This window comes from Methylomonas stagni (assembly GCF_050154735.1).
GTDB classification, from domain to species: Bacteria; Pseudomonadota; Gammaproteobacteria; order Methylococcales; family Methylomonadaceae; genus Methylomonas; species Methylomonas koyamae_A.
Genome location: NZ_CP189557.1, coordinates 2,180,341 through 2,404,648, shown reverse-complemented (window position 1 = coordinate 2,404,648; position 224,308 = coordinate 2,180,341). Strand labels below are relative to the sequence as shown.

At 57.2% G+C, this 224,308-nt stretch carries 232 protein-coding genes, 1 tRNA gene and 6 pseudogenes (1 of these 239 cut by a window edge); 144 read left to right on the top strand and 95 right to left on the bottom strand.

Annotated features, from left to right (window positions below):
• Positions 1 to 243 precede the first annotated feature (243 nt).
• On the bottom strand, positions 244 to 2,145 hold the full coding sequence (locus tag ACP4CD_RS11220) for a hypothetical protein (RefSeq protein ID WP_426994599.1): 1,902 nt from the start codon (positions 2,143 to 2,145) through the stop codon (positions 244 to 246).
• A 238-nt stretch (positions 2,146 to 2,383) separates the two neighbouring features.
• On the opposite strand from ACP4CD_RS11220, the gene ACP4CD_RS11215 reads away from it, so the two are divergent.
• Positions 2,384 to 4,378: an alpha/beta hydrolase family protein gene (locus tag ACP4CD_RS11215; RefSeq protein WP_168032176.1), complete on the top strand. Its 1,995-nt coding sequence runs from the start codon at positions 2,384 to 2,386 to the stop codon at positions 4,376 to 4,378.
• 12 nt (positions 4,379 to 4,390) lie between these two features.
• On the opposite strand, the gene ACP4CD_RS11210 is transcribed toward ACP4CD_RS11215, so the two are convergent.
• The 4 genes from ACP4CD_RS11210 to ACP4CD_RS11195 all read right to left on the bottom strand — a co-directional run bounded on the left by ACP4CD_RS11210 (position 4,391) and on the right by ACP4CD_RS11195 (position 6,902).
• Positions 4,391 to 5,119 (bottom strand): TIGR00266 family protein, encoded by a 729-nt coding sequence (locus ACP4CD_RS11210; RefSeq protein WP_071157243.1) that lies wholly within the window; start codon positions 5,117 to 5,119, stop codon positions 4,391 to 4,393.
• Between the two features lie 69 nt (positions 5,120 to 5,188).
• The gene (gene dapE / locus ACP4CD_RS11205) at positions 5,189 to 6,316 is read right to left on the bottom strand and encodes a succinyl-diaminopimelate desuccinylase (RefSeq protein WP_426994598.1); all 1,128 of its coding nucleotides are present in this window, start codon (positions 6,314 to 6,316) and stop codon (positions 5,189 to 5,191) included.
• Positions 6,313 to 6,654, bottom strand: coding sequence for an ArsC family reductase (locus ACP4CD_RS11200; RefSeq protein ID WP_168032180.1), 342 nt, complete (start codon positions 6,652 to 6,654; stop codon positions 6,313 to 6,315). Before ACP4CD_RS11200 ends, dapE begins: the two co-directional genes overlap by 4 nt.
• 5 nt (positions 6,655 to 6,659) lie before the next feature.
• Positions 6,660 to 6,902 carry a hypothetical protein gene (locus ACP4CD_RS11195; protein WP_064031000.1) on the bottom strand — a complete coding sequence of 81 codons (243 nt, stop codon included), beginning with the start codon at positions 6,900 to 6,902 and terminating at the stop codon, positions 6,660 to 6,662.
• A 241-nt stretch (positions 6,903 to 7,143) separates the two neighbouring features.
• Between ACP4CD_RS11195 and ACP4CD_RS11190 the strand changes: the two genes are divergently transcribed.
• The 3 genes and pseudogenes from ACP4CD_RS11190 to ACP4CD_RS11180 all read left to right on the top strand — a co-directional run bounded on the left by ACP4CD_RS11190 (position 7,144) and on the right by ACP4CD_RS11180 (position 12,445).
• Complete coding sequence (locus tag ACP4CD_RS11190) at positions 7,144 to 9,378, top strand: putative bifunctional diguanylate cyclase/phosphodiesterase (RefSeq protein ID WP_426994597.1); 2,235 nt, start codon at positions 7,144 to 7,146, stop codon at positions 9,376 to 9,378.
• Positions 9,379 to 10,078: 700 nt separating this feature from the next.
• The gene (locus ACP4CD_RS11185) at positions 10,079 to 10,795 is read left to right on the top strand and encodes a hypothetical protein (protein WP_426994596.1); all 717 of its coding nucleotides are present in this window, start codon (positions 10,079 to 10,081) and stop codon (positions 10,793 to 10,795) included.
• A 295-nt stretch (positions 10,796 to 11,090) separates the two neighbouring features.
• A pseudogene (locus tag ACP4CD_RS11180) lies at positions 11,091 to 12,445 on the top strand (IS1182 family transposase).
• Positions 12,446 to 12,750: 305 nt separating this feature from the next.
• On the opposite strand, the gene ACP4CD_RS11175 reads toward ACP4CD_RS11180, so the two are convergent.
• The 9 genes from ACP4CD_RS11175 to ACP4CD_RS11135 all read right to left on the bottom strand — a co-directional run bounded on the left by ACP4CD_RS11175 (position 12,751) and on the right by ACP4CD_RS11135 (position 22,588).
• Positions 12,751 to 13,725: a hypothetical protein gene (locus ACP4CD_RS11175; protein ID WP_426994595.1), complete on the bottom strand. Its 975-nt coding sequence runs from the start codon at positions 13,723 to 13,725 to the stop codon at positions 12,751 to 12,753.
• Between the two features lie 168 nt (positions 13,726 to 13,893).
• The gene (dapD, locus tag ACP4CD_RS11170; protein WP_426994594.1) at positions 13,894 to 14,712 is read right to left on the bottom strand and encodes a 2,3,4,5-tetrahydropyridine-2,6-dicarboxylate N-succinyltransferase; all 819 of its coding nucleotides are present in this window, start codon (positions 14,710 to 14,712) and stop codon (positions 13,894 to 13,896) included.
• Between the two features lie 97 nt (positions 14,713 to 14,809).
• Complete coding sequence (gene dapC / locus ACP4CD_RS11165; protein ID WP_426994593.1) at positions 14,810 to 16,012, bottom strand: succinyldiaminopimelate transaminase; 1,203 nt, start codon at positions 16,010 to 16,012, stop codon at positions 14,810 to 14,812.
• On the bottom strand, positions 16,012 to 16,794 hold the full coding sequence (locus ACP4CD_RS11160) for a M48 family metallopeptidase (protein WP_168032192.1): 783 nt from the start codon (positions 16,792 to 16,794) through the stop codon (positions 16,012 to 16,014). Before ACP4CD_RS11160 ends, dapC begins: the two co-directional genes overlap by 1 nt.
• 84 nt (positions 16,795 to 16,878) lie before the next feature.
• Positions 16,879 to 18,837 carry a sensor domain-containing diguanylate cyclase gene (locus tag ACP4CD_RS11155; RefSeq protein ID WP_426994592.1) on the bottom strand — a complete coding sequence of 653 codons (1,959 nt, stop codon included), beginning with the start codon at positions 18,835 to 18,837 and terminating at the stop codon, positions 16,879 to 16,881.
• 93 nt (positions 18,838 to 18,930) lie between these two features.
• Positions 18,931 to 19,422, bottom strand: a complete 492-nt coding sequence (locus ACP4CD_RS11150; RefSeq protein ID WP_426994591.1) for a CinA family protein — start codon at positions 19,420 to 19,422, stop codon at positions 18,931 to 18,933.
• A gap of 44 nt (positions 19,423 to 19,466) precedes the next feature.
• Positions 19,467 to 20,045, bottom strand: coding sequence for a DUF502 domain-containing protein (locus ACP4CD_RS11145; protein ID WP_064030992.1), 579 nt, complete (start codon positions 20,043 to 20,045; stop codon positions 19,467 to 19,469).
• 88 nt (positions 20,046 to 20,133) lie between these two features.
• Positions 20,134 to 21,207: a cytochrome d ubiquinol oxidase subunit II gene (gene cydB, locus ACP4CD_RS11140; protein ID WP_426994590.1), complete on the bottom strand. Its 1,074-nt coding sequence runs from the start codon at positions 21,205 to 21,207 to the stop codon at positions 20,134 to 20,136.
• Positions 21,197 to 22,588 (bottom strand): cytochrome ubiquinol oxidase subunit I, encoded by a 1,392-nt coding sequence (locus ACP4CD_RS11135; RefSeq protein WP_426994589.1) that lies wholly within the window; start codon positions 22,586 to 22,588, stop codon positions 21,197 to 21,199. The genes cydB and ACP4CD_RS11135 overlap by 11 nt, the downstream gene beginning before the upstream one ends.
• On the opposite strand from ACP4CD_RS11135, the gene ACP4CD_RS11130 reads away from it, so the two are divergent.
• The gene (locus ACP4CD_RS11130; protein ID WP_426994588.1) at positions 22,515 to 24,902 is read left to right on the top strand and encodes a sensor domain-containing diguanylate cyclase; all 2,388 of its coding nucleotides are present in this window, start codon (positions 22,515 to 22,517) and stop codon (positions 24,900 to 24,902) included. The genes ACP4CD_RS11135 and ACP4CD_RS11130 overlap by 74 nt on opposite strands.
• Here the strand turns inward: ACP4CD_RS11130 and phoR are convergent.
• The 4 genes from phoR to clpB form a co-directional block, all read right to left on the bottom strand.
• Positions 24,899 to 26,173: a phosphate regulon sensor histidine kinase PhoR gene (phoR, locus tag ACP4CD_RS11125; protein ID WP_064030988.1), complete on the bottom strand. Its 1,275-nt coding sequence runs from the start codon at positions 26,171 to 26,173 to the stop codon at positions 24,899 to 24,901. The two genes, ACP4CD_RS11130 and phoR, sit on opposite strands and share 4 nt — an antisense overlap.
• Positions 26,174 to 26,179: 6 nt before the next feature.
• Entirely contained in the window at positions 26,180 to 26,872 is a 693-nt protein-coding gene (gene phoB / locus ACP4CD_RS11120; protein ID WP_064030987.1) for a phosphate regulon transcriptional regulator PhoB, read from the bottom strand.
• Between the two features lie 136 nt (positions 26,873 to 27,008).
• A complete protein-coding gene (locus ACP4CD_RS11115; RefSeq protein ID WP_426994587.1) occupies positions 27,009 to 28,061 on the bottom strand; it encodes a glyceraldehyde 3-phosphate dehydrogenase NAD-binding domain-containing protein in 1,053 nt (350 codons plus the stop codon).
• A 229-nt stretch (positions 28,062 to 28,290) separates the two neighbouring features.
• Positions 28,291 to 30,864 (bottom strand): ATP-dependent chaperone ClpB, encoded by a 2,574-nt coding sequence (gene clpB, locus ACP4CD_RS11110; RefSeq protein ID WP_281022551.1) that lies wholly within the window; start codon positions 30,862 to 30,864, stop codon positions 28,291 to 28,293.
• A 252-nt stretch (positions 30,865 to 31,116) separates the two neighbouring features.
• Here clpB and ACP4CD_RS11105 point away from each other — a divergent pair, with 252 nt between their 5' ends.
• The 3 genes from ACP4CD_RS11105 (at position 31,117) to ACP4CD_RS11095 (ending at position 32,736) form a co-directional block, all read left to right on the top strand.
• Complete coding sequence (locus ACP4CD_RS11105) at positions 31,117 to 31,320, top strand: cold-shock protein (protein WP_064030983.1); 204 nt, start codon at positions 31,117 to 31,119, stop codon at positions 31,318 to 31,320.
• A gap of 131 nt (positions 31,321 to 31,451) precedes the next feature.
• Positions 31,452 to 32,378 carry a hypothetical protein gene (locus ACP4CD_RS11100; protein ID WP_064030982.1) on the top strand — a complete coding sequence of 309 codons (927 nt, stop codon included), beginning with the start codon at positions 31,452 to 31,454 and terminating at the stop codon, positions 32,376 to 32,378.
• A gap of 103 nt (positions 32,379 to 32,481) precedes the next feature.
• The gene (locus ACP4CD_RS11095) at positions 32,482 to 32,736 is read left to right on the top strand and encodes a hypothetical protein (RefSeq protein ID WP_071157281.1); all 255 of its coding nucleotides are present in this window, start codon (positions 32,482 to 32,484) and stop codon (positions 32,734 to 32,736) included.
• Here ACP4CD_RS11095 and ACP4CD_RS11090 read toward each other — a convergent pair.
• The 11 genes from ACP4CD_RS11090 to ACP4CD_RS11040 form a co-directional block, all read right to left on the bottom strand.
• A complete protein-coding gene (locus tag ACP4CD_RS11090) occupies positions 32,733 to 33,584 on the bottom strand; it encodes a radical SAM protein (RefSeq protein ID WP_426994586.1) in 852 nt (283 codons plus the stop codon). The genes ACP4CD_RS11095 and ACP4CD_RS11090 overlap by 4 nt on opposite strands.
• 40 nt (positions 33,585 to 33,624) lie before the next feature.
• Positions 33,625 to 34,443 (bottom strand): formylmethanofuran dehydrogenase subunit C, encoded by an 819-nt coding sequence (locus tag ACP4CD_RS11085; protein WP_426994585.1) that lies wholly within the window; start codon positions 34,441 to 34,443, stop codon positions 33,625 to 33,627.
• Positions 34,440 to 35,336, bottom strand: a complete 897-nt coding sequence (gene fhcD / locus ACP4CD_RS11080) for a formylmethanofuran--tetrahydromethanopterin N-formyltransferase (RefSeq protein ID WP_426994584.1) — start codon at positions 35,334 to 35,336, stop codon at positions 34,440 to 34,442. The genes ACP4CD_RS11085 and fhcD overlap by 4 nt, the downstream gene beginning before the upstream one ends.
• Complete coding sequence (locus tag ACP4CD_RS11075; protein ID WP_426994583.1) at positions 35,333 to 36,997, bottom strand: formylmethanofuran dehydrogenase subunit A; 1,665 nt, start codon at positions 36,995 to 36,997, stop codon at positions 35,333 to 35,335. The genes fhcD and ACP4CD_RS11075 overlap by 4 nt, the downstream gene beginning before the upstream one ends.
• 9 nt (positions 36,998 to 37,006) lie before the next feature.
• Positions 37,007 to 38,266, bottom strand: coding sequence for a formylmethanofuran dehydrogenase subunit B (locus ACP4CD_RS11070; protein WP_426994582.1), 1,260 nt, complete (start codon positions 38,264 to 38,266; stop codon positions 37,007 to 37,009).
• Between the two features lie 10 nt (positions 38,267 to 38,276).
• On the bottom strand, positions 38,277 to 38,654 hold the full coding sequence (locus ACP4CD_RS11065; protein ID WP_281022557.1) for a 4a-hydroxytetrahydrobiopterin dehydratase: 378 nt from the start codon (positions 38,652 to 38,654) through the stop codon (positions 38,277 to 38,279).
• 142 nt (positions 38,655 to 38,796) lie between these two features.
• The gene (locus tag ACP4CD_RS11060; RefSeq protein ID WP_064024737.1) at positions 38,797 to 39,180 is read right to left on the bottom strand and encodes a ClpXP protease specificity-enhancing factor; all 384 of its coding nucleotides are present in this window, start codon (positions 39,178 to 39,180) and stop codon (positions 38,797 to 38,799) included.
• Complete coding sequence (locus ACP4CD_RS11055) at positions 39,177 to 39,785, bottom strand: glutathione S-transferase N-terminal domain-containing protein (RefSeq protein ID WP_197471694.1); 609 nt, start codon at positions 39,783 to 39,785, stop codon at positions 39,177 to 39,179. Before ACP4CD_RS11055 ends, ACP4CD_RS11060 begins: the two co-directional genes overlap by 4 nt.
• 170 nt (positions 39,786 to 39,955) lie before the next feature.
• Positions 39,956 to 40,597: a DUF47 domain-containing protein gene (locus ACP4CD_RS11050; RefSeq protein WP_064024739.1), complete on the bottom strand. Its 642-nt coding sequence runs from the start codon at positions 40,595 to 40,597 to the stop codon at positions 39,956 to 39,958.
• Between the two features lie 13 nt (positions 40,598 to 40,610).
• Entirely contained in the window at positions 40,611 to 41,609 is a 999-nt protein-coding gene (locus tag ACP4CD_RS11045; protein WP_426994581.1) for an inorganic phosphate transporter, read from the bottom strand.
• A gap of 39 nt (positions 41,610 to 41,648) precedes the next feature.
• Positions 41,649 to 42,041: a glycine zipper family protein gene (locus ACP4CD_RS11040; RefSeq protein ID WP_064024741.1), complete on the bottom strand. Its 393-nt coding sequence runs from the start codon at positions 42,039 to 42,041 to the stop codon at positions 41,649 to 41,651.
• A gap of 155 nt (positions 42,042 to 42,196) precedes the next feature.
• On the opposite strand from ACP4CD_RS11040, the gene rpmH reads away from it, so the two are divergent.
• The 24 genes and pseudogenes from rpmH to ACP4CD_RS10920 all read left to right on the top strand — a co-directional run bounded on the left by rpmH (position 42,197) and on the right by ACP4CD_RS10920 (position 64,498).
• Positions 42,197 to 42,331 carry a 50S ribosomal protein L34 gene (gene rpmH / locus ACP4CD_RS11035; protein WP_064024743.1) on the top strand — a complete coding sequence of 45 codons (135 nt, stop codon included), beginning with the start codon at positions 42,197 to 42,199 and terminating at the stop codon, positions 42,329 to 42,331.
• Positions 42,332 to 42,698 (top strand): annotated as a pseudogene (gene rnpA / locus ACP4CD_RS11030) (ribonuclease P protein component).
• On the top strand, positions 42,680 to 42,901 hold the full coding sequence (gene yidD / locus ACP4CD_RS11025; protein ID WP_082885318.1) for a membrane protein insertion efficiency factor YidD: 222 nt from the start codon (positions 42,680 to 42,682) through the stop codon (positions 42,899 to 42,901). Before rnpA ends, yidD begins: the two are co-directional and overlap by 19 nt.
• Positions 42,902 to 42,906: 5 nt before the next feature.
• Entirely contained in the window at positions 42,907 to 44,610 is a 1,704-nt protein-coding gene (gene yidC / locus ACP4CD_RS11020) for a membrane protein insertase YidC (RefSeq protein ID WP_426994580.1), read from the top strand.
• Between the two features lie 5 nt (positions 44,611 to 44,615).
• A complete protein-coding gene (mnmE, locus tag ACP4CD_RS11015) occupies positions 44,616 to 45,956 on the top strand; it encodes a tRNA uridine-5-carboxymethylaminomethyl(34) synthesis GTPase MnmE (RefSeq protein ID WP_426994670.1) in 1,341 nt (446 codons plus the stop codon).
• Positions 45,957 to 46,075: 119 nt separating this feature from the next.
• Positions 46,076 to 47,818: a type I restriction-modification system subunit M gene (locus tag ACP4CD_RS11010; RefSeq protein WP_426994579.1), complete on the top strand. Its 1,743-nt coding sequence runs from the start codon at positions 46,076 to 46,078 to the stop codon at positions 47,816 to 47,818.
• Between the two features lie 135 nt (positions 47,819 to 47,953).
• Complete coding sequence (locus tag ACP4CD_RS11005) at positions 47,954 to 48,241, top strand: DUF1778 domain-containing protein (RefSeq protein ID WP_064024751.1); 288 nt, start codon at positions 47,954 to 47,956, stop codon at positions 48,239 to 48,241.
• Entirely contained in the window at positions 48,241 to 48,777 is a 537-nt protein-coding gene (locus ACP4CD_RS11000) for a GNAT family N-acetyltransferase (protein ID WP_426994578.1), read from the top strand. Before ACP4CD_RS11005 ends, ACP4CD_RS11000 begins: the two co-directional genes overlap by 1 nt.
• Complete coding sequence (locus ACP4CD_RS10995; protein ID WP_426994577.1) at positions 48,774 to 50,117, top strand: restriction endonuclease subunit S; 1,344 nt, start codon at positions 48,774 to 48,776, stop codon at positions 50,115 to 50,117. Before ACP4CD_RS11000 ends, ACP4CD_RS10995 begins: the two co-directional genes overlap by 4 nt.
• Complete coding sequence (locus ACP4CD_RS10990) at positions 50,114 to 50,734, top strand: hypothetical protein (RefSeq protein WP_426994576.1); 621 nt, start codon at positions 50,114 to 50,116, stop codon at positions 50,732 to 50,734. Before ACP4CD_RS10995 ends, ACP4CD_RS10990 begins: the two co-directional genes overlap by 4 nt.
• Before the next feature lie 348 nt (positions 50,735 to 51,082).
• Positions 51,083 to 51,352, top strand: coding sequence for a DUF4160 domain-containing protein (locus ACP4CD_RS10985; protein ID WP_426994575.1), 270 nt, complete (start codon positions 51,083 to 51,085; stop codon positions 51,350 to 51,352).
• Between the two features lie 10 nt (positions 51,353 to 51,362).
• Entirely contained in the window at positions 51,363 to 51,650 is a 288-nt protein-coding gene (locus ACP4CD_RS10980; protein ID WP_426994574.1) for a DUF2442 domain-containing protein, read from the top strand.
• Positions 51,647 to 51,871: a hypothetical protein gene (locus tag ACP4CD_RS10975; RefSeq protein WP_426994573.1), complete on the top strand. Its 225-nt coding sequence runs from the start codon at positions 51,647 to 51,649 to the stop codon at positions 51,869 to 51,871. The genes ACP4CD_RS10980 and ACP4CD_RS10975 overlap by 4 nt, the downstream gene beginning before the upstream one ends.
• A gap of 229 nt (positions 51,872 to 52,100) precedes the next feature.
• Positions 52,101 to 52,337 (top strand): AbrB/MazE/SpoVT family DNA-binding domain-containing protein, encoded by a 237-nt coding sequence (locus ACP4CD_RS10970; RefSeq protein ID WP_281022563.1) that lies wholly within the window; start codon positions 52,101 to 52,103, stop codon positions 52,335 to 52,337.
• On the top strand, positions 52,325 to 52,870 hold the full coding sequence (locus ACP4CD_RS10965; protein WP_426994572.1) for a type II toxin-antitoxin system PemK/MazF family toxin: 546 nt from the start codon (positions 52,325 to 52,327) through the stop codon (positions 52,868 to 52,870). The genes ACP4CD_RS10970 and ACP4CD_RS10965 overlap by 13 nt, the downstream gene beginning before the upstream one ends.
• A 48-nt stretch (positions 52,871 to 52,918) precedes the next feature.
• Positions 52,919 to 53,182: a type II toxin-antitoxin system Phd/YefM family antitoxin gene (locus ACP4CD_RS10960; RefSeq protein ID WP_426994571.1), complete on the top strand. Its 264-nt coding sequence runs from the start codon at positions 52,919 to 52,921 to the stop codon at positions 53,180 to 53,182.
• Entirely contained in the window at positions 53,170 to 53,442 is a 273-nt protein-coding gene (locus ACP4CD_RS10955) for a type II toxin-antitoxin system YafQ family toxin (RefSeq protein WP_426994570.1), read from the top strand. The genes ACP4CD_RS10960 and ACP4CD_RS10955 overlap by 13 nt, the downstream gene beginning before the upstream one ends.
• Positions 53,443 to 53,460: 18 nt before the next feature.
• Positions 53,461 to 56,724: a type I restriction endonuclease subunit R gene (locus ACP4CD_RS10950; RefSeq protein ID WP_426994569.1), complete on the top strand. Its 3,264-nt coding sequence runs from the start codon at positions 53,461 to 53,463 to the stop codon at positions 56,722 to 56,724.
• Between the two features lie 775 nt (positions 56,725 to 57,499).
• The gene (locus ACP4CD_RS10945) at positions 57,500 to 57,772 is read left to right on the top strand and encodes a hypothetical protein (protein WP_071157449.1); all 273 of its coding nucleotides are present in this window, start codon (positions 57,500 to 57,502) and stop codon (positions 57,770 to 57,772) included.
• Between the two features lie 177 nt (positions 57,773 to 57,949).
• Positions 57,950 to 59,320 carry an ATP-binding protein gene (locus ACP4CD_RS10940; RefSeq protein ID WP_064027755.1) on the top strand — a complete coding sequence of 457 codons (1,371 nt, stop codon included), beginning with the start codon at positions 57,950 to 57,952 and terminating at the stop codon, positions 59,318 to 59,320.
• Positions 59,301 to 59,849: a response regulator transcription factor gene (locus tag ACP4CD_RS10935; RefSeq protein WP_064027753.1), complete on the top strand. Its 549-nt coding sequence runs from the start codon at positions 59,301 to 59,303 to the stop codon at positions 59,847 to 59,849. Before ACP4CD_RS10940 ends, ACP4CD_RS10935 begins: the two co-directional genes overlap by 20 nt.
• Before the next feature lie 390 nt (positions 59,850 to 60,239).
• Positions 60,240 to 61,364: a fatty acid desaturase family protein gene (locus ACP4CD_RS10930; protein ID WP_426994568.1), complete on the top strand. Its 1,125-nt coding sequence runs from the start codon at positions 60,240 to 60,242 to the stop codon at positions 61,362 to 61,364.
• A 336-nt stretch (positions 61,365 to 61,700) separates the two neighbouring features.
• The gene (locus ACP4CD_RS10925; protein WP_426994567.1) at positions 61,701 to 62,756 is read left to right on the top strand and encodes a hypothetical protein; all 1,056 of its coding nucleotides are present in this window, start codon (positions 61,701 to 61,703) and stop codon (positions 62,754 to 62,756) included.
• A 965-nt stretch (positions 62,757 to 63,721) separates the two neighbouring features.
• Entirely contained in the window at positions 63,722 to 64,498 is a 777-nt protein-coding gene (locus tag ACP4CD_RS10920) for a class I SAM-dependent methyltransferase (RefSeq protein ID WP_426994566.1), read from the top strand.
• A 200-nt stretch (positions 64,499 to 64,698) separates the two neighbouring features.
• Here the strand turns inward: ACP4CD_RS10920 and ACP4CD_RS10915 are convergent, their stop codons facing one another.
• The 10 genes and pseudogenes from ACP4CD_RS10915 to ACP4CD_RS10870 all read right to left on the bottom strand — a co-directional run bounded on the left by ACP4CD_RS10915 (position 64,699) and on the right by ACP4CD_RS10870 (position 80,263).
• Positions 64,699 to 65,499 carry a hypothetical protein gene (locus tag ACP4CD_RS10915; RefSeq protein ID WP_426994565.1) on the bottom strand — a complete coding sequence of 267 codons (801 nt, stop codon included), beginning with the start codon at positions 65,497 to 65,499 and terminating at the stop codon, positions 64,699 to 64,701.
• A gap of 11 nt (positions 65,500 to 65,510) precedes the next feature.
• Positions 65,511 to 65,939 (bottom strand): phytoene desaturase family protein, encoded by a 429-nt coding sequence (locus tag ACP4CD_RS10910; protein ID WP_426994564.1) that lies wholly within the window; start codon positions 65,937 to 65,939, stop codon positions 65,511 to 65,513.
• Positions 65,840 to 67,008, bottom strand: a pseudogene (locus ACP4CD_RS10905) (phytoene desaturase family protein). Before ACP4CD_RS10905 ends, ACP4CD_RS10910 begins: the two are co-directional and overlap by 100 nt.
• Before the next feature lie 2 nt (positions 67,009 to 67,010).
• Positions 67,011 to 68,612 (bottom strand): aldehyde dehydrogenase family protein, encoded by a 1,602-nt coding sequence (locus tag ACP4CD_RS10900; protein WP_426994563.1) that lies wholly within the window; start codon positions 68,610 to 68,612, stop codon positions 67,011 to 67,013.
• Between the two features lie 98 nt (positions 68,613 to 68,710).
• A complete protein-coding gene (locus tag ACP4CD_RS10895; RefSeq protein WP_426994562.1) occupies positions 68,711 to 70,231 on the bottom strand; it encodes a phytoene desaturase family protein in 1,521 nt (506 codons plus the stop codon).
• Between the two features lie 121 nt (positions 70,232 to 70,352).
• On the bottom strand, positions 70,353 to 74,612 hold the full coding sequence (locus tag ACP4CD_RS10890) for a PAS domain S-box protein (RefSeq protein WP_426994561.1): 4,260 nt from the start codon (positions 74,610 to 74,612) through the stop codon (positions 70,353 to 70,355).
• Positions 74,612 to 76,606, bottom strand: coding sequence for a PAS domain-containing protein (locus ACP4CD_RS10885; RefSeq protein WP_426994560.1), 1,995 nt, complete (start codon positions 76,604 to 76,606; stop codon positions 74,612 to 74,614). The genes ACP4CD_RS10890 and ACP4CD_RS10885 overlap by 1 nt, the downstream gene beginning before the upstream one ends.
• Positions 76,603 to 77,493 carry a transporter substrate-binding domain-containing protein gene (locus tag ACP4CD_RS10880; RefSeq protein WP_426994559.1) on the bottom strand — a complete coding sequence of 297 codons (891 nt, stop codon included), beginning with the start codon at positions 77,491 to 77,493 and terminating at the stop codon, positions 76,603 to 76,605. The genes ACP4CD_RS10885 and ACP4CD_RS10880 overlap by 4 nt, the downstream gene beginning before the upstream one ends.
• Positions 77,494 to 77,547: 54 nt before the next feature.
• Entirely contained in the window at positions 77,548 to 78,639 is a 1,092-nt protein-coding gene (locus ACP4CD_RS10875; RefSeq protein WP_064027733.1) for a response regulator, read from the bottom strand.
• Positions 78,640 to 78,847: 208 nt separating this feature from the next.
• On the bottom strand, positions 78,848 to 80,263 hold the full coding sequence (locus tag ACP4CD_RS10870; RefSeq protein ID WP_426994558.1) for a PLP-dependent aminotransferase family protein: 1,416 nt from the start codon (positions 80,261 to 80,263) through the stop codon (positions 78,848 to 78,850).
• 198 nt (positions 80,264 to 80,461) lie between these two features.
• Here ACP4CD_RS10870 and ACP4CD_RS10865 point away from each other — a divergent pair, with 198 nt between their 5' ends.
• The 6 genes from ACP4CD_RS10865 to ACP4CD_RS10840 all read left to right on the top strand — a co-directional run bounded on the left by ACP4CD_RS10865 (position 80,462) and on the right by ACP4CD_RS10840 (position 86,431).
• Positions 80,462 to 81,391 carry a DMT family transporter gene (locus ACP4CD_RS10865; RefSeq protein WP_313728711.1) on the top strand — a complete coding sequence of 310 codons (930 nt, stop codon included), beginning with the start codon at positions 80,462 to 80,464 and terminating at the stop codon, positions 81,389 to 81,391.
• Positions 81,388 to 81,927 carry a peroxiredoxin gene (locus ACP4CD_RS10860; RefSeq protein ID WP_313728710.1) on the top strand — a complete coding sequence of 180 codons (540 nt, stop codon included), beginning with the start codon at positions 81,388 to 81,390 and terminating at the stop codon, positions 81,925 to 81,927. Before ACP4CD_RS10865 ends, ACP4CD_RS10860 begins: the two co-directional genes overlap by 4 nt.
• Positions 81,928 to 82,031: 104 nt before the next feature.
• On the top strand, positions 82,032 to 82,754 hold the full coding sequence (locus ACP4CD_RS10855; protein WP_064027761.1) for a response regulator transcription factor: 723 nt from the start codon (positions 82,032 to 82,034) through the stop codon (positions 82,752 to 82,754).
• Positions 82,751 to 84,508, top strand: a complete 1,758-nt coding sequence (locus tag ACP4CD_RS10850) for an ATP-binding protein (protein WP_426994557.1) — start codon at positions 82,751 to 82,753, stop codon at positions 84,506 to 84,508. The genes ACP4CD_RS10855 and ACP4CD_RS10850 overlap by 4 nt, the downstream gene beginning before the upstream one ends.
• 7 nt (positions 84,509 to 84,515) lie before the next feature.
• Positions 84,516 to 85,814: a hypothetical protein gene (locus ACP4CD_RS10845; RefSeq protein WP_426994556.1), complete on the top strand. Its 1,299-nt coding sequence runs from the start codon at positions 84,516 to 84,518 to the stop codon at positions 85,812 to 85,814.
• Entirely contained in the window at positions 85,784 to 86,431 is a 648-nt protein-coding gene (locus ACP4CD_RS10840; RefSeq protein ID WP_426994555.1) for a methylamine utilization protein, read from the top strand. Before ACP4CD_RS10845 ends, ACP4CD_RS10840 begins: the two co-directional genes overlap by 31 nt.
• Before the next feature lie 213 nt (positions 86,432 to 86,644).
• Here the strand turns inward: ACP4CD_RS10840 and ACP4CD_RS10835 are convergent, their stop codons facing one another.
• The 4 genes from ACP4CD_RS10835 to ACP4CD_RS10820 form a co-directional block, all read right to left on the bottom strand.
• The gene (locus ACP4CD_RS10835) at positions 86,645 to 87,472 is read right to left on the bottom strand and encodes a spondin domain-containing protein (protein ID WP_281022582.1); all 828 of its coding nucleotides are present in this window, start codon (positions 87,470 to 87,472) and stop codon (positions 86,645 to 86,647) included.
• A 264-nt stretch (positions 87,473 to 87,736) separates the two neighbouring features.
• Entirely contained in the window at positions 87,737 to 89,569 is a 1,833-nt protein-coding gene (locus tag ACP4CD_RS10830) for a hypothetical protein (RefSeq protein ID WP_426994554.1), read from the bottom strand.
• 375 nt (positions 89,570 to 89,944) lie between these two features.
• Positions 89,945 to 91,111: a Fic family protein gene (locus ACP4CD_RS10825; RefSeq protein ID WP_426994553.1), complete on the bottom strand. Its 1,167-nt coding sequence runs from the start codon at positions 91,109 to 91,111 to the stop codon at positions 89,945 to 89,947.
• 225 nt (positions 91,112 to 91,336) lie between these two features.
• Positions 91,337 to 92,236, bottom strand: a complete 900-nt coding sequence (locus tag ACP4CD_RS10820) for a LysR family transcriptional regulator (RefSeq protein WP_426994552.1) — start codon at positions 92,234 to 92,236, stop codon at positions 91,337 to 91,339.
• A gap of 195 nt (positions 92,237 to 92,431) precedes the next feature.
• On the opposite strand from ACP4CD_RS10820, the gene ACP4CD_RS10815 reads away from it, so the two are divergent.
• The 22 genes from ACP4CD_RS10815 to ACP4CD_RS10710 all read left to right on the top strand — a co-directional run bounded on the left by ACP4CD_RS10815 (position 92,432) and on the right by ACP4CD_RS10710 (position 118,510).
• A complete protein-coding gene (locus ACP4CD_RS10815) occupies positions 92,432 to 93,049 on the top strand; it encodes a glutathione S-transferase family protein (RefSeq protein ID WP_426994551.1) in 618 nt (205 codons plus the stop codon).
• 669 nt (positions 93,050 to 93,718) lie between these two features.
• Positions 93,719 to 94,339: a pyridoxamine 5'-phosphate oxidase family protein gene (locus ACP4CD_RS10810; protein ID WP_426994550.1), complete on the top strand. Its 621-nt coding sequence runs from the start codon at positions 93,719 to 93,721 to the stop codon at positions 94,337 to 94,339.
• A 78-nt stretch (positions 94,340 to 94,417) separates the two neighbouring features.
• The gene (locus ACP4CD_RS10805; protein ID WP_426994549.1) at positions 94,418 to 96,007 is read left to right on the top strand and encodes a tetratricopeptide repeat protein; all 1,590 of its coding nucleotides are present in this window, start codon (positions 94,418 to 94,420) and stop codon (positions 96,005 to 96,007) included.
• Positions 96,008 to 96,131: 124 nt separating this feature from the next.
• Positions 96,132 to 96,521, top strand: a complete 390-nt coding sequence (locus tag ACP4CD_RS10800; protein WP_313728698.1) for a hypothetical protein — start codon at positions 96,132 to 96,134, stop codon at positions 96,519 to 96,521.
• 365 nt (positions 96,522 to 96,886) lie between these two features.
• Complete coding sequence (locus ACP4CD_RS10795; RefSeq protein ID WP_426994548.1) at positions 96,887 to 97,888, top strand: VPLPA-CTERM sorting domain-containing protein; 1,002 nt, start codon at positions 96,887 to 96,889, stop codon at positions 97,886 to 97,888.
• A gap of 103 nt (positions 97,889 to 97,991) precedes the next feature.
• Entirely contained in the window at positions 97,992 to 100,250 is a 2,259-nt protein-coding gene (locus ACP4CD_RS10790) for a cytochrome c peroxidase (protein ID WP_426994547.1), read from the top strand.
• 44 nt (positions 100,251 to 100,294) lie between these two features.
• Complete coding sequence (locus ACP4CD_RS10785; RefSeq protein WP_426994546.1) at positions 100,295 to 101,065, top strand: hypothetical protein; 771 nt, start codon at positions 100,295 to 100,297, stop codon at positions 101,063 to 101,065.
• A gap of 403 nt (positions 101,066 to 101,468) precedes the next feature.
• Positions 101,469 to 102,263 (top strand): hypothetical protein, encoded by a 795-nt coding sequence (locus ACP4CD_RS10780; RefSeq protein WP_426994545.1) that lies wholly within the window; start codon positions 101,469 to 101,471, stop codon positions 102,261 to 102,263.
• A gap of 396 nt (positions 102,264 to 102,659) precedes the next feature.
• Positions 102,660 to 103,547, top strand: a complete 888-nt coding sequence (locus ACP4CD_RS10775; RefSeq protein WP_426994544.1) for a DNRLRE domain-containing protein — start codon at positions 102,660 to 102,662, stop codon at positions 103,545 to 103,547.
• On the top strand, positions 103,544 to 104,461 hold the full coding sequence (locus tag ACP4CD_RS10770) for a DNRLRE domain-containing protein (protein WP_426994543.1): 918 nt from the start codon (positions 103,544 to 103,546) through the stop codon (positions 104,459 to 104,461). Before ACP4CD_RS10775 ends, ACP4CD_RS10770 begins: the two co-directional genes overlap by 4 nt.
• Positions 104,458 to 105,357, top strand: a complete 900-nt coding sequence (locus ACP4CD_RS10765) for a VPLPA-CTERM sorting domain-containing protein (RefSeq protein WP_064026671.1) — start codon at positions 104,458 to 104,460, stop codon at positions 105,355 to 105,357. Before ACP4CD_RS10770 ends, ACP4CD_RS10765 begins: the two co-directional genes overlap by 4 nt.
• Positions 105,358 to 105,580: 223 nt before the next feature.
• Positions 105,581 to 107,860 carry a cytochrome c peroxidase gene (locus ACP4CD_RS10760; RefSeq protein ID WP_426994542.1) on the top strand — a complete coding sequence of 760 codons (2,280 nt, stop codon included), beginning with the start codon at positions 105,581 to 105,583 and terminating at the stop codon, positions 107,858 to 107,860.
• A gap of 44 nt (positions 107,861 to 107,904) precedes the next feature.
• The gene (locus ACP4CD_RS10755) at positions 107,905 to 108,666 is read left to right on the top strand and encodes a hypothetical protein (RefSeq protein ID WP_426994541.1); all 762 of its coding nucleotides are present in this window, start codon (positions 107,905 to 107,907) and stop codon (positions 108,664 to 108,666) included.
• Between the two features lie 66 nt (positions 108,667 to 108,732).
• On the top strand, positions 108,733 to 109,326 hold the full coding sequence (locus ACP4CD_RS10750) for a PEP-CTERM sorting domain-containing protein (protein WP_064025857.1): 594 nt from the start codon (positions 108,733 to 108,735) through the stop codon (positions 109,324 to 109,326).
• Positions 109,327 to 109,519: 193 nt separating this feature from the next.
• A complete protein-coding gene (locus tag ACP4CD_RS10745) occupies positions 109,520 to 110,410 on the top strand; it encodes a hypothetical protein (protein ID WP_426994540.1) in 891 nt (296 codons plus the stop codon).
• 202 nt (positions 110,411 to 110,612) lie between these two features.
• Positions 110,613 to 112,466 (top strand): methyltransferase, encoded by a 1,854-nt coding sequence (locus tag ACP4CD_RS10740; protein ID WP_426994539.1) that lies wholly within the window; start codon positions 110,613 to 110,615, stop codon positions 112,464 to 112,466.
• 493 nt (positions 112,467 to 112,959) lie between these two features.
• Complete coding sequence (locus tag ACP4CD_RS10735) at positions 112,960 to 114,012, top strand: hypothetical protein (protein WP_064025866.1); 1,053 nt, start codon at positions 112,960 to 112,962, stop codon at positions 114,010 to 114,012.
• On the top strand, positions 114,009 to 114,911 hold the full coding sequence (locus tag ACP4CD_RS10730) for a hypothetical protein (RefSeq protein ID WP_426994538.1): 903 nt from the start codon (positions 114,009 to 114,011) through the stop codon (positions 114,909 to 114,911). The genes ACP4CD_RS10735 and ACP4CD_RS10730 overlap by 4 nt, the downstream gene beginning before the upstream one ends.
• A 12-nt stretch (positions 114,912 to 114,923) precedes the next feature.
• Entirely contained in the window at positions 114,924 to 117,185 is a 2,262-nt protein-coding gene (locus ACP4CD_RS10725) for a cytochrome c peroxidase (protein WP_426994537.1), read from the top strand.
• A 151-nt stretch (positions 117,186 to 117,336) separates the two neighbouring features.
• Positions 117,337 to 117,744 (top strand): group III truncated hemoglobin, encoded by a 408-nt coding sequence (locus tag ACP4CD_RS10720; protein WP_064025871.1) that lies wholly within the window; start codon positions 117,337 to 117,339, stop codon positions 117,742 to 117,744.
• Positions 117,745 to 117,778: 34 nt separating this feature from the next.
• Positions 117,779 to 118,222 carry a YkgJ family cysteine cluster protein gene (locus ACP4CD_RS10715; RefSeq protein ID WP_426994536.1) on the top strand — a complete coding sequence of 148 codons (444 nt, stop codon included), beginning with the start codon at positions 117,779 to 117,781 and terminating at the stop codon, positions 118,220 to 118,222.
• Positions 118,223 to 118,294: 72 nt separating this feature from the next.
• Positions 118,295 to 118,510 carry a hypothetical protein gene (locus ACP4CD_RS10710; protein ID WP_426994535.1) on the top strand — a complete coding sequence of 72 codons (216 nt, stop codon included), beginning with the start codon at positions 118,295 to 118,297 and terminating at the stop codon, positions 118,508 to 118,510.
• Between the two features lie 193 nt (positions 118,511 to 118,703).
• Here the strand turns inward: ACP4CD_RS10710 and ACP4CD_RS10705 are convergent, their stop codons facing one another.
• From ACP4CD_RS10705 to fdhF, 3 genes are all read right to left on the bottom strand, one after another.
• On the bottom strand, positions 118,704 to 119,663 hold the full coding sequence (locus tag ACP4CD_RS10705) for an LLM class flavin-dependent oxidoreductase (RefSeq protein WP_426994534.1): 960 nt from the start codon (positions 119,661 to 119,663) through the stop codon (positions 118,704 to 118,706).
• Positions 119,664 to 119,673: 10 nt separating this feature from the next.
• Positions 119,674 to 120,297: a hypothetical protein gene (locus ACP4CD_RS10700; RefSeq protein WP_426994533.1), complete on the bottom strand. Its 624-nt coding sequence runs from the start codon at positions 120,295 to 120,297 to the stop codon at positions 119,674 to 119,676.
• 66 nt (positions 120,298 to 120,363) lie between these two features.
• The gene (gene fdhF, locus ACP4CD_RS10695) at positions 120,364 to 123,231 is read right to left on the bottom strand and encodes a formate dehydrogenase subunit alpha (protein ID WP_426994532.1); all 2,868 of its coding nucleotides are present in this window, start codon (positions 123,229 to 123,231) and stop codon (positions 120,364 to 120,366) included.
• A gap of 539 nt (positions 123,232 to 123,770) precedes the next feature.
• Here fdhF and ACP4CD_RS10690 point away from each other — a divergent pair.
• Both ACP4CD_RS10690 and ACP4CD_RS10685 read left to right on the top strand, forming a co-directional pair.
• Positions 123,771 to 124,034, top strand: a complete 264-nt coding sequence (locus tag ACP4CD_RS10690; protein WP_064026665.1) for a formate dehydrogenase subunit delta — start codon at positions 123,771 to 123,773, stop codon at positions 124,032 to 124,034.
• A 325-nt stretch (positions 124,035 to 124,359) separates the two neighbouring features.
• Positions 124,360 to 125,205 carry an acid phosphatase gene (locus ACP4CD_RS10685; RefSeq protein WP_071158547.1) on the top strand — a complete coding sequence of 282 codons (846 nt, stop codon included), beginning with the start codon at positions 124,360 to 124,362 and terminating at the stop codon, positions 125,203 to 125,205.
• Between the two features lie 42 nt (positions 125,206 to 125,247).
• On the opposite strand, the gene ACP4CD_RS10680 is transcribed toward ACP4CD_RS10685, so the two are convergent.
• Positions 125,248 to 126,648: a cytochrome P450 gene (locus tag ACP4CD_RS10680; protein ID WP_426994531.1), complete on the bottom strand. Its 1,401-nt coding sequence runs from the start codon at positions 126,646 to 126,648 to the stop codon at positions 125,248 to 125,250.
• Positions 126,649 to 126,940: 292 nt separating this feature from the next.
• On the opposite strand from ACP4CD_RS10680, the gene ACP4CD_RS10675 reads away from it, so the two are divergent.
• A complete protein-coding gene (locus tag ACP4CD_RS10675; protein ID WP_064026659.1) occupies positions 126,941 to 127,348 on the top strand; it encodes a DUF2750 domain-containing protein in 408 nt (135 codons plus the stop codon).
• An 82-nt stretch (positions 127,349 to 127,430) separates the two neighbouring features.
• Here ACP4CD_RS10675 and ACP4CD_RS10670 read toward each other — a convergent pair whose 3' ends face one another.
• Both ACP4CD_RS10670 and ACP4CD_RS10665 read right to left on the bottom strand, forming a co-directional pair.
• Positions 127,431 to 128,291: a carbon-nitrogen hydrolase family protein gene (locus tag ACP4CD_RS10670; protein WP_426994530.1), complete on the bottom strand. Its 861-nt coding sequence runs from the start codon at positions 128,289 to 128,291 to the stop codon at positions 127,431 to 127,433.
• Positions 128,284 to 128,886 carry a GNAT family N-acetyltransferase gene (locus tag ACP4CD_RS10665; RefSeq protein WP_426994529.1) on the bottom strand — a complete coding sequence of 201 codons (603 nt, stop codon included), beginning with the start codon at positions 128,884 to 128,886 and terminating at the stop codon, positions 128,284 to 128,286. The genes ACP4CD_RS10670 and ACP4CD_RS10665 overlap by 8 nt, the downstream gene beginning before the upstream one ends.
• 297 nt (positions 128,887 to 129,183) lie before the next feature.
• Here ACP4CD_RS10665 and ACP4CD_RS10660 point away from each other — a divergent pair, with 297 nt between their 5' ends.
• Complete coding sequence (locus ACP4CD_RS10660) at positions 129,184 to 129,426, top strand: hypothetical protein (protein ID WP_426994528.1); 243 nt, start codon at positions 129,184 to 129,186, stop codon at positions 129,424 to 129,426.
• Positions 129,427 to 129,938: 512 nt separating this feature from the next.
• On the opposite strand, the gene ACP4CD_RS10655 is transcribed toward ACP4CD_RS10660, so the two are convergent.
• Positions 129,939 to 130,373, bottom strand: coding sequence for a putative toxin-antitoxin system toxin component, PIN family (locus ACP4CD_RS10655; protein WP_071158557.1), 435 nt, complete (start codon positions 130,371 to 130,373; stop codon positions 129,939 to 129,941).
• Positions 130,370 to 130,618, bottom strand: coding sequence for an AbrB/MazE/SpoVT family DNA-binding domain-containing protein (locus tag ACP4CD_RS10650; protein ID WP_064027234.1), 249 nt, complete (start codon positions 130,616 to 130,618; stop codon positions 130,370 to 130,372). The genes ACP4CD_RS10655 and ACP4CD_RS10650 overlap by 4 nt, the downstream gene beginning before the upstream one ends.
• 1,552 nt (positions 130,619 to 132,170) lie before the next feature.
• Between ACP4CD_RS10650 and ACP4CD_RS10645 the strand changes: the two genes are divergently transcribed.
• The 5 genes and pseudogenes from ACP4CD_RS10645 to ACP4CD_RS10625 all read left to right on the top strand — a co-directional run bounded on the left by ACP4CD_RS10645 (position 132,171) and on the right by ACP4CD_RS10625 (position 135,986).
• Entirely contained in the window at positions 132,171 to 133,391 is a 1,221-nt protein-coding gene (locus tag ACP4CD_RS10645) for a TIR domain-containing protein (protein ID WP_426994527.1), read from the top strand.
• 104 nt (positions 133,392 to 133,495) lie between these two features.
• Positions 133,496 to 134,419, top strand: a pseudogene (locus ACP4CD_RS10640) (hypothetical protein).
• Positions 134,420 to 134,545: 126 nt separating this feature from the next.
• Entirely contained in the window at positions 134,546 to 135,112 is a 567-nt protein-coding gene (locus tag ACP4CD_RS10635; protein ID WP_426994526.1) for a hypothetical protein, read from the top strand.
• 114 nt (positions 135,113 to 135,226) lie between these two features.
• Positions 135,227 to 135,490: a hypothetical protein gene (locus tag ACP4CD_RS10630; protein WP_426994525.1), complete on the top strand. Its 264-nt coding sequence runs from the start codon at positions 135,227 to 135,229 to the stop codon at positions 135,488 to 135,490.
• A gap of 91 nt (positions 135,491 to 135,581) precedes the next feature.
• A complete protein-coding gene (locus tag ACP4CD_RS10625; protein ID WP_426994524.1) occupies positions 135,582 to 135,986 on the top strand; it encodes a hypothetical protein in 405 nt (134 codons plus the stop codon).
• Between the two features lie 322 nt (positions 135,987 to 136,308).
• Here the strand turns inward: ACP4CD_RS10625 and ACP4CD_RS10620 are convergent, their stop codons facing one another.
• From ACP4CD_RS10620 to ACP4CD_RS10605, 4 genes are all read right to left on the bottom strand, one after another.
• On the bottom strand, positions 136,309 to 136,920 hold the full coding sequence (locus ACP4CD_RS10620) for an REP-associated tyrosine transposase (protein WP_426994523.1): 612 nt from the start codon (positions 136,918 to 136,920) through the stop codon (positions 136,309 to 136,311).
• A 502-nt stretch (positions 136,921 to 137,422) separates the two neighbouring features.
• Positions 137,423 to 137,698, bottom strand: coding sequence for an RnfH family protein (locus tag ACP4CD_RS10615; RefSeq protein WP_426994522.1), 276 nt, complete (start codon positions 137,696 to 137,698; stop codon positions 137,423 to 137,425).
• Positions 137,691 to 138,125, bottom strand: a complete 435-nt coding sequence (locus tag ACP4CD_RS10610; RefSeq protein ID WP_082885402.1) for a type II toxin-antitoxin system RatA family toxin — start codon at positions 138,123 to 138,125, stop codon at positions 137,691 to 137,693. The genes ACP4CD_RS10615 and ACP4CD_RS10610 overlap by 8 nt, the downstream gene beginning before the upstream one ends.
• Positions 138,125 to 139,483, bottom strand: a complete 1,359-nt coding sequence (locus tag ACP4CD_RS10605) for a sodium-dependent transporter (protein ID WP_426994521.1) — start codon at positions 139,481 to 139,483, stop codon at positions 138,125 to 138,127. The genes ACP4CD_RS10610 and ACP4CD_RS10605 overlap by 1 nt, the downstream gene beginning before the upstream one ends.
• Positions 139,484 to 139,566: 83 nt before the next feature.
• On the opposite strand from ACP4CD_RS10605, the gene smpB reads away from it, so the two are divergent.
• The 14 genes from smpB to ACP4CD_RS10535 all read left to right on the top strand — a co-directional run bounded on the left by smpB (position 139,567) and on the right by ACP4CD_RS10535 (position 152,186).
• Positions 139,567 to 140,061 carry an SsrA-binding protein SmpB gene (smpB, locus tag ACP4CD_RS10600; RefSeq protein ID WP_426994669.1) on the top strand — a complete coding sequence of 165 codons (495 nt, stop codon included), beginning with the start codon at positions 139,567 to 139,569 and terminating at the stop codon, positions 140,059 to 140,061.
• 3 nt (positions 140,062 to 140,064) lie between these two features.
• A complete protein-coding gene (locus ACP4CD_RS10595) occupies positions 140,065 to 140,640 on the top strand; it encodes an isochorismatase family protein (RefSeq protein WP_426994520.1) in 576 nt (191 codons plus the stop codon).
• Positions 140,641 to 140,675: 35 nt separating this feature from the next.
• Complete coding sequence (locus ACP4CD_RS10590) at positions 140,676 to 141,698, top strand: FAD:protein FMN transferase (RefSeq protein ID WP_426994519.1); 1,023 nt, start codon at positions 140,676 to 140,678, stop codon at positions 141,696 to 141,698.
• A gap of 54 nt (positions 141,699 to 141,752) precedes the next feature.
• Positions 141,753 to 142,439 carry a DUF2231 domain-containing protein gene (locus ACP4CD_RS10585; RefSeq protein WP_426994518.1) on the top strand — a complete coding sequence of 229 codons (687 nt, stop codon included), beginning with the start codon at positions 141,753 to 141,755 and terminating at the stop codon, positions 142,437 to 142,439.
• A gap of 120 nt (positions 142,440 to 142,559) precedes the next feature.
• Entirely contained in the window at positions 142,560 to 143,189 is a 630-nt protein-coding gene (locus tag ACP4CD_RS10580) for a phosphoribosylanthranilate isomerase (RefSeq protein ID WP_426994517.1), read from the top strand.
• A complete protein-coding gene (gene trpB, locus ACP4CD_RS10575) occupies positions 143,186 to 144,388 on the top strand; it encodes a tryptophan synthase subunit beta (RefSeq protein WP_071155012.1) in 1,203 nt (400 codons plus the stop codon). Before ACP4CD_RS10580 ends, trpB begins: the two co-directional genes overlap by 4 nt.
• Positions 144,385 to 145,188 carry a tryptophan synthase subunit alpha gene (gene trpA, locus ACP4CD_RS10570; RefSeq protein ID WP_064026270.1) on the top strand — a complete coding sequence of 268 codons (804 nt, stop codon included), beginning with the start codon at positions 144,385 to 144,387 and terminating at the stop codon, positions 145,186 to 145,188. Before trpB ends, trpA begins: the two co-directional genes overlap by 4 nt.
• A 26-nt stretch (positions 145,189 to 145,214) precedes the next feature.
• Entirely contained in the window at positions 145,215 to 146,138 is a 924-nt protein-coding gene (gene accD / locus ACP4CD_RS10565) for an acetyl-CoA carboxylase, carboxyltransferase subunit beta (RefSeq protein ID WP_426994516.1), read from the top strand.
• Between the two features lie 11 nt (positions 146,139 to 146,149).
• A complete protein-coding gene (gene folC / locus ACP4CD_RS10560; RefSeq protein WP_426994515.1) occupies positions 146,150 to 147,532 on the top strand; it encodes a bifunctional tetrahydrofolate synthase/dihydrofolate synthase in 1,383 nt (460 codons plus the stop codon).
• Positions 147,477 to 148,268, top strand: a complete 792-nt coding sequence (locus tag ACP4CD_RS10555; RefSeq protein WP_426994514.1) for an SPOR domain-containing protein — start codon at positions 147,477 to 147,479, stop codon at positions 148,266 to 148,268. Before folC ends, ACP4CD_RS10555 begins: the two co-directional genes overlap by 56 nt.
• 22 nt (positions 148,269 to 148,290) lie before the next feature.
• Positions 148,291 to 148,809 (top strand): CvpA family protein, encoded by a 519-nt coding sequence (locus ACP4CD_RS10550; protein WP_175463627.1) that lies wholly within the window; start codon positions 148,291 to 148,293, stop codon positions 148,807 to 148,809.
• Positions 148,810 to 148,821: 12 nt separating this feature from the next.
• Positions 148,822 to 150,330 carry an amidophosphoribosyltransferase gene (gene purF / locus ACP4CD_RS10545; RefSeq protein ID WP_071155016.1) on the top strand — a complete coding sequence of 503 codons (1,509 nt, stop codon included), beginning with the start codon at positions 148,822 to 148,824 and terminating at the stop codon, positions 150,328 to 150,330.
• Positions 150,330 to 151,562: an O-succinylhomoserine sulfhydrylase gene (locus ACP4CD_RS10540; protein ID WP_426994513.1), complete on the top strand. Its 1,233-nt coding sequence runs from the start codon at positions 150,330 to 150,332 to the stop codon at positions 151,560 to 151,562. Before purF ends, ACP4CD_RS10540 begins: the two co-directional genes overlap by 1 nt.
• A 48-nt stretch (positions 151,563 to 151,610) precedes the next feature.
• A complete protein-coding gene (locus tag ACP4CD_RS10535) occupies positions 151,611 to 152,186 on the top strand; it encodes a PilZ domain-containing protein (RefSeq protein WP_426994512.1) in 576 nt (191 codons plus the stop codon).
• A 9-nt stretch (positions 152,187 to 152,195) separates the two neighbouring features.
• Here ACP4CD_RS10535 and grxC read toward each other — a convergent pair whose 3' ends face one another.
• Both grxC and ACP4CD_RS10525 read right to left on the bottom strand, forming a co-directional pair.
• Positions 152,196 to 152,450, bottom strand: a complete 255-nt coding sequence (grxC, locus tag ACP4CD_RS10530) for a glutaredoxin 3 (RefSeq protein ID WP_064029016.1) — start codon at positions 152,448 to 152,450, stop codon at positions 152,196 to 152,198.
• A 34-nt stretch (positions 152,451 to 152,484) separates the two neighbouring features.
• Positions 152,485 to 153,135, bottom strand: coding sequence for a class II aldolase/adducin family protein (locus ACP4CD_RS10525; RefSeq protein ID WP_064029018.1), 651 nt, complete (start codon positions 153,133 to 153,135; stop codon positions 152,485 to 152,487).
• On the opposite strand from ACP4CD_RS10525, the pseudogene ACP4CD_RS10520 reads away from it, so the two are divergent.
• From ACP4CD_RS10520 to ACP4CD_RS10460, 13 genes and pseudogenes are all read left to right on the top strand, one after another.
• Positions 153,028 to 153,966: pseudogene (locus tag ACP4CD_RS10520) on the top strand (hypothetical protein); the annotation flags it as partial. The gene ACP4CD_RS10525 and the pseudogene ACP4CD_RS10520 sit on opposite strands and share 108 nt — an antisense overlap.
• Before the next feature lie 758 nt (positions 153,967 to 154,724).
• Positions 154,725 to 156,554 (top strand): mechanosensitive ion channel domain-containing protein, encoded by a 1,830-nt coding sequence (locus ACP4CD_RS10515; RefSeq protein WP_426994511.1) that lies wholly within the window; start codon positions 154,725 to 154,727, stop codon positions 156,552 to 156,554.
• Positions 156,555 to 156,623: 69 nt separating this feature from the next.
• Positions 156,624 to 157,085: a transcriptional regulator NrdR gene (gene nrdR / locus ACP4CD_RS10510; protein ID WP_064028947.1), complete on the top strand. Its 462-nt coding sequence runs from the start codon at positions 156,624 to 156,626 to the stop codon at positions 157,083 to 157,085.
• Entirely contained in the window at positions 157,072 to 158,163 is a 1,092-nt protein-coding gene (ribD, locus tag ACP4CD_RS10505) for a bifunctional diaminohydroxyphosphoribosylaminopyrimidine deaminase/5-amino-6-(5-phosphoribosylamino)uracil reductase RibD (RefSeq protein WP_426994510.1), read from the top strand. Before nrdR ends, ribD begins: the two co-directional genes overlap by 14 nt.
• A 34-nt stretch (positions 158,164 to 158,197) precedes the next feature.
• Positions 158,198 to 158,854: a riboflavin synthase gene (locus tag ACP4CD_RS10500; protein ID WP_426994509.1), complete on the top strand. Its 657-nt coding sequence runs from the start codon at positions 158,198 to 158,200 to the stop codon at positions 158,852 to 158,854.
• Entirely contained in the window at positions 158,851 to 159,957 is a 1,107-nt protein-coding gene (ribBA, locus tag ACP4CD_RS10495; RefSeq protein WP_064028953.1) for a bifunctional 3,4-dihydroxy-2-butanone-4-phosphate synthase/GTP cyclohydrolase II, read from the top strand. The genes ACP4CD_RS10500 and ribBA overlap by 4 nt, the downstream gene beginning before the upstream one ends.
• A gap of 124 nt (positions 159,958 to 160,081) precedes the next feature.
• The gene (gene ribH / locus ACP4CD_RS10490) at positions 160,082 to 160,555 is read left to right on the top strand and encodes a 6,7-dimethyl-8-ribityllumazine synthase (protein WP_064028955.1); all 474 of its coding nucleotides are present in this window, start codon (positions 160,082 to 160,084) and stop codon (positions 160,553 to 160,555) included.
• On the top strand, positions 160,555 to 161,004 hold the full coding sequence (nusB, locus tag ACP4CD_RS10485) for a transcription antitermination factor NusB (RefSeq protein ID WP_426994508.1): 450 nt from the start codon (positions 160,555 to 160,557) through the stop codon (positions 161,002 to 161,004). The genes ribH and nusB overlap by 1 nt, the downstream gene beginning before the upstream one ends.
• Before the next feature lie 33 nt (positions 161,005 to 161,037).
• Positions 161,038 to 161,706 (top strand): thiamine-phosphate kinase, encoded by a 669-nt coding sequence (gene thiL / locus ACP4CD_RS10480; protein ID WP_426994507.1) that lies wholly within the window; start codon positions 161,038 to 161,040, stop codon positions 161,704 to 161,706.
• Positions 161,703 to 161,978: a hypothetical protein gene (locus ACP4CD_RS10475; protein ID WP_426994506.1), complete on the top strand. Its 276-nt coding sequence runs from the start codon at positions 161,703 to 161,705 to the stop codon at positions 161,976 to 161,978. Before thiL ends, ACP4CD_RS10475 begins: the two co-directional genes overlap by 4 nt.
• Complete coding sequence (locus ACP4CD_RS10470; protein ID WP_426994505.1) at positions 161,962 to 162,477, top strand: phosphatidylglycerophosphatase A family protein; 516 nt, start codon at positions 161,962 to 161,964, stop codon at positions 162,475 to 162,477. Before ACP4CD_RS10475 ends, ACP4CD_RS10470 begins: the two co-directional genes overlap by 17 nt.
• 104 nt (positions 162,478 to 162,581) lie before the next feature.
• Complete coding sequence (locus tag ACP4CD_RS10465; protein ID WP_064028963.1) at positions 162,582 to 163,382, top strand: GlcG/HbpS family heme-binding protein; 801 nt, start codon at positions 162,582 to 162,584, stop codon at positions 163,380 to 163,382.
• A 180-nt stretch (positions 163,383 to 163,562) separates the two neighbouring features.
• Positions 163,563 to 164,069, top strand: a complete 507-nt coding sequence (locus ACP4CD_RS10460; RefSeq protein ID WP_426994504.1) for a HEAT repeat domain-containing protein — start codon at positions 163,563 to 163,565, stop codon at positions 164,067 to 164,069.
• Between the two features lie 223 nt (positions 164,070 to 164,292).
• Here ACP4CD_RS10460 and ACP4CD_RS10455 read toward each other — a convergent pair whose 3' ends face one another.
• The 5 genes and pseudogenes from ACP4CD_RS10455 to ACP4CD_RS10435 form a co-directional block, all read right to left on the bottom strand.
• Complete coding sequence (locus ACP4CD_RS10455; RefSeq protein ID WP_426994503.1) at positions 164,293 to 164,628, bottom strand: glycine zipper 2TM domain-containing protein; 336 nt, start codon at positions 164,626 to 164,628, stop codon at positions 164,293 to 164,295.
• 174 nt (positions 164,629 to 164,802) lie between these two features.
• On the bottom strand, positions 164,803 to 164,964 hold the full coding sequence (locus ACP4CD_RS10450; RefSeq protein WP_157197878.1) for a hypothetical protein: 162 nt from the start codon (positions 164,962 to 164,964) through the stop codon (positions 164,803 to 164,805).
• A 243-nt stretch (positions 164,965 to 165,207) separates the two neighbouring features.
• Positions 165,208 to 165,786 (bottom strand): ANTAR domain-containing response regulator, encoded by a 579-nt coding sequence (locus tag ACP4CD_RS10445; protein WP_064028969.1) that lies wholly within the window; start codon positions 165,784 to 165,786, stop codon positions 165,208 to 165,210.
• 100 nt (positions 165,787 to 165,886) lie between these two features.
• Positions 165,887 to 166,273, bottom strand: a pseudogene (locus tag ACP4CD_RS10440) (MFS transporter); the annotation flags it as partial.
• 2 nt (positions 166,274 to 166,275) lie between these two features.
• Positions 166,276 to 167,265 carry an MFS transporter gene (locus ACP4CD_RS10435; protein ID WP_426994502.1) on the bottom strand — a complete coding sequence of 330 codons (990 nt, stop codon included), beginning with the start codon at positions 167,263 to 167,265 and terminating at the stop codon, positions 166,276 to 166,278.
• Positions 167,266 to 167,755: 490 nt separating this feature from the next.
• On the opposite strand from ACP4CD_RS10435, the gene nirB reads away from it, so the two are divergent.
• Positions 167,756 to 170,296: a nitrite reductase large subunit NirB gene (gene nirB / locus ACP4CD_RS10430; RefSeq protein WP_426994501.1), complete on the top strand. Its 2,541-nt coding sequence runs from the start codon at positions 167,756 to 167,758 to the stop codon at positions 170,294 to 170,296.
• A complete protein-coding gene (gene nirD / locus ACP4CD_RS10425; protein WP_064028975.1) occupies positions 170,296 to 170,631 on the top strand; it encodes a nitrite reductase small subunit NirD in 336 nt (111 codons plus the stop codon). The genes nirB and nirD overlap by 1 nt, the downstream gene beginning before the upstream one ends.
• Before the next feature lie 28 nt (positions 170,632 to 170,659).
• On the opposite strand, the gene ACP4CD_RS10420 is transcribed toward nirD, so the two are convergent.
• The 5 genes from ACP4CD_RS10420 to ACP4CD_RS10400 form a co-directional block, all read right to left on the bottom strand.
• Positions 170,660 to 172,387 carry a DEAD/DEAH box helicase gene (locus ACP4CD_RS10420; protein WP_426994500.1) on the bottom strand — a complete coding sequence of 576 codons (1,728 nt, stop codon included), beginning with the start codon at positions 172,385 to 172,387 and terminating at the stop codon, positions 170,660 to 170,662.
• 119 nt (positions 172,388 to 172,506) lie between these two features.
• Positions 172,507 to 173,481 carry a COX15/CtaA family protein gene (locus tag ACP4CD_RS10415; protein ID WP_426994499.1) on the bottom strand — a complete coding sequence of 325 codons (975 nt, stop codon included), beginning with the start codon at positions 173,479 to 173,481 and terminating at the stop codon, positions 172,507 to 172,509.
• Complete coding sequence (locus tag ACP4CD_RS10410) at positions 173,478 to 174,329, bottom strand: HDOD domain-containing protein (RefSeq protein WP_426994498.1); 852 nt, start codon at positions 174,327 to 174,329, stop codon at positions 173,478 to 173,480. The genes ACP4CD_RS10415 and ACP4CD_RS10410 overlap by 4 nt, the downstream gene beginning before the upstream one ends.
• A gap of 11 nt (positions 174,330 to 174,340) precedes the next feature.
• A complete protein-coding gene (locus tag ACP4CD_RS10405) occupies positions 174,341 to 175,012 on the bottom strand; it encodes a YgfZ/GcvT domain-containing protein (RefSeq protein ID WP_426994497.1) in 672 nt (223 codons plus the stop codon).
• Complete coding sequence (locus tag ACP4CD_RS10400) at positions 175,012 to 175,269, bottom strand: hypothetical protein (RefSeq protein WP_426994496.1); 258 nt, start codon at positions 175,267 to 175,269, stop codon at positions 175,012 to 175,014. Before ACP4CD_RS10400 ends, ACP4CD_RS10405 begins: the two co-directional genes overlap by 1 nt.
• A gap of 62 nt (positions 175,270 to 175,331) precedes the next feature.
• Between ACP4CD_RS10400 and ACP4CD_RS10395 the strand changes: the two genes are divergently transcribed.
• Genes ACP4CD_RS10395 through ACP4CD_RS10385 form a run of 3 tightly spaced genes read left to right on the top strand, consistent with a single transcriptional unit; the run spans position 175,332 to position 177,834 of the window.
• Positions 175,332 to 175,769 carry a protein YgfX gene (locus tag ACP4CD_RS10395; protein ID WP_064028986.1) on the top strand — a complete coding sequence of 146 codons (438 nt, stop codon included), beginning with the start codon at positions 175,332 to 175,334 and terminating at the stop codon, positions 175,767 to 175,769.
• 8 nt (positions 175,770 to 175,777) lie between these two features.
• On the top strand, positions 175,778 to 176,632 hold the full coding sequence (locus ACP4CD_RS10390; protein WP_426994668.1) for an HDOD domain-containing protein: 855 nt from the start codon (positions 175,778 to 175,780) through the stop codon (positions 176,630 to 176,632).
• On the top strand, positions 176,632 to 177,834 hold the full coding sequence (locus ACP4CD_RS10385; RefSeq protein ID WP_426994495.1) for a diguanylate cyclase: 1,203 nt from the start codon (positions 176,632 to 176,634) through the stop codon (positions 177,832 to 177,834). Before ACP4CD_RS10390 ends, ACP4CD_RS10385 begins: the two co-directional genes overlap by 1 nt.
• A 60-nt stretch (positions 177,835 to 177,894) precedes the next feature.
• Here ACP4CD_RS10385 and ACP4CD_RS10380 read toward each other — a convergent pair whose 3' ends face one another.
• Positions 177,895 to 178,620, bottom strand: coding sequence for a hypothetical protein (locus ACP4CD_RS10380; RefSeq protein WP_231883666.1), 726 nt, complete (start codon positions 178,618 to 178,620; stop codon positions 177,895 to 177,897).
• Between the two features lie 286 nt (positions 178,621 to 178,906).
• Here ACP4CD_RS10380 and ACP4CD_RS10375 point away from each other — a divergent pair, with 286 nt between their 5' ends.
• The 3 genes from ACP4CD_RS10375 (at position 178,907) to ACP4CD_RS10365 (ending at position 180,931) form a co-directional block, all read left to right on the top strand.
• Positions 178,907 to 179,518, top strand: coding sequence for a tetratricopeptide repeat protein (locus ACP4CD_RS10375; RefSeq protein WP_426994494.1), 612 nt, complete (start codon positions 178,907 to 178,909; stop codon positions 179,516 to 179,518).
• A 194-nt stretch (positions 179,519 to 179,712) separates the two neighbouring features.
• Entirely contained in the window at positions 179,713 to 180,804 is a 1,092-nt protein-coding gene (ychF, locus tag ACP4CD_RS10370) for a redox-regulated ATPase YchF (RefSeq protein WP_426994493.1), read from the top strand.
• A gap of 50 nt (positions 180,805 to 180,854) precedes the next feature.
• Positions 180,855 to 180,931: transfer RNA gene (locus tag ACP4CD_RS10365), tRNA-Met, on the top strand.
• 14 nt (positions 180,932 to 180,945) lie between these two features.
• Here ACP4CD_RS10365 and ACP4CD_RS10360 read toward each other — a convergent pair.
• The 9 genes from ACP4CD_RS10360 to ACP4CD_RS10320 all read right to left on the bottom strand — a co-directional run bounded on the left by ACP4CD_RS10360 (position 180,946) and on the right by ACP4CD_RS10320 (position 184,908).
• Complete coding sequence (locus ACP4CD_RS10360; protein WP_426994492.1) at positions 180,946 to 181,779, bottom strand: tyrosine-type recombinase/integrase; 834 nt, start codon at positions 181,777 to 181,779, stop codon at positions 180,946 to 180,948.
• A gap of 1 nt (position 181,780) precedes the next feature.
• Positions 181,781 to 182,182 carry a helix-turn-helix domain-containing protein gene (locus ACP4CD_RS10355; RefSeq protein WP_426994491.1) on the bottom strand — a complete coding sequence of 134 codons (402 nt, stop codon included), beginning with the start codon at positions 182,180 to 182,182 and terminating at the stop codon, positions 181,781 to 181,783.
• Positions 182,179 to 182,610 carry a hypothetical protein gene (locus ACP4CD_RS10350; protein WP_426994490.1) on the bottom strand — a complete coding sequence of 144 codons (432 nt, stop codon included), beginning with the start codon at positions 182,608 to 182,610 and terminating at the stop codon, positions 182,179 to 182,181. The genes ACP4CD_RS10355 and ACP4CD_RS10350 overlap by 4 nt, the downstream gene beginning before the upstream one ends.
• A complete protein-coding gene (locus ACP4CD_RS10345) occupies positions 182,610 to 182,801 on the bottom strand; it encodes a hypothetical protein (RefSeq protein WP_426994489.1) in 192 nt (63 codons plus the stop codon). The genes ACP4CD_RS10350 and ACP4CD_RS10345 overlap by 1 nt, the downstream gene beginning before the upstream one ends.
• Positions 182,798 to 183,082 carry a hypothetical protein gene (locus ACP4CD_RS10340; RefSeq protein WP_426994488.1) on the bottom strand — a complete coding sequence of 95 codons (285 nt, stop codon included), beginning with the start codon at positions 183,080 to 183,082 and terminating at the stop codon, positions 182,798 to 182,800. The genes ACP4CD_RS10345 and ACP4CD_RS10340 overlap by 4 nt, the downstream gene beginning before the upstream one ends.
• A gap of 161 nt (positions 183,083 to 183,243) precedes the next feature.
• Entirely contained in the window at positions 183,244 to 183,789 is a 546-nt protein-coding gene (locus ACP4CD_RS10335) for a glycoside hydrolase family 108 protein (RefSeq protein ID WP_426994487.1), read from the bottom strand.
• The gene (locus ACP4CD_RS10330) at positions 183,789 to 184,370 is read right to left on the bottom strand and encodes a hypothetical protein (protein WP_426994486.1); all 582 of its coding nucleotides are present in this window, start codon (positions 184,368 to 184,370) and stop codon (positions 183,789 to 183,791) included. The genes ACP4CD_RS10335 and ACP4CD_RS10330 overlap by 1 nt, the downstream gene beginning before the upstream one ends.
• A 53-nt stretch (positions 184,371 to 184,423) precedes the next feature.
• Positions 184,424 to 184,690: a hypothetical protein gene (locus ACP4CD_RS10325; protein ID WP_426994485.1), complete on the bottom strand. Its 267-nt coding sequence runs from the start codon at positions 184,688 to 184,690 to the stop codon at positions 184,424 to 184,426.
• A complete protein-coding gene (locus ACP4CD_RS10320) occupies positions 184,687 to 184,908 on the bottom strand; it encodes a hypothetical protein (protein WP_426994484.1) in 222 nt (73 codons plus the stop codon). The genes ACP4CD_RS10325 and ACP4CD_RS10320 overlap by 4 nt, the downstream gene beginning before the upstream one ends.
• Positions 184,909 to 185,221: 313 nt before the next feature.
• On the opposite strand from ACP4CD_RS10320, the gene ACP4CD_RS10315 reads away from it, so the two are divergent.
• Both ACP4CD_RS10315 and ACP4CD_RS10310 read left to right on the top strand, forming a co-directional pair.
• Entirely contained in the window at positions 185,222 to 185,512 is a 291-nt protein-coding gene (locus ACP4CD_RS10315; protein ID WP_426994483.1) for a hypothetical protein, read from the top strand.
• 321 nt (positions 185,513 to 185,833) lie between these two features.
• Positions 185,834 to 186,364, top strand: coding sequence for a hypothetical protein (locus ACP4CD_RS10310; protein WP_426994482.1), 531 nt, complete (start codon positions 185,834 to 185,836; stop codon positions 186,362 to 186,364).
• 4 nt (positions 186,365 to 186,368) lie between these two features.
• Here the strand turns inward: ACP4CD_RS10310 and ACP4CD_RS10305 are convergent, their stop codons facing one another.
• Both ACP4CD_RS10305 and ACP4CD_RS10300 read right to left on the bottom strand, forming a co-directional pair.
• Positions 186,369 to 186,734, bottom strand: a complete 366-nt coding sequence (locus tag ACP4CD_RS10305; protein ID WP_426994481.1) for a hypothetical protein — start codon at positions 186,732 to 186,734, stop codon at positions 186,369 to 186,371.
• The gene (locus ACP4CD_RS10300; RefSeq protein ID WP_426994480.1) at positions 186,735 to 187,106 is read right to left on the bottom strand and encodes a helix-turn-helix domain-containing protein; all 372 of its coding nucleotides are present in this window, start codon (positions 187,104 to 187,106) and stop codon (positions 186,735 to 186,737) included.
• A gap of 73 nt (positions 187,107 to 187,179) precedes the next feature.
• Between ACP4CD_RS10300 and ACP4CD_RS10295 the strand changes: the two genes are divergently transcribed.
• On the top strand, positions 187,180 to 187,389 hold the full coding sequence (locus ACP4CD_RS10295; RefSeq protein ID WP_426994479.1) for a hypothetical protein: 210 nt from the start codon (positions 187,180 to 187,182) through the stop codon (positions 187,387 to 187,389).
• 111 nt (positions 187,390 to 187,500) lie between these two features.
• On the top strand, positions 187,501 to 187,866 hold the full coding sequence (locus tag ACP4CD_RS10290; RefSeq protein ID WP_426994478.1) for a hypothetical protein: 366 nt from the start codon (positions 187,501 to 187,503) through the stop codon (positions 187,864 to 187,866).
• Here ACP4CD_RS10290 and ACP4CD_RS10285 read toward each other — a convergent pair.
• Positions 187,848 to 188,039, bottom strand: a complete 192-nt coding sequence (locus tag ACP4CD_RS10285; protein ID WP_426994477.1) for a hypothetical protein — start codon at positions 188,037 to 188,039, stop codon at positions 187,848 to 187,850. The genes ACP4CD_RS10290 and ACP4CD_RS10285 overlap by 19 nt on opposite strands.
• Positions 188,040 to 188,076: 37 nt before the next feature.
• On the bottom strand, positions 188,077 to 188,424 hold the full coding sequence (locus tag ACP4CD_RS10280) for a hypothetical protein (protein ID WP_426994476.1): 348 nt from the start codon (positions 188,422 to 188,424) through the stop codon (positions 188,077 to 188,079).
• Positions 188,425 to 188,567: 143 nt separating this feature from the next.
• On the opposite strand from ACP4CD_RS10280, the gene ACP4CD_RS10275 reads away from it, so the two are divergent.
• From ACP4CD_RS10275 to ACP4CD_RS10125, 31 genes are all read left to right on the top strand, one after another.
• Positions 188,568 to 188,807: a hypothetical protein gene (locus tag ACP4CD_RS10275; protein WP_426994475.1), complete on the top strand. Its 240-nt coding sequence runs from the start codon at positions 188,568 to 188,570 to the stop codon at positions 188,805 to 188,807.
• Positions 188,804 to 189,163, top strand: a complete 360-nt coding sequence (locus tag ACP4CD_RS10270) for a response regulator transcription factor (protein ID WP_426994474.1) — start codon at positions 188,804 to 188,806, stop codon at positions 189,161 to 189,163. The genes ACP4CD_RS10275 and ACP4CD_RS10270 overlap by 4 nt, the downstream gene beginning before the upstream one ends.
• Positions 189,163 to 189,369 (top strand): hypothetical protein, encoded by a 207-nt coding sequence (locus tag ACP4CD_RS10265; RefSeq protein ID WP_426994473.1) that lies wholly within the window; start codon positions 189,163 to 189,165, stop codon positions 189,367 to 189,369. Before ACP4CD_RS10270 ends, ACP4CD_RS10265 begins: the two co-directional genes overlap by 1 nt.
• Positions 189,366 to 189,629: a hypothetical protein gene (locus tag ACP4CD_RS10260; protein ID WP_426994472.1), complete on the top strand. Its 264-nt coding sequence runs from the start codon at positions 189,366 to 189,368 to the stop codon at positions 189,627 to 189,629. The genes ACP4CD_RS10265 and ACP4CD_RS10260 overlap by 4 nt, the downstream gene beginning before the upstream one ends.
• A complete protein-coding gene (locus ACP4CD_RS10255; protein ID WP_426994471.1) occupies positions 189,629 to 189,940 on the top strand; it encodes a helix-turn-helix domain-containing protein in 312 nt (103 codons plus the stop codon). Before ACP4CD_RS10260 ends, ACP4CD_RS10255 begins: the two co-directional genes overlap by 1 nt.
• A gap of 182 nt (positions 189,941 to 190,122) precedes the next feature.
• Positions 190,123 to 190,431 (top strand): hypothetical protein, encoded by a 309-nt coding sequence (locus ACP4CD_RS10250; protein ID WP_426994470.1) that lies wholly within the window; start codon positions 190,123 to 190,125, stop codon positions 190,429 to 190,431.
• On the top strand, positions 190,373 to 191,095 hold the full coding sequence (locus ACP4CD_RS10245; protein WP_426994469.1) for an ATP-binding protein: 723 nt from the start codon (positions 190,373 to 190,375) through the stop codon (positions 191,093 to 191,095). Before ACP4CD_RS10250 ends, ACP4CD_RS10245 begins: the two co-directional genes overlap by 59 nt.
• Before the next feature lie 13 nt (positions 191,096 to 191,108).
• Positions 191,109 to 191,381 (top strand): hypothetical protein, encoded by a 273-nt coding sequence (locus tag ACP4CD_RS10240; RefSeq protein ID WP_426994468.1) that lies wholly within the window; start codon positions 191,109 to 191,111, stop codon positions 191,379 to 191,381.
• Positions 191,365 to 191,709 (top strand): hypothetical protein, encoded by a 345-nt coding sequence (locus ACP4CD_RS10235; RefSeq protein WP_426994467.1) that lies wholly within the window; start codon positions 191,365 to 191,367, stop codon positions 191,707 to 191,709. Before ACP4CD_RS10240 ends, ACP4CD_RS10235 begins: the two co-directional genes overlap by 17 nt.
• A 138-nt stretch (positions 191,710 to 191,847) precedes the next feature.
• Entirely contained in the window at positions 191,848 to 192,432 is a 585-nt protein-coding gene (locus ACP4CD_RS10230) for a hypothetical protein (protein ID WP_426994466.1), read from the top strand.
• Between the two features lie 131 nt (positions 192,433 to 192,563).
• Positions 192,564 to 192,776: a hypothetical protein gene (locus tag ACP4CD_RS10225; RefSeq protein ID WP_426994465.1), complete on the top strand. Its 213-nt coding sequence runs from the start codon at positions 192,564 to 192,566 to the stop codon at positions 192,774 to 192,776.
• Positions 192,776 to 193,153 (top strand): HNH endonuclease, encoded by a 378-nt coding sequence (locus tag ACP4CD_RS10220; RefSeq protein ID WP_426994464.1) that lies wholly within the window; start codon positions 192,776 to 192,778, stop codon positions 193,151 to 193,153. Before ACP4CD_RS10225 ends, ACP4CD_RS10220 begins: the two co-directional genes overlap by 1 nt.
• A 98-nt stretch (positions 193,154 to 193,251) precedes the next feature.
• Positions 193,252 to 193,749 (top strand): P27 family phage terminase small subunit, encoded by a 498-nt coding sequence (locus ACP4CD_RS10215; RefSeq protein WP_426994463.1) that lies wholly within the window; start codon positions 193,252 to 193,254, stop codon positions 193,747 to 193,749.
• 34 nt (positions 193,750 to 193,783) lie between these two features.
• Positions 193,784 to 195,427, top strand: coding sequence for a terminase large subunit (locus ACP4CD_RS10210; protein ID WP_426994462.1), 1,644 nt, complete (start codon positions 193,784 to 193,786; stop codon positions 195,425 to 195,427).
• A 67-nt stretch (positions 195,428 to 195,494) separates the two neighbouring features.
• The gene (locus tag ACP4CD_RS10205) at positions 195,495 to 196,787 is read left to right on the top strand and encodes a phage portal protein (protein WP_426994461.1); all 1,293 of its coding nucleotides are present in this window, start codon (positions 195,495 to 195,497) and stop codon (positions 196,785 to 196,787) included.
• Positions 196,753 to 197,589, top strand: a complete 837-nt coding sequence (locus ACP4CD_RS10200; RefSeq protein WP_426994460.1) for a head maturation protease, ClpP-related — start codon at positions 196,753 to 196,755, stop codon at positions 197,587 to 197,589. The genes ACP4CD_RS10205 and ACP4CD_RS10200 overlap by 35 nt, the downstream gene beginning before the upstream one ends.
• Before the next feature lie 88 nt (positions 197,590 to 197,677).
• A complete protein-coding gene (locus tag ACP4CD_RS10195; RefSeq protein ID WP_426994459.1) occupies positions 197,678 to 199,090 on the top strand; it encodes a phage major capsid protein in 1,413 nt (470 codons plus the stop codon).
• A 48-nt stretch (positions 199,091 to 199,138) separates the two neighbouring features.
• On the top strand, positions 199,139 to 199,354 hold the full coding sequence (locus ACP4CD_RS10190; RefSeq protein ID WP_426994458.1) for a hypothetical protein: 216 nt from the start codon (positions 199,139 to 199,141) through the stop codon (positions 199,352 to 199,354).
• A gap of 9 nt (positions 199,355 to 199,363) precedes the next feature.
• Positions 199,364 to 200,953 (top strand): SGNH/GDSL hydrolase family protein, encoded by a 1,590-nt coding sequence (locus tag ACP4CD_RS10185; protein WP_426994457.1) that lies wholly within the window; start codon positions 199,364 to 199,366, stop codon positions 200,951 to 200,953.
• A gap of 5 nt (positions 200,954 to 200,958) precedes the next feature.
• A complete protein-coding gene (locus tag ACP4CD_RS10180; RefSeq protein ID WP_426994456.1) occupies positions 200,959 to 201,588 on the top strand; it encodes a head-tail connector protein in 630 nt (209 codons plus the stop codon).
• On the top strand, positions 201,581 to 202,021 hold the full coding sequence (locus tag ACP4CD_RS10175; protein ID WP_426994455.1) for a hypothetical protein: 441 nt from the start codon (positions 201,581 to 201,583) through the stop codon (positions 202,019 to 202,021). The genes ACP4CD_RS10180 and ACP4CD_RS10175 overlap by 8 nt, the downstream gene beginning before the upstream one ends.
• A gap of 492 nt (positions 202,022 to 202,513) precedes the next feature.
• A complete protein-coding gene (locus ACP4CD_RS10170) occupies positions 202,514 to 203,155 on the top strand; it encodes a phage tail tube protein (RefSeq protein ID WP_426994454.1) in 642 nt (213 codons plus the stop codon).
• Positions 203,156 to 203,158: 3 nt separating this feature from the next.
• Positions 203,159 to 203,800, top strand: coding sequence for a hypothetical protein (locus tag ACP4CD_RS10165; protein ID WP_426994453.1), 642 nt, complete (start codon positions 203,159 to 203,161; stop codon positions 203,798 to 203,800).
• Positions 203,801 to 203,825: 25 nt separating this feature from the next.
• The gene (locus ACP4CD_RS10160; RefSeq protein WP_426994452.1) at positions 203,826 to 204,098 is read left to right on the top strand and encodes a hypothetical protein; all 273 of its coding nucleotides are present in this window, start codon (positions 203,826 to 203,828) and stop codon (positions 204,096 to 204,098) included.
• Positions 204,098 to 204,370, top strand: a complete 273-nt coding sequence (locus ACP4CD_RS10155) for a hypothetical protein (RefSeq protein ID WP_426994451.1) — start codon at positions 204,098 to 204,100, stop codon at positions 204,368 to 204,370. Before ACP4CD_RS10160 ends, ACP4CD_RS10155 begins: the two co-directional genes overlap by 1 nt.
• Position 204,371: 1 nt before the next feature.
• Positions 204,372 to 204,617 (top strand): hypothetical protein, encoded by a 246-nt coding sequence (locus ACP4CD_RS10150; protein WP_426994450.1) that lies wholly within the window; start codon positions 204,372 to 204,374, stop codon positions 204,615 to 204,617.
• Entirely contained in the window at positions 204,610 to 205,197 is a 588-nt protein-coding gene (locus ACP4CD_RS10145) for an HK97-gp10 family putative phage morphogenesis protein (protein WP_426994449.1), read from the top strand. The genes ACP4CD_RS10150 and ACP4CD_RS10145 overlap by 8 nt, the downstream gene beginning before the upstream one ends.
• A gap of 1 nt (position 205,198) precedes the next feature.
• Entirely contained in the window at positions 205,199 to 207,316 is a 2,118-nt protein-coding gene (locus ACP4CD_RS10140; protein WP_426994448.1) for a hypothetical protein, read from the top strand.
• Between the two features lie 2 nt (positions 207,317 to 207,318).
• Positions 207,319 to 207,666 carry a phage tail protein gene (locus ACP4CD_RS10135; protein WP_426994447.1) on the top strand — a complete coding sequence of 116 codons (348 nt, stop codon included), beginning with the start codon at positions 207,319 to 207,321 and terminating at the stop codon, positions 207,664 to 207,666.
• A complete protein-coding gene (locus ACP4CD_RS10130; protein ID WP_426994446.1) occupies positions 207,663 to 208,349 on the top strand; it encodes a phage minor tail protein L in 687 nt (228 codons plus the stop codon). The genes ACP4CD_RS10135 and ACP4CD_RS10130 overlap by 4 nt, the downstream gene beginning before the upstream one ends.
• 151 nt (positions 208,350 to 208,500) lie before the next feature.
• Positions 208,501 to 209,259 carry a C40 family peptidase gene (locus ACP4CD_RS10125; protein WP_426994445.1) on the top strand — a complete coding sequence of 253 codons (759 nt, stop codon included), beginning with the start codon at positions 208,501 to 208,503 and terminating at the stop codon, positions 209,257 to 209,259.
• A gap of 229 nt (positions 209,260 to 209,488) precedes the next feature.
• On the opposite strand, the gene ACP4CD_RS10120 is transcribed toward ACP4CD_RS10125, so the two are convergent.
• Complete coding sequence (locus tag ACP4CD_RS10120; RefSeq protein ID WP_426994444.1) at positions 209,489 to 209,716, bottom strand: hypothetical protein; 228 nt, start codon at positions 209,714 to 209,716, stop codon at positions 209,489 to 209,491.
• A 114-nt stretch (positions 209,717 to 209,830) separates the two neighbouring features.
• On the opposite strand from ACP4CD_RS10120, the gene ACP4CD_RS10115 reads away from it, so the two are divergent.
• The 5 genes from ACP4CD_RS10115 to ACP4CD_RS10095 are packed head-to-tail and all read left to right on the top strand — an operon-like array spanning position 209,831 to position 216,069.
• On the top strand, positions 209,831 to 210,406 hold the full coding sequence (locus tag ACP4CD_RS10115; RefSeq protein ID WP_426994443.1) for a hypothetical protein: 576 nt from the start codon (positions 209,831 to 209,833) through the stop codon (positions 210,404 to 210,406).
• Complete coding sequence (locus ACP4CD_RS10110) at positions 210,403 to 214,941, top strand: host specificity protein J (protein ID WP_426994442.1); 4,539 nt, start codon at positions 210,403 to 210,405, stop codon at positions 214,939 to 214,941. The genes ACP4CD_RS10115 and ACP4CD_RS10110 overlap by 4 nt, the downstream gene beginning before the upstream one ends.
• Positions 214,938 to 215,351 (top strand): hypothetical protein, encoded by a 414-nt coding sequence (locus ACP4CD_RS10105; RefSeq protein WP_426994441.1) that lies wholly within the window; start codon positions 214,938 to 214,940, stop codon positions 215,349 to 215,351. The genes ACP4CD_RS10110 and ACP4CD_RS10105 overlap by 4 nt, the downstream gene beginning before the upstream one ends.
• Complete coding sequence (locus ACP4CD_RS10100; RefSeq protein WP_426994440.1) at positions 215,351 to 215,752, top strand: hypothetical protein; 402 nt, start codon at positions 215,351 to 215,353, stop codon at positions 215,750 to 215,752. The genes ACP4CD_RS10105 and ACP4CD_RS10100 overlap by 1 nt, the downstream gene beginning before the upstream one ends.
• A complete protein-coding gene (locus ACP4CD_RS10095; protein ID WP_426994439.1) occupies positions 215,749 to 216,069 on the top strand; it encodes a hypothetical protein in 321 nt (106 codons plus the stop codon). The genes ACP4CD_RS10100 and ACP4CD_RS10095 overlap by 4 nt, the downstream gene beginning before the upstream one ends.
• Before the next feature lie 59 nt (positions 216,070 to 216,128).
• Here the strand turns inward: ACP4CD_RS10095 and ACP4CD_RS10090 are convergent, their stop codons facing one another.
• The 13 genes from ACP4CD_RS10090 to ACP4CD_RS10030 form a co-directional block, all read right to left on the bottom strand.
• Complete coding sequence (locus ACP4CD_RS10090) at positions 216,129 to 216,818, bottom strand: hypothetical protein (protein ID WP_426994438.1); 690 nt, start codon at positions 216,816 to 216,818, stop codon at positions 216,129 to 216,131.
• An 85-nt stretch (positions 216,819 to 216,903) separates the two neighbouring features.
• The gene (locus ACP4CD_RS10085; protein ID WP_426994437.1) at positions 216,904 to 217,077 is read right to left on the bottom strand and encodes a hypothetical protein; all 174 of its coding nucleotides are present in this window, start codon (positions 217,075 to 217,077) and stop codon (positions 216,904 to 216,906) included.
• Positions 217,078 to 217,103: 26 nt separating this feature from the next.
• Entirely contained in the window at positions 217,104 to 217,346 is a 243-nt protein-coding gene (locus tag ACP4CD_RS10080) for a hypothetical protein (RefSeq protein WP_426994436.1), read from the bottom strand.
• A 72-nt stretch (positions 217,347 to 217,418) separates the two neighbouring features.
• Positions 217,419 to 217,586, bottom strand: a complete 168-nt coding sequence (locus ACP4CD_RS10075) for a hypothetical protein (protein WP_426994435.1) — start codon at positions 217,584 to 217,586, stop codon at positions 217,419 to 217,421.
• Positions 217,587 to 217,873: 287 nt separating this feature from the next.
• On the bottom strand, positions 217,874 to 218,107 hold the full coding sequence (locus tag ACP4CD_RS10070) for a hypothetical protein (RefSeq protein WP_426994434.1): 234 nt from the start codon (positions 218,105 to 218,107) through the stop codon (positions 217,874 to 217,876).
• Positions 218,108 to 218,211: 104 nt separating this feature from the next.
• Complete coding sequence (locus ACP4CD_RS10065; RefSeq protein WP_426994433.1) at positions 218,212 to 218,463, bottom strand: hypothetical protein; 252 nt, start codon at positions 218,461 to 218,463, stop codon at positions 218,212 to 218,214.
• A 429-nt stretch (positions 218,464 to 218,892) separates the two neighbouring features.
• The gene (locus ACP4CD_RS10060; RefSeq protein WP_426994432.1) at positions 218,893 to 219,204 is read right to left on the bottom strand and encodes a hypothetical protein; all 312 of its coding nucleotides are present in this window, start codon (positions 219,202 to 219,204) and stop codon (positions 218,893 to 218,895) included.
• A gap of 959 nt (positions 219,205 to 220,163) precedes the next feature.
• Positions 220,164 to 220,589, bottom strand: coding sequence for a hypothetical protein (locus tag ACP4CD_RS10055; RefSeq protein WP_426994431.1), 426 nt, complete (start codon positions 220,587 to 220,589; stop codon positions 220,164 to 220,166).
• Between the two features lie 170 nt (positions 220,590 to 220,759).
• Positions 220,760 to 221,224, bottom strand: a complete 465-nt coding sequence (locus tag ACP4CD_RS10050; protein ID WP_426994430.1) for a hypothetical protein — start codon at positions 221,222 to 221,224, stop codon at positions 220,760 to 220,762.
• A 26-nt stretch (positions 221,225 to 221,250) separates the two neighbouring features.
• Positions 221,251 to 221,394: a hypothetical protein gene (locus ACP4CD_RS10045; protein ID WP_426992749.1), complete on the bottom strand. Its 144-nt coding sequence runs from the start codon at positions 221,392 to 221,394 to the stop codon at positions 221,251 to 221,253.
• A gap of 29 nt (positions 221,395 to 221,423) precedes the next feature.
• Positions 221,424 to 222,089 carry a hypothetical protein gene (locus ACP4CD_RS10040; protein ID WP_426994429.1) on the bottom strand — a complete coding sequence of 222 codons (666 nt, stop codon included), beginning with the start codon at positions 222,087 to 222,089 and terminating at the stop codon, positions 221,424 to 221,426.
• Positions 222,090 to 222,211: 122 nt separating this feature from the next.
• The gene (locus ACP4CD_RS10035) at positions 222,212 to 222,451 is read right to left on the bottom strand and encodes a hypothetical protein (RefSeq protein ID WP_426994428.1); all 240 of its coding nucleotides are present in this window, start codon (positions 222,449 to 222,451) and stop codon (positions 222,212 to 222,214) included.
• Positions 222,436 to 224,308 carry the 3' portion of a cytochrome-c peroxidase gene (locus ACP4CD_RS10030; protein WP_426994427.1) on the bottom strand. It continues 359 nt past the right edge of the window, so only the last 1,873 of its 2,232 coding nucleotides appear in the window; its start codon lies beyond the right edge, outside the window — the gene reads right to left on this strand; it ends in the stop codon at positions 222,436 to 222,438. Before ACP4CD_RS10030 ends, ACP4CD_RS10035 begins: the two co-directional genes overlap by 16 nt.

Below are 224,308 nucleotides of genomic sequence, written 5' to 3'. Positions count from 1 at the left end.
TCTGGACAAAGCGGTTTTAGTTCACTAGAATGCGCCAACCTTGACTTAGGTCAAAACGAGCCAAAAGCTCGGCGTCTTTTGAGGGGGAGAACGCAACCGTGTAAACGGTACAATAATAATAAGAGCGCAAGCAATTAACCTATCGGCATTGGCGGTAGGCGTCCAGAAAACATAAAAAACAACACCGGACGAAGCCCACTTTACGTGGGCTTTTTTATGTCCGCAAGATTGGTATACCTTGGGTTAAACCCGGCCGGCCGACAGGCGCTTTTGCAAGTCTTGTTGCTTGGCGCGGGCATCCGGCAGATTGCCGTACTCCAGCGAGGCGTCGCAGTCTTTCAGTGCGGCTTCGTTCTGTCCCAATTGCATTTTGGCGTAGCAGCGGTTGTTGTAGGCGATCGCTACGTCCTGTCTGGATACTTGGTCGGCGTCGTATAAGAAGTCGTAGCGGTTTAACGTGGCCAGCATGTTCGGCATATCGTTGCGCTTGGCGTAAAGCACTGAGATTTGAATGGCGGCGTAAGCGCGGCCGTCTTGCTCGGAGTTTGCGACTTCGGCATAATCGGCCAGCGCGGCGTCGGTCTGGCCCAGCGCCTCGTAAGCTTCGCCGCGCCGGGACAACGCTTGCCAGTCGTTGCCGCGGTCGATCTGCGCACCGCAGGCGCGCACCGCCTCTTGATAGCGCTTCAATTTGACCAGCGCGGTGCATTGCAAATGGCTCCAGTCCTTGCGATAAATCCCCGCCAGCTTTTCGGCGGCGCTTTGATAGACGAGGACTTGTTCGTATTGTTTATTGGCGTTGTAAATGCCGGCCAAGCGGTCGTAAATGGCGGCGGTTGCCGCATTTTTCTGGGTTGCGTTTGGAAACGCAGTGCGGTCCAGGTCGGCCAGCGCCCGTCGGTACAGGGTTTCGGCGTTGGCGTAATGGCCGGCTCGGTACCAAACCGCGCCGATCTGTTGGTCCAACATGAAGTGGTTGCGACTGGTGTCGGTCGCGGCCAGTTCGATGTTGTGGCCCATGCTTTCGGCGGTCAGTTGCAACAGGTTGTTGGCTTGACGTTCGTTGCCTTCGGTGCGGGCGATACCGGCCAGGATGGGTTCCAGCGCGGCGCCGAAGGCCAGGCTGTTTTGCGGGGTATACAAGGCCAGTGCTTGGCGGATGTCGGCTTGCAGGTCCCGGCCGGCCGCCACGTTGCGCAGGGCCTGATCGATACAATCGGCGCGTTTTTCCGGCGCCAGCGCAAAGCATTCGGCCCCGGCAATATCCAGCAGATCTTCGTAGAGATTCAAATACAGCAGTTTCAATGGCGATATGGCGGCGGCCGAATCGACGTACTCCTGAGTAAACGCCAGCATCTCGGCCACCGAGCCGCCCCATTTGGGCGTCAAGGTATTCAGTTGCACTCGGTAGAGCGGGTAGTAGTCCGGGAAGCGGCGGATCGCCAGACGAAAGGCGCCGTCCATCGCCAACGAGTTGCCGTAGCCTTGCAGGATCGCCAGCAGCAAATAGCGGCTATAGGGATTGGCGTCGTCGCGGACGATGGCTTGAGCGATGTCGGTGGCGGCCAGCGAGTTCTCGACCTCGAAGCCGCCTCTGTGCCGCATGGAGACTTTGGCGGCGTAGTCGTGGCCGCGGATGCGCCAGCCGGTGTCGTAATGGTATTGGGCGCGCAGCAAGTAGGCTAGGGCCGGCGGTTGGTCTTGCGCCAACCATTGGTCCAGGCGTTGCAGCAGCGCGGTATTGCCGGGTACGACCATCAGCTTGACGAAGCGGTCGAAAGGGGCAAAGCCCCAGTCCTGGATGCGGCTTTGCGTTAATTGGACTTCCAATGCCCGGCCGGCGGCGGCGAAATCGCCGGCGAGCAGGGCTTGCCTGGCTTGCGCGGCTTGGTCGGCCAGTGTGGGAACGATGTCGCGGCCGGCCAGTAATTTATCGGCTTCGGTGGCGATATCCAAGGTCGAGGTGGGCGCGGGTGGCGGCAAGATCGGTTGAATGATGCGGGTCGGCGGCTCCGGCGCCGAGGCGGGTTGTAAAAAGGTCCAGGCCAGCGCTAGGCCGGCGGTCAAGCCCAGCAGCAGAAGTAATAACATCAGACGTAGCGACGTCGGCTCGGGTGGCGGAAAATCGGGATCGATATCAGTCATGGCAGTTAATTGCCGGATTGCCGGCAGCCTAGTTAAATTGTTAGTAGCTTAGACCAGGTTGCGAAATCTTGGCGTTTTCCGCTCTGGCCAGGCGAGGTCGGACTGGAACAATTGCGAACCCGCTCCGGGCCGGCATCTAAACGGCGGTAAAAATAACGGCCTAACTAGGCTGCCAGGTTTGTTAGAATGCGCCGGCCCGCGCTGGCGGCCGATGATGTTTAACCGTGTAGGAGTGACTGTGAAAGGACGATTCGCGCGCCGCGTGGCGCTGATTCCGTGGCTGGTTGGGTTGGTGGCTTGCGGCGGTTCCCGGCCGGCGAACGAACCTTTGCCGGTGGCGGCCGCGAGACCTGGCGAGTTGCCGGTTAAGGCCTTTGCGGCCTTGCCGCTGATCGAGGATTTGACGCTGTCGCCCAGCGGCGATTATCTGGCCTTTATTCAAAATACCGACGGCCATAGTGCACTGGTTACCCAAAATCGTAGCGGCGGCGATAGTCGGGTGGTGATTACGTCCGATAACCAGAAATACCATATACGCGGCTTTACCTGGGTTAACAATCAACGGCTGTTGGTCAGGATGTGGTATCCGGATCGGGTGTCCGATTTGAAGTTCACCCAGACTCGCTTGTTTGCGATTAACCGCGACGGCAGCGAGCTAAAGAGCGATCTGGTCAGGTTTCAAGACCCGGTGTTCGGCGGTCGGCGGCATATTCCGCAATTTCAAGATGCCTACGCCTTGATCCCCGGCGATGAGCGTCACATCTTGCTGATGCTGGACGAACGCCAGCAAGGCGCGCCTGACGTGTATCGTTTGGATGTTTACAGTGGCGAGCGGGAAACCGTGGCCGGCAACCCCGGTTATGTCAGGCGTTGGCTGGCTGATTTGCAAGGCCACGTTCGGGTCGGCCTGGGCTTGGTCGGAGGCAGTACCGAACGGATTGTGTATCGCTCCGCGGCGGGCGGCGATTGGCAAACATTATTCGAGCATGACGCGGTGAAAGAAGACGGCATGCAGCCCTTGGGCTTCGACGCCGACCCGGATATCCTGTATTTACGCGGCCCGCACCAGGGTAGGTCGGCGATCTTTCGGATGCATTTGTCCGCGCCCAAGAGCGCTCCGGAACTGGTATACGCCGACCCGCGCTACGACGTGACGGGCGGTTTGATGTATTCGTCGGCCGGCAATCGGGTGCTCGGCGTGCATTACCGGGCCGCCACCGCGAAGTCGGTGTTTTGGGACGAGGATGCCCGCTTGGCACAGGCCAAGATCGATCAAGCCTTGCCGGATCGGGATAACGCGGTGATCAGCAGTGCCGGCAACCAAGTCATCGTATTGTCGTCGGGACCATCGCACGCGCCGGCCTATTACTGGTTAAACATGCATAACAATCAAATGGGGCGGCTGATCGACAGCTACCCACTGCTCGCGAATCAAACGTTGGCGGCATCTGAAATCGTGCATTTCAAGGCGCGTGACGGTTTGGAGCTGGAAGGCTATTTAACCAAGCCGCGCCAAGCCGGCGCCACCGCCGGCCCGGCCGTCGTGTTCCCGCACGGCGGGCCGTGGTCGCGAGACAGTCACGGCTTCAATCCGTGGACGCAATTTCTGGCCGATCGCGGCTGGACTGTGCTGCAGTTGAATTTTCGGGGGTCGGCCGGTTACGGTAACGACTTCGAGACTGCCGGATTTCGGCGTTGGGGCCTGGAAATGCAGGACGACATTACCGACGGCGTACGCTGGTTGACCGAGCAAAAATTGGTCGATCCGGCGAAAGTCTGCATCGTCGGCGCCAGTTACGGCGGTTATGCCGCATTGATGGGGGCGATCAAAACCCCGGAGCTGTACCGTTGCGCGGTCAGTCTGGCACCGGTCACCGATTTGCGACGCTTGCTGGACGAGTGGGGCGACATGCGTTGGCAGGATCATCGCTTGCGCGCCGAAATGGCCGAAAAAACCTTGGGCCATTGGTGGAGCGATAGGGCGCGTTTGAAGGATACTTCTCCGGTCGAGCAAGCCGCCCGTTTGCACACGCCGCTGCTGTTGGCGCACGGGGTCGGCGACTGGACCGTCAATGTCGGCCATTCGCGGGACATGGCCGACGCGTTGGCCAGTGCCGGTTTTAAGGATGTGCGCTACGTCGAAATGGAAGACGCGGATCATTATCTGACCCGCGAGGAAGATCGCTTGCGGTTTTTCGGCGAAATGGACGCGTTTTTGCGGCGTTTTCGCTAGCCGGGTTTCCGCTTATTCGCTGTCTTGAGTCGGTCGGGACTGGCTGAGTACCCGTTCGGCCAGACGCGAGAACGGCATGCTTTGCACCCACACCGAGCCGGTGCCGGACAGCGTCGCCAGAAACAAGCCTTCGCCGCCGAACAGCATGCTTTTCAAACCGCCGCTCATCGCGATACCGTAATCGATGTCGCCGCTGAAAGCCACCAGGCAGCCGGTATCCAAACGCAGGGTTTCGTTGCGCAGATCCTTGCGGACGATGGTGCCGCCGGCATGAATGAAGGCCATGCCGTCACCGCGCAAGCGCTCCAGAATAAAGCCTTCGCCGCCGAAAAAGCCGCTGCCCAGGCGTTTGTTGAAGGCGATGTCCACCTGGGTGCCGAAGGCGGCGGCCAGAAAGGCGGTGCGCTGGCAGATGACTTCCTCGCCAAGCTCGGCCAGATTCAGCGGGATCACCGAACCCGGAAATGGCGCGGAAAAGGCCACCTTGCGTTTTTGGCCGCCGCGATTGCTGAAGTGGGTCAGGAACACCGATTCGCCGGTCAGCATGCGCTTGCCCAAGCCGAACAACTTGTCCATCACACCGCCGGAGCCGTCGCCCATCTTGGTTTCGAAGTCGATGTCCTGCTCCATGTAGGTCATCGCGCCGGCTTCGGCGATCACGGTTTCGTTGGGGTCCAGTTCGATTTCGACCATTTGTATGTCATGGCCGACAATGTGGTAATCGACTTCGTGGCAACGCATGCTGTCCTCCTCGGGGATAGTGGCTGAATGGTTGGCCGGTCAGCCGAATGCCGGCCGGCCGGAACTGGATCAGGCCAGTAGATTGATCAGAATTTGTCGGTAGAGCGAACTCAGGCGCTCCAGATCGGCCAGATCGATATGTTCGTTGATTTTGTGAATGCTGGCGTTGATCGGGCCCAATTCGATGACTTGGGCGCCGGTCGGCGCGACGAAGCGGCCGTCGGAAGTGCCGCCGCCGGTGTCGTCTCGGGTCGCATAACCGCAAATGTGTTCGATAGCCGCATGGGTGGCTTCTTTCAATTCGCCTTGGGCGGTCAGAAACGGATGGCCCGATAAGCGCCAGTCCAGTTGATAGCGTAAACCGAAGCGGTCCAGAATCTCGACGGTGCGGGTCTTGATCGTGGCTTCGTCCAGCTCGGTGCTGAAGCGCAAATTGAATTGGGCGACCAGTTCGCCCGGAATCACGTTTTCGGCGCCGGTACCGGAATTTAAATTAGAGACTTGTAAACGGGTCGGCGGGAAGAAGGCGTTGCCGTGGTCCCAGATTTCCTCGGTCAGCGCCTGCAAGGCCGGCGCGAAACGATGAATTGGGTTGTCGGCCAGCTCCGGGTAGGCAACGTGACCCTGAATGCCGAACACTGTCAGTTTGGCATTCAAGGAACCGCGCCGGCCGACCCGTATCACGTCGCCGAGTTTGGCCGCGCTGGACGGCTCGCCGACCAGGCACCAGTCCATGGTTTCGCCGCGGCCTTGCAGAGCTTCGACGACCTTGACCACGCCGTCGGTGGCCGGCCCCTCTTCGTCGCTGGTCATCAACAGCGCGATCGAGCCGCGATGCTCGGGGTGTTCGGCGATAAAACCTTCGACGGCGGTGACGAAGGCGGCGATGCTGCCCTTCATGTCGGCGCTGCCGCGACCGTAGAGTTTGCCGTCGCGTAGCGTCGGCTCGAACGGCGGACTGTCCCACTTCTCCAGCGGGCCGGGCGGCACCACGTCGGTGTGGCCGAGGAACACTAGTAGCGGTGCCTGGGTGCCCCTGCGCAGCCACAAATTTTGGGTGTCGCCGAAATTCAGACGCTCGTCCTTAAAGCCCAGCGGAGCCAGGCGTTCGGCCAAGACGTCCTGGCAACCGGCATCGGCGGGCGTCACCGAGGCTCGGCGAATCAACGCCTGCAGCAAAGTCAGGGTTTCGCTCATGATGCGCTTGGATAACGATCGGCGGCGAAGCCGACGATCAATTGTTGCCCGTCGTCGAGTATCGGCCGCTTGATTAGCGTCGGCAATTCCAGCATCAGCGCCACGGCCTTGGTTTCGTCCAGATCGGCTTTTTGCGCGTCGCTCAACGAGCGCCAGCTGGTACTGCGCTGATTCAACACCGTGTTCCAGCCGGCGTCGGCGACAAAGCGTCGCAGCAGGGCTTCATCCAAGCCGTCAACTCGGAAATCGTGGAAGCGGTAATTCACGCCGCGTCCGTCCAGACAGGCGCGCGCCTTCTTGACGGTATCGCAGTTTTTGATTCCGTAAAGCACGAGCATGGCTGTCAGGCGTCTCCGGCCAGCAATTCTTCCAGGCTAGGCAGGGTCTCGTCGGCCTTGGCGCGAGCTTTGTAGACGTCGACGAATTCCATGAAGGCTTGTTCGAGGTCGTCGAGGACTTCTTCCTCGTCGGCGACTTCGTCTTCCGGGATTTCGCCGGAGTCCAGATAGTCTTTTTGAATTGCAATTTCGCCGTTCAGCGACAGCAGGGCGAGGATGAGTGCGTTATTGGAGATGTTTTCGGCCATGGCTAGATTCGAATTGAGTTGATCGGAAAGGAATGTTTGCTGTTGGCGGGACGCTCCGTGCGTCGGGCGAGAATCCTTGAACAGATTGCCGCTAGAGTACCATTTTCCGGGTGGCGGCGCTTGCCCGTTTTTGGAGCCACCCTTCGGAGGTATATCGAAAAAACGCTGCAAATCATGCGAAAATGCCCGGTATAAGGCTGTGGCGCTTGGCCGGCCGGTTAAGGAGTCTCTCGACAGTAGCATGCAAACCCATCCCGGCAGCGAATTTCAGGCAACAAATCAAGGTGTCGAATACATGGCATTAGATTGCGGCGATCAAGCCCGTATCTTGCAATTGCAGCAGGATATTCTGCGGTTGGTGGCCCTGGGTTACGATGCCGTCGAAGTGTGTCGGCAAATTTGTTTGCTGGAAGAGCAGTTGTTGCCCAATGCGGTCGCTTCGGTGATGTTATTGGACGACGAAGGCCAACGTTTGCACGTGTTCGCGGCGCCCAGTGTTCCGGTCGAGGGCGTCGCCCAACTGAACGGTTTGCGACCTGGACCTGGTGCGGGTTCTTGCGGGAACGCGGTATTTCGGCGAGAACCGGTTTTCGTCGAAAATACCCATACCGACCCGCGTTGGCAGGACCTTCGCCAACTGGCCTGCAATTTCAACATCGGCGCCTGTTGGTCGATGCCGATACGAGGCAAGGGCGGTCGGGTGATCGGTTCGTTCGCGTTGTCCAGCTTCGAACATCGCCTGCCTAGCTCGTTCCATCACAAGTTGTTGGAAATCGGCGCTTTCATTGTCGGCATCGTACTGGAGCAGCGCAGAGCCAATGAACAGCTGCATCTGGCCGGTAAGGTGTTCGAGTACAGTACCGAAGGGATCATGATCACCGATGCCGGCAACCGCATCGTTTCGGTCAACCGAGCATTTACCCGCATTACCGGATACGCGCTCGACCAAGTCAAGGGCAAGAATCCGTCGCTGCTATCGGCTGGACGGCACGGTCCCGCGTTTTACCAAAAAATGTGGCAAAGCTTGGCCGCCAACGGTTATTGGCAAGGCGAAATCTGGAACAAAGCCCGCGACGGTCGGGTTTATCCCGAATGGCTAAGCATTACCGCGATCAACGGCGGAGACGGAAAGCTGGGTCACTATCTGGGCATCTTTTCCGACCTCAGCGACAAGAAACGCAGTGATGAAATCATTTGGCGGCAAGCGAATTACGATGCGTTGACCGGCTTGCCGAACCGCAACCGTTTTTACGACCGTCTGGAACAAGCGATCAAAGCTGCCCTCCACAACGGAGACCGGTTGGCGTTGCTGTTGATCGATCTGGATCATTTTAAGGAAGTCAACGACACGGTTGGCCATGCCTATGGCGACGCTCTGCTAAAGGCCGCCGGCGAGCGTTTGCAGGCTTGTGCCGGTCAAAATAGCGTATTGGCTCGGTTGGGCGGCGACGAGTTCACGTTGATCTTGCCCGACATCGCCGACAACGTAAGCGTCGAGCAAACCGCGCAAACGTTTTTGGATACATTGGCCGCGCCTTTCGTGCTGGATGGGGCCGCCAGTTATCTGTCCGCCAGTATCGGTATCGCCCTGTTCCCGGACGATGCCGTCGGCATCGACGCTCTGCTGAAATATGCCGATCAGGCCATGTACGCCGCCAAGAACCAGGGGCGCAATGCCTGGCGCTATTTTACGCCAGCCCTGCAAATCGCCGCCGAACATCGTTCCAGGACTTCCAGCGATTTGCGCGAAGCCTTGGCCCGCGGTCAATTCCATTTGGTTTATCAGCCTATTGTCGAGCTAGCGACCGGGCGAATTCGCAAGGCCGAGGCCTTGATTCGTTGGCAACATCCGCAACGCGGGTTCATCAGTCCGGCCGAATTCATTCCACTGGCGGAGGAAACCCGCTTGATCCGGGAGATAGGCGGCTGGGTGTTCGAGCGCGCGGTCGAACAGGTCGCGGCCTGGCAAGCCGCGTATGGCGCCGATTTTCAAATCAGCGTGAACAAGTCGCCGCTGCAATTCAAGGGTGACGAAGACTGGGGGGTATTTGGTCGGCTTGGGTTTATCCGGTCACAGCATCGTGGTCGAGATCACCGAAGGCTTGCTGCTGGATGCGGACGAGCAGGTTTCAAACAAACTATTGGCGTTTCGCGATGCCGGTATCCAAGTAGCGATCGACGACTTCGGTACCGGTTATTCATCGTTGTCGTATTTAAAAAGTTCGACATCGATTACTTGAAAATCGACCAATCGTTTGTGCGTAATCTGGCGCCGGACTCCAGCGATCTGGTACTCTGCGAAGCCATCGTGACGATGGCGCACCGCTTGGGGATGCAAGTGATAGCCGAGGGCGTCGAAACTCGAGAACAGCGGGACTTGTTAAGCGCGGCCGGCTGCGATTTCGCCCAGGGCTATTGGTTTGCCAAGCCGTTGAGCGTAGCGGATTTCGAGACTATGTTGGCTAGGGTTGGCTAATTTTCGACCAACCCGGTTGGGTTCAGGCGTTTGCAAGTCTTCGACAGCGTCGAGTGAATACCGCTTATTGTTGATGTCGAATAAAGTCGTCAAGTCGATCGCTATACTCCTCCGGAGCTATCGATAAATTCGATTGCACGGCCATACACACCACGGATGGGGCGAGTTGCAGATTTCCGGCAATGAGGTTTTCGAAATCTTGTTGACTCCAGATGCCTTGATAAATCGGAGTCGTCATTAAGCGAATATTAGCCGGTTTTAGAATCTCTTCAACATAGATGCCGTAAATGGAATATTCGGAAAAATATTCAGCCTCGAATAATACCTGTTGCCACGGTTTTTGGTGTTTATCCTGTCGATATTGAGCGTAACATTCCGTTTTATTTTATGGGGGTCTGTTTGAATCGGTTTTTACTATTGTGATTCTTTCAGAGCCGGGATGAGTCTGGCCGGTAAATTGACATTGAGAAAGTGTGTCTCATTTTGGTCGCATTAATTACGCTTTTCCTTGACCGGAACATCTCGGAACTCTTGCCTAACTCTTTCGCGCGGCACCGAGAATAAAAAATAACCCCGTAAAAAATGCAAGGCTTTGGATTTCTTAATTTGCCGGACATTTCGAATGGGTTGGCGGAGCCATTGTTTATTATTGCTATAAGATTGAATTTATTACACCTTAGAAAAGGATGCGCTGTTAACTATGAACTTTAACGATACAGGCACATTAATCGATTGGCCGTTGGAAGACACCGATGTTATTGCCCCATTGCAGAATAAACAGGATGGCGGGTCACGTGGAGGTGTTTATTTATGTATACCGAATTTCGAAGCGTTGCCGCCGCCGTTTGCTATCAAACATGGCGAATACCGAATTACCCCTTGTGATAACACCTTGCCGCACCGGAAAACTTTGGCTGGCACGGCCGAAGCCGATTGGGGCAAGGTCGAAGTGATCACCGATTGGACGGAACACGCCGGATTGGGCGGAAAAGTCTTGACGGTCTCCTGTCGTATTCGAGCGTTATCCGATATTGCTTGGATCCGGCCGGGGTTTCATCCCTATTTTTCGGTCTCGCCGGGCAGTGTTATCGACATCGGCGCCGAGCACATCGACATCGCGGAGATGCCGCACGATCAACTGCAAGTTCACCACGCGGCATCGTTGGCTGAGCCGGCAACAATTCGTACCGCCGATTATACCGTGGCAATGACCTGTGGTTTGTCACCGCTACGGGAAGGGCTGTGTTTGGCGTATGGCGTGTGGAGCGATAAAAGTACCGAGTATGTTTGCATCGAGCCGATTATCGGTTGTCGTTTCGGCGCGGATGGTTTACCTGCACCGTTTAGCCTAAGCGAGGGTGAGGAATTTGCGATGACATTTACAATTCACGCGGAACGAGTGGGTTTTCTGAAATAGTCGCTTAATTGCTGGGGAAGCGAAAAGGAAAGGCGAGTAATTGCCGCACTTTTTTGGCCGTGGCATCCAGGGCAATGTTCTCGACCGTCAAGATGAAGCCCTGGCAGGTGTTGAATTGACGGTGATTATAAGGCCGGTTTGAAAAGCCGAATTTAGCCTTCGAGGTTGGTTTTCATGCAGCTTACGGTAACGAATGGCTAGGAGCCTGTCGGACTTAAAAGCCAATAGTCCATTCGGTAACTTGGTTAGATAAAATAGGTGGTATAGAAAGAACCAGCAACCGGGAGAGCCCTTGATGAGTCGATTCATTCCTGTCAACCGCCATCAAGTCTATCTATTACCCCCTCGGTGGACGAATGGTTGCCGGAGGATCACTTGGCGCGTTTTGTCGTCGAAGTCATCGAGCAGTTGGATTTAAGCCGGTTGACGAGCCGCTATCAAGGTCGGGGTTCGGCGGCGCACCATCCGGCGATATTATTGGCACTGCTGGTCTATGGGTACGCCACCGGCGTGTTTTCCAGCCGGAAGATCGAACGGGCCACCTACGATTCGGTGGCGTTTCGTTTCTTGTCTGGTGATACCCATCCCGATCACGATACCCTGGCTCACTTCCGCAAGACGTTCCTGGTCGAGTTGGAAGACCTGTTCGTCCAAGTGCTGAGTCTGGCGCAAGCGATGAAGTTGGTGAAGCTGGGGCAAATCGCGTTGGACGGCACCAAGCTCAAAGCGAATGCCTCCAAGCACAAGGCCTTGTCCCACAGCCATATCGAAAAGCTCGAAGCACAGCTACGAGACGAAGTTCAGGCCTTACTGCAAAAGGCCGACGAAACCGACGCGGTGGACGACCGGGACGGCCTTGATCTGCCGGACGAATTGGCGCGGCGGGAAGACCGGCTGAAAGCCTTGCGTGAAGCGAAAGCCAAGATCGCCGAGCGGGCCAAACCGCGCGACGCGCAAGCCGAACAGGCATACGAGGACAAGGTGTCCCGCCGGGAAGCCCAGCGGCAAGCTGGCCAAAAGCCGCGAGGCCCGGAACCCAAGGCGCCGGTAGCCGGCCCCAAGCCCGACGATCAAATCAACCTGACCGACGAGGAATCGCGCATCCTGCCGAGTCACGAAGGCTTTGTGCAAGGCTACAACAGTCAGGCCGCCGTCGATGTCGATACGATGCTGATCGTGGCCACCACGGTCACGCAGCAGACCAACGACAAACAACAAGTTGAGCCGATGCTGGCCGAACTGAAAAAACTGCCCGACGCCTTGGGCCAAGCCGAAGCCCTACTGGCGGACACCGGCTACTTCAGTGCCGCCAACGTCCAGGCTTGCGAACGAAACCGGATCGAACCTTTAATCGCCATGGGCCGTGACAGTCATCATCGGCCGTTGGCGGAACGTTTAGCCCCGGATGCGCCGGAACCGACTGGCGACGATCCGCTGGAAAAGATGGCTTGGTACTTGAAAACCCGCGAAGGCAAAGCCCGTTATGCCAAGCGCAAATGCACGGTGGAACCCGTGTTCGGGATCATCAAACAGGTACTCGGCTTTCGCCAATTCTCCTTACGCGGTCTGGATGCGGTCACCGGTGAGTGGAAACTGGTGGCCATGGCCTTCAACTTGAAACGGATGCATATCTTGGCGAGGGTCGTCTAATGGTCGAAACGATTGGCCAGCAAAAGGCTCGATTGGCGTTATCGGAATCCAACGCCAAAACGCTCGCCTAACCAGTGGCAAATCCTTCCTTCGACCGCCGTCTTCGCTGAGCTGGATGACAACAGAAGTGCTGGTAAGTTAAGTCCGACAGGCTCCTAGGCAGTCGCGCAAGCAAGGTTAAACTATGTACATGCGATATGCTCGCGTAAACAGTGGATTTCTTGCCTTTCAGGCGATGCCGTCTTGAAATGGCTTCTTTATGAAAAACCTGTCAAGTTTTATTTTTAAATCACGCTGAATGAATACTAAATACAGGATTTTAAGGCTCGGCAAAGAGCATTCAAATTGCCGTGGATATATTGGGGTTGTTGTTCTAGGATGGTTTGTCTGACGGCCCAAGGGTCGTAATTGTTTTTAATTGAGATTAGCTGTTCGATCAACTCGTCTTTGGAACCGTAAATCAAAAAATTATTGGAGAATGATTTCCGGTCGCTGTCCTCGAGATAGACGCGACCGTTCGAAAGTAAGGCGTGGCGTTTAACCCAACTTGCAGCAGGGCTGGCGATATATCCACCTTGATATTGGATTTGTACGATCGGTAAGCCAAAGGCCTCTGGAAATGCGACGAAAGCGACACCCACTTGGGCATAAATGGCTTCGATTTCGCTAAAAGTGTATTCACCTCGCAATTCCAGAATCGGAATATTTAGGGTTTGTAGTGCTTCCAGCTGGGTCTGCCGCGCTGCAGTGTAACCTTCTCGAGGAAAATCGATCATTGCCGTCAAAGGTCGCTGTGCTAAGAAGGTCGCTTGTGGGGTGATGTCCAGACCGATTTCGAATATCGGGCGATCTGTTAATGGTTCGATGTCGTGAATGCCGCTAACCGTCAACAATCCGTCGAATACATGGTGTGCCGTAGGCCCGAATTTGTCCCGCCAGAATTTGGCACCTTGGTAAGCGAAAACCTCGTAGAACAATAATGGTTTGTCGAGTTGTTTTAGTGGGCGGAGGATTTGTGGGCGGCCTAAGATTCCTATCGTGTCGGATACGATGATAATGTCAAAGCTACGTAAGGTGTGGGTGATGCCTTGCAAATCCGCCCAAATTGCTTTGAAACGATGCCGGGTCGATGAGTCTCGTTCAGACATCGCTTCCAATTGCGCGAGTGCATTCGGGAAGTAGCCAAACTCCACACCCAGCTTAGTTAGCATTCGGGTCAGGCTTTCGGCCAAAAATCGCGGACTACGAAAATCATTTTTCGCTAAGATCGCTACCCGCATGACTATTCCTTAAAGTATTTGGCATTCGGATTAAAAAATGCTGTTTGGTCTATATGGCTGGGATTCGGCTGTCCCACTTTGTGTTCCAGCTGGAGTCCCAATCAATGTCCGTGCGCTTCGTATCTTAACGCGTGAGGCGCACGGGAGAAAGTTTAGTACCGAGGACGATCAATCCCGTAACAACTCATTAATCCCGGTTTTGCTACGGGTTTTCTCGTCCACCTGTTTAATAATCACCGCGCAATACAGACTATGGCTGCCGTCTTTGGATGGCAGGTTACCGGAAACGACCACGGAGCCGGCCGGGATGCGACCGTAGCTGACTTCGCCGGTCATGCGGTTGAAGATCTTGGTGCTTTGGCCGATGTAGACGCCCATCGATACCACGCAATTATCTTCGACGATCACACCTTCGACGATCTCGGAGCGGGCGCCGATGAAGCAGTTATCGCCGATGATGGTCGGGTTGGCTTGCAGCGGTTCCAACACGCCGCCGATGCCGACGCCGCCGGATAAATGCACGTTTTTACCGATTTGTGCGCAAGACCCGACCGTTACCCAAGTATCGACCATCGTGCCGCTATCGACGTAAGCGCCGATGTTGACGTAAGACGGCATCAGGATCGCGCCGGGGGCAATGTAGGAACCGTAACGGGCTACTGCGTTGGGCACCACGCGGACGCCGGCTTGAGCAAATTCGGCTTCGCTGTATTGACCGAATTTAGTCGGTACTTTGTCGTAGTAACGCACGTCGCCGCTTTCGATGACCTTGTTTTCGTTGATGCGGAACGACAGCAGCACGGCTTTTTTCAGCCATTGGTTGGTGACCCAATCGCCGCCTTTTTTCTCGGCAACGCGCGCTTCGCCTTTGTCCAGCATGTTCAATGCGGTGGCGACCGCGTCGCGAACTTCCGATGAGACGGTGGACGGGCTGATTTCGGCGCGGTTTTCGAAGGCGTCGTTGATGATGGTTTCCAGGTTTGACATGGTTTTCTTAAGTTTAAGGATTAAACAAATGTAGGATATGCCGACGTAAGGAGGCGCATCGTTCGCGACCGATACGCTTCACGTTGTTCAGCACATCCTACGCGGTGTTTTCATTGAGAAAAGCTTTAATGCGTTGCGCCGCCTCGACACATTCCTCGATGGGCGCCACCAGCGCGATACGGACATGGTAGGCACCGGGATTAATGCCGCCGCTGTCGCGCGACAAATAACTTCCCGGTAACACCGTAATGTTCTGCTGGGCAAACAATTGTTTAGCAAATTCACAGTCATCAATTGGTGTCTTCAGCCAGACATAGAAGCTGGCCGGCGGCCGGCTGATCTCGCAGACGTCTTTTAAAATATCGATGAAGGCGGTGAACTTGTCGCGGTACAACTGGCGGTTGTGTTTGACGTGTTCCTCGTCGTTCCATGCGGCGATGCTGGCGTGCTGGGTCGGCACCGGCATCGGGCAGCCGTGGTAGGTGCGGTATTTAAGATACTGTTTCAGCACCTCGGCATCGCCGGCCACGAAACCGGAGCGCAGGCCGGGCGCGTTGGAACGCTTGGACAGGCTTTGGAAAATCACGCAATGCTTGAACGCGGTGTTGCCGCCGTGCCAGGCGCTTTGCAGCAGGCCTTGCGGCGGGTTCGCCTCGTCGTCGTAGAGTTCGGTGTAGCACTCGTCGGAGGCGATCACGAAGTCGTGTTTTTCCGCCAGCGCCAGTAGTTTCAGATGGTCACTCTCGCTCAGCACCGTGCCGGTCGGATTGCCGGGCGAACAGATGAAAATCAGCTGGCAGCGCTGCCAGATGGCTTCCGGCACGCTGTCGAAATCCGGCCGATAACCGTTTTCCTCGGTGGTGTTCAGATAATACGGTTCGGCGCCGGCCAGCAAGGCCGCACCTTCGTAGATCTGGTAGAAAGGATTGGGCATGATCACCACCGGCTTGGCGGCTGGATCGATCACAGCCTGTACCAGTGAGAATAAGGCCTCGCGGGTGCCGTTGACCGGCAGTACCTGAGTCTCGGCATCGACGCCGCCGGCCGGAATCGCGAAGCGTCGGCAAGTCCACTCGGCAATCGCCTGACGCAATTCCGGCAAGCCCTTGGTGGTCGGATACTGGGTCAGCCCGTGCAGATGACGCAGCAGGGCTTCCTGGATGAAGTGCGGCGTGGCGTGTTTGGGTTCGCCGATAGACAGCGCAATATGGGGTTGATCGCTAGGGGGCACAACGCCGTTTTTTAACGCAGCCAGCTTCTCGAACGGATAGGGGTGCAGTTGAGACAAATACGGATTCATTATTTGGTGCAGTGCGGTTGTTTGCCCTGACTTCTAGCTTGTTGCTGAAGTTGAACGGCGTGGTTCATGTGTTGGTTCAAATTGTCGATGCGGCTACCGTGCGACGGGTGCGTGGACATGAACTCGATAGGCTGGCCGCCTTGCGAGGCTTGGTCCATTTTTTTCCATAGATTGATGCTTTGGCGGGGATCGAAGCCGGCTTTAGCCATCAAATCCAAACCTATCGTATCGGCCTCGGTTTCGTGAACCCGGCTATAAGGTAGTAGCACGCCGTATTGGGCACCGACGCCGAGTAGTCCCAAGGCCGTCTGGCCGAGCGCCGTCTGCGGTTGGGTAACCGCTTGAACCATCGAGAGTCCGGTACTGACCGCAGTCTCTTGCGACAAGCGTTCGTTGCTGTGGCGCGAGAGCACATGACCGATTTCGTGGCCGATTACCGCCGCCAATTGGTCTTGATTGTCGACTAGCTTGATCAGACCGGTGTGAACGCCGATCTTGTTGCCGGGCAGGGCGAACGCGTTCAGGGTTTCGTCTTCGAAGACCACGACTTCCCACTGTCCGCCGGTTTGCTTGGTCAGGTCGAGCGCAACGCATTGCGCAAACTGGTTGTAATCGGCGTTGCGGCTGATCGGATTTTTGCTCTTCATACTGTCGAAGGCTTGCAATCCCATTTGATCGACCTGATTGTCGGGCATGTAAATGAATTGGCTCCTGCCGGTAGGGCTGGTGGCGCATGCGCTCAGTAAGCCGACGAGAACGGTAAACAGGGATTTTTTCAACATGGCGAAACTTCCGCAGGATGAACAGAGGCGGCATTTTAGCCCAACCGGCGCGCTGGAGTGGCAGCTTTTTGGCCGGCAGGGTTGTTACGCGGGCTCGGGTTCCGGTCGGGGCGGGGCTTGCAAGGGCGAATGAATTCTGACGGTATTGCGACCGGCCTGCTTGGCAACATACATCGCGCGATCCGCCAGTTCCAGTACCGTGTCGATATCGAAGGCATGGGGCTGGCATTCGGCGACGCCAGCACTGATGGTAAATTGAATTGGCGCGGCATTCCCGCTCGAGAAACTCAGTTCGGCGATCGCGGCCCGCAGACGTTCGGCGATTGCGCCGGCTTCCTTGACGCCGGTTTCCGGCAGTAATACGCAAAACTCCTCGCCGCCGAAACGGGCGAATAAGTCGCGTGGCCGTAAAATCGGCATCACGGTTTCGGTCAACATGATCAAAATGCGATCGCCAACGCCGTGACCGTGATGGTCGTTAATCTGTTTGAAGTGATCGATGTCCAGTGCGATTAACGACAGTGCTCGGCCGTGCCGGTTTGCCTGTTTGAGTTCGGCGTTGGCTTGGGTCATGAAGTGGCGGCGATTGTAGGCCCCGGTCAGCGGATCGGTGGCGGCCAGCATTGCCAGTTGCTCGTTGGCCGATTTCAATTCGCGGGTGCGTTGTTCGATACGGTTTTCCAGGTCCAGATTGATCAATTCCAGTTCTCGATGGGCGTTTCGCAGAGCTTGCTCGCCGGCGACGATGTCGGTGATGTCGTGCAGAACCCCGATGAAATGGCTAACGCGCCCCGCTTCGTCCAACACCGGGTCTATCGTCATCCGGTTGTAAAACAAGCTGCCGTTCTTACGGCGATTGCGCAGCGTGCAGCGGATGCGTTGGCGTTGTTCTATCGCGCTACGCAGCGCCTGAATTTTGTGGGCATCCGCGCCGGGGTCTTGTAAGAAGCGCGGGTTTCTGCCGATCGCGTCGCGGCGTCGGTAGCCGGTGATGGCTTCGAAGCCTTTGTTGACGTAAATAATCGGGTTGTCCTGGCTGGTCGGATCGGTAATCACGATGCCGGCATACACGGTCTCCACCGCCCGGCTCAGCGCGCGCAGCCGGACGTTTTGTTGCTGCAATTCTTGTAGTAGCGCGGCGAGCGCCAACGATGAAAACGCCAAGGCCGCCAGATATTCTTGCAAGCGGAGGACATTGTCGGCTTGATTCATCGACACGAAATGGCCGCGGCCGGCAACCGTGCCGGCAATTGCGATCATAGCGATCAGTAGATTCAGGGACGCCGCGCCGCGCAGTCCGAAGCGGGCCGCGGCCCAGATCGTTAGCGGCAACATCAGGATGGGGCTGGCCGGATAACGGGTAGTCAGATAGTCCGGCAACGAGAAAACCCACAAGCCGACCAGTAACGTGGCGGCTAACAACAAGGCGGCTTCGAACGGCCTGTCGGCCGGGGGCGTGTCCCACAGATTCGATTGCACCTGTAGCCAGCCCAACAACACCGGGGTGATCGTCAGCAGTCCCAGGCTGTCGCCAAACCACCAGATACGCCATTCGCTCCAAAAAGAGACCGTGTCGGCCGAGGTCGTCACGTAAACCGTGGCGCCGAACAGGCCGGCAACCCCGCTGGCCACGATCAGAGCGAATAGGCCAAACATCGCGACTTGGCGAAGGGTGTCCAGTCTGAACGGCCAGCGGCAGGTGAGCTTAATCAAGCCGGCTGCGATCAGAGCTTCCAGAATGTTGACCGCGACGAACAACAAGGCTTGATGCAGTTGGAAGGTCGGTAGATCCGCGGCGATCTCGGCCGGTACCGCCGCTAGCGCGTAGGCGGGCCACATCCTAAGAGGGTTCAGCAAAAAACCCGCCAGCAGAAATGCGTTCGGCGGCCAGAAAATTGCGATGCCCTCGGACATGACCGAGGCTTTGACGCCCAATACCGCGCCCAAATAGTAAGCGATGCCGACGGCGACCGGTCCCCACCAGCGTCGATGATCTTGGCTGGTGGTTCCGAAAAAGGCTTGAAGTGCCGGGACGATAGTCATGGTGTGCGGATCAGCGATTCGGGCGCGTTGCGCAGTTGGAGTCTCGGGAATTGTAAGCAAATTCTTACAAGTTGCGCGAAAGTAGGGGAATATCTAACTCACAGCGGCGGTTTGTAAAGCCCATTGCAACGCGAAATCCACGGTTTGTTGGCGAATTTCGTGGCGGGTACCCTGGAAGTGTTTACGTTGGCAGCTGGCAGGTTGGCCGCTGGTTTGTAGCGAGACATACACCAAGCCAACCGGCTTATCCGGCGTGCCGCCGCCCGGGCCGGCGATGCCGGTGACCGCCAGGGCCAAATCGGCTTGACTATGGCTGAGCGCGCCGGCCACCATCGCCAGCGCGGTTTCCGGGCTGACCGCCCCGGCACCGTCCAGCGTCGTTTGCGGCACTCCCAGCAACTCCGCCTTGGCGGCGTTGCTGTAGGTCACAAAACCCCTGTCGAACCATTCCGAGCTACCGGCAACCTCGGTAATGGCATGGGCAATCCCTCCGCCGGTACAGGATTCGGCGACGGCGATGCGCCAGCCTCGCCGTTTCAAAGCGGCGCCCAAGCGCGCGGAGAGGGTGTCGGCGCCGTCGGTCATTGTCGGGAAATGGTCGGCTGAGCGCTATCGTTGAACGAACCGGTTTAACTCGGCAGCTTTTTAATTTCGGCGACTTTTTCGAAATCGGCGCCGACGCTGATGATGAAGCTGGTGACTTGTTCGATGCTCATCTCCGATTTAATTACTTTCGATTCGTGGACGATGACCGCGAAGCCGGAGGTTGGGTTGGGCGAGGTCGGTACGAACAACACGTAGCGGTCGTCGGTTTTGTTGGTGACATAGGCCGGTACCCAAATGCCTTCCTTCGGGTACTCGACGTAAACCACTTCGCGCGGTTCCTGAAGCTGATGTCCGGCGATCATGTTGACCAGTTTTTTGGTGACCCGATAGATGGTGCTCAGCAGCGGAATCCGCTCGATCAGGTGCTCGAACATCGCGATAATCGAAAATCGGCCCAGGCTGACCCGGTGGCCGACGTAGGTAATGGTCGCGAAACTGGCGGCGAATAGTAGAAAGGTCACCAGATAGTTGTCCGAATAGCCGTAAACGAATTGAAATAAATCGGTCAGCCGGTCTTTGACGAACAGGACGATTTGGACGATGACCATGATCGGAATAAACGCCAGTACGCCGATCAAGGTGTGGTTCAGGACTTTCTTCATATTGCGCCTACCTTTTTGTAGTTATAGTTGTCAGGAAACTAAGGTTTTATCAGGTTTGTTCGAGCGATACAAACTCATCGGGTTCCCGCTAACGCCAGCGGCTGGAAATCGCCATCAACGGAAACAGTATCCCGTCGAACATCAGCAACGCGCGCAGCCCGGTTTCGCTGGCGCTGGCGTCCCAAAGGGTTAGCGAGCTGTTCAAGGACATATTGGACGGGGCCAAAAACGGAAAGAGCGACACGCCCGCCGTCAGTACCAGCATTGCCATCGCCACCGCGGCGGCCAGGGAAGCCCAATAGGCTTTATCACGGCGCGAACAGATCAGCATCGCGATACCGGCGATAAAAACCAGCGAGGGTATCGCGATCAACGAGGGTTCGTGTTCGTAATTGTCCAGCCAAAGGCCGTCGCCGCGTCTGACGAATTTGCTGAGCGGGTTGGACGGTCCGAGCGGTGCGATGTCGGTGGTGACGTGGTAGCCTTCAAGGTGCGTGATCCACAGTCCTGTCAAGGCGAATAGACTCAAAAAGGCTAAGCCCAACGGAAGGGCGAGGGCCTTGGCACGCTCGGAAATTTCCGAGTCGCCGTGCAATTGTAATTGGAGTGCGCCCAAGCTCGTGGCCGCCGCCGACGCGACAGCGCCGACCAACATTGAAAACGGGTTGAACAAACCGCCCAAGTTGCCGAGCAGCGCGATCCGCATATCGCTTTGCAGATGAAACGGAATGCCCTTGATCAGGTTGCCTATCATCACGCCGAGCAGAAAGGTTGGCAGCAACGCCCCGAGAGACAAGCCCCTGTCCCATTTTTCCAACCAATTGGCAGGCAAACCGGCGCGGACATACAAAGCAAACGGCCTAAGCGCGAGTGGAATCAATACAAAGGGTAACAAGGTTTGAAAACTGGAAAACACCGCCGCGTAAACGCTGGGCCAGCCGAAAAACACCAGTGCGATCAACGCCGCCAGCCAAGCCAGATTGCCGGCGGTAACGGCCGCCCATTGCGCGGTTAAGGCTCGTCGTTGCGATTCGTTGGCGTTTAACGTCGGTAGCAAACTGGCCGCGCCGAGCTCGGCCAAGACGGTTAGGCTGACGCCGATCGCAAACAGGCTGAGCAGCGCCCAGGCCGCTAACCGAAGAATCGAATAATCAAGCGTCATGACGATTTTCCTCCGAGATTGCGCCGAGGCCGTCGGAGACGGCTCGTTTGACCAGGATTAGCGCCAGACTCAACAAACCGCCGTACGCCAGCGCGTAAAGGCCTAGGCCGGTCCATAAATCGCTCGGGTTGCCAAGCGATACGCCCAGCCATGTCGGCAGCGCGTCGGCGATGATCCAGGGTTGGCGGCCGTATTCGGCAATAAACCAACCGGCGCCGCTGGCCAACCAAGGTAGCGGCAAGGCGTAAAAGTTGAGTTTTAATATCGCGGGGGAGCCTAGCCAGCCGAACGCGAAGGCGATACCGGCCAGAAAATTGAGAGCCAGCAAGACGCCGCAGCCGACCATGACTCGGTAGCCCCAACGGATGGGCTCGGACGGCGGCACGCTGGCCCGCGCGGTTTGTTGAATCTGCGCTTCGCTGGCGCCGCTGACACCGTCTTTCCAATGTTTTAGCAATAAGGCATGGCCCAGGTCGGCCTGGGTGGCGGCGAAATCGGCGAGTAACTGTGGTTCGCGGTGGTCATCGCGGATCGCTTGGAGCTTTTCGTAGGCGCCGATGCCGTTGAGAGTACGTCGGGCATGCTCGGCGATCAAGTCGTCGGGCGGCAGGCCGTGAATAGCCGCGAATTTACCCGCTTGTAGGCTGTTGGATTGGAAAATGCCGGTATCGCCGAGCGCCATCGTTGCCAGCACGGCGGTCAGGCCCATCACGCCGCCTAATCGGTGGCCCAGCGCCGCCGCCCGGCTCTCGCGGCCTTGCCGCCGCCAAAGCGCGCTAACCGACAATATCAGCCCGGCGGCGCTTGCGTAGCCAGCCAACGCCGCGTGCAGGAATTTTGCAGTCATCACCGGATTTCGAAACAAACTGGCCGGATCGGTCAATTCCAGCCGTAAGGTTTGCGGATTGAAGCCGCTGCCGACTGGGTATTGCATCCAGGCATTTGCCGCCACGAATCCCAGCAGGGCGACATGGCAACCCAGACATGCGGTCCACGCCAGCAGAGCGCGGCGGACGCCGGGCAAGCATTGCTCGCCGAACAGTAAACGGCCGGTCGCCTGAGCCGTGACGAAAAAGCCGGCGCAGGCCGTCAAAAGAGCCAAGCCGATCGTATCGCCGGCATAATGGGCAAAATACGCCCAGTGACTGCCGAATTGGCAGACCAAGATCAATGTGGTTGCCGCAGTCAGTGCCATGCCGATGCCGAACAGTTTGACCCAGAATTCGGCTAGAGCGGCATAACGGGCGTCGCGGACGGATAGCGTTTCCAGCAGGGCGAGCAGCAACGATAGTCCGAGGCTGACCGGCATGAACAGAAAATGCTGGGTTGCCGTCATCGCGAATTGGCCGCGCGATAGCTCGATAACGGTTTCCGAAATCATGTCCACCTCTTTGGCAGGGTCAAAAATGCCGGCAATTATAGAGGCATGGCGAACTTTGGCGGTGGTTTTTGTTTCCGGACTCGGCTCGCAAAAAATCGCCGGGCGCGGGCTGGTGAATGAGGGCGGTTGTTGTACACTTCTGGACAGGTGTCTTTCCGTGTCACGTTATGAAATCACAATCCGGCGTCACTGTATTCTTGAAGGTTATCGGGGTTGCCCTGCTATATGCGGCACTGGCCAAGTTGGTGTTGGCTTTTTTTCCGACGCCAGTGGCGTCACCTTGGTCTGGTTTCCGTCCGGAGTGGGCTTGGTTACAATTATCTTGGGGGGATGGCGCTTCGTTCCGGCCGTTTTTGTCGGTGCGTTGCTGGCGGGGCTGTTGGTAGACGATTCCTTGGCTATTTCCGCCGGCATTGCTGTCGGTAACACGTTGGAGTCCTGGTTGGGTGCCTGGTTTTTATCCGGCCACTCGGGCTTTTCACCAGCGCTGAAACATCCGCGCGACTTCGTCTGGTTGGGCATTGCCGCCCTGTTTAGTGCCGGATTCAGCGCGTTAATCGGGCCGATGATATTGCTGTTCGCCGGTCATGTGGCGCTGGATAGTGCGTTCGACAGTATGCTGCACTGGTGGATGGCCGATGTGTTCGGCATGGCATTGCTAACACCGTTGGTACTGATTTGGAAGGATTGGCCCTTGGATTGGTTTGCGCCCAAGCGCTTGCCTGAAACACTCGCTTTTATCGTGCTTAGCGCGGTATGTGGTCAAACGGTGTTTTTGGCGTGGTGGCCGGATCTGTTCGGCGATTTCGCCAAATCCTACTGGCCTTTTATGTTTGTCATTTGGGCGGCGGCCCGATTCGGCCGCCATGGCGTAACCTTGTTAATCACGATGACCGCAGTGCAATCCTTATGGGGCCTCGAGCACGGCGTTGGGCCGTTTGTCGGCAACGGTGTCCAGGAAGGCTTGCTGAGTATCTGGTTTTATCTACTGATTTTCGCGGCGGTCGGGATCCCGCTCGCGTTAATGCTGTTCGACAAAGAACAGTACACGCGGGCTTTGCGGCAGAGCGAAGCCCGAATGGGATTTGCGTTGGATACCATCGGCGCTGGCGCGTGGGACTTAGATCTAGCTAGCAAGGACGTGCAGCGTACGCCAACCCATGATCGGATATTCGGGTATTCGCAAATGCGTAGGGTCTGGAGTTACCAGATGTTGCTGGATCACGTGTTGCCGGGCCATCGCGAAGCGGTGGACGCGCGTTTTCAACAAGCGATCGGAATGGCCGCCAATTGCGATATCGAATGCGAGATCCGCCGCGCGGATGGCGAAAAGCGTTGGATTCGGATCGCCGGCTGCTACCTGCCAGGTCGCCCCGCCCGGATGGCGGGAATCGTTCAGGATGTGACTGATTCTAAATTGGCCGAGGAAGACCGGCAATTGGCGATGTTGTTCTACCAAGGTTGCAGCGAGGCGATGATGATTACCGACCTCGACGGGCTTATTGTCTCGGTAAATCCGGCTTTCGCAGATGTTACCGGTTATGCGGCCGAGGAAGTCATCGGTAAAAATGCCAGGATTCTCGGTTCGGGGCGCCACGATGCGGCATTTTTTCAAGCAATGTGGGCGGCTATTCAAGCGACCGGGCAATGGCGGGGCGAAATATGGAATCGCCGGAAAAATGGCGAACTCTATGTGGAGCTGTTAACGATTAACACGATATTTGATCGCAACGGCTTGGAACTGCGGCGGATCGGGGTGTTTTTCGATATTACTCACCGCAAGCTGACTGAAGAGCAATTGTGGCAGCAGGCCAATTTCGACCCATTGACCGGTGCTGGGAATCGCCGGATGTTGTATGCCCGCTTGGATCAGGAAGTCAAAAAATCCCAACGTAGCGGTGCGCTATTGGCGTTGATGATCGTCAGTTTCGACGGTTTCAAGGAACTTAACGAAAGCCTGGGCTACGCGAAAGGCGATAGTGTGTTGCAGGAAGTGGCGCAACGTTTGGTGGGCGGCATTCGCGAAACCGATATTGTCGCCCGTTTGGACGGCGCGGAGTTTGCCGTTTTGCTGACCGAGTTGGATAAGCTCGATAGTATTGCCAAATTGGCCGGCCATTTGGCCGAGCTTTTGGCTAAACCTTATGCGGGGGTGGAGGCGACCGGCTTGTTGAATTGCCGTATCGGGATCGCGTTGAGTCCTGTCGATGCCTCGGATGCCGAAGGCTTGCAGCGCTCGGCGATTCACGCGCTACGCCGTTGCGAAGCCGGGCGTTACGCCTTCTTCAATCAATTCGCGCTTAGCGGCACTTAACACAGCCGTTGCTTGGGGAACACGCAACGAAACCGACTCCCTTTACCTAACTGGCTTTCGATTTCCAATTTGGCGTCGTGACGCACCAGCACGTGTTTTACGATGGCCAAACCCAGGCCGGTCCCGGCAATTTTCTGATTGCGTTTGACGTCGGCACGATAAAAGCGCTCGGTAATCCTGGGGATTTCGTGGTTGGCGATACCTTGGCCGAAATCCTCGACTTCCAAATACACACTACCGTCCGGCAAGTTGTCCCAGCGCACATGTACCGGCGAGCGCGGCGGCGAATACTTCAGGGCATTGCCTAGCAGATTGCTAAATGCGCCGCGCAGCTCCAGCGCATCGCCGCGCAGGTTGGCGGTACTCGCGAGGCTCAGCGTGACCCGGCGTTCGTCTTTTTCCAGTAAATCGCTCTCGTGGCAGACTTGGCCGAGCAGATCGGCAATCTGGACGCATTCGGACTTTTTAGCCTTGCTTTCCAAACGGGCAAGCAGTAGCAGATCGTCGATCAGCATTTGCATGCGCTCGGTTTGCGCCGACATATTTTGAAACGAGCGGGTGTAAACGCTCGGACCGTTTTCCATTTCCTGCAGGGTTTCCAGATAGCCGCGTAGTACCGTCAGCGGCGTGCGCAGTTCGTGCGACACATTGGCGACGAAGTCGGTGCGCATCCGCTCGATGGCCTTTAAGTGGGTGATGTCTTGCGCCATCAGCAGACGCAAGCCGTTGCCGTAGGGCACGATACCGATTTGCAGAATCAGGTTTTCGTTGACCGGCGAGGGGATGCTGATTTTCTGTCGGTAATCCTGGTCCTTTAGGTATTGGATAAACAGAGGATGACGGACCAGATTCGGAATCCGATGGCCCGTATCGGACTTTTTCAAGCCCAGAAATTCGTGAGCGACCTTGTTGCTCCATTCGATTTCGCCGTAGCTGCCCAGCACGACAACGGCATCGGGCAACGCGTCGGTGGATTTACGGAACCGGTCCAACATCTTGCCGAGCTTTTTCTTACGGCGTTTCTGACTGCGACGAATTTTATACAAGTGGTAGTAAATGTCGCCCCAAATCCCTTTGAAGTTAGTGCGTTCGCCAACGCCGCCCTGGCTTAGCCAGCGCTCCAGGCGGTTGATGCTGATGGTTTGTTTGGTCAGTAGTAGTAATGTGACGGCCAGTAGCAGTTCGGTCAGATGACCGAAGAACACACTGATCAGCAGCGTGGGGATCAATAGGCCAATGACGATATTCAGTTCGCGTTGCCAGCGCTGCATCTAACGTCAATCCGCCATCGAAAACCGGTAGCCGAAGCCGCGCACGGTTTGGATCAGTTCTTCCCGGCCGTAGGTCGCCAAAATTTTGCGCAATCGGCGGATGTGCACGTCGACGGTGCGCTCTTCGATATAGACGCTTCGGCCCCATACCTGGTCCAGCAAATGCGTGCGGCTGTAGACTTTGTCGGGATTGGTCATGAAAAATTGCATCAGCCTGAATTCGGTGGGACTGACTTCCAAACTGCGGCCGCCGATCATCAAGCGATGTTGTTCGGTGTCCAGGGTTAGATCGCCAACGCTGAGTTGGCCGGATTCCGACAATTTGCCGCTGCGCCGCATCACCGCCTTGATTCGAGCAACTAATTCTTTCGGGGAGAAGGGTTTGGTGACGTAATCGTCCGCGCCTATTTCCAGGCCGCGGATTTTATCTTCTTCTTCGCTACGGGCGGTGAGCAGAATGATGGGGAGTTCCTTGAAGCCCGGTTCGTTTTTCAAGCGCTTGGCCAGCTCGACGCCGCTAATGCCGGGTAGCATCCAGTCCAGCACGATCAAATCCACCCGGTTGTCGGCTAGGGCTTGCATGGCTTGTTCGGCACTGCCGGCGGAAATGACTTGAAATTCGGCTTGTTCCAGCACCATGGCCAGCATTTCCCTGATAGCTTCTTCATCTTCGACAACCAGGATGTTCAAGTTGGGCATATAGGTTCCATAAAAGGCTAGGTAGCAATGACTTAGCTAATCTAGCAGCGATATATTACCTGTTTGTGACAAAAAATATCGACCGGCGCGGTAAGGGGCCTGCCGAGCGCGGCCTTGACGGAGGATGGCGGAGGCTTTAGCTGGGCGGGTTGGCGGCCATCACGCCCAGTACATCCAGAACCCGGCAACAATAGCCGAACTCATTGTCGTGCATCAGGGCCAGACCCAGGTGACGACGGTTGCCGAGGCTTAAATGCTTCATCAGGACGATCGCCGAATAGGGGCTAGCCAGGTAGTCGATGCTGGCTTTTTGGTGCCCCCACGCGCCGTATTCGCAAGAGAGGATTCCAGACAGGCGATTGTTCGAATACTCGCAAAGCAGGCTGGCGACTTCTTCCGGAGTGGAATCCCTGGCCAAGACCGCCGCGATGTCGATCACCGAGACGATGGCGGTTGGTACTCTGTAGGACAGGGCTTCCAGCTTCCCGGCCAACCGAGGCAGCACCAGTTCGGTCGATTTGGCCACGTTGGTGGCGGTGGGAACGATGGATACCGCGCAGGCCCGGCCGAGTTGCGAAGAAGGGTGGTAGCCGTCCAGGACTTTTTGGTCCGACAATTCCGGGTGGATCGTGACGATACGGGCGTAGTCGATGCCGATGTGGCGGTCGAGAATGTCGCAAATCGGCACCATGGCGTTGCCGGTGCAGGTGCTGGCGGAAACGACATGGTGACGCGCCGGATCGTAATCGTCTTGGTTGACTCCGTAAACCAGACTGAGGTCGCAACCCGCCACGTTCCAGGTGCAGAGGATTTTTTTGGCGACGCGCTGATCGAGCAAGGCTCGGAAGTCGCCGATCGCCGCGGTACCGGTGGCGTCGAACAACACGTCCAGGTCAAAGGGCCGCAGCATGCCGAAGCTGTCGTTCTCCGGCGGCCGACGGCGGCGATCGACGCGTTGATAGCGTATCCGCTGCTCGCCCAACAGCAAGTCGGTACCGTCGTGATCCACCGCGAACGGCGGCCGGCCGTAGGTGCTGTCGTGGGCGATCAGGTAAGCGACGTGGTCGATCGGCATCACGTCGCAGATCACGCGAATGTCGAAGCGACCCGCGGGGCCGTTCAGAAAGTTGTTGCGTAGCACACCGCCGCCGATGCGACCTAGTCCGACGATACCGATGCGTAAGCTCATCGTTCCGAACCTCCGGCGTCGTGCGCGAGGAAGAGGGCAAACGTCGGTCGCGCACTACGAGGTGTGATACTTGGATTCATGGCGGTGGCTTGATTGTTATTGTTGATATGCAAGCCAGATTGAAGCTAGAGCAAGCCGTCGATTTAGTCAAGCCGAACGCCGGACGGATAGTCGAAACCCGGTGGGAACGGGCCGGTCGGCGGAAAGCATTCCGGACCGGCCCTTGGCGTTATTTGCCGAAGGTCAGGCCGTCCGCCGCGCGATCGACCTTGACGGTGTCGCCGGGAAGGTAGTGTCCGGACAAAATTTCGTTGGCCAGACGGTTTTCCAATTGGCGTTGAATTGCCCGTTTCAGCGGTCGCGCGCCGTAAACCGGATCGAAGCCGGATTCGCCGAGCAAATCCAGCGCGGTTTCGCTGACCTCCAGCTCGATATCCTTTTCGGCCAAACGGTTCCGTAGCAAGTCGATCTGTATTTTGCAGATCGCGCGAATTTGGCCCTGGCCGAGCGGATGGAACACCACGGCTTCGTCAACCCGGTTGATGAATTCCGGCCGAAAATGCTGGCCGACGATGTCCATTACCGCGTCTTTCATGTCTCCGTAGTTCTCCTCGCCCGCCAACTCTTGGATAATCTGTGAACCCAGGTTAGAGGTCATCACCACCACGGTGTTTTTAAAATCCACCGTGCGGCCCTGGCCATCGGTCAAACGGCCGTCGTCCAGCACTTGCAGCAGCACATTGAACACGTCGGCATGGGCTTTTTCGATTTCGTCGAGCAAGATCACCGAATAAGGCTTGCGGCGCACCGCCTCGGTCAAATAGCCGCCTTCTTCGTAGCCGACGTAGCCCGGCGGGGCGCCTATCAAGCGGGCCACCGAATGTTTCTCCATGAACTCGGACATGTCGATGCGGACCATCGCTTCCTCGGTGTCGAACATGAACTCGGCCAAGGCCTTGCACAATTCGGTCTTGCCGACGCCGGTCGGTCCCAAGAACAAGAAGGAGCCGTTGGGGCGGTTCGGATCGGACAAACCGGCCCGCGAGCGACGGATCGCGTTGCTGACCGCTTTCAGAGCTTCGGTCTGACCGATCACGCGTTTGGCCAATTCGTCTTCCATCCGCAACAGTTTTTCGCGCTCGCCTTCCATCATTTTCGAAACCGGAATGCCGGTCCATTTGGAGACAACCTCGGCGATTTCCTCTTCGGTGACCTTGCTGCGCAACAGCGTGGTCTCCTGCATTTCGGCTTGCGACGCCAGATCCAGTTCCTTTTCCAGTTTGGGAATGTCGCCGTACTGCAGTTCGGACATCCTCGCGTAATCTTGAGCGCGGCGGGCGGCTTCCAACTCCAGTCTGGCGTGTTCCAGTCTTTCCTTGATCGTGGCGGTGCCTTGCAGCGCGGCTTTTTCGGCTTTCCAGATTTCATCCAAATCGGAATATTCCTTTTCCAGTTCGCCGATCTCGTCCTGCAAGGTTTCCAGACGCTTTTTCGAGGCGGCGTCGGTTTCGTTTTTCAAGGCCTCGCGTTCGATTTTGAGCTGGATCAGGCGCCGGTCGAGTTTATCCATCGCTTCCGGTTTGGAATCCATTTCCATCCGAATCCGGCTGGCGGCTTCGTCGATCAAATCGATGGCCTTGTCCGGCAGTTGCCGGTCGGAAATGTAGCGGTGCGACAGCATCGCCGCCGCGACGATGGCCGGGTCGGTGATGTCGACGCTGTGGTGGATTTCGTAGCGTTCCTTCAAACCGCGCAAGATGGCGATCGTGTCTTCAACGTTGGGTTCGTCGACCAAGACTTTTTGGAATCGGCGTTCCAGCGCGGCGTCTTTTTCGATGTATTGGCGGTATTCGTCTAGCGTGGTAGCGCCGACGCAATGCAGTTCGCCGCGCGCTAGGGCCGGCTTGAGCATATTGCCGGCATCCATCGCGCCCTCGGCCTTGCCGGCGCCGACCATGGTGTGCAGTTCGTCGATGAACAGAATCACCTGGCCTTCGAGTTTGGCGATGTCGTTGAGCACCGCTTTCAGGCGTTCCTCGAATTCGCCGCGAAACTTGGCGCCGGCGATCAGCGCGGCCATGTCCAACGACAGCAATTGCTTGCCCTTGATGCCTTCCGGCACTTCGCCGTTGACGATGCGCTGGGCTAGGCCTTCGACGATGGCCGTCTTACCGACGCCGGGTTCGCCGATCAGCACCGGGTTGTTTTTGGTACGGCGTTGTAGAACCTGGATCGTACGGCGGATTTCGTCGTCGCGGCCGATCACTGGATCGAGTTTGCCTTGCTCGGCGCGTTCGGTCAGATTGATCGTGTATTTTTTCAGAGCCTGGCGTTGATCTTCGGCATTGGCGTCGTTAACGGCTTGGCCGCCGCGCAGATTTTCGACGGCTTTTTCGACGGCCGGCGCGGTTACGCCGGCGCGTTTCAGCAAGTTTTGTAGCGCGCCGCCGCCTTCCAGCGCCGCCAACAAGAACAATTCACTGGAGATGTAGGCGTCTTTGCGTTTTTGCGCCAATTTGTCGGTCAGGTTGAGCGTTCGCGACAGTTCGTTGGAAATTTGCACGTCGCCGCCGGCGCCGGAAACGCTGGCGAGCCGGTCGATTTCCTTCAGCAGATCGCCGCGAAACGTATTGACCTGTACGCCAATCTGTTGCAGCAAAGGTTTAATGCTGCCGCCTTCCTGGTCCAGCAAGGCCAGCATGACGTGTAGCGGTTCGATGAACTGATGATCCTTGCCCAAAGCCAAGCTTTGAGCGTCCCCGAGCGCTTGCTGGAATTTGCTGGTGAGTTTGTCCATACGCATGGTAGGTACCTCGATTGTAATGATGTTGCCCCTGACATGGGGCGGTGGACTAGCGATTTCAAGCGGCTATATATTAAAAATTGCTAATATTTTGGATGGCCGGCTGGTGTTTTCGGTCAGTGGTCATGCCGGATAAATCACAGTACAATGGCTGGACTCGATTCGCCGAAACGACGTGGTCCGACTGTTGAAACCCGTGGTCGAGGCGGTTTGTTCGGGTAAATTTTGGTTTTAATTCGTAGGAGTTTTTGTATGGCAACAGGCACTGTAAAGTGGTTCAACAACACCAAAGGGTTTGGGTTTATCGAGCCTTCCGAAGGTAAGGAAGATGTTTTCGTCCACCATTCGGTGATCTTGGGCGAAGGGTTTAAGACTCTGTCCCCTGGGCAATCGGTGGAATTTGAAATTGAATCCGGTCCCAAAGGCCTGACTGCCGCCAACGTTCAGCCGAAATAATTCAGTTTCGGAAGAATCGAAACAGGCTCTTGTTCGCAAGGGCCTTTTTTTTGTCAATCGTTAATAGTCTATTTCAAAATCTCGAGTTTTAACACAGTTATAATAAAGCTTCACTTCTCCCGGAGGACCGCATGGCCCGCGAATTTTCTACGTTAAGGCAGTTGGATATCCCCGTTAAGGTGTTGTTTACCGGTTATTTGACAACGGTCGCGGTGGGTTATCTGGTCGCGCTGATCCAGATTCTGTTTACGCACGGTTTGGCCGACGGCAAGTTCGGCTTGTCGATAGACGACATCGTTTATAGTTACTACGGGAATCGGTCCGGCACGATGCTGGAGACGAAATTGAACGGCTCGATGAAGGACAATGCCTCCGAGAAAGAGCGGTTCGCCATCATCCAATGGGTGCGGGACGGTGCCGACAAGGATGATTTTGTCGATGACGGTATCGATAAAATCATCGAGAGCCGCTGTGTGATGTGTCACAACAAAGAGGCTTCGCTGCCGGACTTTAGCGACTTCAACGTCTTAAAGGAATTGGCCAAGGAAGACGAAGGCGCCACGTTCACGTCGCTGACCAGGGTGTCGCATATCCACTTGTTCGGCATTAGCTTTATCTTTATGTTGGTCGGACTAATCTTTAGCTTTTCCGAGACCAGTACGCTGAAATACAAGTCGATCGCGATCGGCATGCCCTATGTGTTTCTGCTGGTGGATATTTTGTCGTGGTGGTTGACTAAGCTCAATCCGATGTTTGCCTGGCTGGTGATATTTGCCGGTGCCGGCATGGCCATCTCTTTTGGGTTTATGTGGTTGGTTTCGGTGTTGGAAATGTGGGCGTACAACCAAGTGTTTGTCGATAGCCAAGGCGAGCCCAAGCCGCAATGGAGTAGGATTGTCGAAGCCAAATTCAAGCAACTGGGTGGCGACCGCGCGGTGGAACGCGCGATGAGCGGGTTGATTCGGTTGGTCGGTTACGCTTGGCGGCTGTTCAATCAGCACGGCTTGCCGGTTTTACTGGACGTTTACAAAAAACTGTTCGATAGGTCCCGTAGCTGACTTTGTGATCGTCATTGGATAAACCACCGGAAATTCAAGTTTCCGCCTAGCCGGCCGCTATGACTAGCGGTATGATGCAAACTTGATTTGCAGGAGGTACGCCATGATTAGCAATGTACTGAATAGTGCCACCAACCTGATCAGCAACGCTCAGCAGAAAGCGGCCACGGCCGCTCAAACCATCGCTACGTTGCCTGTCCAAAAAGACGAAGTCGGCGGTTCGCAAGATATCGCGCCGACCGAATTGTTTAAACCTATCGTCAGTTTGAAGGAAGCCGAGCTGGAGAATTCCGCAGGCGTCAAATTACTGAAAACCCACGAAAAAATGGTCGGGGCGCTCCTCGACGTCAAGGCCTAAAGGCTGACGCCGACATCGTAGCCCAGCGCTTCGATGTCGGCGGCAAAACGCGTCATTTCACTTAAATCTGCGCCTCTCAACTCACCTGCCTCCGGTTGCAACGACGGTCGGGCCAGACTGTACAACAGTATTTTCGCGATTTTAATGTTTCTGGATTTCAGTGCCGCCAGCAAGGCCAAATACGCGGCTTTTTCGGCGTCTGACCAAGCCTGTCGATAATGCAAAATACAGGTTTGCAATTTGGTTGGGCATAAATCGCTGGCGATTTGCAGATGTTCGATCAGTTTGGCTTGACTCAATTTGGCGTGGTTCAGCAAGTTTCGGCCAGCGCTAGTGGCGCTGTCCAGCTTGAACCAAAGCTCGCCGCCGCAATTCGCCAATTCGGCCAGTCCGGCTTGGACAGGTTTTTGATGTACCAGACTGCCGTTGCTGATCAATACCAAGTTGCCAGTCGGCAATATGTCGCTTTCCAGGCCGATTTCCCCTATTAGGCGGATGGCTCGGTCGAAGGATTTTAGACTGGTTGGCTCGCCGTTACCGGAGATCGCAATGTCCTTGACGACGCGCTGTTCGGCGGCGACATCGTAAGCATCGAAAAAGTCGCCACGTAACACCCACTCCAAAAAGCCCCGCAATTCCCGTTCGAGTACCTCGAAATCCAGGGTGGGCGCGGCCCCGCGTTTCAGGTTGGGGACTTGGCAATACACGCAACGCCAGTTGCATGCGTTATTAGGATTGAAGTTGATGCCTATCGACAACCCTCCCGCCCGCCGAGACATCACCGGATACACGTATTTCAGCCCGGCACTGTCGCGGTCGTGGTTGGTAATAGTCAGCGGTCTAACCATATCTCCGGCAAGGAACGAAATCGGCTCGGAGTCTGCGATTTTATAGCTTGACCAACACTTCGCCGCGTCCGGTTTCCGCCATGTCGCCGCCGAAGCGTCTGACCCGGTTGAAAGCGACGCCGTTGTCGGCAAAGCGGGAGTTCAGGGTTTTGAACGACGCGAATAACATGGGTAGAAACGCCAGGGTATGCGAGCCGCAATCATTGAAGGTGGCCGGCAATTGCGGTTGATTCCACAGCAACAAGGTGCCTCTGCGCATTGCATAGCCGGCGTAACGGCCGACCTTGCCCATCACCGCGATCGTGCCGGCCACCATGCGGGAGCCGCAATAGTCGCCGGCATCGCCTTCGACGAGAATTTGGCCGCGGCGCAAATGGTCCCCGCAACGCTGGCCAACGTTGCCCTTGACCAAAACCGTGCCGCCCTTCATGCCTTGCTTGTTGCCGGGCAATGCGCCGCCAACGAAATCGCCGGCATTGCCTTCGATCTGGATCAAACCGTTTTTCATTTCGCAAGCCGCGTAAATGCCGACATCGCCGATCACCGAAATCGTGCCGCCCTTCATCTGCATGCCCAGATAGGCGCCCGCGTCGCCTTGCACGCTGATGCTGCCGCTAGCGAGTTCCTTACCGATGAAATCCAGCTTGTCGGTACTGCCGACGATGCTGATGTCGTCGGGATTGCTGCCGTTAATGTGAAACAATTGATCGACCCGCAGTTTGCGTTTGCCGGACTGCAATTCGATCGCGGCGATCTGGTCCAGGCTCAAACCGGCCAATTTTTGGCAGACCAGCGGCGACATATCTACGCGTTGCACCGGCAGTGGCGTCTCGATCAGAGTGAAGGTCAACGTGGTCATGCCATGATCTCCTGTAGATGGAAGTGGAACGGGCCGAGTTTGCCGCCATAGTTGCCGGCGCTGATGCGCTTAATACCGTTGGCCGCGCCCAGTTCGCAGACCGCTTGAATGCCGACCCGCATCGCCTTGTCGATGTCTTCTTTGGACAAACCGTCGATGACGATTTCCATCACCGACTCGATTTCCGGCGACAGGTCGGTCTTGGTCACGCCCTTCAAGGTCGGGCAGAAGGCATCGTTGGTCGACGCACTCAAGGCTTTGTATTTGGAGCCGACCTTGGAGCCGGAACGCACCACGCCGCCGGGGAAGGGCATGATGACGTTGGGGGTTTTTTTCATCGCGTCGATCGCCGCTTCGCAAGCCGCCAAGGCTTGCGGTTGCGATTCAGCCAATACTAGAAAATTGCCGCCGCCGACCGCATCGACCATGCCGGTGGTGGCTTCGGTCAGGAATTCGCCGTCCATCACCGGTACACGCCAGTAACGCTTGCCGGCGATTTTCTTGGCAATCTGGAAGCCGTCACCGAAAAAGCGCAGATTTTTGCCCAACGGAATCGGCTTGCCGCCTTCAATCCCGGCGAACAGAGCGGATGTCGGTGAAGTCAGTACGCACTGGCCGGCGCGGGTTTCCAATTGCTTGGCCAAGCCCTTACCGCCCATCGCGTAAATCATGATGGATACGCCGGGGCGCCCGTCCGGGGTTTCGTCCGGGCTTAACACCCGTTCGATACCGGCTTCGCAGCCGCAGGCAATCACCGAGGTGGCAAAGCCGGTCATGGCTTGCGCGGAAATCATCGCCCATTTCTCGTTCTGGGCGGTGATGATGGCTCGCGTCGCCTTCATCGGGAAGGCTTCGGCGAAGGTTTTGTCGATGGTTACGCCATTAATGATCATGCTGCACCTCTCAACGGATGCGCCGTCAAACTTCCGCGTCCGTCTTCGCTTATTTCGTCGTCGCTGATTTTAAAGTTGCCCAGTTTCATGGTCAGGTATTTATCGAAATACGGTTTCAACTCGTTTTCTATCGACAGATCGTATTCCGGTTTGACGATGTGGGTGGTGCCCCAGGTGACTTTTACGACTTGGCCATCTCTGACCACCAGTTCGCCGTCCTTAAACACGTAATCCGGCTTGGTAAACATCGCTTGGCGGTCGGCGTTTTCGGTGTAGACGGTGATGTCTGCGAAGTTGCCGGGGCTCAATGCGCCGCGGTCTTTCAAGCCGATAATGCGCGCCGCGCCGGCGCGGGTCATGATGGCGATTTCGCTCAAGCTGTATTCGCGTTCGATCGAAGCCAACGTGGTCATTTTTTGCGCTTCCGGGTGTATCGTCGCCAGCATGTCGTTGCGGAAGCTGCGGTCCATCAGCAAGCGGATCAAATGCGGATAGCTGGTGAACGGCGCGCCGTTGGGGTGGTCGGTGGTCAGGAATATCCGCCACGGGTCTTCGACCAGCAGGAAGATTTCCAAACCGATGGCCCACTGCAGGGCATTGACGAAGTTTTGGTCCTTGTATTTAAACGGCACCACGCCGCAGCCGGCATCGCATTCGATATCCATGCACACCCATTTGTTGGGGCTGGCGAAGCGGTGGTTGGCGTGTTGGCGCATGTTGTCGCCGGAGGCGGTGACGGTTTGGCCGAACAGAATCTGACCGACGTCGGCGCTGATGTTTTTGTTTTGGTTGATCGCTTCGGCAATCTGCGCGGCGCCGGACGAAAATTTGAAATCGCCTTCGGTGCCGTAGCTGTGGAACTGAATGTGGGTCAAGTGCATCGGCAAGCCTTCGATGCCTTGAATCGTGTTCAAAGTGGTTTCCAGGTTACCGGGTACACCTAGGTTGCAACCGTGGACATGCAGTGGATGCGTGATGCCCAGTTCCTTGACTGCGCGGGCCAGGGTTTGCAGGATTTGCCGTGGCGTGACGTCGTAATGGCTGTTTTTCTCGTCCAAATCCAGTTTGCGCTGGTTGAATTTGAAGGCGTTGATGCCGCCGGCGTTGACGACTTTGATGCCTATGCCTTTGGCCGCATTCAAGGTCCAGGCCACGTAATCGTTGACGGCTTTTTGGTCTTTTTTCGCGGTCAGCATCCGCAGCAGAAAGTCGTCGCTGCCCAGCATCACGTAGCCGCCTTTATCGACGATCGGCGTGTCGCCCATTTCCATGTGCGCCTGGCGGGCGTTGATCGGCAGCACGGCCGGTTCGAAACAGGCGGTGTAACCCATTTCGGCGTAACGGTAGCCGGCGACATAGGTGCTGGGCATCGCATGACCGTTACCGGAGCGGGTGACCGGGGTGCGGTGCACCGGGTCCAAGCGGTGGTCTTCCGGCAACAGGGTGCGGGCAATGTTGCCCTTGCCGCCGCCGATGTGCGTGTGCATGTCGATCGCGCCGGACATCACCACCTTGCCGCGCAAGTCGTATTCTTGATCGACCGGCCGGCCGTCTGTTGGCGCATCGACGATGCGGCCGTCTTGAATAAAGAGGTCTTGTTGCTGGCCGGCTACGCCGCTGGCCGGGTCGTAAACGGTGCCGCCTGTGAGTTTTATCAGCATGTCGGTATCCTAAAGGGCTTGTTCAATGGCTTGCAGCACCTCGGCGGTGCTGGGCAGGCCGGAGTCTCTCAGTTTTTTCAGACGAATCGCCACCACGTTGTCCAGTCGGTAAGCGTGGCCGGCATGGTCGATGCCGGGTGTGCCGACGGGGATGAACACATCGGGTTCTTTTTCGAAGGTCATGCCGGAACGGCCGATGACGATGGTCGGTAACGTGGTCCTTGGCGGTTTGGCGTTGACATTGAAAGCGTGTACCCAGATCAAGGCGTCGGCTTCGCCGTTGGCGAGCATGGCTTGGCTGTCGTATAGAAACGGATCGTATTCCGGGTAGCCGCGGGCGAAATTGACCCGCGCCGGATAACCGGTGGTCCAGCCGCAGACTTGGTTGGCGGTTTGATCGCCTTCGCGGCCGCCCAGCGGAAAGCCGGAGCAGCGGGTGCCTTGCAGATTGATATCCTTGACGATGCCGCAGAGGGTTTGCACAGTCAATTCGGCGTGGTCGTAGGCTAGCGCGGCGGCGCCCCAGAGTATTACGCCGTATTGGGCGGTTTTCAGTTTGTCGGCAACTGCTTGCAGATCGGTCACAGCGATGCCGGCCACGTTTTGCGCGAGCACGGGTTGCTTTTTAATCAGCGCGGCCAGCACGGCAACGACATCGGGAAGATCGGCGTCGGCGCAAGTCAGCACGGTCGCGGTTTTGCCGGCGGGCGAGGTCGACGCGTCGCCGGACGGTGCCTTACCCAGGTAAATCACGTCGCGGCTAGCGGTGTTGTCGAGGAACATGGATTGTTCGTTCCACAAATAGCGTTCGAAGAAGCGCGGCGCGAACGCCTCGAGGTCGGTACCGACGATCAGCAGAACGTCACAACGGTTTTTCAATTCGGCCAGCGTGGTATTCATCCAGCCGGAATCCTGCAGCGCCAACAAGTTACGGCGGGCGGCCGGGAAATTGACGTTATCGACTACCGCGCCGGATTTGTCGGCCAAGGCCAGCAAGCCGCGCATGCCGTTCACGTCGGTGGCGCAGCCGGCGATGACCGGTTGCTTGGTGTCGCGCAACAGCGCCGCTGCCTTGGCAACCGCTGTATCTAGATCAACAGCCTGGCCGCCAACACGCGGCGAGGTGTCGGTGATCGGCTGCTCAAAGCCCGGCGTGTTGACCGCGCAACCGTTAGCGGCTACTTGCAAGCTTAAGCCATCCACCCGGATCGCCAAGTCGTCGGTGCCAATACCGCAGAACGGGCTGGGTACCTCGGTGATTTCAGTCATCGTGCTGTCCTCAGTCTTTTTTAATGTATTTGAAACGCGGGTCGTCCGGCGTACCTTCGAAAATACCGCCGGATTCGGCGGCGGCATCCCATTGCACGACGTCCTCGATTTTTTTCGCCAGCGCGAAATCCTTGTCGGTAACGCCCTTGGCGGCGTGAGTGACCAGTTTGACGATCACGAACGCATAGGAAACTGTCAGGTCCGGGTGGTGCCAGGCTTTTTCCGCCAAATGGCCGACAGCGTTGACGACCATCAATGTCGCTTTCCAGCCGGAGGTCTTGTACTTGCGGCGTATCCAGCCGTTTTCGTAATACCAATGCGGCAGTTCGCGTTGCAAACGCTCGACGATTTCGGCGTCGCTAAAAACTTTGGGCGTGTCGTGCGTCATCACAGCTCCCCGTCGAAACTAGCCCGGCATTCTATCGCACCGTGTTAAGCGTGTCTTTAGCCGAATCGCCCGAATTCCGAGGGGGCGCGGCACTATCGGACGTTGCTGGAACGCGGGGCGGCGAGCGCGGCTTGGCCGGATGCTATTTCACAACCCGCAATTGCGGACGCTGCGGCGGTGTCGGTTCAGGGGCGCTGGGCGGCGTTTCGTCGTCTTGATCTTCCGGGTCGAAGACCATACCCTTGCCGTTTTCCTTCGCGTAAATCGCCAGCACCGCCTTGGTGGGTACCACAATGTGCATGGCCTTGCCGGAAAAGCGGGCGTTGAACTGGACTTCCTCGTTACCCAGGGTCAAGCCTTGTATGGCTTCGGGGCGAATATTCAGGACGATGCGGCCGTCCTCGACGAAGTCGGTGGGTAACACGACGCCGGGGTGTTCGGCGTTGACCAATAGATGGGGTGTCAGACTATTATCCAAAATCCATTCGTAAATGGAGCGGATCAGGTAGGGTTTTAGTGGCGTCATTTGGTTTGGCTTTGCATGAGTTCTTTTTCGTCGTGGCTGAGGCTGTCCTGAAAGGCCTTGCGCGCGAATAGCCGGTTGGCGTAAGCGGTGATACCCTTGCCTAGCGAGCTGATGTCGATGCCGACGCTGCCCAGGCGCCATAAAAAAGGCGCCATCGCGCAATCGATCAGCGAATAGTCCTCGCCCATGAAATAGGTGGTGGCATCGAAAACCGGCGCGGCCGCCAGCAGACTTTCCCTAAGAACTTTCTTGGCTTTGGCGGCGCGTTTGTCGCCTTGCAGTTGCGCTTCCTCGAGCATTTGATACCAATCCTGATCGATGCGTTTGATCAGCATTCGGGCGTTGGCGCGGGAGACGGGGTCCATTTGATGCAAGGCCGGGTGTGGAAAACGCTCGTCCAGATATTCCATGATGATGCGGGCGTCGTACAGCACCAGATCGCGCTCCACGAAGGTGGGGGCATTACCGTTCGGATTGAGTTCCAGCAGGTCTTCGGGCGGGTCGGTCGGATCGAAATATTCGATGTCGGCGGGAACGCCTTTTTCGTGAACAACGAGGCGGGCGCAATGGCTCATGATGCAATTCGGCGAGCTAAAAAGAGTCATTGCGGATTTTCGGCTGCTAATGTTTGCCACGAAGTGAACCTCATTAATTGAACACGATTCTAACCGCCGGAATTGTAGCATGGTTGCCTGGCGAATTGTGGCGGCCCCAGGGCGCCGGGCGGGCGTCGAGGCCAGGAAATTTCCGGCTTCGGCGCTGGCGGAGGCGGGCGTTAGCCCAGCTTGACGATGATGTCTTCGAGGATGTTGGCGGTCGCGTGGACCCGGTCGGCGGCGTTGGACAGGTGGCGGTATAGTTCGCGACGCTTGAACATGTCCAGATAGTCCTGGCCCTGAAACAATTCGGCAATGGCTTTGCGGTACATCTTTTCGACCCGGCGTTCGGAATGACGCGCGGCGAACGCGTGCGTTTCGGCGTCGCGCGGGCGCTTGCCCAATACCGCGAAGCCCTGCTCGAGGGCTTTGATGCCGATCTGCAATTCCGCGACCATCGCCTTCGAATAATCGTCGGGATTCAATTGCAGAGCCTCCATCTCGTTATAGGTGCTCTTGCAATAGGTCACGATGTTGTCGAGCGCGGCGATGGCCCGGTAAATGTCTTCGCGGTCTATCGGGGTGGCAAACGAACTGTTCAATTCGTGCAAATTACGCATTCGGATTCGGTCGGCATCGTGCTCGTCCTTTTTCAGCATTTCGTCGGCTTGCGGGTTTTCCTCGTTCATGTAGCGGACCAAATTGTCCACGGTGATGCACACTTGTTGGCATTGCTGGTGCAGTAACAGGTAGAAGTCGGCGGTTTTCGGAAAAATGCGCTGAAACAGCCGCGCGGCTAAACGGTTTTGCGAGTCGGACATGTCGGTAAGAGGGTTAGAGTTGGGCGAGTCGGCCGATCAACGCGGCCAGTAGCGCCGAGCCGGGAATCGTGATCAACCAGGCCAGCACGATTTCGCCGGCCTTGCCCCAGCGTACCTGTCTAGGCCGGTCCGAGGCGCCGATGCCGGTAATGGCTGACGCGACGACGTGAGTGGTCGAAACCGGCGCTCCTAGCATCGAGCAAGCCGCAATCACCGAGCAGGCGGTCAGTTGCGAGTTCAAGGCGTGTATCGGCCGAATTTTATAGATCGCAAATCCTAAGGTGCGGACGATGCGCCAGCCGCCGGTTAGGGCGCCGGCCGTCATCGCGGTCGCGCAAGCGGCCATCACCCACACCGGCACCTGAAAGGTCGCGATTTGTCCGCTGAGCAGCAGCAACAGAGTCAGTATGCCCATGCTTTTTTGCGCATCGTTGGCGCCGTGGCAGAACGCCAAGCCGGCGGCGGTCAGCCATTGGGCTTGGCACAGGCGGCGGTTGATGGACGGATGGGCGGCGCGCAGCAGGAACATCGTAGCGCGCTGCAGCGCGAATCCGACCGCGAAACCCAGGAACGGCGACAGAAACAGTGCCAGCAATACCTTGGCGAAGCCTTGGATGCGGCCGTGGAGGAGGGCTGCGATTCCCCAGTCCATCGGGATCGGCTCGGAGGCGGCCAGGGCCGCACCGATCAAGCCGCCTACCAGCGCATGCGAGGATGACGACGGTAGTCCGCGCCACCAGGTGAAAAAATTCCACGCCACCGCCGCGGCCAATCCGGACAGAACGGCGGTCAGGCCGACCGGGCGCGGCGGCACGGACAAATCCAGCAAAGAACCGACGGTATCGGCGACGGCGGTGCCGCCCAGCAACGGGCCGAGAAATTCGAAGATAGCGACCAATAACATGGCCTGAAGCGGTGTCATCGCTCTGGAAGCGATGACACCGGAAAGGATGTTGGAGGCGTCGTGGAAGCCGTTGGTGTAATCGAACGCCAGAACGACGCCGATGGCCACGGCGACAACGGGTAAGTAAGCCTCCAAGTAGCGAGTGGTTTAGTTGAGGACGTTATGGCCGCGCTGTCTCAGGCAGCTGCGGTAAGCGTTTTTGTAACGGTCGTCGGACTGAACGCCTTGCATCGCGCCGCCGCCGATGCCGCCCGCCGCCGCGCCGATCGCCGCGCCGGCGCCGGGGTTACCGGTGACCGCGCCGATCGCCGCGCCGCCGGCCGCGCCGAGTAAACCGCCCACGGCGACTCCGGTTGCGGTATCCTTTACCGCCGGGGACGATTGCGAAGCCAGTTGCTGGCACTCCTGCATGTCCTGGTTGAGCCGCGCGGCGTTGGGGTCGTTATAAGTATCCACGGTCGGCGTCCAGCCGGTCGCGGTGGCGCAAGCCGTCAATACAAACGCGGAAGCCGCGATTGCGGCGAACGATAAGTTTTTCATGATTTGGACTCCCTGAGTCGCTGATGGTGACAGACCAAAAAGAGCGTAGCCGATTTTGGATGGTTTGGGAATCCGACACGGCAAATTGACAGTGGTTCGTTTCATCACGTATGATTCGCAGCCTTTTTTATCCGTTTTATCCCGAGGCAATAACTATGAAAAGAACTTACCAACCCAGCAAAATCAAACGCGTCAGAACTCACGGTTTCCGCGCCAGAATGGCTACCGTCGGCGGCCGCAAAGTGTTGAATGCGCGCAGAGCAAAAGGCCGCGCATCGCTGACGGTTTAATTGTCGGCCCAAGAACACGGTTTTCCCGCTCGGTATCGGTTAGGGACGCCCGCCGAGTATAAAAATGTATTTAGCAATCCCGTAAAGTCGACCGATAAATACTTTACGGTATTGGCGACTTTCAACGGCCTGGCGCATGCGCGCTTGGGCTTGGCGATCGCAAAAAAACAATAAAAACAGCAGTCGCGCGGAACCGCATCAAAAGGGCTGTCAGGGAAAGCTTTAGATTGCAGCGTCAACATATCGTCAGCATAGATATCGTTGTTTTGGCTCGGGGGATGCAGCAAATGCAACCTCGCCGGTATTGAGGAAGTCCTTGGAAAGGCATTGGCTTAAATTGGTAAATCGATGCGATTCCTGCTCATAACCCTGATCAAGGTTTACAAGTACTTCATAAGCCCGTTACTGGGGCCCAGATGCCGTTTTTATCCCACCTGTTCAAGTTATGGCTTGGAGGCGATCCAGCGTCACGGCGCCGCCAAAGGCTCATATCTCACGCTTAGACGATTATTGAAATGCCACCCGTTCCATCCGGGTGGCATCGATCCTGTCCCAGAAAAATTTGAGTAATAACAATGGATAACATTAGATTTGTACTTGTCATGGCGATGTTGATGATCTCCTACATGCTGTGGGAGGCGTGGCAGATCGATTATGGCCCCAAGCCGCGGGCGATCGTTTCCGACAAGCCCATTGTTGCCGGCGACGCCGGGCTGAGCAACGTTCAGCAATCCCCGGATGCGGCGCAAACGCCGGCCGGCCAGCCGACCGCTCAAGCCGTCGCGGCGGACCGGGTCGTCAAAGTCAAAACCGATGTGTACGAGTTGGAAATCGACATCGAGGGCGGTACGCTACGGAATCTGGATTTGCTGAATTACCCGCATGAGAAAACCAATACCGTCGTCCAAAAAGCGTGGGCTTTGATCGGCTTGCCCGCGCCCGAGAAAAATCTGGCCCCGATACGTCTGTTCGACAGCAATCCCGAAAACCTGTTCCTGGCCCAAACCGGTCTGGTCGCCAACCAGAACTCTTCCAGCGCGCCCGATCACCATGCGGTATTCAGCGCCGAGCGCACCGACTATACCTTGGCCGACGGTCAGGACCAATTGACCGTGCCGCTGACCTGGACCAACGAGCAAGGCCTGCGCGTCGTTAAAACCTTTACCTTCAGCCGCGGCAGTTACGCGGTCGACGTCGAACAAAAAATTGTCAACCAGTCCGCGACCGCGTGGTCCGGCCGCCAATACGAGCAATTGTTGCGCGTAGAGCATAGCGATAAAAGCAACAACAATTTTATTCGTACCTACTCGGGCGGCGTGATTTATACCGACAAGGAGAAGTTCAAGAAGGTCAAGTACGAAGAAATGACCGAAGACAACCTGGCCGTGGCGGCGACCGGTGGTTGGAGCGGATTCATTCAGCATTACTTCGCGGCGGCCTGGATTCCGGCGGCGGATCAGGAAAACCATTACTACACCAAGGCGCTGAACGACGCGCGCTACGTGATCGGCTCCTACTCGCCGGATGTGAACGTTCAACCCAATAGCGAAGGCTCGTTCAAGACCAAGTTGTTCGTCGGTCCCAAGATCCAACCGGTCATGGAAGCCTTGGCGCCCGGCCTGGAGCTGACGGTCGATTACAGCTGGCTGACCGTCATCGCCAAGCCAATTTATTGGCTGCTCAACGAAATCCACGGCTACATTGGCAACTGGGGCCTGGCGATCATGGGCGTGACCCTGTTCATCAAACTGCTGTTCTTCAAGCTGTCGAAAGCCAGCTATCAATCGATGGCGAAAATGCGCAAGATTCAGCCGCGCCTGAAGGATTTGCAAGAGCGTTACGCCGACGACAGACAGCGCTTCAACACCGAAATGATGGCGATGTATAAGAAGGAGAAAGTCAATCCGCTCGGTGGTTGCTTGCCGATCATGGTACAGATTCCGGTGTTCATTTCGCTGTACTGGGTGCTGATCGAGACCGTCGAATTGCGCCAGGCCGACTTCGCGCTGTGGATACAAGACCTGTCCGCGCAAGACCCGTTTTACCTGCTGCCCATCGTCTACGGCATCACGATGAAGATTCAGCAAAGTCTGAATCCGGCGCCGATCGATCCGCTGCAGGCACAGGTGATGAAAATGTTCCCTATCGTGTTCACCGTGTTCTTCCTGTTCTTCCCGTCCGGCTTGGTGCTTTACTGGATTTGCAACAACAGTTTGTCGATCCTGCAACAGTGGTACATCACCAAGCACGTGCTTGAAGAAGACGCGCACGCCCATTGAGTCCGATGCGGGACGGCGACACGATAGCCGCCATCGCCACGCCGCCCGGTAACGGCGGCGTCGGCGTCATCCGCATCTCGGGTCCGGCGGCCGGCTCGGTCGCTACCGAGCTGACCCGCAAATCCCTAGCCGCTCCCCGTTACGCCCGTTACGCGCATTTCATCGCCGCCGACGGCACGGTCGTCGACAGCGGCCTGCTGCTGTATTTTCCAGGGCCAAAATCCTTTACCGGCGAAGACGTCGTCGAGCTGCACGGCCACGGCGGTAGCGTGGTCTTGGACATGCTGCTGCGCCGCGTCCTGGCGCTGGGCGCCCGCTTGGCCGAGGCCGGCGAATTCAGCCGGCGCGCCTTTCTGAACAACAAAATCGATCTGGCGCAGGCCGAAGCCATCGCCGATTTAATCAGCAGCGGCACCGAGCAAGCCGCCAGGGCCGCTCAGCAATCGATGCAGGGCGAGTTTTCCCGCCAAGTCAACGAATTGATCGACGAACTGATCGAGCTACGCGTGTACATCGAAGCCGCGATAGACTTCGTCGACGAAGAAATCGATTTCCTCGGCGACGGCGTGGTTGCCCAACGCATCGCCCGATTACAGGACAAACTGGCCGCGATTGCGCGTAGCGCCCGACAAGGCCGCTTGTTGCACGACGGCATGACCGTGGTGCTGGCCGGCAAACCCAATGCCGGCAAGTCCAGCTTGTTGAACGCACTGGCCGGCCATGAGGCCGCCATCGTCACCGAGATCGCCGGCACCACCCGCGACGTACTGCGCGAGCGCATCCAGATCGACGGCATGCCGCTGCACGTCATCGATACCGCCGGCCTGCGCGACAGCGACAATCCGGTCGAGCAGGAAGGCATTCGCCGCGCCCGCGCCGAAATCGCCAAGGCCGACCGGGTATTATTGTTGATCGACAGTACCGATCCCGACGCCGAGCCGGCGCTTAGCGAGCTGCCGGCCAATGCCAGCGTGACCCGGCTTTACAACAAACTAGACTTGCTCGGCGGCGAGCCTAGCCTGGTCGAGACCGCCGCCGGTTGCGAAATCCGCTTGTCGATCAAGACCGGCGCCGGGTTGGACTTGCTGAAGACGCATTTAAAACACAGCATGGGCTTCGTCGAAGGCGGCGACGGCGCCTTCGCCGCCCGCACCCGCCATCTAAGGGCCTTGCAACTTGCCGAGCAAGCCGTCGCCAACGCGGCCGCGCAACTCCAGGCCGCCGCCCACGAGTTGGTCGCCGAGGAACTTAGGCAAGCCCAAGCCAGCCTGTCCGCCATTACCGGCGAATTCACGTCCGACGACTTGTTGGGCGAAATCTTTTCGAGTTTCTGTATCGGAAAATAATGGTGCTCCGCGTCAGTCGGGGAGGCGGCGTTAAAATCGCCGCCTTGGGCCTTTGAATGATTATGGTCAGCGACCCCGTCGGAAACCGCTTTCGGAAATATCAATAAGGACAAGACCCGATGAACCACTCATCCCTTTCCGCCTTGCTCTGGTCGGTTGCCGATCTGCTGCGCGGCGATTACAGACAATCCGACTATGGCAAAGTCATTCTGCCCTTCTGTGTGTTACGCCGTCTCGACTGCGTGTTGGAAGCCACCAAAGACGCGGTATTGACCGAATACGCAGATAAGCGCCAAGCAGGTATCAATCCGGAACCTTTCCTGCTGCGCAAGGCCGGCCAGAGTTTCTACAACACCTCGCCGCTAGACATGAAAAAGCTGATGGGCGATCAGGACCATCTTAAGGAAAACCTGATTTCCTATATCCAAGGCTTTTCGGTGGAGGTCAGGGACATTTTCGAGCGCTTCGACTTTTATACCCAAGTGGACCGCCTCGCCAAATCCGGGCTGCTGTATCTGGTCACGGAACGCTTCGCCCATGTGGATTTGCATCCGGAGCAAGTCAGCAATAGCCAAATGGGATTGGTGTTCGAGGAACTGATCCGCAAATTTGCCGAGATTTCCAACGAAACCGCCGGCGAGCATTTCACCCCGCGCGAAGTCATCAAGCTGATGGTTAGCCTGCTGTTCATCGAGGACGACGACATGCTGGCCAAACCCGGCGTGGTGCGCACCATTTACGACCCGACGGCCGGTACCGGCGGCATGTTGTCGGTCGCCGGCGAATATCTGGAAGAGCATAATCCGCAAGCACGTTTGACCATGTTCGGCCAGGAGCTCAATCCGGAATCCTATGCCATTTGCAAAGCCGATATGCTGATCAAGGGCCAGGATGTCGCCAATATCGTGTTCGGCAATACCTTTTCCGACGACGGCCATCTCCTGAAGAAATTCGACTATATGCTGTCCAATCCGCCGTTTGGGGTGGAATGGAAAAAGGTCGAAAAAGACATCCGCAACGAACACGAAAAGCAAGGCTGCAACGGCCGCTTCGGACCCGGTTTGCCGCGCGTATCGGACGGCTCCTTGTTATTCCTGCTGCATCTGATCAGCAAGATGCGCCAGGCGAAAGACGGCGGCAGCCGTTTCGGCATCGTTCTCAACGGCTCGCCGTTGTTCACCGGCGGCGCCGGTTCCGGCGAAAGCGAAATCCGCCGCTATGTGCTGGAAAACGATTTGGTCGAAGCCATCATCGGCTTGCCGACCGATATGTTCTACAACACCGGCATAAGCACCTATGTCTGGATACTCTCCAACCGCAAACCGGAACACCGCAAAGGCAAGCTGCAACTGATCGATGCCAGCGGCTTCTGGCAAAAGATGCGCAAAAGCCTGGGCTCCAAGCGCAAGGAATTGTCGGACGAGCATATCGCCGAAATCACCCGTTTATTCGGGCACTTCATCGAGGCCAGTGATGGCAAGAAGCCAATTTCCCTTATCTTCAAGAACAGCGATTTTGGCTATCGCACCATCACCGTCGAACGGCCGTTACGCGATGAAAACGGCGACATCGTTATCGGCGCCAAAGGCAAGCTAAAAGGCAAGCCGCAACCGGACTCCAGCCTGCGCGACACCGAAAACGTGCCGCTCAATGAAGACGTGGAAAGCTACTTCAAGCGCGAAGTGCTGCCGCATGCGCCGGATGCGTGGATAGACCACGATAAAACCAAGATCGGCTACGAGATCCCGTTCAACCGGCATTTCTATGTGTTCGAGCCGCCGCGCGACTTGGCCGCGATCGATGCGGACCTCAAACAATGCACGGACCGTATCAAGGCAATGATTGAAGGGCTATCGGCATGACGATCGATCGCGCGTTTTAATGCGCGGCGGATTGAGGATTACGCCTTCGCCCTGACCGGCAGTTTCACGCAAAATAGATACATGATGTGTATCTTGCTGGCGTATCATGTCGGTTCGTTATCTTGAGGTATTTTTATGGCCCATCGCGCATCCAACCCCGACAGCCCTACTCATGCCGTCAACCTGCGGGTTCGCGGCGACGTCCGCGCCTTGATCGATCAAGCCGCCAAGGCGCAAGGAAAAACCCGCTCCGACTTTATGATCGATGCCGCACGTCGCGCGGCGGAAGAATCGTTGCTGGACCAAGCGCTGGTTCGCGTCGATTGGGAGACCTACCAACAGTTCCTGCAAGTGCTCGATCAACCCGCCACCGGCGAAGGGTATGACCGCCTGATGGCGGCGCGCAAACCCTGGCAAGCCTAGTGCTGTCGCCGCCGACCTTGCTGACGGTCGAGCATCGACGGCATGACTTCGCTTGCGGCGTCGATGCCCTCGACGACTGGCTGAAGCGCCGGGCGCTATCCAACCAATTCAGCGGGGCATTGCGCACCTATGTCGTTACCGACGAGTCAAGGATTGTCGGCTATTACTGCCTGGCTTCCGGCGCGATGGTACTAAATCATGCACCTCCGGCGCTCAAGCGCAATATGCCCGATCCCGTGCCGATGGCGATTCTGGGCCGCTTGGCCGTCGATTTCGCTTGGCGGGGCCGGGGGCTGGGTGTGGCTTTATTGCAAGACGCGGTGTTGCGCACCCTGCGCGCGGCCAGCATTGTCGGCATCCGCGGCCTGCTGGTTCATGCACTGTCGGAACCGGCCAAGGCCTTTTATCAACACCACGGCTTCGTCGCTTCGCCCACCCAGCCCATGACCTTGATACTCTCGCTGAAACATCCGTTAAACTCGGCCACCACGGAGGCGAGCGCCGACCAACAGTCAATCAAGGATGGCCCGGCATGAGTTTTCCGCGTTACCCGGAATATAAGGACAGCGGCATCGAATGGTTGGGCGAGGTGCCGGAGCATTGGGAGGTTAAGCGGCTTCGTTTTGTAGCTCAATTGAATCCATCAAAAAGTGAAGCGGCCAAACTCGATCGGGAAACTGAAGTTTCGTTTCTTCCTATGGAAGCAGTTGGTGACGATGGCTCCCTTAATCTTGATCGCACTCGCTCAATTGGCGACGTTGAAACAGGATATACCTATTTTCGCGAAGGCGATGTAACCATAGCAAAGATCACCCCATGTTTTGAAAATGGTAAGGGCGCGGTTATGCGCGGATTGTTGGAAGGAGTTGGCTTTGGGACGACTGAGTTGATAGTCGCAAGGCCCCTACCATCCGAAACAACAAGTGATTATTTGCATTGGTTATTCATTTCAACAACATTCCGAAAGCGCGGTGAGGCATCAATGTATGGCGCTGGTGGGCAGAAACGTGTGCCTGACGATTTCGTTCGGAATTTCGAAATTGCTTTCCCTGCCATTCAAGAACAACAAACCATCGCCGCCTTCCTCGACCGTGAAACCGCCAAGATCGACGAGCTGATTGCCGAGCAGCAACGGCTGATCGAACTGCTGAAGGAAAAGCGGCAGGCGGTGATTTCCCACGCCGTCACCAAAGGCCTCAACCCTGATGCGCCGATGAAGGATTCCGGCATAGCATGGCTGGGCGAGGTGCCAGCGCATTGGGAGGTTAGGAAGCTAAACTCATTCAGCACCAAAATTACAAATGGATATGTCGGGCCAACGCGAGATATTCTTGTTGAAGACGGTGTTCCTTATGCACAGGCGACACATATTAAAGGTGGAAAAATTCTTTTCGATGGCGCTTACTTCGTCACAAGGGAATGGAGCGAAGCACACGCTAAGTCAATACTGAGCTTAGGAGACGTTCTGATTGTCCAGACTGGAGCAGGAACGGGCGATATAGGCCTTGTATCTGAGAATGAAATTGGCTTTAACTGCCATGCTTTAATCATTGTGTCGGTCGATAACACTGTAATGTATGGAGAATTCCTGGCTGCGCTTTTGCAGTCTACTTACGGAAGAGAAACTTTGTCTTCGATTCAAACGGGAGCAATGCATCCACATTTAAATTGTGGCGAAGTTAAGTTTATTATCCTTCCGGTGCCGCCGATTGAAGAACAAACCTTAATTGTTCATCAAATATCATCGTGCATAAGTCAGTATGATTCTCTTACTGAAGAAGCAATTAAGGCTATCGATCTGCTGAAAGAACGCCGCACCACGCTGATTTCGGCCGCCGTCACAGGCAAGATTGATGTCAGAGGATTTTGTGCATGATTGAACAGATTGATCCGCTAAATATAAAAGCTGACCGCACGAATAATCCATTAACTTTGATTTGGGCGGGACCTCAAAGTCCTGCACAACTGTATTCTTTTTCCCATTTCTTTGAATGGCAAGCGTTTATTTCTAATCTGGGGTTAAATTGCCCAGTACCTTTAAACACAGTGAGGCCAAAGTTTGAACGGGCCCAAAGTCTGTATTTACTGGGCTGGATTTGCCAAGATGTTATCAAGGCTGGTGAATTAGCCGCTTTATCTGCACTGGAACTGGCACTCAAGGATGTATATATGAGCGCCTATAAGAAAATAAATCCGAAAAATCCAATAAATTCGTTTTTAAAACCTGGCCTTAAATATATGGTTGAACATGATGGGCTTGTGGATGAAAAGCTTCCAATTGTTCAGAAATTTGGGGGCGCTGTTGTTTCAAATCTGTATCGCGAAAAGCCCAATGGTCAAAAAGGCAAGGTTGACCAGGATGGAACGCTTGTGGGTATTAGGAACTCATTGGCTCATGGTGATCCCTTCGACGCTATGCCTTGGGGAAGTTTACTAGAAGTTGTGCGGGATTTGATCGGCTATATGTACCGTAATTTCCCTGAATATCAGTGAGCCATGTCTGTTGTACAGCTCGGACTTCCGCCGCCGTGACCGGCAAAATCGATGTGCGCGGTTTTTCGTAGGTCGGGTTAGGCGCAGCCGCAACCCGACACTGTTCGACGCGGCTTGTCGGGTTACGCTTTCGCTAACCCGACCTACTTTCCGCCGCCGTCACCGGCAAAATCGATGTGCGCGGTTTTTCGTAGGTCGGGTTAGGCGCCGCCGTAACCCGACATTGTTCGATGTGGCTGTCGGGTTACGCTATCGCTTTTATGCCCTTTAGGGTAAACCCGACCTACTTTCCGCCGTCACCGGCAAGATTGATGTAAGATCAGTTTCAATACCCCCGGAGAGTTGACCATGCCCGTGATTTCCATGTTCTACGGCATCATCGTCATGCTGTATTTCTTTGATGACGAACAACACAAACGGCCGCATATTCATGTCCGTTACCAGGGCCAGGAAGCATCGTTTGCCATCGACGATGGCGCCTGTCTGGCAGGCACCTTTCCGCCGGCCAAATTGCGCCTGGTCCAGGCCTGGATCGAAATCCACCGCGATGAATTACTGGCAGATTGGGAGCTGGCGGTAAACGGCGAAGCCCCGTTTCGTATCGATCCCTTGAAATGAGGAGGTGCAGATGATTCCCGAAATTACCGCCGTGCAGGTTCTGCCCACGTATCGCTTGCTGTTGTCCTATATCAACGGCGAGCGCCGTGTGTTTGATGTGACGCCTTATCTGGATCGCGGCGTATTTGTTCGCTTAAAAGATTTCAATTTATTTGCACAGGCGTATCTGGCATTCGGCACAGTCAGCTGGCCCGGCGAGTTGGATATAGCTCCGGAAACACTTTATTTACGTTCCCAACCGCAATCCATGGCTGTTTCACCATCCCCTGACTCAATTGATTCGCGGGTGCAACAATGAGCACCAAAGCCACTATTCAATATTTCGACGATGAATCTGGCGGCGGTTACCATCTGTATGCCGATTGTCTGGACACGCTAAGCATGAAAGACGAAGAATGCCCCATTTATCTGGAGTTGAACGGCGTTGAATTTATCGCCACCTCTCCCGGCACAGTTACAGTGCGCATACCTCATGCCTGGGCTGTCAAACTGGGCCTGATTTCCGACACCTCAACATAAACCGCACATGATGAGCTTGCACAGGGAAGTTTTTCGTAGGTCGGGTTAGGCGCAGCCGTAACCCGACAGTTTGACGCGGCTTGTCGGCTTACGCTTTCGCTTTTATGCCCTTTAGGGTAAACCCGACCTACTTTCCGCCACCGTCACCTGCAAGATTGACGTGCGCGGGCTTGTTTTTCAGATCATTGGTAATGACATTGTTATAACTTTTTTATTAGGGGCTGTAGTCATGCGCACACAGTTAAGAAAAGTGGGTAATTCGCGCGGGGTGATTATCCCGGTCGCCTTACTGGAAGCTTGTGGTCTGGGCGAAGAAGTGGATTTACGCTTGGAAGGCAAAACGCTGGTGATTGAAGCGTTAAAAGCACCGCGCAGCGGCTGGTTTGACGGTTATCAGTCGGAAGCCGATAGCGATGTGCTGGCTGCGTTGCCGGCCGACGAGGCGGACGGCGAATGGGAGTGGTAAAGCGAGGCGATGTGTATTGGGTCAATCTTGATCCGACGGTCGGCACGGAAATCCGGAAAACCCGACCGGCGTTGGTAGTCTCGCCGGACGATCTGAATGCCGTGTTGCCCAGAGTAATCATTGCGCCGCTAACCAGTAAAGGCCAAGCGCTGGGCTGTCGACCGGAAGTGGTTTTTGACGGTCGACCCGTACGCATCTTGCTGGATCAAATCCGTTGCGTGGATAAACGACGCTTGCTCGGCAAAATGGGCGAGATCGAGCCGGCGGCATGGCATCCAGTGTCGATGGAAATGCTGGCCCAAGCCGATCTGCTATCCACCGCCGACATCGGCGAAATTGATGTGGGTACTTACTTTTATCTTGTCAGATTCTCGGCAGTGCTCGTCATTTCGGCAGGGATTGCCGAAATCCAGGCCCCACGGACGGGTCGAAGCTTGCCATCCATGGCACTGGATGCCCGTATCCCGGCGGGCATGGCGGCGTCGCTTAAATCTGACAAAGTAGAATTGCCGATAACTTGTTTTATCGCGTGATGAAGCGCATTATTTAGCGCTGTTTTGCAGGCTGTTTCAGGAGGATTGATGTCTCACATCAGCGCCAACGATTTAAAAACCAAAGGCATTGCCGCCATCGAGGCGGCGTTGAGTGAGTCCCCGGAGGCTATTGTTTCGGTGCGGGGCAAGGATAAATTCGTGGTGATGGAGATTGCTCATTATCACTATCTGCGCGAATGCGAATTGGATGCCGCGATTGCCGAGACCAAAGCGGATTTAGCGGCGGGCCGCTTTACCACGGAATCGGTTGAAGAGCATTTGGCATGGCTTGACCACGCATGTTCCAGCTGATTTTTACCGATCAGTTCAAACGCAAGGAAGTCAGGTTTTTAAAGCGGCATCCCGAACTTAGGCAACAATACGCCAAAACGGTGATGTTGCTCGCCGCTAACCCCCATCATCCTTCTTTACGCTTACACCCATTGCAAGGAAAACTGGCAGGCTTGCATTCGGCGTCTATCAATCTTTCTTATCGCATTACGTTGGAGTTGCTGATTCAGGATGGGCAAATCATCCCGGTGAATGTCGGTGATCACGATGCGGTTTACTAATACCTAGCGAGTCTGTCTATGTCCGATCTGCACAAGGAAGTGAATTTCGAAACCGAAATCTGCGAACACCTCGCCGCCTATGGCTGGCTATATGCGCTAGGCGACGCGGCAAGCTATGACCGGACGCGGGCGCTGTTTTCGGAGGATGTGCTGGCATGGGTCAAAGACACCCAGCCGCGGGCATGGGAAGCACTGGAAAAGAATCACGGCGCACAAGCCGGCGAGGTGTTGCTCGGCCGGCTGCGGGATTCCATCAATCAACGCGGCACGCTGGATGTTTTACGCCACGGCATTGAACTGATCGGCTTGCGGCAACCCTTGACGCTAGCCCAATTCAAACCCGCTTTAGCCATTAACCCGGATATTCTGACCCGCTACGCGGCCAACCGGCTGCGGGTGGTACGGCAACTGCGCTATTCGCTGCATAACGAAAATGCTATCGATATTGGCCTGTTTCTGAACGGCATTCCGGTGGCGACGGCGGAACTTAAAACCGACTTCACCCAATCCGTGGAGGATGCGATCGACCAATATCGCTTCGATCGCGAGCCAAGGCCGAAAGGTCAAGGCAACCCGGAACCTTTGCTGTCCTTCCCCAATGGGGCTTTGGTGCATTTCGCGGTCAGCAATAGCGAAGTCTATATGACCACGCAATTGGCAGGCGCGGCCACCCGTTTTCTGCCGTTTAATCGGGGCAATCATGGCGGGGCCGGCAATCCACCATATTCACCCTCACCCCGGCCCTCTCCCGTCGAGGGAGAGGGTGCTACTCCCCGCGCCCCAAGCGGGGCCGGGGGAGAGGGGGAGCAATACGGCCATCGCACCGCCTATCTCTGGGAAGACATTTGGGCGCGGGACAGCTGGCTGGAGATTTTGGGGCGTTATCTGGTCGCGCAAAAAGACCGGAAAAACCAAATTAAGAACATCATCTTCCCGCGTTTCCATCAGTTGGACGGTACTCGCAAGCTGCTGGCCGCGGTGTTGCAGGAGGGGGCGGGCGGCAAATACCTGATCCAGCATTCGGCCGGCTCCGGCAAAACCAATTCCATCGCTTGGTCGGCGCATTTTCTGGCCGATTTGCACTCGGCAACTGCTCCATGCGTTGCCCTACCTTCTGCATCCATGCAGTCGAATGCCGCTCATGAAAAACTGTTCGATACCGTGCTGGTCGTCTCCGACCGCAACGTGTTGGATAGCCAGTTGCAGGAAGCGATTTTCGATTTCGAGCGCACGGCCGGCGTGGTTGCCACCATTAAAGGCGAATCCGCCAGTAAAAGCGGGGAACTGGCGGCGGCGTTGTCGGGCGGCAAGAAAATCGTGGTTTGCACCATCCAGACTTTCCCGTTTGCGCTGAAAGCGGTGCAGGAGCTTGCAGCGACGCAAGGCAAACGCTTTGCCGTGATTGCCGATGAAGCGCACTCGTCGCAAACCGGCGAGGCGGCCGCCAAGCTGAAAGCGGTGTTGTCGGCGGAAGAGTTGCAGGAATTAAGCGACGGCGGCGAAATCGGCACCGAAGACCTGCTGGCCGCGCAAATGGCCAACCGTTCGGCCGAGAGCGGCATCACCTATGTGGCGTTCACCGCCACGCCCAAGGCCAAGACCCTGGAGTTGTTCGGTCGTCGTCCGAATCCGGATTTACCGGCCGGTGCCGATAATCTGCCGGCGCCGTTTCATGTCTATTCGATGCGCCAAGCCATTGAGGAAGGCTTCATCCTGGATGTGTTGAAGAACTACACGCCGTATAAGCTGGCCTTCAAACTGGCGCATGACGGCAAGGAACTGGACGACAAGGAAGTCGAGCGCGGCGAAGCCCTGAAAGGCATCATGCGCTGGGTGCGGCTGCATCCTTACAATATCAGCCAAAAGGTGCAGGTGGTGGTCGAGCATTTCCGCGAAAACGTCGCCCCATTGTTGAATGGCAAAGCCAAGGCGATGGTGGTGGTCGGCAGTCGCGTGGAAGCGGTGCGCTGGCGGTTGGCGATCGATAAATACATTAAAGAAAACGGCTACAAAATCGGCACGCTGGTGGCGTTTTCCGGCGAAGTGAACGACCCGCAATCCGGCGCGGACCCGTTCAGCGAAACCAGTCACGCGATGAATCCCAGCCTGAAAGGGCGGGACATTCGCGAGGCGTTCAACACCGACGACTATCAAATCCTGTTGGTCGCCAACAAGTTTCAGACCGGCTTCGACCAGCCTTTGCTGTGCGGCATGTATGTGGACAAACGGCTGGCCGGCATTGCCGCCGTGCAGACGCTGTCCCGCCTCAATCGTGCCCATCAGGGCAAAGACACCACCTATGTCGTGGACTTCGTCAACGATCCGGAAGACATTCTCGCCGCCTTCAAAACTTATTATGAAACCGCAGAACTCTCGAACGTCACCGACCCGCATTTAGTGTTCGATTTGCGCATGAAGCTGGATGCGGCTGGCTTTTATGATGAGTTTGAAGTTAACAGGGTGGTGGAAGTCGAGTTTAATCCCCATGCCAAGCAAAGCGAATTGGCCGGCGCATTGGAGCCGGTCGTGTCGCGGCTGTTGCTGCGTTACAAAGCGGCACAGGACAAGCTGAAGAGTGCCAAGGCCAACGAAGACGGCAAAGCGGCGGCGGACGCGCAAAACGAACTGGACGCGCTGATACTGTTCAAGCATGACATGACCGCCTTCCAGCGGATGTATGCTTTCCTGTCGCAAATCTTCGATTACGGCAACACCGCCATCGAAAAGCGCTTTATCTTCTACCGGCGCTTGCTGCCGCTGCTGGCGTTTGGTCGGGAGCGCGAAGGCATTGATTTATCCAAGGTTATCTTGACTCACCACAATCTGAAGCGCACCGGCAAACGCGATTTAGCCCTGGAAACGGGCGAGTATAAAAAACTGGAACCGATGAGCGGGGCTGGTAGCGGATCGATTCAGGAAAAGGAAAAAGCCTATTTGGTCGAGATTATCGCCAAGGTCAACGAATTGTTCGAAGGCGATTTGACCGACGAAGACCGGCTGGTTTACGTCAATAGCGTGATTAAGGGCAAGCTGCTGGAATCGCAAATCTTGGTCAAACAGGCGGCAAACAATACCAAGGAGCAATTCGCCAATTCGCCGGATCTTTCAAATGAACTGATGAACGCAATCATCGACGCCTTCGCGGCGCACAACACGATGAGCAAGCAGGCCTTGGATTCGGCGCGGGTGCGCGGCGGTTTACGCGAGATTCTGCTGGGGCCGGCTCAGCTTTACGAGGCTTTGCGCGAACGAGCCGGCGCCGGGATTGCCGGGCGGAGCTAGCCGGACCGAAGCGGTCGGATGGGCTTGGCGGACCGGCGCCGGGCGTCGTCGGCGTCAGGCGGGTTTGGGACCACGTCTTGCCGATATTGCGCGCATTTCGCCGCATGGCGAAGCCCGGAACCCACCCCGGTCTCCCGTTAAAATGTCGCGCTTCAGGTGATGGGTAGGGCTCGAAGGTCTTTCTCTACTGAACGCAACGCAAAAAGCAATACTCGCAAGGCTCCGAGAGTCGCGCGTAATGCTAATAGCCTTGCGCGCAACGCAAAAAGCGATACTCGCAGGGCTCCGAAAGTTGCGCGTGATGCTAAAAGCCTTGCGCGCAACGCAAAAAGTAATACTCGCAAGGCTCCGAGACTTGCGCGTGATGCCAGAAGCCTTGCGCGCAACGCAAAAAGCGATACTCGCAAGGCTTCGAGAGTTGCGTGTGATGCTAAAAGCCTTGCGCGCAACGCAAAAAGCAATTCTCGTAAGGCTCCGAGTATCTCGCGTGCCACTAAAAGCCTTGCGGCTTAGGCTGTTCGATTCGGACGAGGGAAACTTGGCCGGAGCGGCTGGGTGAATCGCGATCGGCGTTGCGAACCAATGCCGGAACGAGGGCTTGGCTAGTGCTTGGCTGCCCGGATTTGCTGCGGCGAAATCGCTTCGAATCGCTTCGGCCGCGGTCCGCAAAAACGGCGGCGGATCGAGGACAGGAAAAGCTTTTCTTTCGGTCGATTTACTGGTAGTTTGTTGCGCCGCCATACCAGCAACTCATAGAATAATTCAAGGAAAAGCCATGCAACAACCGCGAAAAACCCCGATTTGGGTCTTTTTGGCCCTGTCCAGCATCCAAACCCGCAAGGGCGCGCTGATTTTAATCTGGAGCAGTCTGCTGTTCAGTCTTTACTGCATCCCCTGGGTGAATTATTTCGCCGACGCCTGGATCGCCAGCGTGTTTTTGATCGACGACTGGAGCTGGTTTGCGATGATGTTGCCGATGACCGCTTGGTATTGGCTGAGCATGAAATGGATGGACAGCAACGGCGGTTGGCGATTTGAAAATGCCTGATGTGATACCGGTATAGGGGGCGAGCGGCCGCCTCCGACACCGGCGCTAGCGTTTTCGGCAGCCGGCTCGCCGGCCCAAGCTTCGCTCCATTCCATCCCCGTTATCCGCGCCGTTGGTTCGTTAGATGAGCCGGAGGCGGTTAGCGGCCCGCCCGATCGTCTCAGTCCAACGTTCACCATGCTGTCACATATACTCCCGAAAGCCGAGATTTCGATACGCGAAAATCTCCGCTGGCTTTACATACTTAGAAATTTGATGCTGTTCGCGGTGACCGTGGCGGTGTTTATCGCCGTGAACGGCTTGGGCATCAGTTTGCCGCAAAACCAGCTGTGGCTGGCAATTTTCGCGATTTCCATCCTGAATCTCTATACCTGGTTGCGCTTGCGGACCGCCGAGGAAGTCACCGAGTACGAGATTTTTTCGCAAATCTGCATGGACGTGCTGGCGCTGGCCTATTTGTTGTATCTGACCGGCGGCGCGTCCAATCCGATCATCTGGGTGTTTTTGTTGCCGCTGATCATCACCGCGATCATGCTGCCGCAGGCCTATGCCTGGAACATGGTTATCATCACCTCCTGCGTATATACGGTGTTGATCGCCTATAACGTACCTCTGCCGGCGATAGAGCCGCATCTCAATCACCAAGCGATGCAGGAAATGACGCCGGAAATGAGCTTGCAGATGCATTTGATGAACGACCGCCGCTATTTCAACCTGCACGTGTTCGGGATGTGGTTCGGTTTCGTGTTCAGCGCCGGATTAGTGGCGTTTTTCGTCGTCGAACTGTCGAAAACCCTGAAGGAACGCGAACGCAATCTGGCCGACGCGCGCGAGAGTGCGCTACGCGACGAGCGAGTGGTGTCCCTGGGCACGCTGGCGGCCAGCGCCGCGCACGACATGGGTACGCCGCTGGGTACCATCGCGATCTTGACGCACGAGATGCTGGAGGAAACCCCGGAGCATCGAAACCCGGATCTGTACCAAAAACTGATGATCGTCCAGCAGCAGATCGACCGCTGCAAGCAAGCCTTGTCGGTGATGTCGGCGTCCGCCGGCGAGATGCGCGCCGAGTCCGGCAAGGTCATGCTGGTCAGCGAGTACATCGACGAAGTGCTTAACCAATGGCGCGCCCACAAGCCGGCCACCAAGCTCAAGTTATTCGTATCGACCACCGTCGATATGGACGCCCGGATCATCGCCGAACGCACGGTGACGCATTCGGTCATCAATATTCTGAACAACGCTGCCGAGGCCTCTCCGGCCGACGCCGGCATCGAATTTCACGTAGAATGGGACGATCGGTCGCTGAGCTTGAAAATTCGCGACTTTGGACCAGGATTACCGCGCGAGTTATTGCAATTCGCCGGCCGGAAACCGGTAAAAAGCAACAAGCAGGGCATGGGCGTCGGCTTGTTTTTAACCTACACGACGATCAAGCGCCTGGGCGGCACCATCGTGTTCGACAATCCGGAAGCCGGCGGCGCCTGCGTCGAAATCAGCTTGCCATTACTAACTAAGGAGAGTACGGATGACAGATCTTACGGCTGACATACCCAATTTGCTACTGGTGGACGATGACGTCACTTTTTGCTCGGTGCTCAAGCCGGCACTGGAAAAACGCAATTTTCAGGTGACGGTGGCCAACGACGTCCAGACCGCGATGACGCTGGCCGAACAAACCGAACCGGAATACGCCGTCATCGATTTGCGGATCGGCCACGACTCCGGTCTGGAGATGGTCAAGAAGCTGATTTCGCTCGACGACAATACTCAGATCGTGATGTTGACCGGTTTTGCCAGTATTGCTACCGCCGTCGAGGCCATCAAGCTTGGCGCCATTCATTATCTGACCAAGCCGGCCAATGCCGACGAGATCGTCAATGCCCTGTACAAGGACAAAGGCGACGCCTCGGTGGCGATCAGCGACAATCCGCTGTCGATCAAGCGTCTGGAATGGGAGCACTTGCAAAAGGTGTTGATGCAGCACGACGGCAATATTTCCGCCGCCGCCAGAGCCTTGAACATGCACCGCCGTACCTTGCAGCGCAAGCTGGAGAAAAAGCCGGTTAAGGAGTAGCCGGAAACGCCGGGGTTTCTTGGCTTTTGGCGGCGAAGACTGTAGACTAGTCAGAGTCCTTGAACGGTGAAACGTCTAAAGTGACGGTCAAACGGGTGCCGCGACGGCGGCGCTCCGAAAGTGACGGTCGCTTGGTCGGCGGTTCGAGCCCGTCCAGGGAAACAATGAATCAGGGCTTTGCAGCGATGCAAAGCCTTTTTTTGGCTGGTGTTCGGTCGGCACGCGATCGGACATCATTGCAGTTCCGCCGGTTTTTCTGCTTTAGTGTTTTACCCGACTCTGAAAGACGCCGCCGCCGCGTTCGGCCGGTCCGCCGGCCATGGGATGGTAACCAACGAATCAGGAGCGCTAGGTTCGTCGCTTACCATTGCATTTTCAAGAGGTTGTGTTTTGAGTTTATCCAGTTACCAGTCCGTCGATCGCGAGCAGTTAGCGAAAGATATATCCGAGCTCCATCGACAAGCCCTGGCCGACATCGGCCCGGAAGATTACCGGCATATGAAGCGCATGGAGCGCTGGGGCCAACTGAGTTCGTTGGCCGGTTACGCCACGGCCTGGTTGGCGCCGAATCCGGTATCGGCCTTGTTGATCAGCCAGGGCAGTTTCACGCGTTGGACCCAAGTGGCTCATCCGATTCAGCATCGCGGCTACGATAAAGTGGATGCCGCCCCCAAGCACTACAAGAGCCGGCATTTCGCCCAGGGCTGGCGCCGCTTTCTGGATTGGCCGGATTGGATGACGCCGGCGGGCTGGCACCACGAACACGACGTGTTGCACCACTATCGGCTGGGCGAAACCGCCGATCCCAACAACGCCGAGCACAATATGCAATGGCTCAGGCAGTCCAAGCTGCCGATGTGGCTGCGCTACGCGATCGTCGCGGTGTTTTCCGGGATCTGGAAAGTCAGTTACTACACGCCGCGCACCCATAAGGAATTGCGCTTGCTGGCCGCCCGCCAGCACGACAGGCCGGCGCCGCCGATGACCCGCCTCGGTGCCTGGAGCTGGTTTACGCCGCAAGGTCGGGCGCTCTGGTCGGAAAGCATTCTGCCCTACGTCGCTTACCGTTTCGTGCTGTTGCCGGCCTTGTTCCTGCCGCTGGGCGGCTTTGCCGCGACCAGCGTGTTGTTGAATTCCTTGCTGGCCGAAATCTTCACCAATATGCACACCTTTCTGGTGATGATCCCCAACCACGCCGGCGACGACGTGATGGGCTTCGACGACAAGGCCAAGGGCAAGGGCGAATTTTATTTGCGGCAGATTCTGGGCTCGGTCAATTATCCGACCGGCTCCAACTTCAACGACTTTTTCTACGGTTGGTTGAATTACCAGATCGAGCATCATCTATGGCCGGACCTGCCGCTCAGTCAGTACCAAAAACTCCAGCCCAAGGTCAAGGCGGTTTGCGACAAGCACGGCATTCCGTATTGTCAGGACTCGGTGTTCAAGCGCTTGTTGAAGGCGGTGGACATCATGGTCGGTAAAACCTCGATGCTGAAACCGGCGGCGGCGTGAGACCGACCGGTTGGTCCTGAGTCATGCGCTTGACACGAAGCCGTGCTGTAATCCTACCCGAAGGCGTTTTCGGGTATTCTGTGGGTAGAAGGTTGAACCCTGACCGTTCGTTAGGGTTTCAGCGGACAGTTAGGGTTCCGTCGACAATCACGTCCTTGTCAGACTCCCGGTAGCGCTCGTAATTTCGGCGGGGATTGCCGAAATCCAGACTTCACGGACGGATCGAAGCTTGCCATCCATGGCACTGGATGCCCGCATCCCGGCGGGCATGATGGCGTCGCTTAAATCTGACAACGCAGAATGAGCCGTTTGCAATTCACTAAAAGGAGATCGTCCGTGCATCACTCAAAAATCATGGTCTTGCTGGGCCTGTTGTTCACGCTCGATTCCGTCGATGCCTCGACGTTCGCGACGGCGACCGCCGGCGCCAGTTCGTCCGGCAACCAAGCCTGCGGTTTGGGCGAGGAGTGCAGCGAGGCGCACGCGGTGGGCGGGCCGTATGCCTCGGCCGATGCGTTGGCGTGGTCCGGGCCCGGCAGCGCGAGAGCGGTCGCGACCGCGACTTCGATCAATTTGGGCATGCAGACCGCGACAGCATCGGCCAATACCGTCGTCGACGGCGGCGCCGTCTTGGTCAGGGGCGGAGGCGGCATCGGCGACGTCGTGACGCTACGCGGCCGCTTGGTTATCGAGTCGGACTTGGACTACGGACTTTCCGGTATCGCCGGCACCGGCGGCAGCTGCTGTTCGATCAGTTCGATATTGGCGCTGAACGTCACGGTCGAGCGCAAGGACCCCGTGCATGGTTACGTCGGCGAGTCCGATTTCGAATTCGACATTACCGATCAATTCGAGTCGGTGGCGCCGCCGATCGACCGGCCGTTTTCCAATACTCAATCGATTGCAATACTGGAAAACGGGAGCGGCGTGCTCAGCCCGCTCGCCGAGAGTGCGTATTTAAACGGCGATCCGATCAGTTTTGCCTTCCAGATGGGCTACGCGGACGAGTTTCGGGTGCGCTTGAATTTGGAGGTCAGCGTCAAGGCCGACGCCAGCACCAATCCGGGTTGCGTGATGTTCAATCCCGACGGAGGCTGCGTCGTGGATTCGACGCTCGACGACAATATTGCATGGATTTCGCTCGATGCCGGTCACTCGCTGTATTGGGCCGGCTTGGAAGCCAGCGACGCGGTGGGAAATCCGGTGCAAATTTTGTCGACCAGCGGTTTCGATCTTTCACAAAACTACTTCCCGCTGGTCAGCGTCCCGGTGCCGGCTTCGGTGTTTCTGTTCCCGAGCGGCCTAGCAGGGCTTTTAGCCCTGATCCGGCGCGATAGGCTCGCGCGGCTGTCGCTTGGAGCGAGGCACGAACCTCAACGTTTACCGGTTTGACCGTTGCCTATGAATAACTGTTTTGTGGTCCCGTTGTTCCGCTGGGTTGGTGTCTGAACGCTGATCTTGTTCGGCTTCGTGCCTCATCAACCTATGGCTTTGTCGGCATATTGGGGAGACGCCGGGCATTTTTTTCACAGGTTTCCCGATTAGCCTGATTTGCGCGGAGCGGAACCCTGGGGCGGTCGCTAAATTCCGTGGGCTACATAGCGCCTCATCGAAACTAAACTCTGGGTAGGGAATTCCGCTAGTCGTTAGCTCTATAGCGTTTGCGCTATTCGGTCTCAAGCCCTCCAATGTGCCAAGATCCCAACAACTTAGGTGTGTTCGACAGTCAGCTATAGGGCGGAATTTCCGGGATCAAGCTTGACAACCCTAGCATCTATGATAGTCTTCAGCCCGGTTTGGGTACATCTGCTGCAAAATACGAATAAATTGCTTTAAATCGTGAATAACTCTTCAATGATTAACTCTCGCTGCAATATTGTTTCAACATTGCGCCATGCTCGTTTTGTGTCGATGCGATAGCGGTAAATCGAAGAACAACTGTGCCGAAGCTTGGTTCAGATAACACCCGGCGGAACTGGCAAAGAACTGATATTTTCCGTTCGAATAGTACAATACATAATCTTAAGGTTGAGATAATGGTATATCAAGAAGATGGAACGGTAGTGCCTTCATTAAATCATGCTTATTTGAATTTTCAGAACTCTAGTACGGTGCTTGGAGCGGGTGCTAGTGTTTATCTAAAAATAGATACTACCGGTTGGCGTTATGGTTATGTGCCTTAGAGTGGAAAACCTCCGCATGGATCAATATGCCGTGGAATTGGTTGGCGTTAGGTAAAGACAGTAAGCCTCTTTTTGGCAATACTATATACCCATCAATAAAGGCACGAGACTCTAAAGAGTCCCGGCTGCATCGGCATTGAAAAATATTAACCTCAAAAGTAAGAATATCTACTTATGACACCGCACGAAATCAAAGAACAGGTTGACCGCTTAGCCCGCGACGCAAGTTGGCCGGATTGCCCGAACGGAGGATGGCAATATCCCTTTGATTTCGGCTTTGGCATCGAAGCGCCAACGTACACGCCAACCCAGCGCGAACTTCATCCTTGGCGCCGGGCGGTCACGCTTTCGGCATTGGATCGATATTTCGAAGGCCGCTACGATCGAATTTCGGTTCTCGATCTTGGCGCCGGGGAGTGTGCGTTTGCCGCCGGGCTCTGGGAGAAAGGCGTACGCAATATTACCTGCGTCGAAGCACGCGATATTAATATCGAAAAGGCTTTATTCGTGCAAAATGTATTAGGCTGCGAATTTAAGATAGTCAAGGAAGATGTCAATAAGTTCTTGGAAAATGACGAGCGTACTTACGATCTCGTGCTGTTCATGGGCTTGTTATATCACCTGCAAGATCCTTTTAACGTGACGAAGAAAATAGCCGAAAAGACCAAGGAAATTAGCGTTATAGAGACCGTCTTGGCTTGTCCGTCCGAGGTTGTTTTTTCAAATAACTCGGATTATCGCCCGAAATCTGCTGCCTATTATATACGGATAGAAAATAAAGACGGTCCGACGGCCGGTTTGTCCGATATTGAGTTATGGCCTACTCAATCGGCGCTGGACTATACCTTATATAATGCCGGCTTCAAACGGCTTGAAGATATTGTGCCCGAAGACGCGAGCATCAATTTTTATTCGACCAAACAACGGACCTTATTATTAGCCCACAAATAATGCCGGATGAATTCGCCACAGTCCAAAACGGTTAAATTCGCGAATGACGATGCCGTAGCCGGATTAGCTGATTTGTTAGCCGGAGTCCGGCCTAAACCCACTGAAATGGAATCCGGGATGAGGCCGAAAAACCTGCATTTCGCTCTGCCTCATCCAGGTTTCATCGCCTCATTGGACTCAAGCTGCGGCTAATCTTCCGGCTAAAACTCCCAAACCTCGACGTTCAGACTATCCGAGCCGCCGCCGGCCGATTCGCCGGGCGGGGAGATGGACCATTCCCACTGGGCCGCCAAGCTTGCCGTGGCCGGTAAGCGAGCCAGCAAGGGCCGGTAGTCGTTGCCGGATAGGCGTTGGCCGGCGGCGTCGTAGGCCGTGTCGCAGACTTCGGTGATCAGACAACACGGTACTTGCCAGGCAGTCAGCCAGTCCAAATGCGCTTCGACCAAGTGCTGGCCGAAGGCTTCCAGGTGCTGTTCCGCAGCGCCGCTAGCGGCCAGCCAGGCTATCGGCATCAGCGGCAATTGCATCAGGCAATTCACCGAAGCTACCCACGCCGGTTTGGCGGATAGCTCGGGGTGGGAGGGACGGGAAACCAGCACGTCGGGCGGAATACGGCGCCGTTCGGCCAACCATTCGACCGTGCCGGTCACATCCCAATAGCAACAACCGACGCGACCCGGCCAGCGCCGAGCCAAACGGCGAGTGGCTCGGCTGAACACAATGTCCAGCAACACCACCTGTTGAAACCGGGTCAGCAAATCCGCCAGCGGCAAGTCGCGGGCGATGCCGCCGCCGACGATTAACGCAGTTCCGCCCGCCGTTTCCAGGCGATCAGCGGAGGTCAGCAAGGCGGCGCGGGTGGCCTGAATATGCGGCTGCCAGGCGTCACGGCAGCGCCGATGCCGGGTTTCCAGAGCTGCGGCCTCGCGGACGTATCCCAGGCGACGGGCGGCCGGACTGGCGGTACGCGCTCCCAGATAGTGCCAGGCTTCCTCCAGCATGCCCGGCCGGTTTATCGGCCGGCCAGGTCGGCCAGTATCTTGTCTCTGACCAACTGCCCCGACAAGGTCACCATCGGCATGCCGCCGCCGGGATTGACGCTGCCGCCGACGAAATACAGATTACGCAGTTCGCCGCTACGTTGCGGGGCTTTGAAGCCCAGGTTCAGATTGCGGTCGGCCACCACGCCGTAGATCGAACCCCGGTTAGAATAGTAGCGGGCCTCGATGTCGGGCGGCGTCCAGTATTCCTCGCAGACGATGTGGCGGCGCAGATCGGTCAAACCCATCCGTTCCAATTTGCTCAACACCCGCTCGCGCAAGGCCCAATAATCGTCGGCGCTCAGCGGTCTTTCCGGATCGATGTGCGGAATATGCGGCAGAATCTTGATGATTTCGCAGTCGGCCGGTGCCTGGGCCGGATCGGTCTTGCACGGCGCCACCAGATAAATGGTCGGGTCTTCGGACAAGCGGTGACTTTTAAACACCGCATCGAAATGCTCGCGCGGGTGATCGGAATAAAAAAGTTGTGATGCGCCAGTTGCGGATAAAGCCGGTCCACGCCCAGGTGCAACACCAGGCCGGAGCAACTTGGCTGGAAGCGCTGGACTTTTTTCAGCGCCGGGGCCGGGCTGTTCAGCAGTTTTTCCAGGCACGGAATCACTTCCATGTTGGATACCACCAGATCGGCGGCCAGCCGTTCGCCGCTTTGCAGGCGGATGCCGGTGGCGCGGCCGGCTTGGTGCTCGATGGCGGCGACTTCGGCATTCAGCCGAATCTTCACGCCCAATTCCAGCGCCAGTTTTTCCAGGGCCTGAGCCATTCCGTACATGCCGCCCTTGACGTACCACAGACCGTATTGGTATTGGATGTAGGGCAGCAGATTCATCAAGGCCGGCGCGTCGTAGGGCGAGGAACCGACGTATTTGATGAAGTAATTCAGAATGTCGACCAGTTTCGGATCGGAGACGAAGCGGCGCACGCCTTGATCCATGGTGCGGAATACGTCGAATTTCAAACTGCGCAGCGGACCGTAGAATTTCAACAAATCCCAAAAGCCGTCCAGGCCCTTGGCAAAGTAACCGGTTTCGGTTTCCCGGCCCAATTCGCTGGCATAGGCCATGAAGCGTTGGAATTCGTCGTACACCTGGGGACCGAGCTTTTCCAGCTCGCGACGCTGGTTTTCCGGGTCGGCGCATAAATCGACGACGGTGCCGTCCTCGAAAAATTCCGCCAATGGGTTTCGACCGCCTCGATCGCCACGTAATCGGCCATGCGTTTGCCGACCCTGGTAAACAAGGCTTCGAAGATGTGCGGCATGGTCAGGATGGAGGGGCCCAAATCGAAGGTGAAACCGTCTTTTTCCAGAATGTTCAGCTTGCCGCCGACCTTGTCGTTTTTTTCGACCAATTCGACTTGGAAGCCTTCGGAGGCCAGCGAAATCGCCGCCGATAGGCCGCCCAAGCCGGCGCCGATCACGACGACATTGCGGTGCTTAGTGTATTGCTGCATGGTTAGCCTCGTTTGCCTGTCAACAGTAATTTAAGATTGTGCCAGCGTTGGGTCAGGTCGAAAGCCGAATACTCCCGAAACGCCTGCAAGGCCGGCCAATTGCGTTGGATGCGTTGTTTCAGCGTGCCGGCGCCGTGCACGAAGTCGATATAACCTTTTAAGTTTTGATAGTGCTGTTCGGAATAGGGAAACCAGTTCGGTTCCTTGGGCAAGCGGCTGCGGCTGGTCAGTCCGGCCACCGGATAGCTAAAGCTCAGCAAGCCCTCGGCGCTGTGATAGCGGCCGAAGCCGCTGCGCTTGACGCCGCCGAACGGCAGGCCGGGATGGCCGATGTTTTTGATGACGTCGTTGACCGCCCAGTTGCCGACCTGCAATTGCCCGGCCACCTGTTCTGCCTTGGCGATGTCGCTACTCCAGATACTCGCGTTCAAGCCGAATTCGCCGGCGTTGGCCGCCGCGACCGCGTCGGTTTCGTTGTCGAAAGCCTGGATAGGCAATAACGGGCCGAAGGTTTCCTCGCGCATCACCCGCATATCGGGTGTGACGTTCCACAACAGCGCCGGCGACAGGAAGCGGCCGTCGCGTTGCAACGCGCCCGAGGCTTGGGCGCCTTGGGCCAACGCGTCGTCGTAATGGGCTTGCACGATGTCGATTTGCCGGTCCGAGGTCATGGCCCCCAAATCGGCGTCCGCGCCGGTGCCGACTTCCAGCTTGGCGACGCCGTCCAGCAACAAGGCCAGGAATCGGTCGTGGCACTCGCGTTGCACGTATAAGCGTTCGATCGACACGCACACCTGGCCGCTGTTGCTGAACGCGCCGTACAACGCGGCGTTGGCGGCGCGCGGCAAATCGGCATCGGCGAACACGATCATCGCGTCCTTGCCGCCCAGTTCCAGCAGCACCGGGATCGGATGTTGGGCGGCGCGGCGCATCGCGGCGCGGCCGGACTGCAAGCCGCCGGTGAAGAACAGCAGGTCGGGGCCGGCGTCGATCAAGGCTTCGCCGACCGCGCCGCCGCCGATCGCCCATTGCAGCAGGCCTTCCGGCAAATCCAAGCCGGCGAATAGTTCGATGATCAGTTGGCCGACCGGCAGACTCAACTCGGACGGCTTGATGATCGCGGCATTACCGGCGATCAAAGCGGTCAGTAGCGGTGCCACGGTCAGTTGCAGCGGATAATTCCACGGCGAAATAATCGCGGCGACGCCGTAAGGGCGGCGTTGGATTTGGGCGGTGGCGCCCGGAAACGCGAACGGCGAGGTCGGCACCCCGCGGCCGGCCAGAATCCCGGCGGCGTGTTTGCGGTAATAGCCCAGCAAATCCAACAACGGATAGATTTCGCCGAGCAGGGCTTCGGTGCGCACCTTGCCGGTGGTCAGGCGCAGGCAATCGACGATGGCGTCGCTGTCCGCCAGCAGCCGTTCGGTCAGCGGCGCCAGTTTCGCCAGCCGTTGTTCGACGGACAGGCTGGCCCAGGCCGCGCCGGCGGTGCGGGCGGCGGCCATTTGTTCGGCCAGCGCGGCGGCGGTCGTGGGCCGGTATTCGCCCAACAGGCGGCCGTCCAGCGGTGAAACGGCGCGAATCGGCGAGGGTTCTATAGACATGGGTTGGCTGGACTCAGGGTCGGCAAGCAGTTAGGGCGAAGGCTGTCGGCCGAAACCGCGCTGGCGCGGCAAGTGGCGTTGGCTGTCACCGGTTCGGGCTAGTCTTTCAACCAACGGCTTTGATCGATGTCCCGAAACGCCACGCCGTGTTTTTGCGAAATCAGCCGCGCCGAAATCCGCGCCGACTCGTAAATCGTCGGCAGGCCGCTGCCGGGATGGGTGCCGCCGCCGACCAGATAGCAGTTGTCCAGTTCCTCGAAGCGGTTGTGCGGCCGCCAGTACAGCATCTGGCCGAAGTGGTGGGCCAGGCTGAAGGTCGCGCCCTTGTAGACGTATTCGTCGCTTTCCCAACTGCCCGGCGTGATGATTTTTTCGCATTCGATATGCTCGCGCAGATCGGTCAAGCCCATGCGTTCGGCCAAGGTATCCAAGACTTGCTCGCGCACGGTTTGGCAATGTGCCTGCCAATCCACGCCGCTGTCGTTGTTCGGCATCGGCACCAGCACGTACAGCGCCGATTTGCCGGCCGGCGCCAACGTGGCGTCGCTGGCGGACGCGTTTTGCACGTAGAACGAAAAATCCCGGCTCAGGGTTTTGTCGGCGAAGATATTGCGGATGTTGGTGCGATAGTCCTTGGCGAAGGCGATGGTGTGGTGGGGCAGGTCGTAGACCTTGTCCAAACCCAGATACATCATGTAGGTCGAGCACGAGTAATCGAGTTTTTTCAGTTTTTCCGGCGCGTACTTTTTCAGTTGGCCGGGTTGCAGCAAATGGCTCATCGCGTGGGCGAAATCGGCGTTGACGATCACTTCGTCGCCGCGAACCTCGTCGCCGTTGTCCAGCTTGACGCCGTTGACCGCGCCGTTTTCGACGATGAGCGATGCAACCCCGCTATTCAGGCGAATCTCGCCGCCGCATTCGCCGACGACCTTAGCCATCGCCTCGGCGATTTGATTCAAACCGCCCTTGACGTGGTAGATGCCGTATTCGTGTTCCAGATAGGGCAGCATCGTGAACAAGGCCGGGCATTCCCACGGCGACATGCCCAGATATTTGGATTGAAAGCAAAACGCCAGCCGCATTTTTTCCTGATTGAAGTAGCGGCCGAGATTGGCGAATACGCTTTTCGGATAGGCCAGCCAAGGCAGGGCCTTGATCAAATCCCAGGACAAAAACGACGCCAGGTCGGAATAGTCGCGGGTGATGCAGGGATATAGGGCTTTAAAGCGTTTGCGCTCGTTGACGATGAAGTCGTCGTAGCCGGCGGTGCCTTCGTCGAACACCCGGTTCAGTTCGGCCCGCATGTTTTCGCGGTCGGAGTACACCGAAATGTCGCGGTCGGCGTATTGCAGGCGGTACATCGGCGCCAGCGGCAGGAATTCCAGGTAGTCCGCGCTTTGCCGGCCGCACAATTCGAACATTTCGTCCAACACGCCCTTCATCAGCAAGAAGGTCGGTCCGGTGTCGAAGGTAAAGCCGTTCATCCGAATCGCCCGGTTGCGGCCCCCGACTTCCGGGTGTTTATCGAATATCGTAACCTTGAAACCGCGCTGGCCGAGCAGCATGCCGGCGCACAGGCCGCCCGGGCCGGCGCCGACGATGATGATGTGTTTGGGCATGAGTGACTGAGGGGGAGCGTTGAAAAAAGCCGGTAATGTAACAGTATTTTTCGGCTTTGACCCAAGCGATGATGTCGGCCGCGGCCGCCGCTGTTCGGCCGGCGATGCGCCGGCTGGTCCGCTAGGCGCCGCCGGAGGCGGGTTCGATGCCGATTCGGCTCAGTAAGGTTAGGGCCGCGTCGTAATCGTAACCGGCTACCGCTCGTTGAAAATCGGGGTGCGATTCGCCGAGCGCGGCTTGTAAAGCCGCGTCCAGCTCGCGCGCCGAGCGATTGGCCAAGGCGTTGTTTTCGGCGAGCAAATCCGCCAATTCGCTCAGGCGCCGCCGCGCTTCGGTTGGGTCGATGGCGGCGGCGACCGAGGCGACGAACGGCATGTCGCCGATGTCTTGCAACAAGGGTTGCAATTCGGCCGCGCAGGCCTCGATCAGCGGCAGGCAGAGGTCGGCGCTCAGCCGGTCTCGAAGCGCGCGATCCAGCGGGGCTATCCGCTCGGCCAGCGCGACCGCGCCCAAGGTTGCCGCGACGCCTTTCAGGGTATGGCTCAGCGCCCTGGCCGATTTGTAGTCGCCGCGCGTCAGCAGTTGGGCGATGTCGGTCGGATCGTCGCGGTTATGCTCGGCGAATTGGCGCAGCAGTTGCTGATATTTGACCGGATCGCCGCGCAGCATCGCCAAGCCCCGCTCCGCGTCGAGGCCGCGAATTCCGCGCAAGCGCTCCAGGAGCTGACTCGTGTCGTCGCCAGCACCGGCGGACTCGGCAATCGGCTGCGGCGATGCCGGTTCCGGCGTCGGTGTCAACCAGTGCAGCAACGTCGCATACAGTGCCGTCGGGTTGACCGGTTTGGCGACAAAGTCGTTCATGCCGGCTTGCAGGCAGGCGGCGCGGTCTTCGTCGAAGGCGTTGGCGGTCATCGCCAGGATAGGCAACGCCGCGAACTCCGGCAGTTCCCGAATCGCTCGAACGGCTTCCAGGCCGTCCATTTCCGGCATCTGCATGTCCATCAGGACCAAATCGTAATGGCGGCTCAGAATTTTCTCGACCGCCAGCTTGCCGTTTTCGGCGGTATCGACGATCAGGCCGACACCGTGCAACAGTTCCAACGCGACTTCGCGATTGATCGGGTTATCCTCGGCCAGCAGCAATCGGGCACCGGCATGGTTGCGGCGTAGCCGATTTTCGTGGTCGGTCGTCGGCGGCGGTAACGGACCCGCCGCCACGCCGTGACCGCGTTGCAAGCGGGCGGTAAACCAGAACCGGCTGCCGGCGCCGAGTCGGCTTTCGACGCCGGCATCGCCGCCCATCATTTGCGCCAGCTTTTTGGTGATGGCCAAGCCCAGACCGGTGCCGCCGTATTTACGGGTGGTGGAGGCATCGGCCTGGGCAAAGTATTCGAACAAGGTCGGCAATTGCTCGGCGGCGATGCCGATGCCGGTGTCGCTGACCTCGAAGCGGACCAGCAATCCGTCGTGTCGGTCTTCCAATAAACGCGCCACCAGTCGCACCGTGCCGGTTTCGGTAAATTTGATGGCGTTACCGGTGTAGTTGAGCATGGCTTGACGCAGGCGGGTGGGGTCGCCGCGCAACCAGGTCGGTACGCCGGCGTTTTCGACCTCCACCCGCAAGCCTTTATGCTTGGCTTGGTCGGCGGTGAGCGAGCGAATATGGTCCAGAACCGCCTCCAGCGCGAAATCGGTTTGTTCCAGTTCCAGCCGGCCGGCTTCGATTTTGGATAGGTCCAGAATATCGTTAATGATGGCCAGCAAGTGTTGGGCGGCGGCGTCGATCTTGTCCAGCCTTTCGCGTTGTTCCGGCGTGGGCAGACTTTGCCGCAAGATATAGGTCAGGCCGATGATGGCGTTCATCGGCGTGCGGATCTCGTGGCTCATATTGGCCAGAAAAGCGCTTTTGGCCTGGTTGGCGGCGTCGGCTTGGGCGCGCGCCGCAGCCAATTCGGCGGTGCGACTGGCCACCAGTTCCTCGAGGTGGTGGCGATAGCGGTCCAGTTCGGCGCCGATGCGTTTTTTCTCGGTGATGTCCTCCTGGACCGATACGTAGTGGCTGACGCCGCCGTCGCTACCGCGCACCGGAATCACGATGGCGAACTCGACGTATTCGCCGCCGTCCTTGCGCCGATTGACGAATTCGCCCTTCCAGGTTTCGCCGCGCGCCAAGGCCGCGTTAAGCGCTTGGTAGGTGGTCGCCGGAGTTTTGCCGGATTTTAGCAGTCCGGGCGTACGGCCAATGACCTCGTTCCGGCCGTAACCGCTACGTTCGACGAAGGCTTGATTGACGTATTCGATGTTGCGGTCAAGGTCCGTGATCAAAATCGCGTCGGGGCTTTGTTCGACGGTTTGCGCCAGTTTGTGCAGTTGTTCGTCGGCGCGTTTGCGTTCGGTAATGTCCAGATTGATGCCGGCCAAGCGGGCCGGCTGGCCGGCGGCGTCCAATCGGGCCTGGCCCTTGCTCGCCAGCCAGCGGATTTCGCCGTTATCGAGCCTTAGGCGGAATTCGACATCGAACGGTTCTCCGATTAAAACTCGGGACTCCCATTGCCGGTCGATTTCCGCCAAATCGTTCGGATGAATCAGATTGCGCCATTCCCGGTAGCTGACTTCGGTTCGGCCCGGCATCCCGTAAAGCCGGGCGCATTCCGGAGACCAGTAGCAGCGACCGCTGGTAATGTCCAATTCCCAGATACCGACGTGAGCGCCTTCCTGGGCCATCAGCAGACGCTGTTCGCTGGCCAGCAAGGCCGCCGCCGCGGCCTCGGCGCGCTGTTGGGCGGCCAGCGCGTCCTCCATCAGATTCAGCGCGGCCTGACGGGCTTGTTGCTGCTCGAGTAATGCTTGCTCTTGGTTTTCCAACAGGCGCGCTTCCGCCTGTTTTCTTTCGGTGACGTCGAAAAACGCCATCAATAAGTCGCCGCCCATCACAATGCCGGATACCACCGCGATGCGTTGACTGCCATCCTTGCAGCCGATGCGGTATTCCAACGCTTCGATGTCGCCGCCGCCGACGGTGGCTCCCAACACGGCGTCGCTCCAAGTGTTCATGGCCCAGGTGCGGTAGTGTGGATCGGGAAAGGCCAGCGTCCACCACAGATCGATGTGAGGGATGTCGGCGCGGGCATAGCCGAACGTGGTTTCGAAGCGGAGATTGGCGTCTAACAGCGTGCCGTCGCCGCCGACCAGACACAGCGGTAGCGGCGCATTGCGGAACAGGCTGCGGAAACGTTGTTCGCTGGCGCTGACCGCCGCCTGGGCGAGTTTGTGTTCGCTAATGTCCTCGACGCTGCCGCTCAAGCCCAGCAAGCCGCCGTCGGCGTCCAACTTCGGCACGCCTCTGGAGACGATCCAGCGGCGTTCGCCGTCGGGACGGACGATTTCGGCTTCGCATTGGTAAGGTTGATGCGAGGCCAACGCTTGCGCGATCGCCGCTTCCAGCCGGCGCCAACTGGCGGGTTCGAAGCGGCCGGCGATTTCGGCGAATTTCAGCGGCGCTAGGTCTGGCGGGTGGCCGAAGATGCGATACATTTCTGCCGACCAGACCGCTTGGTCGGTATGCGGGTCCCATTGCCAGCTGCCGACTTTGGCCAGGTGTTGGGCTTCTTGCAACGAGGCTTCGCTGTCCCTTAACGCAGCCTCGATGCGTTTGCGTTCCGTGATGTCTTCCACGACGGTCACGAAACAGCCCGCGCGATGTTCGGCGGCGGCGATCGAGCCGACCGTCAGGTTGACCCAGACTGGGGTGCCGTCCTTGCGCAAATAGCGTTTTTCCAGATTGTAGCGCTCGATGTCGCCGGCCAGCATGCGTTCGATTTGCGCCATGTCGTCGCGTAAATCGTCGGGGTGGGTGATGTCTTGAAACGACATGCGCGTCAGTTCGTCCGCCGAATAGCCGACGATTTCGCACAAGCGACGATTCACGTACAACCATTGGCCGTTCGGCGCGACCAGGGCCATGCCCGAGGCGGCGTGTTCCAACACCAGGTGCCAGTGCGACTCGGCGGCGTTCAATTGACGGGCGCGTTCGGTTTCTCCGGCGCGGGAGCGCTGCAGTTTTTCGCTCAGGCCGCTGACCAGAATGCCGTTGACGATCAACAAGGTCCATTGCATGGCTTGGTGAGGGGTGCCGAATGCAAAGGTGCCGAGCGGCGGTATCAGGTAATACGCAGTGAACAGGCCGGCCGAAGCAGTGGCCAGCACGCCGGGGCCGAAGCCGCCGAGCAAGGCGCTGAGCGCGATCGGCAGCATGAATAGAATCAAGGTCGGAGCGTCGCCGAACTCCGCGGCCAGCGATAAACGCACCGCGATCGCCAAACCGGTCAGCCATGCCGCAATCCCGTAGGCGCGTAAACGGCGGTAGCGATTCTCGGGCATTAAGCGTCTCCGCTCGCGCCGCCAACCGCACCGCCGCGGTGGATAAAGTCGGTGCGGTAGGGCGGCGCTTCGCCCAATCGCGCGCTTAACTCGTTGACTTCTTGCTTCAGTCGGATCATTTCCAGTTCCCGGCCGACCATGGCCCGATTAAAGCGTTCCAGTTCGGCGTTGCGTCGCGCCAGTTCGCCGGTTTGGCGGAGCAGCAGTGCTTCGGCATCCTTTTGGGTACTGACGTCGGACATGACGCCCACCATCCGCAGGGGCTTGCCGTCGATCGTACGTTCGACGACTCGGCCCTTGACTCGGAGCCATTGCGTCGGGCCGGCCGAGTTCGCCAAGCGATAGTCGATATCCACGTCCTGAGTTTCGCCGGCGAAGTGGGCGTTGAACGCGGTTTGAACTCGTTCCCGATCTTCGGCCAACACGCCTTGCAGGAAAAAATCGAAATAGGGCATTGTCGAATCGGGCCGGTAACCGGTCATTTCTCGATAGCGATGGGTCACGTAGGCGCCGCCTTCGACGATGTCCCAGTCCCAAAGCCCGTCTTCGCTGGCCAACAGAGCCAATTGCAAGCGTTCCTGGTTGACCAGTAAATGCCGCTCGGCCTGCCTTTTTTCGGTAATGTCGCGGGTCAGGCCGCGATAACCCAGTACAGAGCCGTCGTCCCCGCGAATCGGAACGCCATTGGCCAGGACTTGCCGGTGTTGGTCTTGGCGGTTGCGGATGGTGTATTCCAGGTCTCGAAACGGCAGACCGTGTTCGGCGATTTCGGCGAGCGTTTCGCGCGGGCCGGCGGCGTCGCCGGCCAACAGATCGAAGAAACTGGCGCCCAGCATCTCGTCGGCGCGATAGTCCAGCTGGTCTTGGATACTGTCGGACACGTAGCGGAAACGCCAGTCCGCGTCCACTTCCCAGATCCAGTCTGCGGAAGCCTTGGCAATGTCTTGAAAGCGCGCTTCGCTAAGCCGCAAGGCGCGCTCCGCCGCCTTGCGCTCGCTGATGTTCAGCGCGTAAGCCACGCGCCGGAGCGGTTTGCCGTCGGCGTCCTTGGTGACGGTGATGTCGATCATGACCGGGAAACGCCGGCCGTCTCGGTCGATGTGCTCGGTCTCGAACATGCCGTGACCGTTGCGATCCAGTTGCGGAAGCAAACGCTGGATTTGCGGCCAGACTTCGGGGGGATAGACCTTGGCGATGGGCTGGCCGATCAAATCCTCCGGTGCGTAACCGCGTTCGGCCGCGAATTTCGGGTTGACGGCCAGGAAGCTGTCGTCGGTGGCATCGGCAATCGCCAGCCCGAAATCGGCTTGATCGAAGGCGCGCGCCCACAGGCGCAGACCGGCTTCGACGCGGTCCCGGCCGCGTTTGGCGCGATAGGCGACCCAGCCGATGCCGAGCAGGGCGCAAGCCATCGTGCCTAATAGCCAACCGTAGTAACGGCCGAATGTCCGCATCCTCTCACCGAGGTTGGCGGCGATCAGATTGTCCAGCGCTTGGGCTTGACGCTCCAGCTCGAAAAAACGGATGCGTAACTCGGTTTGCAAGCGGGGATTGCCGGCGATACCGTCGCCGACACCGGCCAGCGTCTCTCGAAATTGGCGCATGGTTTCGGTGTAGGCGGTCAACTTTTGGGCGGCCGGATCGGCCTCGGCGGGCTTGCCGGCCGGCGATGCCGGCGCTTCCGCCAACGCGGCGGCCAGCGCCCGACTGGCTTGGTCCAATAGCGCCAAACCTTCGCGGCGGTCGAACGGCGATTCCGGCGTCGCCGACAAAAACACGTGTAGATAGCCCTTGGCCAAGTCGACTCTGGCATTGCGTAGCCAGGCTTGCTGACTGCCTACACGATCCAGCAGGTTTTGTTGTTCGGTCTGTATCCAGCCGAAGGCCATCGAAAACAAGGCCAACGCGAACAGCACCGGACCGGGCCAGGCCAACCCGTCGGCGCGCCGGTCCGCGAGGGCCGGCCAGTCGCGCTGGATCTCGGTCGGTTTCATCGCGCCATCCGGCCAAGTATTTCGGCGGTGGTGGTCGAACCGGGTAGGGCGTCGGCGCCGAAACCGAATGCTATCAGCAGTTCGCGGTGGGCCGCGCCGCCGACGAAGCCGGCCAGTTGCCGATTCCAACGCGCCAGCAGTTCGCGGTCGCCCGGCCGAAATGCCATGGCGCCAAAACCGATGTAACCCAGGCCGTTGTGGCGCGGCGCTTGAAACGGCGCGGCAATTTCCAATTTGCCCAGACGTTGATCGGCGACCATCCGGTTGACACTGGGTTGCGACAAGGCCAGCGCGGCGGTCAGACCGGTTTCGACCGCGACTCGGCCGGTCAACGCGTCCGGGACCACGATGATTTGCCGGTCGGCGACGCCGCAGGCACGCAGCAGTTCTGCTTCGACGGCACCGTGCAGGACCGCGACCTTCAGCTCGGCTTGAGCGGCGAGGTCGGCATAGCTGTTCAAACGATGAGGATTGCCGATGCCAACCAGCAAGGTTGGACCGACGTGGAAAGTGGGTTCGGAAAATGCCAATAGCGCGGCCCGTTGGGGCGTCACGAACAAGCCCGCGGCGATCATGTCGAAGCGGCCGGCCAGCAGATCGGGGATTAGCGAATCGAAGGCGGTTTGTTGCCAGTCGATTCGGGTAATGCCTAGTTCCGCGGCGATGTGTTCGACGGTTTCCACTTCCAGGCCGGTCAGACGGCCGGCGTCGTCGAGATAGACGTAGGGTGCCTCCAAGGCCGTACCGACCCGCAGCGTGCCGTCGCGGCTGATGAGCGCCCAGCTGGTATCGTCGGAGTCTGCGGTTGAGGCGAGCCACCAAGGCGCCACGAGTGCCGGGATCAGCACTAACAGCGCTATCAATCGGATGGCGTGGGGCTGACGCACGCCGGGCTCCCGGATTGATGTCGCCAAGCGAGAAGCGCGGCGGCGGAGAGTGGTTTAAGGGTTGGCATCGTCGCGGTAGGTGTCGGCGATCGCGCGGAACGCGTCGAAATCGCCGAAAAACGCCTCGACCAGATCGGGGTCGAAATGCCGGCCCTTGCCTTCTTCGATAATGCGCCGGACCTCGGTAAGGGCTAGCGCTTCCTTGTAAACCCGCCGGGAAATCAGCGCGTCGAATACGTCGGCCAAGGCCATGATCCGCGCCGACAACGGAATGGCGTCGCCGCTCAAGCCGTCAGGATAGCCGCTGCCGTCCCATTTTTCGTGGTGCCAATGCGCGATTTCCTTGGCCAGATTCAAAAAGGCCACCGGACCGGCGCCTTCGCGTTCGGCCAATTCGATCGCGTCGCTGCCCAGTTTGGCGTGGGTTTTCATGATGCGCCATTCCTGAGCGTCCAACGGACCGGGCTTGCGTAAGATCGCGTCGGGAATGCCGACCTTACCGATATCGTGCAACGGCGCGGACTGGGCCAATAGTTTGATGTAGTCGTCGGTCAACAGCGCGGAGAAGCGGGGATTGGCCGTCAGCTTTTCGGCCAGTGTCCGCACATAGCATTGAGTGCGCAGGATGTGGTTGCCGGTCTCGGTGTCGCGGATTTCGGCCAATCGGGCCAGTGCGCGGATGCTGACGTCTTGAATGGCTTCGTTTTCGCTCATGCGTCTGGCGATTTCAGACTCCAGCCGATTGTTGCGGATGCGCAGCCAATCGCGGGACTGTTTCAGTTCGAGTTGGTTGCGTACTCTGGCCAGCAAGATAGGCGCGGTGATCGGTTTGGTGATGTAATCGACCGCGCCCGCGTCCAGGCCTTGCAATTCGGCTTCGGCACTATCCATCGCGGTGACGAAAATGACCGGAATGTCGGCGGTTTGCGGTTGTCCGCGTAGTTGCTCGAAGACTTGGTAACCGTCCATGTCCGGCATCATCACATCCAGCAGCACCAAATCGGGACGAGGCCGGGTGCCGGCGATGGAAAGAGCCTTTCGGCCGGAATTGGCGACGAGTACCCGGTACAACGGCGCCAGCAATTCGCTAAGGACCGTTAGGTTTTCGGGCGCGTCGTCGACGATCAATACTGTTTTTCTGAGCATCGGTTGCGGATACTCCTTAATTTTTAATGTTTGCAATCGACAATGCGTTGCGCCGTCGGTGAATCACGCTGGGAACTCTATCACGATTTTTCCGAGCCGGTCCCGGCAAAACTGTGAGCGCAATCAAACTCCTGGGCTAGGTCGCCGAATACTGGAAACCGCTGGGGGCGGCCGGGCTTGACCGCTTCGATCGCGGGATTGGTTAGGCTCAGGCGGCGGCGACCAAACGCCCCAATTTCTCGACCGCGCGTTCGATGTTCTGATCCCAGTCGCAGGCACAGTTAATTCGGATGAAGTTGCGGTACTTACCGGTCGCCGAAAACACCGGACCGGGAGCGATACTGATACCCTCGGTCAAGGCCCGCCGCGCCAACAGTAATGCGTCGACCGCTTCGGGCAATTCCAGCCACAGCACGAAACCGCCGGCCGGTTGAGTCAGTTTGGTGGCGGCCGGAAAATATCGGACGATGGCGGCGGTCATTCTCGCGACCGCCTCGGCATAGCGGCGCCGGGATTGGCGCAGGCCGCGTTCGAAACCGCCGTCGGCCAGCAATTCGGCGACCGCCAATTGCGTCAATGAGGGCGTTGCCAGATTGGCGGTGTATTTCAGGTATTCGACTGACTTTAAATAGCGTCCCGGCGCGATCCAACCAATCCTCAGGCCGGGCGACAAGGATTTGGAAAACGACGAACAATGCAGCACCCGGCCGTCGTCGTCCCAGGCCTTGATGACCGGCGGCCGCTTCGCGCCATGACCCAAATCGCCGTAGACATCGTCTTCTATCAGCGCGAACCGATGCCGCTCGGCCAGACCCAACAGTTCGCGCTTACGCGATTCGCTCATTAAAAAGCCGAGCGGGTTGCTGTAGTTCGGTACCACCAAACAGGCCTTCACCGGCCATTGCTCGCAGGCCAGTTGCAGCGCTTCCAGGGATATGCCGTCGCGCGGGTGGGTGGGAATTTCGATAGCTTTCAGACCCAGGGCTTCGATGACTTGAAACTGACCGTAAAAGGTTGGCGACTCGATCGCGACAATGTCGCCGGTTTGGGTGACGGCTCGCAAGGCCAGCGCGATGGCTTCTTGGCAGCCGTTGGTCACGACGATGTCGTCCGCCGCCAGCGCGCAGCCGGCTTCCAGCATGCGCCGGGCAATCTGTCGGCGTAGTTCCGGATTGCCTTGCGCCATTTCGTAGCCGGCGATCCGGTTGCGATGGCGGCGGGCGCAACCGGCCAGGGCGCGTTCGATTCTAAGGACCGGCAGAAAAGACGGCGCCGGGACCGCGGCGCCGAAGGGTACGGTGCGGCGCTCGGCGGCGGCTTTGGCTAAACGCAGCACCAATTCCTGGCCGCTGACCGGCGACGGCTGCAGCACCGGTCCGGACTCCTCCGGTTCCGGCAATTTGGTCGCCGGCGCGGCCGGACGCACATAATAACCGGATCTCGGTCTGGCTTCGATCCGGCCGAGGTCTTCCAAGTAACGCAAGGCCTGCACCGCCGTCGCGGCGCTAACCTGTTGGGTTTCGGCCAATTGCCGCACGCTGGGCAAGCGTTCGCCGGGTCGGTAAACCCCCAAGGCAATGGCGCTGGCGAGACGTTCGGCGATTTCCTGGTATAGCAATGACATTGGGCGACCGTTACAGTTGTGGGTGGCGGTGACGAATACAGACAAGCGTTTGCGGATTCTGTATTGGTTAAATTTAACACTTTTGGGTCTGTATCGGTTTTGATTGAGTCGGCTAGCATAAGCACGTCAATTGTCGGTAGGGCTTGCGGGTCCGATTCGCCGACGATTCGATGTTTCGCCAACCTATGAGAAACCATCATGAATCTACCGAATCAACCGCGCGGTGCCGACGGGCGTGCCGCGTGCTTCGGGATGCTCGGCATCCTGGGTTTCAGTTTAACCTTGCCGGCCACCCGGCTGGCTGTCGCGGACCTGGACCCGGTCTTCGTCGGCCTGGGCCGAGCCGTGGTCGCCGCCGGGCTGGCGGCCGTTGTGCTTTGGTGGGCGAAAGCGCCCCGGCCTTCCCTACGCCAATGTGGACGATTGGCCCTGGTCGCGGCGGGCGTGGTTGTCGGTTTTCCGCTGCTCTCGACGTTGGCCTTGCATACCGCCGCCGCCGCGCATGCCGCGGTCATCGTCGGTCTGGCACCGTTGGCGACCGCGCTCTGCGCGGCTTGGCTGGCCGGCGAGCGTCCCGGCATCCTGTATTGGACGGCCACCCTGATTGGCGGCGCGACGATCGTTGGTTTTTGCTGGTGGATAGGCGGGGGCGGGCTTAGCCGGGCCGATTGGCTGCTGCTCGGGGCGGTGGCCTCGGTTGGTTTCGGCTATGCCGAGGGGGCGCGGATGTCGCGCGAGCTGGGCGCTTGGCAGACTATCAGTTGGGCTTTGCTGTTGGCGGCGCCGTGTTTGTTACCGGCGGTCTGGCTGGCCGCGCCGGCGCACTGGGCGGCGGTCGGCTGGACAAGTTTGGGCGGTTTCGCTTACGTCAGTCTCGTCAGCATGTATCTGGCCTTTTTCGCGTGGTATAAAGGTTTGGCGATGGGCGGCATTGCCCGGATCGGTCAACTGCAATTGTTGCAGCCGTTCCTGACGCTGGCCGGCGCGGCGCTGATCCTGGGCGAAGCGGTGGGCCGCTCGCAAATGATCGCCGCTTCCATCGTGTTGGTTTGCGTGATCTTGGGCCGGCGCGAGCCGCGCCGCTTGCGCGTTCCGGCCCTTTCACACTCTGACGCGAGGTCGCCATGAATAAATATTCGCCGATGTTAAAACGCTTGGCTTTGTTTTTGACTTGGCTGCCGTTCGCGTCGCCGAGTTGGGCCGATCCGCCCACTCTCGGCGGTCCGGCGCCACTGTTTCGCTTGCCTACCCACGACGGCGGCGCATTCGATTTGGCCGAGCGGCGCGGTAAGGGCTGGACCGTATTGTATTTCTATCCCAAGGCCGGCACGCCTGGCTGCACCACCCAGGCCTGTGCGTTCCGAGATGCCATCGACGTCATTCGCCGCCAAAATGCCGAGGTATTTGGGATCAGTACCGATAGCGTTGCCGCTTTGCAGGCGTTTCACCGCGAGCATCGCTTGAATTTCACGCTGCTTGCCGACGTCGATGCGCTGACCACCGACGCCTACGGCGTAAAAATGCCGGTGCTGACGATGGCCAAGCGCCGCACATTCATACTCGATCCGGAACTGATCGTCCGGCGCATCGACGACGATGTCGATCCGGCCTTGGACGCGCAACGGGTGGCCGATGTATTGCAAAAATTGCAAGCCGGACCTTAAACAACCAAATCTCACGGAGTTATCACGGAGCGGTGAGTCTTTCGTGAATGGCGTCGCGGCCTGGATTGGCCGATAATCGGCGTTTTTTAAACATCCTGCCGTCGATGCTTAAAACCAAACACCTGCTGCTGGTCGAAGACGATCCCGACATTGCCGGCCTGCTGGCCGACAATCTGCGCGACGAAGGTTATCGGGTGGATGCCGTCGGCGACGGCGATGCCGCGCTGGCGGCGATTGCCGGCAATCGCTACGACTTGCTGTTGCTGGACGTGATGCTGCCCGGCGTCGACGGCTTGGAAATTTGCCGGCGGGTGCGAGCCGGGCCGGTGTATACGCCTATCATCATCGTCAGTTCCAAATCCAGCGACATCCAACGCGTGGTCGGTCTGGAAATGGGTGCCGACGATTACATTGCCAAGCCCTTCGCGCTGGCCGAAGTCGTCGCCAGAGTCCGCGCGCTGTTGCGGCGGGTGGCGGCGTTGAGCCAACCGGCCGCCGAACCGGCCGATGCTGTTCTGATCGCCGGCGGTTTGCGGATCGATGCGCAAAGCCGCGCGGTGGCGTTGGACGGTCAACCGGTAGCCCTGACCGCGCGCGAATTCGACTTGCTGCACTTCTTCGCCCGCCATCCCGGCCGCATGTTCACCCGGCTGGAATTGCTGAACCAGGTTTGGGGTTACAACCACGACGGCTACGAACACACTGTCAACTCCCACATCAACCGCTTGCGGGCCAAAATCGAAGCCGATCCGGCCAAACCGGCGCGCATCCTGACGGTATGGGGCGTCGGCTACAAGTTCGCCGGAGCGGACGATCCCGGCGCATGACGCTGAGCTTCCAAAGCCGTATCGCGCTGTTGTTCGCCGCGCTGTTCGTCGCGGTGCAGGCGCTGACGGTGGTCTGTATTTATCTCGCGGTACGCGACAATCTGTTGCGCCAACTAGACCAGGACTTACGCTACGCCGAGCAAGCCTTCCGGCAACTGCTGGTCGAACGCGCCGAACGAGTCGCCGGCGAAACCGGCTTGCTGGTCGCCGATTTTGGGTTTCGCAGTACCGTGACCGGCGGCGATCCGGCCACCATCGCCTCCGCGCTGGAAAATCTGCTGTTGCGGGTCCGCGCCCAGCGCGGCATGTTTATCGACCCGCAATTCAACGTCGTCGCCGATAGTGCCGGATTATGGCAAGGCCGGCCGTTTCCGTATGCGCAAACCTTGGCGGAGGCGGACGCCGACCGCCCGCTGGTTTGGTTCGGCCTGCTGAACGATCGCCTGCAGGAATGGGCGCTGGTGCCGGTCCTGGCGCCGTTGCCGATGGGCTGGGTGGCGGTGGCGCAGGCCGTCGACGAACAGCGCATCGCCCGGTTTCGGCAAAACTCGTTATTGCCGCTGCATATCGGTCTGGCCGAACTGAATGCCAACGGCAACCGCCTGCTGGCCGGTTCGGCCCCGGAGGCGGCCCTAGCTTTGCTGAACAACCCGGCCGACCGGGCGCTGACCGCCACGGTCGATACCGGTCAAGGCCGTTATCTCGGCCGGGTACTGGCTTTGCCGGCGGCCGGCCGCGCGGAAGGCATCGTCGCGTTGCTACAAATCAAATTCACCGACGCCTTCGCCGGCTACCGCCATATGCTGTTACTGGCGGCCGGGGTGTTGTTGCTCGGCCTGTTGGCGACTCTGACCGGCAGCGTGATCATCGCCCGTAATCTGTCGCGGCCGCTGCGCGCGCTGGCCGGCGCCGGCGAACGGGCGGTCAACGGCGATTTTGCCGCCTCTTCGCTCACCGGCCGTAGCGACGAATTAGGCCGACTGGCCGATACCTTCGTCCGCGCCGCGCAACTGGCCGGCCAACTGGGCGAACTGCGTCAGAAAGACCAGGAACGCCGCGAGCTGGTGGCCTCGGTATCGCACGATTTGCGCACGCCGCTGGCCGCGTTGCGCGGCTTTCTGGAGACCATGCAGCGCAAGGCCGATACCCTGCCGTCCGACGAGCAGCAACATTTTCTGGATACCGCGTTGCGTCAGACCGAAAAAGTCAGCCGCTTGGCGCAAGAGTTGTTCGAGCTGGCGAAACTGGAATGCGACGACGCCAGCCTGAATCCCGAGTCCTTCAACTTGGCCGAATTGCTGCAGGACGTCGCCCAAAAATACCGCTTGCAAGCCGAGCAGCGCGGCGTGAGCTTGCAAGCCGAACTGCGCCCGGATTTGCCTATCGTCGCCGCCGACATCGGCCTGATCGAGCGCCTGCTGACCAATCTGATCGACAACGCGTTGCGCCACACGCCGAAAGGCGGCCGAGTCCGGCTGGACGCTTGGCCGGCGCGCGGCCGAGTGGCGGTGGCGGTCGGCGATACCGGCATCGGTATCTCTCCGGAATATCTGCCGACTTTGTGCGATTGGGACTCGCCGCTGGCCCGCCGCGCCCGCGCCGACGGCGGCGGTTTCGGGCTGATCGTGGTCGGCAAGATCGCCCAGCTGCACGGCGGCCGCTTGCAAGTGGAAAGTACCCTCGGCGTCGGCAGCGAATTTCGTTTTGACTTGCCGTTGGCGGATTCGGCGCGCGCGGCCGGCGGCAGCCGGTAACCGAACCATGCGCCGCAGACCGCCAACGTCGTTCCTGTTGAGGCCGGAGTCCGCGATTTCGGTCTGCCGCGGATTTTCTCTAGCGCTGCTGACTGTTTCCGGCTTGCTGTCACCCGCCCGAGGAGCCGCCGACGGCCAATTTCCGGAAGTGACTTGGCACGGTCTGCTGGACCTGCGCTACCAACACAGCGACGCCGCGCCGGGCGAGCTGGAACACGGTCTGGGCAAGCTGCGCGCCGGCGGCGAGCGCGACCGCTGGCGGGTCAACGAAGCCGCCGCTACCTTGCAAGTCAGACTGGACTGGGATTGGATGCTCAACGCCACCGTCAAATACGCCGACCGTCAATCGACACCGCTGGACTTGACCGAAGCCTATCTGGCCTACCGGCCGGTCGGCGCAGCCGGCTGGCGTTTGGCCGGCCGGCTGGGCATGTTCTTTCCGCCGATTTCGTTGGAAAACACCGGCACCGCCTGGAGCAGCCAGTACACCTTGAGCTCGTCGACGATCAACGCCTGGGTCGGCGAGGAATTGCGCGCGTTCGGCGGCGAGCTGCGTTTGGATTACCAAACCGAAGCCGGCGACAAACTCGGCGTGTTCGGCGCCGTTTTGGCCAACAATGATACCGCCGGCCTGATGTTGGCCTGGCGCGGCTGGAGTTTGCACGACTTCGAATCGGCCTTGACCGGCCGTCTGCGTCTGCCGGACGGCATCGCCATACCGGCCTTGTTTCCGAAGCAGGCCAATGCCAGCCAGACCTTCGTCGAAGTGGATGGCCGCCCCGGCTTTTACGCCGGCGTCGCCGCCGAACGGCCCCAGCGTTACACCTTGCGCGCGCTGTATTACGACAACAACGCCGATCCGGCCGCGCTGTCCGCCGGCCAATACGGCTGGCACACCCGCTTCTGGAGTTTGGGCGCCAAAGCCGAATTGCCGTGGGAAACCACTTTGATTTCGCAAGCAATGACCGGGCGAACCAGCATGGGCGAATTGCTCGGCGACTTGCGCGCGGTCGACGTCGGCTTTTGGTCGGCAAGCTGGCTGTTGAGCCGGCCGCTGGGCGACGGCCGTTTCAGCGTGCGCTACGAACGTTTCGGCAGCGACGAACGCGATTACCTGCCGCAAGACCGCAACGGCGAACATGGTCAAGCCTGGACCGTCAATTACAACCTGACCTTTGCCCAGCACCATCAATTGAATGTCGAATTCAGCCGCATTTTCAGCGCCCGCCCGGCGCGGCAGGAACGCGGCGAAGCCGCTTATCAGGAGGACACACTGTGGCAAGTCGCTTACCGGCTGTTTTTTTAACGGCTTGGGCCGCGGTCGCGCCGGCCGCGGAATTGGCGGGTAAAGCCTTGGCCGGCGGCAGGCCGTTGGCCGATCTGGTGGTCGCGGCCCAAGCCTTGGACGCCGCCGGCCGGGTCAACGATCCGCCGGCACCGGCGGCGATGGCGCTGGATCAGAAAAGCCGCGAATTCGTCCCGCACGTGTTGGCGGTGCGCAGCGGCACGCCGGTGTATTTTCCTAACAGCGACGCGATCAAGCACCACGTCTATTCGTTTTCCGCGGCCAAGCGTTTCGAGATCAAGCTCTATAGCGGCGTGCCGCGCGAACCGGTACTGTTCGACCGCCCCGGTATCGTCGCGCTGGGTTGCAATATTCACGACTGGATGTTGGGTTACGTCTACGTCAGTGATGCCGATTACCTGGCGGTTAGCGACGCCGAGGGCCGCTGGACGCTGGATTTGCCGGACGGCCGCTACCGCTTGAGCTTCTGGCACCCTGACGCGTTGGAACAAGTGGCTGAGCAAATCGTTAACGTACCGGCCGCCGAACTGACGGTAACCGTGGAATTAAAAACCCGCTTCCCCACCGGCAAGCCGCCGGCCAGTTTGCAAAATCAAGGTTACGGCGACGGGTTTTGACTCGGTGCGAAACCGGAGTACAAATCCAGATTTGCACTCCAAACCGGACGTGGGCAGCGGCGAAATGGGTCAGGGGGAATGCGCCATTTCGCCACCGAGTCCGAAAAATTAAAGCCAGTCGCTAGACATCAGGGATGGAACAACTCGACTAGAGCCGGGCGCCGATCAGAGTACAAATCTAGATTTGTACTCCACCGAGTTAAGCCGAGTGCCTCAAGCCGGCAAAGCCGACGCAGGCGCCCGCCGCCGCAGCCAACCGAACAACGGCAACGCGCTGCCGAACAACCAAGCCGCCGCCGGTACCGGCACTTGCGACACCGCGCTGATTTGCAGCAACGGCGTATCGGCGCCGGGCAGGTCGGTAAAATTGTAACCGGCTGCGGTCGCCAGGCCGGCGTAGACCGCGAAGTCGTGGTTGGCCTGAATCGTGCCGTTTTGTGCCGGACTGTCCAAGGCATTGGAACCGGCCAAGAAAGCCGCGCCGGTGGTGCCGTCCAGTTCGGTGCCGGCGTCCCAAATGCTGCTACCGTTCTCGACGAAGGTGCCGCCGGTGAAATGGCCTTGGGCGTCGAACAATTCGATTTCGGTCGGCGAGTCGTTGCCGACGAAACGGTCGTTGGACGGCACCACCATCGCGAAATAACTCAGGTAGCGGTTTTTAACCGGGTCCAGATCCAGGGTGACGCTGCCCTTAGCACCGGGCAGGAAAATGCCGGGGCCGAAGGCGTTGACCGACGCGGTCACCGTCGCGCTGGTACCGCCGGCCGCCGCCGCGCCGCTGGCCGCGAACGCCGACGACAAGCCGGCGCCGCTGCCTAACTCGGCAATCGCTTCGATGGCCGACGAAGCCGTGGTGCCGACATCGAACGCGTCGAAGGTACCGTCGTGCAAGGCGATGAAAAACGGACTCAAGGCCGGCCCGTTGGCGGCGGACAGATTGCTGAAACTCAGCGTGACTTGAGCCGCCTCGGCCGAACTCAACGGAGCGGCGCCAGCCGCCAACAACAGCGCCGACAGCGCAAAAGCGTGGTTTTTCTGCATCGTGATTCTCCTTAATGTGAATGCCAAATGGCGCGGCCATTGTGCAATCGGAAAAGTCACGAAATCTTCACGGGGTGGTCAAATGGGCGTGAGATGTGGGGGCTTGTAAATCAGGTCAAAATGCCAGCCGTAGGGTGGGCAAATTTGCCCACCGTTTCAATTCGCGTGAACACAAACACCGTGCCCCCCACCCGGCTGCTCTTTTTATACGCTGATGTTAGCGAATTGTTATGTGGCTGCCGCCTAGCTTTCATGTCGTTCAGGTCATCCAAACAGATATTTGCCAGTAAACCAAATAGATCGCCCGAAGTTGTGGATAAGCTGCTCACCTTGTCTTAGATACGAATCGCTTTGGTCAATGCCAGCAAGCTTGATGGCATCTGTAACCTTTGATCCGGTCGGATGCGCATCACCGACGCGCATATCATAGGCGCCAGCAATTTCGGCAAAGACTTGGCGGGCCTTATCGATTCCAACCTTCTGGGACAAGATATCTTGCAGAAGCTTATTTGAACCAAGCTTTTCTTTTTCTGCGTGTGTCGAAAGTTTGCGAAGGTCGCGAATGTTGAGTCGATCAGAGAAGACGCGGACAAGTTCTTTCGCCAGTCTTAGTAAAGAAGCTTGGTCCCTGCTGTGAAAGCGAGACACTTGCTGCATAGCCGATTCGTCATCGATTTCATGGCTGAACAAGTCAACCCCAAACTTGTCGCGGAAGCCTTGTTCGAGCATTCGCATGCTCTGAAAGAGCATCTCCTCGACCGCATGTGTAGACGCCGGTTGGGCCTTGACTTGCGCCGATAGCAATTCTCCTGATACCTTCCCCTCTGGAACAACGTTGTGCGCTGCCCAGATGTGCTGTTCCCAAGCAGGGAGACGAGCGATGTCGTATGCGTAGATCGTTAGCAAGTCGGCGGAATTTATACCAAAGTGTGTAGCATATCCGGAGGTTGAGCAAATAGCACCGGTCTCCGCCGTGTACCACTTCAGGGCGAAGCCGCGGTGGCCTAGTAGGTCTATCACTACGCTTGAACGAAACCAAAGCCATCGACCGATATCCTCGCTATCCAGTTCGGAAGATGCCATGCGTTTTCCATCAGTCTCGACGATGAACTGAGGGAGATTCGTCTCAGTATCTCCTCGAACTCTGATACTTTGAGATTTATGTTCAATCCATTCATCTCGCCAGAATTCACCCTCAACCCGAACACCTTCATAGCCGCCACGTTGTCCTTGCGAGCTTTCATGGCCAGTGTTGTGGTCGTTTTCTGCTCCCATCACTGGGGCGTCTTCATCTTCATCGACGTCCGTTCGCCAAGCACGGAACATCGCCCAGCTCCCTCCGAAAACGTCATTAATGGCGCGAATTCGAAGTTCAAATCGGCCTCCGTCTCGCTCCTCTTTATGGTCTTTTAGATTTGCGTAATCGCTGCTTTCAAGCAGTGACACATTTTCCACTCTTTGGCGGTAGTAAGAGAGTCGAAGTGATAGATTTCTTGCTGCCAAATAGTCAAGGAGAAATTCCCGCTTGATCTCGATCAGGCGATGTTCGCCTTTTTCATCAAAACTCTCACGGGCCACTACAACGAAGTCCTCTTCAGGTCTAACCCAATTTGTACCTTCTTTTATCAGGCGGAGCGCAACTACCAAATCAGGATTCAATATCCATCGTTTCCCACCAACGACAGGCTGAGGATGTTCGAAGACCAGGTTAAAGCCTATTGGCTCCTTATCGTTGTACTGAAATTGATCAATAGATGCGTAGTAGCCATCTTTGTATGCATAAGGCGCTACGGTATGACCTATTCCAATATCGCTCCAGCCTAGACGCTCCTCAACCAATTCACGATGCTCTGGTGGAAATGCGGCAGACCCACAGCCAAAATATTCGCTGATGTGGTCAATGTTTTTAACATTCCCCTTCTCGTCATTTATTGACGCCCTCAACGGGACCCAAGTCGCGTTCGAAAAGGCTCGGCGAGTTTCTTTTGTTTGGAAAATCCAATCTTGATTCATGACTAATCTCACACCTTCAGCGAGTTGCAAAACTCTTTCCTGCGGCATGACACCGCATTCAGCAGCTTTTTCGTTGCAATGCATTGTTAGGCTAAATATCCTGGAAACACTCTGGCATTCGAGAGTGTTTGATAGTAGCCCGCTCCGAGTAACATAGCGTATTCGGAGGCATGCAGACCGCGCACTCGTCCGGTGACTTTTCACTAAATGGGCTTCGGCTTCCCTTCGCTGAAGCCTTGCAAATAGACCGCTAACTTAGTGTGGTCGCCTGTTAAATCAGCCTACGGGCGCTCTGCCGGATCAACTCGGCCATGGGTAGCTTTCTCTTCTCGATTCAACAGGTTGATTACATTGCTCTTCTTCATCGTACCGTATTCGGCGGCTGGTTTTGTTCGGTCGCAGACAATCAGACCGATACGACCACTTTGAATCAATGCCAAACATCCGTTGTAGATAGCTCTAACGGCCCGCCGCACTGTTCAAAGAAGCCGGAATAAACCCTTCGTTCGATAGCGCCAAAATCACGCCGCGTATCAAAAAGCTGCTGCTGAAGCCTATCGTGTATTGTCTTGCGCCGGGCTTGATGGGTTGCAGCATTTGGCGTTCGACCAGCTTTTTTATTTGATAAGTGCGTTGCATGCCGGTCATGTTGGGCATGGCGCTTTCGAAATCGGCGGCTTTGGCGGTGCCGGCTTTTGCCGCGATGTGCAAAATCTTTTCTTCCTGCGTCGTGATCAATTCCCGCTCGCGGGCGTAGGCTAATGCCGGAGCCAGGATTTTGGCGCCCAAATAGCCGAAGTCGGCTAATTGGTCCAGTTTGCGCAATTCGTCCAAAATGCCTTGCAGTACGTAGACGCACCAATTTTCCAAACCCGCGCCAGTGCCCTTATCGGCTTGGGCGAGCATGGCGTAATAGCGGTCGCGGTCGTTGCAAAATACGGCGGTCGGGTTTAACACACGGCCGCCGGTGTTGACGTTAAACCCGTATTTGATCAACAGCGCATAGGTCAGCAACCGAACAACGCGGCCGTTGCCGTTACCGAACGGGTGTATCCAGCCAAAGCGATGATGAGCCAGGGCGACTTTGATCAAATCGTATTTTTTGGGATCACCCGCATTGATAAACGCCACTAGCTCGGACATATAGCCGGGCACCAACAGCGCTTCGGGCGGCAAATGCTCCGCTTGCGCGATTTGTACCGGCCGTTGCCGATACGCGCCCGGCGTGGCATCGCCTTCGCGTTCCAAACTATCGACCGTCATCGCGTGCAGCTCGCGGATAAAGTGTTCGGTCAGCTCCGCGCCGGGATCGAAGTGTTCTTCGATGAAGTCCATCGCGGTTTCGAGGTTGACCATTTCGCGCAACTGATCGCTTGGCGGTTGCGGGCCGCCGTCCAGTTTGCTCTCCACGTAATCGGCCAGGGTTGTATGATTGCCCTCGATCCGCGCCGAACCTAAACTTTCCAGCATATGGAAAATTCGTTTCAATTGAAAAAACACCTGCGGCGGTGTAGTGCCGCCCAATTGCAAGCGCCGCAAGTATTCGAGCTCCGTCAACACGTCCACCAACGGCGAATCGAACGCCGGGTTGAGTAGAGTCAAATCGTAGTGATTAAATGCGGGCATGGTGTGGGTTTTCTTGAAATGGCGATTCTTATATCTTTGATATTGTTTGTATTGACAAACAATATCAAAAAGTTACGAATACAGCCCTAAAAAATTATCTTGAATTGACCTGCAGATTATCTTGAAAACCGCCGTTGCACAACTTCACGTCGAACATTCGTAGGCGATACTGTGAACGGTGTTCAGAGGCATCATAGCGACACCACCAAAGCCGCTTTTATCGCCTCACAACCACCGCGCTTCCCTTCGCAACCGCTCGGAAATCAAATCGACGAAGCTTCTGACCTTGGCCGAGGCGTAGCGGCCTTCGCGGTGCAGGACGTGGATCGGGACCGGCGGCGGTTCATGGCGGTTTAGCACGGTTTGCAGTTGGCCGCTGGCGAGGTAGGGGGCGACTTGGTAGGACAGCAGGCGAGTCAGACCCAAGCCCAGCACGGCGGCTTCGATGGCGGCGTCTATCGTGGTCGTGACCAGTCGGGGTTGGACCCGCACGCTGAGCGCGTCCGCGCCGCTGCCGAAGCGCCAGTCCGGACCAGCACTGAGGCCGCCGGCGGCGATTAGGGCATGGCCGGCCAGTTCGCTCGGGTGGTTGGGGGCTTCGTGGCGCTTTAAATATTCCGGCGCCGCGCACACCACCGGCCGCACTTGGCCGACGCGCAGCGCCCGCAAACTGGAGTCCGGCAATTCGCCGATGCGGATGCCGACATCCATGCCTTCTTCCAACAGATTGACCACCCGGTCGACGAACATCGCCGTCACGCTCATTGCCGGGTAGCGTTGCAGATAATCGACGATGCCGGGCATCACGTATAACTTGCCGAACTGCGCCGGCGCGGTGACGGCTAGGTGGCCGGCGGGCTCGGCGTTGATGCCGGCGGCGGCTTCGTCGGCTTCGTCGACGTCGGCCAATATCCGCTTGGCGTCTTCCAGATAACGCTGGCCGGCATCGGTAACCCGCACCAGCCGGGTGGTGCGCTGCAGCAGCTTGACCTGCAAACGTTCTTCCAACGCGGTAATCGCTCGCGTCACCGCCGGCGGCGACATCGCCAAACGCCGGGCGGCGCCGGCAAAGCTTTGCGCTTCGGCGACCGCGACGAATACCGTCATCGCTTGCAGTTTATCCATCCTCCACCTCCTTAAATCGATCCGAACCGGGGTCGGTAAGCGGCGCTTGAACACCTATTTTATTCCGATAAACGGAATAGTGAATTGTAGTTTGTCCGTATTCTGTTTATTCGAGGTAGTCAATACACTGTCCCCACGGTTGGCAAAGGCCGGCCGCAACCCGATTCCATCATTCCCTACATTACAGAGGTTTTTATGAAAATTTACGAATTCCGCGCTTTCCCCAACCCGCTCCGCGCCCGGATGGCCGCCGCCGAAAAAGGCTTGACCGACCGTATCGAGTTTATTCAGGTCGACGTGCCGAACGGCGAACATAAACGTCCCGAGTTTTTGCAGCTGAATCCGGTCGGCAAGGTGCCGGTGTTGGTGCTGGACGACGGCACGGCGATTGCCGAGTGCACCGCGATTACCGAGTATCTGGACCATAGCGCCGGCACGCCGGTTTTGACCGGCGAAACCGCCCAACAGCGCGCGCAAATCCACATGCTGCAACGCCGCGCCGAGGCCTTGGTGCTGGACGCCGCCAGCGATTATTTCCATCACGCCACGGTCGGTTTGGGCAAGCTGGAGCCGATCCAAATTAAGGAATGGGGCGAATACCAGCGCCAGGTGGCGATCAGGGGCATGCATTATTTCGACAGCGTGCTGCGCGGCCGGCGTTATGTGATGGGCGAACAGTTGACGATGCCGGACATCACGTTGTTTGCCGGTCTGGCCTTGATCGACCTGCTGCAGATTGGCATTCCGGAAACTTGCACGAACTTGCGCGACTGGCGGGATCGAGTCGGGCAACGGCCGAGCGCATCGGCTTGATCGGGTTTGATCATGCCGTTTGAGTGGGCGGGAGTCTATTGCTTGGCCGCTTGAGGTTTTAAGTTCCCTTCGGCTCCGCTCAGGGAACGGACTCTTCGGCTCCGCTCAGGGAACGGACCCTTCGGCTCTGCTCAGGGAACGCCCGGTGATACATTCGACTCCGTGCAGGGTACGGCCGGCGGTCCCTTCGGTTAAATTCTACTCCGTGCAGGGAAGGCCCGAAGGCCCTTTCGGTTAGATTCGACGCCATCCGGAGACGAACCGGCGAATTCCGCGAGCGAAGGCGAACCGGTGGGATCCCTGAACGGAGTTGAACGGGCGCGTTCCCCGAGCGGAGTCGAACGGGCGCGTTCCCTGAGCAGAGTTGAACGGGCGCGTTTCCCGAGCGGAGATGAACCGGCGGGCTCCCAGATCGGAGTTGAACCGGACGGTTCCCTGTGCGGAGTTGAACGGGCGCGTTCCCTGAGTGGAGTTGAACAGGCGCGTTCCCTGAGCGGAGGCGAACTGGCGCGTTCCCTGAGCGGAGGCGAACTGGCGCGTTCCCTGAGCGGAGTCGAAGGGTCCGTTCCCTGAGCGGAGTCGAAGGGAATGGCCCGGTTGGCCGAAGCCGCGAAGCTTCAACAAAAAACATCCATTATTTTCATCTTTCCGCAATCGAGGTAGATCGCCATGTCCAGAGCCTTTGCCGACATTTGTTTTACCGATTCGGTGCGCGCGGCGCAGAACCGTTACGGCAGCCGGGACGGCAATCTCGGTTTCGAAACCGCCGCCGATCCGCGCGCCGAGCTGGGCGAGACCGAGCAGGCCTTCGTCGCCGAGCGCGACGGCTTTTATCAGGCCAGCGTCGGCGAAACCGGTTGGCCCTACGTGCAGTTTCGCGGCGGCCGGCCCGGCTTTCTAAAAGTGTTGGACCCACGCACGCTGGCTTACGCCGATGTGCGCGGCAACCGCCAGTACATCAGCGTCGGCAATCTGGATGCGGACGGGCGGGTGGCGTTGATTCTGATGGACTACGCGGCGCGGCGCCGGTTGAAAATCTGGGGCGTGGCCCGCATCGTCGAATTGGGAGCGGCCGATTGGCTGACGGCTTTGCCAGCCGAAGCCGGCGTCGAGCGGGCCATCGTCATTGATGTAAAAGCTTACGACTGGAATTGCCCGAAGCACATCACGCCGCGTTTTACCGAAGCGCAAATCCAGCAGCGCGTCGCCGGCCTGCTAGCAGAAATCGAAGACTTGCAAGCCGAAAACCGCCGAATGCGCGAAGGTTTGGCAGCCCGCGATCGCAGTTGAACAACCGGCCGGCTTTGCCGCGTCGGCGCGGTTTGCGGTATGCTGCGCGCCTCGTCTTTTCGAATGCCGACAGCCGTTATGAAAGCCCCACTCAAGCAACCGCAACCGGCGGAATTACAAGCCATTCACCAACTGTTTCAAGCCGGACAAGTGGCGTTGGCCGAGGTCCGGGCGCAAGCGTTGGCCTCGGCATTTCCCAAATCGCTGCCGGCCTTGAATTTATTGGGCATGTGTCAACAGGCGCAAGGCAAATTGCGCGAGGCGGCCGCCAGCTTTCGCAAGATGATCGCGCTCGATCCCAACATCGCCGAAATTCACTTTAACCTCGGCGCGATTTACACCCAGCTTAACGACGCCAAGGGCGCGATGGCCGCCTATCGCAAGGCCTTGCAAATCAAGCCGGATTTGACGGTCGCCCATTTCAACCTCGGCGCGCTTTTACAACAGCAAAGTCAGTGGCAGGAGGCGGCGACGCATTACCGGCAGGCGGTGGAACAGCAGCCCGGCTATTTTCAGGCCTGGGCCAACTGGGGCGCGGTGTTGCAGACGGTCGGCGACCTGAAAGCCGCCGAACAGTGTTACCTCAAGGCCTTGGAAATCAACGCCGACGCGCTGGGCTATTTCAATCTCGGTACCAATTTGTACGATCAAGGCGCCCACGACCAAGCCATCGAGGCCTTTCGGGAAGCCCTGCGGCTGGACCCGCAATTCGCCGACGCCTGGAGCGACCTGGGCGAGATTTACCGCGATCAAGCCAATATGGACGAAGCGGTGCGCTGTTACCGCGCCGCCTTGCAAGCCAACGCCGAGCACGGCCGGGCCAATTACAATCTCGGCGAAAGTTATTGTCTGGGCGGCCAGTTCGAGCAGGCGATACCGTATTTTGCCGCCTCCGATTTTGCCGATGCCCAAGAGCGGGTGCTTTTATGCCTGTATAAAACCGGCCAGTTCGACGCGTTTAAACAGCGTTTGGATCAGTTCATTGCTGAAGATCGTCATGGCTCGGTGTTGCTGGGCAGCCTGGCGACCCATTACGCCACCAATTTTCGCCAAGTGGACGCTTACGGCTATTGTCGCGACCCGATGAGGTTTGTCCGGCATACGTTTATCGAAGAATTGGCCGACCCGAATAGCGCATTGCTGAGTCAATTGTTGGACGACGTCAAACACCTGGCCATCGCCGAGCGCAAGCAGGGCCGTTTATATTACGGCATGCAATCGGCGGGGAATTTGCTGCAACGGCCGGAAGCGTCGTTCCAGCAGTTGGCGATGTTGATCCGCGCCAAAGTCAAAGCCTACCGGGACCACTTCGCCGGTAGCGACGACGCGTTGATCCGGCGCTTTCCGAAAGCCCTGGAGTTTGCCAGTTCCTGGTATTTACGGATGAATCAGGGCGGCTATCTGACTTCCCACATCCACGAGGAAGGTTGGATCAGCGGTTGCGTGTATCTGCAACTGCCGGATAAATGCGATAGCCACGAAGGCAGCTTCGAATACGGCACCGATGGCGACGATTACCCGCGCCTGCACGACGACTTCCCGACCCAAATTGTCGATCAAAAAGTCGGCGACTTGGTGTTGTTCCCATCCTCGCTGTTCCACCGCACCATTCCGTTCAATTCCGACCAGGAACGCATCTGCATTGCGTTCGATATAAAGCCGGCTTGAATCGCGCGCGGCAAAACCAGGGTCGCCGGCGTCGCCGTTTGGCAAAGACAAGCAGAAGGCTAAGTGCGCGTTAGTCGTTAACCGGTTGCCGAAGCGGGCATTAGGCCGGCTCGGCTTAGCGCTTATGGCTTACTTCCGTCAGGCCGAGGGCTCGCCACTCGTCGACGAGTCGTTGCCGAACTTTCGGCGTTTCAGGTATGGGCTTCCGAATTGCAATAAACCGACGCTGCAGCGCGACGGCGGGCGTCGATTGACAGGCGAAGCGGTAAACCTAAAAAGGGCAGTTGGCGTGTATTGCGGGCCGTTCGTGCTGAGCAACGTCGAAGCATGGACGGCTCGCAATACACTCACCAAACGGGTGAATGAAAAATCCCGCGCGCCCTTCGACAAGCTCAGGACGAACGGGATTTTTCATCGCCAAACTGCTCTTTTTAGGGTAAACGATCGTGAACCATACTATTTCTCAGGTATTTTCAATGAAGCCTGTTATTCAATTTGTTCGCGGCTTAACTAAAAAGCTAACGATTGAATATATGTAAAAACCTATCGCCTTAGTCTGATGCCTCCCCCGTAGCCCCGATTGTCAGAGTAGCTTCCAGGCTCATGCTGGCAGTGGCTAGTCCAAAAAACCCGGATTGACAAACAATTTCGTTATAACTTATTGTGCATAACGTCGATATATTTTGACGGATATAACAAATCGAAAAAATTCTCGTCGCCAGGGTCATCTTAAATACAGGCTTTGTTTGGGACTTGGCGGCGGAACGGCATGTGGCTTCCTGCGCTTGGTACTTGGTATAGGACTGCTGGGGACTTGGGCTAACAGCCGCGACTTTAAAAACGCACGGACCACTTTATTTGAACCAGAGGAAGAAAACCATGCAAAACCTGAAATCGATAGCTCGTACCGTCTTGGCCGCTTCGGTCATTACGCTGTCGCTGCCGGCAAGCGCCGAGGCGGATGTCATGCTGAGCGGTTACCTGAAAAGCGGTAGCCCGGCAAGTTTCAGCATCGCCGATCTGCAAGCTTTCGGCGCCGCTACGTCGGTAACGGTCGGCGGCAATACCTATACCGGCGTGTCGCTGTATAGTTATTTGAACAGCTATGTCGCCACGCAGCCCAACAGCGCGAATGGCCCGAAAAACGATCTCTTACGTGAATTTGTGGTTGCGACCGGTAATAACGGTAGCGCCGTGTACACGATGGGCAATCAGCTCGGCGGCAACTTCGGGGGAGCCCAGGACATCATTGCCTTTCAAGACAGCAACGGCGTCTTGGCCGCGCCCAGCCTGATCGCGGCCGACGGTGCCAGCGTGACCAGCCTGACCAGTTTGGATGTCGGTCATGTCGCTTGGCAGGGAACAGGGAGTGGCGGTATAGCGAATTCATTCACGGTCGGTGGTGCGGTAAGCAATCCCGGTAGCTACTCGCTGGCCAACTTACCGGGCTCGCTGATCCCGATTACGACTTTCAGCAATTTGGCGACGGGTTCGGCGACCGGATTCACCGGCGTGTCGATGTGGGATTTATTGGTGGCGTCCGGTATCTCGACCAATCCGTCATCGCTGAAAACTTCCTATGTGGTCGCGACCGCTACCGACAATTACACCGTGGTCTACTCGCTCGGCGAGATCCTGGCGCGGCAAGCTAGCGGCATGCCTGACCTGATTGCTTACGCCGACGGCATAGGCAGCGGTTTGGGCAGTGCCGGGGTCTTCCGCACGATCATTCCCGGCGACACTCGAGGCGGACGCTACATGTCCAACTTGAGCAGCTTGACCGTGGTCAACGCGGTACCGTTGCCGGCCGCGGCTTGGATGATGCTGAGCGGCGTGCTGGGATTGGCATTCCAATCGCGCAAACGCGTTATAGCCGCTTAAATCCTTCGGTTCGGCGCACGCCGGACCCACGCCGATCCCTTGGTGTGCGACCGGCTACGCCGAGTCACCTGATAACTTGTAAAAACAGTCGCGAGAATTTTCCATGCGTGCCATGTATCGAATGCTTTGCGGCGGCGCTCTGCTGTCCGCCGTGATGACCTTGCAGGCCGCCGGCCCTCTACCGGTGTCGCTGCACGGCGTGCCTCTACCGCCGGTACCCGGCCTGCTGGACGGCGCTAATCCGATCGTGGTCGATAAAAACGCCGCGATCGCCCTGGGTAAGGCGCTGTTCTGGGACCAAAACCTCGGCTCAGACGGTCAGGCCTGCGCCTCCTGCCATTTCAGCGCCGGCGCTGACGGCCGGGTCAAGAACCAGATCAATCCGGGACAAAATTCGGCGCAACCGGCCGGGCAAACCTTCGATGCCTTGCCGTCCGGCGCCGGCGGTCCCAATCACACGCTGATGGCCGAAGACTTTCCGTTGCAACGCTTCGGCAATGTCACTGACAACAGCACGCTGATTTATAACACCGACGACGTGGCCGGCTCGGCCGGCAGCTTCGGCGGCGAGTTTCAAGGCACTTCGACCTTCAGTGGTGCCAACGACCAATGCCGGCGCGGCGCCAACGAGGTGTTTAACGTCGGCCACATCGGTACCCGCAAGGTCACGCCGCGCAATGCGCCAACCGTGATTAACGCGGTGTTCAACCACCGCAACTTCTGGGACGGCCGCGCCAACAACAGCTTCAACGGCAGCAGTCCGTGGGGTCCGCGCGATCCGGATGCCGGCGTGTGGCTCAAAGTCAACGCCAGGACCGTCGTCAAACAACGCTTGAATCTGATCAACTCGGCGTTGGCCTCGCAAGCGGTGGCGCCGCCGATTTTCAACGACATCGAAATGGGCTGCCACGGCCGCACCTGGCCGGACATCGGCCGCAAATTGCTCAATCGCCAACCGCTGCAAAGCCAGCCGGTACATCCGCAAGACAGCGTGTTGGGCGGGTTAAGCAATAGCAGCGCCGGCGACCTGAAGCCGGGCTTGAAAACCACCTACAAAAACCTGGTCATCCAGGCTTTCAACTCCCAATATTGGGCTTACAGCGGTGTCGGCAAATTCGGTGCCCCGGCCAACGGCGGTGCGGCCTACAACCAGATGGAAGCCAACTTCGCGATGTTTTTCGGCCTGGCGATTCAATTGTACGAATCGACCTTGGTATCCGACCAATCTCCGCTGGATTTAAGCCCGCTGGATGCGGCCATGATTCCGACTTGGTCCAATGTATCCGATCCGGCGCTGGTCGCGTCGCTGAAACGCGGCGTTAGTCTTTTCGTTAACAATAACTGCTCGTTGTGCCACGCCGGACCAACGCTTAGTTTGGCGGCAGTGGCGACGAATGCCGCATTGGTTACGCCGACGCCGGGCGTCACCTTCGGCCCGCCCGCAACCCCCATCGCGTACGGCCCCAATGCCTTCGGTCCCAATAATATTGCCGCCGGCGCCGGCATCTCCCGCTATGTCAATCCGGTTACTCGCGACAATACCGGCTCGAATCTGCCGCGCCTGATGGATTTGGGCTACACCAATGTCGGCGTGACTCAGCCGGATACCGATCCCGGCGTGGCCGGCGTCGATCCCTTCGGCCAGCCGCTGTCGTTCGCGGCCCAATACGTGGAATATCTGGCCGGTAATAACGCCGGGGTCTTCGATTTGCCGATCGACAACGTGCGTAGCTGCGACTTTCTGATTCCGCTGGCGGTCAACTTGAACGCACCGCTCAGCAATATTTTCCTGCCCGGCGACGGCATCCAGGCCGATGGCAGCCGCGAAGGCACGGCGCGCAACCAAAACTGCCGCAACGCCAATCCGGTCACGGCCTATATCCCGACCGTCGCGGCCGCTCAGGCAAACCGCAACGGCAACAAAATGGCCGTGGCGACCAACGCCGCGTTCAAGGTACCGACCCTGCGCAACGTCGAATTGACCGGGCCTTACATGCACAACGGTGGCATGGCGACGCTGGTGCAAGTCATCGAGTTCTACGCCAGGCACGGCAATTTCGCCAGTCCGGAATTGCACGGCGTGATCGGCCCGATCGCGGCGAATTTGATCAACCCGCAAAACACCGACGATCTGAGTAATTTCCTGAAAGCGCTGACCGACGAACGGGTGCGCTACCAAAAAGCCCCGTTCGACCATCCGCAATTAACCGTCGCCCACGGCCACGTCGGCAACGATGTGCAAGTTGAAGCCGGCAATTCGCTGGGTGCCGATTTGGCCAAGGACGAAACGCTGACCTTGCCGGCGGTCGGCGCCGACGGCGCGGCCGCGCCGATTACCCCGTTTTTAGCGCCGTCGCCCTAAGGCTGGCCCGCGCGCGTATCGACTCCCACCATTCGGAAACCACTATGAAAACAGCGTTTTTTAGACCGCTAAACCTAGGCCTCGCATTGGCGCTAAGCCTGTGCCGGCTAAATTCTGCCCACGCATCCGCCAGCTACGACAGCATCGTCACGCTGAGCTACTCGATCGGCATTTTAGACAGCACCAATCCCACGGCCGGCGACAGGACGGGCTTGTCCATCCTCGGAACCTATCAGCAAGCTAGCGACGACCAAAACTTTTACGCAGTCGTCGGCGGCGACGGCCAGTACCAGTCTTACAGTCCCAATCCGGCCGCCGCTACGGTTAGCGGCAAGTTCACCGGTTTGTATTCCGTCGGCGGCAACGTTAACTCAGGCAGCGTCGACAGCTTGTTGACGGGATTATTCGGCCTGGAATTGAACAACAACGGTCCGTATAGCTACAACTTGGCCGTTGATTTTCAGTACGCACTGCAAGCGGCCGCTCACGGCGAATTCGCCAGCACCAGCATTTTGTTCGATTACTGGGACGAGGGCGGCTCGAATTCCGGCTTCGACTATGTCTCGGCCGACGCGTTTAGCGGCGATCCGGACGATCAGCAAGCGGCGGCGGATACCGCCACGTTTCATTTTGGCTTAGCAGCCGGCGCTACTCGACAGCTCTACGCCCAAGCCGGCATTAGTTCCCATCTGGAATCGGCGGACGCATCGCCGGTACCGCTGCCCGGCGCTGTCTGGCTGTTCTTAAGCGGCGCATCGGCGAGTCTCGGGCTTGCCGGCCGGAGGCAACGCGCCGAGGGCGCCCGCAAAGCTTAACGCCATATCCGCGATGACGGCCCGGACACCGAAAAACCGGTGGTTAACCCAGCGCAAGGACGCGCGCCTTTAACCGGCGGATTGTCGGGTTTGGCTAGTCCCGCCGCGCGAATCGGCCTCATGCGGCGGCAAGCCGGTGTAAGCGCGTGAAATCTCTGGGTGGGTTTCACGGGTGAGGGTGCGTTCATACTCGGGGGTGTCCGTCGCCACGACGCGAACAACGTATGAACAGCGCGGGCTAGGACGTTCCGCGTGGCATGGTCCGGAGGGCAATGCCGAGGAGGGGAGCGATGATGCGCTCGGCCATGGACAGGCTGGCATTGATCGAACAGGCGAGTTCGATCGATGCCGACTTTGATTGCTGAACGCTACTTATCGTTAATTCATCGGACTTGAGTGATTTATGAAATTTTTATCATTGCAACACGGCGCGGCCCTAATGGCGGTGGCACTAACTTTCGGTAACGGCGCCGCGCAAGCCGGCATCGCCTATAACACCAACGGTTGGGACAGCGGCGATTTTCCCGGTGCGTCCGGATTCGTGCCCGGCACCTGGACAGGCGGCGGCGCGCCGGCATACAGCGGTAAACTGAATGCGGTTTGGTACGCGGACTTGGCGGCCGGCACCAGCGAAACGGTTTCCAGTGCAAACGGCGTCGCGGCCGGCGCCGATCCGTTATACGAATTGGCGGTCGGGCCGATGGGCTGGCAGCGTAACCCGGCGGCGACTTATCCGCATCAAGGCATGGGCCACGGTTCGGATATAGGCCTGATTACATTGGATACCACAACCGATCTGACCATCACCGTCGCCGCCGATTCCGATACGCCGTTGGACCCCACCACGGTCGTTAAACCTGGCTTCTCATTGTTTCAAGGTTGGGACACCGGGACCACCGCCAATCAAGTTCAAGCCTATTACAACAACCTCAACAATCCGCTCGGTAGCGTGGGCCTGACGTATTTGAACGGCGCGGGCGCCGCTACCGGCCTCACCTCGATCAGCCTGGTGTTCAACCATCTGGCGGCCGGCAACTATACGTTGATCCTCGGCGGCAACGCCGGCGGCGGCCACGGCGCTTACAGCGTCGCCTTCTCCGCGGCGCCGGTACCGGTGCCGGGCGCGGTGTGGCTGTTCGGTAGTGTCTTGGTAGGTTTGGTGGGCGTTGGCCGCCGCAACGGCAATGTAAATGCGTAGGTTGGGTTAGTTCGATAGAGCGTAACCCAACAATCGAAGGCCAATGTGTTGGGTTACGGCTAACGCCTTTTATGCCCACCGGGTAAACCCAACCTTGGAGCTACGAAATAACGCTGGCCGAGCGATCATTTCGTAGGGTACGCATCGCGTACCTTTCGCGGCTTTGCCACGTGAAGATTGATTCAGGTACGCGGTGCGTACCCTCCGGGCTGCTTAAACCGGGACAGTTTGAGGTTAAGCCGTTCGCCCTGAGTTTGTCGAAGGGCGAACGGTTAAGCCCGGTAGGTTAGACACATGCTGCTCGTGCGCTGGTGGGTTTGATGGTTAATGGTGGGCAACATTGCCCGCCCTACACCTTGGGCATTTTTAGGCAATTACATGAATAGAGGAGGCAACATGCAATGTCATTCAACCCGAAGGCGGGCGCCGCCCGGTTTGGCGTTCGCGGTTTTGGGTTTCGCGCTGGCCGGCTTGCCGGTGGCCGGTGTCGGGGCCGCCACCATCACGCTGGGGGCGGGCAAGGTCTCGACGATTTTCGAAAATCAGCCGACCCACAGTATCGGCAGGGGCCCGGCCGTGTTTATCGGCGGCGATGCCGACGGCTCGCCGCGGCGCGGTTTGATCGATTTCAATATCGCCGCCAATCTGCCGGCGACGGCGGTCATCACCGGTGTGGAGTTGACCTTGTATCTGGCCGATGTGGCCGGTGCCGGCGGGAGTGAAGATGCCACGCCGCGCACTATCGAACTGCATCGGTTGACCGGCAATTGGGCTCACGGTCCCACCGCTTTGGGCGTTACCCAAATCGAGGGCACCGACCAAGGGTTTCCGGCGATTCCTCCCAGCCCGACCTGGCTGGACCGCCGCTATTTACAAAACCAGCCTTGGGCCACGCCGGGCGGCGATTTCCAGCCATTGACCAGCGCCAGCACCTTGGTCGGCCAGGCTATCGGCGCGGCCTATACCTGGGCTTCCACGCCGGAGCTGGTCGCCGATGTGCAGGCCATGCTGAACGCGCCGTCCACCAATAACGGTTGGGTATTGCTGAATGCCGAGGAATGGAGTCCGGACACCTACCGGGTGTTTTACTCGCAAGCCTGGGACGACACCGCGCTACGCCCGCGGCTAAAAATCAGCTACGAGCTGGCGGCCGTGCCGCTGCCGGCGGCAGTCTGGCTGTTCGGCGTCGGCTTGTTGGGCTTGGCCGGCACCCTGCGCCCTTCGACTAGCTCAGGGCGAACGGTATTTAAAGGCCGAGTTAATAACTCGGAGATGAAGTCATGAAGCTGCTGACACAGTTTTCCCGAACAGCGGCGGTGTGCCTGCTGCTAGCCGATTCGGCGGCGGTATCGGCGGCGGTCGTTACCCTGACGCCCAGCAAGGATGCGACGATTTTTGGTACCAGCATCAATCAAGGCCTGCCCAATTCGTCCGGCCAGGATTTGTTCAATCACAGCAATGGCGCTGGACCCGGCATGTTTGCCGGCGGTAACGGCCAATTCGCGCCGCATCGCGGGTTGATTGCCTTCGATATCGCGTCGCAAATACCGGCGGGCTCGGTGATTACCGGCGTGCAATTGACGATGTACATCGGCATCGTCGCCGGTTCGGGCGGTGCGGCCGGACTCGGCGACCAAACGCCGCGAACCATGGATTTGTTTCGCCTGACCCGCGACTGGGGCGAAGGCATTACCGGCGGCAACGCCACGCAAATCGGCGGCACCGGCCAGGGCTTTCCGGCCAATCCCGGCGACGCCACCTGGAACGCCGCCGCCTACCGGCAAACGCCGTGGACCACGCCCGGCGGCGATTACGTCAATCGAGCCAGCGCCACGCTGGCGGTCGGCAGCGAGTTTGGTTCCGCGCAAACCTGGACGACTACACCGACCTTAGTCCAGGACGTACAAGCCTGGTTGGACGACCCTTCGAGCAATTTCGGCTGGATATTGATCAACCAGGACGAAGATCTCAAGCAAACTCATCGCGCCTTTTATACCAGCGAATGGACCGATCCGGCGCAGCGTCCGCAATTGCAGGTCAGTTATCAACCGGCGCCGGTTCCGGTACCCGCCGCCGCCTGGTTGTTCGGTACCTGCATAACCGGTTTGTTGAGCCTGACTCGGCGTAAGGCCGATGGGGCCGGCAAACCATCGGCTTTTATTTTTAATCGTTCAACTCAAACAGGAAAGAAACCATGAAAAAGCAGACAGTTTTAACGCTGACGGCGGCAATGCTGGTGTGGGGCCAAGGCGCTTGGGCGGCGATATTAACAGGGGGTACCGGCACGTTTACCGTTGCCAATGACGCGGGCAGATTCTACAGCTCCAGCGTCGATAGCAGCGGCAACGCCCTTTTAAACAGCAACCCCGGTTACCGGGATTTTACCTACAACTTTACCTTGGGCGGCGGCGGTTTGAATCAGCTCAAGATCAACTCTTCCGCCACTTCGGGCCAAGCGGGACAGCTCGCGGGCACCGCTACTTCGGGCATCTACGACGGTAATTTTTGGGTCACCACCAACGGTGGCAAGGGCGGCAATGACGACATGATTCTGGCCGTGGCGCTAACGGGTCCGATTTCCAGCGATTTTGCGCTGACCATTCAGTCCAACGGTTATGTCGTCGCGCCAAACCAAACCACGAGACCGACGGTATCGGCCGGCAACTGGCAAACCAATGTCGTGAATGAAACCTTTTACGGATCGGACTTTATCTATGGTCCGATGACCAGTAGGCCCGCGTCGGTGTACCAGCCGCTCTATAACGGCCAAGATCCCGCTACCACGGGCGCGCTGATGTTCATCGATCTTGGCGTCGCCAACCGGGTCGGTAATCTGTCGGATCAAGTCGTTTTCAGCGTTACCGGTCTCTATGCCGAAAATGTGTTGGCGTTCAGCACGTATGCCTACGACCTTATCGGCGGCAACACGGTAGCCAATGCGATCGGCTGGACAACCCCCACCGCCTCAACCGGCTATACCGTCATAGGCGCCGGCGTCGCGCCCGTTCCGCTACCGGCGGCCGTTTGGTTATTCGGCGGCGCGGTGGCGGGCTTGGTCGGTTTTGGCCGCCGAAACGGGCGTCCGACGGTTTGATGGGTGGTTGTAGGATGCCGCCGAGCGCAGGCAAGGCGCATCGTTCGTGAGCGATGCGATTCCCCCGGTGCCGGCACATCCTACGAAACTGCTCAGGCTGAGCGGTCATTGCGTACCCCACCGGGCTAAAAATTCCCTCGCCTTTATGCTCGGTGGGTCTAAGGAAAAAAGGTTTTTTCAATGTTCAGAGATTCCCTTTAATAAATTAAATTTGGAATTGGCAATGCGTAAACAGCATCAATGGTACCCGTTTATTTTGGCCGGTTTGTTGGCCGCGACCGCAAGGATGGCAACGGCAGACGGCCCGCTGCCGGTCTCGCTGCGCGGGGTGCCGACGCCACCGGTGCCCGGCCTGCTGGACGGCGCCAATCCGATCGTGGTCGATAAAAACGCCGCGATCGCCTTGGGCAAGGCCTTGTTTTGGGATCAGAACGTCGGTTCCGACGGACAGGCCTGCGCCTCCTGTCACTTCAGCGCCGGCGCCGACGGCCGGCTCAAAAACCAAATCAATCCGGGACAAAATTCGGCGCAACCGGCCGGGCAAACCTTCGATGCCTTGCCGTCCGGCGCCGGCGGTCCCAATCACACGCTGGTGGCCGAGGACTTTCCGTTGCAACGCTTCGGCAACGTCACCGACAACAGCACGCTGATTTATAACACCGACGACGTGGCCGGCTCGGCAGGCAGCTTCGGCGGCGAGTTTCAAGGCACTTCGACCTTCAGTGGTGCCAACGACCAATGCCGGCGCGGCGCCAACGAGGTGTTTAACCTCGGCCACATCGGTACCCGCAAGGTCACGCCGCGCAATGCGCCAACCGTGATTAACGCGGTGTTCAACCACCGCAACTTCTGGGACGGCCGCGCCAACAACAGCTTCAACGGCAGCAGTCCGTGGGGTCCGCGCGATCCGGATGCCGGCGTGTGGCTCAAAGTCAACGCCAGGACCGTCGTCAAACAACGCTTGAATCTGATCAACTCGGCGTTGGCCTCGCAAGCGGTGGCGCCGCCGATTTTCAACGACATCGAAATGGGCTGCCACGGCCGCACCTGGCCGGACATCGGCCGCAAATTGCTCAATCGCCAACCGCTGCAAAGCCAGCCGGTACATCCCCAAGACAGCGTGTTGGGCGGGTTAAGCAATAGCAGCGCCGGCGACCTGAAGCCGGGCTTGAAAACCACCTACAAAAACCTGGTCATCCAGGCTTTCAACTCCCAATATTGGGCTTACAGCGGTGTCGGCAAATTCGGTGCCCCGGCCAACGGCGGTGCGGCCTACAACCAGATGGAAGCCAACTTCGCGATGTTTTTCGGCCTGGCGATTCAATTGTACGAATCGACCTTGGTATCCGACCAATCGCCGTTCGATATGAGCCCGCTCGACGCCAATCTAGCGCCGACCTGGAGCAATATCAGCGCTGCCACGCCGGCCGAAACCACCGCCAAGATCGCTTCGCTAAAACACGGCTTCAACCTATTCGTCAACAACCACTGCGGCCGCTGCCATATTGGCCCGACGATGAGTTTGGCGGCGGTGGCTACCAATGCCGCACTGTTGACACCGACGTCGAGCGCCAGCTTCGGTCCGCCGGCCACGCCGATAGGTTATGGTCCGGATGCGTTCGGCCCGTTCGCGGCAGCCACCTTGTCCGGCGCCACCGCGTCGGCCAGTCCGATCACCCGGGATCTAAACATTTTGATACAGCCCAGGTTGATGGACTTGGGCTTCGCCAATGTCGGTGCGACCAAGACTGATGCCGACCCCGGCCTGGCCGGCACCGATCCGTTTGGTAATCCCCTGTCTTACGCCGCGCAATACGTCGGTTATTTGCTCGCCGATACCTCGGCCGTCATCGATTTGCCTATCGAAAAAGTCCGGGCCTGCGATTTTCTGGCTCCGCTGGCGATCAATCAAGCACTGGACGACCCCGGTTACTTTTCCCAAGGCGACGGCTTGCAGGCCGACGGCAGCCGCGAGGGCGTGCTGCGTAGCTTGGGTTGCGCCAATCCGGATACCGCATTCATTCCAACACCGGCAGCCGCGCGGGCCGCCGCGAACGGCGCCGAGATGTCCGTTGCCACCGCCGGCGCGTTTAAGGTGCCGACGCTACGCAACGTCGAATTGACCGGACCTTACATGCACAACGGCGGCATGGCCACCTTGGCGCAGGTGATCGAGTTTTACGCCCGGCACGGCAATTTCGCCAACGACGCGCAGAACTTCAACTTGGGGGCCAGCTCGCGCGGCTTGGCGTCCGTCCAGAACATCGCCGACCTGAGCAATTTCCTGAAAGCGCTGACCGACGAACGGGTGCGCTACCAAAAAGCCCCGTTCGACCATCCGCAATTAACCGTCGCCCACGGCCACGTCGGCAACGATGTGCAAGTTGAAGCCGGCAATCCGCTGGGTGCCGATTTGGCCAAGGACGAAACGCTGACCTTGCCGGCGGTCGGCGCCGACGGCGCGGCCGCGCCGATTACCCCGTTTTTAGCGCCGTCGCCCTGAGGCTGGCCCGCGCGCGTATCGACTCCCACCATTCGGAAACCACTATGAAAACAGCGTTTTTTAGACCGCTAAACCTAGGCCTCGCATTGGCGCTAAGCCTGTGCCGGCTAAATTCTGCCCACGCATCCGCCAGCTACGACAGCATCGTCACGCTGAGCTACTCGATCGGCATTTTAGACAGCACCAATCCCACGGCCGGCGACAGGACGGGCTTGACCATCCTCGGAACCTATCAGCAACCTAACGACGAATTCAGCTTTTATGCCAACGCCACCGGCGACGGCACTTATCTGGCCAACAGCCCCAATCCGTCGGCAAGCGCCGTCGCCAGTCTATTCAACGGCTCGTTCGCGGTCAGCGGCAATGCCTACGACGGTAGCGTCGATACCTGGCATACCGGACAGTTCGGTTTGGAGCTCAGCAATGCCGGACCTTATAGCTACGACTTGTCGATCACCCTGGATTACGCCTTGCGTGCCGCCGTCGACGGCGCGTTTGCGACCAGCGCGATCCTGTTCGACTACTGGGACGCCGCCGACCAGCTATCCGGCTCGGATTACAGCGCGGCGGCAAGCTTTGCCGGACAGCTACAGGATCAACATTCCGCCCCCGGCTCGGCTGTTTGGACATTCACGCTGGCACCGGGCGCTGCGGTCGGCCTCTACGCCCAGGCCGGGATCGAATCCCACCTGACTTCCACGGCGCCGGTGCCGTTGCCGGCGGCCATTTGGTTGTTCGGCGGTACCTGCTTGGGTTGGGTTGGATTTAGCCGGGCTAGGGCGGCCTTTGCGACCGGCAAAGTCTAGCCGCGCACAGCTTCAGGCTTTCGTTACACCGATTTTTTTAACGTTACCCAAAAAGGATGATTCATCATGAAAACTGTTAAACCCCGATCCAAAGCTTCGACCCTAGCGCTGGTTGCCGTTTTAGGCGCGGCCTCGTTCCCCGGCCAGGCCGCCATTGTTGAATATCAATTGAATTTGACCGACAAACATAACGGCGCCATCGGTAGCGGCGCCTTTATCTGGAATAGCGACAGCGAAATCATGACCTCGCTGAATTGGACCATCAACGGCCATAGCGGCTCGGTGTTGGATAGCGCCCTGGCTTCCACATACCGCAGCTACGATCCGCTGGCCAACACCTACGGCGAATTGTTCTACCGCTATTTCACCGCCCCGCAAGCCTTCCTCGTCGCCGAACTTGGCCTGACCGGCCATAGCGTCGGCATGATGCCTTACAACGTATCCAGCGATTTCTTCGGCTTCGTCGGTTTCGGCGCGGAAAAAACCAGCAGCGCCGGCACCTATCTGTTCTATGACAAAAATTGGAGCGTCAACACCGAGGGCTATCTGACCGCCACCGTGGTACCGGTACCGGCGGCGGTTTGGTTGTTTGGTGGCGCTTTGACCGGCTGGCTTGGCTTTAGTCGGCGCAGGGCCGTGATTGCGACTAGCGAGGGCTAATCGCGCGCACGGAGGATAACCGTCTCGGCCAACGGTTGGGATAGCCAAGGTCAAGGGACGCCGCGGCCGTGCCGCGCACAAGGAAGACGCGGGGCGGGCGGCCAGGGTAGGCCGGCCAATCCGATCCGCCGCCGCGCTCGAACGCGGCGCGATAGGCTTTTAACCGATTCAACTTTTAATCCATAGGTCATTCATGAACACATTGCGATTCAAACAAGCCGAACTAGCGCTCGCCGTCGGGGCGGTGCTGATAGGGTACACCGGTCTGGCAGCCGCCAGCACCTTAAGCGTGGAAGCCACGGCCGACACCTTTTTGACCAACTACGCCTTACAAGCCGACTCCGACATGTCCAGCTACGGCGCGATGATGATTTCCTCGCCGCAAGCCGACTTGGTACAAGGCATCTCCCAGGTCCGCACCATGGAAAATCTGGTGTCGTATAACAGCGCCTCCATCAAGTCCGGCTTCGACAGCCAATTCGGCGCCGGCAACTGGCACGTCACCGACGTGCAACTGAAGTGGTACACCAACTTCGACGTGCAAGGCGTGCCGGCCAACAACAACCAATTCAACGTCCCGCACGCCGGTTACTTCGGCGTGTCCTATTTCAGTAACGACAGCTGGTTCAATCCCGCCACCGCCGGCCCTACCGGTTTGACCGTGAGCACGCCGAAAGTGACCTGGAATTCGGTGTACAACGGCGGCGCCTGGAGCAGTCTGTTCTCCGGCCAGCAAGCCTTGGGCACCTTTTACTATCCGACCGGTAATTCCAACGGCACCACCGACTGCGTTTCCCAACAATGCGCGCCGCGCTATTGGGATCTCAGCCTGGATGCGACCATGGTTGCCGACATCATGGCCGGCGGCTATCTGTCCTTCCACGGTTACGCCGCCGACGATCAAGTGGTTTATTTGGTTAACCAGTTGACCAAGCCCGGTGCTCATCCACAAATCTTCGTCAGCGCCGAAGCGGGTCCGGCCGCCGTGCCGCTACCCGGCGCGGCATGGTTGTTCATCGGGCCGGCGTTGTCGTTCCTGGGCCCGACCAAACGCAAGTTCACCGCCGGCGCGGTTCGAGCTTAGCGCCACCCGACCTGCCAGCCGCCGCCATGCGCACCGTTCCGGTAACGACCCAACGCTCGAGCCGCGCCAAAACCGCCCGCCGGCGGTTTTGTTCGCGGCCCCGCGCGGCGGTCCTAGCCATCGGCGGCTCGATTTTCTCCAACCTACGGCAGCGCTTGCCGCAAGCGCTGCCGAGCTATCCCGGCCTTGAGGAGCGGCGACCATGAGCCGCAATCCGGTCTTTATCGCTTGGGACGCGGCATTCGCCGACGCCTCGCTGGCGATACGCCAACAACGCTATGCCCAGGCGCTGGCAGTGTTGCGTCCGCTAATCGGAGACGCCGCGCGCAAAGCCAAGCAGTGGCCGCCGTATCGCCACGCGCTGGCCGGCTATGCCCTGGCCCTTTATCGACACGGCGAGGTTAACGAAGCCTTGCTGCAACAAAGCCGCTTGCTGCTGCTGACGCCCAACGACGCCGAAGCTCGCGGCAACTTGTTGCTGTTATTACAAACCGAAGCCATCGAATTCCCCGATTCCGCCGAATTCCGCCGGGTATTGCACGGCGTGCTCAGCCAAACCGAACTGAGCGATTACGCGGTGCCGGCCTGCCGCGCCTTGCTGGCCGACGCCGCCTTCCGCCAGGCCTTGCGACGGTTGCGCGGCGACGATGCCGAAGTCGTCACCGCCTTGCGCCAGGGCCGCTTGCGTCCGCTGCTGCAAGCGCCGTTATTGCAATTGCTGCTGCGTAACACCTTGATACCGCAGCCTGACTTCGAACTGGCCTTGCGCCGCCTGCGCAAGGCGCTGTTGATGCACTACACCGCTGACCCGCACCGCCCGCCGCAAACCGGCAAGGCCGACTGGGACTTCATCGCCGCGCTGGCGCAGTATCAATGGCTGACCGAATACGCCTTCGCCGAAGACCCGGAAGAAAGCCAACGGCTGGCGGCGCTGGCGCTGCAGCTGCAAGCCGGCCGCGATCGTCCGGCCGAACCCGCCTGGCAAGCGGCGCTGACTTATTTTGCGTTGTACCGCTCCGGCCTGGAATTAACCGATAGTCGGTCACTGTTTTGCCAATCCGCCGTCAGTTGGAAGCCCCATCTGCAAGCTCTGATTCGCGAATGGCAAGCCTGTTTGCGCGAGCGCACTTTGGCGGCAACCGTCGAACGCCTCACCGACATCGCCGACCCGGTGTCCGAACAAGTCCGCCGTCAATACGAAGAACATCCCTTTCCGCGCTGGCGGCAAGACCCGCAAGCCCGCCAAGTGCAAAGCGCCGGCCAATGGCTGCGCGGCCTTGCCCCCGATTTGGCGCTGTCCGCCGATTTCGACGGCGACGTCGCGGTACTGACCGCCGGTTGCGGCACCGGCCTGGAACCGATTTCGCTGACCCGGCAAATTCGTATCGGCCGTTATCTGGCGCTGGATCTCAGCCGAGCCAGCCTGAGCTATGCCCTGCGCATGGCCGGCGAACTGGGCCTGCGAGACCGCATCGATTTCAAACAAGCCGACCTGACCCGGCTCGACGGCTACCCGGAACGTTTCGACCTGATTACCGCCAGCGGCGTGCTGCACCACCTGGCCGAACCGCTGCACGGCTGGCGCATCCTCTGCAATCTATTGAAGCCCGGCGGGGTGATGTTGGTCAGTTTATACAGCGAAGCGGCGCGGCGGCCGGTCGCCGCCGCCCGGCAACTGATCGCCGCCAACGGTTGGCAAGCGGAGCCGGATCGCATGCGCCAACTGCGCCAAGCCATACTCGCCGGCGACTACCCGGAACTCGCGCCGCTGTTGCAATGGCGCGACTTTTACAACCTCGGCATGTTCCGCGACTTGGTGTTTCACCCTTGCGAGCATCGCTACACGCTGCCGCAAATCGCCGCGCAACTGCGACAACTCAATTTGCGCTTCATTGCCATGCGCGGCCTGCCGCCGGCCTTGAACGCCTTGTACCACGCCGACTATCCGCACGACCCTAACGGCAGCGACTTGGCCAATTGGGCTAGCTTCGAAGCCCGCCATCCAAACGCCTTTCGTTCGATGTACGGATTGTTGCTGCAAAAACCGCCGCCGTGACCAAGCGGGCCAGCTTGCGGAACCGACGCACGAGGCTCCTCAACGCGGATTTGTCCCCTACCTCGGGAAGAGCGCTAGGAAGAGGAGGAATCAATGGCGTTGGTGGCTGAAAACCTCGGCAGCGAAAACCGGGGTGTGGGGAAAGAAAAGGCATTTCGACCGGATCAAGGAGGGGATTGGCGATGGTTAGCCAACCGGGAACCAGCGTTGATCGGCTCTTGCTGGATTGCCGGGTTTTGCGGGTGCTCATTGCCGTCATACCGGCGCGGACCGCCGGTGTCCAGCACGCAAGGATGTGAAGGGCTTGCGCTTATGGGTTCCGGCATCCCGTTGTGCCCTATAGGTAGGCCGAACGACGTGTTTTCCGTTAACTCAATGGTCGCCGTTCCGCTTTGCGATTGGAAGGCTCGAAAAGGTACGCGCTTGGATGATTCCGCAGTTTTATGCCCGTTAGCCAATTGGCGGAAATTTTAATCAATCGATGAGGAAACTTATGCAACATAAGCTGTTTAAACAATCCGCCTCGGCAACGCTGGCGGCGTTGCTGGCCGGGCCGTTCGGCGCCGCCAGTGCCGGGACGTTGAGCGTAGATTCGGTCGCCGATACCTATCTGAACAGCGATCCCGTGCTGTCCAATCGGGATTGGTCCAATTTCGGGGCGATGGGGATTTCGGCGAATCTGGCCAATCCGGCAAAGGGCATGACCACGCCCAGAACCATGGACGCGCTGATTGCTTACGACACGGCGGCGATCAAATCCGGTTTCGATGCCGAATTCGGCGCCGGCAACTGGCACGTCACCGACGTCAAGGTGAAGTGGTATTCCAATTACGACATCCTCGGCGTGGCCCCTACCAACCCTCAGCTGAATGTACCGGCCGCCGGTGCGTTCCATATTTCGTTGTTGACCGATAACGGCTGGTTCGACGCGGCCAGTGCCGGCGACAAGGGTTTTGCCAATACCGATTTGAATTGGGATTCGGTGTTCGGTGCCGGCGGCAAGTACGGCAAATTGCTGGATGGCGCGCAAGTACTGGGCACCTACAGCTACGGCGGCGGCAATTTCAACGGCGGTAACAATTGTCTGAACGAGGTCTGCGCGCCGCGTTTCTGGGATTTGGGCGCCAATGCCGATCTGTACGACAGCATCGCCAACGGCGGCTTCGTATCGCTGTTCGGTTCGGCGGCGGATAGCAACGTGAGCTACATCGTCAGCCAACGCAGCGCTGCCGGCGCGCATCCGCAATTGTTCGTCAGCGCGGCGGCGGGCGTTGCCGCCGTGCCGCTGCCGGCCGGGCTTAGTCTGTTTTTGAGCGGGGGCTTGTCCCTACTGGGAATCGGCCGTCGCCGTGGGCCGCTCGTGCCGAGCAAAGTCCAAGTAGGACCGGCCCACAACGCGCCCGCCCTCTGGGCGAACGAAAAATCCCGCTCGCCCTTCGACAAGGCTCTCCCGAGCGCTGCCGAAGGGCTGAGGACGAACGGGGTGTTGTATAGACCAACTGCACTTTCTAGGATCATTTCAAACACGTTGGAGCGATGCTCATGAACCTACTTTCCCTTCGCCGCGCCGCGCTGGCGGCCAGCTTGGCCGTGATATTCGCCGGCCAAACCGGAACCGCCTCGGCCGCCACCACGCTGAACATCGACGCGGTCGCCGACACCTTCCTTTCCAGCGACCCGGACTACGCCGACCGCGATATGTCGGCGTTCGGGGCGATGCAGATTTCCGCCGACTTGCCGGATTACGTGCAGGGCATCATGTACCCGCGTACCTTGGATTTACTGGTGGCTTACGATACGGCGGCGATCAAGGCCGGCTTCGATAGCCAATACGGTGTCGGCAACTGGCATGTCACCGACGTGCGGGTCAAGTGGTACAGCAATTTCGACATCCTCGGCGTGCCCGCGCACAATCCGCAGTTCAACGTGCCGGCCGCCGGGGTTTTCAATATTTCGCTGCTCGCGAACAATGGCTGGTTCGATAAACAGGCGGCCGGCCCGTTGGGTTTGGCCAATAACGATTTGAATTGGAATTCGGTGTTCGGCGCCGGCGGCAAGTACGCTAACTTGCTGGACGGCATCCAAACCTTGGGCACCTACAGCTATACCGGCGGTGATTTCAACGGCACCAACAATTGCAGCAACGACGTTTGCGCGCCGCGCTTCTGGGATTTGGGCGACAGCGCCGATCTGCTGAACATCGTCGCCGGCGGCGGCACCGTGTCGCTGTTCGGTTCGGCGGCGGACGCCAATGCCACCTATCTGGTCAATCAGCTCACCAAGCCGGGCGGACATTCGCAAATTTTCGTCAGCGCGGAGGCCGGCCCCGCCGCGGTGCCGTTGCCGGCCGGCGTTTGGTTGTTCCTGAGCGGCGCTTTGCCGTTAATGGCCGGTTGGCGGAGCCAATCCGCCGGCCGCGATCTTGCCGTTCGAGACGACGATTAAAGCGAGGCGGTCATGCGAGTCATTCCTTTAGTCATGTTGGCCGGCGCTTTGTTGGCGGCACAAGCGGCGCTGGCGATAGGCCCGGTGCCGGTATCCTTGCGCAACGTGCCGATACCGCCGGTGCCGGGCCTGCTGGACGGCGCCGCGCCCATCGTCGTCGATAAAAACGCCGCGATCGCGTTGGGCAAGGCTTTGTTCTGGGATCAGGCGGTCGGCAGCGACGGTCAGGCCTGCGCGTCCTGCCATTTCCACGCCGGCGCCGACGGGCGGGTCAAAAATCAGCTCAATCCTGGTGGGAACAGCGTCCATGCTAGCGGCCGGACATTCGATACCCTGCCTTCCGGTGGCGGCGGTCCGAATCACACGCTCAGCCTGGACGACTTTCCGTTGCATCAATTCAGCAATCCGGCCGACAACACCAGCCGGGTGGTGTTCAGCAGCGACGACGTGGTCGGCTCCGCCGGCAGTTTTAGCGGGCAATATCAAAGCGTATCGCAATTCGGTTCCGCCAACGATCGATGCGCGCGCTCCGCCGATCCGCTGTTCAAGGTCGGTTCGGTCGGTACCCGGCAAACCACGGCCCGCAACGCGCCCAGCGTGATCAACGCGGTGTTCAACCACCGCAGTTTTTGGGATGGCCGCGCCAATAATATTTTCAACGGCAGCAGCCCGTGGGGCGAGCGCGATCCGGACGCCGGCGTCTGGGTGAAAACGAATGCCAAAACCGTCGCCAAGCAACGGCTGCACTTGGTCAATGCTTCGTTGGCCTCGCAGGCGGTCGCGCCGCCGACCAACAGCGCCGAAATGAGCTGCGGCGGCCGGCATTGGCAGGACATAGGCCGCAAGGTGTTGTCGCGGCAAGTGTTGCGCGACCAACTGGTGCATCCCCAGGATAGCGTGTTGGGCGCGATGAGTCTGGCCGCGAACCGGAAGCCGGGCTTGAATACGACTTACCGCAATCTGGTCACCCGCGCCTTTGCTTCGCGCTATTGGTCCTACAGCGGCACCGGTCCGTTCGGCGCGCCGGTCGGCGGCGGCTTGCCTTACAACCAGATCGAGGCCAATTTCGCGATGTTCTTCGGTTTGGCCATACAGTTGTACGAATCGACCTTGATCTCCGACCTGGCGCCGTTCGATCTCAGCCCGATCGACGCCAACATGAAACCGACTTGGAGCAACGTCGCCGCCGCCACGCCGGCGGAAACCCAGGCCTTGGTGGCCTCGTTAAAAAACGGCGTGGAATTGTTCGTGAACAATCATTGCAATCTGTGCCATGCCGGCCCGGCGTTTAGTTTGGCGGCGGTGGCGGCCAATGCGGCGTTGTTGACGCCGACGCCAGGCGCCAGCTTCGGTCCCCCGGATACGCCAATCGCGTTCGGTCCGAATGCCTTCGGCCCGTTCGGCGCCGCCGCCAAGGGCGGCATCAATCGCTACGGCAATATCGTCACCCGCGACACGAACATTCAGCAGTTACCGAAATTCATGGACTTGGGCTACGCCAATAACGGCGCCGTCGATGTGGAAGACGATCCGGGCGTCGGCGGCACGGACGATTTCGGTAATCCCTTGTCCTTTAGCGCGCAATATGTCGAGTATTTGTTGGGCAACGCGACGGGCTTGCTCGATCCGGGCGTGAACAGCATCCGCGCCTGCGATTTTATCAGCCCGCTGGCCTATAACGTTGCGCTGAATCTGCCCAATGTATTTTTGCCTAGCGACGGCTTGCAGGCCGACGGTAGCCGCGAAGGCGTGTTGCGCAATCAAAACTGCACGAATGCGGTGACGGCTTATATCCCCACTCCGGCCGCCGCGCTAGCCAATTTGTCCGCCAGTAAAATGGCCGTGGCGACCCACGGCGCGTTCAAAGTGCCGACCTTGCGCAACGTGGAATTGACCGGCCCTTATATGCATAACGGCGGCATGGCGACTCTACGGCAAGTGATCGAGTTTTATAGCCGGCACGGCAATTTCAGCAGCGATAGCCTGCATTTTCATCTGGCCGGTTTTTCGACGTTGACGACGACGGAACAAAACGTCACCGATCTGACTAATTTTTTGCTCTCGTTGACCGACGAGCGGGTCAGATACCAAAGGGCGCCGTTCGATCATCCTCAGCTCACCGTCGCCCACGGCCACCTCGGCGGCGACCTGCAAGTCCAAGCCGGCCACGTCTTGGGCGCAAACTTGGGCAAAGACGAGCTGCTGGCGATTCCGGCGGTCGGCGCCAACGGCTCTTCGGCACCGATCGCCCCATTTTTGGATCCGCGGCCATGACCGACCGAAATGAGCAAGGTAATAGAGCGAACCCTTGCCATCAACGCCGGCGCCGTTTTCAGGAGAAAGGGCCGCTAGCTAGACGCTTATCCGCCTTGGGTGCCGGCGCGGAGGATGTGAATGCAGTTACGATTATTGGGAGGAGCTTGTCATGCAAAACGAAGATTTAATCGCGACCGAGAGCCAGATCGCCGATCTGGTGCGGGTGTTTTACGAGCGGGCCAGCGCCGACTCGCGCCTGAAAGGTATTTTTGACGGCGTCATTGACGATTGGGACGCCCATCACCGAGTCGTCGAGAACTTTTGGTCGCGCACCCTGTTGGCTACCGACCGTTACCACGGCAGCCCGTATCCGGTGCATGCGCGCTTACCCATACAAATCGAAGACTTCGATATTTGGCTGGCGTATTTTCGGCCCGTTGCCCGGGAAGTACTGCCGCCGGCGGCGGCCGAGCAAGCCATCGCTCGCGCCGAACACATGGCGGAGAGTTTCAAGACCGGAATGTTTTTCGACTACACCCCGGCTAAAACCACGTCATGCCTGAAACCGGGCGATTGAGGCGACGGACGATGGACGCCGTAAAGGAGCAGGCATGCGGACTGAAGACGCTTTAGGCTTTTACGCGGCCCAGGCTCAAGCCTTTGCCGAGACGCTGGCCAGCTTTCGCGGCGGCGATTTGATCGGCGCGATATTGACCCAAGCGTTTTCCAGTTTCGACGGCAACGTCGGGTTCGAGGCCGGCGATTATCCGCCGGTCGATTGCGACAAGGGCTGCGCTACCTGCTGCACGTTGCGGGTCACCGCGACCGCACCGGAAGTGCTGTTAATCGAACGCTTTATTCGCCACGGTCAAGCGCGCGGCCGGGAACTGAATTTGGCGAAACGGGTGGTCAAGGCCAATGCGGAAACCGCCGGTCTGGACGAGGCCCGGCGGGTGGCCTTGCGTCGGCGCTGCCCGTTTTTGGAACGCGGCGTGTGCATGATTTATCCGGTTCGGCCCTTGGCCTGCCGCGGCCATGCTTGTTACGACCGCTAGGCTTGCGTCGACGCGGCGAAAGGGCGGATTACCGAAATACCTTATTCCGAGCCGCATCGTCAGTTTCGAAGTTTGATTCAAAACGCCTTGCAGTCGACGTTACGCGATGCCGGTTACGACTGGGGTTTGTATGAGCTGAACCACGCCGTGACCCTGGCGCTGGCGGATGCCGCGAATCCGGAACGCTGGTTGGCCGGCGAAAATTTGTGGCCCGGCGCGGCGATTAGCGATGTGGCGCCGGCGGACATGGCCGCGGCCTTCGATCGCTTGAAGCGGATGACGGAGTAGTTGTTTGGCCTGGCTGCGCCGGGTGTTGAGCGGATTCGCGGCGTAGAATCCGTGAGCGTCAGTTGCTGGGCCGCTACGGTAACGAGCAATAGAGGGCCGTCGCCGTATCAGGCCTTGGTCAGGTCGAGATGCCCGGCGATCAAGCTCAATGCGGCGCGGTTGGCGAGCGGATTGTAGGAAGCGGGTTTCAAGATCAAGGTATGCGGACCCAGCGCATGGTGCAGTGCCCGGATTTTATCCAGACATTCCGCGACGTCGCCGACGATGGCGTTCGCCAGGATGCGTGCCTCGGCAAACGCTTCGGCTTCGACGCCGAACGGCAGTTCCGCCGATCCGCTTTGCGCGGCGCGTTGGATTGCCGCGCCCATGTTGCGGGCGAAATCGCGGACGAAGGGCAAGGCGGCGTCGATCGCCGCGCGCCGATGTTCGGCGCAAAAAAGTAACGCGACAATACGAAGGGCGGCGCCGTTTGCGCGGCGCGAGCCCGGTAGCTCGCCAACGCGGTATGTAGCTTTTCGACCGGCGCGGCCGACGCACCCATCAGTCCGTAACCGCGCGTGGCGGCCAGCGCGATACTTTCCGGAGACAGGGCGGCCAGCCAGATTGGAATTCGGGATTGCCTTGGGCGAGGGTAGATCGACACTTGTTGGTAGCGGTAATAACGACCGTCGAAATCGACGTTTTCTTCGGTCAGCAATTTCTCCAGCAAAAGCGCGCCCTCCAACAAGCGCTCGCGGCTCGTCGCCTGATCGACGCCGAAATGTTGAAATTGCAGCGGAAACGGTCCGCCGCGTGCGACGCCTAACAGCAAGCGGCCGCCGGAGAGGGCGTCGACGGTGGCGGCGTCTTCGGCAACTTGCAAAATATCGCGTATCGGCAGCAGTACCGCCGCGCTGCCGAGCCGGATCGTCGTGGTGGCGGCCGCCAGATAGCTCAAAAGCGGAAAGATCGCCGCGCTGACGCTGAACGGGTTGAAATGGTGTTCGGTGATCCAGGCTTCGGCAAATCCCAGGCGTTCGGCATGTTGGACCGTCAGCATGCTTTCCCGCAGGGCTTCGGCACAAGAACCGCCGCCCGGATTCTCGAAATTGGCGAACAGGCCGAAGCGCATGGCTTGTTGATCGGCGGACGTCGAAAGCGGTTCGGTGTTCACGGCCAATCCCTTAGACGGCGACGGCCGCGACCCGTCGTTGCAAAGCCAGAGCGTCGGCCAATTCGGTGGCCGCGCCGGCCAGAGGGATGCGGCGCGGTGCCGCGCGCATCGTGCGCCGGTTGATCACGCGTATCGACAACGATTCCACCCAATTCCAGTATTCCTCTCTAACCTCGTCCGGAAAACCGACGTCGTCGAAGGCCGACAACAGTTGCGCCAGCCAAATCTCGCGGGCCAGTTCGTCTATCGTAAACGGAAAATGCCGGGAGCGCATGCAGGTATGACCGTGGTTGGCGGTAAACAAGGCCGGACCGCCGGTCGCTTCGACGATGAAATCGGCGGTTTTTTCGACGCCGGCCGCGAAGCGCGCGGGATCTTTCGGAAACAAATGTCCGATCGGCGTATTCAACAAGCGTTGGTGATGGCGGCGGACCAACGCTCTGAGCAGGCTTGCGCCGGCCACTTCGAAAACCCGCCGGGACGGAAACGGCACGGCCGGAAACTCCAGGCCGGTGGAAGCCGGCTTCCAGTGCACCTCGTCACCGACCTCCATCGGGCCGGAGGCGGCATGGCAATCGGCGTTCGACTCGCCGGCGGGTGCCGGCGACTTTGAATCAAAGTCGGATGCGGTCATGGTCTGTCTCCTGGGTAAGTGGGTGCGCCGACGCTTAGCGCTGGCGAACGCCGGTCTTCGCACGGTTTAGCCGTCGGCCGACGCTTTGGGGCGTTTCAAGAAGTTTTCCTGCGCGGTTCGAAATTGCAGATAGCGTTGCTGCCATTCAGAAGGCAACGCGACTTTAACGACCTGCACCGCGGTGACCTTGAATTCCGGGCAGTTAGTGGCCCAGTCGGAGTTGTCGGTGGTGATGACGTTGGCGCCGGAAAACGGGTGGTGGAAAGTGGTGTAGACCACGCCGGGCTGCACCCGGCTCGAGACTTTGGCGTGCAATACCGTTTCGCCGGCCCGGCTTTGGATGCCGACCCAATCGCCGTCGACGATGCCGCGTTCCTCGGCGTCGTGCGGATGGATTTCCAGGATGTCTTCCGGATGCCATGCGGTATTCTTGGTGCGCCGGGTTTGGGCGCCGACGTTGTACTGCGACAGAATCCGACCGGTGGTCAAAATCAGCGGGAAGCGGCGGGTGACTTTTTCGTCGGTGGCGACGTATTCGGTGGTCATGAAGCGGCCCTTGCCGCGCACGAAACCGTCGATGTGCATCGTCGGCGTACCGTCGGGGGCACTGTCGTTGCAGGGCCACTGAATGCTGCCCATTTGTTCCAATTTTTGGTAGCTGACGCCGTTGAAAGTCGGCGTCAGCGCGGCGATCTCGTCCATGATTTGCGACGGATGATCGTAGTGCATCGGGTAGCCCATCGCGTTAGCCAGCATCATCGTCGCTTCCCAATCGCCGTATCCGCCCAGCGGCGCCTTGACCTTGCGTACCCTGGAAATCCGCCGTTCGGCATTGGTGAAGGTGCCGTCCTTTTCCAGGAACGACGCGCCGGGCAACAGCACGTGGGCGAATTTGGCGGTCTCGTTCAGGAACAAGTCCTGCACGACGATGCATTCCATCGCCCGCAGTGCGGCTTCGACGTGTTGGGTGTTCGGGTCGGATTGGGCGATGTCTTCGCCCTGGCAATATAGACCCTTGAAGGTGCCGTCGAACGCGGCTTCGAACATGTTCGGAATGCGCAGGCCGGGTTCGTTTTGCAGTTCCACGCCCCAGGCTTGTTCGAACGTGGCGCGCGCCGCGTCGTTGGAGACGTGGCGGTAGCCGGGCAATTCGTGCGGGAAGGCGCCCATGTCGCAGGAACCTTGCACGTTGTTTTGGCCGCGCAACGGATTCACGCCGACGCCGGGCCGGCCGATGTTGCCGGTCGCCATCGCCAGGTTGGCGATGGCGATGACCATCGTCGAACCCTGGCTGTGTTCGGTCACGCCCAAACCATAATAAATCGCGCCGTTGCCGCCGCCGGCGAACAAGCGCGCGGCGAGGCGTACCTGTTCGGCGGGCACGCCGGTAATCGCCGCCGTTTCTTCCGGCGAGTGGCGCGGGTCCAGAATGAAGTCCTTCCATTTGGCGAATTCCTGGCTGTCGCAACGCTGGTCGATAAAAGCTTCGTCGTACAAACCTTCGCCGACAACAACGTGCGCCAGTGCATTCGCCATCGCCACGTTGGTGCCGGGGCGCAGTTTGAGATGGAAATCCGCCTTGATGTGGGCGGAGTCGACCAGATTGATTTCGCGCGGATCGACGACAACCAGTTTGGCACCTTGGCGCAGGCGGCGCTTCAATTGCGAGCCGAACACCGGATGGCCGTCGGTCGGGTTGACGCCGATCAGCATCACCACGTCGGCATCCATCACCGAATCGAAGCTCTGGGTGCCGGCCGAGGTACCGAAGGTCGCGCTCAAGCCATAACCGGTCGGCGAATGGCACACTCGCGCGCAAGTGTCGACGTTGTTATTGCCGAACGCTGCCCGCACCAGTTTCTGTACCAGATAATCCTCTTCGTTGGTACAGCGGGACGATACCAGGCCGCCAATCGCGTTTTTGCCGTATTTGGCCTGGATGGCTTTGAATTTTTCCGCCGCAAACTGAATGGCCTGTTCCCAACTGGCTTCCCGCCACGGATCAGTGATTTTCTCGCGAATCATCGGCTTGGTCAGCCGGTCGGGATGATTGGCGTAACCCCAGGCGAAGCGGCCCTTGACGCAGGCGTGGCCGTGGTTGGCGTGGCCGTTCTTATTCGGAAACAGGTTGACGACCTGGTCGCCCTTGACCTCGGCGACCAGCGAACAGCCGACGCCGCAATAAGCGCAAGTCGTGACGATGTGATCGTCGGTCTGGCCGTGTTCGATCAGCGTCTTTTCCATCAAGGTCGCGGTCGGGCAGGACAATACGCAGGCGCCGCAGGATACGCATTCCGAATCCAGAAACGGTTGATTCTGTCCCGCCGATACCCGCGATTCGAAACCGCGTCCGTCTATCGTCAATGCAAATGTGCCCTGGATTTGTTCGCAGGCACGCACGCAACGGTTGCAGACGATGCATTTGGACGGGTCGTAACTGAAATAGGGGTTGGATTCGTCCTTGGTCAGCGATAAATGGTTGTGGCCTTCGTAGCCGTAACGTACTTCGCGCAAGCCGACCCGGCCGGCCATGGTTTGCAATTCGCAGTGGCCGTTGGCCGGACATATCAGGCAATCCAGCGGGTGGTCGGAAATATACAGTTCCATCACACCGCGCCGAATGTTGGCGAGTTGCGGCGTTTGAGTCTTGATCACCATGCCGGCTTCGGCCGGCGTGGTGCAAGATGCCGGATAGCCGCGCCGGCCTTCGACCTGCACCAGGCAGAGGCGGCAGGAGCCGAACGGTTCCAGGCTTTCGGTCGCGCATAACTTGGGAATTTCGATACCGGCCATCGCGGCGGCGCGCAATAGAGAGGTGCCTTGCGGCACGTTGATTTTGACCAGATCGATTTCCAGTTCCACCAGCGTGTCCGAGATTTTTGCCGGCGTGCCGAAATCGCCGCCGCAGCCGCAATTGCCGCATTGATGCGTCATCGAGTGTTCTCCAAAGCGTTTTCCGGACTGAGGTCCGGGTTATGTAGATCGAAATAGGTCGTTGCCCGCCGGATTCGAAACGAGCGAGACCGGCTGGGTGGGTGCTTATCCATAGAGCGAGGTGGGATGTGCTTATGGATATATCGTTTAGTATATATCGTATGATCGCGCGCATCTACGAATGGGCAGTTTTACTCGCAAATCGATCCGCTGAGCGCGGCTGCCGAGATTCACGCGGCGCCGATTAGTCCATGGAGGTGGATGGATTCTATAAAAATATATAAAAAATAATTATTTACTGTTGATTGTTTCCTGTTGTGAGCCTGTTTTTAGCCGACGATTTGTTGAAAGCTCGGACAGAAGTCTGTCGGGTTTCGGTCATTTTTTACTCGTTGCGAATAGTAAATTTCCTAAATGTAATGGCTGCATCCCAATGTATTCTCTGGTTCGGTTGGTCTGAGTATGCGTATAATCGCCTAACGATATATCTTAATTGATATAAAGACTTGTAGTCGCACACGCCGGGAGGATAGAAAACCATGCAACATCGCATCTACGAACGGTTGATTTCGGCGCCGGCGCCGACGAAAACGCTGGAGCAACTACTCAACAATCTGAACGACGTGGGCCGGTTTTACGAAGCCTATCCGGAAGAAGAGGCCGTTCAGGGATTGGTGTCGCACATGAGGGAGTTCATGGCGCCCAGTTTGCGCCGCCAAGTCGTCGCGCATCTGAGTCATGGTGGCGTCGGGATGAAAACGATCGTGCGCACGGCGGTCAGACGACTGAAGGAATTGACTTGATGCATGTGACGTACGTTTTCGATGTGAGCCCCTGCTAATCAACCGCGCGCGATCGGGTTGGCAAACTGCGACATCGATAGCGGGCAAAGCACGCAGCCGGATCGCCGACTCGAACGCCGCGAGTCGGGTTTACCCTGTCGTTTGGAAAGCGGTTCCAGGGCCAGCCTTGCTTCAAGACATCGCGTCGCGAAGCGCCCCGCCGTTAAGGTTACCGTTCGAGAGCCGACGATTTTGCCGAACAGGGAATTGTCTTCTATGCTGCATGCGGAGCAATCAGTCGTTGCATTCTTCATCAGCCCACCACTCGGTGACCGGGAGTCAGTCCATGCGGAACAGAACTTATCAAATTTGGGGACGGCTGTTTGCCGTTTTGTGCTTAAGCGGCGCGTTGCAGGATGTGTTGGCGGATGCCGGCGCGACGCCGATTCCGCCGGAAATCGGCGGCAATAGAGACCGTGGCTATTTGCCGACCAACGCGATCCCGGACAGCTTGGGTTTGTTGCCGCTACCGCCGGCGGACGGGTCGGCGAGTTTTGCGTTGGATTTGATCTACGCCCAGAAAAGCTTTGCGTTGCGCAATACGCCTGCCTGGGCGTTGGCGATACAGGATGCCGACCTGAGTTTCCCGAATGCCGCGAGCGCCTATGCCTGCGCGCTGGGCGTGCCGGTGGACGAGCAACATACCCCCCATTTGGTGAAGCTGTTGAAGAAGGTCAAGCAGGACGCGGGCGCGGCCACCGGCGCGGCAAAGGATAGATACAAACGTCCTCGGCCGTTCATGGTCAACGACGCCCGGTTTTGCACGCCGGACGATCGTGCCCGTCTGGAGGCCGGCGGTTCCTATCCGTCCGGACACAATGCCATCGGCATGGCTTGGGGCTTGATTTTGGCCGAACTGGTTCCCGCGCGGGCCGATGCGATTCTAGCCCGCGCCCAGGCTTTCGGATTAAGTCGGGTGGTCTGTAACGTACATTGGTATAGCGATACTGTATGGGGACGCTACCTGGGCGCGTATACGGTCGCTAAGCTCCATGCCGACCGTCATTTTCAGGACGATTTGAGTCAGGCGAAAGACGAATTGGACGATTTGAGCGAGGAGGCCGTGGCGCCGAACCGCGATTGCGTCGCGGAACGGGCCGGCATCGAAGCGCAGAAGCCGTTGACTCAGTAAGATTCGGACGACTTGGTTTGCGGCTCCCAGATCGGCCAATCCTTACCGTGCTGAGTTTGGATTTCGCTGCCCGGCCGGTGGCGAATCGGCCGACACTCGCCCCACCACAGGGCCGTCCGGTTTCAGCGTTACGCTAAAGGCTTCCTTGAGGGTAATGTCGGTTTCGAAGCGGAATGCCCGAAAGAAGCTGGCGATGATCAGCAACATTTCCAGTTCGGCGAAATGCTTGCCGATGCAATTGTGCAGGCCGCCGCCGAACGGAAAGAACGCAAATTTGTGGCGTTGCGCAACGCTATCGTCCAGAAATCGGTTCGGGTCGAATTCGTCGGGGCGAGGCCATAGGCGCGGATTGTGGTGGGTGGCGTGCATCGTCAACAGGAGGATGGTGTCCTTGGCGATGGCGTAGTCGCCAAGCTCGATGTCCGCCAGCGCCTGCGTGGTCAGCGCCGAGGTGGGCGGATACAGGCGCAGGGTTTCGTTTAAGGCCGCCTTGGTGTAGCTCAGTTGGGCCAGATGGCCGGCCTGGAGCGGTTCGTTCGGCAAGCTGGCGATTTCGGCGGCGATTTTTTCGCGCACCGCCGGATGCTTGCCGGTCAGATAAAAAAACCATAACAGCGTGTTGATCGTGGTTTCCTGGCCGGCAAAAAACAGCGTGACCGATTCGTCGCGCAGCAAGTCGTTCGGCATCGTATAGCCGGTGCTTCGGTCCTGGGCTTGCAGCAACAGTGAAATCAGGTCTTGTCCTGGATTCGCGCGTTTTTGTTCGATTTCGGCGTAGAGAAAGGTTTTCAGATACTCAACCGCCGCGCGGTAGTTCTTGCTTCGTAGCGGTATCCAGCGCTTCAGCCGCTGGCCGAAGATCAGATGTACGCCCAGTTGCAGCGGCAATTCCCGGCTGAGTACGTCGATGACGTTGATCAGTTGCGCGCCGTTGCTGAGCTGGTCCACCGATTTGCCGAGCAGGACTTGCAGAAAGATGCGCTGAATCAGACCGCGGAGCTCGGCGCTTAAATCAACGTCGCCGCCCGCCGCGAGCTTCACGCGTTCGGCGGTAGCGGCCGCTTCGGCGACGATCAGTTGTTCCCACGTTTTGACGGCATCCTTGGTGAACATCGGCTGCATCAGGCGGCGTTGCTTGCTCCAGACCTCGGATTCGCTGTTAATCAGGCCGTTGCCGAACAGCGCTTGCTTGGCGTCGTACATGAAGTCGCGGTTCAGCAAGCCCTTGCCTTCCAGATTAAAAATTTGCTCGATGTATTCCGGTGCGCGGACGAACAGTATCTTCTTCTTGAAGACCGTTCCCAGCGCCAAATCGCCGTATTTGGCGTGTATGCCGGCCATCGTCGTTAGCGGTTGGACGATTATGCGCAGCATCGAAACGATCATCGAATGTTCGGGTAGGGCGGGTTTGCTGGCGGGATTGGCGATTGTCGAGTTGTCCATCAGTTTTCGTCTATTCGGTTAAGTGCCGACATTATCGACCGATTGGGCCGAAACGGTATAGTCGGGCAGTCTTCGAGTCGCGGCGCGATGTGGGCGCTTTTAACAGGTTGGCAAAGCGGTCTTTCGGTCGGATGAAGGAATGTCGGGTTTGCGACAAATGTGGGTGAGCCTGTCCGACGACGCATTGGCCGAGCAACTCGTTGGCTGGGGAAAATCCGCCGCCGACGACGCGCGCCGGGTATGGTGCGATTTTTGCTGAACTGTAGTCAAATTCATCAGCATAGGCCTCGACATGCGCTACGATCCCCATCCCGAAGAAATCGCCGCCGTTCCGGATATGAGTGACGAAGAACGATTGGAATATTTTCTGTATCGAATCTTCGAGACCGACGAAGTCTGGGGGCTGAAGGAGGGGCCGCAGCCTTTGATTCGGGAGCTCGATGGCCGGAATACGCTGCCGGTTTGGCCTTACAAGCGCTACGCGGCCGATGCCGTCGCCGGTGAATGGGCGCATCTGGCGCCGGGTGTGGAATCGGTCGATTTCTTTACCTATCAGACCTTGAACAAGCTGGCGCGCGAGGAAGTCACGGTGGAAATCATGCCCAGACCGGGAGCGGCCGGGTGTTTGATTACGCCGCAACGCCTGTTCGGCATGCTGGAAAATATGATGGAGTCTAGGGATTACACGGTCGGGGATTAACGCAGTCGCGGGTTCTCGTTGGACGGGTTTCTAAAGACGGTTGGCCGAGCCTTAAGGCCAACCGTACGGGACTTGTCGGCCATTACCGGCAATCGAACTGCTTGGGCCAGTCGCGGTAGTTAAACACTTGGCCTTCCCGGCGCACGGTTTCGACGGCGGCTAGATCCAGGTCGGCGTAAACCCATTGGGCTTGGTTGTACTCGCCGATCGCCAGAATGCCGTTGTTCGGAAAGCCGCGATCCACCGGCGTGTAAATGGCTGCCGCGCCGCGATTGACATCGACCGCTTCGGACCAGGCGGCGTCGCCGACCAGCGAGGATTGCACGACGTAGCATTGGTTTTCCAGCGCGCGGGCCTGGCAGCCGATCCGTACCCGATAATAACCGGCTTCGGTGTCGGTGCAACTGGGCACCAAGATCAACGTGGCGCCGCGTTCGGCTTGTTGGCGGGCGTAGTGGGGAAATTCACTGTCGTAGCAGATGTTGATCGCGATCTTGCCGAATACGGTGTCGAACACTTTGATGTCCAGACCGCGCGAGATATGCCATTGCTCGTTCTCGAAACGGGTCATGGTCAGCTTTTCCTGATAGTCCACGTCGCCCTGCGGCGTGAAGAAATAGGCGTGATTGCGGAATTCGCCGTTTTCGTGTTTGACAGGAAACGTGCCGGCCTGGATATACACCCGGTGCTCGGCGGCCAGGGTTTTGAACAAATCCAGGTATGGCGGCAGCAGGGTTTGCAATGCATCCAGTTGGCCGTTCAAGGACGAATAAACATCCTTCGGAAACAAGGATGCCAGTTCCATGCACGCGTATTCGGGGAACAGCAGGATGTCGGCTTTGTTGTCGGCCGCGTCTTGTACCCAGCGGCGGGCTTTGGCTGCGAAGTTTTCCCAGGTTTCCAGGAAACTGATGTCGTATTGGGCGCTGGCGATTTTAGGCACGGTCTTCTCTCAACCAAAAAGTCATCGGTTTGGGGGTTTCGGTCTCGTCGTCGAGATCTTTCCAGGTATAGGTGGTTTTCAGTTCCGGATGCTTGAAATAACCGCGTTTGTTCCAGAAGGCGTCCAGCGGCACATAGTCGGCCGGCCGGCGCGGATGATCGGCCGGGCGCTCGACGCAACAGAACGTGATGTGCCTGAAGCCGCCCAAATCGGCGGCATGGGCTTCGCGTTGCTCGAAAAATTTCACGCCGATGCCCAGGCCGCGATAGGCCGTGTTCAGCACCGATTCGCCGCAGTAAAACACCTGCTCCGGATCGTAACGGTGGTCCACGAACGGCTTTTTGACTTCGGCGGTTTCGTATTTCAACGGGATCGCGGTCGAGGCGCCGATGATGGCGTCGCCGTCGAAGGCCAGCACGATCACGCTGTCCGGGCAGTCGATATAGGTTTGCAGGTATTTTTTCTCGTACTCGTAATCGCCGTCGTACAAGTAGGGGAAGTCGCGGAACACCTCGATGCGCAGCCGCGCCAGTTCGGGAATGTATTGAATCAAGGCCGCGCCGCTCAGGCGCTGAATGCGGATGTCTTTGCTCATGCTGGTTGCGGATGAATGGATAAACAAAATATCGGCCGCCGGCAGGACGGTCGGGGCCGATATTGTATTGCAGGCACGCTGCGATTGCCTATCGGGAACGCTTGGCGCGACCGGGTTGTTTGACGTAAACAAGTTTTTCGATGACGAAAGGTACGCAAGTCGCGGCCTGCCATCGACAGTCCCGCGCTTGACGTGGGGTAACCGGGAATTCGGCCTTGCTGGCCGGGTTGACCAGGCTTTTAAGCAATCCCGCCTAAAAGCCGTTGATTGAAGACTAACCAAACTGGAGGAGTATTTATGGCAAAAGACTTGAACGAATTGCGCGCGGTATTGAACAAGATGGAAGAGATCGTTAACAGCATGACCGAAATGGACGCGGAAATATTGGATTTTGTCGATGCGAATTATCCCGATGCGCTGAACGAACAAAAGCTGATACAAACCTTCAAAACCGTCGGTGACGCCGAAGACGAATTGCAAAGACAGATCGGTTTGCTGCGCAAGCATCTGGCCGCCGGTATTCCGGATTTGAATGCCTAAGTCCGAAAAAACGGCAGGTCATTTAACTCAAGCAGTCAAGGGATCATGAAACCGCAGGCATCGCTCCGGCAAATGAAAGTCAGTGGCGTAGGTGCGGCTTTAGCCGCGATTGACAGCGTTCCGACACCGGATTGGGTGGCGGCCGTCCGGTAACTTTCATAGGAGGGTGTCGTAAAAGTCGAAACAGAACCCCCTCCTCGCGGGAGAGGGCAGGGTGAGGGGGATAAAATCAATGCCTTACCGTGAATTTCCCCTCACCCCAACCCCTCTCCCGCCAGGAGAGGGGCTTTTACGACCCCCTCATAGTAAGGATTCCCAACGAATTTTGGGAATTCGATATTCGAAGCTACCGGGTTGAGATGCGCGGATTGACCATCCGGTAGCCATCGGGTTTGCGGTTGGGCACGGCTTTATACCTGCAATTCGTCGATGCCATTGGCTCGAAATGCTCGGCAAGTGCGGCGATCAATAGTTGCATCGGTTCCGTAGTTTGACGACGATGTTATTGGTCGTCATGCGTTAAGGCTTGGCAAGAATTGTTCCGCCGTCAGAATCGGGCAGATAAAGGGCTCGGAAATCGTCAATAACTCCTGGTCGCCAGTTATCAGAGCATCGGCTTGCCCGGCTATGGCGAGCTGCAGGAAAGGCAGATCAAACGCATCGCGGCATTCGGGTGTAACGGGTGGCGGTTCAGGGATGACGATGGTTTGGCAATACGGCAAATAATCGGCCAGCAGTTCCTGTTGGTCAGAGGTACTGAGTTTAAATTTGGGATAATTTAGTACTCGGATCAATTCCGCTACGGTGATTTTGGACAGCAAGGGAAGAATCTGCTGGCTTTTCCAGGCTTGGCGCAAGGGTGTCAAACGGCTTTGGGCAAATACCAAGGCAGACAGCACCAGATTGGTGTCGATGACCACACGCGGCGCATGGGTTGTGCTGCTCATTTATCGTGGGTGGATGTTGCATCGGCAGCCTGTCTTGCCCAAACCACCGCATCGTTAATATCTTGTTCCTGGAGATTTAACTCAGCTAATTTTGCGCGCACCGCATCGCCGCGCTGAATACGCACTGGGGTCAGGATGATCTGGCCGTTGCGGGTTTCCACGTCAAAGTATTCCTCGGCGCCGACGGCAGCGGTAATGCTTTTGGGGAGTGTGAGTTGGTTTTTTGAGGTCATTTTGGCAAGCATGGCAACGTCCGAGCTATAAAGTAAGGATTCCTTACTTTATGCTTTTGACTAACAAATTTCAAGCCGCGGCCGCACCGGTTTGTCGGAGCGGATCGTCGAAGGTTTACAGTACTTGCCGAAACGGCCGTAACCGCCGTCGAAATAGTCCTTTTCCAAACGATATCTGCTGCTGCGACACAGCGGGTCACAAACCCCGAATGGCCGAGTCCGGATATTCAACCCGGCACTTCGCAACCCGTTCGAAGACTTGGCAAAGCCGTCCGCTTGGCGCCCGTGCCACCGACCCGGCAAATTGCCGACCGGCGTGCTCTCCGAAGAGCATACGCCGAATCCCGTCGTCACGATGGCGATCCGCGCGATAACCCGTTAGCAAATCACGATCGATATGCCGGTTTAACCATACGCCATACGTTTTTCTGTTCGGAGCGTTGCGCACAAGGTTTTTAGTGTTGAGGGAATCACTATTTGCGTTGCGCGCAAGACTTTTAGCGTTGCCCGCAAGGCTCGGAGCCTTACGTTGATTGCTCGGAGAGTTGCGAGCAAGTCTTTTAGTGTCGCGAGAGTCGCTTTTTGCCTTGCGCGCAAGGCTTTTAGCGTTGCCCGCAAGGCTCCGAGCCTTGCGTTGATTGCTCGGAGAGTTGCGCGCAAGGCTTTTAGTGTTGCGAGAATTGCTTTTTGCCTTGCGCTCAGGGTTTTTAGCGTTGCCCGCAAGGCTCGGAGCCTTACGTTGATTGCTCGGAGAGTTGCGCGCAAGGCTTTTAGTGTTGCGAGAATTGCTTTTTGCCTTGCGCTCAGGGTTTTTAGCGTTGCCCGCAAGGCTTGGAGTCTCGCGTTAATTGCTCGGAGAGTTGCGTACAAGTCATTTAGCGCTGCGAAAGTTTCTTTTGCCTTGCGCGCAAGGCTTTTAGCGTTGCCCGCAAGGCTCGGAGTCTGGCGTTAATTGCTCGGAGCGTTGCGTACAAGTCTTTCAGTGCTGCGGGAATGTCCCTTTTGAGCGAAAATCAAGGCTAGGAATATCACGAATCGGCCAATTGCTGACGGCACTATAAATTTTTGATCGTTCGGTAACGTGCCTTTAGCAGACGTAGGGTGGGCAAATTTGCCCACCGTTGACCGTTAAATCCGCGTGGGCACTAAATCGTGCCCACCGGGCTGTTTGAGATTGCACGAACGGGGCAGGTCTTGCGTAGCCTCGATGCAGCGTTGGCGGAATCTAGGGTTTCGGCCATCCGTCATCAGACTAACATCGGCAAATTGTAAGGGTGTTGGCCTTCGAATCCTCGATTCCATCGAGGCTACTTGCTAAATCGTGCCCACCGTAGCGGGGTACTTGCTTTTTCAACAGAATCGACCCGAGCGTTGCAGACTGTCGCTCGATCTGATTCAATGGCAGCAGACTGGCCGTTACCGGTCATTATTTCTCCGCCGAATGATATACGGAAAGAAAGAGCATATGCAGATCAACAAATTATCATGTTGACGATCATTTTTCGGTAGATATACAGATCGATTTAATAACTAGTTAACCCGGACAGAGGAAAAAGAAAAGTCCATGTATAGCCTTATCGTTTCTGGTCTCGTAGAAGATGACTTCAGTTTCGCGATCAAAATCGACCGCGGGCGATTTCTGGAATACACAAGCACGTCCATCCGAGATCAGCTGGAGAACTTATCCGCCGAGGCAATTGATTTCCTGAAATCTTGGCCGTGCCTACTGATGCAGGAGGGGCGTGGAGAAGAGGTCGTACATCTTGCTAGGATAATGAATATCGAGGGTGATAATGGAAGGATAGGCCTAGTACTAGCTCCAGTAACCACGGAAACGTCCTTGGTTAACGATGATGTCTGGAAGCTTAGGCAGGAGCTTGATATTGGGGAATTTGAATTCAATAGAAATCATTGGGCTGTTAAGGAACGCAGCCTACTATCGATTCTCCGCAATGAGGGATACCTGACCGCAGAATCCGAAGCATGGAAATTCGGAAACTGCCCGTTACCGGCTCCGGCCCGAAGGGAACTACTGCGGAGTCGTGATGTAATTGCAGAATGGAGTAATACCGAAATCGATGACTTTTTGCTTGAGGCAGGGGTTGGCGGTTTAGAAGCTGGTCGTGGTGTCGGGAGTCGTCGGGCCAGAGCAAACGCAATTATCGAATTTTCTTTTGGTAATCCTCAAGCAACGACTGCTGAGAACTCACTGTTTTCTGCTTTCATCGTTCGGTCCGCCGCGCATAGAACAAATGACGAAGAAGTTAGCTCTGATGACGTTGTAAGCGAGCGCAATGGAAAAGCGCTTGAGCCAGAGCGAATCGGAAAACCGATGAGCGATCGCGAGCCAAATCGAGTGTTTGTGGTCCACGGACAAAATGAAGCAGCTCGGGTAGCCGTAGTCGAGGAACTTCGTGGCTTGGGTCTTGACGCGATAGTTCTTCACGAACAACCGAACATGGGACGCCATTTACTCACGAAGTTTATCGAGGAAGCCGAACTTGTTACGTTTGCAGTTGTGCTAATGACTGATGATGACATCGGAGGAAATAGGGAAGGACCTCAGGCGCCTCGAGCACGTCAAAACGTTGTCTTGGAACTAGGCTACTTCCTCGCCCACCTCGGCCAACCAAGAGTCTGTGCTTTAATCACTCCGGGGTTGGAGACGCCGTCTGACTTTGATGGCATTGTCTACATCCGAATGGATGAACGCGGGACGTGGAAATCTGAGCTAACGCGCGAATTACGCGCCGCTGGAATGCCCGTTTCCGAGGAAAATAGTTGAAGGGCTAGGGCTAACCATGCGTTCAATCCGACCAACCTCCGCTGCGCTCCGGCTGGCGGTTTAACGCAACGTTATGCATAAAATCTAGAGACAGAGAACCTAACTTGTCACTGCTTCATCAAATTCAAGAATCCGTCGTTCAAGAAGGAGCGGACTTAGGCTCTGTCCTCTTGAAGCTACGCCTGTTGGCATCGCGCCTTGGAAGTAACGTTTTGGAAGAGTGGGTAAAACATGAATCCGAAGGATACCCAAAAGACGCGGAGGTTCCGTCATATCGAATTGTAGGAATTAGCTACAAAGGCACGTTCTCAGGCCCGTTTGGATCAGGCATTAACAATGCCCAAATTCCTGGCTATCTAGTCGAAAAGCACGCTGGAGAAGGATGGATTAAATATGAAGTACGAGAAAGTATTGCTGCAGTGGGCGAACTGTTAAAAATGAGCGCTGAAAAGGGGGCTTTAGGAATCGATGCATCAAACTTAATTCTCTTATTGTAAGGAAAGGTATATGAAAATTACGCATGTAACGATATAACTGCCTCAATATCTCGCACAGCTATTGCAGAGATTCAACAATCAGTTCGTTCTAGAATCCTTGAACTCACCTTAGAATTGGAAAAGTCCATTCCAGCCGCTTCTCTTGTGACATTTGGAGCAGCCTCCAAGAACACCGAAACAAATCATGAAAGAGTACAGCAAATCTCGCAACAAATAATCTATGGCAACGTTACGACAGCTGTTGCTAGTGGTGGGCATTCAAGTATTTCAGTCGAGGTTGGCTTGCGTGACGCTGACTCCTTGATTGAACATCTTGTTAAATCAGGGATACCACGAGAAGATGCAACTGAGCTTGCTGACATAGTTCAGTCAGAGGAGCCGACTAGCGCAGAAGAGCCTTTTGGTCAAAACGCCAAAAATTGGTTGGTGTCCAACCTAAAAAAAGCGGTCGAAGGCTCATGGAATATTGGAATCTCAGTTGCCACAAAAGTGCTAACTGAAGCAGCGCTCAAATACTATGGGCTCAAATAAGAAGCATAACCAGCGGGTAAACTTGACCGGCAAAAGCTCGTCGCTACACTTTCGCCGTCAAGTTACCCTTATCGTTGGGCGTCATAGCTTATGCTTCGCCTCATCGCCATCGCTGTAGTCTGCACAATGCTGTTGATCCCCATCGCGGGGTACTCCAGCAACATCATCACCAATGGCCCGCTCCTTATTGCTGTCTCCTGCGGCCTTGCCTACGTCGTCATTCCTGTCTTTCTCCTTTGTCTCTGGCCCGCGCAAAAGGCTAAGCAATCGAAGTCAATGCAAGATGCCCTCTACGATGGAGACCTTCTCACCGTTGAACACGAAGTGCAGGACGTCGTGCAAATTGAAGAAATTGAAGACGAAGGCTTGCACTTTCTTCTTGCGATCGAGACTGGCGACACGCTGTCTCTGTCGGGCCAGTACCTCTATGGGCCTGTTGAGCGCAACGAATTTCCGTCCCGGCGAGTTCGATTGTTCACCAACAAGACCACTGGGCTCCTGTATGGCATAGAGCCGATCGGTGAGCGAATCCCACACTGGGCCCTCTATGATTCATTTACGGACGAAGCGCCTAACTCTGACCTCACGATTGAAGACGGAAAGCTGTATTCCCAGCCCATCGCTGAAATCGTTTCCCAGTGTCGGTGGCAGTTGGCAACTCAACCCACTCCGCATGATGGGTCGGCCAAATGACGCCCAACTCCTCGGTCAACCGGACCGCCGAGAAGCTGCGCTTCTCGGTGCCCTCCGCCCTTCGGGCTCCGGCAGCAGGTTACCTTAGACGTTATGTTTTACCAGAGTAAGTGCATGAGAGATGCAGTTTCAATTGAGTGGGTTGATCGTGAAACATTTGCTTACATCGCAGGCAATGAAAAGGTGCTAGTCTGGGTAGATTATGAGCCTGGCTTCTTCTCTCGAGGCCGTATCATTCACAAAGATTCAATAAAATCATGGGTCTCAGGGGTCGGCACTGAACTTCGTCCTGTATCAGAACCCGAAAAGGCATTAGTTATTTCGGCCATCATTGAGAGCCTTCGCTTAAAGAAACGTCCATGTCGTGTAGAAAAATAGCCAGCAAGTTGAAGATGTTTTCAAGACATAACCGTGCGCTCAAGTGTGACGGTCGCTATCGCGCCCGCCCCTTAGCTCCACGTTAGCAGTCATGACACTTGACCTCAGCACATCTCAAGAACTTCAACTGCGCCTTGATCCAGTTGCGTCCGAGGATAGATTTCCTTCTGTTGCGTTCGATGTCGAAGCCAAATTCATTATGCCATTTCAGCAGACCACCATCTCCATCAAAGAGTGTTGGTTTTCGCATGCTGACCTCAATAGGTTTGAGGAAGAGCTTGGCAATCTGTGCCGGGAAGAAACGGGTACCGCCGTTCTTCTCAATATGAGCGGGGTTCCAATTGTTGCCGTGGAACGATGTAATGAAGAAATCACAACCCGAGTTCAAGCCACTGACACCGTAGGTATCGGGAAGGTTGTTCTTGAGGTCACCGGGTATCCCAGCGAAGTACCGGTCATGCTAGAGAAAGTTCGGGAGTATCCCAAGTGGTGGTGATCCGACTGCTAACCCATCAATCCACCGGACGCTGCGCGATGAAGCCGCGCAACGCCGGTGATTTCAAACATGTGTGTCGGGCGTGGCACGTTACTATGTCGGTGAAAGTCCGGCAGCCAGGTTTTCGTAGAGCCGAAGGCTAGGGAAACGGCAAGGGCGTTGTCGCGAGGCAGGGTCTGGAAGAAGCCGAATCCAAAGCTGCGGGGCGATGAACAAGAACCGGATATGAGGCGTGATACATCCGGGGCGAGCACGTGACCGCGAAGCCCTCGGCTTTGGCATCCTGCGTCGCCCTACCTCCTGCATCCCTGCAGTCGTCCATCTACGACTGGGATGTATTTTGTAAATCCGGCGTTCGCGTAGCCCGTAGGATGCGCCAACCAACGGGCGGCGCATCTTTCGAGTTATTCAAGCCTTCAATATCCAAGGGCATAACGCTACCCCAGTTTTCGGGATAAATTCCTTGCTTGACGTAATTTTGAAAACTCGAATAAGGCCAGTCCTTTACCGAATTTGCCCATTGATGCTTTACCGGATTCCAATGGATGTAATCCATGTGGCGGCTGTAATCTTCTTGATCGCGCAAGCCATGTTCCCAAAATCGCCGCTGCCAAATGCCACGTTCCCTTCGAGATTTTCGACTGGCTGAAACTCGCTCCCCTTTTTCGAGACTTTTGGAAAAGGCTCCTTTCAAAATATTCCAGCGGGTTGAGAAATCGGAATCCCCTTCAGGTAAAGTCCAAATACAATGAATGTGGTTCGGTAAAACAACTACGGCGTCTATTTTGAAAGGATGTCGGCGTTTGGTATAGGCAAATGCCTTGCGCAATAAATCGATATTATCAATCAATAATCGGTTTCCCTTTCGTTGTGCCAAATTTACGGTAAAAAACCATGATGCGCCTGGGATATAGAGCCTACGATAATCCGTCATATTAAATCGATGGTTTGTGTCATTATTATCTCGAACGATGCGCCGCCCGTTGGTTGGCACATCCTACCCGAGTTTCAAATTTAATCACCATTTATCGGCAATTTTAAATGCCAGGTATGTATCGAATAGCTAACATACAACGTTGCATAGTGAATGGCTACTCTGGGGCGTTTTCCGCCGAACGAGGATGAAGCCGGCGAGTGGTGTTCTCGGAAAATCCGAAAGGACAGTGTCGTGAGAAGGGAGTTTGTCCTTACACAGGCAGGGCCCGCGCGATGGTTTTCAGCGGACTCTTGCAAACGACAATTCGCCCGGACTTTCGCGCCGCAACGGTCGGTTTTTAGCTTCGGTCTGCTAGGGTTGAGTCGGCCGATATTTTCCGCCGGCTCCGTTCGGGAATCTCGTCAGTTGTTCCTTGTGGCGGCGAAGGAAATTTAGTCATCACCAAGCCTGTTCGACCGAACTTAATCCCAAAAAGCGCGGATGGGTGGTTTCGCGGGGGTTATTGCTTAGATCGTTGTCGCCGCGCATCCATCGGATTTTGTTTCAGCGGCCGATAAATCTCCACCCGGTCGCCGTCGGTCAAAGTTAAGTTGGGTTTGGCGACGATGCCGAAAATGCCGAACTTTTGAACGGTCAAATCGATTTCCGGATGCCGGGCCAAGATGCCTGATGCCTGGATGGCTTGTTCGGCGGTGGCGTCCGGCGGTAGGGTTAGCGCGATCAGGGTTTGCCGCTCGGGCGTCGCGTAGGCGACTTCGATGCGGATGTCAGCCATACACCGCTTTGGCGCGCTGGGTGAAGGCGCCGACCATGGTGTTGCAGATTTGATTGAAGACCGGGCCGAAGGCCAGGCTGGCGAAGGTGCTGGCGATTTCGAACTCCAAATCCAGCGAAATCTTGCTGGCGTCTTCGCGGAGCGGCATGAAACTCCAAAAGCCTTCCAGCGATTTGAACGGCCCGTCCAGCAGGCTGATTTGAATCTTGCCGCCTTGATCGGATTTGTTGCGGGTCGTGAACGATTTATGGAAACCGGCCTTGGCGATGTCGATTTGGCCTTCGACGATGTTGCCCTCGCGTTTCAGCACCTTGCTGCCGGCGCACCAGGGCAAGAATTTGGGGTAGGACTCGATGTCGTCTACGAGATCGAACATCTGTTTGGCCGAGAATTTGACCAGGGCGCTTTTTTGCACGACGGTGATCATTACAAAACTCCCAGCACGTGCAGGAATACCAGGAATACCGAAGCCGGCGCGACGTAGCGGATCAGAAATTGCCAAGCTTGAAAACCTTGCGGCGGCAGTTCCAGTTCCTGTTCGGCGTGGGCCGGTTTCATTTTCCAGCCGGCGAATACCGCGATCGCCAAACCGCCGAGCGGCAGCATCAGGTTGGCGGTCAAATAATCGAGCAGCTCGAACAGATTCTTGTCGAACCATTTATGTTCCGACCAGATATTAAACGAAAACACCACCGCCACGCCCAGCGCCCAGCAGGCGCCGCCGGCCCACAGACAGGCTTCGCGGCGTTGCAGATCCTTGTTTTCCACCAGCCAGGCCACGGCGGGTTCGATGATCGAAATCGACGAGGTCAGCGCGGCGAAGAACAGCAGCACAAAAAACAACAGCCCGAACAGCCAGCCGCCGCCCATGTGGCCGAAAGCCAGCGGCAGGGTCTGGAAGATCAGGCCGGGGCCGGCGGCGGCTTCCAGGTGATTGGCGAACACCAGCGGAAAGATGGCGATACCGGCCAGTAGCGCGACGATGGTATCGGCGCCGGCGATGTAAAAGGTGGTTTTGGCGATGGATACATGGCCGGGCAGATAGGAACCGTAGACCATGATCGCGCCCATGCCCAGGCTCAGTGTGAAGAAGGCATGGCCCATCGCGGTCAGGATTGCGTCGGCGTCGATTTTACTGAAGTCGGGGTTGAACAAAAATTCGATGCCTTGTTCGTAACCGCCCGAGCTCATCGCATAGGCGACCAGGATCAGCAGCAGGAAAAATAAGGCCGGCATCAGAAATCGCACCGATTTTTCCAGGCCGCCCTGGACGCCGCGCATGACGACTTGCATCGTCGCCAGCATGAATACGGTGTGCCAGAAAATTTGCTGGATCGGGCTGGCCATCAAGTCGTCGAACAGGGCCTTGATGTCGCCGGCGTCCGAGCTAAAAAATTGGCCGGTGAAGGATTTGACGATGTAGGCCATGGACCAGCCGGCGATGACGCTGTAGTAACCCAGGATCAGGAATCCGCCGAGCATGCCCAGCCAGCCCATGTATTGCCAGCGCGGGTCGGCGCCGGCTTCGACGGCCAGACTCTGCATGGTGTTGATCGGGTTTTGCCGGCCGCGCCGGCCCAGCATGATTTCGGCGATCATGATCGGCACGCCGATCGCCGCCACGCAAAACAGGTAAACCATCACAAAGGCGCCGCCGCCGTTTTGGCCGGTGATGTAGGGAAATTTCCAGATGTTGCCCAAACCGACCGCCGACCCGGTGGCCGCCAAAATAAAGGCGAAGCGGGACGACCATGCGCCGTGGATGGATTGGGTTTTGTCGCTCATTGCTGCTGGCCCTGTTATTTAAAGTGTTATTTGATGGGGGTGCGGGTAAAATATCAAAATTACAGTTTACAGTCAGTTTAATCATCGTCGCTAGTCATGGCCGCCAAGAAAAAAAGGACAATAAAGCCACCGATAACACTATCGCCGTCAATCGCCAAGCGACTCACGAGTACACGATAGAGGAGCAGTTCGAAGCCGGTTTGGTCTTGGAAGGCTGGGAAGTCAAGAGCTTGCGCGACGGCCGCATCCAGCTCAAGGAAAGCTATATCGAGATTCGCCGCGGCGAGGCTTGGTTGTGCGGCGCACACATTTCGCCGATGCTGTCGGCGTCCACTCATGTCAATCCGGATGCGGTACGCCGCAAGAAATTGCTGCTGCATGCCCGAGAATTGGCCAAATTGATCGGTTCGGTCGAGCGCAAGGGCTATACCTTGATTCCGCTGTCGATGTACTGGATACGCGGTCGCGCCAAGCTGAAATTGGGTTTGGCCAAGGGCAAGAAATTGCACGACAAGCGCGTCGCCTCCAAGGAAAAGGATTGGCAACGCGAGAAAGCCCGCATCATGAAGCACGCTTAAGCGATGGCGCCCCATCCCGATTTGGCCGATTGCGCCGATAGCGCGCTGGTCGTCGTCGATTTGCAGGGCCGCTTGAGCGCGGCCATGCCGGCCGACGAGGCCGAGAGGGTCGCTAAGGCGACGCTTCGCTTGCTAAAGGCTGCCGATTGTTTGGGCGTGCCGGTGCTGGCGACCGAACAATATCCGCAAGGTCTCGGGCCGACTCAGGCCGAAATCGCCGCTGCTTGGCCTTCCGCGACGTCGGTCTTCGCCAAGACCGGATTTTCCTGTTGCCGGGCTCCCGGTTTCGTCGAGGCGCTGGCCGAGAGCGGCCGCCGACAAGTACTGCTGGTCGGGCAGGAAGCCCACGTCTGCGTCTTGCAATCGGCCTACGACTTATTGCAATTGGGTTACCGGGTGCAGGTGGTCGGCGATGCGGTCTGTTCCAGAAATCCCGAGCATAAAGCATCGGCGCTGCGGCGTTTGCAGTCTCGGCAAGTGATCGTCACCAATCATGAATCGGTCTTGTTCGAATGGTTGGGCGATGCCGCTCATCCGCAATTCAAAGCAGTGTCGGCGCTTTTGCGCGAAAAAATTTAATAATAATCGTCACGGATAAACGAAAAGGGGGATGCATGCGGTACGTGTGGATGGTGGGGCTGCTGGAAGCGTTGATGTTGGTGGGCTGCCAGGAGCCGTTACCACCAATCGAAAAATTGAGCGGCTTCGCGCAAGGCACGACCTATAACATCAGCTATTGGTCGCCCGAGCCGGTCGACTTCAAGCAAGTAGAGGCTGAGGTCAATCAAGCGTTTGCCGACCTGGATAAAGTCTTATCCAATTACCGGCCGGATTCGTCGATAGAACAATTTAACGCCAATCCCTCCACAGAAAGTCAAACGGTCGATCCGCAAGTCGTCACGCTGGTCAAAATCGCACGTACCGTCAGCGAGCTGAGTCACGGCTGTTACGACTTGACCATCAAGCCGCTGTTCGATTTATGGGGTTTTAAGGACGACAAATTGGTCATCCCCGAGGATGCCGCGATTCACGACGCAATGGTTAACGTCGGCATGGACAAGCTTGCGGTGGTCGACGACAACCACATCCGTAAGCATTTGGCGAAGGTCAGGGTAGACTTGTCGTCGATCGCCCAAGGCTATAGCGTCGGCAAAATCAGTCAGGTCATGGAACAATTGGGCGTGGAAAATTATCTGGTGGAAATCGGCGGCGAATTGAAAACCCACGGTCACAAACCGGACGGCAAATCCTGGCGCATCGCGGTGGAAAAGCCGTTGCCGGGCGAGCGCGAGTTGCACAAGGTGGTGACCTTGCCCAAGGACGAGGCGATGGCGGTAATGACCTCCGGCACTTACCGGCACTTTTTCGATGTGAAGGGGCAGCGATACAGCCATATTTTGGACGCTCGCACCGGCCGGCCGGTCAATCATGATCTGGTTGCGGTCAGCGTGTTTCACGCCGACCCGACGATCGCGGATGCCTGGTCCACCGCCTTGTTGTGCTTGGGGCACGAAGAGGGCATGAAAGTAGCCGACGAAGAAAAATTGCAAGCGCTGTTCGTGCGCCAGCAAGGCACCGAATTTACCGAAAGCAAGACTCGGGCATTAACGACATCGGCGCAAATCGCAATCAACTGACGATTCGGGCGGGAAAGCCCGGATCGATATAGGCTCAACGAAAACGGGGGACGTATGTTGGGATGGCAACAGCATTTGACGATGGCGGTGCACGGCGGCGCCGATAGTAGCGGCGGGTTTGCGGGCAGCGTGGCCGGCTGGCTGGCCGCGATTGAGAGTGCGGCGGGGCGATCGCCCGGCGAGAATTTCGCCGATTTGCTGCCTGGCATTGCCGCTATGGAGAACTGGCATCCGTTGCTGGTGCATTTTCCGATTGCGCTGTTGCTCTTGTTCGTCGCGATCGACATCGTGGCCAGTTTGGCGGGCAAGCCGGCTTGGCGCGGCGCGGCGAGCTGGTTCCTGTATGCCGGTACGCTATTCGCGGCGGCGACCGTCGCGGCAGGTCTGATCGCGGCGGCCAATGTCGCGCACGGCGGCAATGTCCATGAAATCATGGAAAAACACGAACACTTGGGAATTTCGGTATTGGTCTTGGCAGCGCTGTTGTCGGTCTGGCGTATCGCGGTTAAAGGGGTGATCGGCGGGCCGGCCAATCAAGTGTTTGGTTTATTGGCCATGCTACTTGCCGGTTTGTTGGTGTTTACCGCCGACTTGGGCGGCTTGATGGTTTATAAGTTCGGCGTTGCGGTGCGGGCCGCCGACCCAATCAACCAAGGCGCCGCCCAGCAGCACCGGCACGAGGGCGGGGCGGAGGACGCGGACGATCATTCCGCCGAAGACCACGGCGGTCATGCCCATTGACGGTACGTAGGCAAGAACGCGGGTTAGGGGCTAAGCGGCCCCGGCCTTTTTTGATTTCGCCTAGCCCGACTCGGCGGGCAGTTGTGTTATCCTACGCCGCTTTTTTTCAGAGACGTTTCGATGCGGACCCGCGTTAAAATTTGCGGATTTACCAGGGTAGACGACGCGCTTGACGCGGCTGGATTGGGGGTCGATGCGATCGGCTTGGTGTTTTATCCACCCAGCCCTCGCCACGTCGAGATCGGGGCGGCCGCCGCGATAGCCAGAGCCTTGCCGGCCTTCGTTTCGGTGGTCGGCTTGTTTGTCGACGCGGAACCTGACTGGATTCGAAGCGTATTGGGCCAAGTTCGGATCGACTGCCTGCAATTTCACGGCGACGAAACGCCGGAGGCTTGCCGAATCTACGACAAATCCTACATCAAGGCAGTGCGGATGAGGCCTGAAATCGATCTCGACGGCTTGCAGCGCCAATATCCGGATGCGGCCGGGCTGTTGTTGGATGCTTATCATCCGGGTTTGCCGGGCGGCAGCGGCCAGCGCTTCGATTGGGAGTTGATCCCGACGGCCAGACAACTGCCTGTGATTCTGGCCGGCGGTTTGACGCCGGACAATGCCGGCGACGCGGTGCGCGCGGTGCGGCCTTATGCGCTGGATGTCAGCAGCGGCGTCGAGGCGGGTAAGGGTGTCAAGGACGCGGCGAAAATGGCTGACTTTATAAGAACGACCAACCTAGCGACATTAGAATTATGACAGACAAGTACCAAATGCCGGACGCCCGGGGCCATTTCGGGCCTTACGGCGGTATTTTCGTGGCGGAAACGCTGATGCCGGCGATTACCGAGCTGAACGAAGCCTATCAACGCTATATTCAAGACCCGGAATTCGTTGCCGAGCTCGATGCGGACTTGCGCGATTACGTCGGCCGGCCGTCGCCGCTGTACCATGCCCAGCGCTGGAGCCAACATCTGGGCGGCGCTCAAATTTATCTGAAGCGCGAAGATCTGAACCACACCGGCGCTCATAAGGTCAACAATACCGTCGGCCAGGCCTTGCTGGCTAAGCGCATGGGCAAGACCCGCATCATCGCCGAAACCGGCGCCGGCCAGCATGGCGTGGCGACCGCGACCGTCGCGGCGCGGTTGGGTTTGGAATGCGTGGTCTATATGGGCGCCGTCGATGTCGCCCGCCAAGCCTTGAACGTGTATCGGATGAAATTGCTCGGAGCCACCGTGGTGCCGGTCGAATCAGGCTCGAAAACCCTGAAGGACGCCTTGAACGAAGCCCTGCGCGATTGGGTGACCAATATCGACAATACCTTCTATATCATCGGCACCGTGGCGGGTCCTCACCCGTATCCGGCGATGGTTAGAGACTTTCAGGCCGTGATCGGCCGCGAAGCCCGTCAACAATGTCTCGCCCAAGCCGGTAAATTGCCGGACGCCTTGGTGGCTTGCGTTGGAGGCGGTTCCAATGCGATCGGCTTGTTTTATCACTTTATCGACGATGCCGGCGTCAAAATGTACGGTGTCGAGGCGGCCGGCGACGGCATCGCCACCGGTCGCCACTCCGCGCCGTTGTCGGCCGGACGGCCCGGCGTGTTGCACGGTAACCGCACCTATCTAATGGCCGACGACGACGGCGAAATCATCGAAACCCATTCGATTTCGGCCGGTCTGGACTATCCCGGCGTCGGACCCGAGCATGCTTGGCTGAAGGACACCGGTCGCGCCGAATATCCCAACATCACCGACGACGAAGCCTTGGAGGGCTTCCACGCCTTGACCCGGATGGAAGGCATCATTCCGGCATTGGAGTCCAGCCACGCACTGGCCTACACGATGAAATTGGCGCCGACGATGGCTAAGGACCAAGTGATCATCGTCAATTTGTCCGGCCGCGGCGACAAGGACATGCACACCATCATGCAACGCGAAGGAATTAGCTTATGAGCCGTTTAGCCGCCAAATTCGCCGAACTGAAGGCGTCCGGCCGCAAGGCCTTGATTCCGTTCATTACCGCCGGCGATCCTTATCCCGAATTCACCGTGCCCTTGCTGCACGAGATGGTCGCCGCCGGTGCCGACGTGATCGAACTGGGCGTGCCGTTTTCCGATCCGATGGCCGACGGTCCGGTGATACAGCGAGCCAGCGAACGCGCCTTGGCCCACCATGTCGGTTTACGCAAGGTATTGACGATGGCGATGGAATTTCGCAAAACCAATCAAGTCACGCCGCTGGTGTTGATGGGCTATTTGAATCCTATCGAAATCATGGGCTACGAAGGCTTTGCCAACGCGGTACAGCGTGCCGACGTGGACGGTGTTTTGACCGTCGATTTGCCGCCGGAGGAGTCCGATGAGTGCGTCAAACTGTTGCGCGAGCGGGGCGTCGATCAAATCTTTTTGTTGGCGCCGAATACCACCGCCGAGCGCATTCAAAAGATGCACGCGGTCGGTAGCGGTTATTTGTATTACGTATCGTTGAAAGGCGTGACCGGCGCCGGCCATCTGGATACCGCCGACGTCGAGGATAAATTGCAATTGATCAAAGCCAACACCGACCTGCCGGTTGGCGTCGGCTTCGGCGTTAAGGATGCCGAAACCGCGAAAACCATCGCCAATATCGCCGACGGCGTGGTGGTCGGCAGCGCGTTGATCAGTAAGATCGAGGCGAATCTCGACGATCCCGAGCAGGCCCGGCGTGAAATCATCGGCTTGTTGAAGTCCATGCGCCAAGCGATGGACAGTTAAACAGTGGTTAGCGGAGTAGTTTACGCATGAGTTGGTTTGAAAAATTAGTTCCCTCGGTGATTAGGACCGAAAGTACCCCGAAACGTACCTCGGTGCCCGAAGGCTTGTGGAGTAAGTGTCCGCGTTGCGATGCAATTTTGTTCAACGCCGAATTGGTCAAGAATTTCCATGTGTGCCCGAAATGCAGCCACCATCTGCGCATTTCGGCGCGTGCCCGCCTGGATATCTTTTTGGATGAAGGCGAGCGCGTCGAAATCGGTGCCGGCCTGAAACCCAGCGATCCTCTGAAATTCAAGGACAGCAAGAGTTACAAGGACCGCATCAAACAGGCGCAAAAACAAAGTAACGAAAACGATGCATTGGTGACGATGCGCGGCAAACTGATGGGCGAGGGCATCGTCGCGGCGGCTTTCGACTTCGGTTTCATGGGCGGCTCGATGGGTTCGGTGGTCGGCGAGCGTTTCGTGCGAGGCATTAACGAAAGCTTGCGCACCGGTTTTCCGTTCATCGTGTTTACCGCCAGCGGCGGGGCGCGGATGCAGGAGTCGCTGTATTCGTTGTTTCAGATGACTAAAACCAGCGCGGCGTTGACCAAATTGGCCGAGGCCGGGATTCCCTATATCTCGTTCATGACCGATCCGACGATGGGTGGCGTGTCGGCCAGTCTGGCCATGCTCGGTGATATCAACGCGGCCGAACCGGAAGCTTTGATCGGTTTCGCCGGTCCTCGCGTGATCGAACAGACCGTTCGGGAAAAACTGCCGGAAGGATTTCAGCGTAGCGAATTCTTGCGCGAGCACGGCGCAATCGACATGATTATCGACCGACGGGAGATGCGCGAAAAAATTGCATCGATACTGGCGATGCTATGCGTCGGCCGTTCGACTGGGGCGGCGCAGGGCGGCGAAAGTTATGCCGATTCCGGAGACGCCGGAGCGGGCCAGGGGTAGTCGCGGTCGCAATGGCGCGCTTCGAGACGCTTCAGGCATGGCTAAACTGGCAGGAACAACTACACCCCAAGTCTATCGATCTGGGACTGGCGAGAGTCGCCGGCGTGTATGCCCGGCTTCGATCAGACCGTCCGGCGCCGCTGACCGTGACCGTGGCCGGGACCAACGGCAAGGGTTCCTGCGTGGCGTTTTTGGAAGCGATCTACCGAGCGCAGGGTTATAAAGTCGGGGCCTACACCTCGCCGCACATTCTGCGGTATAACGAACGTATTCGCATCGCCGGGCGATCGGCCGGCGATGCGGAGATTTGCGATGCTTTCGCCCGCATCGATGCCGCACGGGGCGAGACCAGTCTGAGTTATTTCGAATTCGGTACGCTGGCGGCCCTGGATTTGTTTGCCCGCGCCGATGTCGATGTGCAGTTGCTGGAAGTAGGGCTTGGCGGCCGACTCGATGCGGTCAACATCGTCGACCCGGACGCGACTTTAGTGACGACGATCGCGCTGGACCATGTCGATTGGTTGGGCAACACTGTCGAAGCTATCGCTCGGGAGAAGGCCGGGATTTTTCGGCCGGGTGTTCCGGCCGTCATCGGCGACCAACAACCGCCGGCTTCGCTATTGGCGACCGCAGCGGAAATCGGCGCCGTGACCTTGCGCATCGGCGCCGCCTACCGTTATCGCAAACGGGGCGAAGTCTGGGATTGGCTGGGCGAATCCGCCGAACTGCTGGGATTGCCGGTGCCAGCCTTGCAGGGCGAACATCAGTACCGCAACGCTTCGGCGGTCATCGCCACCGTCCAGGCGTCGAACGGGCGGCTGCCGGTCGGGGCGGAGGCGATACGGAGGGGCGTGGCCGAGGCCCGCTTGAATGGGCGGTTTCAGCTCATTGATGGCAGCCATCCGGTGTTGCTGGATGTCGGTCATAATCCGCAGGCGGTGGGGACCTTGCTGGAGTATCTCAGCGAAAGCTTCCCCAATGCCAAGATACGCGCGGTGTTCGCGATGATGAAGGACAAGGACATTGCCGGCGTGATTCGGATCATGGCCGATCGGGTCGCCGAGTGGCATCTCGCGCCGCTGGCCAATCCGCGCGCCGCGCCGCCCGAAACGATTGCGGCACTGTTTCCGCCCGAACTGCGCGACCGCGTTCGCGACGGCTATCCGGATTTTTCCGCCGCCTACCGAGCGGCCAGCGGGCAGGCCGGGCCCGGCGAACTGACGCTGATTTTCGGTTCTTTTTTCTGGTATCCGAATATTTATCTAATTTTCCCAGAGGTGCTTGAGTATGGATCAGGAGTTAAAGCAACGATTGATTGGCGCCGCGGTAATTACCGCGTTGGCCGCCATCTTCGTGCCGATGTTGTTCGACGACCCAATCGACGAAACCGGTAAAACCATCAACGAATTGAAAATCCCGGAAGTGCCGGCCAAGACTCAGGATGTAGAATTCATGCCGCTGCCCGATAAGCCGGAAGCGGTGGCCGAAACCGCGCCGGCTGGCGAGCCGCCGGTCGGCGAAGTCCCGGCGCCGAGAGCGGTGGCGGAGGAAGGTGAAGGGGAAGCGGCGCTCGAGGCGCCGAAACCGCAATTGAAACTGGGCGCTCGGGAAACCTTGCCGCTTCCCAAGAAAGCGGCGCCGGCTCCGACGCGCGCGCCGACGCCTGTCGTGGGTGACGACGAAGAACCGGTGGTGGCCGAGGCCGAAGACGTACCGCCGCCGCGTCCGACCAAATTGCCGGCGCCGACCGCGGCACCGGCCGTACAGCCCTTGGCTCAGGTCGCGCCCAGTGCCATCGCCAAGCCGAAGCCGACAAAATTACCGGAAACCAAACCCGAGACGGTCGTTGCACCGGCGACCGCGCCGGCCGTTAAGGCGCCGGTCGGCGGAGAGGAAAGCAACCGCTGGTATTTGCAGGTCGGTACGTTTAGTCAGAAACCGAACGCGGCCGCATTGCAAGAAAGTCTGAAACAACAAGGTTTCGCCGCGTCGGTCAAGGAGTTCGCCAGCGATAAGGGGTCGGTGTTCAAAGTCCGGATCGGCCCTATCGTCGATAAGGCCAAGGCTCAAGCGATCAAGGCTAAACTGGCGCAAATCAACGTAAACAGTTTTGTTTCGCCGGACGAGTAAGCTAACGATCCCGGTTTAAGCGATGCTGGATTTTGTGCCTTGGCAGCAAATGCTATGGGTCGATTACCTGATTATCGTCATCGTGGGCGGTTCGGCCCTGATGGGTTTGTTTCGCGGCTTCGTCAAGGAGGCGTTCGCGCTGACGATATGGTCGGTCGCGGTCTGGGTCGGTGTGCACTACAGCCGCGATGTGGCGGTATTGTTGCAGTCGACGATCAGTTATCCGTCGGCCCGCGCCGCCGCGGCGTTTGCGCTGCTGTTTTTCGCGACCTTGATTCTGGGCAGTTTGATCAGCTTTTTATTAAGTCAGTTGATCGAATCCACCGGATTGACCGGTAGCGATCGCTTGTTAGGCATGCTGTTCGGCATCGTGCGCGGTTCGGTGCTGGTGGCCTTGCTGGTGATGATGGCCGGCGTGACGCCGCTGCCGGAAGACCCTTGGTGGAAACAGTCGGTTCTCATTCCGCCGTTCCAGGCGCTGGCCTTGTGGTTGAAAAACCATATGCCGGCAGGTTTGGCGGATTACATTCATTATCGTTAAATCGGATCAGCTATGTGTGGTATTGCGGCAATCGTTTCTCATCAAAGCGTTAATCAGGATCTCTACGACGCCCTGACGGTGTTGCAGCATCGCGGCCAGGATGCCGCCGGCATCGTCACCTGCGACGGCGGGCGCTTGCATTTGCGTAAGGATAACGGGCTGGCGCGCGACGTGTTTTCAACCGAGCAAATGATGAAGCTGAAAGGCAATATGGGGATCGCCCACGTGCGTTACCCGACGGCCGGTTGCACCAGTTCGGCCGAAGCCCAACCGTTTTACGTCAACTCGCCGTTCGGCCTGACGCTGGCGCACAACGGCAACTTGACCAATACCGAGGAATTGAAGCGGCAGGTGTTCGTCGACGATCAGCGCCATATCAACACCGACTCGGACTCCGAGGTGTTGTTGAACGTGTTCGCCCACGAGCTGCAACAGTTCGGCAAGCTGCGTTTGACCGTCGACGACGTGTTCCAGGCGGTCAGCGCGGTCCACAAACGTTGCCGAGGCGCTTACGCGGTGGTCGTGATGATCGCCGGTTTCGGCGTGTTGGGTTTTCGCGATCCGCACGGCATTCGGCCGATCGTGTATGGCGAACGCAAATCGGATGAAGGCATCGAATACATGATCGCTTCGGAAAGCGTGGCCTTGGACGTGTTGGATTTTCGCTTGATTCGCGATTTAGCGCCCGGCGAAGCGGTGTTTATCGAGGCTTCCGGCAAACTGCATACCCGGCAGTGTGCCGAAACCACCGATCATTGTCCGTGTATTTTCGAATACGTCTATTTCGCCCGGCCCGATTCCATTATCGACAACATTTCGGTGTACAAAGCCCGGATGCGAATGGGTAAGAAACTGGCCGAAAAAATTCAGCGGGAATGGCCGGATCACGATATCGACGTCGTGATTCCGATTCCGGATACCAGCCGCACCGCCGCCTCGCAGATCGCCCACGATCTGGGCGTCAAGTTTCGCGAAGGCTTCATGAAAAATCGCTATATCGGCCGGACCTTCATCATGCCCGGCCAGAAGATGCGGAAGAAGTCGGTCAAGCAAAAGCTGAATGCGATTTCGCTGGAATTCGACGGCAAGAACGTGTTGTTGGTCGACGATTCGATCGTGCGCGGCACCACCTCCGAGCAGATCATTCAAATGGCCCGTGATGCCGGTGCCAAGAAAGTCTACTTCGCATCGGCCGCGCCGCCGGTGCGCTATCCCAACGTTTACGGCATCGACATGCCGGCCGCGCGCGAGTTGATCGCCCACGACCGGAGCGAGGAGGACGTTTGCAAGGCCTTGGGCGCCGATAAATTGATATTCCAAGATCTGAGCGATTTGATCGAAGCGGTCGGCAGGGGTAATCCCAATATTAAGCATTTCGATACTTCGTGTTTTAGCAGCGAATACATCACCGGCGACATCGACATGGCGTATCTGGCGCGTATCGAGGCCCTGCGCAACGATCACGCGCAGTCGCAGCGCAATGGCAGCAACTTCATCATCGATATGCAGGTGGCGAAATAATGAGCGAATTCGATTGGCAAGACTTCGGGCCGGAGACCCAGGCGATTCGGGCAGGCCAGCGCCGAACCCACGAAGACGAACATAGCATGCCGATTTTCGCGACCTCCAGCTACGTGTTTCAGTCCGCCGAACAAGCGGCTTTGCGCTTTACCGGTCAGCAAGCGGGCAATATTTATTCACGCTTCACCAACCCGACGGTCGCCGCCTTCCAGGCGCGTTTGGCGCTGTTGGAACAGGGCGAACGCTGTTTGGCGTTTGCGTCAGGGATGGCGGCCATCATGGCGGTCGGGATGGCTTTGCTGAAGGCCGGTGACCACGTGGTTTGCTCGCGCAGCGTGTTCGGCAACACCGTGTTGGCGTTTCAAAATTACTTCGGCAAATTCGGGGTCGAAACCGACTTCGTGGCCTTGACCGATCCGGCGGCCTGGGAGGCGGCCATCAAGCCGAATACTCGGCTTTTGTTCCTGGAAACGCCATCGAATCCGCTGATCGAGATCGCCGACATTCGCGTGTTGGCCGACATCGCCCACCGCCACGGCGCCTTGTTGGTGGTGGACAACGTGTTTTGCACGCCGATCCTGCAGAAGCCGTTGTTGCTGGGTGCGGATCTGGTCGTGCATTCCGCGACCAAATACATCGACGGACAGGGCCGTTGCGTCGGCGGCGCGGTGGTCGGCAGCGAAGCCTTGATCGAAAAACAGGTCTATCCCTATCTGCGGACCGGCGGCGCGACGATGAGTCCGTTCAACGCCTGGGTGTTTTTGTCCGGTCTGGAAACCTTGGCCGTGCGAATGCAGGCGCATTGCGACCGAGCTTTCGAACTGGCTCAATGGCTGGAAAGCCAGCCGGCGGTCGCCAAGGTGCATTATCCGGGTCTTAGCTCACACGCCCAGCACGAACTGGCTAAACGCCAGCAAACCCATTTCGGCGCGGTCGTCAGTTTCGAATTGCGCGGAGGCAAGGACGAGGCCTGGCGGCTGATCGATTCTACTCGGATGCTGTCGATTACCGCCAATCTGGGTGACGTCAAAACCACGATCACCCATCCCGCGACCACCACGCATGGCCGCCTGTCGCCGGAGGCTCGCGCCGAAGCCGGCATCAAGGACAGCTTGGTGCGGATTTCGGTCGGTTTGGAGAATCTCGACGATATCAAAGCCGACTTGCTGGCGGGTTTATCGGCCGCGAACGTCGAGAACGCTGGTCGCGCGACGGTCGCCGATTCGGCGTAGTGCGAAATATCGGCTATCTTTGTCCGAACTATCACCTGGATTTTCAGTATGTTTCAAGACCGCAAGGAATACCGGAAAAACTTTAGCGCCGAAGGTTTTTTATATGTCGGCGGCGAGGTATTGAAACTCGGTTGTTACGATGTCTCGTTGAAAGGCGCGATGATCGAGGTGGAACCCGGCGAACTGCTGAGCGGTATTGCCGAGTTCGAAAGCCTGCTGGCCGAGGACCGCCGCGCCGAGATCTTCGTCGAGGCCCTGTCGCTGGCCGGCGAAGTCGATATCGTCTGGGTCAAGCGCGAACGCCAACGGATCATGATGGGCTTGGAGTTTCGCGATGTGGTCCACAACGCCCAAAAACTTTGGCGGCGGAGGCGGGGCTATCGGAAAACGGAAAGCTTCGAGGTCGATCTGTTCATCGATAAGGATCGCTACAGCGCGGAAGGTATCAACCGTTCTACCGAAGGCATGTGCTTGCGCGTCCAGGCGCCGGCTTCGGCGAAGATCGGCGCCCCGGTCAAGCTACAAGTCAATCAATTGGGTTTTAGCGCGCTCGGCAAAGTGGTTTGGGTGGAAGCCAACGATTTGGCTTGCCGATTCGGCGTGCAATTGGTGATCGTTAAATAGTCGAGGCCTTCAAGCCTGCAACAAAGGGTCGAGTTCGCGGCCCACATCCAATGCATAGAGATCGTCGAAGCCGCCGATGTGGCGGTCGCCGATGTATATTTGCGGCACGGTGCGGCGGCGGGTCTTCTCCATGACTTCCTCGCGCAAACCCGGTTCGCTGTCGACGTCGATTTCGGTGTAACTCGCGCCTTTCTTGTCGAACAAACGCTTGGCCATCGTGCAATACGGGCAGAGTTTCGCGGTATAGATGATGATTTCCGGCATGATAAAATTAATAAATACTAATGAATGCTGCATTTTAGCGGGCTGGCGGGCATTGCTCAATAGCGATCGCTCGGCTCAATTGGCAAAGCAGCTGGCAAGCGGCGTCGGCCAAGCTGGTTCCGAAGGCGACGACACCGTCGAGATGGCCCAGCATTGTAAATAACGGTAGGGCCTGCAAGTCGCCGTTGGCGAACAGTTCGGCGACAGCCTCCGCCATTCGCGGCGTGCCGTACGGAATGTCGGCGCCGGTGTGGGGCAAGGCCAGCGCGGCGGTTTGCCGCCAAATTTCCGGGCTGTGCACATGGATGACGGCTTGCGCGTCCGGGCATTCGCGGTACACGCCGGCATGGGTCAGCGCTTCCGACGACGGTTGGCAGGCGCCGCGCGAACACAGCCGATTTTGTTCGGGAACGGCCTCGACGACCCAGACGAATTGCCGGGCCTCGAGTTGCGGCAAGTGACCGGTTTGGGTGCCGGAGATGATAAATTCGTCGCGGCCGGGAACCAGTCGCCGGCTGATGTTGCCGAAACCCAAGCCATCGTAACGGTCGGGGACCCGGCCGATCAGACCCAAACGATGCATGATCGATCGCCAGGCGTTCAGTTCGGCGAAGCCGAAGTCGACCGGCAAATCGGCGAGCTGATGCTCGAGCCGGTATTTGATCACGCCTTCGCGGTCGCTCATGATGTTTTTCCGTTTATTTTCACGTTTTCCCAAGCGCGCATGAAGCCACATTCGTTCAAAATCGGCCTGGTTTGGCCGCTGTTATTATTGTTTTTCAGTGTAACGCTTGCTCATGCCGCAAATCAAAAGGCGGCGATCAAGCCGGCGTCGATCGCAGACATCAAACAGCGGATTCAGTTCGTCAAGGATAAGCAGAACCTGGGCGAGGACTTGAAAAATCGCATCTTGTCCGCTTATTACGAAAGCGAGGATAACCTTAACGAAACCGAAGCTCAGGACGCTCAAGCCGAGTCGTTCAAACAGGCTTTGAACAGCTTGCCGCTGGAAACCAAGCGCATTGCCAAGCAGATCGAAGAAGCCGAAGCCAACCTGAAGAATCGCCGGCCGGAACGTTGGTCGCTGTTTCCGACCGACGAGTTGGAGCAGCGTTTAATCATCGAGAAAACCAAACTTAGCGATTTGGATGCCGAAATCAGCCGAGTCGAAGCGCAGATCGGCGAGTTGATGAATCGGCCGCAATTGCTCAGGGAAAAGGTTTCGGAACTGAAGGGCAAGCAGGCCAGCAGCCAACAGGAACAGCAATTGCTCGCCAGCCGGGGCGGGGACAATCTTTACGAGAAAGAAGCCAGCCAAATTCAGTTGGAAACTCGCGTCAAGTTGCTGAACAGTACCTTGAAGACGCTGGAACTGGAAAACATCAGCAATCCGCTGCGCTTACAGGCGCAAAAGGACAGGATGCATTTGTTGAATTTGCAGCGAGAGCAACTGGCCATGCTGATCGCCGATCTGGACAATCACTTGCTCGACCGTCGTCAGCAATTGATCGACAAGGAGCGTGACGAGTTGTTGCAGGCGGAGAAGGACGCCGAGGGCAAGCATCCGTTGATCCGCGAAGCGACTAAGGAAAACATGCGCTACAACCGCAGTTTGCAGGCGGTCAATAAGAACATGGAGCAGTACCTGATTCAAAAAAACGAGATGGATGCCCGATACAAGCAGTTGGAAAAGGACTACCAGAGCGCCGAGCAAAAAATCTCGCTGGCCGGCTTGAGTCCGGCGCTGGGCAATCTGTTGCGCGAGCAGCGTCGTAACATTCCGCAACATAAGCAGTTCGGCGCGCTGAACGACGAGATTCAAGATCAGATCGCGCTGACCAGTCTGGAAAGCTTCAAGCTCGACGAAGCCAAGAAAAATCTGTCCGATATCAATCAGACCTTACTGAACCGGGTGGCCCAATTGCCGGCCGATACCGACGACGCCGAGAAACTCCGAATCCGTGCCGAGTTGCGCCTGTTATTGAACGACCAGAAGGATTTGGTGGTTCGCTTGGCCGGGGTTAACACCGAATACGCCCGCGTGTTGGGCGACGTCGATTTCAGCTTGCAGCAAATGCTGGGTATCGCCGATAAATTCGGCGCCTACCTCGATCAGCGTTTGCTATGGGTGCCGAGTGCGCCGGTCATCGATCAGCAGTATCTAAAAGATATTGTGCACTCGGTCTTTGGTTTTTTGACCCCGGTAATTGGCGGCAAGTCGCTCAGGGATTTTGGGATGGCCTGGTTCATAATCCGGTATCGGTGCTGGTCGGCTTGGCGATCGTTTTGCTGCACTGGCGGTTTCGCAAGTCGGTCAAACTTCGGCTGGAAACCTTGCTGCGCGGCAATGCCGCCAACGCCAGTGTCGGTGAAACTTTGTCGGCACTGGTTTACCTGGGGCTGCTGTCCTTGTACGGTGCGTTGCTGATGGCGTGGATAGGCGGCGTGCTGGCATTGAACGCCCGTGCCGATTTTTTCAGCCGCTCGTTTGCCGAAGGATTGCTTTCCACTGCGTCGGCCTTGTGCGTGGTGCAATTTTCGTTTCGCTTGTTCAAGCCGTCCGGGGTCGCGGAAACCTTGTTTCAATGGCCCAACCAAGTTGCGCAGTTGCTGTACCGCCAGATCAAATGGTTGCGTTTTTTGCTGGTGCCCAGCGTTTTCGTGACCGCGATGACCGGTAGCGATTTGTTTTCGGAGCACAGCTATGCGTTGGGACGCACCGCGCTGATTGTGCTGATGCTGGCGTTTACCTATGTTTTTCATTGCCTGGCCCATCCGCAAACCGGTTTGGCCAAGAGTTTTTACCGGCTGTCGCACGGCTGGCTGAGCCGCTTGCGCTTCGTTTGGTACGCGATCGCGGTATTGACACCGTTGGTCATCGTCGGTTTCGCGGTGGCGGGTTATTACCAAAGCGCGCTGGAACTTTACGAAAAACTGGTTTACAGCCTGCGGTTGATGTTCGCGACCGCGTTGTTGTATGCGCTGATCTTGCGCTGGTTTCGGCACACCGAGCGCCAACTGGCCTTGCGCAACGCCAAGCAAAAGCGCAAGCAGGCCGAGCAAGTGCAAACCAGTAGCGCCGCCGACGAGGCTTTCTCGCCCGACAAGGACTTATTGGACATCACCAAAATCAATCAGCAGGGACGCAAACTGCTGACGACGCTGGTCATGGCGACGATGTTGGTCGGCTTCTGGGCGATCTGGAGCGATATTTTGCCGGCCTTTTCGGTGTTCGATAACGTCGTGCTCTGGCAATACGGGCAGATGATCGACGGCAAGGACGCGCAGCAACCGGTGACGTTGATTAATTTGTTGATCTGCTTGCTCTACGGCGGTTTGGCGTTTGTGTTTGCCAGCAATTTTCCCGCTTTGGTAGATCTGTTGACGGTCGGCAAATTCGCGATGACGGCCGGCAGCCGCTACGCCCTGATTCAACTGGTGCGTTACACGTTGACCGCGATTACCTTTCTGGCCGTGGCCAATGAACTTGGCGGCAGTTGGTCGCAAGTGCAATGGCTGGTGGCGGCGCTGTCGGTGGGGCTGGGTTTTGGCTTGCAGGAGATTTTCGCCAACATGGTATCGGGTATCATCTTGCTGTTCGAGCGGCCCATCCGGGTTGGCGATACCGTCACGGTTGGCGATGTGACCGGTCGGGTCAGCCGCATTCAAATGCGCGCGACCCATATCGTCGATTGGGATCGCAAGGAATTGGTGGTGCCGAACAAAACCTTCATCACCGACCGATTGATCAACTGGACTTTGTCCGATACCGTGACGCGGGTGATGGTTCCGGTCAGCGTCGCCTACGGCAGCGACATCGAGATCGTCGAGCGGATTTTGCGTGAGGCCATCAAGGCAACCGAGCTGGTGTTGCCTGAGCCGGAGCCTGCAGTGAATTTCGTCGGTTTCGGCGAAAGTTCGCTGGATTTCAAAATCCAAGTGTTTGTCAGCGAACTCGCCGAGCGGGCAACGGTGACCCATCAACTGCACGTCGGCATTTACAACGCGTTGCAATCCCATCATATCGAGATTCCTTATCCGCAACGCGACGTACATATCCGCTCGATCGCCGACGGAATTCTGCCGGATCGCGGGGTGTCTTGAGCGAACGATTTCGAGATAACCCCGTTCTGTAATAGAATGGCCGACTTTTAGCCTAGATAGTTTGCCGATATGCGTTGTCCGTTTTGTGCCGCGCAGGATACCCGCGTCATCGATACCCGCCTGGCGGACGATGGCGATCAGGTCAAGCGCCGCCGCGAGTGCGTGGCTTGCAAGGAGCGCTTTACCACCTTCGAAGTGGTCGAATTGGCCCTGCCACGCATCGTCAAGCGCAGCGGAGCTAGGCAGAGTTTCGACGAAAATAAATTGCGGGCCGGCATGCTACGCGCTTTGGAAAAGCGGCCGGTTCAAGTCGATGCGGTCGAAGCGGCGATCAGCCGGATCAAGAAAGTACTGGTTACCCGCGGCGAGCGGGAAATACCGGCGCTGGCGCTGGGCGAACTGGTGATGCAGGAACTCAGTCAACTGGATCATGTCGCCTTCGTGCGCTTCGCCTCGGTCTATCGCAGTTTTCAGGATGTCAGCGAATTCACCCGGATGATAGAGACACTGCAGCAACATGATCCAGGCTAGTTCGGACGCCTATTTCATGGCGCGCGCGGTCAAATTGGCCGAGCGCGGGCTGTATACCACCGATCCGAATCCTCACGTCGGTTGCGTACTGGTCAGGGGCGGCGAAATCCTTGGCGAAGGCTGGACACAACGCGCCGGATTTGCTCATGCCGAAGTCGACGCGCTGAATAAAACCCCCGATGCGCGCGGCGCGACCGCTTACGTGACCTTGGAGCCATGTAGCCATCACGGTAAGACCGGCCCGTGTACCGAAGCCTTGTTGGCCGCCGGCATTGCCAGGGTCGTCGTGGCGATGGTGGATCCCAATCCGCTGGTGGCCGGACGCGGCCTGCAAAAATTGCGCGACGCCGGCGTCGAAGTCGTTTGCGGCGTGCTGCAACAGGAAGCCGAAAAGCTCAATCCAGGCTTTTTCAAACGGATGCGGCTCGGTTTGCCGTGGATACGCAGTAAACTGGCGATGAGTTTGGATGGCCGCACCGCGATGGCCAGCGGCGAAAGTCAATGGATCACGTCTCCGCAAGCTCGCGCCGACGTCCAGCGCTGGCGGGCCGCTAGCAGCGCCATCGTTACCGGCATAGCGACGGTGCTGGCCGACGACCCGCGCATGAGCGCCCGTGTGGATTTCGATGCGGAACAGCCGATCAAGGTGGTGTTGGATTCCGGCTTGCGTTTGCCGCCGACTGCCAAGCTGTTCGATGCCGGCGCCGAGGTCTGGGTATTGACTTGCAGCCAAGACACCGAGAAGGCCGATGGCTTGCGCGCGGTCGGTTGCCGGATTTTTCAAATCGGCGCCAGCGGTGGACACGTCGATTTGCCGCAAGCCTTTCGTTGCTTGGCCGAGCAGCAAATCAACAGCGTCTGGGTCGAAGCCGGCGCGACCCTGAATGGCGCCTTGTTGGACAGCGGACTGGTCGACGAATGGTTGTTTTACCTAGCGCCCTGCGTGTTGGGTAGCGAGGGTTTGGGCTTGTTTCATTTGCCCGGCCTACAGCGTCTGGCGGACAAAAAGTCCTTACGTTTGCAGGAAACTCGCCAAGTGGGTCCCGATCTGCGGCTACGTTATCGTTACGAAGCCTGATATAGTCATTTCTTAAGCAAACCGGAATTTCATCATGTTTACCGGAATCATCCTGGCGGTCGGCCGAATCTCGGCGATTCAGTCTCGCGGCGGAGACTGCCGTCTGCAAATACACACCGGCAAATTGTCGCTGGCGGGTGCCGCGCTCGGCGACAGCATTGCCGTCAATGGCGTCTGCCTGACCGCGGTTGAATTGGGCGAACACCATTTCGTCGCCGACGTGTCCAACGAAACCTTGTCGCGAACCACCTTGAGAAATGCCGTGGCCGGCACCCCGGTCAACCTGGAACTGGCGCTGATGCCGTCCAGCCGCCTTGGCGGTCACATCGTCAGCGGCCACGTGGACGGCATCGGCGGCGTCGTCGAAAAGCAGCCTGACGGCCGGTCGATCCGCTTCAAGTTTAAGGCGCCCGATGAGCTGGCTAAATATATCGCCGAGAAAGGTTCGATTTGCATCGACGGCATCAGTCTGACCGTCAACAGCGTCGACGGCGCGTTTTTTTCGGTCAACATCGTGCCGCATACCTTGGCCGAAACCACGCTCGGCCAGATTGAAGTCGGCGGCAACGTTAACCTGGAAGTCGATTTGCTGGCCCGTTACCTGGAGCGACTGATGAAGGGCGAAGCGGCGGCTCGTTGCGGCGGTGGCGTCACCGAAGCTTTGTTACATAACGCAGGATTCATGCAATGAACACAACCGAAGAGATTATCGAAGACCTGCGACGCGGCAAAATGGTCATCATCATGGACGACGAGGATAGGGAAAACGAGGGCGATTTATTGATGGCCGCCGCGTTTGCCCGCCCGGAGGACATCAATTTCATGGCCAAATACGGCCGGGGCTTGATCTGTCTGACCTTGACCCGCGAGCGCTGCCAACAATTGCGCTTGCCGCTGATGGTCAACGATAACAAAACCCCGTACACGACCAATTTTACGGTATCGATCGAGGCGGCCGAGGGCGTGACCACCGGCATATCCGCCGCCGATCGGGCCTTGACCGTGCAACGCGCCGTCGCGCCGAACGCTCAGCCCGGCGACTTGGTGCAACCCGGCCATATTTTTCCGTTGATGGCCCAAGCCGGCGGCGTGTTGAATCGAGCCGGTCATACCGAGGCCGGTTGCGATCTGGCGCGCTTGGCCGGCGTCGAGCCGGCGGCGGTCATCGTCGAAATTCTGAACGACGACGGTTCGATGGCGCGTCGTCCCGATCTGGAGGCCTTCGCCGAGCAGCACAATCTGAAAATCGGCACGATCGCCGATTTGATCCATTATCGGATCAAGCACGAAAACACCTTGGAGCGGATTGCCGAATGCGCGTATCCGACCGAGTTCGGCGATTTTCGACTCTACGCTTATCAAGATCGTAACGACGACAACGTGCATCTGGCTCTGGTGCTGGGTGAGGTCGCCGGCGAGGAACCGGTCCTGGTCAGAGTGCATGCCCGCAACGTCGTCGACGATTTGTTTTGCTCCAAGCGTAGCGATTGCAGTCTGCCGATCCGCGAGGCCATGCGGCGGATCGCCGAAGCCGGGCGCGGCGTGCTGGTATTGATTCGCCAGAACGAGAACAACAAGGCACTGGTCGAATTGATCCATGCTTACCAGATGCAGGACAACGGCATCAAAAGCCAAGCCAGCGCCGAAGTCGGCTGGCGCACCACCGGTACCGGTTCGCGAATCTTGGCCGATTTGGGCGTGCGTCGCCTGAAGGTGATGGGTGCCAAGAAAAATTACATCGGTCTGGCTGGTTTCGATCTGGAGATCGTCGAACAAGTCGAGTTCGGCGTTTGATCGCGATTTTTCGGGGCGCCGCACGCCGAAACCGCGTAAAATTAGCGGCCTTTTTATTTGCGCGGCGGCCGGTGTTTCGGTGCCGACCGCCGCGTCGTCATCGCTCAACTCTATTGGATAAGTTATGTCAGTCAGTATCGTAGAAGGTCATTTGTCGGCCCAGGGCGGCAAGTTTTGCATCGTTTCCTCGCGTTTCAACAGCTTCATCGTCGGCCAATTGGAAGCCGGCGCCATCGACGCGTTGGTCCGCCACGGCGCCGCCGAAGCCGACATCAAGTTGATCAAAGTGCCGGGCGCTTTCGAATTGCCGGTGGCGGTGCAACGCATCGCGGCCGCGAAAAAATACGATGCGATCATCGTACTGGGCGCGGTGATTCGCGGCGGTACTCCGCATTTCGAATACGTGGCCGGCGAATGCGTCAAGGGCATCGCCCAAGTTGCGTTGCAGTACGACGTACCGGTCAGCTTCGGCGTGTTGACGGTCGACAGCATCGAACAAGCCATCGAGCGCGCCGGCACCAAGGCCGGCAACAAGGGCGCCGAAGCGGCGATGTCAGCCATCGAAATGGTCAGCCTGTTCAACAACCTGAGCCTTTAATGAGTCAAGCCAAAACCAACGCCAGAAAATGCGCGGTTCAGGCGCTGTATCAATGGCAGATGTCGGGCGATAGCCTGAGCCGCATCGAAACCTATTTCCTGGAAGAAGAGCATCTGAAGGGCGCGCAAAAAAGCTATTTCAGCGAGATTTTTCACGGCGTGCCCAAGCAACTGGATATCGTCGATGCGGCGTTGGCCGGTTTTGTCGATCGGCCCATCGAAAAAATCGATCCGGTCGAGCGGGCGATACTGCGGATAGGCGCTTACGAGTTGATTTACCGGTTGGAAACGCCGTTCAAAGTGATCATCAACGAAGCCGTCAACTTGGCCAAGTGTTTCGGCGCGGAAGGTAGCCACAAATACGTCAACGGCATTCTTGACAAAGTCTCCCAGACTCAGCGAGCGGTCGAAATCGCCGCTAAGCAGAAGCAAGGGTTGCCGAAAATCTGACGGGCGGCGCGGTGGCGATTTCTTGGGTGGCTCATGCCTGAACGACTAGGCGAATTCGATCTGATTCGCCGTTATTTCGCGGCGGACGCGCCGCGCCATCCTCACAACAAACTCGGAATCGGCGACGACTGCGCGCTGATGAGTCTGCCGCCCGGCCAGCACTTGGCGATCACCGCCGACACCATGGTCGAAAACGTGCATTTCTTCGCCGATGCCGCGCCCGAGGATTTGGGTCACAAGTTGCTGGCCGTGAACCTCAGCGATTTGGCGGCGATGGGTGCAGAGCCGTTTGCGGTGACCTTGGCCTTAACCCTGCCTAAAGTGGAGCCGACTTGGTTGGAAGCGTTTTCGCGCGGTTTTTTGACGCTGGCTCGCCGCTTTAACGTCGATTTGATCGGCGGCGACACGACATCGGGACCGTTGACGCTGACCGTGCAGGCGATGGGCACGGTGCCGAGCGGGGCGGCGTTGACCCGCTCGGCGGCCAACGTCGGCGATTTTGTGTATCTGAGCGGACCTGTCGGCGATGCCGGGTTGGGTTTGAAGATCAAGCAAGGTTATCGCTGCGCGTTCCTGAAATCCCACTACGCTGTTTTCATCGGCCCGAGCCTAGAGTCGAACTGGGGTTGGCGTTGCGGGGCATCGCTCACGCCTGTATCGATATTTCCGACGGATTGGCCGCCGATTTGGGGCATATTTTGACGCAAAGCCGGGTCGGCGCCTGTCTGGACTGGTCGGCCTTGGTGTTTTCCGATGCGATGGACGCCTATTTGGCCGAATCCGACGACTGGCGGCTACCGCTCACCGCCGGCGACGACTACCAACTCTGTTTTACGGTGCCTCCGGATCGGTCCGCCGCGCTACCGGCCGGTTGCCGGAAAATCGGCGTCATCGAAGTCGAACCCGGTCTCCGTCTGCGCCGCGACGGGTCTATCGAATTGTTGGAGTTTACCGGTTATGAGCATTTTCTTTAGAGCGTCCTACGGTAAGGCTGGCTTATCGGCCGGCGACATATTGCGCGATGTCAGGCTGTGGCTGGCGTTCGGTTTTGGCGCCGGCTTGGTCAAGCGCGCGCCGGGTACCTTCGGCACGTTGGCGGCCTTGCCGGTTTACGCGGCCTTGTTGCAAAGCGGTTTCTGGGGCTACTGGTTGGCGACTGCGGTAGTCATCGCGGTCGGTATTCATTTGTGCGATTACGCCGCCGCGCGCCTGCAAGTTCACGATTTCGGCGGCATCGTTTGGGACGAAATCGCCGGCTTGTTATTGGCGATGGCCTGGGTGCCGTTTTCGTGGCGGAACTTGGCGCTGGGTTTTGCGTTGTTCAGATTTTTCGACATCGTCAAGCCTTGGCCGATCGGCTGGCTGGATCGTCGCGTCCACGGTGGTTTGGGCATCATGTTGGACGATGTCGTCGCCGGGTTGTTCGCGGCGCTAGTATTGGTGTTGTGCGCGCCGTGGATGTCGCAATATTAGCGCCAGCTAAACCGTTAGACAGGATGGCGGGCCTTTGCTATAAATAAATTCCCGCTCAACGCGCGGGGCCATTCCAGAATAATCAAATAACGAGAGAAGCAACTATGAAAACAAAAAAACTGTTGGCCTTAAGCCTGGGTAGCGCCGCGCTGGTATTGTCCGCGCAAACCGTTTCCGCGGCTTGCAGCGACGTTTCGCGCTCGGCGTTGACCGACGCGATCAGTGCCGCGGAAGCCGCAAGCACTGGAGGTTATGGACTGAATATGTGGGTGACCGTGGTCGACGAGACCGGAAAGGTGTGCCACGTCGCCACCAGCGGCACTACCGGCTCGGCGGCAGGTAACTCCGAATGGCTGGGCAGTCGGGTCATTTCGGCTCAAAAAGCCTTTACCGCCAACGCCTTCAGTCTGGACGGCTATGCCATTTCCACCGGTAACTTGTACTCGGCGGTGCAGCCTGGCGGCAGTCTGTACGGTCTACAGCACAGCAATCCGGTTGATGCCAGCCGGGCTTACGCGGGCAGTCCGAATGCCTACGGTACTAACAGCGATCCTTTGAAAAACAAACGGGTCGGCGGCGTGAACGTATTCGGCGGCGGATTGGCTATCTATAGTGGTGGCCATAAAGTCGGCGCAATCGGCGTCTCCGGCGATACCTCCTGCCGCGATCATGCCTACGCTTGGCGGGTTCGCGAAGCATTGGGCATGCATCCGGCCGGTACCGGCATCACCACGTCCAACATGAATGCCGCCGGTACCGCGCAAACGGCGTTGACCGGCGCGGCCAAGGGCGACGAATTGATTCTGACTGGAACCGGCGGCTATTGGGACGCCTGGTCGCAGCCGGCTTGCCCGAATTCCACGCCGACGGCAACGACGGCCAACGGCACTTTGCAAGCGCCTTGATTGCTTGAGGCAGGTGCCGCGCGACCTGCCGCCATCGGCGTGAGAGTGTCGCTAGTCCTGGTTGGGGCGTTGCTTATGGCGCCTTATCTCGCATTGGGCCTGTTGCCGATTTGGCAACAGGTCCGCGTCGTTCGGCCTTGCCCGGCGGCGGGAGGGGTTCCAATTCAGGCGTCCCGGTCCATGCCGGACTTGCACCAGCTTGCTTCGTCAGCCGAATCCGGCGGTGGAGCGTCTACCCCGGAGCAGATCGCCGAAGAAGAGAGTGTCGACCTCGAACAGGTGGAAACCGCCAGACAGTGGCTCGGCGATCACGATCCCGCGCAACGTATCGCAGGCGCTCAACAACTGGCGGCCTATCCGACTCCGGAGGCCGGTCGTTACCTTTTGGTGGCCTTGCGGCAAGATCGAGTCGGGGAGGTCCGTGCGGCGGCGGCGGAAAGTCTGGGTTATTTCGATCAACCAGCGCTGCCGGTCTACGATGCCTTGATAACGGCGTTGCGCGACCCCGAGGAAGCGGTTCGATTCAATGCCTTCAGCGCCCTACAAACACTGATGGATAAGCTGGTGGACCAGCCCAGGTTGCTGGCGCGACTGCAGGCAAAATTAAAACAAACCTTGAAGTCCAAGAAACTGCCGGCCGATAGCCGTGTAGCGGTCGACAGCTATTTGCAAGATCAGTCGCCTTGACAGCCGTGTTGTCCGGCTGTCTGGCGGGGCGAGAGGTGCGAGTATTTCGGCCGAATTAGGTCAAGCAAAATACGTAGTAACTGTAGTAAAACACGATAAAAAACAACAGTACGTTCAACAGTCTCTCGACGGCCAAATGCCCGGCCGATACTTTGGATGTTTTAGTTTTCAAGACTCCCTCCCGAACTTTAGTGCCGCGAACGCGGTTTTGATCTATCAAGGCTTAGCGGCCGATGCCGTTGCCTATCCACGCGCCGGCGGCAGCGCCCAAACCCGCGCCCAGCGGGTCACCCTTGCTGATTTCGTAGCCGACCGCGCTACCGAGCGCGCCGCCAACCAAGCCTTCGGTCGAACGTCGATCATTGCTTGGATTAGTGCCGGGCATTTGCGCGTAACGCGGTTGTAATGCGGGAGCCGGGCGGTAAACGTGCTCCACGACGACCGGCTCGCGATGATGGTGACCGTGTTTGCGGTGCCCGTGCCCGTGCCCGTGGTCGTCGGCCATCGCAAAATTAGGAAAAACGAATCCGACGCAGACTACCAGCGTGGTTTTCAACATGATGACTCCATTTCAAGATTGTTAAGGAAAAGTCTAGTCACGCAAGCTGAATCCCGAATGAATAAACCATTAGGAATCGATTAAAACTAAAGAGGCTTGGCCGATAGGTCGGGACTGTTTACCGAATTTCGCTTCAATGTACACGAAAGTCAAAAAACGTGTTAGCATTTTTGCTCAGTTGACAGGTGGCTGTTCAACGCCATCATTTTCAGCGATGTCAAACGGTGCGACCGATTTTTTGGCGGGCTTGATGGTAGCGAATCGATTATACTGCAACTGTTCCGGTGCCTCGTTTTTTGCGGCGGCCAAGCTGCTGCGTAAACGTTTGGTTTTCAATGATTTCTAGGAGCTGTTCATGTTGATAAGTAGTCGAAATCGAGTAGTTGCGGGAATTAGCCGGGTAGTGCTAGTGGTGGCGGGTGTCTTATTGATATCACTAGGTTTGTCTCCCAGTATTCGGGCCGATAATCTATCGGAGCCGCCATTCGGCGGGGCGGGAGTCGGGTGTCCAACCAGTTTCCGGTAAGGCGATACGCTGAGCAAGGAGACTAGCGTAGTTCTCGGCTCGTAGAGGTGATTCTACTTGAACAGTTCGGCCATCGAAATCACGTTCTTCGCCATTTCGCCGATTGCCATGTTGCGGTCCATCGCCAATTTACGCAAGGCATGGTAAGCCTGTTCTTCGCTAAAGCCCTGCGATTTCATCAGGATCGCTTTTGCGCGGTCCACCAGCTTGCGATCTTCCAATTGGGTCTTGGTTTTTTTTAATTCGTCCTTGAGCGCCTGATGTTCCTTGAAACGGGCGATTGCGATATCGACGATGGATTTGATGCGTTTCGCTTCCAGGCCGTCCACAATGTAAGCGCTGACGCCGGCCTTGATGACTTTGTTGATGGTTTCGGTTTGCTGGTCCTCGGCAAACATCACCACCGGCAACGAATAGCTCTGATTGATTTCGACGATGGTTTTCAGAATCGGCTCGGTAGGGGTGTAAAGATTGAGTACCACCACGTCCGGGTGCAAGGTTTGCACGATGCGCAGCATATCCAACTCCTGCAGCTTCAACGTGGCGACTTCGCAGCCGTGTTGGCGTAGCGTGCGTTCCAGTACGCGGTCGCTGTCGAATTCGTCCACGACTAAGACATTCAACGCTGTCATCGTCAATCCAGCTCGATTTGTACCAAGCTGCCGTCCGGCATGATTTCGGTGATAAAGTTTTTGGTTCCCTCAGAAAATAAATCAACCCGAGTAGGATCGCGCACGCGCCGCCCAACATCAGAAAAAAGCTGAATGTGGAGACGAAAGTCAGCAAGATTAGAAACACGATGGCGCCGGCATTACCGTAAGCACCGACGATGCCGGCGACTTCGCCGGTGATCGAACGCTTGATCAACGGCACGAACGCAAAGATGGCGCCTTCGGCCGCTTGCATGAACACCGAACAAATCAACGTGACGGCCACGCTCAAGGCGATGGACCAGTCCGGCGAAATCCAGGCCATCGCCAGATAGCCGACCGCAAGTCCGGCCACGAACAGCGTCAACGAGAGTTTGCGGCCGATCTTGTCGCTGAGCCAGCCGCCAGCCGGCCGGGCGACGACATTGGTCACCACGAAGCTGGAGGCCAGCAGGCCGGCATCCAACATGTCTATGCCCTGGGTCTCGTGAAAGGTATGGAAAAAAACATCGGTAACATCGATAGCACCGCCAATTTGGACCCGAACGTGACCAGATACGCGATCGCTAGTATGAACACTTGCTGGTAGCGGTAATGGTGGATGCTGGGAATGGGGGCGCTCAGTTTGTCGGCGTTGTTGTTGACGAGTTGATGAGCATGAGCCAGAAACAGCAGCCACACCGTCAACTGGATTCCCAGATGCCAAGTTAAGCTTAACACCGGCGTTGCCGGTGTCGCCAGCTTCCAGGCCAGCAGCGAAATCGTCGCGTACAACGGTATCAGGCTGAACATGTACAAAAACAGATCGCGGATGCTGGAGACTTCCATCGCCAGAGGTCGGCGGGTTTTCAGGCCGGCCAATTCCGGAGGCAAATTCTCCACGCTAAAGTAATAAACGATCGAGTAAAGCAGCGCGATTGCGCCGGTTAGCGCCACCGCGTAGCGCCAGCCGTGCTCGGCGCCGAAATAAAACGCCAGGCCCGGCAGAAAAATGGCCGCGAATGCCGAGCCGAAATTGCCCCAGCCGGCATAAATACCTTCGGCGGTGCCGACCTGGCTGGCCGGAAACCAGTCGCCGATGATACGCACGCCAACCACGAAACCGGCACCGATAAACCCTAGCAAGAATCGCGACCAAGCCAATTCGGCGAAATTGTCGGCGGCGGCGAACATAAAGCACGGGATGCTACAAACCGCCAATAACACGCTGTAGCTGATTTTTGCACCAAACCGGTCCACCAGCATGCCGGTCGCGACTCTGGCGGGAATCGTCAGCGCCACGTTCAGTAGCAACAAAATGTCGATTTCGGTTTGACTGATGCCCAGGTCTTGCTGAATCAAAACCAGCAGCGAAGCATGGTTAAACCAGACCACGAAGCTGATGAAAAAGGCCATCCAGCTCATGTGTAGCACTTTGGCCTTGCCTTGTAGCGACAGTAACTTGAACGGCGTAAAAGTCATGAAAGATCCGAACGATTGAATTTGGGTAAGCGGAAAGCAGATTGCATGCCAGCGACTTCAACGAGTCAAGACGGTTGCGGTGTTGATACGGCCGCGCGACCGTGTGCTCAAGCGATAGACGGAGAGGGAAGCGTTGGACGTTGGGCATGGGTCTTGGTCAATCGTGGGCCAGTTTGGTGCGAATATTTTGTTGGTTTGCATTGTTTGGGTGCGCTGATCGTCGCGGTCGAGCGCCGTGAATTTTATAAAATCGTTGTAAATCAATAGAAAGAGAGTTGTGGCATGGAATTTGATTGATACTAGTCAAGTCTCGTCGTTGGACTTGCCCCCGTATTAGACCTGGACAAAGGCGTCCTGCGCGAATGATGTTAATCATTCGCCAGGGCGCCTTTTTTTGGCCTGAACAAAAGTTTCCACGACGACTGTACCCGAGTTCGTTCGCAAAGTGAGCGGATTCGGAGCAATTCAGCCCAATTAACAGGAGTCGCGGATGAGCACGCAACAAACCTTGGTCGTGATCGGTAACGGTATGGTCGGCCAGCATTTTTTAACCGGCTTGGTCGAAAGCGAAATCGCTGGCCGCTATCGCGTGGTGACGTTTTGCGAGGAGCCGAGGCCGGCTTACGATCGGGTGCATTTATCGGCCTTCTTCGCCGGTAAGACCGCCGACGATTTGTCGCTGGTCGAGGCGGGCTTTTTCGAACGGCACGGTATCGAGATCCATTTGGGCGACAGAGCGATCGGTATCGATCGCCAGCGGAAACACGTGATTTCCGCAAACGGCCAGATCATCCAATACGACAAACTGGTCTTGGCGACCGGTTCCTATCCGTTCGTACCGCTGATCGCCGGCCGGGATCGCCCGCGTTGTCTGGTGTATCGCACGATAGAAGATTTGGAGGCCATCAAGGCCGCCGCCGCCGAATCCCGAATCGGTGCCGTGATCGGCGGCGGGTTGTTGGGATTGGAAGCGGCCAAGGCTTTGAAGGATTTGGGCTTGGAAACCCATGTCGTCGAATTCGCCTCGCGGCTGATGGCGGTGCAACTCGACGATGGCGGTGCCGCGATGTTGAAGCGGAAAATCGAGGCCTTGGGCGTCGTTACCCATTTGAATAAAAACACCACCGCGATCATCGACGGGGAAACGGCCTTGCACCGGATGACCTTTGTCGACGGCAGTCATCTGGAAACCGATATCGTGTTGTTTTCCGCCGGGATTCGGCCGCGCGATGAGATCGCCAGTGCCTGCGGTCTGGCGGCCGGGTCGCGCGGCGGGATTGCGATAGACAATCAGTGCCGGACTTCCGATCCGGATATTTACGCGATCGGCGAATGCGCGTGCTGGAATGGCCAGATCTTCGGTTTGGTCGCGCCGGGTTACGCGATGGCCAGAACCGTGTTGGCCGACTTAGCCGAGGCTGACGCGGCCTTTACCGGTGCCGACATGAGTACCAAATTGAAGCTGATGGGTGTCGATGTCGCGAGCATCGGCGACGCTCAGGCCCGGACGCCCGGTGCGCTGGTCTACAGTTATCAGGACGGCGCCGGCGAAATCTATAAACGGTTGGTAGTCAGCGCGGATAACCGGCACTTGCTGGGGGCGGTGCTGGTCGGCGACGCGGCCGATTACGGCACCTTGCTGCAATATTGTTTGAACGGTATCGAACTGCCGGCGCAACCGGATACGCTGATTTTACCGGCGCGCGGCGATGCGCCGGCCGGACTCGGCGCGGATGCCTTGCCGGCCAGCGCCCAAATCTGTTCCTGTCACGACGTTAGCAAGGGCCAAATTTGCGACGCCGTCGCCGCCGGTTGCGTCAGCATCGGCGATTTAAAAGCCGCCACCAAGGCAGCCACCGGCTGCGGCGGTTGCAGTGCCTTGTTGAAGTCGGTGCTGGATAGCGAACTGACCAAACTCGGCGTCGCGGTCAGCACCGATCTTTGCGAGCATTTTCCGCATACTCGCCAGGACTTGTACCATTTGGTGATGGTCGGCCAGATCAAGACCTTCGACGAGTTGTTGGACCGGCACGGACACGGCTTGGGATGCGATGTCTGCAAGCAAGCGGTCGGCTCGATCTTGGCCTCGTATTGGAACGACTACATATTGGAAAAACCGCATGTGGGTTTGCAGGATACCAACGATACCTTTTTGGCCAACATCCAAAAAGACGGCACTTATTCGGTGGTTCCGCGCATCGCCGGCGGCGAAATTACCCCGGAAATGTTGATCGTGCTCGGTCAAATCGCTAAAAAATACCGTTTGTATACCAAAATCACCGGCGGTCAGCGCGTCGATTTGTTTGGTGCCAGGGTCGAGCAATTGCCGGCGATTTGGCGGGAGTTGATCGCGGCCGGCTTCGAGTCCGGTCACGCCTACGGCAAATCGCTACGCACCGTGAAGTCCTGCGTTGGCAGCACTTGGTGCCGCTACGGCGTCGACGACAGTGTAGGGCTGGCGATCGAATTGGAAAATCGCTACAAAGGCTTGCGGGCGCCGCATAAAATCAAAATGGCGGTGTCCGGTTGCACCCGCGAATGCGCCGAAGCGCAGGGTAAGGACATCGGCGTGATAGCCACCGAGAACGGCTGGAACTTGTATGTGTGCGGTAACGGGGGGATGAAACCGCGCCACGCCGATCTGTTCGCGACCAATCTGGACAGGGAAACCTTGATTCGCTATATCGACCGGTTGCTGATTTTTTACGTGCGCACCGCCGCGCGTTTGCAGCGTACCTCGGTGTGGCTGGAAAACCTGGACGGTGGCTTGGCTTACTTAAAAGAGGTGGTGATGGCCGACAAGCTCGGGATCGCCGCCGATCTGGAGCGGCAAATGCAGCATGTCGTCGACACGTATCAATGCGAGTGGAAAACCACGCTGGCCGACGAAAGCCACTTGAAACGCTTCCGGCACTTCGTCAACAGTGATTTGGGCGACGACGATGTCGTGTTTGTCGAGGAACGAGGTCAAATTCGGCCGGCCGATCCTGACGAACGCAAGCATTTTAAACTGATCGAGGAGGCTGCCTGATGAGCCGTTGGACAGAAGTATGCCGAGTCGAGGATTTGCAAGCGGACTCCGGCATTTGCGCCCGCTTGGCCGACCAGCAAGTCGCGTTGTTTTTTCTGCCCCGTTTGAACGCGGTGTTCGCGATCGGCAACCGCGATCCCTTCAGCCAAGCCAACGTATTGTCGCGCGGGATGGTGGGCGACATCGGCGGTGAGCCGATGGTGGCCTCGCCGATGTACAAGCAGCATTTCAGTCTGCGGAGCGGGATTTGTTTCGAGGACGCCGCAGTGCGGGTACCGGTATTTCAGGCCCGCATCGAACAAGGCCGGGTTGAAGTCAACAGTTCGGCGGACTGACCGGGGGGAGGTCGGTCCGCCGCTGGGGTCATTCCTGCGGTTTGGCGCGTTTCGACGGCGAACCGACCCGCTTTTTGCTTTTAGCCTTCTTGATGGCTGCCGGGTCGAAGTGGGAGATATTCAGCGGCTTGCCGACGACCCGGACCTTTTTCAGCGCTTGAAACAAGTCCTTGGGCATGCCGGCCGGCAATTCGACGGTGCTATACGTTTCCTCGATTTTAATCCGGGCGATATGTTCGCCGTCGATGCCGGTTTCGTTCGCGATCGCACCGACAATATTGCCCGGTTTGACGCCGTCGTTACGGCCGATTTCAATTCGGAACAATTCCATTTCGACTTGACTGGCGCCACGGCCGCGTTCGCGCTGCGGGCCGCGCTCGCCTCGTTCGCGCGGTTTGTCGTCGGTCGGCCGGGCCGGTTTTTTTCCGGAGTCCTTGAGTAGCAGCGGGGTGTCGCCCTGCAGCAATTGCGCCAGCGCGGCGGCAATGTCGATGGCCGGCACGTCGTGTTCGACTTGGTACTGATTGATCAGTTGGTGGAAAAAGCTCAGTTCCGCCGACGCGAGTGTGTCGGTGATCCGCTGTTTAAAGCGGATGACGCGGGCATTATTGATAAACTCGGTGGACGGCAACTGCATTTCCGCGACTTTCTGGCGGGTGGCTTGTTCGATGTTGGCCAGCAAACGTTTTTCGCGCGGCGAAACGAATAGTATCGCATCCCCGGCGCGGCCGGCGCGGCCGGTGCGGCCGATCCGATGCACATAGGATTCGGTGTCGTAAGGAATGTCGTAGTTGACGACGTGAGTGATCCGGTCCACGTCCAAACCGCGCGCGGCCACGTCCGTGGCAATCAATATGTCCAGCTTGCCGCTTTTCAAATGATCGATAGCCCGTTCACGCAAGGCCTGTGACATATCGCCATTGATCGCGGCGGCGGAAAAGCCGCGCGCTTCCAATTTTTCGGCGACTTCGACCGTGGCGGTCTTGGTGCGGACGAAGATGATCATACCGTCGAAATTCTCGGCTTCCAGAATCCGGGTCAAGGCATCCATTTTGTGTTGGCCGTTGACGAAGCAATAGCGCTGGCGGATGTTCTCGGCGGTCGTGGTTTTGACCTTGATCGTAATTTGTTCGGGCTGATTCAGATAGCGCTGGGCGATTTTGCGGATTTCGGCCGGCATCGTCGCGGAGAACAGCGCGGTTTGTCGGGTCGGCGGGGTTTGCTCCAGAATCCATTCGACGTCGTCGATGAAGCCCATGCGTAGCATTTCGTCCGCTTCGTCGAGCACCAGCGTCGTCAATTGGTCCAGCTTTAAGGTACCGCGCCGCATATGATCCATGACCCGGCCCGGCGTGCCGACGATGACATGCGCGCCGCGATTCAGTTGCCGCAATTGGCTGGTGTAGTCCTGACCGCCGTAAATCGGCAATACGTGAAAGCCCTTGATATGCGCCGCGTAGCTTTGAAAGGCTTCGGCGACCTGGATGGCCAGTTCTCGGGTCGGCGCTAGCACCAAGGCTTGCGGGTCTTTTTGTTTCAGATCGATTCGGGTAAGAATCGGTAAAGCGAAGGCGGCGGTCTTGCCGGTACCGGTTTGGGCCTGGCCCAACACGTCGCGGCCGGACATCACGAAGGGGATAATTTGGGCCTGAATCGGCGAGGGGGTTTCGTAACCGATGCCCTCTAGAGCTTTAAGAATGGGGTCGGATAGCGCTAGATCTTTGAAGGAAGGCGTGGCGGCGGGGGTTTCGGACATTAAATTTACCTGTGGAAAAAAGAGATCGCCCCGGTTGATACCGGGTCACTCGACCATTGTACCTCAGTTTGCCGGGTTTATTTTTAACTTATTGATAATTTGGATAAAACGTCCACGGATTAGGCCGGGCGCCCAGAGGCGTATTTCAGACAAATCCAAATGAAAAATTGAGCGCCGAAAATCAGATTCGCCATCAGCAAATGTAGCGGTTGGGCGGCCGCCGGAAAACCCAGGCGATCTAGGCTCACGCCGGCCAGAATCGCGGTTACGATCAGAACGCACAGGGCATAGGCCATGCGCCGCAACAGACTGCCGGGCGAGGTGTGCGCGACGATTTGCCAGGCCAACCACAGATTGGTGAACAGGATGACCGACGAGAACGAGCGGTGTACGTAAAAAATGATGGGAAAGCTATCCCGCCAGAATTGGCGATCGATATAGCTGTGCTGGTGCGCGATGAAATCCACCGATTCCCTGACTTGGGTTCCCATCGCAACCTGTATTAAGGTCATGCCGATCGCGATTTTCAGCAAGAGCGCGAATCGCGGGGTTTGCCACCCGCCGTCCAATTGCGCCAACAGCGGTTGTTGCGAGCGGGCGATGGCGTAGATCAACAATGCGACAATGCCCAGCGCTAACAACATGTGCAGGGTGATCATCAACGGCTTTAAATTGCTGGCGACGACGGCCGATCCCAACCAACCCTGGAAGCCCACCAGCAGCAACACCGTCACCGCCAGATAGAAGATCCCCTTGTCGCCTTTCAGGTAAATGCGCGAAGCCCAGGCGGTCAGCAATATCAGCAGGCCGGTGCTGGCGCCGATCAAGCGATTGGTGTATTCGGTCCAGGTTTTTACCGGGTTGAAAGTGGTGTTCTCGTAGCCGCGTTGGGCATAGATTTCGTGATAATTGGCGGGTAACTGTGCTTCGTCGGTCGGCGGTACCCATTGGCCGAAGCAAGTCGGCCAGTCCGGGCAGCCCATGCCGGCACCCGAGGCGCGAACGATGCCGCCGACCAGAATCACGAAGTAGACGGCAAAAATGGTTAATGTGCCCAAGCGGCGAAAGCGGGCGGCGGCAAGCGGGTCTATCATCGTGATTTAAAAAATAGGGATTGAGCTAATTCGATTTCTTCGGACACGCCTTCGATTTCGAGAATTTCGGCATCGCCGGCCAGTCCGAGCTTGGCGAAGGCCGGTACGGAATGCCAATCGACCCGGCAGGCCGGGTGGTCGGTGCCGGCCACGCTTTGCAGAAACGCGACTTGCACTAAATCGACGTAATCGGCTTTCGGACCCGCGTCGCGTTGAAAGTCGACGTATTCGGAAGGCACCGGTTTAAGTTCCTCGGGAAAATGCCAGGTGTCCATGATGATTTTGCCGACATGGGGGTGGGCTTTTTCCAATAACTTGTCGAGGCGGGACGGACTGTCGCGAAATTCGGGGATATTCTCGACCAGACTGAGTATCGGCAACTTGCCGATTTGGTGTATCAAGCCGGCCAGCATGGCTTCGTCGGCGTTCAGATGCGGGGCAAAACCGGCCAGTGCCCGGCAGATCGCCGACACGTTGACGCCTTGCTCCCAGATCGTTCGGAAGTAACTTTCCAGCAAGGCCGATTTGGGGGCGAACATTTGTTGCATGATCAGGCTGGTGACTAAAGTTCGGATGGTGTTGTTACCCAGGCGAGTCACCGCCATCTGGATATTTTTGATTTCCATCGCCCCGCGATAGAGCGGGCTGTTGGCGACTTGTATCAAACGCGCGGAAATCGCCGCGTCGGTAGCAATGATCTCGGCCAGACTTTGCGCGGTCACGTCGCCCTTGCTGACGGCGTCGCGAACCTTGATCGCCACGTCCGGCAGGGTTGGCAGCACCAAACGATTGGCGTCCAGTTCCGCTTGGACATGGGCTAAAAAGTCGTTGACGGATTTGAATTGCATGATGCTGTGCCCTATTCGGCGAGGATTAAACTAAGCGGCGTCTGATGTTCGTCGCCAAGTATAAAGCGTTTTGATTCGCCTTCAAGCGCGTGTAATACCAGTAGCAAGCGGGTGTCGCCGTCGTGAGCGGAGCTCAGCACGCTGCCGACGGTTTGACCTGTGTCGCCATCCAACACCGGTGTACCCGGTGCGATCGTCAATTCGCCGGCACAGCCGCCAACAAGCAATTGCCGTTTCACCTTACCAAGATAATGGCTTCTGGCGACGATTTCCTGGCCGGTGTAACAGCCTTTGGTGAAGCTGATGCCGCCGAGGCCGTCGATGTTGAGCATTTGCGGCAAGTGTTGTTCGGATTGAGACGCATCGAACCAAGGCAAACCGTCAAGCATATCCTGGTAGCGCCAATCGGTTTCAGGTCGGCTAATTAAGTCTGTTAGTATGGCGCTATCGTGCTTTGCCAAGATCAAAAACCGGCGGTGGCCGGGCAGTTTGACTATCGTTAGCGGTGCGTGGCCGACCGACCAATCCTTCTCCGGCAACGGAAGCGAGTGGAATTCGTGGCCGGCTGCAATCGTCAGCCCGGCGACGCTTAGACGGTCGCTGGCGTCGCCGAGAGTCACGGCGGCGCGCAACACGTATTTGCGCAGTTTTTCGATAACCGGGGTGACTAGCGAGGTTGGCATTACCAACCAATAGCCGTTGGTTTTTTTATCGCCAGCAAGGTACTGATGACCCGACCCTTCGCGTTGCAAAAAGCCGCGATACTGGCTTGGGTTTCGCTGATCTGCTGAATGTCGCACGTCAGCTGACCTTGCAAAAACCGGGCGCTGTCGGCGCCGATGACCTCGATCGCGGCTAGCCCGGTGGCCGGGTAAAGAGTGGCATGCTCGTCACGCGGATCAAGATTGTCGGGCAGTTTGTCGATCGTATCGGTGTTCATGTTTAAGTTTAAAGGTGGCTTCCGCTATTAGTTTACCGTAGCCTGATCGCGAGATCGTTTTAATGAAGCGAAATTTCGAACCTCCGTTGCAGTTTGCCGTCCGCGAGTCGCGATCGGCGCTCAAGTTGTTGTGTGGCCTGCACGCCGCGGCACTGTACGCTTGCTTTGAGAACGGCATGCCGTTGGTCTATCGGTTGGCGGCGGCCGGCTTATTGATTTTGACGGCGGTTAACAGCGGGGTGTTTCGAAAAACACGGCCATTTTTTCTGCGCTATACTCCGGGCGGCGGCTGGGAAATATCGGCGGACCTTGAAGCATTTCAGCCGATACGAATCGAATCAACTACGGTGACAACTCGGATGCTGACAATTTTGCATTATCGGACGGATGGCGGAAGTGTCGAGAGGTTGCCGATTTTTCGGGATGCACTGCCCGAGAACGACTATCGCAGATTGGTCGTCAGTCTAAAAATTTCCGGCTTTTCGCGAGATAGACGCTAGTGAATGCGATGGAAACCTTGCAGTTGCAAGTCGGGGCGCTAAAAAATTTGCCGGTATTGCCCCAAGCCAGTTTGCAAATTTTGCAGGCGATTAACACGCCGGATATTTCCATTGACCGCCTGGTCGCGGCGCTTTCGACGTCGCCGAGTTTAGTGGCCCGCCTGTTGGGATTGGCTAATTCCGCGTATTTTTCGCGAGGTAAGACGACTACCGACATTCGGAGCGCGGTGTTTCAGGTTTTGGGGCTGGATTTAGTCAAGGGCTTGGCGTTAGGGGTCATTTTTAACGTCCAGTTCGATACCGGTAAATGTCAAACTTTCGAAAGCGACTATTTTTGGATGCGTTCCCTGGTCACGGCGGTCGCCGCGCAAAAGCTGGCCTCGGAAATAGGCGCGCTGCAACATTTGGCGCCGTCTACCGTATATACCAGCGGCTTGTTATTGGACATCGGTATATTGGCCTTGGGATTTCTGGCGCCGGATCAACTTAACCAGATCTTTATCGCCGCCGAGCGTGGTCCGGAACGAGTGACCGATTTGGTCAGCGGTCAGTTTGGTCTCAGTCATTTTCAAATTGGCGAGGCCTTATTAAAAAAATGGCATTTGCCGGAGTTGTATCAGTCGGTTTTGTCTCAGTATCAACGCCACGATGATGTCGGGCAGGAGCAGTCGTTGTTGGATTTGTTACGTCTTTGTCGACGGTTCAGCGCGGAGTTCGCCTCTGGCGTCGAATTCGAGCCGGCCGCTTATTTGCAGAATTGTCAGGCGTTGCGGTTGCCGATCGAGACGTTGAACGCGATAGCCGAGCAGTTGCTGGAAAGCCGGGTGGCAATGCAGCAATTGGCCTACGTGATGGGGAACTGATGGCCGACAATAGTTATGGTTCCGGGACGAACGGCGGTGCTTACGGATTCGGCATGCACGATCTGGTGGTGGACTTGTTCAACGCGCTTTCGACCGTTAAAGAACTGTCGGAAGTCAGCTATCAGGCCGACGATGAAAAACAATTGATTCGCCGGGCCTTGGCCAGTTTGATCCAAAATCAGGACATGGAACGTTGTTCTTTTTTTGCGGTGGACGGCGATGGCTGGTTAACCAATGTGGTCGGCCTGAGTTTTGTCGAGCTGAACTTGCCGGAGGTGCCGGCCGGCGACACGACCCGATTCAAGGTCGGGGACGGCGTGATCGGTTTGGCCGCTTCGACCGGGCAATTGCAGTATTGTCAGAACTGCCTCGAGGACGAACGCTTCAGCTCGGAAAGCGACAGCGCCGCGATGCCGGGTTCGTTGATCAGTGTGCCGGTGTTTACTTGCGACGAGCAATTGATCGGGGTCTTGAACGTTTCGCATCCGCTGCCGTATTTCTTCACCGATTGGCATATGCGCTTGCTGGAAATCTACAAGAACATGTTGGGCCAATTGATAACGACTCGGCGATTGCTGCGACAAATGGATCAGCAGATTGCGCTAAGAACCTCGCAATTGGAGTCATTGGTTGCCGAGACCAAGCAACTCAAAGACCATTTCGCCAGTATGTCGATGCTCGACCAACTGACGGGATTGCACAATCGCCGCTACTTTTACGACCAAGTGGAAATCGCAATTTCGCATCACAAGCGCTACCGGAACAGCTTCTGCCTGCTGGTAATGGATATCGATTTCTTCAAGCGCATCAACGATCTCTACGGGCACTTGTTTGGGGATGAAGTTCTGGTAGGGGTGTCCGAAGCACTCAAAAAACTGGTCAGGGCTAGCGATATCCTGGTTCGGTTTGGCGGGGAAGAATTCGTGCTGGTATTCACCAATACTTGCTGCGAGGGCGGCTACGCGTTGGCGGAACGTATCCGGCAGGAAATCAAGACCTTGCGCTGGCATGTCGGGCTGGAATCGGTCAACGTGACCTTGAGCGTGGGTTTGCATTGCGTCGATAGCGGTTACCACGATACCCACGAAGCCATCGATATCGACGACATCATTCATTGCGCCGACTTGGCGCTTTATCAAGCCAAAACCAGCGGCCGGGACCGTATCGTGGTGTACTCCAACGGTTTGACCAAAGACGGTTGAATTCGCCGCGGCAATAAAAAAGGCGCCGGTTAAGCGCCTTTAACGAGTGCCGGCCTGGCGCTATTTTACTTTCAACGAACCGCCGGTACCCAAACCGTCTTGTACGTCTTGCGCTTTATAGTTGCGTACGGCGATGACCATATTGTTGTAAGCGTCGAAGAATGCCGCCGCGATGGCTTGGCCTTCCGGCGTGCGCGAGAAGGAACTGACACCGCCGCCGACCCCGCCTCCGAGCAGATAACCCCAGCCGCCGATACCGGCGGCCGCGGAAAAATTGGTATTGTTGGCGGTCGCGCTGCCAGAGGAAATCGCGACTTGTACCGTCGAACGGATATCCGTCAAGGTCAATGCCACATCCGAGGTTCTGGTCTCCACCGAGTTCGACAAGGCGCCAGCGGCCGCGCCCAGCGCGCCCAGGCCGGCCGCGCTCAGACCAATGCCGACCAGACCGGCGCCGATGTTGTTGCTATTGCCGCTCGTGGCTTCGTTGGCGACAATGACTTGCGGATCGAGCAGATAATCGGCGGCGACGCGTTGGCCTTTGTGTTGCTTGGAGCCTGAGCGGTATTCGCCGGAGTCGCGCTGTTCGCCGGTGATTTCATTGATCAGCGCTCGGGTGGCCCTATTACCGATAGAGGTCAAAACAAAGCAATTCGATTGTTGCACCGCCAGCCGAATCAACGGCTCGACCGTAGTGACGTTGCTGGAGCCGCTGAAACGGCCGTCGGCGACGGCCAAGGTTCCCAGCGGGGTAGTGCAACGCTCCAAGGATTTATTCGCATTCACACTGGTTGCTCCCCCGCGGAACCGGTTACCATTTGGCTGCTGCCGCCCGTTTGCAATCCCGCTTGTTGCGTGGCGCAGCCGCTTAGGGTCGCCATGACAGCCGATAGCCAGATTTTGTTAGTGGGCCGTTTGCTCATAAAAACTCCTCAGTTGTGTGGGTCAATTCTCTTTGAAAATACACGGGGGTGAACGTGAAAACCAGTTGTCTAACGCGCCGATTAGCAAATAAGATAGGCCGGCATGATAGCTCAAGTTAGAAACTAACGCGATAACGAGACCGACAAATATGAAAGCATCGTTCTGGATAGCAATTCTATGGGAAATCGCGACTTTGCCGGGGTGTACACAGACGCCGCCGCCGGTTGCAAACGTCAACACCGTTACCATTTGCGACGAAAGCGGTTGCGCCGACCGGCCCAGGAATTACGCAAGCTTCGACCCGGCCAAACGCAGTCCGGAGGAGGAAGCCGCCAATCAGCGGATGGCCGATCTGGAAGCCCTCGCGGAAAAAGACCCTTCCGCCGCCTACGATTTAGCATTACGGCTATTTCGCGGTGACGGCATCAAGCAAAATACGCATAAATCCGTGGAATGGATGCGCAGCGCCGGCGAGCGCGGGCATTTCGAAGCCCAGAAAGCGCTGGGACGTTTGTACTTGACCGGCTTGGGCGAAATGGGGTCGGACCCCGGCGAGGCCGAAAAATGGCTGAGCATGACCGCGAGCAAGGGCGACAAAGAGGCGCGTACGCTGCTAAAGGAAGCTACCCACGCTCGGCAAACCTTGCAAAGCAACTACCGCTATTGGGATCGCTGGCGTTCGACCTTCTATAACTATTGGTCTAGCGGATATAACTATCACTGGCGCTGGGACACCGGGCGTTGGTATTACAACTACTAAGCGTTATAGGCGGCTATTGCCGTCATTGTTTTCGTGGCGACCGCTTAAATCCAGTGGCTTTCATCCGGAGACTTGGCATCGAGATACCGCGTTTGTTCTGGTGTTTGCTGGCCCATTCCTTGCTATAATTCCGGGTTTTTCGTACTCCGGCCCCGCCGGGTTTCATCGACTCTCATCACTGCTGAATTATTGCCATGGCACTTCATTGCGGAATCGTTGGCTTGCCCAACGTCGGTAAATCGACTTTATTCAATGCGTTGACCAAAGCCACGATCGCCGCCGAAAACTATCCCTTTTGCACCATCGATCCCAACGTCGGCGTGGTCCCGGTCCCCGATCCGCGCATGGATAAACTGGCGGAAATCGTCAAACCCGAGCGCATACTGCCGACGACGATAGAATTCGTCGATATTGCCGGACTGGTGGCCGGTGCGTCCAAGGGCGAAGGCTTGGGTAACCAATTTCTGGGAAATATCCGCGAAACCGATGCCATTGTTCATGTCGTCAGATGTTTTGAAGACGACAACGTTATTCACGTGGCGGGCAAGGTCGATCCGATCGGCGATATTGAGGTGATCAATACCGAATTGGCATTGGCCGATATGGCATCGGTCGAAAAAGCATTGCAGAAAGCGGCGAAAATCGCCAAGTCCGGAAACAAGGACGAATTGGCCCGAAAAGAAGTGTTGGAGCGGGTGTTGGAACAATTGAATCGGGGTGAGCCGGTCCGCACGCTCGGCTTGAGTGACGATGAAGTCAAGTTGATCAAGGAGTTATGCTTGATCACCATCAAGCCGACTCTATACGTCGCCAACGTACAGGACGACGGTTTCGACGATAACCCGATGCTGGATCAAGTCAGGGCATTCGCGGAAAAGGAAGGCTCCTCGGTTGTCGCGGTCTGCGCAGCAATCGAAGCCGAGATCGCTCAGCTCGAAGACGAAGAGAAAAAGGAGTTTTTGCAGGATCTGGGTTTGGATGAACCAGGGCTGGATCGCGTCGTTCGCGCCGCCTATCAGTTGTTGAATTTGTCCACTTATTTCACAGCCGGCGTCAAGGAAGTCCGCGCTTGGACGATTCCCGTGAACGCGACCGCGCCGCAAGCCGCGGGCGTTATCCACTCCGATTTCGAAAAAGGCTTCATCCGGGCCGAAGTGATCTCTTATCAAGATTTTGTCAGCTACAATGGCGAACAGGGCGCTAAGGATGCTGGAAAATGGCGTTTGGAAGGTAAAGAGTACAAGGTGCAAGACGGCGATGTCATGCATTTCCGTTTCAACGTTTGACACAAAAACCAGCTTGTCATACACTATGCGGCTCTTGAGTTGATGTCAGTGGCGACATAGCTCAACCGGTTAGAGCGCGGGATTCATAACCCCGAGGTTCCAGGTTCGATTCCCGGTGTCGCCACCATTCTTTTCAAGGGTTTAGCGTATTTTCGAGATCGTTGCTTTTTTGGGCTGCAACTCGTTTGCAACGATCCCGTTAATATTGCTGGCGAATTCCTGCAAGTGGTCCGGCGCTAGGTGTGCATAGCGTAGCACCATGTCATAACTCGCCCAGCCGCCCAGTTCTTGCAGCACGTTTAACGGCGTCCCGGCTTGGACGTGCCAGCTTGCCCAGGTGTGGCGCAAGCCGTGCCAAGTAAAGCCTTCTATCCCCGCGCGTTTCAGCGCTTCTCGCCAAAATTTCGTGCCGGCTTTTTCGACCGGCTGTCCACGATAGGTAAACACCCGCGTGGTGTGTTTGCCGATCTGCTCGCGCAGGACGTTGATCGCGTCTTGATTGAGCGGCACGCGGATGGTTTTGCCGGCCTTGGCTTGGTCCGCGTGTATCCAGGCGATTTTGCGCTGCATGTCGATTTGCGACCATTCCAAGTGCGTGACGTTGCTTTCGCGCAGGCCGGTGGCTAGCGTGAACTGCGCCATCGACCGCTGATGCGGCAACAGTTCCGCCATCAGTCGCGCGGCTTCTTCGTGCGTTAACCAGCGTAGCCGCCCGGTGCGCTCTTTGAAGCGCGGGATGTGCGGCACGCTGTCTATCCACTTCCACTCTGTCATTGCTTTACGTAGCACCGCTCGGACTAGTTCCGTGGTGCGATTGACGCGCACCTTGCTGGCGACTTTCAGCTTGGCCTGGATAATGCCTTCAATCACAGTTTCGTCAATTTCGTCCAGATACAGCGCTCCGAGGTGGCTATCCAGCCACTTGAAGTGGTAGCGGTCGGTATTGATCGACTTTTTTCTGATTCGTTCAGCCATTTCAAGACGGCTTCTTGCCAAGTCCGGCGCGGCCGGTGGCCGGGCGCGGTAACGTCGTAGGCATTCGCTCGGGCTTTGTCGGCGATTTCTTGCGCCTGCCGTTTGTCTTGGGTGCCAGTGCTTCGATATATAATCTTTCCGTTAATGCTGAATTTGTAATACCAGTTGTCTGATCCGGTTTTTTTAAAGAGCTTGACCATACGGCCTCCTTTTTTAGTTCGCTTGCATCCTGCCGGGGCGCAGTGTACAGCCCGCGCAGGTAGGCGATCAAATCGTCGTCGATGAACACCCAAGCTTTGCCGGGTTTGGCGGCCGGAATGTCGCCAGCGCGGGCTTTGGCTAGCACGGTGCTTGGGTGCATGTGGAGCAGATCGGCGGCGGTGTGGAGGTCAAGGGTTTTCATGGTGCAGGGCGCCAAACATAGTCGCCTTTCTCTTCAATCATTGCCGGTTCGCTATCTTTACAGGGGCATTGATAGCCCGAAAGCTTGTCAGCAACCGGTCGCCAATAATTTCTTACTTTTCCGTTCGGAACGTGATTGTCCTCTTCGGCATCTTCAAGTCTAAACTGTTTTAAAACCCACTTTGCCTCGCTGCTTGAGCAGCGTTCGCCGTGCTTGCTAATACTTAAATGATATTCTGGGCCAAGCGGTTCGGCGCCAAGTTCTGTCGCTGCTACCTCAACAGCGCTAATTGCTGTTAAACCTGATTCGTGATGTATAAATAGATAGGCTTCAAAGCCAAAATTATCAAACTGTCTTGGTAATAGCGCCTGCCGCCATCCTGGTCCGGTTGGGGTTTTAGGCTTGATAATTGATTGTGTGGTTATCATTATTCAATCTCCGCCAAAGACCTGGCCATTGCGTCGATTTCTTCGCGGGTGGCGGTCAGTAAAAGTTCGTAAATCCGCAGCAGTAAGCCGGGTTTGGCGGCGGGGATTTCACCGGCGCGGGCTTTGGCTAGCACGGTGCTGGGGTGCATGTGGAGCATATCGGCGGAGGCATGGAGGTCTAGGGTTTTCATTTGTCCCCCAGCGCCGCTTTTATGGCTTCTTCTGCTTTCTTGTATTCTTTAGAGCCACGATACATTTCAGCAAGCGGTAAAAGCCCAATCAATGACTCCAGCAAATATCGCGCTGAGGCAATCAAGCATGCGTTTGCCATAACCTCTGATTCTTCCCTGCACAATCGATTCTCCCCATACCGGCATGCAAGTGCGACAACATCGCCATTGGAATCGACAATAGAATCCAAGTTTTGCCCACTAACCATCCACGGCCCCGGCGTGCCTTTGAACTCAGTCATTGCCGCATCCTGATACTGAATTGATCTTTCATGCCATCACCTCTGGATACCCATTGTGCTCAACGCTCATTTGAGTCTCCGCCTATCGCCCACCGTGCCAGCGGCCAATTTAATTTCTCGGCGTTGCCAGGCGCGCCGCTGCCATGCGTAAATCCAGCGGATTAATCGGCACATGTCGCATTCTCCGGCAGAAACTCCTCGGCTCGGCGTACCCATCCGCTGATGAAAGCCGATTGGCTGGGATCGTGTTTGACGATGGCGTGATAAAACGCGATGCGGCGCTCGACTATGTGTCGTATCAAGTCGTTGCCCAGCTCGTCAAACGAGGTTTGGCAGGCGAGCGCGGTGGTTGGGCCGATGCGGCCGTCTACTTTGGTGGCTTTGCCGTGGGCCAATAACACTTCTTGCAAAAGCTTGACCGCGCCGCTCGGGCCGTGGTTTACCGCCATGTCGAACAGTAGCGGCTGGAGTGCTGGCGGTAAATCGCAAACCCGTGCATTTATGTAGTAGTTTTTTTCGTAGATTTCAAAGGCTTCGCCGCGCGTGAGTTGCTGGATGTCGGCCACCGTGACTTCGCGCCCGCGATAGTATTTGAGGGTGTTGAGGGTAATGCCGTAGTTAGTCGGGCCGCCGCGATCGGCGGGGTGGTTGACGTAGCCGCCTTCGCGGTTGAGGGTATCTTTGATCAGCGATTGAATAGTGTGCATTACACGTCCTCCAGTTGATTAAGGTCTTCTGCGATTTCCAGATAGAGGTTTTTTGTGGCCACCGGCAGCAGCGGCGAGGCGGCCGATTGCTCTAATAGCTGGACTTTGTCGGCGCGGTTGGCGATGGTCGGCGTGTTAGCATCCAGGCAGACGGACAACAGGTTAATTATTGCTGCGTCAATGGGTTTGGATGGGTCTAGCACTTTCACTCTCGGTGCAATAATGTTACTGTCGTCGATTTGTTCGATGCTGATACACGCTGCGCCAATGACGGGCTCCGGTTTCTCTTCGGTCGGTTGCGGGTGCGACATCGGCGATGGAAAATTGGCATTCGCCCGAATGCCGCTCTCGGTATTCGTATCGTCCAACCCATCGATTTCGTCCGCCTCGGTGGGGTCGGTGGGCGAAATGCCCAGGCCGGCGTAGTAGCTGCGGCCTTGGGGTGTCAGTGCCCAGCGCAGCGAGCCATGCAGGTCGCTGCCAAGTCGTTCGGCGTGGCCCGACTTTGCCATTCTAGCGCTGGTCACATGCGCATTATTTTCGGCTATGCCGGTTATTTTCGCCAATTCGGCGTTGGTCAAGCCAACACGGCTGGCCGCTAATGCGGCGGCCACGCGTTCTTTGTAGGTTGCCATTAGCTGAGTACCTGTTCGGAGGTCATCATGCTGTCCAGCGTCTGGATACGCGCGATGAGTTGATCGATAGCGCTGTCGGACTGCTGTTGTTTCGATAGCTGTTTTGCCTCTGTCCGGCAAATCTCGTAGGCTTGCTGGTGTGTCATGCCGTCGGCAATTTTGCGGGTCATCATGCCGATCAGCTGATCGACCATGCCTGGGTTATTGATGCCGTTGGCCTGTGCCAGTTGGCATGCGGTGGCGGTGATTCGGTTTGGGTCGATCATGATGCGTCCTCGTGTAGTGTGTTGTAGCGATCGCGCGTCTCATTGCAGATTTGCAGCGCTTCGGCAATAGTTAGCTCGGTCGCGGCTTTTCCGGTATTTTTAATGGCAAATGCCAGCATGGCGGTAAATCCGCTATTTCCGCTCGCGGCTAGTCCCAAATCTTGCAGTGGCTCGACGTACACTTTCCAGCTGTCAAAGTCGGTTTGATAAGTCATCATCCTGTCCTCCTGAATAAAAACGCGCGGCCGTGGGAGTTAGCACCCACCCCGCGGGTTATGAGCCCGCTCGCCACTGGGTCAGCACCGCGCGGTGCTTAGTTTTCGCATCGGGGCAAACGTCTTCGTCGGCGGACCCCGATTCAGCGGCGGGTGAACTTGCAGGGCGCCCGCCGCCGTGATGCGTCATTTCGGCCGCTATGCCGGCCGCTTATTACCACCGATGCCATTGTTGATCGGTTTGCCGGCAGGCGGCCGGCGCGCGTGGTTGCCTGACTTACGGCTTAGGCTTACGTTAATTCCTGTGCTAGTCTCGATGCTGTTAAGCTTTTTGGAGATCAGCATGTCCTATACATTTATCGTCAACGACGCCGATACGGCGTTGGCTAAAACATCCGGTTTGCCGGCGAATGAAATCGTTGAGCCGTGTCCGTTCATGCCCGGCGACCTGGTATCAGGTTCAGCAGGTATCGCATGGCGCGTGACGCAACGCTGGTATCGTGGTGCTGACAGCAATGCAGGCAAGCCGGCCATTTGGTACGTGATGCTGGAGCCATACGGAGACCCGCTACGTGTTCCAGCTGCTCGTGCTGCCGAACTTGGCTGACGCTTAAAATCACTTTGCTGGCTGTGTCCATGTTTAATTCCAGTTAATGCTGCTGTTCTGTTAAAAAAGACCCGCTGTCGGAGCCGGGTCAGGGTTCTGCAAGGAGGTTGCTTGCGTTGAGTAGTAAAATACTGCTAAATAAAGATTTAGGCAAGTGAAATTTTACTAAACCAGTTAAAATTTTTTCCGTGACATTGTTTTTTAGCGGGGGCTGGCAATGTTGGGCGAATTGATAGCGCTTAGGGGCGGGATCGATTTCGGGTTTGGTGAGTTGCAAAACGTGGCGCTGAAGGTTTCGGCGCGTGAAGACGAGGGTTTGGTATGAACGAAGAATTAGAGGGTTGGCGAGGAATGCGGCAACCGGAGGCGGTTAGTACGCTGGAAATGTACGGCGGGGACGCGTTGGTTGATTATTTGGTTGAGCGAGGTCTGCAAGCCAGGCACGCGGCGGCGGCGGCCTGTTTTGTCGATGCGGTTAGTTTAGCCGTGGCCGAGCCGGAGCAATACGGGGCGGCTTTTATGATGGTCAATGAGGGATTACGTTATCTGGAGTTGGTCAATGACGGTTCGCAAGCATCGCAAATTAAGCATTTGCCGCTGCTGGGTATCGTGGATGAGCGAGTGATCGGTCTGGTTAGCGGCTTTACGATGGAGGAGTTTGAAATCCTGACGGATGGCGTTAAGAAACGGCAGCGCTCGTGGAAAATCAGACAGGCGGCTGTCCAGGGGCTCGATATGCATAGCCAGCGCGGTTTTACAGGTTTCAAGAACGGGGTATGGAAATGGATTGCCAATCAGTTTTTCAAGTTCCGCCAAGTGATAGGCCAATCCTTCAAATGGAAACGGGCTTAGCGATTCATCGTCCAAGAGTTAGTCCTTTTTCCGGAGTGTAAATTCCAATAAATTTACCGGTTTCGTCATCGTTAAAGGTGACGGCTTTAGTTTCAGGATAAATTGATTTGCTTTCCATGAACATGCATTGCGCTACCAATTCACGTTCATCGAATTTTAGTGAGTAAAATGGCACCGATAGATAGATAACGGTTACCAATTCTGTTTTTTCGACTTTGTAAAAGTATTTTCGTTGTGTCGATATTTTATTTACTAACTTGCATTTTTCCAGGTCACTTAATTTTGATAGATCAACATCTTTTTTAGGCTTGCTTTCCGCTTCGGCGCTAAAAAATATCGCAAATAATAGACATGCAGCTTTAAGCTTCACTCATTCTCCGTTGATACGTCCTGTTTTTTGCTCTTCAAAATACTGAGCCCTAATCTCAGAAACTGAGAGGGTTGCATTTCGGCCTTTGGCGTCATTATGAATATAGTTTTCAACAAGCTTTTCTAGCGAGTGATTAAACAACAATTCATCAGGACAGTTTGGCATCAATAAATGCCAAGTGGCTATTTTAAAACAATCGTTGGCAATCGCGCCTATCTGTCCAATGCTGGCACCAAGTTTGGCATTTTGCGTGAGGATGTCTGAAACTTGTTTTTGCGATACTTTGGCTCTGATGGCAACATCCGTTTGCGTGTATTCGTAATGATCCATCAGGCGCCGAAGATTGTTCGCCAGTGTCTCGGAATCTTTCATGGTAAAAAGCATAAAACAATCGGTTAGTAAAATGCTGCTTGTTCTTTTAGTGATATTTCACTAGAATCGCGTCATGAACATCATTCAGCGTGTCAGTCAGATTCAGCAAAAGGTTGCCGAGCGCGGCGATTATCGGATCGTCGCGCAAGAAAGCGGCGTGACCTTTCATTGGCTTCAGAAGTTTGCGATTGGCAAGATTCCCAATCCTGGCGTCCGTAACGTCGCCAAGCTGGAGCGTTATTTTTTAGGTGTAGGTGGCGACGATGATCAGCGCGCGGCCTAACGCTTTTTTACGTGCTGTACCTCCTGGGGCGGTTCGCCGCCAACTCGCCCGGTTTCAGTTGTCAAGATTTTCTTGACAACTGGCCGGGCATTTTTTTGAGGGTTGATGACGATGAGCGGCGTTTGGGTATTTGGGTTTAACAAGGCATTCGCCGGCGCGGTGGCGTCGGGTGCCAAGCGGCAAACCATCCGCGCGGAGCGTAATGACGGCCGCCGGCCGGTGGTGGGTCAGGTGGCGCGGTGTTACACCGGGTTGCGGACGGCTGGTTGTCGGCATTTGCTGGATGCGCCGATCGTGCGGGTGGCGGACGTGGTGATTGGGCATCGGTATATCGAGGTCGACGGCGTGGCGTTGTCCGAGTCGGTATGGCCGGCGTTTGCCAGGGCCGATGGGTTTGCCGACGTCGATGCGTTGTTTAAGTTTTTTGAGGTGGGGCATGGCGGCGGGTTTTTTCGGGGTTATTTGGCGATGTGGTGAGCATTGTGGCCGAGGTCCGGTTTTTCCTGACAACTGGCCGGGTATTTTTTTGAGGGTTGATGACGATGTTTTTTATTAATTGTGGCGGTAAGCGTTACCCGGTCACGGCGTTGGAGTGGTTGATGTGTCGGTCGCCGGCGGTGCGGTTTTTTCGTTGGGGTATTGGTTTTCATGATCGACTCGTTTCTAGGGTTTGGGACAGTGTTTGCCCTAATTCGAACGGCGATTGAGCCAGGTTTTAGCGACGTTGAAGCCGTTTTCGCTGACGTCTGCGGCGAGTTCGATCACGAGTATTTTGTCGCCGTTGGCAAACCCGGTCGGCATCATCGGTTTGCTGTTGGTGTTTGGTGAGTGGTTGCCGTCTATGGCCATGCGGATTTGGTTGGCGGTTTTTTCGGATTGCACGAAGTAGCCGAGCAGGTGTTTGTCCGGTGTGGCGTAAGCCAGTTGGTGATTGGTTGATAGCGTGTTGAGTATTTGTGCCAGCGCTATGCCGAAGCGTTCGATGTCTTGGCGTTGGCGGGGCATAAGTTGGATGTGGATCAAATGAATTTTCATGGTTTCGGCTCCAGGCTGTGTTGATGTTGTGGTGACTGAATTGTGGCACAGGGGCCATTTTTTTGAATTGGGGCTATTCCGTAGTCCTTTTGGGCAATTGCGAGGGTAAACAGATGACAAACGGGGTGCAGACGAGGGCCATTGTGGGCCGAGGTACAAAACAGGAGCGGGTTTTTGTGTTGCTGGATGAGCGGGACCCAGCGGTCTACGTGCAGCCAGGCAACGTGGAAGTCGGGGTGGATTACATCAAAGGGCAGCCGGTGCGGCGGTTTGAGCCGCGCACGATTAGCCGGGATGCCCTGGCCGCGTGGGCTAAGTCGCAAAGGTTGGTATTCGAGGTGCTGGATAAGTACCAGACTGCGTTGCGCGTGGGTGCGGCGTGATCCGCGCGGAGTTGCGGGACGCGGGCGAGCTGACGCCGCGCGAAGCGGAGGTGTTGCGGGCGGTGGCGGAGGGTGCGCCGGACAAGGTGATTGCCCAGTTGCTGGGGATTTCGATTAAGACGGTGGGCGCGCATCTTGACAGGGTCTACATCAAGCTGAAGGTTCAGGACGCGCGGATCAACGCCCGGTGCGCGGCCATTTCGGTGGCGGTTGCGCGGGGCATGATTGCGCTTTCGACGCGGGCGCTGTGTTTGATGCTGGCAGTGGGGTTGTCGCATCTGGACGGCCATGCTTTGCGGTCCAGGACGCGGTTGGCTCGGGTTCGGGTGGGTTCGGTGCAGGTTAGGGAGGCGTGATGGTGTGGTTCTTGGTGTTGTTTTGCGCGTGGTTTGCGTTGCGGTGGCCGGTGTCCGGCGTGGTGATGTGGCGGCTGGCGTGGTTGGCGGTGGGTTTGGTGTTGCTGGCGGTGCTGGCGATGGCGTTGGCTGGGTGTTGGGTTATCGATCGCGGATTGAAGCCGTTGGCTGACTGGATCGCGGAACAGGCGGAGGTGTTGGAATGAGTATCAGGGGCGATGAGTGGCTGGCGTTTGCTCAGGTGGTTCACGGTCATATTGAGTCCTATACGGTGCCGCAGTACGGCGATAAGGGTAAGGATTTGGCGACGGCGTACACGCCTGAGCATTGCATAGCGCAGATCAAGAAATATGCGGCGCGGGCCGGCAGCAATCAACGCGACGGCCAAGAGGCGCTGGATTTGCTGAAAATTGCGCATTACGCGCAGATGGCGCACCGGTTGTTGACGGTTTCCGAGGTCGGCTGATGAACGATATTTTTGCGATCGTGCCGCTTGAAGCGGTGAAGGATAAGCGGATGACGTTGGAAACGTTGCGGGTGCTGATCACGCTGTTGTCGTTTCGGGCGAAGAATACCGATTTGGTTTGGCCGAAGCGGTCGCAAATGGCGGAGCGGTGCGGCATGCACGAATCGAACATCAGCAAGGCGACCAGGCGTTTAGTCGAGCTTGGTTGGCTGGAAAAACCGGGGTCGGCGGTTGTTCGCGGTCCAGTTTGTATCGGGTGGTCGTGCCGGATTTTGAGGCGATATCGCCGGTTGAAAATCCGGAAACCCTAGCCCATTCGGCTACCGTAGCCCATTCGGCTACCGTAGCCCATTCGGCTACCAAAACCCTAGCCCAATCGGCTACCAAAACCCTAGCCCAATCGGCTAGGGGCATAAAACAGACAAAGGAACAGACAAAGGAACAGACCATACCAAACACACACTCTTTCCCCAACACAGAGGCCGCGGGCGATTTGTCGGCGGCGACGGTGTGCGCGCTGTGGATGCGGTTGGGGATGGTGCATGTGAGTCACAGTCATCCCGATTTGCTGGACGCGATCGACGGCGGTGTGGCGTTGGCGGAATTCGATTACGCTGGGCGAAGGGCCGTTGAGTGCGGCAAGGGGTTTGGCTATGCGCTGGGCATTGTCAAGAGCCGGCTAGCCGAGAAGGCAAGGCCGGTAGTGGGGCGTGGTGGTGTGAAGAATTTTGACGGAGCGGACGATGAAATCAATGCGAGATTTGCTGAGCAGTATCCCTGGCTGTGCGATGCCGGCGCTTAGTGCTGAGGAGTTGGCGCTGGCAGCCCTGGAGATCAGTCGGCGCGATAGCGATGCCCTGGCGGTCGAGCGGCAGCGCACTCGGCAGCGGCGGGTTGAGTCTAGTTTGGCTCGGTCGGCGGTGCCGGTGCGCTACCGGGATGCGGTATTGCGGCCGTTGACGAGGGAGCAGGCGCCTGCCTATCGGGCGGCGGTTGAGTTTGTGACGGGGTTTTCGGATCGGTTGCGGTCTGGAGCCGGGATGGTAATTACTGGCCCGGTCGGTACCGGCAAGACGCATTTGGCGTGCGCGGTGGCGAATGCGCTGATCGGGCAGTTGCGGCCGGTGATGTATTGCACGGCGCTGGAAGCGGTGGCCTTGGTGCGGTCGAGTTGGCGGCGGGACGGCGACTTGAGCGAGTTCGATGTGTATGCCCGGTTCGGCGATCCGCAGTTGCTGATCATCGACGAAATTGGCGTGCAGCTAGGCAGCGACTTTGAGCGGATGGTGTTGACTACTGTCGCGGATATTCGCAGTCGCAATTGTTTGCCAACGGTGGTGGTGTCGAATTTGTCGCCGATGGAGTTGCACGGCTTGCTGGGCGAGCGTTTGTTCGATCGGCTGGTTGGGTTTGGTGCGGATGTGGTGACGGTGCCGGGTCGATCGTTGCGAGGCGTCGGTGTCTGATCTAGGCGGCCGCGTGGCGCGGATCGGTCGTCGAGCGGTGGCGCGGTCGGCTGAGCAGCGGTCGGAGCGGGCCGCCAGGATTGCGGCGGAGGATTTGGAGCGCGAGCAAAGGACGGCGGCGCGCCGGGCCGAGGCGCGGGAGCGTGCACCTGACGTGGCGGCATTTGTGGATCGATTGACCGAGGTGTTTGGGCCGGTGCGTGTGTTGGCGGTGCGCTCCAGGGATTATTTTGTGATGAATGCCGAGGCGATGCGGCGGGCGGGGATCGATGTCGAGACGTGGTAGTTGGCGCGATAGGCCGTTTATTGAGAAATCGGCGGTGCAGGTGTTGATCGAGAAATTTGGGCAGATCGATGCGTATCGGCGGTGGTTTTATTCAAATTTTCGCGAGTCGGCCGCGAATGATGCGTTCAAGCGGGATTGGGCGTTGTCACTGGGTGCGGCGCGGATCGGGCCGGATGAGGTAGTGGAGGCGTTGGCTGCTTGGCGGGCCGCGCACGGCGATGAGCCGCCGGCGGATGCGGCTGAGTTTGTGCGATGTTGGCGGGCGCCGTCTGAAGGCGCTCGTAGCGGTTTGCAAGCGGCGCGGGCGGCGTTGGGTGGTAGCCGATGAGCGAGTCGGCGGCAATGCCGCGTTGGATGTACGGCGATCCGGCGTTGATTGTGGATAGGCAGGAGCAGCGGACATGCAAGGGTTGCTTGTGGGAGATGCGGTTATTCGGGCTGCCCCATTGCGAGAAGGGGCGGGATCATGGGCGGCGATGTCAGCAATATAGCGAGGTGGGTCATGGCAAGGGTTGAGGTGTTGGGCGGGTTGTGTGGTGCATCTGTCAATTATGGCGGGGTGCGCGGGACTGGCGCGGCGGCGTTGCAGGGTGTGGAGTTGGCGGGGTATTTGGCGGGGCTGGGGCCGGAGGCGACAGCGCTGGCCATGGCTAAATACATGGGCGACGAGGCGTCGTTGGTAAAACTGCGTCGGGCGGTAGGCTTCTGGGTTGATGGAGTGGCGATGCGTGAGGGTTGGTATGGAAAGGGTTCGTTTCGGCCGGCGTTGGTTCATGTAGCGGTTAATGAAGTTGTGTCGCCGTCGATTTGTAAGCGCTGCTCCGGTGTTGGTTTTTTAGCCGCTAGGGTGTGTGTTAAATGCAACGGTTCTGGTCATGTGTGCATGTCGGATAGGTCTGTGTCTGAGTCATTGCAGTTGCCGTTCGAATCGTTTCGACGGAAGTGGCGGGAGCGCTATGGCCGGGTACTGTGCCTGGTGCAATCGTTTGATGCTGACGTTCAGCTAGCGGTGAGTCGGCAGGTTTGCGCGGATATGCACATCGGTTTTTAAAAATAGTTGACAGTGGGTCAAAATTAGGCTGTAATTTCCCACAATTGCAAAAGGCTTGCCCGGAAACGGCGCGAGCCTTTTTTTATGCCCGATAGTGCGGTTTGGGTGTCATGGCGTCAAGCGAGAGTTGCGTGGATATTCATCACCCTGGGTCGGCCGTCGCATCGGCTGTGAGCTATGTGACCAGCGCCGGTCTGCTGGTCAATCAAGCGTGGCAGTTTTTGAATGAATACGCCGCCGGGGTAGGTGCTGCAATTGCGATTTTGTCGTATCTGACCAACCTGTATTTCAACATCAGAAATAGCAGGGCGATTGCGGCGCGTTCGCGGCTTGAGAATCAATAATGCCGGTCGCGGCTAAGCGGCCGTGTCGGCACAGCGGGTGCCGGATGCTGGTTAGCGGGCGCGATGGGTTCTGTGATTTGCACAGGGCCGAATCGCATCGGCAGCAAAAGCAGACGGTAACTATCGATTACAAAGAGCGTAATCGTTTTTATCAGCGCAAGGCGTGGAAAGAATTGAGGGCTCGGCGGCTGTCTATCGAGCCGTTGTGCCGCAAGTGCGCGTCGCGCGGCGTGGTGGTTGAGGGTTCCGTGGTTGACCACGTCGAGCCGTTCGATTCGATCAACGATCCGAGAGCGCTTGATCTTGGTAATACACAAACGCTATGCGAGTCATGCCACAACAGCAAGACCAGGTACGATAGACCCAGGGGCGGGTAAAAAGTCTAGGCCGTCCCGCTTCCTTTGCGTCTCCCTAACTAAATTTTTGTTGGAGTGGTTTTGGAAATACAAAAAGCCACAAGGTTGATAGTGGTGTTATGGCTAAGATGAAGATGATTTTGCGCTTCACAGCTGCCGACTTAACATACGAAGATTTTTTAGAGGCCACACGGCTCCGTCCTGATGACAGGCTAGAGCCGGAAGAGCTTGCAATCTGGGATCGCATAGCGCCGCTGCTAGCCGCCCATGATTACTTGAACGATCTGTTTTTAGATTCACTGGTCGAATACTGCCGTGTCGTCCATTCGATAGACAAGGTCGTCCGCTATCTCCGTCAACACGGCGAAACCTATTCGACCGAAACCCGCAACGGCCTGCAAATCAAAAGCCGCCCGCAAGTTGGACAGCTCAACGAACTACGCCGTATGCTTCGCAGCTACGTCAGTGACTTCGGCCTGAGTCCGCAAGCGCGCAAAGCACTGGAAGCGGTGCAGACGGACATATTTGAAGACGATGGCAGCGACGAAAATTCATTCACGCGCGACCAGGCGGCGGCAGACGCGCACATCGCGGCCAACGGCACCACCAGACACTAAACGCTTTAGTGAAGGCGCCGATTGGTTTCGGCTGATGATGGGTTACGCAGAGGACGTAACCCAAGGCCGAAAACTGGCCAACCGCTACGAAATACTGGCGTGCCAGCGATTTATAGACGAGTACAACCGGCAAAAGACCGACGCAGATTACCCGTTTACTTTTAGCTTTGCCAAGGCTTGGAAAGTCATCTCGTTTATCGAGAAGCTGCCGCACGTCAAAGGTCCGCTGGCCAATAAACCAGGACCGGAGCGGTTGCTAAAATTATGCGGTTTTGAAATATTTATAGTCGCGAATATTTTTGGTTGGGTTGCTAAGTCGACTGGATTGCGTCGATTTTCAATTGCTTATTTGCGTAAGCCGCGAAAAAATAACAAATCAACGCTAGCTGCTGGAATTGGTTTATATATGCTCTGCGCCGATGGGGAAGCCGGCGCTGAAGTGCTTTGCGGTGCCACCACGCTGGATCAAGCGCGTAAGGTATTTGACCCAGCAAAACAAATGGCCCGCAATACGCCTGACTTGCGTGACGCCTACAAGCTAGAGGCAAAAGAACAGTTTATTCGCCGCCCCGATGGTTCGCAAATGCAGCCACTAATCGGCGACCCAGGCGACGGCGGAAACCCGTCATGCGCGATTGTCGACGAATACCACGAGCACGACAGCGACACGCTGTACGAAACCATGATTACCGGTATGGTCGCTCGGTTACAGCCGTTAATTTTGGTGATTACCACGGCTGGCGAAAACCTATTTTCGCCGTGTTACGCCATGGACAACATGATGCGCGACATCCTCGACGGCGTCATGACCGGCATGGATCATATTTTTACGATCCTGTACGGCATCGATCCTGACGATGATTGGACCGATCCGCAAATGCTGATCAAAGCCAACCCAAATTATGGCCGATCAGTTAACCCGGTTGAAGTGGAAAAGGCGCGCAAGCTGGCCGTGCAAAATCCCGGCAAGCAGACTGCCTACAAAACCAAGCATTTAAACATCTGGTGTAACGAGAAAAACGCCTATTTTAATGTTTTGGTCTGGCAAAGTCGCCACGCGAAAACCATGAGCAGTGATGATTTTCATGGCAAGACGTGTTGGATTGGGCTGGATTTAGCAAAAGTTCATGACATGTCGGCCAAAGTGCTTGTGTTCCGCGAATGGTTTGATGGTGGTGAGGATGTTTACGGGAGCGTAGCAGTAAAAGGGTGGCACTATTTTTTGTTTACCCGTTTTTATATTTGCGAGGCTCAAATTTATGACAGCGACAATAAAGCATTACAAATGCTATTTACGCAGTGGCGTGAGTCTGGTTTTTTGCATGTATGCGACGGAAATGAGCAAGATTTTGGTCTAATTCGTGACGAAATATTGGCAGATTCAGCGTTATTTAGTGTTGTAGAAGTTCCTCACGATCCGCACGGGTCGATCCATCTTACGCACGAATTAACCGACGCTGGTCTGCTGCCGGTAAAAATTAACCAGCATGGCAGTCAGCTAACTGAGCCGCTAACAGAGTTATGGGCCGCGATAGAAAGCGGACGCATTCATCATGACGGAAACCCCGTTATGTCGTGGTGTATTGGTAATGTCATCGTTAAAGAATTTCCAGGCGGCAACAAAATGCCAAAAAAGAAAATGAAGAGTCAAAAATTGACGGCGTTTCGGCTTTGTTAGCCGCGTTGAATCGTTGCATAGTGCCGGCGGTTGATGATAGGCCAGTCCCTGAGTTCTATTTCGGATAATGATGAATCTATTCAGCTTCGGAGCCAAGCCAAAACGCAACCGCTACGACATTGCCTTACCGCCTGAGCCGGCGCCGGGCGTCAACAATGCGGCCTATGGCGGCCCCTACACGCCAACTGAATTTAGCGATTGGATGCGCGGCATCAATGCGGCGGCGGGTGTATCGGTCAACGATACCAGTGCCATGTCGATCAGTGCCGTTTATGCCTGCGTGGCGCTGATCGGCGGCACCGTGGCATCGATACCGCTGCAAATTTACGAGCGGCAAAACGGCGCCCGGGTGCCGGTGGATCATGATTACTGGTGGTTGTTTAACGAGCAACCAAACCCGGATTACTCGGCATCGGTATTGTGGGAGTCTGCCGTGGCCAACCTGCTATTAAATGGCGACGGCATTATGGCCATTCGTCGGCCAAAGTACGGCATGGCCATCAACGGCATAGAATGGTTCAACCGTCGTGGCGTAACGCCTTACAAATCGACTAAAGGCCTGGGCTTGCAATACCGTTGCACGCATCTTGACGGCGCGATTGAAGATTTTGGCTACGAAGATATTTTGCACATGGCCGGCCCCGGCTTCAACGGCCTGCACGGTATGAGCCAGATTAGGCACGTATTACGCCATAGCGCCGGCATTGCCCTGGCCGCCGATACCTTCAGCGCCAAATATTTCGAAAATGGCGCCCGTCCGGATTACGCCTTGGTGCATCCCGGCAGCGTAACCCCTGAGCAAAAAAATCAAATTCTTGATTATTGGGAAGAGAGGCACAAAGGCGTAAACAACGCGCACAGGCCAGCATTTTTATCTGGCGGTGCTGATGTTAAAGAGCTAAGCATGAACGCCGAAGATGCCCAGCTGATCGCCACCCGCCAATTCCAAATCGAAGATATTGCCCGCGGCTTTGGTGTGCCACCGCATATGATCGGCCACACCCAAGCGGCTACCAGCTGGGGGACCGGGATCGAGCAGCTTTCGCTAGGCTTCCTAAAGTTCACCATGCTGCGGCATCTGAAAAAGATCGAACGCGAGATTAACCGAAAAATATGGCCAAACCGCGTTAAATATTTCGCGGAGTTCAATACGGCGGCGTTGGAACGGGGCGACTACAAAACCCGCATGGAAGGCTACCGCGTCGCGCTGGGTCGCGCCGGCGAGCCGGCATTTATGCGCGTTAGCGAAATCCGCAAATTCGAAAACCTGCCGCCTGATGCCGAATTGGATCATCTGGCCATGACAATCACACAAGGGGCAAGCAATGCATCCGTCACTGATCAAACTGCTAGCGCTTAACAAACAGCGCGGCACCTTTCGCGCTGAGCAAACCGCAGAATCCGCTACGGTCTATCTATACGATGTCATCGTATCGGATGATTATTGGGGTGGCGTGGCGCCGTTGACCTTTATCAAAGAACTGCTGGCTATCGATGCTCCGGTTATTCATCTTCGCATCAACAGCCCTGGCGGCGATGTATTTGCGGCGCGGGCCATGGAACAAGCCATCCGCGAACACAAAAGCCAAATCATTGCCCATATAGATGGCTATGCGGCCAGCGCGGCCAGTTACCTGGCGTTGGCGGCTGATACCGTCGAGATGGCGCCCGGTGGTTTTTACATGATCCACAAAGCCTGGACCGTGGCCTTTGGTAATAGTAAGGACTTAACTGATACCGCCAAGCTGTTGGATAAAATCGACGAATCTTTGGTGACAACCTACGCCACGGAAACGGGACAAGATCCGGAGCAGATTCGGCAGTGGATGGCGGATGAAACCTGGTTTACCGCCGAAGAGGCTGTGCAATATGGCTTTGCCGACAGCATCAACCAAGGTGCTGATAAATCGGCCAGCAATTCGATTAATTGGGATTTGTCAGCCTATGCCAAGGCGCCAAACAAGGAAAGCAGGAAAAACGAACAACAATCTGCTGATAAATATCAGCAAAACCAGCATAACCAACCCGAGAGCGAAGCCAGAAATAATGGATTGACTGGGGATGATGCGGCTGAAGGATCAGATACTAGTACCGCCTCCCCGGTGGCCAATGCGGCCGCTAATCGCAATCGATTAAGACTGGCCACAGCCAAAGCTGCTTAACCAACTTAACCCCAACCGGCCCGCGCAAGCGGGTTTTTTTATGCCCGCTATTTGGCGGATCAATCGCCGACAACGGCACGGAGTAACCATGAAAAACCTTAATTGGATACGCGGCTGGCTAACGCTGGCACTCGTCATCTGCGCATCACTGTTTGCTATCCCGGCTGCGTTTGCTGCTACCGGTCCGGCCTTGCAGTTGTCCGGCATCGCCGTCGAAAAATTTAAACCAAAAGAGCAGCCTAATTTCTGGCTGGCCGGCTTGGGTATCGTCGGTGCGGCGAGCGGTTCAAAATTAAACCAGTTGCGCGAGCAGCATACCGAGCTGGTTAATCAAGCCAACAACCTGTTGGAGCAAACCGGCAGTGCGTCATGGTCGAAAGAGAAGCAAGCCGAATTTGACAGCGTTATGGATCAAGCTGACTCGGTAAAAAATCAGATTGATGCGCACCGTCGTATGCAAGAAGAGGATCGCGAGAATAATTTTAAAGATATAGACGATTTTAAAGTCAAAGGAAAATCCGAAAAATCGGAAGCCAGAATGGCCGTCGACGCATTTTTTCGCAAAAAACTGGAAGATCGCAGCCCTGAGGAAATTGCAGCCATCCGCAACACCATGTCGACCACAACGGGCAGCCAAGGCGGTTATACCGTGCAAACCGAAATTGCATCGGTGTTGATTGATGCACTCAAAGATTTTGGCGGTATGCGTAGGGAGGCGTCACAGGTTACAACGGCGGGCGGTAACGATATGAGCTACCCCAGCAGCGACGGCACTGCGGAAGTCGGGGAGTTGTTGACACAAAATGCATCTAGCACCAGTCTCGATCCATCATTCGGTACCGTGCCGGTCAACGCCTATAAATTCGGCTCAAAAATCATTGCAATCCCGATGGAGTTGTTACAAGACAGCGCCATTGATGTCGAGGGATTCGTGTTTAACCGCATTCGTAACCGCATCGGGCGCGTTGAAAACCAGTATTTTACGACGGGTACCGGCACCAGCCAGCCAAATGGCATCGTGACCGCAGCCAGTGTTGGCAAAATCGGCACAACCGGACAAACCACATCGATTATTTACGATGACTTGGTAGACCTGGAGGAAAGTATCGATTACGCCTATCAGGAGGGCGGCAATCGGGCGTGCTGGTTAATCTCTCAAGCGCTACGCAAAGTCGTCCGCAAAATCAAAGACACCACCGGTCGGCCGATTTGGACGCCGTCTTATGATGCCGGCATAGCGGGTACTAAAGCCGAACAGTTGATGGGCTATGACATCTGCATCAACAACGACATGCCAACTCCAGCCGCCAATGCAAAATCCTTAGCCTTTGGCGATTTAAGTAAGTACCAGATTCGTGATGCCCTGGACGTGGTGCTTTACCGCTGGGACGATTCCGCGTTTACGTCAAAAGGCCAAATCGGATTCATGGGCATCGCCCGCGCCGGCGGGAATTTACTGGATACCGCTGCCGTCAAGCTGTATCAACATTCTGCAACCTAACCCGTCGCGTTAAATCAGGCAAGGGATTGCCCCTTTTTTTGGTGATATATGACAAAAGAAATCAGAAATGAAGATCAAGCGCCAGTCAGTGTGCGGTTGCTGGTCGATTATGCGCTGGATAGCGACCGCAAAATTCTGGCCGGTCATGTGCTAGTCGGTTCCGCCGAGCAAGTTGATGGCCTGGTCGCTTCTGGAATTGCCGATCCAAATCCGGATGCTGTGGATTACGCAACGAAAAACGGCGCTCAAATAGCTAAAATATAGGTCAATATCATGGGTACTGTGCTATTGCTGGCGGATTATAATTTTCCGATTACACATAACGGCGTTAATCATAGCCAGATAATTGCGGCTGGAAACTTGGTGTCTGTTTCTTCGGCGGACGCATCATCCATGGTTTCCGCGAAGATTGCCGATAATTCAACGGCGGCTATTGCCGCCGCGCAAGCGGCAGGGAAATCTGTAATTGATCCGATATATTTATGGTTGATTAATAACGGCGGAGATGTTTATGAATCGACTGTACTGATATTCGACAGTAACCAAGAATATCTTGCTGCCGGCGGATTACCCAGATGCAAAAATAGGCTAGTGCTGATAGACGGCCGCCTGAGTTGGTGTGATGGCATATCGCTAATCAATATTAGCGGTAGCGGTGGCATGAGCTCGGTCGGCCTGGCGCAGCAATCGGCCGGGCTGCTGCTGCCGTGCGGCGAAATGAGTAATCTCGGCTCTGTTACATCTTCACAAAGTTGGCGTTTAGTGCAGACTGTTCCAGAACACTATTCGGCCGTTCGGGCGCATATCTTTAATGCTAGTACTACATTGACGCAGGCCAACGTTAAATGCAATTTTTCAGTTGCCGACAGTTATGCAAATGTACTAAAACCGACAATAGCCGGAGCCGTCGACAATAGTCGATGGACGAATTTTACTTGGTCTGGAGCGGCAACGGTTACGAGACCGGTGGCTTCGGCTGCCGAAATACCGTCGCATATTGTATCCGACTGGTTGCCTGTAAAAAGTTTGGACAGGTTGGACGGCGGCGCACTTCCGTTGGCTTACGCTACCATGTATCATCCAGATAATACCGGGGTTGGCTACACAAATATTTCCGGAGCACAAGCATTTTTTAATGGGTTATCTGGAAATAATCATATTTTTTCTATGGGCAACCAAACGACAGATGCGATAGCCACTCCAGATAACTGGACAAATTCTAATACACAATCCCCCGTATTTATTCCATTTGGACTGGAGTTTCTATTCAATAAACAGGTTATTAGTATTGCTTGTTTCGGTGATTCTACAACCGCCGGTGCAGGTAATACTGTCAACATGTCTTTTTGTATGCAAGCGGCAGCTGAATTAGATAATTTAGGAATTGCCGTCAATATATGGATGCAGGCACAAACCGGAGAAGACCAGATTAATTATTTTGCTAGATTAATGAATTTGCTGGCATTGACAAAACCAAAAGTTATTTATTTCCAATCCTGGTCGGTCAATGGAAGTTCAAATTATACATTTTTGTCGGAAAATCAAATGAGCCGACTTTTGCAATTAGTCAGCTATTGCGAGCAAAACAATATTATTTTGATTACAGATACGCCACAGCCATACGTAGCAGCGGGAGGCGCCGCTTTGTCGAATAGCGAGTTATTAAGCTATAATAAAATGCTAAACCTAATTCTAAATATTAATTCTCCAAATGTAATTGTGATGAATTTCACAGGGCTGCACGACCCAGAAAAACCAGGCGTTTGGAATGCTACTTATGGGTATGATCAATATCATCCTAATCCTGCTGGGCATATTTTTAAACGTGACAAGCTTGTCAACGCAATCACGTCATTGATATAGCCTTAATGCCCATCAAAACCCCACCCACCGCCGAGCCGCTCACGCTCGACGAACTACGCGCGCACCTCGGCATGAACACCGTCGATTTCACCGCCGCACAGGATAACCTGGAAGTCTTGCTGACGACGGCGCGCTTACTGGCCGAGTCCAACGAGGGCGCGAATTTCGCAATTGTCAGCCAAACCTGGGTCGGCCATTTCGATCAGTTTCCGGGCCGCGCCTGCGGTGCCTATCCGCGCGACACGCTCGGCGGGCGGGTGCCGTATCAAATCGACCTGCGTTCGCCGCTGCAATCGGTCACCAGCATTACTTATTTGGATACCAACGGCACCCGGCAAACCCTGGAGAGCAGCGAATACGCGGTGGATGTTGTCATGTGCCGGGTGATACCGGCCTACGGCAAGACCTGGCCCGATGCGCGGACGTTTCCCGGATCGGTGCAGGTCGAATATGTTTGCGGTTTCGGCAATCAGTCAGCGGTGCCGGAAGACATTAAAAGCGCGATCAAGCTGATGGTCGGCCAAAATTGGCGCTATCAAAGCACGATCGAAAGTGGATTTCGGCCGCTGGATATGCCCAACGCCTCTAAGCAGTTGCTGAGCGGCTACAAGGATTACAGGCCGCTGCATGCATAAGCGCCGCGCGATACTCACCGCGCTGAAAGCACAAATCGACGCGATTGCCGCCACGCCGTTTGGCGCGGCGTGCAAGATTCAGCGGGTGCCGCCAGCTCAGAATGCCATGCCGACAGTCACGCTGTTTTCGGAATCTGAAACCGTCGAGCATACCACGATAGATGCCGCGCCCAGGCCGCAAAGCCGCGCGTTGACCATATCGGTCAATGTGTGGCTGCGCGGCGGATCGGACCCGGCCGACGGCCAGGATGCCGAAATCAAAATGGACGATTACGCCGAGCTGGTCGAGCAAACCCTGGCTAAGCCCGCCGGGGTCGACGATCTGCGTTTGGTCTCAACCGAATACCGCGAAGACGACGCTGATCCGGATACCTACGTCGTGGCGTTAACCTATGTCGTCGATTACCGCACTACCGAACGAAATCCGTTTTAAGGAGCGCAGATGGAATACGTTGAGTTTGTAGATGTAACGACAATCCATGATCAAGTAAGGCGAGTGGTTCCTGCTCAGGTTGTCAAGATTGTAGATGATCCCATTCCGTCTAGTCGTGTCAGTTATCCTGGCACAGTAGAAGCAATTGAGCCAAAAATTAAGTCAGTTAAGTTAGAGGCGGTTGCGGGGTTGCCTGGCGTAATCCGAATAGGGTGGCAGTGAATATTGCAGCGCAACAGTCGTCGATTACCGCACTGCCGAACGAAATCCAGTTTAAAAAGGCGTTTGGCGCCTGCTTGTAATTGCGCACGGATCGTAATTACTAAGCTCAATACGATAACTCAAGCGGCAAATACCCATGCGCCAGCAGTTATCCGCCAGCAGCCCGCATGCGCGGGTTATTACGCCCCGATATATTCGGGGGGTTTTCATGGCACGTCGTGATGATGTTGCCGCCACCGCGTGAGCGGTGTCTCTTAGCGAGAAACCACTATGTCCCAAGCTCCCATCTGGACAGGCGTCAGCGTGTTCATGCAAAGCGCGATCGCCGGCGCAAAAACCGTCACCGGCATCACAAAGGCCAACCCCGGCGTCGCCGCCGCCACTGCCAACGGCTATAGCAATGGCGATTATGTCTTGCTGCTTGCGCAAGGCATGAAAGAAGTCAATAACAGGATGTTTCGCGTTAGCGGCGCGGCAACCGATTCGTTTAGTCTGGAGGGCGAAGACACCACCGGCTACTCGACGTTTTCCAGCGGATCGGCGCAAAAAGTCACGTTCGGCAACACCTTCAGCAACTTCGCCAGTGTCTCGGTCAGCGGTGGCGAGCCGGATAAAATCGACGCCACTACCATTCACGACACGATCAAAAAAATCAGGTACGGCATGTTTTCAGCGATCGAGTTCGCGATTCAAGCGCAATGGAATTTGAGCGACGCCGGCTTTCAGGCCGCAATCGCCGCGTCCAAGCTTAAAGCCGAGCGCGCCTTCATGTTTGTGTTCGAGTCCGGCGAACGGATGGTGTTCAACGGCACCGTTTCGGCGTCCGGCGTGCCGACCGGTTCCACCGGTCAAATCGCGGTGTCGCCAATCGGCATTTCCGTTAATGGCGTGCCAACCTATTACAGTAGCTAAGCTATGGCCGACATCCTACAAAAAATGCGTGCCGCCCGGCAGCGGGTGGTGGACATCGACGGCCACAAAATCACCATCCGCCGGCCGACGCCGATGGAATGGCTGGCGGTGCCGGATTATGCCTCGGCCGAATTTCCGGACACGGCCGGCATGGATGACGACCAAGCGCGAGCGGCGCGACAAGCCTGGTTTTCCCAACAAATCGACCTCAATTTGAGTGCCTGGCGCGAGTTTGCCTGGCATGTCGCGCTGGGTTTTGCCGACGCCTGGGATTTGCGGGAAATCGATTTGATCCCCGGCGGTGTGCCGGAGCCGGTCGCGTTATCGCCGGACGTGCTGCGGGAATGGTTATCGGATCGGCCGGCGGCGCTGAATGCGCTGGCCGTGGCAGTGCTTAGCGCGTGGTGGGAGTATCAAGGCCAGCGCGAGGCCGACCAAAAAAGTAGCCGCTTGGTTTGGGGCGCAAGCCCTGGCCAAGCTGACCAAACAAGCCGCGCAACCGCCGCCGGCGGAACTGATCATCATCGGCGAGGCGCTGGCGCTGATGGGCGGCGTCATCGACTGGGACGCGTTGCCGATCGTCTGCGGCATGCTAGGCCTGGACGACATCGAGCGGGCGATATATCAATTGCGGGCCGTCATTGATGCCCGCCAAAAATAGGGGAAAGTCATGGAGTTAGCCATTTTCATCGTCACCGGCTTTGCCGGGCTTACCGCGCATTGGTTCAAGCGCTGGGCGCGCGGCCAAACCGAGGCCGGCTTTGCCGATTACATGCTGACCCACAAGCGCTACACCGTCGCGTCGGTGTGCAGCATGATCGGTGCGATTGCCGGGCTGTATCTGGCCGGGGATGTCGAGCTGTCGCAATCCAGCGCCGCGCTGGCCTTCATGGCCGGCTACAACATCGATTCGGCCGTCAATAAATCGCCGGAGGATATTTAATGTTGCAACTATACATTGTCGCCGGCCTGGCCGCGTTAATCCTCGGCCTGTTGGGCTTGGTCAAGGTCAAATCGGCGCAACGCGCCGCCGAAGCCGCCAGCCGCCAGGCCGCCGAACAGCGGGCCGCTATCGCCGAGCAAGCCGTCGCGCAAACCGATAAGACCGCCAGCGCCGTGCAGCGGATGGGCGAAGCGTTGGCCGAGCAACATCGCGCCGAACAAGTCGCGGTCGCCGCCGGCCGCCGCGACCAGTTTGATACGGATGGGTTTTAGCATGCGCTGGTTATGCCTGGCGCTATTGCTGACCGGCTGCGCGCCGGAAATCCGCACCGTCACCGTGCCGGCGGTGTTGCACCGGCCGGCCCGGCCGGTATTGCCCAAAGTGTCCGCCGCCGAGCTGGAGTGTGTGGCGGTGGATGTGTACCAACGCTTGTACGATCGACAGCGCTTAATCACGGATTACGCGGTCACGCTGGAAACCATTATCGACAGCACCCAGCCGGAGCCGGCGCATGAATAGCGCGATCGAAGTCAAGGGGCTGGCTGAAGTCAAGGCCGCGCTGTCGCAATTAACGCCTAAGCTCGCCGAGCGATTAACCCGCATTGCATTGCGCCAGGGTGCCAACTACATGGCCAAGCAAATCCGCGCGGCGGCACCGATCAAGACCGGCCGGCTGCGCAAAGCGGTGAAAGTGCGCACCTCAAAAATCAACCGGCTGCAAAAAAATGGCCGGGTTGGGGTGTTTGTGTCGGTGTATCCCGGCAAATCGCGCAAGGACCCCAAAGGCGCGTGGTATGGCAAGTTTGTCGAGAATGGCTACAACCGGGGCAGCCAGCAAGTCACCGGTCGGCAGGCGGTCACGCTGGGCGTGATAACTAAAAAGCAGCTCGATCAAAAAAAGGCATTGGTCGCCAGCCGCCGCCGCTTCGGCCGGGTTAAGCAAGGCATCCGTTACCGCTACGGCGGCCAAGCGGTCGCCGGACAACATTTCGTGCGGGACACGTTTAACGCCCGCGCCGAGCAAGCCGCCGATTTAATTGTGCAGTCCGCGAATGTCGTCATGGACAGCATCACCCGCGAACTTAAGCTAAGGAGATAACATGGCACAAGGGATAACGGTCGATATGACCGCCAATTTAGTTAAATTTGAGGGACAGATAGACAAAGGCTTGGAGTTGTTGGACAAATTCCAATCCAAGGCGGAACGGATTGGCACGAAGATCGACCGATCATTATCGGCGATCGGCGTGGGGTTGTCGGTGGGCGGGCTGGCGGCATTTGTCAAAACCGGGCTAGACGCGGTCGATGCGCTCAATGATCTGTCCGACCGGACCGGGATCGCCGTTGAAAAGCTGGCTGGTTTTGACTACGCGGCTAAGCTGGGTGATACCTCGGTCGAGGCGATGGCGACATCGCTGAATAAATTGTCCGTGAACATTGGCAAAAATGGCGATGATTTCAAAAAAATAGGTATTGATGCCAAAGACCCGCTGGATGCGTTCGCGCAATTGGCTGATCAATATGTCGCGATTCAGGACCAGCAAACCAGGGCTGCTTTTGGCGCCGCCGCGCTGGGTAAGGCTTATGCGGAAATGGCACCGCTATTGATGCGCGGCGGCGATGGGTTTCGAGCGCTGATTAAAGACGGACAAGAAATGTCGCGTGTCACGGCTGAGCAGGCCAAGCAGGCGGGCGACTTTAACGACACGCTGGATGAGTTAGCCGCGCGATCGGTGGGTTTTCGTAGCAAAGCAGCGGTATCAATATTAGAGCCGTTGGTATCGATTGGCGATGCGTTGGAAAAAGACATCGCAAAATTCGGTTTGCTTGAGGGCGCGCTGAGAGGGGTAAGTGACGGGTACAAAAATTTTGCATTGTCCGGCACCGGTAGCGGATTATCGCAGGGCTTGGATGACATCAATCGGAAAATCGCCGAACAAAAAATTAAATTATCTGAGCTGCGGCGTGGTGAGCTGCAAGGTGGTGCCGCGCGTGAAATTGCCGAAAACGATACGCTAAACCGCTTGCTGGCCGAGCGCGTGGGCATCGAAGAAAAGCTCAGCGCGTCTCGTCGTCAACAAAGCGTTGATCCGGCGGCGAAAGCATTCGATGAAGCGCTGGCCCGGCAATTTATCGCTAAATTTCAAGACGAAAGCCATGCCGCAAAGTCCGCCGAATCCGCTGCCAAACAAGCCGCCAAGGCCGAGAAAACCCGGAGTAAATCGGTAGCGGAAACCATTGCCGCATTGGAACTCGATATCGCCATTTCCAAACTGTCCGCCGACCAGCAGCGCCAGGCGATAGAACTGTCCAACGTACTGAAAAACGCCAAAGGCGGCGAAGTCGATATTCTCACCAACCTAGTCGAGGCTAAATACGCGAATATCGCGGTGGACAAGCGTCAACAAGAGCAGTGGGATCAAATGATCGACGATGCGAATGCATACTACGACTTGCGCAAAGCGATTGGCGAGTTCGAGCGATCCAACAGCATCGGCACCGACGGATTGAATAATCTAATCGGCCAAACCCAGGACTTATTAAAATTCGGCGCGATCGACGAAAAACAAGCGAAAGCAGCTTACGATCAACTTGGCAAGGCTTACAACGACGGCTTTATCGATCCGGCCCTGTCCGGCACCGACCAATTGAGCCAATTCGCCGTGCAAGCCGCGCATAACATCGAGTCATCGTTTGCATCGTTCATCAGAAATACCGGAAATGGCTTCGATGATTTAGAAGCGAGTTTTGCCGACACGTTGGCCACGATGGCGTCCAACTGGGCTGCATCCAGACTTGGCGATTTATTGCTTGGCAAGAACTTCGGCACCGATAAAGCCAGTGGCGATGGATTGATTCAAGCGGGCGCTGCAATTGTCGGTAGCTTATTCCACGACGGCGGTCTTGTCGGCGCCGGCGGCAGAGCCATCGACGTGCCGGCCTCGGCCTTTGCCGGCGCGCCGCGCTTGCATGGCGGCGGCTATCTCCAGCCCGGCGAAGTGCCGGCGATTCTGCAAACCGGCGAAATGGTCCTCAGCCGTCGCCAAGTCGCCGCCATGTCCAGCGGCGGCGGTGGTGGCGACGTGCAAATCAGCACGGTGGTCAACGTAACCGGCAACGGTAGCGCGGACAACGCCCAAGCCCTGGGCGGTCTGATCAATTCCCGAGTCCGCGAGGTTATCGCTACCGAAAAACGCCCTGGCGGGCTACTGGCATAAGCATGGCCGATATACCCTATCCCGATTTAGTCCACGTCAGTTCCGCCGCCGATTTCGGCGATGCGGTCGAGGTGCTGGAGCTGGGCGATAACTACCAGCAAACTGTCGAGACCGGCTTAAATCCGGTGTTCGAGCGCTGGGCGCTGACCTGGAATGCGCTCGACGACGATCAAATCCAAGCCGCGCTGGGCGTGTTGAATGCGGCCCGCTGTATCACTGCTATGACCTGGACTTCGCCAATCGACGGCGTGCAGCGCAAATACAAAGCCGTGCCGAATACCCGAAAGGTCGATAAGTCACAAGGCCTGTGGCGGTTGTCGGTCACCGTGCGCCAGGTGTTCGAGCCATGAGCTTAGTCGCCGAAGTCCATAAGCTCGCGCCGTCCGGCCGGGTTGATCTGTATTCGCTGGACCTGAACAGCATCGGCGTCGGCGCGGTGTATTATTTTTACGCCGGCCAGGATACCGACTACACGCCGATCGTCTACCAGGGCGACACCTACCAGCCCTGGTATGTGGTCATCACCGGTATCGAAAAGCGCGGAAACGGCGCCAGCCCTAGGCCAATGGCCGAGGTCGGCAACCCTGGCCGGTTTATCACCGATCTGTGCCGCGCGCATCAAGACCTAGTCGGTGCCACGATCCGCCGCCGCCGCACCCTTGCACAATATGTGGTCGCCAACGAAGCGGCCTATCGCGATGAGTTTTATCTGATAGAACGCCGCGCCGAGGAATCCTGGTCAGCGGTTAAGTTCGAATTGGGTAGTCCGGCGGATTTACCGGAAAAGCAATTGCCCGGCATGATCGCCATCGCCACCGGCTGCCCGCATCGCTACAAGTCCACCGCAGGCGGTTCCGGGTGCAGCTGGCCGGGCACTAATCCGGCCAAGTGGTTCGATCGCAACGGCGATCCAGTCGGCAGCTCGGCGCTGGATGTGTGCGGTAAGCGTCTGAGCGACTGCAAACTGAGATTCGGCGCGAATAGCCCGCTCGATTACGGCGGAAATCCTGGCCTGGGGCGGAGCAATACATGAATTTGACACCCTATCTTGAATCAATGTTAGACAGATTGCGGATCGCCCGGAATCGATTGCCGTTTGGTCGCCGTCGAAAAATGTTAAACCTGATTTGCGATCGATTGGACGTGGCGTTGTCAAAATTAGCCAATTTCGGACGGCGTTTGTCATGATCGCTCCCGCTATTCTCGATGACATCCTGGCCCACGCCGCCGCCGAATTCCCGCGCGAAGCCTGCGGCCTGCTGATCGATACCGGCGTCGGTATCAGCGTGATTCGCGCCGAAAACACACACCCGGACCCAACGCGGGCGTTTCTGATCAACCCCTTGCTGTATGCGCGCCATGCGCGGCAAATTCGCGCGGTGTATCACAGCCACCCGAACCGAAGCCCGGAACCCAGCGCCGCCGACATTGCCAGCGCCGAGCGTAGCAATTTGCCGTTTATGATCGTCAGCTATCCGGGCGGCGAGCTGCATACCTACACGCCGCGCGGCGTGCTGCCGGCGGCTTATGAAGGTAGGCCGTTCGTGTACGGCGTCCTGGATTGCTTGAATCTGGTCGCGGATTACTACCGCCACGAACTCGATATCGACATCCGCGACGGCGAGCGCAAACAATGGGGCTGGTGGGACGATCCGGCTAACGCCAACGCCTTCGTCAATGGCTTTCTCGCGCGCAGCTTCCAGCGTGTCGATGTCCCGCAAGCAAACGACATCATCATCATGCAGCTCAACGGCGCCGCCTGCCCGGCTCACGCCGCGATTTATCTGGGCGATAGCCGCATCCTGCACCATCCTAGCGCCAGTTGCCGGAGCCGCGTCGAGATGTTTGGTCAGTATTGGCGGCAGGCGACCGTGGTTTATCTGCGGTTCTGCGGAGACGCTGCCGAGTTGAGCGCGCCACGTACCCAGTCGGAAAGCTTTTGACCATTTGCCGCATGCACCCATGCAGCCTTTTCGGCAGGGGTGCAGCGGATTTGCAGATGACTAGTTGCCGGCTGCTCACTAGCTAGGGCGTTGGTATTGCCCGGCTGGGCGCCGGGCTTTGTTTTTTGTTGGTTTTGATCTATCATAACTGGGCCGGTATTTTGACGCTGCATAAGTGGATTAATCGGTAAAAAGCCGTCGAGGGAAACCAAGACGGCTTTTTTTATGGTTATCTATTTTTGTTTACTAGATCAGCTAACTTTCCTGATTCGAAATTTTCTAGCGCCATCCCTAGTGTCATGTTTTTTATAAGCCAGTCGTCAGTGCCGCGAATAACGTATTTATAAGCTTTGCCGCCGTTTATGGTCATTGTTTGCTCTTTTAAAGTGCAGCCTAGTTTTTTAGCTTCTGCTTTTAAATAGCTGAGCGTTTGTTTGTTGTTCATTGAGTAATTCATGAGTCTCTCCGTTTGTTCCTGGTTCCGCCGGGTCGGTCCGTTGTCTCTCAACGTGGGTATAGTCTCTCACACTAATAATTGTTTGTCAATACAAACGAATAAATATTTTTTGCTATGCTGAAAACCATTCGCCTATTCGGCGACCTTGAGCAGTTCAAACCCGTCTGGACCCTGGACGTAGCTACGCCGGCCGAAGCGTTGCGGGCTATCGCCGTGCAGCGGACCGGATTCCTGGCGGCTTGCGATGCCGGGGAATATGTCGCGGTGCTGTACAACGCCGCCGATCCGGCCGCTTCGCGGCAAGTGTTGAACGACAGCGCGTGCGATCCCTGGGCCGACGAAGAGCTGTGGGTCATGCCGGTGGTGGGCGGCGAGTTGCCGGTAGCCTTTGTAGCGGCGGCATTTTCAGCCATCGGCGTGACCGCCGCAAACTTCACCTTGATCACGATGGTCGTTAATACCGCGCTGTCGCTCGCGATTTCCGCCGTGGCTAATATGATCACCGGCAAAAAAGCCAACCGATCGCCGGCCAGTTTGGAACGGCCGGAAAGCAAGCCCAGCTATATCAGCAACGGCGCGGTCAACGTCACGGCCGCCGGCCATCCGTACCCGATCCTAGTCGGCCGGGTCCGCGATGCCGGCTCTATCGTGTTGTCGTCGAATTATTGGGTTGAGGATTTGCCGACATGACGCAAGCATTGGCCCTGCTGGGCGGGGCAATGGGCGGCGGCGGCGGCGGCAGTGCTCGCACGCCGGTCTATAAAGCGGATACCGTGCGCTCGCGCGGCATTGTCGAGATTGTCGAGGCGTGGGCCTGGGGCGAAATCGCCGGCTTCCCGGACGCGGACCCGCTCAAGTGCATCAAGCTCGACGGTACGCCAATCAAGGCCGCCGACGGCTCGCTAAACTTCGAGGGCGTTTCGTTCGATTACCGGACTGGCACTCAGTCGCAAGACTACATCCAAGGCAGCGTCGAAGACGCCATCGGCACCCCGGTCAGCGTCGGCGTGCCGGTCACTCACTCAACCCCGGTAGTTAGGACCATCACCGATCCGGCCGTCGATGCGGTGCGGGTGATACTCACTTTTGCCGGCTTGTATCGCAACAACCCGGACAACGGCGACAAGACCGGCACCACGGTGGACTTGCAGATCGAGGTCAAGCCGGCCGGCGGCTCGTGGGTGGCCGCCGATCTGGGCGGGCGCGGCACGATCAAAGACAAGCAAGACGGCGCGTATCAGCGCGGCTATGTCGTCAACCTTCGCGCGATCGACGCCGACGCCACCAGTTTCGACATCCGCGTGACGCGCATCACCGCCGACCCGGACGCTAACACCGTCAACGCCTTCAGCTGGGATAGCTACGTCGCGTTGACGTACGCCAAGCTCCGCCGGCCAAACGTGGCGCACTGCCGGCTGACGTTCGATACCCGCTACTTTTCCAGCATTCCAGTCCGTAGTTATGACTTGCTCGGCTGGCTGTGTTTTGTACCGCACGCCGCCGTTTACAATCCCACCGCGCGCACCTACACCGGCGCGGACTGGGACGGCACGCTGATCAGGGCGTGGACGCGTAGCCCGCCCTGGGTGCTGTATACTTTACTCGTTACCGGCGGCCATGGCCTTGGCGATCATATCGACCCGGCCTATCAAGACAAGTGGGCGCTGTACCAAATCGCCCAGCGTTGCGATGAGCTGGTCTCCGACGGCAACGGCGGTACCGAGCATCGTTATTCAATCGACGCTCAAATCATGGAGGGCGTCCCGGCTCACGACATGATTAGCCAGATTGCCGGGGTTTTTGACGCCCAGGCGTTGTGGTCCGGGACGTCGGTCTATGTCACGCAAGACGCTCCTAAGTCGAAAGCCAACTTGTATGTGCCGGCTAATGTGCGTAAAGGCCAATTTGTCTACTCCGGCAGCGGCCGCCAGGTGCGCTACACCGCCGCTCAAATCCAATACAACGACATCACCGACCAAAGCCGCCTTACCACCGAATATATCGAGGATATTGACGGCATCGAACGCTACGGCTACAACCTAAGAGCCGAAACCATGCTCGGCTGTACGTCGCGGGCCGAGGCGCACCGGCGCGGCAAACGCTTGCTGGTCACCAGCCGCCGCGAAATCGATAGCGTAAGTTTTGGCCCCAGCCTGGCCGGATTCAACGACAAGCCCGGCGATGTGATTCGGGTGGCCGATCCGCTGCGCAACAGTGGCCAGCGCTACGGCGGCCGCTGCTCGGTCGGTTGTACGGTGTCAAGCGTGGTGCTGGATGCACCGGTCACGCTGGCGGCCGGCGTGACCTATCGACTAGCGGTGATAGGCGGCGCCGGCGAAGTCATGGATAGTGTCGTCACCAGCGCCGCCGGCACGCATAGTGCGTTGACGGTCGCGCCGGATTTTGACAGCGCGCCGGCCCATGAAATGGAGTTCATCGTGTACGATCCGGATGCGATCGGCCAGTTGTATCGCATCCTGCAAATCGCCGAATCTGACGACCCGAAAAACGGCTTTTACACGGTTTCGGCGATTCAGTACGACCCGGATAAATACGCCGAAATCGACGAAATCGGCGACTTGGAACCCAGGCCGAATAACCCCTATATCGCGGCCGGCGTAGTGCCGCCGTCCGGGCTGATCAGCACCGAGGGCACGTTCGTTGATTTGACCGGCATTCATCGCTATCTGGATGTTGCCTGGAGCGCGTCCACCGATACTTTGCTACGCGGCTATCATCTGCTGGTGCGCTACGCCGGCGCGACGGTAGTCGATACCGAGATCGTCGGGCTGTCGTATCGGCTCAACAATCCGGCGACCGGCGAATATGAAATCACCCTGGCCGCCGTCAACATCGCCGGGCGCTTGTCGTCGTCGATTAGCATCACTCACACGCTCGGTGAGTTTTACGCGATCAGCGCCGTGCATGTTACCGGCCTGGCCATGCCGTCCGGTACGACCGAATTTACCGGGCGAACCGCGTTATTCAGCTGGGGGACCGATGCCGCCAGCGTGCTGGGTAATGCAGTTTATGCAGCTGGACAGGGCGGGCAGACGCCGTGGTTCCGGGATTTTGAAATCCGCGTGTACACCGCCGGCGGGGCGTTGCTGCGCACCGATTACGTCACCGAGAACGCATACGCTTACAGTTACGATAAAAACGTCGAAGACGGCGGTCCGCGCCGAACGTTTAAAGTCAACGTCCGGGCTCGCGACTTCTACGGCAACTACAGCAACTCGGCGGAGCTGACAGTCAGCAACCCGGAATCCGTGGACTTCACCGGCGTTGAACTCACACCGGGCCTTGGCCAGGTGTTCGTCAAATTCACCGAGCCCGGTGATCCGGACTACGAAAACACCAACGTCTACGCCAGCCAGACAAGCGGTTTTACACCGGGGCCAGCCAATCTAGTCGGACCCGGCGTTGGCCGGCTGTCGGCCTTCGCCGTGGCGGCCGACGGCGCGTGGTATGTGCGCTTGCAGGGCGTCGATGCCTTTGGCCCGGCCGCGACGTATACCGCCGAGTTATCGGTAACAGTCGCCGGGCTGGACGTCACGGCCATGGTCGATGACATCCTGGCCGATCCAGGTCGGGCCGGGGATGTGGTGGTCGAGGCCGACCGCTTCCTGGTCGTCAAGCCGGGCACCACCGCGCCGCAAGAAGCCTTGTTTGCGGTCGGCTACATCAACGGCGTTATCAAGGCCGGCTTGCGCGGCGACATGGTCGTCGACGGCACGATCTACGGCCGCTCGCTGGTTGCAGGCACGGTGACGGCGGATAAATTGACCGTCGCGCAGTTGTCGGCCATCGTCGCCGATTTGGGCACCGTCACGGCAGGTACCCTGAAAACCTCGGCCGGTACCGGCTGGCGGGTGGAAGTGTCCGACAGCGGCTTGTTCCCGATCTGGTACGGCACCGGGTCGAAAACCGCCGGAAACGGGTTGTTCTACCTGGATTCGTCCGGTAATGCCGTGTTCAAGGGCCAATTGTCCGGCGTGACCGGCACTTTCTCCGGCGCGCTGTCCGGCGGCACGATTAATTGCGGCGGCGGGCAGTTTACCGTCGATGCCGGCGGCAGTGCCGTCGCGAAGGCGATCACGGTCTACGATCCAGTCGGCAACGTGGTGTTTCAATCTGCGGCCGGCGGGATCGATTACAGTAAGGTGCTGAACAAGGCCGGCGACAATTTGCTGCCCAATCCTGATTTATCGGGCGCGGTGCATGCTGGGGCTATCTGCCCGGACTGGGCTGTATCGACAAGCGGCTCGCCGGCCTGGGGAGCGTTTTACAAAGACACCGCCAACGGGCCGCCATGGGACGTGACCGCGCCATTTTTGCGCGCGTACTGCGACAGCGCTGGCGACGTCGTGCAAATGATCAGTGTGAGTCGGATTGCCATCGATACCGCTCAGCCGATAACTTTGGCATGCTGGCTAACTCGGGCTGGCGGGTCCGGAACCTGTTTGTTGCGTTGCTATTGCTATGATGCCGGCGGTGCGCTGATCGACGCCTCCGATGTGGCGGTTGATATTAACGCTGTCGGCGCGTGGACGCGTTTAAGTGCGGTCTTCGGCCCCGGTGGAACGGCTTATCGAAGCGGTACTAAGTCGGTCGCGTTTGGCATTCGCGTTGAAACGTCCGGCGCGATCGATGTGCGCGCTGCCAGGTTTACCCTCAACATCGGGCCAACGCCCTGCGCGACCGTCGCGCCTTACGATCCAACGGCCATCACCAAAACCAACCCGATCACCGGCAGCAATCGCACGACGTATATCGCGGCAGCGGCGATTGGCGACGCGGAAATCGATCGGGCGTCTGTCAACAAACTGAAAGTAGTCGAGGCCGACATCGTCGATCTGAATGTGACGACGATCAAGATTGAGGACGAAGCCGTGACGGTGCCGCGCTATGGATCGGGTGATGATCTTGTGACGCTCACGGTCACGCTGCCGATCGGCACATCGGTTAATTTGATCGCGACCTGTCAGGCCACGGTCTGGGACCTGGACGGCAGCCAAACGCTGTACATCAATCTCGACAGCTCCAGCGGGACTCAGATTGCCAAGAACAAGTTTGAAAGCTACGCCGGCGGGCGATTTTCAGCGACCATTGTCGTCTCCGCTCAGTACGTAACCACGGCCGCGACAACAACGTTTGTGGCCTATGCCAACGGCGGTACGCGCACGAAGGACACAACGTTGCTTTTGTTGGGAACTAAAAAATGATCGATTATGCTGTTTATGAGGCTGAGACCGGTCGGATCGTGCAAACCGGACTGACCATTGAGGCTGAGCTAAATCTAGTGCTAACCGGATGGGGCGATGGTTATGCTATTTATGCGGGTGTCGCCGACCGGTCTACCGATTACATGGTCGATGGCGAACCGGTCGTGCGGCCGGCACAGGCAACGGCAATTGATAAGACGGCCATCGCGGCCGATGGCGTCGACCAAGCGACAATCAGCGGCGCGCCTGCCGATTCCGATCTGACTGCCGTCAATTTGACCACCGGCGACGCGGTGAGCGGGCCCATCAACGAAATAGGTCAATTTGCGACGGCCATCGCCGGCACCATTCTTTTGACGGTCTCTAAGTGGCCGTATCTTGATTGGTCTGCAACCGTGGAGGCTGTGTAATGGCGCTGGTCATGACCAAGGGAATCGTCGAATTGCGCGCCGCCGCCGCCGCACGCGTGGATGATTCCGCCGGCGCGATCCGAGCAAAGTACATCACGATTGCGCCTGGCCAGGAAGCCACTTATGCGCTCAAGCTGGCCGACGCCAAGTCGTACCAAGCCGCCGCGAATCCGGCAGACGCTAGCGCATATCCGTGGATCGCCGCCGAGGCGGCGGCAACCGGAAAAACCCCGGCACAAACGGCCGCGCGCATTGTCGCCACGGCGCAAGCCTGGATTGTCATCGGCGCGCAAATCGAGGGCGCCCGGCAAGCGGCTAAACTATCTATAGCTGTCTCGCAAACCGCAGCCGAACTGTATGCCGCCGAGCAGTCATTTGCCGCTGCCGTCGCTGAGCTATGACCGTCCACGCCGAGCGCATTAACGGGCCTATCGACGTGCTGCGGTTTTACCCGCCAGGCTTGGATTATGCGACCGGCGACGATTACGACGGCGTCGTGATCGTGCGCTGGCTGTCGCCGCATGCCGCCGAGCTGCTGGCCGCCGCCGGCCGCCGTGGCGCGAGCGGATTAAGCGAAGCCGTGGCGCATTGCGTCGCGGCTGGCGCTCGCGAGATCACGGCCCTGCGCGGTCCTGGTCATGAAATGCCGCCGCCGTGGGCGATGGTGGGGCAATCAGGCGCGTTTTCCCGGTGGCGGCTTGAGGTGTGCGGTAGTTGAGTGCCTAAAAACCCGGCTAATATCAGCTTATGCAGGCAGATTTGCCTGATAATCAGTTGTTAGGCCGCTAGGCGCAGCATCATTGCCGCCCGTAGTTGCCATCCTAAAAACTCGGTGTAGGCTGGAGGTATTGCCTCGCTCAGTTCGCCGAGCGTCATCCAGTCAATCCCGAGCGCCTTCGATGCGGCAGCTTTGTGGCCTCCGTCCCAAACATCCTTTGTCCCACGCCCGCCGTGCTTTGAGCTTCGGTTTCTTGCATGACCGCCATACACCCCAATTACCGGGCGTTCCGTGTGACTGCATTGCGGCTGCGCAACCGGGAAAGTCGTTTCAAAAAGCCTGTGCCTTTGCAGGTCGTGGCCTTGCGCTCCAAGGTCAAACATCGTGCCGCACAGCAGCACGGGGAGTCGCATTTCGCCCGCTGCCGCTTCCACATTCTCAATCACCCAAGGCAGTCCAGTCGCTTGCAGTAGTTCCCGCGTTTGCCCAATCAGGCGCGGCGCACCCTTCGCGCCCGGCGCGTGGCGCATCGTGGTGTATCCTTGGCACGGCGGCGAGGCATGCACGGCGTCAAAGTTCTCCGCTATCCATGCCGGGTCAAGCGTCAGAGCGTCAGCCACAATCACCGCATGGGGGTTGTTCTGGTGGCGCACGACATCAACGCCGGTAATCTCAAACCCGGCGCGGGCGTAACCCATTCCAGCGCCACCAGCGCAGCAAAACAAATCCAGCAGTCTCGGTTTTTTCATATTCTTGTCCCTTGCAATCGCGGCCTAACCCATCGGTGCAGGCGACCTTGCGCAAACAGCCGCGCAAGGCTCCTGACCTAGTGCGTTATACGTCTTTATACCCAGACGCTATTCTGTCGGCAATTTTGCCCAGTTCATATCCCGCTTCGGACATCCAATTATTGTCAGCCCGGCTTACGACCATTGCACGCTGCACATTCCTGCCGCGAATAATTTTTGCCGCAATTCGTATTAACCATGCCTCGAATATCGCTTTCATTTTAGCCTCAACGTATAACCCGGCGCTCAAGTTGACGCTTCGCGTTGCTCAGCGCAACTTAGCTCTGCGTTATAATTCTTGTTCAATCTAGCAAGAAGCGCACAATTTGCAATTTCTACCATATTTTCTAGTGATAGATCGGCAGTAGTAAAACAACCGTATAATCTAAAAGCAACTTGTGAAAATTCTTCCTCTGTTATTGAGCCATCTCTCTTGTAATTTTGCTCTTCGCAAAAATCAATAACCGATTGTGTAAAATTGTTTTGCATAGCAATCTCCTGACTTATAACCCGCCGCTCAACAGCGACCTCCGCTGCGCTACGGCGCGTTAGCTTTTGGCGTTATACATCATACTCAATATCAATTTTTTCACCGGTATCTCGATCAATATAGGCCACGTTAACATTGTCGCCATTAATTTCACCTTTGATTCCATCGCAAATATGCTCTTGTATTTGAGCGTGTAGGAATAGCCAGTTTTCTATTTCTGTAGAATTTTTAATTTTCATAATTTACCCAAGTTAAAATGAATAACCCGGCAGTCAACCCGACTCCGCGTTGCTACGCGGGTTACTTGTTGCGTTAGCAGTCATGTTACTCACCGCAATGCGGGCAATGCCACGTCCCCATTCCATCCTCATTGGGGTCTGGCTCAAATTCTGGTGGCCACTGCTCTTTCGGCAAAAACCGTGTGCTGCCAATAATCGAACTCCCAACGTGTTCATGTGGGGCAAGTCCGTAAATTGGCAAGCATGGCAATCCGTCTTCATCTGTGCAAAATTCGCAACTCATTACATTACCCTGCTAACCCGTCAGTCAACCCGACGCTATCGCGCGGGTTACTTTTTGCGTTATGCGTCAATGCTGTCTTTGCTATATTTGCGCACGTAAAACCTCTACCGTATCCAACCCCATGCCCAAATTTCTCTATTTCTTTTAGGGCTATTTCAAGTCGTTCTATTTCCTCGGCGGCCCACATGGCGGTTTCACTGCCATTTTTTAATTTTTCAATTCGTTCTTCGCGGTTCATGCCGACTCCAGCCGCATAACACGGCACTCAAGGCGACGCCGGTTAAGCGTCGCGGTTTGTTTAAAGTTCATCGGCGGCGCGCCTTAGTTTGGCGTTATGCGTCACTACACCTTGTTCGGCAGAATGCCAAATAGCCAGTGCAGCGCCCGCTCCTTCATGGTTGCGAAGCGCGCTTTCCCTATGCCATTCACCAGCAGTAAGCCGTCGGCCTTCTTGTGTGCGCGTACGTCAAACGTATCGAGTCGGTGCGCCATCTCAAGCAGCATGTGCTTTGCGGCGGCTTGGTGCTCGTCGTCGTTGTAAGTGAGGCATTGTGCTATGCCACGTGCTTTGTCAGTCAATTCACTTATGTTCATCTCAATCTCCAAAAACCAGCCCAACTCAACGGTCAACAACACCGCCGCAATGAGCGTTGCTTGTCATTGTTTGTTCTCGTCCGCATAACCCGCCGCTCAACGGCGACCTCCGCTACGCTACGGCGCGTTAGCTATTGCGTTATACGTCAAAAAGGTAAACATTCTGAGTGGTCTCCAAATCGCTTGCCGCAATCACTGCATGGCGCGGGCCACCACCGCCGAAAGCACTGGTAACGCAGCCGCTTTACCAGCCGGTTGTGCCTTGTGTCGCCAACCATATCGGAGTAGTCTGTGTCGTGTGCGCCGCAGCGCTTGCACGGCACCGCATAATTATTGCTAAGTTCGTAGTCTGGATCGCAGCCAAACCACCAACAAAGCAGCCGTATAACCCGGCGCTCAACCGGACCCGCAACAGCGGGCGAGTTTTGTTCAGTTTTCATAGTCTTGATCTAGCTGTTGCGGTCCGGTTAGCTCTGCGTTATGCCCCAAAAATTCTTCTCTCGTCATTTCGCCCAGATATGAAACAGCTATTAGAGCCGAGTCTCCGGTTACTCCAGCGACCTTTTTGTTTTTATCTATCATTGGCGCTGTAACTTCCCGGCCAGGATAGCCAACATAAGCACTTGCCGTCGCTTGTCTGCCAGTTTCATTACACTGTCCGTAGTATGAAAAGCAAAACCAGTGCATAACCCGGCGCTCAACTTGACCCGCCTGGGCGGGATGGTTTTTTTCGTTATTCATAATTCTCCGCGCCCAGTCGGGCAAGTTAGCTCTGCGTTAGGCATACGGTTTTGCGGTTCAACGCTGCAAAGATTCTGCAACGCCTGTCTAGTTTTTGCACAAATCGAATGCGCTTTGTAACGCTTTTTAACAAAATCAGCAGCCCGCGTAGCTCCGATTACGCTTCGCTAACTCGGACCTACGATCCTAACACCCAGCACCTTTGAGCGCATCTTGGGCACCAATATGTCGGCTTGAATCCAGGCGCCGGCTCTTCTCGTCGAGTTTCGCCTCCGCACTTAGGGCATGTCATTTTTCCTCCTATTGTGTTTAATTAGTGCAACGATTTTGCAACGCTGCGCCAGTTTTTGTACAAATCGAATGCGCTTTGTAACGCTTTTTAATAAAACCAGCAGAACGCAAGCGATTGATTTTATTAAAAGTATTTAACTAACTTAGGATTCATAACCCCGAGGTTCCAGGTTCGATTCCCGGTGTCGCCACCATTTCTCGATTCAGAGAAACTCAAGGAAGATCAGAAACCCGCAAGCTGTAAGGCTTGGCGGGTTTTTTATTGCGTTATCGGAAAATTACCGGCCAGTCCCAGAACTGCACCAATGGCGCGGACGGTGTATGCGCTGTTGCTAATGGGCAGATATATAAGCTCCTGTAATCTCTACCCTTGGCGCTAAAACGGTGACGATGCCGCGCACCAAGATCATTCACTGTAAGTTTGAGCGTTAACCTGAAGGAAGCGATCAAAACCGACGTCAGTTCGAAAGGGCGTTACGCCATGTCGCGGACACCAATTACGCAGATGGCAATGAATAACCCGTGGTTAATGTCGGAGGGATTAGTGTCGATCAAAGACCAGTGGGTACGTTGTCATTACCGTGTTTCATCTACTTGCGCAGCGGACCCGCATAGGTCTTGTGGGGAGGATCCGAGAGAAACTCGCCCTGACCCGATTGGGCATGGAATTACCAGCTTTCATACCAATACCACCATCGTCCATAAATATGTTTATAAGAATCTTCGCCCAGCTTCAGTGGTGGATTATTTGGTGAATTAGCAAAACCAGCTTTATCCATAACCGAATGTGAAGATGTAATCATTCTTACCGTTCCATCAGCCAGTAAATCTGTGACCGTCACCGTGTATAAGCCGACTTGACGCGGCGGGTGTTGAAACTCAAAAGCAAGATCAACTTTTCCGGCACGCACATGCTCCGCATAGTTTGTAAGAGCCTGTTCGCTTGCCATAAATCGAATATAAGAAAAAACGCCAAAATTCGATAAAACCAAAGACATTATTAGCGTGGCTGGTTCTAATGCCCAATAAATCCAAGTATATTTCGTGCCGATATTTTTATTTTTAGCCTGGTATTGGCGGGACCGATAAATCATTAATCGCACGAACCAAACCATCCACCATATACCGGCAATTGGTAAAGCAATAAGAAAAAAATATTAAAGCCCGCATTGCTAAATGCAACAGCACAAAGTGCAAACCAAAGTATGCAGGCTATGGCAGTTTTCTTTGAGGTACTCAAGTCTTTATCCATTTTAGCGCATGCCTAACGAATGAAATGGACTTTCCTAACCCTGCCAGAGAGAAATATGTTAGATCGAAGGTAAGTAACTCGTTCAATCAACAAACAACTCGCCAGATGAAAGTCGGCCACACTGCGGATAAAACTTCGGATCTCGCGAAATTGATTGAACTGACCCCAGTGGGTATTGGGGTCCCAGATCAGCGGTTGGCCAATGTTGTTGTAGAGGATACCGTCTATGGGGATGTTAGTTTGGATTCCAATTTTTTGATTTTGGTAGGCTTGATATGTATCTATTAACTCCGGCGTATAGGCTGAATCGATATGCTGGTTGATTTGATATTCCAAGCGGAGTTGCAGGCGTTGGGCTTCGAATAGAGCGGGAGAGTCGCCTTTAGAATAAATTTTTATTGTGTTGTTAACGCTAATATAGTTCTGACGTAATTGGTTGTATTGATTTGTCCATTGTTGAACGGTTTGACCTGCCATATCCAGTTCCTTGTATAAATATTTAATCAGTTAGTCAGTTTGGTTTCACACCATTGCTTTGGGTCGTAATGTTCCGAAATATCGATGCCTTTTCCTTGCGCCTGTTGAGTTAACCAAATCAAATTGGATTTTTCTTTCAGAGTTCCACCCGTATCTGCTTGTTCTGCCAAGCTAAGCCAACACGTTGCTTTACCAATATTTAATGGATAACCTTGAATCCCCTGTGAAAAAAACTCACCAGATATAATTGTGCTGTTTCTACCCCCATCTTTGCAGCCAATAGCTTTAATTCTCTGCCTTTGAGATCATTCTGGGGAATCGTTTGCCAATAAGATGTTGGTATAGGCTCTTGTGGGCCAATATGTATGGTCAACAACCCACTCAATATATTGGTGCAATACGGCTGCCCGGCATTCGCCGCCTGCACGACATAACGTTCGTAATTCCGCATGTCCAAATCCCAGCGGGCGATCACCAACGCCGCCAAACATTGCGCCGATGGGTCGCCGGCGTCGGCCAGCCTGCGCAAATGGTGGTAAGCCGAGCGCTCCCACGGCATCAGCCAATGCCGACCGGAATTAACGGTGGGGCCGATATTCAACAGTTGATACGCCAGATCGGCTACTTCGAAGCCTTGCTTGGCCATGTCCAGGATCAGTTGCCGGCGCCTTTCGACCGTGTAATGCGGCGGCCTTGAACCGTTGACCGCCAGTTCGTTGAACAACTGCAAATCCATGCGTTGCCGATCGGCTTCCGCTAGCGGCGGATACTCGCGCGGTGAATGGTAAGGCGGCGTGTAGATGTACCAACCCAGTACCGACAGGGCCATAACGCTAAGAACGAGCAGTATTTTTTCGAGGGGCATGTTGGCGCGAATAAGCGAACCGAATGAAGATGTGCAAAAGAGCGTATTTTATAAAAATGACAAATCATGACATCGGCTGAAGTCAGCTGATTCAGACATTGGTCTATTCGCTAGTCGTTGATTTATAAGTCTTTTACGTCAGTGCTCGTCCCGGGGCGAATAGGATTAAATCCTTCCTGCTTACCCACGGCCGTGGCGTGAACCGAATGGTCGTGGGTATCGACGAAATGGGCGCTTTGATTGCCGATTAAATCGGGATGGTTCAAATCAGCGGCTTGCCGGCCGACGGCGAATTGGTCGCTGGGCTCCAGTACCAAGACATTGACGCCTTGTCCGCGATTGCCGTTTATTCCAATACGCAACTGCCCGTCGGCGTCAGGATCGCGTCGTTGGGGTCCAGGTCCAGGAAGGTGGGCAGCGGGTGGTGGGAGCCGCTCGCGCCGACCGCGCCGATTCTCGCCAGCGGTTGGTAGGGGCGGCCGTCGATCGGCAGACGCAGTTCCGGATGGTCGAACGGCGCTTTTTGGTAGCGTACGCGCTGGTCGGTCAGCGACACCAGAAAGGCGACCAGTTCTTCCTCCTGCCGGTCGGTCAAGCCCAACGGTTTGATGTTGGGGGCGAGATCCGGCGCGTTGAAGTGGCAAAAGTTGCCGCCGCGATTGTAAAACTGTACCACCTGCCGTAACGTCGCGACGCCGCCGTTGTGAAAGTAGGGGCCGGTCAATTGGCTGTTGCGCAGGCCGGGGGTTTTGAAAGCGCCATCGACCGCCGCCCGTTTAAAGTCCCGGTTAAGGATTTCGTCGGGATCGCAGATCTGATTATGGTTGGCATCCGTGCAGACCGCGCTGTTGCCGTCTTCGCTCAGCGCTGGAATCGCATCGTTACCCAGAATTGGGAACGGAATCGGGTCGGGTTTTCGCGGCTCGCCGGCCGGCAAGGCTTGATTGGCTTCGAAATTCCGCCGCTGCATCAGGGCCTGACGAGCAAAGGCCAGCGGTAGATTGGCATTGTCCGAGCCTCCTCGGCCCAAGTCGTCGGTGGTCGGCGTCACCGCGATATTGTAGAAGCCGCTATCGTAAAGGGCGCTGCCGTCGGCCATAGTCATCGGCCGAATCAGGTTTTTACCCTGGTTGGCGGCGCGGATGGAGGCTTTGGTCAGTTCCGGACCGGCGTGGCATTGCACGCACTGGCCCTGGTTGACGAACAGATTCAAGCCGGCCAGTTCCTTGTCGCCGAAGCCTGCGTTAAAGCGGCCGGTTTCCATCCAGACGTCGAAATAACTGCGGTCGGCGACCAACGTCGATTCGTACAGCGACACCGCCAGCCCGAAAAATAGGCTGAAGTTGTATTCCATTTGGTTGAAGACGATGCCGGGCGCTTCGATGGCTTCGTCGGATTCCCAATATTGGTCGTTAAACGCGGCCTTGATCAAATCGGCGTAAGTCGTATCCAGGCCGCGATAGGGCGCCTTGGCGAGGCCGCCCAGCACCGAATCCTCGGGATGCACGACTTGTTGTCCCAGCGGCGTCAAGGGTTTGCCGGACGCGGCGGACGCCGCCAACAGCTTTTTGCCAATTTCCGGAAAGCTGCGGCCATTCGGCAGGCTGGGATCGGACGTGGATTTTTGATGCGGGTCGCCGAACGACATTTCCGCGAAGCTGACGGTCGGGTCCATCGCCTGCGACGCCAAGCTGGCCTGGGCCAGGGAGATTTGTTCCAGGGCCAATCCGTCCGGCGTGTTGACGACGATGGCGGCGTTGGGATTTTGGTCTCCGAAACCGTCCTGGCCGTTGAAATGCGGATTGGCGCGGCCGTCCCAGAAGTTGCTGAAGTTGAACACCGCGTTGATCACCGACGGCGCGTTGCGCGGGACCGAGCGGCGCACGTTCTTCTTGCCGAACAGGTTCCAGACCGGGTCCTGGACCGGCGTGCCGCTATCGACGGCGAGGCCGGGGTTTACGTGGTCGAAAAAGGTGTACAACATGCCCATCGAGCCGGCGATGTCGTTGCTGTTACCGGTGCTGGGATCGATGGCGCTATTGGCGCCTTGGACCACGCTGTCGATGGTCTTGACGAACGGGAAGTCCTGGCGGGTTAACCTGGCGTTCGGACCCTTGATTTCGAAATCGGCGGCATTGATTTTGTTTGCGTTGGCAAAACCGTCGATCGGATTGGTTTTAGCATTGGCTACCGCGAGAAAGCCGGGGTTGAGTTGATTT

Coding starts and splice junctions, on each gene's coding strand:
- ACP4CD_RS10830 (WP_426994554.1), bottom strand. CDS start 89,569: ATGCATTGCAACGAAAAAGCTGCTGAATGCGGTGTCATGCCGCAGGAA.
- ACP4CD_RS11065 (WP_281022557.1), bottom strand. CDS start 38,654: ATGACGCACGACACGCCCAAAGTTTTTAGCGACGCCGAAATCGTCGAG.
- ACP4CD_RS11105 (WP_064030983.1), top strand. CDS start 31,117: ATGGCAACAGGCACTGTAAAGTGGTTCAACAACACCAAAGGGTTTGGG.
- ACP4CD_RS10335 (WP_426994487.1), bottom strand. CDS start 183,789: ATGCACACTATTCAATCGCTGATCAAAGATACCCTCAACCGCGAAGGC.
- ACP4CD_RS10955 (WP_426994570.1), top strand. CDS start 53,170: ATGTTCCAGCTGATTTTTACCGATCAGTTCAAACGCAAGGAAGTCAGG.
- ACP4CD_RS10675 (WP_064026659.1), top strand. CDS start 126,941: ATGCGCTACGATCCCCATCCCGAAGAAATCGCCGCCGTTCCGGATATG.
- ACP4CD_RS10845 (WP_426994556.1), top strand. CDS start 84,516: ATGCGCCGCAGACCGCCAACGTCGTTCCTGTTGAGGCCGGAGTCCGCG.
- ACP4CD_RS10455 (WP_426994503.1), bottom strand. CDS start 164,628: ATGTTGAAAACCACGCTGGTAGTCTGCGTCGGATTCGTTTTTCCTAAT.
- ACP4CD_RS10235 (WP_426994467.1), top strand. CDS start 191,365: ATGTCGAGACGTGGTAGTTGGCGCGATAGGCCGTTTATTGAGAAATCG.
- ACP4CD_RS10220 (WP_426994464.1), top strand. CDS start 192,776: ATGCCGGTCGCGGCTAAGCGGCCGTGTCGGCACAGCGGGTGCCGGATG.
- ACP4CD_RS10775 (WP_426994544.1), top strand. CDS start 102,660: ATGCAATGTCATTCAACCCGAAGGCGGGCGCCGCCCGGTTTGGCGTTC.
- ACP4CD_RS10170 (WP_426994454.1), top strand. CDS start 202,514: ATGTCCCAAGCTCCCATCTGGACAGGCGTCAGCGTGTTCATGCAAAGC.
- ACP4CD_RS10610 (WP_082885402.1), bottom strand. CDS start 138,125: ATGATCACCGTCGTGCAAAAAAGCGCCCTGGTCAAATTCTCGGCCAAA.
- dapD (WP_426994594.1), bottom strand. CDS start 14,712: ATGTCAAACCTGGAAACCATCATCAACGACGCCTTCGAAAACCGCGCC.
- ACP4CD_RS11195 (WP_064031000.1), bottom strand. CDS start 6,902: ATGGCCGAAAACATCTCCAATAACGCACTCATCCTCGCCCTGCTGTCG.
- ACP4CD_RS10415 (WP_426994499.1), bottom strand. CDS start 173,481: ATGATAGACCCGCTTGCCGCCGCCCGCTTTCGCCGCTTGGGCACATTA.
- ACP4CD_RS10050 (WP_426994430.1), bottom strand. CDS start 221,224: ATGGCAGGTCAAACCGTTCAACAATGGACAAATCAATACAACCAATTA.
- ACP4CD_RS10245 (WP_426994469.1), top strand. CDS start 190,373: ATGAAATCAATGCGAGATTTGCTGAGCAGTATCCCTGGCTGTGCGATG.
- ACP4CD_RS10160 (WP_426994452.1), top strand. CDS start 203,826: ATGGAGTTAGCCATTTTCATCGTCACCGGCTTTGCCGGGCTTACCGCG.
- ACP4CD_RS11200 (WP_168032180.1), bottom strand. CDS start 6,654: ATGCTCGTGCTTTACGGAATCAAAAACTGCGATACCGTCAAGAAGGCG.
- ACP4CD_RS10805 (WP_426994549.1), top strand. CDS start 94,418: ATGAAAGCCCCACTCAAGCAACCGCAACCGGCGGAATTACAAGCCATT.
- ACP4CD_RS10205 (WP_426994461.1), top strand. CDS start 195,495: ATGATGAATCTATTCAGCTTCGGAGCCAAGCCAAAACGCAACCGCTAC.
- ACP4CD_RS11100 (WP_064030982.1), top strand. CDS start 31,452: ATGGCCCGCGAATTTTCTACGTTAAGGCAGTTGGATATCCCCGTTAAG.
- fdhF (WP_426994532.1), bottom strand. CDS start 123,231: ATGACGCATCAATGCGGCAATTGCGGCTGCGGCGGCGATTTCGGCACG.
- ACP4CD_RS11090 (WP_426994586.1), bottom strand. CDS start 33,584: ATGGTTAGACCGCTGACTATTACCAACCACGACCGCGACAGTGCCGGG.
- ACP4CD_RS10630 (WP_426994525.1), top strand. CDS start 135,227: ATGAGAGATGCAGTTTCAATTGAGTGGGTTGATCGTGAAACATTTGCT.
- ACP4CD_RS10795 (WP_426994548.1), top strand. CDS start 96,887: ATGCAAAACCTGAAATCGATAGCTCGTACCGTCTTGGCCGCTTCGGTC.
- ACP4CD_RS10175 (WP_426994455.1), top strand. CDS start 201,581: ATGCATAAGCGCCGCGCGATACTCACCGCGCTGAAAGCACAAATCGAC.
- ACP4CD_RS10945 (WP_071157449.1), top strand. CDS start 57,500: ATGCAACAACCGCGAAAAACCCCGATTTGGGTCTTTTTGGCCCTGTCC.
- ACP4CD_RS10200 (WP_426994460.1), top strand. CDS start 196,753: ATGCATCCGTCACTGATCAAACTGCTAGCGCTTAACAAACAGCGCGGC.
- ACP4CD_RS10090 (WP_426994438.1), bottom strand. CDS start 216,818: ATGAAAAAACCGAGACTGCTGGATTTGTTTTGCTGCGCTGGTGGCGCT.
- ACP4CD_RS10970 (WP_281022563.1), top strand. CDS start 52,101: ATGCGCACACAGTTAAGAAAAGTGGGTAATTCGCGCGGGGTGATTATC.
- ACP4CD_RS10900 (WP_426994563.1), bottom strand. CDS start 68,612: ATGTCTATAGAACCCTCGCCGATTCGCGCCGTTTCACCGCTGGACGGC.
- nirB (WP_426994501.1), top strand. CDS start 167,756: ATGAGCACGCAACAAACCTTGGTCGTGATCGGTAACGGTATGGTCGGC.
- ACP4CD_RS10215 (WP_426994463.1), top strand. CDS start 193,252: ATGGCTAAGATGAAGATGATTTTGCGCTTCACAGCTGCCGACTTAACA.
- folC (WP_426994515.1), top strand. CDS start 146,150: ATGGCGCGCTTCGAGACGCTTCAGGCATGGCTAAACTGGCAGGAACAA.
- ACP4CD_RS11145 (WP_064030992.1), bottom strand. CDS start 20,045: ATGAAGAAAGTCCTGAACCACACCTTGATCGGCGTACTGGCGTTTATT.
- ACP4CD_RS10110 (WP_426994442.1), top strand. CDS start 210,403: ATGACGCAAGCATTGGCCCTGCTGGGCGGGGCAATGGGCGGCGGCGGC.
- ACP4CD_RS10935 (WP_064027753.1), top strand. CDS start 59,301: ATGACAGATCTTACGGCTGACATACCCAATTTGCTACTGGTGGACGAT.
- trpA (WP_064026270.1), top strand. CDS start 144,385: ATGAGCCGTTTAGCCGCCAAATTCGCCGAACTGAAGGCGTCCGGCCGC.
- ACP4CD_RS10320 (WP_426994484.1), bottom strand. CDS start 184,908: ATGATGACTTATCAAACCGACTTTGACAGCTGGAAAGTGTACGTCGAG.
- ACP4CD_RS11150 (WP_426994591.1), bottom strand. CDS start 19,422: ATGACCGACGGCGCCGACACCCTCTCCGCGCGCTTGGGCGCCGCTTTG.
- ACP4CD_RS10590 (WP_426994519.1), top strand. CDS start 140,676: ATGCGGTACGTGTGGATGGTGGGGCTGCTGGAAGCGTTGATGTTGGTG.
- ACP4CD_RS10995 (WP_426994577.1), top strand. CDS start 48,774: ATGAGTTTTCCGCGTTACCCGGAATATAAGGACAGCGGCATCGAATGG.
- ACP4CD_RS10730 (WP_426994538.1), top strand. CDS start 114,009: ATGAACCTACTTTCCCTTCGCCGCGCCGCGCTGGCGGCCAGCTTGGCC.
- ACP4CD_RS11050 (WP_064024739.1), bottom strand. CDS start 40,597: ATGTCCGACTCGCAAAACCGTTTAGCCGCGCGGCTGTTTCAGCGCATT.
- ACP4CD_RS10055 (WP_426994431.1), bottom strand. CDS start 220,589: ATGATTTATCGGTCCCGCCAATACCAGGCTAAAAATAAAAATATCGGC.
- ACP4CD_RS10400 (WP_426994496.1), bottom strand. CDS start 175,269: ATGAACACCGATACGATCGACAAACTGCCCGACAATCTTGATCCGCGT.
- ACP4CD_RS10975 (WP_426994573.1), top strand. CDS start 51,647: ATGAGCACCAAAGCCACTATTCAATATTTCGACGATGAATCTGGCGGC.
- ACP4CD_RS10895 (WP_426994562.1), bottom strand. CDS start 70,231: ATGCCCAAACACATCATCATCGTCGGCGCCGGCCCGGGCGGCCTGTGC.
- ACP4CD_RS10825 (WP_426994553.1), bottom strand. CDS start 91,111: ATGCCCGCATTTAATCACTACGATTTGACTCTACTCAACCCGGCGTTC.
- ACP4CD_RS10180 (WP_426994456.1), top strand. CDS start 200,959: ATGCCCATCAAAACCCCACCCACCGCCGAGCCGCTCACGCTCGACGAA.
- ACP4CD_RS10980 (WP_426994574.1), top strand. CDS start 51,363: ATGATTCCCGAAATTACCGCCGTGCAGGTTCTGCCCACGTATCGCTTG.
- ACP4CD_RS11085 (WP_426994585.1), bottom strand. CDS start 34,443: ATGACCACGTTGACCTTCACTCTGATCGAGACGCCACTGCCGGTGCAA.
- ACP4CD_RS10145 (WP_426994449.1), top strand. CDS start 204,610: ATGAATAGCGCGATCGAAGTCAAGGGGCTGGCTGAAGTCAAGGCCGCG.
- ACP4CD_RS10100 (WP_426994440.1), top strand. CDS start 215,351: ATGGCGCTGGTCATGACCAAGGGAATCGTCGAATTGCGCGCCGCCGCC.
- ACP4CD_RS10735 (WP_064025866.1), top strand. CDS start 112,960: ATGCAACATAAGCTGTTTAAACAATCCGCCTCGGCAACGCTGGCGGCG.
- ACP4CD_RS10580 (WP_426994517.1), top strand. CDS start 142,560: ATGCGGACCCGCGTTAAAATTTGCGGATTTACCAGGGTAGACGACGCG.
- mnmE (WP_426994670.1), top strand. CDS start 44,616: ATGCGGGACGGCGACACGATAGCCGCCATCGCCACGCCGCCCGGTAAC.
- ribBA (WP_064028953.1), top strand. CDS start 158,851: ATGAACACAACCGAAGAGATTATCGAAGACCTGCGACGCGGCAAAATG.
- ACP4CD_RS10155 (WP_426994451.1), top strand. CDS start 204,098: ATGTTGCAACTATACATTGTCGCCGGCCTGGCCGCGTTAATCCTCGGC.
- ACP4CD_RS10135 (WP_426994447.1), top strand. CDS start 207,319: ATGGCCGATATACCCTATCCCGATTTAGTCCACGTCAGTTCCGCCGCC.
- ACP4CD_RS10265 (WP_426994473.1), top strand. CDS start 189,163: ATGGTGTGGTTCTTGGTGTTGTTTTGCGCGTGGTTTGCGTTGCGGTGG.
- ACP4CD_RS10470 (WP_426994505.1), top strand. CDS start 161,962: ATGAGCATTTTCTTTAGAGCGTCCTACGGTAAGGCTGGCTTATCGGCC.
- ACP4CD_RS11095 (WP_071157281.1), top strand. CDS start 32,482: ATGATTAGCAATGTACTGAATAGTGCCACCAACCTGATCAGCAACGCT.
- ACP4CD_RS10525 (WP_064029018.1), bottom strand. CDS start 153,135: ATGAGCGACCGCGAAGGCGTGATCAAATACCGGCTCGAGCATCAGCTC.
- ACP4CD_RS10835 (WP_281022582.1), bottom strand. CDS start 87,472: ATGCAGAAAAACCACGCTTTTGCGCTGTCGGCGCTGTTGTTGGCGGCT.
- ACP4CD_RS10165 (WP_426994453.1), top strand. CDS start 203,159: ATGGCCGACATCCTACAAAAAATGCGTGCCGCCCGGCAGCGGGTGGTG.
- ACP4CD_RS10770 (WP_426994543.1), top strand. CDS start 103,544: ATGAAGCTGCTGACACAGTTTTCCCGAACAGCGGCGGTGTGCCTGCTG.
- ACP4CD_RS10635 (WP_426994526.1), top strand. CDS start 134,546: ATGCTGTTGATCCCCATCGCGGGGTACTCCAGCAACATCATCACCAAT.
- ACP4CD_RS10120 (WP_426994444.1), bottom strand. CDS start 209,716: ATGAATTACTCAATGAACAACAAACAAACGCTCAGCTATTTAAAAGCA.
- ACP4CD_RS10085 (WP_426994437.1), bottom strand. CDS start 217,077: ATGAAAGCGATATTCGAGGCATGGTTAATACGAATTGCGGCAAAAATT.
- ACP4CD_RS11190 (WP_426994597.1), top strand. CDS start 7,144: ATGCAAACCCATCCCGGCAGCGAATTTCAGGCAACAAATCAAGGTGTC.
- rpmH (WP_064024743.1), top strand. CDS start 42,197: ATGAAAAGAACTTACCAACCCAGCAAAATCAAACGCGTCAGAACTCAC.
- ACP4CD_RS10700 (WP_426994533.1), bottom strand. CDS start 120,297: ATGACCGCATCCGACTTTGATTCAAAGTCGCCGGCACCCGCCGGCGAG.
- ACP4CD_RS10585 (WP_426994518.1), top strand. CDS start 141,753: ATGTTGGGATGGCAACAGCATTTGACGATGGCGGTGCACGGCGGCGCC.
- ACP4CD_RS10350 (WP_426994490.1), bottom strand. CDS start 182,610: ATGATAACCACACAATCAATTATCAAGCCTAAAACCCCAACCGGACCA.
- accD (WP_426994516.1), top strand. CDS start 145,215: ATGAGTTGGTTTGAAAAATTAGTTCCCTCGGTGATTAGGACCGAAAGT.
- ACP4CD_RS10260 (WP_426994472.1), top strand. CDS start 189,366: ATGAGTATCAGGGGCGATGAGTGGCTGGCGTTTGCTCAGGTGGTTCAC.
- ACP4CD_RS10690 (WP_064026665.1), top strand. CDS start 123,771: ATGCAACATCGCATCTACGAACGGTTGATTTCGGCGCCGGCGCCGACG.
- ACP4CD_RS10540 (WP_426994513.1), top strand. CDS start 150,330: ATGAGCGAATTCGATTGGCAAGACTTCGGGCCGGAGACCCAGGCGATT.
- ACP4CD_RS10605 (WP_426994521.1), bottom strand. CDS start 139,483: ATGAGCGACAAAACCCAATCCATCCACGGCGCATGGTCGTCCCGCTTC.
- ACP4CD_RS10460 (WP_426994504.1), top strand. CDS start 163,563: ATGCCGGACTTGCACCAGCTTGCTTCGTCAGCCGAATCCGGCGGTGGA.
- ACP4CD_RS10940 (WP_064027755.1), top strand. CDS start 57,950: ATGCTGTCACATATACTCCCGAAAGCCGAGATTTCGATACGCGAAAAT.
- clpB (WP_281022551.1), bottom strand. CDS start 30,864: ATGCGTATGGACAAACTCACCAGCAAATTCCAGCAAGCGCTCGGGGAC.
- ACP4CD_RS10665 (WP_426994529.1), bottom strand. CDS start 128,886: ATGAGCAAAGACATCCGCATTCAGCGCCTGAGCGGCGCGGCCTTGATT.
- ACP4CD_RS11060 (WP_064024737.1), bottom strand. CDS start 39,180: ATGACGCCACTAAAACCCTACCTGATCCGCTCCATTTACGAATGGATT.
- ACP4CD_RS10300 (WP_426994480.1), bottom strand. CDS start 187,106: ATGAAAGATTCCGAGACACTGGCGAACAATCTTCGGCGCCTGATGGAT.
- ACP4CD_RS11130 (WP_426994588.1), top strand. CDS start 22,515: ATGAACAGAAAATGCTGGGTTGCCGTCATCGCGAATTGGCCGCGCGAT.
- ACP4CD_RS10125 (WP_426994445.1), top strand. CDS start 208,501: ATGATCGCTCCCGCTATTCTCGATGACATCCTGGCCCACGCCGCCGCC.
- fhcD (WP_426994584.1), bottom strand. CDS start 35,336: ATGATCATTAATGGCGTAACCATCGACAAAACCTTCGCCGAAGCCTTC.
- ACP4CD_RS10060 (WP_426994432.1), bottom strand. CDS start 219,204: ATGAATAACGAAAAAAACCATCCCGCCCAGGCGGGTCAAGTTGAGCGC.
- ACP4CD_RS10040 (WP_426994429.1), bottom strand. CDS start 222,089: ATGCCCCTCGAAAAAATACTGCTCGTTCTTAGCGTTATGGCCCTGTCG.
- ACP4CD_RS10680 (WP_426994531.1), bottom strand. CDS start 126,648: ATGGACAACTCGACAATCGCCAATCCCGCCAGCAAACCCGCCCTACCC.
- ACP4CD_RS10130 (WP_426994446.1), top strand. CDS start 207,663: ATGAGCTTAGTCGCCGAAGTCCATAAGCTCGCGCCGTCCGGCCGGGTT.
- ACP4CD_RS10655 (WP_071158557.1), bottom strand. CDS start 130,373: ATGAGCAGCACAACCCATGCGCCGCGTGTGGTCATCGACACCAATCTG.
- ACP4CD_RS10860 (WP_313728710.1), top strand. CDS start 81,388: ATGAATAAATATTCGCCGATGTTAAAACGCTTGGCTTTGTTTTTGACT.
- yidD (WP_082885318.1), top strand. CDS start 42,680: ATGCGATTCCTGCTCATAACCCTGATCAAGGTTTACAAGTACTTCATA.
- ACP4CD_RS10810 (WP_426994550.1), top strand. CDS start 93,719: ATGTCCAGAGCCTTTGCCGACATTTGTTTTACCGATTCGGTGCGCGCG.
- ACP4CD_RS10345 (WP_426994489.1), bottom strand. CDS start 182,801: ATGAAAACCCTAGACCTCCATGCCTCCGCCGATATGCTCCACATGCAC.
- ACP4CD_RS10765 (WP_064026671.1), top strand. CDS start 104,458: ATGAAAAAGCAGACAGTTTTAACGCTGACGGCGGCAATGCTGGTGTGG.
- ACP4CD_RS11070 (WP_426994582.1), bottom strand. CDS start 38,266: ATGACTGAAATCACCGAGGTACCCAGCCCGTTCTGCGGTATTGGCACC.
- ACP4CD_RS10445 (WP_064028969.1), bottom strand. CDS start 165,786: ATGACAGCGTTGAATGTCTTAGTCGTGGACGAATTCGACAGCGACCGC.
- ACP4CD_RS10105 (WP_426994441.1), top strand. CDS start 214,938: ATGATCGATTATGCTGTTTATGAGGCTGAGACCGGTCGGATCGTGCAA.
- ACP4CD_RS10095 (WP_426994439.1), top strand. CDS start 215,749: ATGACCGTCCACGCCGAGCGCATTAACGGGCCTATCGACGTGCTGCGG.
- ACP4CD_RS10420 (WP_426994500.1), bottom strand. CDS start 172,387: ATGTCCGAAACCCCCGCCGCCACGCCTTCCTTCAAAGATCTAGCGCTA.
- ACP4CD_RS10650 (WP_064027234.1), bottom strand. CDS start 130,618: ATGCTTGCCAAAATGACCTCAAAAAACCAACTCACACTCCCCAAAAGC.
- ACP4CD_RS10755 (WP_426994541.1), top strand. CDS start 107,905: ATGAAAACAGCGTTTTTTAGACCGCTAAACCTAGGCCTCGCATTGGCG.
- ACP4CD_RS11220 (WP_426994599.1), bottom strand. CDS start 2,145: ATGACTGATATCGATCCCGATTTTCCGCCACCCGAGCCGACGTCGCTA.
- ACP4CD_RS10715 (WP_426994536.1), top strand. CDS start 117,779: ATGCGGACTGAAGACGCTTTAGGCTTTTACGCGGCCCAGGCTCAAGCC.
- ACP4CD_RS10720 (WP_064025871.1), top strand. CDS start 117,337: ATGCAAAACGAAGATTTAATCGCGACCGAGAGCCAGATCGCCGATCTG.
- ACP4CD_RS10850 (WP_426994557.1), top strand. CDS start 82,751: ATGACGCTGAGCTTCCAAAGCCGTATCGCGCTGTTGTTCGCCGCGCTG.
- ACP4CD_RS10295 (WP_426994479.1), top strand. CDS start 187,180: ATGAACATCATTCAGCGTGTCAGTCAGATTCAGCAAAAGGTTGCCGAG.
- ACP4CD_RS10740 (WP_426994539.1), top strand. CDS start 110,613: ATGAGCCGCAATCCGGTCTTTATCGCTTGGGACGCGGCATTCGCCGAC.
- ACP4CD_RS10465 (WP_064028963.1), top strand. CDS start 162,582: ATGAAAACAAAAAAACTGTTGGCCTTAAGCCTGGGTAGCGCCGCGCTG.
- yidC (WP_426994580.1), top strand. CDS start 42,907: ATGGATAACATTAGATTTGTACTTGTCATGGCGATGTTGATGATCTCC.
- ACP4CD_RS10645 (WP_426994527.1), top strand. CDS start 132,171: ATGTATAGCCTTATCGTTTCTGGTCTCGTAGAAGATGACTTCAGTTTC.
- ACP4CD_RS10960 (WP_426994571.1), top strand. CDS start 52,919: ATGTCTCACATCAGCGCCAACGATTTAAAAACCAAAGGCATTGCCGCC.
- ACP4CD_RS10315 (WP_426994483.1), top strand. CDS start 185,222: ATGCTGTTAAGCTTTTTGGAGATCAGCATGTCCTATACATTTATCGTC.
- ACP4CD_RS10990 (WP_426994576.1), top strand. CDS start 50,114: ATGATTGAACAGATTGATCCGCTAAATATAAAAGCTGACCGCACGAAT.
- ACP4CD_RS10855 (WP_064027761.1), top strand. CDS start 82,032: ATGCTTAAAACCAAACACCTGCTGCTGGTCGAAGACGATCCCGACATT.
- ACP4CD_RS10065 (WP_426994433.1), bottom strand. CDS start 218,463: ATGAACATAAGTGAATTGACTGACAAAGCACGTGGCATAGCACAATGC.
- ychF (WP_426994493.1), top strand. CDS start 179,713: ATGGCACTTCATTGCGGAATCGTTGGCTTGCCCAACGTCGGTAAATCG.
- dapE (WP_426994598.1), bottom strand. CDS start 6,316: ATGAGCGAAACCCTGACTTTGCTGCAGGCGTTGATTCGCCGAGCCTCG.
- dapC (WP_426994593.1), bottom strand. CDS start 16,012: ATGAATCCGTATTTGTCTCAACTGCACCCCTATCCGTTCGAGAAGCTG.
- ACP4CD_RS10325 (WP_426994485.1), bottom strand. CDS start 184,690: ATGATCGACCCAAACCGAATCACCGCCACCGCATGCCAACTGGCACAG.
- ACP4CD_RS10875 (WP_064027733.1), bottom strand. CDS start 78,639: ATGCTCAGAAAAACAGTATTGATCGTCGACGACGCGCCCGAAAACCTA.
- ACP4CD_RS11155 (WP_426994592.1), bottom strand. CDS start 18,837: ATGACTATCGTCCCGGCACTTCAAGCCTTTTTCGGAACCACCAGCCAA.
- trpB (WP_071155012.1), top strand. CDS start 143,186: ATGACAGACAAGTACCAAATGCCGGACGCCCGGGGCCATTTCGGGCCT.
- ACP4CD_RS10985 (WP_426994575.1), top strand. CDS start 51,083: ATGCCCGTGATTTCCATGTTCTACGGCATCATCGTCATGCTGTATTTC.
- ACP4CD_RS10760 (WP_426994542.1), top strand. CDS start 105,581: ATGCGTAAACAGCATCAATGGTACCCGTTTATTTTGGCCGGTTTGTTG.
- ACP4CD_RS10385 (WP_426994495.1), top strand. CDS start 176,632: ATGGCCGACAATAGTTATGGTTCCGGGACGAACGGCGGTGCTTACGGA.
- ACP4CD_RS10920 (WP_426994566.1), top strand. CDS start 63,722: ATGACACCGCACGAAATCAAAGAACAGGTTGACCGCTTAGCCCGCGAC.
- ACP4CD_RS10140 (WP_426994448.1), top strand. CDS start 205,199: ATGGCACAAGGGATAACGGTCGATATGACCGCCAATTTAGTTAAATTT.
- ACP4CD_RS10210 (WP_426994462.1), top strand. CDS start 193,784: ATGATGGGTTACGCAGAGGACGTAACCCAAGGCCGAAAACTGGCCAAC.
- ACP4CD_RS10410 (WP_426994498.1), bottom strand. CDS start 174,329: ATGCAATTCAAATCCGTCAACGACTTTTTAGCCCATGTCCAAGCGGAA.
- phoR (WP_064030988.1), bottom strand. CDS start 26,173: ATGCAGCGCTGGCAACGCGAACTGAATATCGTCATTGGCCTATTGATC.
- ACP4CD_RS10595 (WP_426994520.1), top strand. CDS start 140,065: ATGGCGCCCCATCCCGATTTGGCCGATTGCGCCGATAGCGCGCTGGTC.
- ACP4CD_RS10785 (WP_426994546.1), top strand. CDS start 100,295: ATGAAAACAGCGTTTTTTAGACCGCTAAACCTAGGCCTCGCATTGGCG.
- nusB (WP_426994508.1), top strand. CDS start 160,555: ATGAGTCAAGCCAAAACCAACGCCAGAAAATGCGCGGTTCAGGCGCTG.
- ACP4CD_RS11055 (WP_197471694.1), bottom strand. CDS start 39,785: ATGACTCTTTTTAGCTCGCCGAATTGCATCATGAGCCATTGCGCCCGC.
- nirD (WP_064028975.1), top strand. CDS start 170,296: ATGAGCCGTTGGACAGAAGTATGCCGAGTCGAGGATTTGCAAGCGGAC.
- nrdR (WP_064028947.1), top strand. CDS start 156,624: ATGCGTTGTCCGTTTTGTGCCGCGCAGGATACCCGCGTCATCGATACC.
- ACP4CD_RS11210 (WP_071157243.1), bottom strand. CDS start 5,119: ATGCGTTGCCACGAAGTCGATTACCACATTGTCGGCCATGACATACAA.
- ACP4CD_RS10395 (WP_064028986.1), top strand. CDS start 175,332: ATGAAGCGAAATTTCGAACCTCCGTTGCAGTTTGCCGTCCGCGAGTCG.
- ACP4CD_RS10310 (WP_426994482.1), top strand. CDS start 185,834: ATGAACGAAGAATTAGAGGGTTGGCGAGGAATGCGGCAACCGGAGGCG.
- phoB (WP_064030987.1), bottom strand. CDS start 26,872: ATGCCCAACTTGAACATCCTGGTTGTCGAAGATGAAGAAGCTATCAGG.
- ACP4CD_RS10885 (WP_426994560.1), bottom strand. CDS start 76,606: ATGAAACCGACCGAGATCCAGCGCGACTGGCCGGCCCTCGCGGACCGG.
- ACP4CD_RS10750 (WP_064025857.1), top strand. CDS start 108,733: ATGAAAACTGTTAAACCCCGATCCAAAGCTTCGACCCTAGCGCTGGTT.
- ACP4CD_RS10790 (WP_426994547.1), top strand. CDS start 97,992: ATGCGTGCCATGTATCGAATGCTTTGCGGCGGCGCTCTGCTGTCCGCC.
- ACP4CD_RS10620 (WP_426994523.1), bottom strand. CDS start 136,920: ATGACGGATTATCGTAGGCTCTATATCCCAGGCGCATCATGGTTTTTT.
- ACP4CD_RS10780 (WP_426994545.1), top strand. CDS start 101,469: ATGAAATTTTTATCATTGCAACACGGCGCGGCCCTAATGGCGGTGGCA.
- ACP4CD_RS10550 (WP_175463627.1), top strand. CDS start 148,291: ATGCTGGATTTTGTGCCTTGGCAGCAAATGCTATGGGTCGATTACCTG.
- ACP4CD_RS10355 (WP_426994491.1), bottom strand. CDS start 182,182: ATGAAAACCCTTGACCTCCACACCGCCGCCGATCTGCTCCACATGCAC.
- ACP4CD_RS10195 (WP_426994459.1), top strand. CDS start 197,678: ATGAAAAACCTTAATTGGATACGCGGCTGGCTAACGCTGGCACTCGTC.
- ACP4CD_RS11175 (WP_426994595.1), bottom strand. CDS start 13,725: ATGCGGGTAGCGATCTTAGCGAAAAATGATTTTCGTAGTCCGCGATTT.
- ACP4CD_RS11075 (WP_426994583.1), bottom strand. CDS start 36,997: ATGCTGATAAAACTCACAGGCGGCACCGTTTACGACCCGGCCAGCGGC.
- ACP4CD_RS10890 (WP_426994561.1), bottom strand. CDS start 74,612: ATGCCCGAGAATCGCTACCGCCGTTTACGCGCCTACGGGATTGCGGCA.
- ACP4CD_RS10500 (WP_426994509.1), top strand. CDS start 158,198: ATGTTTACCGGAATCATCCTGGCGGTCGGCCGAATCTCGGCGATTCAG.
- ACP4CD_RS10075 (WP_426994435.1), bottom strand. CDS start 217,586: ATGAAAATTAAAAATTCTACAGAAATAGAAAACTGGCTATTCCTACAC.
- ACP4CD_RS10535 (WP_426994512.1), top strand. CDS start 151,611: ATGTTTCAAGACCGCAAGGAATACCGGAAAAACTTTAGCGCCGAAGGT.
- ACP4CD_RS10375 (WP_426994494.1), top strand. CDS start 178,907: ATGAAAGCATCGTTCTGGATAGCAATTCTATGGGAAATCGCGACTTTG.
- ACP4CD_RS10820 (WP_426994552.1), bottom strand. CDS start 92,236: ATGGATAAACTGCAAGCGATGACGGTATTCGTCGCGGTCGCCGAAGCG.
- ACP4CD_RS10150 (WP_426994450.1), top strand. CDS start 204,372: ATGCGCTGGTTATGCCTGGCGCTATTGCTGACCGGCTGCGCGCCGGAA.
- ACP4CD_RS10615 (WP_426994522.1), bottom strand. CDS start 137,698: ATGGCTGACATCCGCATCGAAGTCGCCTACGCGACGCCCGAGCGGCAA.
- ACP4CD_RS10660 (WP_426994528.1), top strand. CDS start 129,184: ATGGCAAAAGACTTGAACGAATTGCGCGCGGTATTGAACAAGATGGAA.
- ACP4CD_RS10290 (WP_426994478.1), top strand. CDS start 187,501: ATGAGCGGCGTTTGGGTATTTGGGTTTAACAAGGCATTCGCCGGCGCG.
- ACP4CD_RS10685 (WP_071158547.1), top strand. CDS start 124,360: ATGCGGAACAGAACTTATCAAATTTGGGGACGGCTGTTTGCCGTTTTG.
- ACP4CD_RS10340 (WP_426994488.1), bottom strand. CDS start 183,082: ATGACTGAGTTCAAAGGCACGCCGGGGCCGTGGATGGTTAGTGGGCAA.
- ACP4CD_RS10390 (WP_426994668.1), top strand. CDS start 175,778: ATGGAAACCTTGCAGTTGCAAGTCGGGGCGCTAAAAAATTTGCCGGTA.
- ACP4CD_RS11010 (WP_426994579.1), top strand. CDS start 46,076: ATGAACCACTCATCCCTTTCCGCCTTGCTCTGGTCGGTTGCCGATCTG.
- ACP4CD_RS10800 (WP_313728698.1), top strand. CDS start 96,132: ATGGCTTACTTCCGTCAGGCCGAGGGCTCGCCACTCGTCGACGAGTCG.
- ribD (WP_426994510.1), top strand. CDS start 157,072: ATGATCCAGGCTAGTTCGGACGCCTATTTCATGGCGCGCGCGGTCAAA.
- ACP4CD_RS10360 (WP_426994492.1), bottom strand. CDS start 181,779: ATGGCTGAACGAATCAGAAAAAAGTCGATCAATACCGACCGCTACCAC.
- thiL (WP_426994507.1), top strand. CDS start 161,038: ATGCCTGAACGACTAGGCGAATTCGATCTGATTCGCCGTTATTTCGCG.
- ACP4CD_RS11135 (WP_426994589.1), bottom strand. CDS start 22,588: ATGATTTCGGAAACCGTTATCGAGCTATCGCGCGGCCAATTCGCGATG.
- ACP4CD_RS10255 (WP_426994471.1), top strand. CDS start 189,629: ATGAACGATATTTTTGCGATCGTGCCGCTTGAAGCGGTGAAGGATAAG.
- ACP4CD_RS10725 (WP_426994537.1), top strand. CDS start 114,924: ATGCGAGTCATTCCTTTAGTCATGTTGGCCGGCGCTTTGTTGGCGGCA.
- ACP4CD_RS10915 (WP_426994565.1), bottom strand. CDS start 65,499: ATGCTGGAGGAAGCCTGGCACTATCTGGGAGCGCGTACCGCCAGTCCG.
- ribH (WP_064028955.1), top strand. CDS start 160,082: ATGTCAGTCAGTATCGTAGAAGGTCATTTGTCGGCCCAGGGCGGCAAG.
- ACP4CD_RS10435 (WP_426994502.1), bottom strand. CDS start 167,265: ATGACTTTTACGCCGTTCAAGTTACTGTCGCTACAAGGCAAGGCCAAA.
- ACP4CD_RS10865 (WP_313728711.1), top strand. CDS start 80,462: ATGAATCTACCGAATCAACCGCGCGGTGCCGACGGGCGTGCCGCGTGC.
- ACP4CD_RS11040 (WP_064024741.1), bottom strand. CDS start 42,041: ATGAAAAACTTATCGTTCGCCGCAATCGCGGCTTCCGCGTTTGTATTG.
- ACP4CD_RS11115 (WP_426994587.1), bottom strand. CDS start 28,061: ATGAGCTTACGCATCGGTATCGTCGGACTAGGTCGCATCGGCGGCGGT.
- ACP4CD_RS10405 (WP_426994497.1), bottom strand. CDS start 175,012: ATGCCAACCTCGCTAGTCACCCCGGTTATCGAAAAACTGCGCAAATAC.
- ACP4CD_RS10070 (WP_426994434.1), bottom strand. CDS start 218,107: ATGAACCGCGAAGAACGAATTGAAAAATTAAAAAATGGCAGTGAAACC.
- ACP4CD_RS11185 (WP_426994596.1), top strand. CDS start 10,079: ATGAACTTTAACGATACAGGCACATTAATCGATTGGCCGTTGGAAGAC.
- purF (WP_071155016.1), top strand. CDS start 148,822: ATGTGTGGTATTGCGGCAATCGTTTCTCATCAAAGCGTTAATCAGGAT.
- ACP4CD_RS10285 (WP_426994477.1), bottom strand. CDS start 188,039: ATGAAAACCAATACCCCAACGAAAAAACCGCACCGCCGGCGACCGACA.
- ACP4CD_RS10625 (WP_426994524.1), top strand. CDS start 135,582: ATGACACTTGACCTCAGCACATCTCAAGAACTTCAACTGCGCCTTGAT.
- ACP4CD_RS10965 (WP_426994572.1), top strand. CDS start 52,325: ATGGGAGTGGTAAAGCGAGGCGATGTGTATTGGGTCAATCTTGATCCG.
- ACP4CD_RS11005 (WP_064024751.1), top strand. CDS start 47,954: ATGGCCCATCGCGCATCCAACCCCGACAGCCCTACTCATGCCGTCAAC.
- ACP4CD_RS10745 (WP_426994540.1), top strand. CDS start 109,520: ATGAACACATTGCGATTCAAACAAGCCGAACTAGCGCTCGCCGTCGGG.
- ACP4CD_RS10080 (WP_426994436.1), bottom strand. CDS start 217,346: ATGCAAAACAATTTTACACAATCGGTTATTGATTTTTGCGAAGAGCAA.
- ACP4CD_RS10815 (WP_426994551.1), top strand. CDS start 92,432: ATGAAAATTTACGAATTCCGCGCTTTCCCCAACCCGCTCCGCGCCCGG.
- ACP4CD_RS10870 (WP_426994558.1), bottom strand. CDS start 80,263: ATGTCATTGCTATACCAGGAAATCGCCGAACGTCTCGCCAGCGCCATT.
- ACP4CD_RS10230 (WP_426994466.1), top strand. CDS start 191,848: ATGGGCGGCGATGTCAGCAATATAGCGAGGTGGGTCATGGCAAGGGTT.
- grxC (WP_064029016.1), bottom strand. CDS start 152,450: ATGCCGGAAATCATCATCTATACCGCGAAACTCTGCCCGTATTGCACG.
- ACP4CD_RS10190 (WP_426994458.1), top strand. CDS start 199,139: ATGACAAAAGAAATCAGAAATGAAGATCAAGCGCCAGTCAGTGTGCGG.
- cydB (WP_426994590.1), bottom strand. CDS start 21,207: ATGACGCTTGATTATTCGATTCTTCGGTTAGCGGCCTGGGCGCTGCTC.
- ACP4CD_RS10185 (WP_426994457.1), top strand. CDS start 199,364: ATGGGTACTGTGCTATTGCTGGCGGATTATAATTTTCCGATTACACAT.
- ACP4CD_RS11160 (WP_168032192.1), bottom strand. CDS start 16,794: ATGTTGAAAAAATCCCTGTTTACCGTTCTCGTCGGCTTACTGAGCGCA.
- ACP4CD_RS10280 (WP_426994476.1), bottom strand. CDS start 188,424: ATGAAAATTCATTTGATCCACATCCAACTTATGCCCCGCCAACGCCAA.
- ACP4CD_RS10950 (WP_426994569.1), top strand. CDS start 53,461: ATGTCCGATCTGCACAAGGAAGTGAATTTCGAAACCGAAATCTGCGAA.
- ACP4CD_RS10115 (WP_426994443.1), top strand. CDS start 209,831: ATGCTGAAAACCATTCGCCTATTCGGCGACCTTGAGCAGTTCAAACCC.